Genomic DNA, 215,108 nt, shown 5'->3' with positions numbered 1-215,108 from the left:
TTTAATCGAATTGCATTAAATGTGATTAAACAAAATACCAGTATAAAGGACAGTCAGGCCGCTAAACGCCGAAGAGCAATGTGGTCAGCGGAATTCCGTAGTCAGCTTATATTTGATTAAACTTAATACAAAGTGGAATCCCGCCCTGCTTCCCTCCATGACTCGCACTGGTATGTCAGTTATCTCCTGTTAAATGTCAAAATCGCCGCCAAGATAATAAGAAAGCATTGGTCGGTGGAAAACAAGCTACATTGGGTATTGTATATCACACAAAGATCTTGATAGAGCAAACAAATAGCATTTTTTAACCGAGTTGCATTAAATGTGATTAAACAGAATACCAGAATAAAAAACAGTCGAATGGTCAAGGTTGAAAAGCAACGTGGTCAGAGTAATTCCACAGTCACCTTATTTTTAATTAAATTAAATACAAAGTGAAATTCCGCCCTATTCAGGGCATAGAACGAGATAATATATCTTGTACTAATCGAATAAAAAACCATAAACAAAAAAATGGATTATTTCGATTTTGAAAAAACACAATAAAATAATAGATCTTTCACCAAGAGGGTATACTATTTCTCATGAAAAATATTGATTTGACATTTTAAAGAACAATTGAAGCTTTATTTAATAAAATGTGTGAATTTATTAATTAAAAATAACTAACATTTGAAAATAACAATATGGATATAAATAAACTACTAGGTAGAAAATGTGTAAATTTAGACATAAACAAGACATCAGATTATATTAAAAATAAAACTGTTCTTGTTACAGGAGCGGGTGGTTCTATTGGTTCAGAATTATGTAGACAAATTTTAAATTTTTCACCTAAAATTATTTTATTATTAGGGCATGGTGAAAACAGTATTTTTGAAATAATATCTGAACTAAAAGATATAATATCAGAAGTAGAATTAATACCAATTATTGCTAATATTCAAGACAAAGAAAGAGTAGATCACATTTTTTATACATACAAGCCTAATATTGTTTTTCATGCTGCTGCTCATAAACATGTTCCACTAATGGAATTTAATCCTCTGGAGGCAGTAAAAAATAATGTTTTAGGTTCAAGAAATATAATTCACGCTGCACATTCATATAAAGCAGAGCGCTTTGTATTAATATCAACTGATAAAGCAGTTAATCCAACAAGCATAATGGGACTTACGAAAAGGATTGCAGAAATGGTAGTTCAAGGCTATAGCTCTATCAGCACCACTAAGTTTGCTTCTGTGAGATTTGGTAATGTCTTAGGAAGTAGAGGCAGTGTGTTATCTATTTTTAAAAAGCAAATAGAGAGAGGAGGCCCCATTACAGTAACACATCCTGAAATGGTTCGTTTTTTTATGACTATCCCCGAAGCCGTTCAATTAGTTATTCAAGCAGGTGCTTTAGTTCAGAGTGGTAATTTGTTTTTCCTTGATATGGGAAAACCTATCAAGATAGTAGACTTAGTTAAAGCTTTAATTAAATCATCTGGTATACAACCAATTGATAAAATAGAAATTATTTATACCGGAATCAGACCAGGTGAAAAACTTCATGAGGAAATATTGAATAAAGAAGAGGAATTCCTTACTACTAAATATGAAAAAATATATATTGCAAAGTCCCCTTCAATTCCATTAATTCAATTGAACAATACCATTTCAAAATTAGACAGCTTAATTAAGAAAAACCCAAAAGATGATGAGATAAAATATGCTCTTAAAAGGATTATCCCTAACTATAAATAATTACTAAATGACTTTTCAAAATGGTAGGAGTATCAAAGAAACTCAGTCCCATTTTTGCGAATTTGGATTTTCCAGAAACAAAAAAGCAAAAAGAAGGACTGAGTTATGGTTATCCTACCACCCATTCCCCGTAATGAACGACGCCTGATGAAAAAAATGGCGCAAAAAACGCACGATAAAAAGTATGCCATTCGTATTCTATCCATTCTCATGATTCATCGGGGTCAGCCAGTTTTTCACGTCGCTGAAACACTCTGTGTTGCTCAGTCTTCTGTATGGCGTTGGATAAAGTCGTTTAGAACATATCGTTGGTTAGGGTTGCAAAATAAGCCCTCAGGCCGTCATCAACGATGGGATTTAACCTGCTTTTTGCCTTTTCTCTTTTATTTACTGAAACTTTCTCCTCAGCAGTTCGGTTATGAGCGCTCTCGCTGGAGTCTTGAACTTTTTATGATACAACTCAACGAGTTAATTCGTATAAAATTTTCAATCAGCACACTTTATCGATTTCTCTGCAAAAATCAGATCGTTTGGCGGCGAGCCGCGCCAACATTACATGAGAAAGATCCTGAATATGAAGAGAAGATGAAGCCAATTAACCAAGCATTACTTGGGGCATCAAAAGAACATCCCGTGTTTTATGAAGACGAAGTGGATATTCATTTCAACCCTAAAATAGGTTCAGACTGGTATCTTAAAGGCCAACAAAAACGGATTATCACACCGGGAAAGAACCAAAAATATTACTTTGCCGGATGTTTTGATAGCCAAACGCACGAAATTTTTTACACGGGTTCTGACAGGAAAAACTCGCATTTATTTATCAATATTGTTGACGTTTTGTATTCATCATTTACTCGACCCACATGGGTAGCCAGATAATGACAAATGCCAGTGCCAATGTGCTGGCGTAATTTCGCGCCAATTTATCGTATCTTGTTGCTATTGCACGAAAATGTTTGATTCTGGCAAACGCATTTTCGACTAAATGACGATAACGATATAAACCCCTATCAAGCTTTTTACCCGAGTTTCGGTTATTTTTTCGGTAGGGAATAACCGCCGTTGCCCCTTGTTCTTCGATATAATTTCTGAATGCCTGACTATCGTATCCCTTGTCAGCGATGACAAAGTCTGAGGGGGGTGATTGCCCCACCAAACTTTCCCCATGCACAATATCGTGAGTTTGCCCCTCGGATAATTCAAAATGAACAGGCAAACCATAACTGTCTACGGCCAAATGGATTTTAGTCGAGCGTCCTCCCCGGCTTTTCCCTATCGCTTCATTTCCCTTTGAAGCCGCGCCTGAATTGTGCTGATGAGCACGGACAATACTGCCATCAATGAACAACCATTCAGTATCAGAATCTTTAGCTAATTCATTGAATAATGAATTAAAAACACCTTTGTTTGACCACGCATTAAAACACTTAAAGACCGTATTCCATTTCCCATATTCAGCAGGCAGTTCCCGCCAGGGGATCCCGGTTCTCATTCGAAAAAGGATACCTTCCAGGATGAGGCGATACTTTTTTTTATGATAGACAAGCCGATTGTGTTGCATGAATACAAATAGCTTATCCCACACAGGATCTGATAACATGGGTCGTGGCATGATAGTTCGGGTGACGAGTTTTTTGGCGAAAATAAGGATACCAAATTATCATGCCGTTCAAATCCCCCCGATCAAACGTCAACACGCCCTAATATTTCAGCGTTTTTAATCTTCTCTCGGTATCAGATTATGAACACAACACAATGTCCGCTCCCCGCTCATAGCCGACCGTCAGATTTAATCGTGCCCTACCGCAGGATAGCGTCAGGTAAAGTCGCAGCTAATACACTTAATTCCATTACTTGTACTTGTTTTCTTAAAACTCAATAATTTCATCTTCCCGCACAAATTTTTTTTTCAATAAAATTTTCCTTTATCTTATCCACATCGGATGTATAAATCACATGGGCGAGGCTATTGTCATGATCAATAGGTTTGGTTTCCGCCAAGTAAAATTCTTCTGACATAAGCCACTCCTACATTTTGGGCTGAAGCTGAGCTTTTAGCCACTTAAGTCCTTTACTCATGTATTCGGGGGGGATTGAAGCTATTTCCTTTATTATTTGCAATATAGAAAAGGCAATCGAAGGCAAAGTCTCCCTTCTTTAAAGCTTGCACATAGTCATAGAGTGATCTTGATAGGGGGTTACAACACCTGCCCATAATCTGGGGAATTGGTCTCAGTGTTTGCAGGAATATGAACAAGCAGCATGAACCTTTTTGGCACTGTTGCAAATAGGGTCCTAAGTTGAGCTTTACCCTTCAAAAAGGAGCTCAAAGACCAAAAACCTTCTTCACCAAGCGCACTTCACCCTGAGGATGACCGTTCAGGGCCTTGCCTGTCCTTTGCGCAGCGCACGCATCGTTTCTATTCCTTTTATCGTCGCATATGCCATCTTCCGAGATTTGAAATCCAGCATCGGATTAATTATTCGCTTCAGCTTTCCGTGGTCGTATTCAATGGTATTGTTGAGGTATTTCACCTGCCGTTGCTCCACGTCCTGTGGGGATTTCCCAGCCTTTTAAACCTTTCAGCGTTTTGCTTAAAAACCGGTAAGCGACTTTGGTATTGCCACGGGGTGAAAGGTAAAAGGCCACGGTTATCCGTGGCCCTATACAGGTAAAAACACTTCTCCGAAACTTTGACATAGGTTTCGTCAAGACACCACGAACACAGATCGGTCGAATGGTGCCAGTACCAGCGTAAACGTTTCTCCATTTTTGGCGCGTAGCGTTGAACTCAGCAGTAAATCGTGGTGTGGTCAACGTTCATGCCGCGTTCGGCGAGCATTTCCGCAATTCGCGATAGCTGATGCCGTACTTACAATACCAGCGAACAGCCCACAGAATAATTTCACCCTGAAAATGACGACCATGGAAAGGATTCATACGCTGCTCTTTCGGGAAAATGGGAGCCTTAGCTTACTACCATCGGCTATTTGCAACAGTGCCATTCCGACATCCATCCTGCTAAATCACAATATTTGCGGTCAGATTACGGGGCACACCGTTCTGATCCGCCACGATACCTGTTAACACATTGGTGATCTGCACCGCGTTATCCATATTCTGTACCAAATTTTCATAGCCCGGCAGGTCACTAAAAGAATCACTATAGGGTCTGATATCCAGCTGCGCCATGCCCGAATAGACGCTGATAATATTCGGGTATTTTTGCTGTCCCGGCGTGGCCACCAGATTGGTGTAAGAGCAGGCCGTAAATTTGGGCTGCGCTCCCTCCCCCACACTGTCTTTGCCCACGATACCCCACCAGTCTTCGTCCACGTCGTCCGGCTGGACTTTGGCCGCTTTGGGGGCATAGTGGCCCTGAAATTTACAACCGTAAAAATTCACTTTGCCCGAACTGTTACCGTACACCATGTAAGTACTCCAGCGTGCCCATGCTTTCGGATCAAAATCCGCTGGCGCGTCCGGCGTTCCAGGATCATTAACTCCCTCACAAATAAATTCCAGTGCAGTACACTCCAGTACACCCCCATTTTGTGGGGAGGCCGCCATGTTGGAAAGCACCTGAATCCGTTTGTTATAGCCCACCTGCACATAAATCTTCGGCCGGACAATAGCATCCCGTATCCACCAAACGTAGGAGCGCCGCTCCGGGGTCGTTTGAGGAACCTTATTGCCATCAATATAGGGGTCACCATACGCCTGAATCTTCCGTGTTGCTCCGTTCGACACGGCAAAACTGGGCCAGAGATACTCGCCCCCACAGCGCAAATAAATATTGTTACTCTGATCTTCCCGCACCTTATTAATGGCGGTGGCCAGTGTTTTTAACGGCTGCGCCTGCGTGCCTTGATTCTTATCATCACCGGCCACGGAATCGACATACAGGTTGGATACATCCGCCGACGCTTGCTGGCCGTAATACACCCCGTTTGGGCGAAGGGTGAGCAGGTTGCCCTCATCTGGTGACAGGACGACACTAAGCGGACTGGCGGCCGTACCGTTTCCGCTTAACGTGCCGTTGGTACTGACCGCAATCTTATTGTTCAGGTTGTTGATAAGCGTGTTCATTACATTGGCGTTCGCTACCAACGCGTTCATGATTTTTTGTAGGTCTAGATCCAGACATGACCCATTCTGGCCGTTGCCGGTGATAAAGCCATTCCCTCCCACACAGACGCTGATTTTATCGGCGAGTGCCTGCTGGATATCGGACATCGGCAGTGTCACCGCATCACACTGGTTATCAATCTTGATGTGTAGCCCACTGCTGTCCATCGTGAGACTGTCAATTACTTTCCAGCACACCCGACTAAAATCCATATTGAGCGGTACATCATCACCATTCCCGGTAAAAGGGCTGTCGCGGTCAATCTTCACCTTATGCAGTGCGTTGGCGTCGATTGTCACCGTCGTGCCGTCTCCGCGCACCAGCTCAATGTCCCCGGCACTGTTGACGCTGCCGCTGACCAACTGGGCGTCCGTCAGGAGGGTGTTCAGGGCCACATTGACCTGACTGCCGTCCTCGAGCGTTAGCACCAGTATATTGTCTTTGGTGAGCGCCGCATTGGTCAGAGTCTTTTTCGCTATCGCGTCCGTCACCGCCGCGGTCAGGTCCACCGTATGCACGGTGCCGTCTTTCATCGTCAATGATACGTTGAGGGCGCTGCTGGTCAGACTCTGCGGCGCAATGGCGGCCAGATTAATATCATGTGTCACGCCCACCTGATCCACCAGCCGGATATACGTGCCGTCAAAGGTCAGCGAGTCAATGCCCGGTATGGCTATCAGTCCTGATTGAATGGCTTCTTCAACTAACGCACTTAAGTCCTCACAACGTACGATGCGCGTCGCCGGCGCCAGCACATTGCCCTGACAGTTGAGCAGACCTGCCTGTAGTTCATTACAAATAATCTTCTGGTTAATCACCGACTGTATATAATCGCTGATCCACCCCGGGTTCATGCCCGGCACACAACAGTTAAACATACCCGGGTTCATGCCCGGCGCACAATAGTTAAACATAGTACCTCCTACGTTTTTTCACAATCGTAAACAGTGTTAATTTGATGTGGCACATTAATTTGGGTCACCTTTATAGAGGTGGTATTCTTACTTCAACAACTAAACAGGTGACATTATGCAAAGACGTTTCAGTCCAGAATGCAAGCCAGAAGCAGCACAGTTAGTTCTTGACCAGAATTACACGATAAGAGAATCTTCTCAGGCTATAAACGTGAGTAAATCTGCGCTGGAATCCTAGGTTCGTCAATTAAAGCAAGAGCGACATTGTCAATCTCCTAAAACCCGGCCTATCACGCTGGAGTAAATTGAAATGCGCGAACTCAAAAAGAAACTGCAATATCTTGAAATGGAAAATGATGTCTTAAAAAACATAGCTACCGCAGGATATATCAGTAAAAGCATTTTGCTTTGATACCCTATACCGATGTGTTTCAATATGCGTTTTATATTTTTCTGCTAGGCAGAAAAATATAAAAACATTATTTTATTCCAATCAAAAATTTGGAAGTTAGTTTCTATATTGTTAATAACAATATTTTTCTGTTATTTATTTAACTTATTGATTAAATAATAAAATTATTTACTTTATCCCTGATAATATATCAGCCAGGTTCACAGAGTTCAGACCGTACAAAAAAGATTATTCTATACTCAAATTATAAGTATTTTTATTTAATTTTCAATATGATGAGTTAATTTCTCAGCCATTATATTATCCTCTAAAAGCGTCAGACTTATTTTCTACTGAAAACTATGCTAGCTTGAACATATTTTTCAGTTGTTTTATTTCTGTTGTAAAAATAACAAAAATAGATAATTAAGGCTTTTAATACACTATTTATGGACGAAATTAATGCTGCTTTTTAAGAAGGTGATTGATTTAAATTTGCAGGGAAAGGTTATCTTTAAATCAAAAATAGATCAATATACACACAATAATAAGTGGTTATATTTTAAAAATGATTGAATAGGCGTTCTATTTAATCTTTAATCACTATTAAATTGAGTAAAATAAAAATGATATAACGATTATATAAATTTTAATAATTATGAGAGACTTATATTTTCTATTCCTTTCCATTTATCTTCTGAAGCTACGTTCAAGAAAATTTTCACTCTTTTGATAAGTTTCCACATATATTGGCAACAATGATTTCATGTCACCGTTTCATGTAATTCCTTGCACTATGTAATGCGCCCCGGATTGTTGGGCAAAATGATAACGCATACTGTGCGGCACTTTATTACCCTTCAGTCCCGAACGCCGAACAATATACCGGTAACGGCCTATCGCCTGAGTAATTGTCAGTTTATCAATCAGTTTGCCACTGCTCTCGGCCTGCTCTCGCTCCGCATAGGCAATGGCATGTTGAAGCGCATCCCAATCCAGTATGACCGTCTGCCTGAATCGTCCACCTTTAGTGCCAAACACCACCCGCACTGAGGTGTGACCGTTTTCCACTGCTTTTTTCCAGGTCACTCACGATTTGTAGGCTTCCACCGCTTCTTTGGTGCGCAACCCCAGCACATAAGCCAGTTGCATCACCGCTGCCACACTTCGGCCTTTTTGCTCGACCTGCTGAAAAATTTCTTTGAACGTTGTCGGTGTCAGTGCAGTTTTCGTTCCCTTTCGGCTCGTATCAGCAATATCCAGTGCCCGGTTGCTCAGACGAGCATTACCGGGATCAGCCAGCTTATGCTTTCCGGCCTGCGCTAAAATTGCTCTCAGCGCGGACATTTCATTATGTAGTGTCCGGTGATTGACTTGATTGGCCTTACGCCCGGCAATATAGTGCTCAATATGTTTCGCTTTAAGGCTGTCCATCTGCCGGAGCTTGATGCCATTGTCTTTCAGATAATCCAAATACCGTCACGCAATCCGCTCACGATCCGCGACCGTGACAAAACTTCCGCCCGCCTTTCGGGCGTGAGTAATAAATTCTTTTCTGAACAGCTCAACCTTTGAACGTGTCGATTTCTGCGGCATTCACGCATCTCCTGCTACTTTTTTGCGTCTGTTTTATTCATTTTTTAATTCGTTTTTAAACAAATCCCTGCGTGTCGGTTCAGGTTCACCGTTCCGTGGTGCGTCAGATAATGTGTAGCAGGAAAATTGCGTTGAGTTTTTGCAGGAATTCGCTACGTGCTGAGCACGGCGGTGGAGTACTCCCCGTTCAGTGCCTGATTTTAGTCAAGATGAACGCCTCATTAATCATGACGTGGTGTGATTTTTCCTTTTTTACTGCATCAGCCTGTTGTCAGGAGTCAGGTTAAAAAACAAACGAATAAAGTGGATTAGAATCAGAAAATGCCCGAAATAACGGGTGACTTTGAGTAATTCGTGCTTCAAATCAGTAGTAAAGCCATACCAGACGTGCTCTGGACGTTAGCCGCCTGGCGGCGTCACTTGGTAATCGCTGCGCTTTAACACAAGTGACGCCGCGCCGTTTTCGGGACGTTTATCGTGATAAATGCAAAATGCAGGTGAATGTTGTACCGATTAAAGCGGTATCGATCAGTGTGAGACAGAGCCAATTCTGCCCTGCCAGGTGAGTAGCCGCTGGTGAATACCACCGGGAAACTTTCATCCTCAGACGGAGGGTTAGGTGTCCGAGGATATCTGCTTCCAAAAGTGCGCAGATGTACCGCATTGCGATGCACTCCCTTTCAGGCTACAGAAGTTTTGTTTCGCCGCTCAACGCTGATCCTTGCAGGCGATGGATCTTTGTAGTAACAGGTTAATACATTATCGATTGGATTGAGCGAGGTCAAATTTTTGTTTGATGACAGGCTGTGAGGGAATGCGTCATTATTTTGTTGATGAAAATAACTTCATATCGGTTCATAATCTAGGCAGACATGACAAAATGCCCATAATGACTATACCGCTATCACTACTTAATTGGAGCAACGGCAATGTATATACCAAAGAAAATGGAAATAACCGATCAAAACAGCGTATCGACTTTTATTATCAACAACAGTTTTGGATTATTGATCTCTCCTTCACTAATAGGCACCCATCTTCCTTTTGTTTTTGCCCCCAAAGAAGGAAAGAGGGGGGTGTTATATGGGCACGTGGCCAAAGCTAATCAGCACTGGAAAGAATTTGATGGCCAGCGAGTATTAGTGGTCTTTACTGGGCCACATGCTTATATTTCACCAACTTGGTATAAAGCACAACATGCTGTTCCCACTTGGAATTATTCAGCAGTACACTGCTATGGAGTAGCAGAAATCCTAGGAAACGAAGAGACAAAATTGTCCATGGAAACCCTAGTCAATACCTTTGAACCTAATCTGATAGAAAACAAAGAACTTATGCCAGACTCTTACCTCAATCAAAAAATGCAAGCGATAGTTGGGTTCAAAATCTGGCTTGACGAAATTCAGGCTAAAGAAAAGCTCGGCCAGCATAGAAGTCAAGATGACCAAAGAGGTGTTTATACAGCGTTAGAAAATAGTACACAGAGTGACAACGTAAAATTGGCGAATTATATGAAAAAGCGTCATATTGGCACTGGCGATTAAGGTGTTTGCCAGTAAGCCTATGTTATCGTAGACTATTTCACCCTCATCATTGGGCTCAGGTAACACGCAAGTCCTGTACTAATCTGAATCACTGCACAAGCGATAAACAGCAGAGCTATCCCTCCCCACGAAATCACATATCCAGAAATAGACAAACCGAAAGGTAAGCCTAATTTAAATATTGTGCCAGTAATACCCATGACTCTCCCTAGATTCTCTGCTTTGACACTTTCTTGACGGTAAGTGTAAACAAGAAGAGCTGCGATTATTTCGAAGAAATTCGCCCAGAAGAAAGCAAAAATTAACATGACAGAATGGTTAAAAAATAGAATCAAAAGATAGCCAACTGCCTGAATGGTCATAGTCACAATCAACACTAACCCTAAACCAAATCGGTTTCGTAGGCGAACTGCCAATAACGAGCCTAGTATCGCGCCTATTCCGCCCGCAGACACCATGTAGCCAATGTTAACAGCGTTCATGGCCAGAGAAGTTTTGGCATAATAGATCGCTTGCAGAGAAAACACTATTGAGCAAGTATTTAATACCATGATAGCCAGCGCCATATGATATAATGGAATATTAGCTTTTAATATCTGCCAACCTTTAACGATAGACGTTCTTACATTTTCGGTAGTTCTGAGTACCTCTTTTTCGTACGGCATTTTGAACAAATAACACCAAGCAATACACAGAAATAATGCTATCCATAGAAAAGTAATATGGGAGGATGAGAATAAAATAATTACCCCCGACAGCAAAGGGCCAAGTGCCTGGAACAGGCTATTCAGTGAACTCATACTGGAGATAGCTGCACCTTGCAATTTTTCGGGTAATGCATGTTTCAGCATTCCCATTCTGGCGTTAAGGTAGCCAAAGTTAAAAGCCATCATAAAGAAGGCACAAGGGAATAACACCCACAATGGGTTTGAACCAAACTCAATAGCTAACCAGCTAGCCAGCAAACACCCAATCTGTCCTGCAATCATCCATTGAGACCAAACTCTACGATCCACTCGATCAATCAAAACTCCGATCACTGCGGCCAGAAGAATATAAGGTAGAAACTCGGCAGCACGCATCCAGCCCATAATTTCCGATGAACGGGTCATATCGTAGATTAATAACGGTAATGCCAGCTCATAAACTTTCCCCCCTAAATGACAAAACAGCGCCCCTGAAAATAGCATCCGAAACTACTTATGTTTCCATATGGCCTTTTCTAAAATGTTTCTCCCCTACACGGTTTCTGTTTTATATAACCACTAAGACCTGGTTGTCATATGTCATTTCAGAGCACCATATCTGGGCAGTTTAGCGGTCAAGAAGTTTCGGACACATTTCTAGCCTCTTCCCACTATCTTTCATATTCAGCAGGAGAAATTCCCCCATTAAAGCTATGAGGACGGATTTCGTTGTAATACACGCCCAAATAGTGGGTGATATCCCTTATTGCCTCATGAATGTCCTGATACCCTTCTGGCGGGAGCCATTCACTTTTCAAACTCCGGAATACCCGTTCCATGGGGGGAATTATCATAGCAGTTGCCTCTGCGGCTCATGCTTTGGATAATTTTATGTTGCCAGAGTAAACGGCGAAACCTTTTACTCCTGTATTGACTTCCTTGATCTGAGTGAAAAACCAGCCGTCCTTCAAGATGCCGCGTTTCCAGCGCATTGTTCCCTGCATTTCGGCCTTGTACTGGCGAACTCATTTTCCCCGCGTGCTGTTATCGATCCCCAATGAACGGGCGACATCGAGAACCCGTTGTTGATGGAGAACAACCTGTTGAACTGCTTCCAGCTTAAATTCAGCGGAATAGTGGCGCTTGGTCGGTTTCAATTTCATCGTCACACCTCATTGTCATGTGAATAACATTAGCAGGCTTTTGAGGTGTCCGAGATCCTTATACTACTACGGTATTGATATTACTGGCATTACCTGACTTTGATAGACTTTGATAGAGGTTTATTTGGAGCGAGTGAAGGGAATCGAACCCTCGTATAGAGCTTGGGAAGCTCTCGTTCTACCATTGAACTACACTCGCCTCAATGAAGTAGCGTTGACAAATATATACCTGTTACCCGATCTCAGCAAGTGATTATCGTTAATATTTGTCTATATTTCAGCCGATTGCTTCACTCTTTCTTATATGTATAAAAACGCCCTGCCAGTTAATCTGGCAGGGCGTTTGGCAGATTTTAATCAAAAAATGATTATTTATTCGGGCGCATTGCCGGGAACAGGATGACATCACGGATAGTATGGCTGTTAGTGAACAACATCACCATACGGTCGATACCGATCCCCAAACCCGCTGTTGGTGGCAAGCCATGTTCCAGTGCAGTGATGTAGTCTTCATCGTAGAACATCGCTTCGTCATCACCTTCGTCTTTCTGGCGAACTTGTTCTGCAAAACGCTCTGCCTGATCTTCCGCGTCATTCAGCTCCGAGAAGCCGTTACCGATTTCACGACCACCGATGAAGAACTCAAAGCGGTCAGTAATGAATGGGTTTTCATCGTTACGACGTGCCAACGGAGAAACTTCTGCCGGGTATTCTGTAATGAAAGTCGGCTGAATCAAGTGGCTTTCTGCGGTTTCTTCAAAGATTTCACACTGAACGCGACCTAAGCCCCAACCTTTTTCAAGGTCAATGCCCAAGGATTTCGCGATAGAAACGGCTTTATCCATATCATCCAAGTCCGCCATATTGGTTTCTGGACGATATTTGCAGATCGCTTCTTTCATGGTCATTTTGACGAAAGGTTTGCCGAAATCGAACTCTTGTTCACCATATTGCACCAGCGTTGTACCCAACACTTCTTGAGTCAAAGTACGGAACAGTTCTTCGGTCAGTACAATCAGATCTTGGTAATCCGCGTAAGCCATGTAGAGTTCCATCATGGTGAACTCAGGGTTGTGACGCGGAGAAACGCCTTCGTTACGGAAGTTACGGTTGATTTCGAAAACGCGCTCAAAACCTCCGACAACCAGACGCTTAAGATACAGTTCTGGCGCAATACGCAGGTACATGTCGATATCCAGCGCATTGTGGTGCGTAATGAACGGGCGCGCACTTGCACCACCCGGAATCGCCTGCATCATTGGCGTTTCAACTTCCATGAAGTCTTTCTGGGTCATGAAGTTACGCAATGCAGACATCACGCGAGAACGAATCTGGAATGCCTTACGTGATTCATCGTTCGAGATCAGATCCAAATAACGCTGGCGATAACGGGTTTCCTGATCCGCCAAACCGTGGAATTTATCCGGCAGTGGACGCAATGCTTTAGTCAGCAGACGCAGTTCGGTACAGTGAATGGAAAGTTCACCCGTTTGAGTTTTGAACAACTTACCGCGTGCACCTAAAATGTCACCCAAATCCCATTTTTTGAACTGAGTATTGTAAATACCTTCCGGCAAATCATCACGGGAAACGTAGATCTGAATGCGGCCGCCCTTGTCCTGCAAGGTTGCAAAAGAGGCCTTGCCCATGATGCGACGTGTCATCATGCGACCAGCAACGGTCACTTCGATATCCAGCTCTTCCAACTCTTCCTTCGTCTTGCCATCGTATTTTGCGTGCAGATCTTCGGAAATGTTTTCGCGACGAAAATCATTTGGGAAAGCAATGCCGTTGCTGCGCAGTACAGCCAGTTTCTCACGGCGTGTTTTCAGTTCATTATTTAAGTCAGGAGCTTGTTCAGCTCCCTGCTGTTGTTGTGACATTTTAGTTCCTCATAGGCCAGCTTTTAAGCTTGCTTCAATGAATTTGTCCAAATCACCATCCAGCACAGATTGCGTGTTACGGGTTTCTACACCGGTGCGCAAGTCTTTAATGCGGGAATCATCCAAAACGTAAGAGCGGATCTGACTGCCCCAACCAATATCCGATTTGTTTTCTTCCATTGCTTGTTTATCAGCATTCTTCTTCAGCATTTCCAGTTCGTACAGTTTCGCTTTCAACTGTTTCATCGCCTGGTCTTTGTTTTTATGCTGAGAACGATCTGTCTGACATTGAGTGACGGTGCCAGTCGGTACGTGGGTGATACGTACAGCCGATTCAGTTTTGTTGACGTGCTGACCACCAGCACCAGAGGCGCGGTATACATCAATACGTAAATCAGCCGGATTGATTTCAATATCAATATCATCATCTACTTCTGGGTAGATGAAGGCAGAACTGAATGATGTATGACGGCGGCCACCTGAGTCAAACGGGCTCTTACGTACCAAGCGATGAACACCTGTTTCTGTACGCAGCCAACCGTAAGCATATTCACCCATGATCTTGATAGTGGCGGATTTCAGACCTGCAACGTCACCATCAGATTCTTCAATGATTTCTGTCTTAAAGCCCTTGGATTCAGCCCAACGCAGGTACATACGCATCAACATGCTGGCCCAATCCTGCGCTTCTGTACCGCCAGAACCTGCCTGAAGATCCAGATAACAGTTTGCATTGTCATATTCGCCAGAGAACATACGACGAAATTCAAGCTGGCCCAGTTTTTCTTCTAACTGTTCCAATTCAGCGACTGCTTCATTGAAGGTCTCTTCATCATCAGCCTCAACGGCCAATTCCAGCAGACCGTTTACATCTTCCAATCCCTGATCAAGTTGATCGATGGTTTCTACAATGCTTTCCAGTGATGAACGCTCTTTACCCAACGCCTGTGCCCGTTCCGGTTCATTCCAGACATCAGGCTGTTCCAGTTCAGCATTAACTTCTTCTAAGCGTTCTTTCTTGGCATCATAGTCAAAGATACCCCCTCAGAACTGCTGTCCGCTCAGACAGGTCCTGAATGTGGTTTTTTACCGGATTAATTTCAAACATATTTCGTGTCTTATACGTTGTGTATTATGAATAAATGATGGTCGCATGGATATTTTCGAACCGCGTATTCTAACGGATCTATCACTGGGTTTATAGCATTTCCGGAGATTTACCACATCATCAGACTCAAGCAGTTCAGTAAGGCCAAATATGTTGGATCAAAAGCTGTATATCCCGATTACCACGAAATTCGTTAATATCCAATTTATAAGCCAGTTCTACCGTTTTGACGCTGTTATCCGGCCAGCGATTAACATCGATATTAAATGCGATGCCATCCAGCATTGGTCCACCATTTAATGGTTCAAGCATCACTTTCAGATGGTTTTCACCAACAATTCGCTGTTGTAACAACTTGAATTTGCCGTCAAATACCGGCTCTGCAAACGCCTGTCCCCACGGGCCACCATCACGCAGGATTTCTGCAACCTCCAGCGACAACTCATCCAATGCCAGTTCTCCATCACTCCAGACCACACCTTCAAGTTGGGCGATATCCAGCAAATCTGCCACTAATGCAGAAAAATGGCGCTGAAATAAGTCAAATTTGTCTTGTTCAATCGACAATCCCGCTGCCATCGCATGACCACCAAATTTCAACATCAATCCCGGATGCAGGGTATCAAGGCGTTCAAGCGCATCACGCATATGCAAGCCATTTACAGAGCGGCCCGATCCTTTTAGCGTACCGTCACCAGCAGGGGCAAAAGCGATAACCGGACGATGAAAGCGTTCTTTAATACGCGAGGCCAAAATACCCACTACGCCCTGATGCCATTCAGGATGGTAAATCGCCAGGCCATAGGGTAATTGGGTATGGGTACGCTCGATTTTATCGCAAATCTGCAAGGCTTCTTGCTGCATGCCTTGTTCAATTTCCCGACGAGTCTGGTTCAAGCCGTCCAACTCACAAGCAATCTGACGCGCTTGCATCATGTCATCTGTCAGCAGTAACGCCACCCCAACAGACATATCATCCAGACGTCCGGCAGCATTTAATCGTGGCCCTAATGCAAAACCCAAATCACTAGCAGCCAATTTTGTGGATTCTCGTTTGGAAACTTCAAGCAGTGCCCGTATTCCCGCGCAGCATCGCCCTGCCCGAATGCGATTTAGTCCTTGATATACCAAAATACGATTATTGGTATCAAGGGGAACCACATCTGCCACTGTGCCTAATGCCACTAAATCCAGTAATTCCGCCAGATTAGGTAATGGTATGCCTTGCTGCTCAAACCATGACAATTGGCGTAATTCCGCCCTGAGTGCAGACATCAGATAAAATGCAACGCCAACACCCGCCAATGCTTTGGAAGGAAAGGCACAATCAGCCAAATTGGGATTGATAATGGCATCGGCGGCGGGCAATGTTTCACCCGGCAAGTGGTGATCAGTGACAATAACTTTAATACCGTGTTGATGTGCCGCAGTGACACCATCATGGGATGAGATCCCGTTATCCACTGTGATAATCAGCTCTGCGCCTTTTTTGACGACTTCATCAACAACCTGAACGCTCAGGCCATAACCGTCTTCAAAACGGTTGGGGACAAGATAATCAAGGCTACGATATCCCATTGCACGCAATGCACGAATGCACAATGCGGTACTGGTTGCCCCATCCGCATCGAAATCTCCGACGATCACAATACGCCAATGTTCCCGCAATGCGGTGATAAGCAAAGCAACTGCCTGTTCAATGCCGTTAAGGGATTGGTAATTAAGCAATCCCTTTGCTCCGCGCTCCAGTTCCTCTGCCTGACGTATACCACGCATGGCGTATAACCGGCGCAATAACGGATGAATATTGTTGGGAAGATGGCTGAAATCCGCCTCCGGTCGGCGGCGGAGTTGTATTTCTTGATACATTATCAGTTATTCACCACGCTGATCCAACATAGCTAATAAATCTTTCGGCGACAAATAACCCCCAATCACGCTACCATCTTCAAGGATAATCGCTGGTGTACCCTGAACGCCGAATTGCAAGCCTAGCTGATATTGTTTCGCGATATCAGTTTTGCATTCTTTAATTGGAGAAACCTTGTCACCTTTGAAAACCGCATTGAGAGATTTGTTCGGTGTCGCGCTGCACCAAATAGACTGCATCTCTTTGGCTGATTCATGTTGCAGGCCATGACGAGGAAATGCCAGATAACGAACAGTAATCCCCAGATCGTTATATTCCTGCATGCTTTCATGCAGCTTGCGGCAATAACCACAAGTGATGTCAGTAAAGACAGTAACAACGTGTTTTTCTTTCGGTGCTTTGTAAATAATCATTTGATTTTTCAAAGCATCCAGTTTTTTAATCAAAACCTGATTACTGACATTCTTGGGTATTTTGCCACTAATTTCATACAGTGGTCCCTGTAACAAGTATTTACCATCATTAGACATATAAATAATGCCGTGCTCAGTTAAAACGGCACTCACGCCAGAAAGCTGTGATGGGGTAATATTTTCTGCCTTGATTCCCATTTTAGACAGTGACTTATTGATAGGACTTTCATCAGCGAAAGCATTGCTGGCAAAAGCAGTCAGTATTAAAGAAAGGCAAAACGCAATTTTCTTCATTGTTTGTTCCTTATTTGCATCTTTCTCCGCAGTTACCCGCGAGGATGATGTTGTTGATGTAGCACCTTAAGGCGTTCGGTTGCTACATGAGTGTAAATCTGAGTTGTAGAGAGATCACTATGGCCCAGTAACATTTGCACAACGCGTAAGTCAGCGCCATGATTAAGTAAATGTGTTGCAAAAGCATGGCGCAAAACATGGGGTGATAAGCGTTCGGCATCAATTTCGGCCAATACGGCATAGTGTTTGATCCGATGCCAAAAAGTTTGGCGTGTCATCTGCGTTCCCCGCTTACTGGGGAAAAAGACATCAGATACCGCGCCATTCAATAACCAGGGACGCCCATGCTCAAGATAATTTTCCAGCCAGTAAACTGCTTCTTCCCCTAAAGGGACTAATCTTTCCTTATTTCCCTTACCGACTATCCTGACCACACCTTGACGTAAACTCACATCCGATAACGTCAGACCAACCAATTCCGAGACTCGTAATCCACACGCATAAAGCACTTCAAGCATAGCTTTATCCCGCAGTTCAATCGGCTGGTCAGTCACAGGCGCGTTGAGCAAATTCTCAACTTGTTTTTCGCTTAAATCTTTAGGCAGACGCTTAGGCAATTTAGGCGCAGATAATAACGCAGTTGGATCATCTTTCCGCATTCTTTCACGATAAAGATACTGAAACAACCGTCGCATTGCACTCAGCAAGCGGGCTGAACTACTCGCTTTATAACCGCCGTCTACCCGTTCAGCCAAAAATGATTGTAGCTCTATAGTCTGTACAGAAAGTAAATTATGGTCATAATGCACCAGCCAATTGTTCAGAGCTTGTAAATCAAGCCGATAAGAAACCAGCGTATTCTCAGCCAAATCTTTTTCCAGCCAGATGGTATCAAGAAATTGTTCTATCAGGGGATTAGCCGCTGGATGCGGTTCCGTTGGATGTTGTTTCTGAGAATTGTTTTCTGATGAACTGTTTTCTGATGAATTTTCTTCTGATGCCTTATTTTCTGATAAATGGCTTTCTGATAGGTTGTGTTTTCTTGGCACAAGCCCTCCTTTCTATATGCGCCTTCCAATCGGCTATTATGCCTGAAAAAGCGATTATTCTGTTACAATGCCACCCCTGATATTCGACATTTCCTGATAAATAATGATGAAAATTGGTCTCTTTTACGGCTCCAGTACATGCTATACAGAAATGGTAGCAGAAAAAATACGCGATATACTCGGTGAAGATCTCATTGATCTGCATAATGTCAAGGATTGCGATCCGCAATTGATGGAAGAGTATTCTGTCTTGATCCTCGGTATCCCAACTTGGGATTTCGGAGAACTGCAAGAAGATTGGCTGGCTATTTGGGATCAGCTTCCGTCATTGGATCTGGCAGGAAAAATCGTTGCCATGTATGGCATGGGAGATCAAATCGATTACGGTGAATGGTTTTTGGATGCGTTAGGCATGCTGTATCATCACCTGCGACCAACAGGTGTACAGTTTATTGGTTTCTGGCCAACAGAAGGTTATGAGTTTACCAGTCCAAAACCACTATCTGACGATGGTAAGCAGTTTGTCGGGCTAGCTCTGGATGATGTAAACCAGTTCGAACAAACCGATGAGCGTTTAAGTGAATGGTGTATGCAGATATTGGCTGAAATGGAAGCACTATTCTAACGATCCCAATGATGTTTTTAGCTATTTTTTAACAGAATATTGGCGCATAAGCTGGTTTAGATGGCGCCATGCTTCTGGCGACAGACTATCTGATGCCACCCACAATCTGACCGGTGGCTGATGGCGTGCATTTTCTGCCTGCACAAAAGCATGGAGTATGACGACCATTCCATAGCAGCTAAACCACGGTGGTTGAGCGATACTCCACGCTGCTTTTTGCCAGTGCACTTTATTGCCCTTAAATAGCACCAGTCGCCCCTGACACTGGCGAATATTTTTCTGACTCCATATCCAACTAATCATAATAATCGCAAGCAATGGGAGCCAGAAAAAAATACCGTTTGCCGGCCACGGCGCCAATAAAGCCGCCACAGCGATGCCGCCATGTATACCGATAGAAAACAGGTAAGTCTGACGGGAGATGCTTAATTTATTGTTCCACAGGACCACGGGCTTGGTTTCTGCTCTGGATCAATTGCACCATATGGAAAAGCTCATCATCTTCAGGACGCCCATGATTCATGAGCCAGTTGAAAAGATCAGGATCCGGACACTCCAGCAAACGAACGAAAACCCGCTTGTCGTCATCGTTCAAGGAATCATATTCATACTCAAAAAATGGCATGATAGAAATATCCAATTCACGCATTCCACGACGACATGCCCAGTGAATACGCGCTTTATTACCAATATCCATGTTTAAAAAGCCTCTTTATCATTTTTCATCAAGCGGGATTATCAACGATTCTAACCTGTTTTTCATCATCTGCTACGGCTGAATGTCTGGATATATCGACAACTTGCGAAGCGTATCGCAACAACCCAATAACGAATGTTTGAAAGGTAAATAACGGGAATAACCCCTTTGCATGAAGCAACTTCTCTTTTACCATTAGTGTTATTTCTCAGATAGCTTACTGGCAGGAGTTGTTATGGCTTACCAAATTCCGTTTTCTGCACAATCTCCCCTCCCTTCTGCAACACTCCCACCGACTTTAATTTCCCTTGATGATTGGGGAATGGTGACAGCCATTGGCGCTGACGCGGAGAAATATCTGCAAGGCCAAGTGACAGCAGATATGGCTTCCTTGGATGAAAACCAACATGTGTTGACTGCACATTGTGATGCCAAAGGAAAAATGTGGAGTAATCTACGTCTGTTTCGACGTGGAGAAGGTTTTGCCTATATTGAACGTCGTTCAGTATTGGACACGCAATTAACTGAATTGAAAAAGTATGCTGTGTTTTCCAAAGTGACTTTTGCCAAAGATGACGAAAGTGTCCTGCTCGGTGTTGCGGGAACAGGAAGCCGAGAAGCACTGGCAACCTTCTTCCCTGCTCTGCCCGATGCTGAATCTCCTGTTATCCAACATGAAGCAACAACACTTCTCCATCTGTCACTTCCTACTGAACGTTTTCTTTTAGTTACAGACAGTACAACGGCTGCCCAATTAGCCGAAACATTCTCCGAGAAGTTGCAATCACAATTGAATGACAGCCAACAATGGCTGGCGCTGGAAATTGAAGCGGGATTTCCTGTGATTGATCCAGCCAACAGCGCACAGCTTATTCCACAAGCGACAAATCTCCAGGCAATCAAAAATGGTATCAACTTTAAGAAAGGTTGTTATACCGGTCAGGAGATGGTGGCACGTGCCAAGTACCGCGGTGCAAATAAGCGAGCTATGTATTGGTTGGCGGGCAGTGCCTCTTCTTTGCCTGCCGCTGGCGATGATTTGGAATGGCAATTGGGTGATAAGTGGCGCCGGACAGGTTCAGTGCTGGCTGCGGTTAAACTGGCTGACGATTTAGTCTGGGTGCAAGTTGTCATGAACAACGATATGGAAACAGAGAGTGTTTTCCGTGTCCGTGAAGATGAAGGTCATGCCCTTACCATCCAAGCATTACCTTACTCATTAGACGAAGAAAAATAATTATTGAGGTTTCTATATGTCATTAGCTGTACCCCCTGTTAATTTCGGCCCTTTTACTGATGTCATCGCGTTTATCATGGAACTGGATAAATTGAAGTATGTCCATCGCAAAACGAAATTACTGAACAATACCCGACACGAAAACTCCGCTGAACATAGCTGGCATTTCGCTATTGCCGTTCTCGGCTTTGCTCCTTATGCCGGCGAAGTGGATATCAGTCGTGTCGTGCAAATGGCTCTCATTCATGACATTGTTGAAATCGATGCCGGTGATGTGATTGCATTCGATCTGGCTGCCCGTGCAGCCATTCAAGAACAGGAAGTTAAAGCAGCTAACCGTATTTTCGGTTTACTGCCGGAAGCACAGAGAGAATATTTTCTGGAACTGTGGCACGAATACGAAGATGCCCTTACCCCTGAAGCGCGTTTTGCCAAAACACTCGACAGAGTCATGCCGGTATTTATGAACCTGCATAATCAAGGCCAGAGCTGGATCGAAAATGACATTCGTTTTGAACAAGTTTACAACCTGCTCCATTTTGTTTCCGAAAGTTATCCTGAACTGTGGCAATACCTTTTACCGCAATTAGAAGCAGCGAAGGAAAAAGGCTGGCTGAAATAATTTCCATCTTTATCTGATAATAAGCTACCGTCTTGATTATCAAGTTTTGATCGCACAGTTTTCATCATATGATTTCCCCCGTCTTACCAGACGGGGGTTAACAATAAATCAATCTAAACTGTCATTAACGATAGTCATCAATCGGCGCACAAGAACAATGTAAATTGCGGTCACCGTAAACATCGTCCAGACGTTTCACCGTCGGCCAGTATTTGTTGGCCTGTGTTTCCGCAGTTGGGAAAACGGCAACTTCACGGCTGTATGCGTGATTCCATTCAGAAACAAGTTCAGTCTGAATGTGTGGCGCGTTAACCAGTGGGTTATCTTCCAAAGTCCATTCCCCTTTTGCCACTTTGCGAATTTCTTCACGGATTGCCAGCATTGCGTCAATAAAGCGATCAATCTCAACTTTGCTTTCTGATTCCGTTGGCTCAACCATCAAAGTACCCGCAACAGGGAATGACATGGTTGGTGCATGGAAACCATAATCAATCAGACGCTTGGCGATATCCATTTCGCTGATACCAAACTCTTCTTTCAATGGGCGAATGTCCAGAATACATTCATGAGCAACGTAACCATCACGTCCGGTATAAAGGATTTCATAAGCCCCTTTCAGGCGAGCAGCGATGTAGTTTGCATTCAGGATAGCAACCTGGCTGGCTTGCTTCAGTCCCTTAGCGCCCATCATGCGAATATACATCCAGCTAATTGGCAAAATGGAAGCACTTCCAAATGGCGCTGCGGATACCGCCCCCAGTGTCGTAACGCCATCCATTTCCACCACTGAATGACCGGGCACAAATGGTGCAAGGTGTTTTTTCACACCAATCGGCCCCATGCCCGGGCCACCACCACCATGTGGAATACAGAAGGTTTTATGCAGATTCAGGTGCGAAACATCTGCGCCGATGAAACCCGGTGTCGTGATCCCCACTTGAGCATTCATGTTCGCACCATCAAGGTAAACCTGACCACCATTTTGATGGATAATGTCGCAAACCTCACGAATGGTTTCTTCATACACACCGTGAGTCGATGGGTAAGTCACCATAATGCAAGCCAGATCGTCACGATGCTTTTCTGCTTTTTCACGCAAATCGGTCAGATCAATGTTGCCTTCTTTGTCACAGTTCACAACCACAACTGTCATGCCTGCCATATGTGCCGAGGCAGGGTTTGTACCATGCGCTGAACTTGGTATTAAGCAAATATGACGATGCTGCTCACCACGGCTGGCGTAATAGCGACGAATCGCCAATAGACCAGCATACTCCCCTTGTGCCCCCGAATTTGGCTGCATACAAAATACATCATATCCAGTCAATAGCACCAACCAATGGGAAAGCTGGCCGATTAACTGATGATAACCTTGTGCCTGCTCTGTCGGGCAGAAAGGATGTATGTCGGTAAATTCAGGCCATGTTATCGGCGTGATTTCTGCGACCGCATTCAGTTTCATGGTGCACGATCCCAGCGGGATCATTGCCTGATTCAGCGCCAAATCTTTACGCTCCAGACTGTGCATATAACGCATCATGTCAGTTTCGCTATGATAACGGCGGAAGTTATCGTGCGTCAGAATCTCATCATTACGCAGCATGCTGGCAGGGATAGAGTGGCTGTCATTCGCTATTGTGCTATCGAGCGTTTCGAGATCCAATACAGCGTCCGATCCCGTCAGAACCTGAAATAAGGTTATCAGGTCATCGCGGCTGGTTTTTTCACTCAATGACACACCAACAGCACCAAAAATATCGGTACGCAGGTTAATCTGCGCTTTCTCCGCTCTGGCCAAGACCTGAGCTTTATCCGCCACTTCAACCGTCAACGTGTCAAACCATGTTTTATGGCGCAGTGTGATACCCGCTTGTTGCAAGCCAGCAGCCAAGATATCAGTCAGTCGATGAATGCGGCCAGCGATGCGCTTTAAGCCTTTCTCGCCGTGGTAAACCGCATACATACCCGCAATATTCGCCAGCAAGACTTGAGAGGTACAGATATTAGAGTTCGCTTTTTCACGGCGAATATGTTGCTCACGTGTTTGCATTGCCATACGCAATGCCCTGTTACCCGCTGCATCACGGGAAACACCAATAATACGCCCCGGCATGGAACGTTTAAATTCATCACAGCAGGCAAAGAAGGCGGCGTGAGGGCCACCGTATCCCATCGGCACACCAAAGCGCTGTGCAGAACCAAATACAATGTCAGCCCCTTGTTTACCCGGTGCCGTCAGCATGACTAGTGCCATGAAGTCTGCCGCGACGCTGACAATGATTTTACGTTCTTTCAGTTTCACGATGAGATCACTGTAATCGTGAACTTCGCCCGTTGTGCCAATTTGTTGCAACAGGACACCAAAGACACCTTCTAGCTCCAGTGCTTTTTCTGCTTTATCAACAATGACTTCAAATCCAAATGTTTCAGCACGGGTACGCACAACATCTAATGTCTGTGGATGAATGTCATCGGCCACAAAAAAACGCTCAGCATTCTTCAACTTGCTGATCCGTTTTGCCATTGCCATGGCTTCTGCCGCTGCGGTTGCTTCATCCAACAGAGAAGCAGACGCAAGATCCAAACCCGTCAGGTCAATCGTAACTTGCTGGAAATTGAGCAGAGCTTCCAGTCGACCTTGAGAAACTTCGGGTTGGTAAGGAGTATAGGCAGTATACCAGCCCGGGTTTTCCAACAAATTACGCAAGATGACAGGAGGAAGTATCGATGGCGCGTACCCCATGCCAATATAAGATTGATAGCGCTGGTTCTGGCTCGCCATTGCCTTTAATTCAGCCAGTGCCTGTTGTTCTGTTGCACTTTCACCGATTGCTGGCGGTTCTGACAATGCGATATTGCGAGGAACAATTTTATTTGTCAGATCGTCAAGAGAATTTGCACCAACCATCGCCAACATTTCTGTTTGCTGTTCAGCAGAAGAACCAATGTGGCGACGAATGAATTCACCTTGATTTTCAAGTTGGATTAATGTCTGAGTCATTGATGATAATTTCCTGAAACTAGCTAAAAACGGCACACATAAAAAAAGCCCCATTCACAACGTGATATGGGGCGGTCAATACAATCATTCGTCTTCTTCTAAAAGTGACTGATAGCCTTCAGCATCAAGCAGATTAGTCAGTTCACTCTCATCAGTAATTTTGATACGGAACAGCCAACCTTCGTTATACGGTTCACTATTCACTAATTCGGGTGTGCCTTCCAACTCAGGGTTGACAGCAATGACTTTACCACTCAATGGTGCGTAGATATCAGAAGCAGCTTTAACTGATTCTACAACTGCGCAATCATCACCACTGTTTACCTCTGTACCGACGTCAGGCAAATCAACGAATACCATATCACCCAATAATTGTTGAGCATGTTCGGTAATACCTACTGTATATTCACCATTTCCTTCCGAACGAACCCATTCGTGTGATTCTGTATATTTCAATTCTGCTGGTACATGACTCATCGTTGCCATCTCCTTGTTTCTTATTGATTAATAAAAACATTACAACAATCAAAACATTACAACCAAAAATCAGTCTACGAGTGGTTTACCCATCCGTACAAAACCCGGTTTCACAACCTGAACAGGCATTTCACGATTACGGATCTGAACAATCGCTTGTTCACCAATACCGCGTGGTACACGTGCAAGGGCGATACTAAATCCCAGAGTTGGAGAGAATGTTCCGCTGGTAATCACACCAGAACGAATTTCGCCTGAATTATCGGTGAAACTGACGGTTAAACCACCGCGCAGCACGCCTTTTTCACGCATGATTAACCCTACCAATTGTTCTGTACCTGTTTCACGCTGCCTTTCCAGCGCTTCACGGCCAATGAATTGACGATCTTCCGGTTTCCAGGCAATTGTCCATCCCATATTGGCGGCCAGTGGCGAAATGGTTTCATCCATCTCTTGACCATAAAGATTCATGCCCGCTTCGAGACGTAATGTGTCACGTGCTCCCAAGCCGGCAGGTTTTACACCTACGGTTAATAACTGTTGCCAGAAATCTGCTGCGTGTTCTTTTGGTAACGCAATTTCATAACCCGCTTCACCGGTGTAACCCGTCGTCGCAATGAAAAGATCGCCGGACTGGACGCCAAAAAAAGGCTTCATACTGGTTACAGCCTGCTTTTGTTCATCGCTTAATAGTGATTGAACTTTAGCCTGTGCATTTGGCCCCTGAACAGCGATCAGAGCCAAATCATCACGCACTGTAATCTCAACGTCATATTTCTCCGCATGTTGGTTAATCCATGCTAAATCTTTCTCACGCGTTGCTGAATTAACAACCATACGGTAGAAGTTATCAGTGAAGAAGTAGACAATCAGGTCATCAATCACGCCACCAGAAGCATTCAGCATTCCGGTATAAAGCGCCTTGCCCTGTTCGGTCAATTTGGCGATGTCATTTGCCAGAAGGTAACGGAGAAAATCACGGCAACCTAGGCCATGCAGATCCACAATAGTCATGTGGGAAACGTCGAACATACCAGCATCAGTACGCACGATATGATGCTCGTCGATTTGTGAACCATAATGCAGAGGCATCATCCAGCCATGAAAATCTACCATGCGTGCTCCGCATGCCAGATGTTGATCATATAGTGGGGTGTGTTTTGACATTATTTCCCTCTTTCCATTCTTGACATGAAAACATTCGTGACCTGAAAAAACATACGGCGCATTAACCGGCAGATGTTGGATCATGAAGCAAAGAAGCGGTTAATCACGCAAACGATACCTTAGAATCAGAAGTTATCACTGAAACTGGAAATGAACCATAAAATAAATTAGCAGCATTGGTGTGATAATCTGAAAAAACGCTTACTATCATGCAGAATTTTTGTCTAATTTATTGCGTCAAAGCGCTCAATATTCGCAATAAATGACAGGAATCAATCTTTTTAGATTAGAAAATGACTAAAGTGTGAAGCAAATCAACTGCACACACCTTAGTCTAATATAAAAAAATCTAATCCTAAACGGGGAGATAAATTAGATTTTTTCAACCGAAGTGGTTGGGGAAATTAGCCAATCAGGGAGATCATTGAGACCCATTGCTTGGCGAAGCAATTGCGGTTTTATTCCCGGTAAGTGATCAGCCAATGCTAATCCAACCCCTCGCAATAACTTTTTAGCCGGATTATTGCCATCAAATAACTGACGGAATCCCTGCATGCCTGCCAACATAACTGCAGCACTGTGTTTACGACGACGTTCATAACGCCCTAAATAAAGATACTGACCAATGTCTTTTCCCTCGCAATTCAGCCGGGTTAATTCACTAATCAGTTCTGCCACATCCATAAACCCCAGATTGACACCCTGACCAGCCAAAGGATGAATGGTATGTGCCGCATCCCCCAATAGTGCCAAACGATGCGCAGCAAAGTTGCGGGCATAACGCCCCATCAATGGAATAGTTTGTCGATCGCTGATTAATTCACATTGGCCCAGCCGCATGTCAAATGTCACACCCAACTGCCGGTTGAACAATTCAGGTTCCATGGTTTTGCGCTGTTGTGCCGATTCAGCCGGCAGTGACCAAACAATTGAACATAAATGAGGATCAGACAATGGCAAAAAAGCTAATATTCCATCACCATGAAAAACCTGACGTGCAACGCCCTGATGTGGTTCTTCAGTGCGAATAGTTGCTACCAACGCATGATGCTCATAATCCCAAAAAGTCAGTGGAATATCGGCATGTTGACGTAACCAAGAGTGTGCGCCGTCTGCACCAACCACTAAGCGCGAAGTTAGCATGCTCCCATCAGATAAAGTGATGAAGGCTTCATTTTCTCCCCAGGCAACGTTCTGGAGGGTGGATGGGGTAAGAATCGTCACATCTGACAAATTTTCCGCACGTTGCCAAAGCGCTTGTCGGATTACATGATTCTCAATGATATGCCCAAGATGTGCCAGGCCATTTTCGGCCGCATTAAACTGAATGCGGCCGAAACTATCCTGATCCCAAACTTCCATGCCCTGATAAGGACTCGCTCTCATCGCAAGGATATTCTGCCAAACACCAAGATGAGTGAGTAAACGTTCACTTGCTGCATTGATGGCCGATACACGCAACGCATGTTCCTCATTGGCATCAAATTGCTTTGTCGGTGGATGTTCTTCTACAATCGCGATGCGCAAACCGCTACCTTGCAAACCACAGGCCAGCGCAAGGCCAACCATACCGCCCCCTGCGATCACCACATCAAATGATTGCATGTTTTTCTTTCCTCTTAATCTGCCTAAGCTGACCGGGTAACCCAACCCAATGTCTGGCGTGCAAATAGATCCCGTATCGGTGGTAATGTTTCCATCGTCATCAGGCCCAAATTTCGCCCGATTCTTAACGGCAAGTCGTCATTGGCGAATAATCTGACCAATCCATCCGTGATACCAATTGTCGTTTCACGATCTGCCTCGCGCTGTTGCTGATATTGAGCCAGTATTTTATAGGCTCCAATATCTTGCCCTGCAATAGCCGCTTCTGAAATGCTCTGCGCCAATGCCATAACATCACGCATACCTAAGTTAAAACCTTGCCCGGCAATCGGGTGCAAAGTTTGGGAGGCATTGCCTACCAGTGCCAGACGATGGCTAATTTGCCGATTTGCTGTCGATAAAGCCAATGGATAACTGTACCGCTGACCGGTTTCCAACATTTTCCCTAAACGCCAGCCAAATGCTTGTTGCAGATGTTGGATAAATTCGGCCTGACTCCAACCATTGATTTCTGACTGTTTGTCCAGTGGGTGACACCACACCAAAGAGCTGCGCCCTTCAGACATAGGCAAGAGAGCTAACGGGCCATGTTCAGTAAAGCGTTCAAACGCTCTTCCTTGGGGGTGCTCAGAAGTCAGGACATTGGCGATAATCGCTACCTGATCGTAAGATTGTCGCTGGTATGGAATATTGCACGCCTGAGCTATCGCAGAATGGCTACCGTCCGCAGCCACCAGCAATTCCCCTGTCAGTTTTTCACCATTATTCAGCGTAACAGTGACAGAATTTTCCAGACGCTCGACGGAATTCACTGTAGCCGGATAGTAAAGTTTAATATTCGGTGATTGTTTCAGTAAATCAAACAGATGGATACCGGCATCATGCAATTCAATCACATTACCCAATGCCGGAATATCATGATCATCAGCGCGGATATTGACGAAACCGTTATGACCACGGTCGCTAACATGAACGTGAGTGATTGGTGTCACACAATGTTTCAGCGCAGACCAAATAGCGATCTGATCCAAGCGCTGACATGTACCATAAGCCAAGGCAATGGCTCTCGCATCAAAACCCGGATGTTCCTGAGTGGGTTCTGCGGCTTCAATTAAGGAGACTTGCAACAGCCCCCGGCTCAGCGAAGAAATAGCCAGTGCCAGTGTCGCTCCCGCCATTCCTCCACCCACAATAATCACGTTCATTATCACTTCCTGATTATTTTAACCTTAACCCTGTTTCGCCTGTGCCATCAACGCTTCTATCTCATCGGGATCTTTTACGACATGCTCAGTCAGGTTTTCATTTCCGGTTTCCGTTATCACGATGTCGTCTTCAATGCGGATACCAATGCCGCGGTATTCCAACGGAACATCCGCATCCGGTGCAATGTAAAGCCCCGGCTCTACTGTCAGCACCATGCCGGGTTCCAGTATGCGATCACGCTCAACACCGTAATTGCCCACATCGTGTACATCCAGTCCCAACCAGTGACTCAAACCATGCATGAAAAATTGGCGATAAGCATTAGTTTCGATCAATTGTTCGACTTCACCGTGCATAATTCCCAATTTTACCAATCCATTGACCATAATACGCACAACCTGCTCAGTGACTCCGCGGATGCTGGCGCCGGGTTTATATAACTCCAGAGAAACATTAATGGCTTCCAGCACAATGTCATAAATTTCACGTTGTGGACGAGTAAATTTGCCATTGACCGGGAATGTCCGCGTAATATCGCCCGCATACCCTGCATACTCACATCCTGCATCGATCAAGACTAAATCACCGTCTTTCATTCGACGTTCATTTTCTGTGTAATGCAGAATGCAAGCGTTTTCTCCTGCACCAATGATGGTGTTATAGGCAGGATAACGTGCACCCTGATAGGTAAATTCATGATGAATCTCAGCCTCAAGCTGAAATTCAAACATGTCAGGACAACAAACCTGCATGGCTCTGGTATGCGCCTGCGCACTGATTTTCCCAGCCTTGCGCATGATTTCCAATTCAGATTCCGACTTGAACAGGCGCATTTCATGCAGCCATGGACGCCAATCCACCATAGCAGACGGGGCACTGAGATTACGGCGACTATTTTTACGCAATTTATCCAAGGCACTAAATACGATGTTGTCAGCGTATTCAAACTCTCCCTGCGCGTGATAAACCACTTCCAAGCCATTCAGTAGTAAATAGAGCTGTTCGTTGAGATCATCGTATGGCAGAGCACGATCCACGCCCAGTTTTTCCAATGCGGCTTCTTGCCCAAGACGACGGCCAAACCAAATTTCCGCATTCAAATCACGGACGCGGTTAAACAGTACGCTATGATTGTGAGTTTCATCACTTTTGATCAGTATCAAAACCGCTTCCGGTTCATTGAAACCTGTCAGATAAAGAAAATCACTGTGCTGGCGATAAGGATACTCGCTATCTGAATTACGTGTCGCAGGCGGGGCAGAAAAAATAATGGCCGCACTGGCCGGTGCCATTTTTGACAATAGTGCCTGACGACGGGATAAATATTCTTGTTTAGTCATACCCTCTCCTGCGATTTCATTATTATTAGTTAGGATACCCTTTATCTTTCAAGCTGCTGCTTTGTCAGCCGCGTTTACCCGCTCCCAATCGCACAGTAGTTATGCTTTCGGGATTCGTTCATTTGCTATTGTGCTACAACTTGAAATTTATTAGGTATATATCACCAATCAATGCAATGTTGGTTTTTCATTTTTTGCACTACCTGAAGTTTTCGGCATTGCTAAAGCGATATAACAGAGCTGAACTGCAACACGAACATATTCCAGGACTTCTTCAAGAGCCTGGGATAGCTCTTCTTGATCTTCCTCCTCGTCATACCCCAACATGCCAATATTACGTAAATCGGTGACAATTTCTTTAATTTCTGGTTTTTCTGTCAATTTTGGATTTGCGACACCTAATCCCAATAGAAAATGGTTCACCCATCCCGCCAACGCATCCGCACATTCAAAAACACCGGCTTCTTCATCAGGAAGCAGTAGCTTAAATGCAAAATTACTGTCATCAAGCAATTCAAAGGTCGTTTCGTGCAATTCCCGGAGGGGTACGGATAAAACCTGAGAAAATGCCAGACCATCATTAGCGAGATCATGCACCAATGTCTGCCAACTACTATCATGATTTCCACCACATAGTAATCCACTGATTAAGCCGTGCATTTCTGCTGCGGTCAGTGCAACGGACTGTTGATGCAAAATTTCATCAAATGACTGATAATTAGGTAATGAGTTTTGTATAGACATGTATATTGATCATCGTTGGCGATATAAGTTCATGCTATGCTACCATCAAGGGGAGTCGCTATACCAGACAGCATACACCGATATAAGGAGGGGGCGCTTTTGGTATTGTACGGTAATGATTGGTGTCGGCCTTGTTTTTATACCAAAATTTACTTTATGCCCAATAGATTTCAAGTTGTTACTCAGCCAATAAAGCTACAATTTGAAGGATAAGGGCTATATGTCAAAATCAAGGTTTCGGCACAGTAATAAATCAGGAAGGTGTCATGTCTGCACAACCAGTAGATATTCAGATTTTTGGGCGGTCATTACGTGTCAATTGTCCACCAGAGCAGATAGAAGCATTGCAAGCTGCTGCTGAGGAGCTTGATCAACGTTTGCAAAACCTCAAAGAACGCACCAGAGTAACTAACACTGAGCAGCTGGTTTTTATTGTGGCGCTGAATGTTTGTCACGAGTTAGCACAAGAAAAAATGAAAACCCGTGATTATGCCTACAATATGGAACAAAAAATAAAAATGCTCCAGCAGACTATTGAAAACGCATTGTTAGAACAAGGTAAAATTACCTGATGTTCCACCTGTCAATAAACTCATTCTTGTTGATAAATCAGGCAGTAGTCACTATAGATGAATATAAGCAGTTGCTTTCTTCATTTAGTTCCATACAATAGGCTCCATAGCGTTGTTTAGAGCCTATTTAGCGTTTTAAGCAACAAAAAATTTCTCTGAGGTGTGCGTGAGCGGGGAAGTCCCCTGAGCCGATATTTCATACCTATAGAATGTAGTGCTCTGTTTCTTGTGAGCATGCTTGGCCAGACCAAGAAGCCTAATAGAAACGACTCTACGTTCACCTTGAACCAAGGGTTCAAGGGTTACCACCTGCAACGGCATCTTGGAGAACCCTAATTTTTATCTGTTTTGTATCCTTTTCTGCATTAAACAGGCAGGTATCATGCAATCAGATTCTTTTTTTTCTCTCCGAAAATCCATTCGAAAAAAAATTCGACAACTACGTCAAAGTTTATCCCCCGAGCAACAAGCGCAATTTGCCCTGCAAGCAGCCAAACAAGTCATGGCTCATCCGAAGGTTCTGCAAGCTAACAAAATTGCCCTGTATCTCTCTTTCGATGGGGAATTGGATACACGTCCATTAATCCAACAACTTTGGCAACAAAACAAGCAAGTCTATTTGCCAGTATTGCATCCTTTCAGCCGGAATCACTTACTTTTCCTGCGTTACTGTGCCGATACTCCCCTGATTCGGAATCAATTCAATATAGAAGAACCTTCGCTGGATATCCGGCAGGTTTTGCCTGTTTCTGAACTTGATGTCATGTTCATACCACTCGTTGCTTTTGATTGTACAGGGCAACGTTTGGGTATGGGAGGCGGCTTCTACGATAGGACTCTCGCAAAATGGCAACAACAGAACTTTTACCCGATAGGGTTAGCACACAATTTCCAGCTAGTGGAAACATTACCCAGTGCAAGTTGGGATATTCCTTTACCGGAAATTATTACACCAGAAAAAGTATGGCAATGGGCGTGAATCTTTAACTGATATAAGAGCTGTTAAATATTCAACAGCCCTTCTTTCACTCTTAGTGAATTAATAAAGCAACCGGGAACGGATTGTACCAGGCAAAGCTTTCAGTTGTTGCAATACCAATTCGGCTTCAGCAGTGCTCTGCGCTGTAATATCAATAACCACATAACCAATATCGCCTTCTGTTCGCAGATATTGTGCTTCAATATTGATTTCTTGAGCAGTGAACACTTGGTTGATGCTGGTTAAGATACCGGGACGGTTTTCATGGATATGCAGCAAACGGTTAGTATCTTTGGCATGAACAGGCAGTGAAACTTCAGGGAAATTAACCGCAGACAGCGTAGAACCGTTGTCAGAGTATTTCACCAACTTACCTCCGACTTCAGCACCAATATTTTCTTGGGCTTCCTGAGTCGATCCACCAATATGCGGTGTCAGTAATACATTATCAAATTTTGTTAATAACGAGATGAAAGGATCGCTGTTTGTTGCCGGCTCTTCTGGGAATACATCAATCGCCGCGCCAGAAATATGCCCGGTTTCCAATGCTTCACTTAATGCAGGAATGTCTATCACGGTGCCGCGTGAAGCATTTATCAAAATTGAACCTGGTTTCATCAATTCCAGCTCTGTTGCACCAATCATATTTTTGGTCGAAGCTGTTTCAGGTACGTGCAGGCTCACAACATCACTCATATTTAATAGTTCAGATAGATGATGGACTTGCTGTGCATTACCTAATGGCAATTTATTTTCGATATCATAGAAATAAACATTCAGACCAATACTTTCAGCCAAAATACCAAGCTGTGTACCGATATGGCCGTAACCAATAATGCCTAGTTTCTTTCCGCGAGCTTCATAACAACCTTTTGCCTGCTTATCCCATACACCTTTATGTGCTTTTGCATTCGCCTCAGGAATGCGGCGCAATAACAACAGCAATTCACCCAATACCATTTCAGCGACTGATCGGGTATTGGAGAATGGTGCATTAAATACAGGAATACCGCGTCTTGCTGCGGCTTTCAAATCAACTTGATTAGTACCAATACAGAAACATCCCACAGCAACCAATTTTTCCGCTGCGGAAAAAATTTCTTCTGTCAACTGAGTACGGGAACGGATCCCCACAAACCGAGCATCACGAATTGCTTCTTTCAGTTCTTCTGGTTCCAATGCCCCTTTATGATATTCAATATTGCTGTACCCAGCCGCTTTCAATTTGTCTACTGTGCTTTGATGAACGCCTTCCAGTAGCAGAAATTTAATCTTATCCTTTTCTAAAGATACCTTAACCATTTGCCCGCCCTAGTTGTACTAACTTTATAACGCCTATAGGTATCACCAAAATAACAAAAAAAACGACAACGGCAATACAATCGATTGCTTATATAACAGGATAAGAAACAGTAAATAAGTTGTTACACGAAGTAAAATAATTCGTTATAAGTCAAAAACAGGATCTTGAGTTTTTTTTAGGCGGTAACGTGATAGATATCACCAAATTTTCTTTTTTTTATAAATATAAAAATATTTTGGGGACAGAATATTCTGCCCCCAACAAACGATTATTCTTTAATCGTTCTGACACCGTCCGCGGTACCCACCAGCACTACGTTGGCACCTCTGTTGGCAAAAAGACCAACAGTTACCACACCAGCGATGCCATTGATTTTGTCTTCCCATTCAGCCGGCTCAACAATCGAAAGATTGTGGACATCCAGAATGTCATTACCATTATCAGTCACCACATTTTCACGATAAACCGGGGTTCCTCCTAACTTCTCCAGTTCACGGGTAACATAAGCGCGTGCCATTGGGATAACTTCAACCGGCAGTGGAAATTTGCCCAGGACATCCACTTGCTTAGAGGAATCAATGATACAGATAAATTTCTTTGCAACAGCAGCGATGATTTTTTCCCGGGTTAATGCCGCACCACCACCTTTGATCATTTGCATCTGACCGTTAATTTCATCTGCGCCATCAACATAAATATCCAAACTGTCAACATCATTGCAGTCAAATACGGGAATACCGAGACTTTTCAGCTTTGCAGTTGATGCTTCTGAACTAGACACCGCACCTTTAATTTTGTCTTTGATAGTTCCTAACGCATCAATAAAATGCGCTGCCGTTGAACCCGTACCAACACCAACAATTGTGCCCGGTTTAACGTATTCCAATGCCGCCCAACCTACTGCTTTTTTCAGTTCGTCCTGAGTCATATCAATCACAGCCTATAAACAGTTACAAGGAAAAATCTGACGGCTAGTATAAACAATATTACCTCGCTCCATGAAAAAATATGGCATAGTGCTACTTAGGCCACATAATGCTGTTTAGATCACAATGGTATTCAGATCGCAATGGTATTTGGATCGCAAGAATATTTGAATCGCAAGAGTATTGCTTAAGTCATGCGATGCTACTCAAGCCACAGAGCTACTTAGCCTAAAAAAATATATCCCACAAAAAGAGTAAAAACGGAGAACTTTATTTTCAATGAAACGTCCTGATTACAGGTCACTGCAAGCATTGGATGCAGTGATCCGAGAACGTGGTTTCGAGCGTGCGGCACAAAAACTTTGTATCACCCAATCCGCGGTATCCCAGAGAATCAAACAATTAGAAAATCTGTTTGGTCAGCCACTATTGGTGCGCACCGTTCCACCTCGCCCTACAGAGCAAGGGCAAAAGCTGCTCGCGCTATTGCATCAGGTAGAATTACTGGAAGCACAATGGCTCGGTGACGAAAATAGCAATGAGATACCGCTGTTGCTCTCCCTCGCGGTTAACGCGGATAGTCTGGCAACCTGGCTTTTACCCGCTCTCCATCCTGTTTTATCCGATTTACCCATTCGTCTAAATATTCAGGTGGAAGATGAAACCCGGACTCAGGAACGTTTGCGGCGTGGCGAAGTTGTTGGAGCGATTAGTATTCAAGCTCAGCCCCTGCCAAGCTGTCTGGTTGATAAGTTAGGTGCTCTCGATTATCTGTTTGTTGCCTCTCCAGAGTTCGCAGAGCGCTTTTTTCCTAATGGCGTTACTCGTTCAGCATTACTGAAAGCCCCTGCCGTGGCATTCGACCATCTGGATGATATGCACCAGGCATTCTTACAACAGAATTTTGACTTATCACCGGGTAGTGTCCCCTGCCATATCGTGAATTCTTCTGAAGCATTTGTGCAATTGGCAAGACAAGGTTCAACTTGCTGTATGATCCCACACTTGCAAATCGACAAGGAGCTGCAAGCTGGTGAATTAGTTGATTTAACGCCCGGACTATGCCAACGCCGCATGCTTTATTGGCATCGTTTTACCCCAGAAAGCGGGGCGATGAGAAAAGTCACTGACGCCCTGCTCAAACTAGGACGTCAGATGTTACGTCAGGAAGATGAAATTAATTAACGCTGTAATTCAAAAACCGCATCGACGTGATCAGAGAATTCAATGCCCTGTGGTTCATAAGTTTCACCGGCTGAATCTGCTGCTGGTGCTGCCATCAGGGCTGTCTGGTATTTCAGGCGGCTCATTGGCGCTGGCACGGCTTCAGGAGCACGGTAATTGATGCTATATACCGGGCCTAGCTTACCGTTGAACCCTTTTGCCAATGCAGTCGCTTGTGCAATAGCATTCTCAATGGCTTTTTGTCTGGCTTCATCACGATAACGTTGTGGATTCTCAACACTGAACTGCACCGAGTTAATTTCATTCAATCCAGCTTTCAGGGCACCATCCAATAATGTATTCAGTTGATCCAGTTTATGAACTTTTACTGCAACCGAACGCGAAGCTCTATAACCTGTGATTGTTGATTTACCAGTCTTTTGTTCATATTGATATTCTGGTTGCGTACGCAAATTGGCAGCATCAATATCTTTCTTTTCAATGCTATTATTTTTCAGAAAAGCAAAATATTTCGCGACACGCTCGTCCACTTTTTTCTTTGCATCTGCCGAGCTTTTTTGAGTTTCACTGACATGGATTATCAACGTGGCCATATCTGGCGTCGCTTTGATTACCGCATTACCAGAAGTAGAAATATGTGGGACAGATGGCAATTCAGAGGCAGAAGCAGCCATGCCAGAGAGGCTTCCCAGAGCCATCATCGCAGCCAGTACCAATGATTTACGTTTCACAAAACCTCCTTCAAATACAACAAAATTACATGAGTAAGGTGCTTTTCAGAAACATTAGCACACTATCTATGAACACACTATTTATCCATGAATATACTATTTATCCATGAACATACTATTTATCCATGAGCATACTACCCATGAACTTACTATCTATGAAGAAGTATTGAAATCAATAAAAAATCTGTAATCCTTGCTTAAGTAAGCCCCAAGCGATATACCACATCACACAACCAACAAAAACATTGATGATACGTTGTGATCGCGGTTGATTCAGTACAGGTGAAAACCACGCAGCCAAAAATGACAATGCAAAAAACCAACTGATTGATGCCATGACCGCGCCGAGGGTAAACCACGGCCTAAGCTCGATTGATAGTTGCCCGCCTATGCTTCCCAACACAACGAACGTGTCCAGATAAACATGAGGATTCAGCCAGGTCACCGCAAAGAGAGCTACTATAACCCGCCAACGGCTTTGGATGATATTTTCAGCAGAGGAGAGTTTAACTTCCGTCGATAGTGCTGTCCGAAAAGCCCCCCAACCATACCATAGTAAAAATGCGATACCACCCCATGTCACGGCTTGCAGCAAAAATGTCGATTGCCCAAGCAAAGCACTTCCGCCAAATATTCCCGCTGCAATGAGGATCGCATCACTAGTGGAACATAACGCGGCACTCATTAAATGGAACTGTTTTTTGCTTCCTTGCTGCATCACAAATACATTTTGTGGCCCAAGGGGAAGGATCATCGCGGCACTGAGAAAAAAGCCCTGTATGAATATCGAAAACATGCAAAAATTCCTAATAATTATTCAATTAGTTATGGTATCAGTGCATATTAGCCAATAATAGTATATTAGGGAAAATGAATGATTCTTATCCATCATTAGAAAAAATAATGGGAATTGTATCCGAATTTGGTGTGAGTCATGGAAATGCTCACACCAAGATCTTTTAATTATTCTTCCGTCTTTTTCTGTAAGGCGGTTTGTTGCTGATGCAAGTAAACATCCATTTGTGGGAATGGAATACCGATATTGTGTTTATCTAAAGTACGCTTAAAGTTTTCCATTAAATCCCAGTACACGTTCCACGCGTCACCGTTGGTCGTCCATACTCGCACAACAAAATTCAATGACGAAGGAGCCATTTCGTGCAGGCGTATAGTAACGCCTCTTTCATGTTGAATGCGTTCATCCGCTTGAATCACATCACCCAACACTTTTTTCACTTCATCAATATCTGCATTATACGCAACCCCCACCATAATCTGGGTACGGCGGTTAGGTTCACGGCTGGTATTGATAATATTGTCCGCAATAATCTTACCATTGGGGATCACGATGATACGATCATCTGCCGTGCGCAATGTCGTAGAGAAAATCTGCACCTGCACAACAGTTCCTTCCACAGCACCGATCATGACATATTCACCAGTACGGAGTGGGCGGAACAGCACCAGCAAAACACCAGCAGCGAAATTAGACAACGATCCTTGTAATGCCAGACCGACTGCCAAACCTGCCGCACCGATGACTGCAATCACAGATGCGGTCTGAATACCTAACTTGCCAAGAACTGCAATAATCGTAAATGCAATGACAGCGTAACGCATAATTGCGGATAAAAAATCAGAAATAGTGGCATCAACACCACGCAATGACATAACACGCCTGACGGCTTTACTGACTACCTTAGCGACAAATAAGCCAATGATAAGAATCAGGATGGCAGATACAACATTCACCGCATACTGAATCAATAGATCCTGATTGTTAGTAAACCAGCCCGCTGCTTTATCAATCTCATTTGACAGATTGATCTCTTCCATACAAAGCCCACCGTTATTGTTGGAACCTATCTCCATTCGGCTTTGTTAATATCCGGCATTGTTAATAGCCATAAGCACCACCGAAATACATAGGTTCCTGTTCAAAAAATAGAAAAGCCACTATCACAATACACCTATGTGATGAAATATCGATTATGGCAGAAAGCTATCATAGGTTGAACACTAATACTTATGTTTGATTTCTTTGCAAAATAAACTCTCTGTAATCGGCTAACATAACGATAAAATCGTCTGTGCCACAAAAAGCCAGACTTTCGTTATCATAGTAACTCATTCCTTCTTCTATCATCTCAGTGTCAAACTGGAGTTGATTAGCCCGGATCATGATTTCATCCTCGCTCATCAATAAAGTATACTCATGGCCTGCTAGCTGCCACTGACGTTCGCTGCCTTTAATATCCTTCAAAGCCACCGTGATTTTATCCAGTATGCCCAAATCACCTTTGACTTCTTCATTTAACCAATGGCCTACAGCTTCATGATCCATTGAAAAAGATGTTGTCACGTGACCAGTAATATCCTGCATAAATTCATATTCCATTACACACCTCCACTATCTTTTGCCTATGACTAACACGATTGGATTTTAAACATTTCTGATTAGCCCACCTCTGAAGTAGTCCACAAACTGACACAAAAACTGACATAAAAAAGGGAGGCCTTTGCCTCCCATTCATGCAATATACTTTTTTACACAGCGGTTTGGAAGATCACACCATCCGCTTTTTCTGTGTACTGATCCAATTGATCAAAATTGAGGTAACGATAAGTATCTGCTGCTGTTTCATCGACTTTATCCATGAACTGCAAATACTCTGCTGATGTTGGCAAACGGCCCAACAATGACGCCACCGCCGCCAGCTCCGCAGAAGCCAGATAAACATTTGCACCAGTACCGAGACGGTTCGGGAAGTTACGGGTAGAAGTTGATACCACAGTTGCACCATCTGCCACTCGCGCCTGATTACCCATGCACAATGAACAGCCAGGGATCTCAATACGTGCCCCACTCTTACCAAAGACGCTGTAATAGCCTTCCTCCGTTAATTGAGCGGCATCCATCTTGGTTGGTGGTGCAACCCACAAACGAGTCGGTAATTGACCTTTATGCTGATCCAGCAATTTGCCTGCTGCACGGAAATGGCCGATATTGGTCATGCAAGAACCGATAAAGACCTCGTCAATTTTGCTGTTAGCAACTTCTGATAACAACCGTGCATCATCTGGATCATTCGGCGCACACAAAATAGGTTCTTTAATCTCAGCCAGATCGATTTCAATCACCGCAGCATATTCAGCATCGGCATCTGCTTCCAGCAATTGAGGATCTTTCAGCCAGTTTTCCATACCTATAATACGGCGTTCCAGTGTCCGGCGATCACCATAACCTTCCGCAATCATCCATTTCAGCAATATGATATTTGATTGCAGATATTCAATGATTGGCGCTTTATCCAGCTTAATGGTACAGCCAGCCGCAGAGCGTTCCGCTGATGCGTCAGCCAATTCGAATGCCTGTTCAACTTTAAGTTCTGGCAAACCTTCAATCTCAAGAATGCGGCCAGAGAAGATATTTTTCTTACCCTTCTTCTCAACAGTCAGCAAACCTTGTTGAATCGCATAGTAAGGAATTGCATGCACCAGATCACGCAGAGTAATGCCAGGTTGCATTTTTCCTTTAAAACGAACCAATACTGATTCAGGCATATCCAACGGCATAACACCTGTTGCCGCAGCGAATGCCACCAGACCAGAACCAGCCGGGAAAGAAATACCAATTGGGAAACGAGTATGAGAATCTCCCCCTGTACCCACGGTATCCGGCAGCAACATACGGTTCAGCCATGAGTGGATAATGCCATCTCCCGGACGCAGTGATACCCCGCCACGGTTCATGATGAAATCAGGCAAAGTATGATGTGTGGTCACATCAACAGGTTTTGGATAAGCGGCGGTATGACAGAATGACTGCATGACCAAATCCGCAGAAAAGCCCAGACACGCCAGATCCTTCAATTCGTCCCGTGTCATTGGCCCTGTGGTGTCCTGAGAACCCACAGATGTCATCTTAGGCTCACAATATTCTCCCGGACGGATACCCACTGTACCGCAAGCACGGCCGACCATTTTTTGTGCCAATGAGAAACCGCGATCGCTTTTCGCAACCGCTTTTGCCTGACGGAATACATCACTGTGTGGCAAGCCTAATGATTCACGCGCTTTTCCAGTCAAACCACGACCGATAATCAATGGAATACGACCACCGGCACGCACTTCATCGATCAATACATCCGTTTTCAGTTCAAAAGTAGACAATAATTCATTGGTTTCGTGCTGACGGATTTCACCTTTATATGGATAGATATCAATCAAATCACCCATATTGAGTTTAGAAACATCAACTTCGATTGGTAACGCCCCTGCATCTTCCATGGTATTGAAGAAGATGGGGGCAATTTTTCCACCCAATACCACACCTGCACCACGTTTATTTGGTACAAATGGAATATCTTCTCCCATAAACCACAATACGGAGTTAGTTGCTGATTTACGGGAAGAGCCTGTACCGACAACATCACCAACGTAAGCCAACGGGTAACCTTTTTTAGCCAGTGCTTCGATTTGCTTAATCGGGCCCACGACTCCGGCTTGATCGGGTTCAATACCTTCACGGGCATTCTTAAGCATTGCCAGAGCATGCAGAGGAATATCAGGGCGTGACCAAGCATCAGGCGCAGGGGAGAGATCATCGGTGTTCGTTTCACCCGTGACCTTGAATACAGTCACTGTGATTTTTTCTGCCAATTCGGGGCGTTCAAGGAACCAGTCAGCATCAGCCCATGACTGAATAATCTGTTTGGCATGAACATTACCCGCTTTTGCTTTTTCTTCCACATCATAGAAGCTGTCAAACATCAGCAAAGTATGAGAAAGCGCTTTCGCCGCAATAGGTGCCAATTTTTCATCATCAAGGGCATCAATTAAAGCGTGAATGTTATACCCACCTTGCATGGTTCCCAGTAATTCAATGGCTTTTTCTGCTGTAACAAGTGGTGAAGTTGTTTCACCCTTCGCAATAGCAGCAAGGAAACCCGCTTTAACATAAGCGGCCTCGTCTACACCAGGGGGAACGCGGTTGGTCAGTAGATCTAACAGGAAATCTTCTTCACCTTTAGGTGGGTTCTTCAGTAATTCGACCAGCGCTGCTGCTTGAGCTGCGTCTAATGGCTTAGGGACGATGCCTTGAGCTGCACGCTCGGCTACGTGCTTGCGGTATTCTTCTAGCACGACTTTCTCCTCGCTCTCATTGTCATTTTATATACCCGGCTGTCTGCACCCGGTAATGATCATCCAAAACGATCATCTAAAATAACCTTCTAAAACAATCATCAAGGGTGCCAGGTCAGAGGATTTTGCTCGCATAACATCATAATTATGCTCAGCTTCGGGCATTTAGCATACCAAAATTTGAATGACATGTTAATTCATTCACATAAAATCAACATTACACAGTGATAAAATTCTAGATAAATATCATTAAAAGGAGTATTTATAGATGGATATGCTATTTTTTTCTATTGAGACTCGAAAATACTTTAATTTCCCTCTGAATTTTTACTGAATGCACTGACTTTCCATGCTCATCTTTTTCTTAACAGTATTTCTGATCACTGTACACAGTTCAACAAACTTTCAATATCAACAAATAAGTAATACTTCACATTTTATCCCAAAAACCAGAAGCCATTCCAAAGCTAATGCCAATACCGTTTGAAAGGATATCATTATGCTTAATAGAGAAGAACATGACGCTACAGTAGGTGCAGGCTATAATTCTGCAATTATTATGGAAGAGAAATATTACCCTGAATATCAAGCTAAAACGGCTCCCAATATGGAAGCCGCTTATTATCACTGCAAAAAATAATGCAAAAACCTAATGCGTTATTTCTTTTTCTTTGCCTTAGGGTTTGGCAAGTCAGTAATGCTGCCTTCGTAAATTTCCGCAGCCATACCGATTGATTCATACAGTGTCGGGTGAGCGTGGATAGTCAGAGCGATATCTTCTGCATCACAACCCATTTCGATAGCCAGACCGATTTCACCTAGCAGTTCACCGCCGTTAGTACCAACAACAGCACCACCGATAATGCGGTTAGTTTCTTTATCGAAAATCAACTTAGTCATACCATCTGAACAGTCAGATGCGATTGCACGACCAGATGCTGCCCATGGGAAAGTCGCGGTCTCATAGCTGATACCTTTTTCTTTCGCTTCTTTCTCAGTCAGGCCAACCCATGCCACTTCTGGCTCAGTGTAAGCGATGGATGGAATAACTTTCGGATCGAAGTAGTGTTTCTTACCAGAAATAACTTCAGCAGCAACGTGACCTTCGTGAACACCTTTGTGTGCCAGCATTGGCTGACCAACGATATCGCCGATAGCGAAGATGTGAGGTACGTTAGTACGCATTTGTTTATCCACATGGATAAAGCCGCGATCATCAACTTCAACGCCCGCTTTGCCAGCATCCAGCAGCTTGCCGTTTGGTACACGACCGATAGCAACCAGAACTGCATCATAACGCTGTGGTTCAGCAGGTGCTTTTTTGCCTTCCATTGTTACGTAGATGCCATCTTCTTTAGCTTCTACTGCGGTCACTTTAGTTTCCAGCATCAGGTTGAACTTCTTGCTGACACGCTTAGTGAACACTTTAACAATGTCTTTGTCCGCAGCAGGGATCACTTGATCGAACATTTCAACCACGTCGATCTGAGAACCCAGAGCGTGATAAACAGTACCCATTTCCAGACCGATAATACCGCCTCCCATTACCAGCAGGCGTTCCGGAACAGTTTTCAGTTCCAGAGCATCGGTAGAATCCCATACGCGAGGATCATCATGTGGAATGAATGGTAGCTGAATTGGGCGTGAACCCGCTGCGATAATGGCATTATCAAAATTAATTGTTGTTGCGCCGTTCTCGCCTTCTACTACCAGAGTGTTAGCACCAGTAAATTTACCAACACCGTTAACAACGTTAACTTTACGGCCTTTAGCCATGCCGCCCAGACCACCTGTCAACTGAGAAATGACTTTTTCTTTCCAGAGACGGATCTTATCGATATCAGTTTGTGGCTCACCAAACACGATACCGTGTTGTGCCAGCGCTTTTGCTTCTTCAATCACTTTTGCTACATGAAGCAGCGCCTTGGATGGGATACAACCCACGTTAAGGCAAACACCACCCAGAGTGGAATAACGTTCAACCAGAACAGTTTCCAAACCTAAGTCTGCACAACGGAAAGCAGCAGAATACCCAGCAGGGCCTGCTCCAAGCACCACTACCTGGGCTTTAATTTCAGTACTCATCATGACCTCTTAATTGTTTGTCCGGCGGGTCAGACGAAAAAAAACCATATTCCACCGGGACGTACACACCGCGAGCAGTTTACAAAATTGTAAATAACCTGAAAAGCGCGTTAACGTGACAGAAATCTCAACCTGCCAGATGAAAGGAGAAAATATCTGTCACGCTAGTCATTATTAGGCCGGTTATTCACCGGCCTTTGCATTACATCACCAAACGGCGGATGTCGCTCATCAATTGATTAATATAAGTGATGAAGCGCGCACCATCTGCCCCGTCGATCACACGGTGGTCGAAAGACAGAGACATAGGCAGAATCAGACGAGGAACGAATTCCTTGCCATTCCAGACAGGTTTCATGGAAGAACGAGACAGGCCCATGATTGCCACTTCTGGTGCATTCACAATTGGTGCAAAACCGGTAGTACCGATACCACCCAGGCTGGATATGGTGAAGCAGCCACCTTGCATGTCGGAAGCAGTCAGCTTACCAGCACGTGCTTTCTTGGAAACTTCAGCCAATTCTCTTGACAGTTCCATGATGCCTTTCTTATTGACATCTTTGAATACTGGCACAACCAGACCATTAGGCGTATCAACCGCAATACCGATGTTGACATATTTTTTCAGGATCAGCTTTTGGCCATCTTCAGAAATGGAGCTGTTAAAGCGAGGCATTGCTTCCAGTGCTTTCGCAGCTGCTTTCATGACGAATACCAGCGGAGTGATCTTCACGCCTAGCTGTTTCTTCTCAGCTTCTTTGTTCTGCTGTTTACGGAATTCTTCAACTTCAGTGATATCCGCTTCATCGAACAGGTTAACGTGAGGGATCATGACCCAGTTACGGCTCAGGTTAGCACCGGAGATTTTCTGGATACGGCTCATTTCTACTTCTTCGATTTCACCAAACTTGCTGAAATCAACTTTTGGCCAAGGCAGCATACCCGGCAGGCCACCACCCGCAGCAGCAGGTGCAGCTTCTGCGCGTTTAATCGCATCTTTCACATAAGTCTGAACGTCTTCGCGCAGGATGCGACCTTTACGGCCTGTGCCTTTTACTTTAGCCAGATTTACGCCAAATTCACGCGCCAGACGACGGATCACTGGAGTTGCATGAACGTAAGCGTCATTTTCTGCAAATTCGTTTTTGCCTTCTGCTGGTTTGCTCGCTGCTGGCGCTGGTGCTGCTTTCGCAGGTTCAGCCACTGGAGCCGGAGTCGCTGCCGCCGCAGGTGCTGCACCTGCAACTTCAAATACCATGATCAGAGAACCGGTTTTGACTTTATCGCCAGTCGCAATCTTGATCTCTTTTACAGTACCCGCGAATGGCGCAGGAACTTCCATAGAAGCTTTATCGCCTTCAACAGTGATCAGTGACTGTTCTTCAGCAATGGTGTCACCCACTTTGACCATGATTTCGGTAACTTCAACTTCATCACCACCGATATCTGGTACGTTAACTTCTTTCGCCGCAGATGCCGCAGGCGCTGCTGCCGGAGCCGCTGCTGCCACAGGTGCTGCACCAGAACCCGCAATTTCGAATACCATGATCAGAGAGCCAGTTTTAACTTTATCGCCAGCGGCAATTTTGATCTCTTTCACAGTACCCGCGAATGGCGCAGGAACTTCCATAGACGCTTTGTCACCTTCAACGGTGATCAGAGACTGTTCTTCAGTGATGGTATCACCTACTTTTACCATAATTTCGGTAACTTCAACTTCGTCACCACCGATATCTGGCACATTCACTTCTTTGCTTTCAACCGCTGCTGGTGCCGCAGCCGGAGCTGCTGCTTCCTGTTGCGCAGGTGCAGCAACTGCTGCACCATTTGCGGATTCAAAAATCATGATCAGTTTGCCGGTTTCAACTTTATCACCAACCACGACTTTGATTTCTTTAACTACACCCGCCTGTGGAGATGGGACTTCCATGGAAGCCTTATCGCCTTCAACAGTGATCAGTGACTGTTCTGCTTCTACCGTATCACCTACGTTTACCAGAATCTCGGTAACTTCAACTTCATCTGCACCAATATCAGGTACGTTAATTTCAATAGACATTAATCTTGACCTCTTATGCCAGACGTGGGTTAGCTTTTTCTGGGTTGATGTTGTATTTCTTGATGGCTTCTTCAACCACTTTCACATCAACTTCGCCACGTTTAGCCAATTCACCCAGAGCCGCAACAACCACGTAAGAAGCATCAACTTCAAAGTGATGACGCAGGTTTTCACGGCTATCAGAACGACCGAAACCGTCAGTACCCAATACACGGAATTCGCTTGCAGGAACAAAGTTACGTACTTGCTCTGCGAACAGTTTCATGTAGTCAGTAGAAGCAATAGCCGGTGCTTCGTTCATGATCTGAGCAATGTAAGGAACACGAGGTTCTTCTGATGGGTGTAGCATGTTCCAACGTTCACAATCCTGACCATCACGAGCCAGTTCAGTGAAAGAAGTGACGCTGTATACATCAGAACCGATACCGTATTCATCAGACAGGATCTTCGCTGCTTCACGAACATGACGCAGGATAGAACCAGAACCTAACAACTGAACTGTACCTTTCGCACCTTCCAGGCTTTCCAGTTTGTAGATACCTTTACGGATACCTTCTTCAACACCTGCTGGCATTGCCGGCATCTGGTAGTTTTCGTTCAGGGTCGTGATGTAGTAATAGATGTTTTCTTGCTTCTCACCATACATACGCTCCAGGCCATCATGCATGATAACAGCCACTTCATAAGCAAATGCTGGATCGTAAGAGATACAGTTAGGAATAGTCAGGGACTGAATATGGCTGTGACCATCTTCATGCTGCAAACCTTCGCCGTTCAGAGTTGTACGGCCAGAAGTACCACCGACCAAGAAGCCACGAGCCTGCTGGTCACCAGCCGCCCAGCACAGATCACCGATACGCTGGAATCCGAACATGGAGTAGTAGATGTAGAACGGGATCATTGGCAGGTTGTTGGTGCTGTAAGAAGTTGCAGCAGCCAGCCAAGATGAAGCAGCACCCAGTTCGTTGATACCTTCTTGCAGGATCTGACCTTTAGCGTCTTCTTTATAGTATGCAACCTGCTCACGGTCTTGCGGAGTATACTGCTGACCATTCGGGCTGTAGATGCCGATTTGACGGAACAGACCTTCCATACCAAAAGTACGTGCTTCATCAGCAATGATTGGAACCAGACGATCTTTGATAGACTTGTTCTTCAGCATGATGTTCAGTGCACGAACAAAAGCGATGGTGGTAGAAATTTCTTTGGATTGTTCTTCCAGCAGAGAGCTGAAATCTTCCAGAGCTGGAATTTCCAGTTTTTCGTCGAAGTTAACACGACGGCTTGGCAGGTAACCACCCAGTGAATTACGACGCTCATGCAGATATTTGGATTCTTCTGAATCTTTGTCGAAAGTCACGAATGGCAGGCTTTCAACTTGCTCGTCAGATACAGGAATATTGAAACGATCACGGAACTGACGCACGCCGTCCATGTTCATTTTCTTAACCTGGTGAGCAATGTTTTTACCTTCAGCGGTGTCGCCCATACCGTAACCTTTGACGGTCTGAGCCAGGATTACAGTTGGCTTACCTGTAGTTTCCTGCGCTTTTTTCAGTACAGCGTAAACTTTCTTAGGATCGTGACCACCACGGTTCAGAGCCCAGATTTCGTCATCAGTCATATCTTTGACCAATGCCGCAGTTTCTGGGTAACGACCGAAGAAGTGCTCACGAACATAAGCACCATTTTTAGACTTGAATGTCTGATAGTCGCCGTCCAGAGTTTCGTTCATCAATTGAACCAGTTTACCGCTGGTATCTTTACGCAGCAGTGCATCCCAACGCTCGCCCCACAGGACTTTCAGTACCTGCCAGCCAGCGCCGTCGAAGATGCCTTCCAGTTCATTAACGATTTTGCCGTTACCTGTTACCGGGCCATCCAGACGCTGCAAGTTACAGTTGATGATAAATACCAGGTTATCCAGTTTTTCACGAGTTGCGATAGTGATCGCACCTTTGGATTCTGGTTCATCCATTTCACCGTCGCCCAAGAAAGCGTAAACGGTTTGTTTAGAGGTATCTTTCAGGCCACGGTGTTCCAGATATTTCAGGAACTTCGCTTGATAAATAGCGGAGATTGGTCCCAGACCCATGGAAACAGTTGGGAACTGCCAGAAATCAGGCATCAGTTTAGGATGCGGGTAAGAAGACAGACCATTACCGCCGATTTCCTGACGGAAGTTATTCATCTGCTCTTCAGTCAGACGACCTTCAAGGAAAGCACGTGCGTAAACGCCCGGAGAAATGTGGCCCTGGAAGTAAACCAAGTCACCGCCATCATTTTCGTTACGAGCACGGAAGAAGTGGTTGAAACACACGTCATAAACAGTAGCAGAAGACTGGAATGAAGCCATGTGACCACCCAGTTCCAGATCTTTTTTGGATGCACGCAGAACGGTCATCACGGCATTCCAACGAATAGCAGAGCGGATACGGCGCTCCAAATCCAGGTTGCCAGGGTAAGCAGGCTCATCCTCAGCAGGAATAGTGTTGATGTAATCACGGCTTGCAGCACCTGCGGCAACGTTAACGCCACCTTTACGAGCTTCATTCAAAACCTGATCAATCAGGAACTGAGCACGCTCAACACCTTCTTCACGGATGACCGATTCGATCGCCTGTAACCAATCGCGAGTTTCGATCGGATCCACGTCATTTTTCAAAATATCTGACATGGTGTATTCCTTATCTGTTATCTATTTCTAATGGTTGTTGGAGCCTATCTTCTGGTCATACCTTTTGACTAACTGCCTGTTACGACCGGAAGATAGGCCCTGCTATATGTTGCCGCTAAAACTCTTGGGTAAAGAGTTGACGAACTGTACAAACGCAGCAGTCAGAATCTGTACAGTCAAGTTTAGAACCTACCCCATTCGGGAATTTGATTTGTCAATGACGCCCCAAGGGACAGGCTCTTATTCCTGATGTTGCTGGAGCCGCCTCAATGAACGCTCACGGCGAGTATGTTCACGAGTCAGATCCAATAAAACTTCTTCAATAAAGGCCAAATGGCGATGAGAAGCCTCTCGGGCTTTCTCCGGCTCTCTCGCCATAATAGAGCGAAAAATCTCAGCCCTGTGGCCACTAACGGCTGCCAACATTTCCTTGCGGGTATAGATGAATTCAAAATTGCGTCTGATATTTTGTTGTAACATTGGGATCATACAGCGCAATAAATGCAGCAATACCACGTTATGGGCAGCTTCCGTGACAACAAGCTGATATTGCAGGACAGCATCAGATTCCGCATTCACATCCCCACTTTGTTGGGCTTCTTGAATAGCAAGGTGGCTCTGCTCAATGCGTTTGAAATCTTCATCGGTTCCCCTAAGGGCTGCATAGTAAGCCGCAATACCCTCTAACGCATGACGCGCTTCCAGGAGATCGAACTGGGATTCTTGATTCTCTGCAATAAGTTGGACAAGCGGGTCGCTGAAACTTTGCCACAGGTTATTCTGTACGAAAGTTCCTCCCCCTTGACGACGGAAAAGAAAGCCTTTGGCTTCCAGTTTTTGAATGGCTTCGCGCAAAGAAGGACGTGATACTTCAAACTGCTTAGCCAGTTCACGCTCAGGCAGCAGCTTTTCTCCCGGGCGTAGCGAGCCTTCAAGAATGAGCTGTTCAAGACGCTGCTCAATCACATCTGATAACTTTGGTTGGCGAATCTTGCTATAGGCCATATCTGCTGTAAGCCATTCAATGAGTAAATGTTGCTTCGGGCTATGTTATTTCAGGCTATGTTATTTCAGGCTATGTTATTTCGGGCTATGTCGCTTTAAAACCATGCCCCAACTAACTCAACCTTAGTCACTAAACTTGAGTGACCAAGCCCTAGCTAACGAGGGTAAAGTAAATTGGTAATACCAATTTAGAATACAGGGTCTTAAAGTAACAAAGTATTCACTAGCTGTCTATAAAGACCTTGAGCTAAATCATAAAAATCTGCAAATTTTAACAAATTATTTTAAATTTTATTAGAAAATTATAACCAAAAGGGATTTTAAGGCGGGAAAATTTAGGACCATTTAACGTTTTTTAAACGTAATAAATAGGCAAACTGAAGCGTTATAGCATCAAAATAATTTAATAAAAATTCAATAAAAACGAATTAAAATTCAATTTAAAAATAATCAAAGAACACAGGCCTATGTAAAAGCGCATAAATCAATCAACCTATCCAAAATAGAATAGGTAACTTTAAGACCAATGAATCATTGGCCTCTACAACATTTCTTACAACAACAGCCTTCACATAACTGTTGTAAACTATCGGAAATTACCAATAAGTTTTTAAGAAATATACCCTATAAATTTCAAGTTATAGCAATTTGGTAAGTAAACTTAACTAACGAATTAACAACTTGAAAAATAAAGGGTATATAGCTATTCAATTAAATCATTTATGGTTAAATTAACGCTCCATAAATCGTTAACAATGCCACAATAATCACAATCGTAAATGTTGCTTTTTTAGCTAACGTGACAGCAGCAACTGGCGTTTCTACAGGGTTAAGATGAGGTACTTTACTGAGCGCAAATTGAGCCAGTTGGCTGACTACCTTATATTGCGATGTCCGAAAATCACTGAGCGATGCGATCCAAGCTGGTAAAGCTTTCTCGCCATGCCCCAACAAAGCATAAGCAATACCTGCCAAACGTGCAGGAAGCCAATCCAACCAATGCAGTATGCCATCAACCCCGGATTGCGCGCGCTGCACCACCGTTGCATGTTGTGCTAACCATCTTTGGTAAGCTCTAAGGCAACCGTAACCCATCAAAATGGCAGGGCCAAATTTTCCCCACACAATCAACCAAAAAATCGGTGCGAGATAATAACGGAAATTTATCCAGATTAAGGCATTCTGTATTTCACGCAATCGTTCATCCTTCGTGGTATCGGACACGGTTGCAGTGTTAGATGATGTTGTATCTGGCGGCATTCCCTGAAGCATCATCAAACGAGTAAGATGGATATTCTGCTGTTCGAAATCATCATGACGTACTGCCTGAAGATATCCACGATAGTCATGACGTAATCCTCCTGCACCAATACATAACAAGCTGATGATAATACTCAATAAAATCGCCGGAATGCCAAAAGCAACAGAACTCGAAATATCAATAAGCTTCCAGGTTAATAAGGCAACCAGTAAGGTTATGACCAAACTGCCCCACAATGAATGTGATTTTACTCTGGCAAAAAGCGGGGATAAATAACGTTCCAACTGCCAATGGTCTCCCATTTTAAAAACACGTTCCCATGCCAGTATTAACAGTAGAATAAAGAGAGTCATCCAACTCACTCCTTCAATAGTTGTCGATAGTAATCCCAGTAAAAATATGGCCCTGGATCAGTCTTTCTACCCGGAGCAATATCACTGTGTCCTACAATATTATCGTGGATATCAGGATATTGGCTGATAAGTAGCCCGGTGATTTCCGCCAGTTTAATGTACTGAATTTCAGTAAATTCCTCGTAATCCGTACCTTCCAGCTCAATACCTATCGAAAAATCATTGCATTTTTCACGGTCACAGTAGCAGGAAACACCTGCATGCCAAGCTCTTTTATTGAAAGGCACATATTGAACAACTTCCCCATCGCGCCGGATTAGGCAGTGGGCAGAAACACGCAGGTGTTTGATCTCATCAAAAAAAGGATCATCATTTGGATTCAGTGTCCCCATAAATAATTGATCAATATAAGGGCCACCAAATTTTCCGGGAGGTAAGCTAATGTTATGAATAACCAGTAATGATGGAACTTCATCTTCTGGACGCAGATCACAATGTGGAGAGATAACTTTTCTTGCAATATCAATCCACCCTTCATGCAGTTTCATTCTTTTACTTCTCCCTTAATAATTCAATATCACGCCGTTCCAGCCAATTATTTTAATTCACAGCTCATGTGACTACTTAAAGTGTAACAGCTTAACATGTCAACACCTTCAATTGACCAAGATTGGTGACGTTTTTTATTTACGATCAAGTTCGAATATTTTTTGCAAAAAAATGTAACACATTATTATTTTTTCAAACCAATTCCATAAATATAGCTAAAGCTATTTTATTTTCCTCTGTTTACTTCATGCTTACTCATATCTGCATTTATCTACAACCAAATTTGATAGCCAACGCAAATAAGCATAAGGAAGAAAAATGAATCAACATGGATTTACATTAATAGAATTGATGGTTGTTATGGCAATTATATCTATCCTCGGCGCAATTGGTATTCCCAGTTATCAGGGATATATCCAGAAAGCAGCGTTGACCGATATGCTGCAAGCTATTGTGCCTTATAAATCCGGTGTGGAGCTTTGTCGCTTTGAGACTGAAAATTATAGGGACTGCCATTCTGGACAAGCATCCATCCCATCAGGTCACAATAGTCGCTATGTCAGTACCATCACAGTAAAAGAAGGTGAAATAACGGTCGTAGGGCAACAAAATCTCAGCGGACTTAACGCCATTTTAAAACCAACGCAAGATACGAAAACAGGTATCACACAATGGAATACTATTTGTGAGTCTAAAAATGAATCATTAAAACTAAAATGTCAGAAAACCTTAAAATTCTAAAAACATATTTTAAGATAACCTTTTTAAAATAAGCACGTTAAATAATTAACCTATCAAAGGAATATAATTAATGATAAATAAGGAAAATCTCTTAATGGAAAGAGAAGTGAAGGAATTATGTCAACGGCATCAATCGATTATTATAAAAAAAGACTCCCAAACTATTACTATTGCCTGTAGTAAATCACCCAATGAGGATTTCGTCGCTGCATTGCGTTTTATTTCCGGTTTAATTGTTAATATAGACATCTGGCCAGAAGCAAAAATAGAATCACTGCTGATGCAGGAAAAACCCGTCATATCAGAAGAGCATCACTGCGCAGAAAATAATGGAGATAAATCTTATCGCATTGATAGTCTGGATAATCGCTATTCCAATCATCATATGGTGCAAACAAATGGTGTTCAGGATGAGGATATAGATACGCCTGTGATTCAATTAATCAATCAAACGATATTAACCTCAATCCAGAAAAGAGCTTCAGATATTCACTTTGAACCTTCTCAACGTGGTTATCAAATACGCATCCGAGTTGATGGAATATTACATGCCATGCACACTCCACCAGCTCAAATGAATACCAGTATTCCCGCCCGTTTAAAAATCATGGCAAAACTCAATATTGCCGAAAAACGCCAACCTCAGGATGGGCAATTTGATTGGAGCGATAATACAAATAACGATAATACAAATAACTATGCAATACGCATATCAACACTACCAACCTTGCATGGGGAAAAAATAGTTCTGCGTATTTTAAATACCATACACCAATTGTCCCTGGAACAACTGGGTATGCCTGAATCACAGTTACAGTTGTTAAAACAGAAGATCCATTTACCACAAGGAATGATTTTGGTAACCGGCCCAACGGGGAGTGGAAAAACTGTCACGCTCTATAGCTGCCTGCAATATTTAAACCAAGCCAAAAAGAATATCTGTAGTGTCGAAGATCCCGTTGAAATTCCATTGAGCGGCATCAACCAAACACCGGTAAATAATAAGATTGGGCTGGATTTTGCCAAAGTTCTCAGGGCATTATTACGCCAAGATCCCGATATCATTATGGTTGGTGAGATTCGTGATAATGAAACTGCCGAAATATCAATGAAAGCAGCGCAAACGGGGCACTTGGTTTTATCAACACTGCATACCAACTCCACCATTGATACTTTATCCCGCCTGCAAAATTTGGGAATTTCTGGCTACACGACAGCGTCATGCGTGAAGTTGATTATTGCACAGCGACTGGTTCGTAAGCTCTGCCCCCATTGCCGCCAGCAAGACATAAAACCCACCATCATACCTAACCTTATCAGTGAGACAGAAACTCTTCCCTTATCTGCAAAACAACTTGTCTCTATCAGAAAGTGGAATGCCGTTGGTTGTGACTACTGTTTTTCTGGTTATTACGGCAGGACAGCTATTTATGAGTTTCTCGAAATAAAACCAGAACTCCAGCAAGCAATGATGTCTGAACATGCAAGTAATAACATTTCACATTTACTTGCCTTACAACAGGATTCAACTCTTTTTTCAGCAGGGTTGGCATTAGCGGAAAAAGGAATAACCACCCTTGAAGAGATTTATCAAATTACAGGCCATGAAGCAGTATGAAAATAGAATATATTTACCAATGGCAAGCGATTAACAATAAAGGGAAAATCATCAAGGGAGAAAGCATCGGCCACAGCAAAAAAAGCGTATTTCAACACTTAAGTTATCTCGATTTGCAACCCTATTCGATTAAATGCAAAAAAGTCATTTATTACAGTGAAAAGGAAGTTGCTTATCGCCTACATTTTATTCATCAGTTAAGCTCATTACTGACCTCAGGAATTCCTCTGCTTCGGGGATTGGCTATCTTATTACAAGAATGCAAACATGCACTTTGGCGATGTGTATTAACAGACATGATTCAGAAAATTAGCCAAGGTGAACCATTCTCCACAACACTGGAATATTATCCAAAATTATTTCCCCCTTTATTCAGTCAGATTATTGCTGTAGGAGAACAGACAGGCCAACTTGAGAATTGCTGTCAATTAATCCTTCATCGGCTGGAGCAGCAAGATACGTTAAGGAAGAAAATTCAAAAGGCTTATCGTTACCCTTTGATTGTCGCTTTTGTAAGTTTCCTCGTTGTCATCCTGATGTTGGTTTTTGTCTTACCGGAATTCCGACACGTTTATTCTTCATTTAATGCTACTTTGCCTTTGTTAACTCAGTGGGTTTTATCAAGTTCTGATTTCTTAATTCAGCATGGCGTACTATTGCTAGTAATAATATTGATATCACTGATTGGTTATCTATGGTTACGCCATCACTTTCCCATCATGCAAACAAAAGAAAAAATGTTCCTGCTGAGACTTCCCCTGTTTAAGCAACTCACGATTTACCAGCAAACCAATCAAATATTCCATATTCTATTTATGACCCAGAAAGCAGGTTTAACACTCACAACCGGGCTGGAATGCGCACTTAACGCCACTCATCACCCTGTTTTTATCACTGGCATAAAATATTTACATCGGCAAATCCAACAAGGAATTCCAATGAGTGATGCTTTAAAAAAAGCAAAGTATTTCCCCTCCTTATGTCAACAGTTTGTCACTATAGGTGAAGAATCTGGGCAATTAGAGTTATTTTTATTTAATCTTGCAAAATGGTATCAGGAAAAATCCATCAACCTTGCTGATAGTTTAGTTCAATTACTTGAACCTCTATTGATGCTGATAATCGCACTGATTGTTGGTTTATTATTGCTGGCCATGTACCTGCCTATTTTTCAATTAGGCACAATATTATCTTAACAATATATTTACATATCGGGTTGTTTTTTCTCAGGAGCAAAAAGCAGAAGTATTAGACAATGAATTTCAGGTTACAGCGTGGTGTTAGAGAACGTATCCCAAGGGGCATAGTTAATATAGTGAATCATGTGGCTTGTAAAAAAACGTATTTAACAATTCAACTTGGAAGGTGGGAAGGATATACGCGTTTGTTTATAGCTCATAAGCCTCCCTTGGGTTACAATTTAATTATGCTATCAGAAATATTTTAAGGGATAGAATGGCTTATATTGTTGCACTCACAGGTGGAATTGGTAGCGGTAAAACGACTATCTCTAATGTATTTTCATCCCTTGGTGTTCCTCTTGTTGATGCTGATATTATTGCCAGAGAAGTTGTTGCTCTTGGCACTCCCGCATTACAGGCAATCACAGAACACTTTGGTCCCGACATATTATTAGCCGATAGCAGCCTTAACCGCACCCTGCTGCGCCAAAAAATTTTTGCTGCCCCGGAAGAAAAGCAGTGGATCAATGCGCTCTTACATCCGCTGATACAAAAAGAAACACGCAAGCAACTGAACCAAGTTACTGCGCCCTATGTTATTTGGGTAGTTCCTCTACTTATTGAAAATAATTTAACGCATTTAGCAAACCGTATTTTAGTTGTTGATGTCCCAGAAGAAACACAGATAACCCGAACGATGACTCGTGATGGCGTGAGCCGTAAGCAGGTCGAAAATATTCTGGCTGCACAAGCCAGCCGTCAGGCCAGACTGGAAAAGGCAGATGATGTCATCATTAACCACAGCAACGAGCAAAATATTGCTTCCCGTGTGGTCGAACTACATCAACGGTATTTAAAACTAGCAAAATCAGTCAGACAGGAAAACCATAATGAGTGATGCTACCTCCGCTATTATTTTTGAACATCCACTCAATGAAAAAATGCGTTCATGGTTGAGGATTGAATCTTCACTGCAACAGTTGGAAAAACAACGCCATCTGGATTCTCAGGCGAGTAGCCTCGCATTTTTTCGTACAATTGCCGAATTAATTGAGATCTTAGAACGTGGTGAAGTTCGCTCTGAATTATTGAAAGAACTCGACCGTCAGCAGGCAAAATTAAAACAGTGGCTCTGTGCTCCCAATGCTGATACTGCAATGATCCAAAATCTGGCAGAACAACTTAAGGGACGCAGTATTGCGTTGAATCAAGCCCCAAGACTGAGCCAATACATCAAAGAAGACCGCCTTATCAGTCTGGTGCGCCAACGGCTCAGTATTCCCGGAGGATGTTGTAGCTTTGATTTGCCAACATTGCATCTGTGGCTGCATTTACCCCAATCTGTCAGGGACGAATCCGTAAAAAACTGGTTAGATAGCCTTCGCCCATTACAACAAGCACTGGAAAGCATTTTAGGGCTCATACGCCATTCAGCGGCATTCACGCCTAAAACCAGTCATAATGGATTCTATCAGGGAAACGCTGATGAGGCAGATTTATTGAGGTTAAAGCTAGATGTTGTGTTGGGTGCGTTGGTTTATCCACAAGTCTCTGGCTACAAGACACGTTTTGCCATCCGTTTCTTGCCTATGGATAGTGAACATGGCGTTGTGCCTGCCCATTTGTCATTTGAATTAGCCTGCTGTTAACATAGAATTCAAACTTAGCAGGAGAAAGTAAGATGTCTGAAGTATTGACTGTCGAATGCCCTACGTGCAGCAACACGGTAATATGGGGGGAAATTAGCCCGTACCGCCCATTTTGCAGTAAACGTTGCCAATTAATCGACTTAGGCGAATGGGCCAGCGAAGAAAAGAAAATACCGAGCCAGTGCGACAGCTCAGAAAGTGATAACTGGAGCGAAGATCCAAATCTGGATAAGTAATATCATCTAACTTCGGTTATGACCGCTATTTCAGTTATGACCGCTAATGCAGCAGCACCAGTGATATTTGGCGCTGCTGTATAATGTCTGGTTTCAAGGCCGACTACCGACTAGCTAATTCGAACCCTCTTTCGTCAGTAAATCCACAATACTGCGGTTTGCCGGGGGGAATTCATCAGCAATTAATTTTGATTGCAAAACCCAGCGAGAAGGTTGTCCTTCTTTACCAAATGGCTCATCTTTCCATTCATCGACCAGAAAAAAGTAGAGCGTGATTCTTCTGTCAGGGAAATCATGTTTGATGGTATCCATCATTTCACTATGAGTTACCGTGATACCAACTTCTTCCTTTAGCTCTCTGATTAACGCCTGCTCAGGCGTTTCTCCCTGTTCAAGTTTCCCCCCTGGAAACTCCCAAAAACCACCCATATGTGAATCAGCGCTACGCTGCGTGATAAAAATCTCATCATTGCTATTTTTAATGATACCTGCTGCAATATGCAGATGTTTTTTTTCCATAATCGCTTTTCTTGCCGTTGATTATTTAACTTAGGTGATTATCTCTTGCAGACTACATTAAAATTAGCTTAAATCGCAAACTTGTATTTCATTCAATGTCTAGCCGATTTTCACCGCGTCTTATTACCCACAACCTCACTACATCAGACCTATCATGTAAAAACAAATTGCAAACAGTGTAAGAAATTAGCCTACAAATAGATTCAAACTACTATTTTAAAGATTAAGGAAACACCGTTTATGCAAAATGATGTTCAATCATTAATCGAAGCAAGACAAATCGCCTATCAATTTTCTGGTGAAACAAAGCCTCTCTTTTCTGGCATTGATATGTTTTTAAATGCAGAGCAACACGCATTAGTAGGACGTAATGGCATTGGTAAATCCTGGCTGGCATCAATATTGGCAAAGCAGACCTCTCCCACAGAAGGCTATGTGAAACATTTCTGTGATGTGGGCTATTTGTCACAGGGGTTAGCATCTTTTTCTGGTAATGCTGCCGACATGTTGGGATTGACCAAAATCATGAGTGCCAATGAGCGCGTTCTGGCGGGTGTTGGTGATGACGCAGATTTTGATGTTATGGAAGGTCATTGGGATTGGCAATTTCAGACTGAATCTCTGCTTGCGGAAGGTGAACTCAATCCAAGCATATTAAATCAGCCTTTTGATTCCCTCAGCGGTGGTGAGCAAACACGGATCAGGCTATTAGCACTAAAACAGCAAGGTGCTAGTTTTATGATTCTGGATGAACCAAGTAACCACCTTGATCGGCAAGGACGCCTTTGGTTATCTCAATGGCTAGGAACTTTCAGCGGTGGTATTTTGCTGGTAACCCATGATACCCAACTTTTACAACATGTATCGATTGTTTATGAACTTGGCGGATTGGGGTTATCTCGTAGTATCGGTGGATGGGAAACTTGGCTGGAAAGTAAGGAGCAACTAAGGCTCGGTATTCAACGCGAAGTGGATCAAACTCAAAAAAATCTGAAACAAGTTTTGCGTGATAAGCAAAAAGACCGTGAAAAAACCAGTAAAAGGCAAAGTCAAGGCAAACAAAAACGAGAAAATGCCAATCAAGCCCAAATCCTCCTTGATCGTCAACTTGGACGCTCAGAAGCCACACTGTCACGGCAAGCAATACAACACAAAGAACGGATTCAAAGGAGCTCATTACTCGCTACAGATGCCAGAACGAAACTGGAAATTATCGATCCATTATCAATCGTAGTTGCAACCCCACAAACGGCTACCGCTCCCCTACTTTACTTACAAGATGTCATCTTACCTTTTGGTTCCGGATCTCCTATCAGTCTGACTATCAATAATGATGAACGTCTTGCTGTCGTTGGTAAAAACGGCAGTGGAAAATCAACCTTATTAAAGGTGATGGCAGGGGATTACTTACCTAAACAGGGAACTTGCCGAATAACACCTTCGTATCGCTTAATGGATCAACATTTTTCGTTTCTCGATAAAACTCAATCTGCGCTGTATAACTTTCAACGGCAGTCACCGGGTTGGACGGAAGATCGCTACCGTACTCGATTGGCACAATTACGTATTCGTGGCGAAGAAGCTCTGAAGCCTGTCGGCTATCTGAGTGGAGGAGAACAACTTAAGGTCGCGCTGGCTTGCCTGTTCTGTGGGCCATATGCACCTGCCCTACTGTTATTAGATGAACCAGATAATCATCTGGATATTGAATCACGTGAATTACTTCAAAAAGCATTGCATGATTATACTGGCGCAATGGTACTTATTTCCCATGACGATAATTTCATTAAAAATATAGGCAATATGCAAGAATTGGTATTGAAGAGTGACGAAAAGGCTACGATTTAATCGTCAATATAATAAAAACCCTCAACTCTATTGAGCGAGGGTTTGAGCTGTTTTTTTTGCTAATAGTGATGCACCATTAGCACAATTAGTTTTAATTATAAGCGGCCGTGACAATGCTTATATTTTTTGCCAGAACCACATGGGCATGGATCGTTGCGGCCAACTTTACGCTCTCCTGTTGCCATCTGAGCTTCAGCTTCTGACATCAACGCTCCCTGCTCGATTTCATGGCTCAGATGCTGCTTTGTTGCCAGACGTTCAGCTTCCTCACGACGCTGCTGCTCCAACGCTTCAACTTCTTCTGGCATCCTGACTTGAACTTTGCTCAACGTACTGATCACTTCATATTTCAGTGATTCCAGCATATTAGAAAACATGGCAAAAGATTCACGTTTGTATTCCTGCTTTGGATCTTTCTGAGCATAACCGCGCAGGTGAATACCTTGACGCAGGTAATCCATCGCTGCCAGATGTTCTTTCCACAATGTATCCAAGGTTTGCAGCATGATGCCTTTCTCAAAGTTACGCATCATTTCTGCACTGACAATCTCTTCTTTCTGTTTATAAACCTCAATCGCTTTCTCCAGAATGCGCTCACGCAGCGTTTCTTCATGCAATTCAGGTTCTTTATCCAACCATTCTTTAATTGGCAGCTCCAGATCGAAGTCGTTGACTAAACGTTCCTGCAATCCTTCAACATTCCACATTTCTTCCAGTGATTGTGGTGGAATATAAGCATCAATCGTGGCCTTGAAGACATCTTCACGAATGCTGGCAATAGTTTCACTAACATCACTCACATCAAGCAAGTCGTTACGTTGGGCATAAATCGCTCGACGCTGATCATTGGCAACATCATCATATTCCAGTAATTGCTTACGGATATCAAAGTTACGGCTCTCAACTTTACGTTGAGCATTAGCAATTGCTTTAGTCACCCATGGGTGTTCAATTGCTTCCCCTGGCTGCATACCAAGTTTACGCATCATGCCGGTAACGCGGTCAGAAGCAAAAATGCGCATCAAAGAATCTTCCATTGACAGATAGAAGCGCGAAGAACCCGCATCTCCCTGACGTCCCGCACGACCACGTAACTGGTTATCAATACGGCGGGATTCATGACGCTCTGTACCAACAATATGTAAACCACCCGCAGCCAAAACCGCATCATGGCGCTCTTGCCACGCGGCTTTGATTTTTTCGATTTCTGCTTCAGTTGGATTTTCCAGTTTGGCAATTTCTGTCTGCCAGCTTCCGCCTAACATGATATCGGTACCACGTCCCGCCATGTTAGTCGCAATAGTCACCGTGCTGGCCTGACCTGCCTGAGCAATAATGTCAGCTTCCATTGCATGGAATTTTGCGTTCAAGACGTTATGTACAATACCGGCCTTAGTTAAGGCATTAGAAACAAGCTCTGATTTCTCAATCGAAATGGTCCCCACCAAAACGGGCTGACCACGGCTTGTACGGTCTTTGATATCTTCAATGATCGCCTCAATTTTTTCTGCTTCTGTCATGTAAACCAGATCAGGTAAATCTTGACGGATCATTGGGCGGTTTGTTGGAACGACGATGGTATCTAATTTATAAATGGAGCTAAATTCAAAAGCTTCTGTATCGGCAGTACCCGTCATACCTGCCAATTTCTCATATATACGGAAATAGTTCTGGAATGTGATCGAGGCCAGTGTCTGGTTTTCATTCTGAATTTCAACACGCTCTTTGGCTTCCACCGCCTGATGAAGGCCATCAGACCAACGACGGCCTTGCATGGTACGCCCGGTATGTTCATCAACAATGATGACTTCACCATCTTTGACAATATAGTCTACATCACGGGTAAACAACGCATGGGCACGCAGGGCAGCCGTCACATGGTGCATCAGCATAATGTTGGTCGGAGAATACAAGGATTCACCTTCCTCCATCAATTTGGCTTCCACCAATAACTCTTCAATCAGTACCAGACCACGTTCTGTCAAATTGACTTGGCGTGTTTTTTCATCAACAGAGAAGTGCCCTTCACCCTGGAATGTATCTGAATCCTCTTTTTCTTGACGGATCAGTTTCGGGATCAACTTATCCACTTTGATATAAAGTTCAGAGCTATCCTCCGCAGGCCCAGAAATAATCAATGGGGTACGAGCTTCATCGATCAGAATGGAGTCCACCTCATCCACCAATGCGTAATGCAATTTACGCTGGACCCGCTCTTCTGGGCTGAACGCCATGTTGTCGCGCAAATAGTCGAAACCATACTCATTGTTGGTGCCGTAAGTAATATCAGCGGCATAGGCTTCACGTTTTGCTGGCGCTGGCATACCAGGCAAGTTAATGCCCACGGTCAGACCAAGAAATTCAAACAGTGGACGATTGTTTTCAGCGTCACGTTGTGCCAGATAGTCGTTCACGGTTACAACATGGACACCGCGTCCGCTCAAGGCGTTAAGATAAGCCGGCAATGTTGCGGTCAGTGTCTTACCTTCACCAGTACGCATCTCTGCTATGCAGCGTTCATTCAGTACCATCCCGCCCAGCAACTGCACATCAAAGTGACGCATACCAAATACACGTTTACTGGCTTCACGCACAGTCGCAAACGCTTCCGGCAGAATTTTATCCAGTGACTCTCCTTCTTTCAAACGAGCACGAAATTGCTCTGTTTTCGCTTTCAGTTCTTCATCAGAGAGTTTTTCAAAATCCGGCTCCATGCGGTTGATTACATCAACCACTTTGCGTAAGCGACGCAAAGTACGATCATTACGGCTACCAAAAATTTTCGTTAGTAATTTAATCAGCATAATTAGTACATCTCAGATAAGGCTACTTCTTCTGTAACCAATCAACCATTTCCTAAAAACTGTCTTAATTAAAAGAAAAACAAGACAGAAACATTAAAGCAAAGATAATTGATTGGATATCGGCCCTGCTCTGATACCTTGCGTTTTGGCTACCCAGAGTGCTGGAGTATGGGTATCAGGACGCACAACTTTCACCCTTGCAACATCTGAGATAGCCTCATCAAGTGGCATTGGTGCCTGAGTCAGCATGGCATGCAACGTATCCAGCATAAGTTGCTGCATGGATGGAGAAGAAATCCGAGTACTTTCTTTTGCTACTTCGTATTTAACAGATTCCGTAATCGAAAAAGCAAAAGAAAGTTGACGGATGACATTACGAATAGCGTGTTGCTGCCAGTGATTTAAATAATTCGAGGGTTGACGCTGAGCACTTTTTAGTTGAAATAAGTGTAATTGGAACAAATGCTCAAACGAGGAAAAGGCTTGATTCTGGTTTCCTTGGGTAGAGGAAGTATTTGTATGGGAAAGACTTTCTGTCACTCCGGCAAAAACAGTAGGAACACCAATTCCTGTAGCAACCATGCCCAGTAAAAGGTGAGACCAAAAATAACGCCTACCAAATTGTCGCCAAAGATTTAAAATACTCATTAATCCTTCATTAATAAATACTGGAACTGCCTTTATTATGCGAGATAGCCGCCCACAATCACTAGATACGCTATTTGAAGACGCGGCGACTGTCGGGAAAAGCCCGCTTCAAGTTATTCAAAGACATGCCATCGCATTATTGAAACTCAACCGTGCCGTTCTCAGTTTGCTTCCTGCTCAATTACACCCATGGTGCAGGGTCGCCAATTATCGCAAACAAATTCTGGTACTGGAAGCAGGAAATGCTAGTTGGATGACCCGGCTTCGTTATGAAATCCCCGTTTTGCTATCTACTCTAAGGAGCGAAATTCTACCATCTTTATCCTCAATCGACATCAGGATTAATCCATCATTAATGATTAAGTGTGATAATAATGCTCAGAGTCTTTCAGGATCGTCAACAAAGGCATTCAATAATGATAATAAGGAATTACCAAAGCGCCAGCTCACTCATGAAAGTGCAAAAACATTAATGATGTTGGCTGAACATAGCCCTGAGAAATTGAAAAGAAGATTGGAACGATTGGCTGCGCTGGCCGGAGAGGGTACCAGTACAGCCAAGAAGAAGCGCTAACGCTGAATAAAAAACATCAGCGAAAGGAGCGTAATAGATAACATAACCCACTGGTGCATCATCGGAATGTTCTCAACACTCTTTACCAATACGCATGTTGCCAATACACATGTTAGCAACACATTCGTTAGTCATTATGCCAACACCAATGATGGAGCACGGAAAGCCAGTGGCATTTCAGCTTCATCTTCAAATGTGACAAACTCCCAAGCACTTTCCTGCGCCAAAACTGTTTGTAACAGTTTGTTGTTCAACGCATGGCCTGATTTGAACGCAGTAAATGCGCCAATGATGTTGTAGCCACACATAAACAGATCGCCGATCGCATCCAGCATTTTATGGCGCACAAATTCATCTTCGAAGCGCAAACCATCTTCATTGAGTACGCGATAATCATCTACTACAATCGCACAATCAAAGCTGCCGCCAAGGCACAACCCTTTAGATTGCAGGTACTCAATATCGCGCATGAAGCCGAAAGTACGCGCACGACTGATCTGGCGAACAAATGAATCTGCTGAGAAATCCAGAGCATAACGTTGTGAGCTGGAATCGATCGCCGGGTGGTTAAAGTCAATGGTAAAATCGAGACTAAAACCGTGATAAGGCGACAATTCAGCCCATTTATCGCCCTCTTCCACACGAACGCTCTCTTTCATGCGCACGAATTTTTTCGCGACATTCAGCTCTTCAATACCCGCATCCAATAGCAGGAAAACGAACGGGCTAGCGCTACCATCCATAATCGGGATTTCTGGCGCATCGACTTCAACAACGATGTTATCGATCCCTAGCCCTGCTAACGCTGCATTCAAATGCTCAACGGTTGAAATCCGTACATTATGCTCATTCACCAGACAAGTGCAGAGCATGGTATCACGTACAGATTTAGCATCTGCCGGAAAATCTACCGGAGGATTCAGGTCAGTACGACGATAGATGACCCCGGTATTAGCCGGTGCTGGACGCATTGTCAGCGTGACTTTCTTACCGGTGTGCAAACCGACGCCGGTCGCTTGAACAATACGTTTTAATGTCCTTTGTTTGATCATCGTTTATATCTCGCAATGTTACTTATCCCGCCAATCACTATAAAGCATGATTGGCAGGATAGTTTAGCACAAAAAGCGGAGAAACCAATTTTTTAGCAATCAATCAGCCTGCTTGCGTAAAAATGCAGGAATGTCCAAATAATCAGGTTCCTTGCTTGTATGCGTACTCTGGTCATTAACGACTTTAGCTGCTGTTTTGTTCTCATCAGACAACGAAGGAATGCCACCAGGCATCTGCTGGTAACGGCGATCCATCGTGTTTGCCTGAGGCGCTTTGTTGTTGGTCACCAGCGTAATTTCTGGACGTTTATCCATTCCGATACCGGTAGCCACGACAGTCACGCGCAACTCATCGTTCATATCTGGATCCAGTGACGTACCGATAACTACCGTTGCATTATCAGAAGCAAATGCACGGATTGTGTTACCCACCGTTTCAAATTCATCCAGTCGCAGGTCGAAGCCCGCTGTAATGTTAACCAGAACGCCGCGTGCACCAGAAAGATCAATATCTTCCAGCAATGGGCTGGAGATAGCCATCTCTGCTGCCTCTTCCGCTCGATCTTCACCTTGTGCAATACCAGATCCCATCATGGCGTAACCCATTTCAGACATCACGGTACGAACATCGGCAAAGTCAACGTTCATCAATCCCGGGCGGGTAATCAGCTCGGCAATACCCTGTACCGCTCCTTTCAGAACGTCATTGGCTGCACCGAAGGCATCCAACAGGGAAATACCGCGACCCAGAACTTTCAGTAACTTATCATTTGGAATGGTAATCAATGAATCCACATGTTTGGACAGTTCAGTGATCCCTTGTTCCGCGAAGGCCATACGTTTTTTGCCTTCAAAATTAAATGGCTTAGTGACAACAGCAACGGTCAGGATGCCAAGTTCTTTAGCAATTTCGGCCACAACAGGAGCCGCCCCTGTTCCTGTACCACCCCCCATGCCTGCGGCGATGAATACCATGTCAGCACCTTCCAGTGCGGTACGCAATGATTCGCGATCTTCTTCCGCAGCAGTACGGCCAACCTCAGGGTTTGCTCCAGCGCCCAATCCTTTCGTAATGCCGTTGCCAATCTGGATAGTCTGACCAACAGCCGTCTTACGCAGCGCCTGAGCATCGGTGTTAACCGCAAAGAAGTCTACACCTTCAATACGCTCACGCACCATGTGCTCTACAGCATTACCGCCGCCGCCGCCGACGCCGATGACTTTAATCACCGCGTCGTTGGTTAATTCCAGTGGTTCAAACATAATTTCTCTCCGTTTTGTGCCTTTATATCAAGGCCGGCGACATTGTCGTAGCCTCTGTATAAAAAATCAAAATTCTTTTCTCAGCCAGTTACTGACTTTCTTAAACCAGCCACTCACTGACGTTCTTTTATCGGCATCAGAATCTCCCCCAAGGTGAGATTCTTTGCCATAATGCAGAAGCCCAACTGCTGTTGAGTAGCAAGGCTCCTGCACATAATCTGTCAACCCGGTGATGTTCAGGGGACGGCCAATGCGCACTTGGGTATGGAATACCCGCTGAGCACAATCGGCAAGACCATCAATCTGGGCTCCTCCGCCTGTCAGGACAATCCCTGCCGCCAGGTGGTGTTTTACGCCCTGCTGACGCAATTGCTCCTGCAATCGCAAGATTTCATCGTTTACTAAATTCAGCAGTTCGGTATAACGAGGCTCTATTACCTCAGCCAATGTCTGACGTTGCAGACTACGGGGAGGGCGACCTCCGACACTTGGGACTTCTACGCTCTCATCCTTGCTGACTATTGAACCCAACGCGCAGCCATGGCGAACCTTGATGGTTTCCGCATCACTTGGGGGAGTACCAAACGCATAGGCGATATCACTGGTCACCACATTGCCTGCGTAAGGAATAACCTTGGTATGACGCAATGCACCGCCAGTGTATACAGCGATATCCATCGTGCCGCCGCCAATATCAACGACACACACGCCCAATTCACGCTCATCTTCCGTTAGCACAGCATAACTTGCTGCCAGTCCGGCAAAAATAAGTTGGTCAACTTTCAGACCACAACGTTCAACAGCTTTTACAATATTCTTCGCCATGTCGTTATGGCAGGTAATCAAGTGGACTTTTGCCTGCATACGCACACCGGATAGCCCGACTGGATTTTTGATCCCTTCCTGATAGTCAATCGCATATTCCTGTGGGATCACATGCAGAATACGGTGTTCATCACGAACACGAACCGATTTGGCCGTATGCACAACGCTGTCCACATCATCCTGTGTAACTTCTTCATCCGAAATCGGCACCATGCCAATTTCGTTCTGGCAACTGATATGTTTGCCGGAAAGCGCCAGATAGACTGAAGAGATTTGGCAATCTGCCATAAGTTCAGCCTGATCAATGGCTCGCTGTACGCATTTAACGACCGACTCAAGATCGTTGACACCGCCTTTATCCATGCCGCGAGATGGGCAACTTCCTACTCCGATAATATTAACCATACCATCGGGCAGAATTTCACCAACCAGGGCAGATACTTTTGCTGTCCCGATTTCAAGGCCAACTACCAATTTTCTGTCCGTTGATTTGATCATCGTTATTCTGCCTGTTTCTGTATTATTACCAGTCACTGTTTGTTTTCTTGCCCGTTCATTGAAACCGGCGTATCAGTTAATAAAGGAGCCCAACCTACCGCAGCACCGCTGTCATAACGTAAGTCAACATAGTCCACGCGCTTTTCCGTGTTTTTCAGCAACACAGGATAAAGTTCAACAAAACGTTTCATTCGCTCCATTTTATCTCGATTTCCTAACTCCAATCGGATACCGTTATCCAATATCAACTGCCAGGAGTTGCGCGCTGTCATGATCACCGTTTTCAATTTGATTTGGTGTCCTTCAAGCAAAGCCGCCATTATACGGTATTCATCCAATACGTCTTTTTCTCTGCCTTCTGGCCCCTGTAGCATCGGGTATTGCCCGTTTGCACTGCGTTCCATCGGCAAGCTGAATACCCGGCCTTCTGCATCCAGCATTTGGGTGTCATTCCAACGCGCATAAGGAACGTATTCTACCAGATGTATTTTCAGTTCATCAGGCCATTGTTTACGTACAGTGACCTGCCGAATCCATGGCAGTTGTTCAATCTTTTCTTGAATGACATTGACATCCTGAGTCATAAATGTCTTGGGTGCTCCCAAGGACAAAATAGCCTGTCTGACATCATCATTCGTGGTGTAATGGCGTTCACCAGTCAACACCAGTTTTGAGAGCGGTAATCTGTTCGAATCCTTCATCCAGTCCAAGGTCATCCAGCCTCCCCATATGATGATACCAATCACCATCAGGAAGAAGATAATCCCTACCAGATAATAACCATTACTGGGACGAGCTCTCTGAGCTTCGCTCTCCCGCTCCCGGAAATTCCGGGCTGCCTGTGACATATCAATCAGCCAATTCCAAAATTCTCGCTACGAGTTGAGAAAAATTGAGTCCTGCCTGACGCGCAGCAATGGGTACCAGACTATGGCTGGTCATGCCCGGGGAAGTATTCGCTTCCAACAGGTAAAAGTTACCATTGCCATCGTCCATAATATCGACTCGTCCCCAACCACTACACCCTAATGCTTTGTAAGCCCTTGATGCGATATCCGTCAGCTCCTGCTCTTTTTCCGCACTTAAGCCGCTTGGGCAGAAGTATTTTGTTTCGTTGGAAATATATTTCGCATCGTAGTCATAAAACACATCCGGAGCTTGGATACGGATAGAAGGAAGCGCTTCATTCCCCAAAAAACCCACGGTATATTCAGGCCCAAACAACCATTTCTCAACCAACACATTCGTGTCGTACTGAAATGCTAATTCCAATGCGCCACGCAATTCGGAATAGTCATTCACTTTAGTCATCCCTACACTGGAACCTTCCAGATTAGGTTTAATCATTAATGGCAGGCCTAATTCTTGAACATACTCTTTGAGTTGCAAATCATTAACTTGTTCAAATTTTTGAGCATTAATTGCGACATAAGGAGAAACCGGCAGTTTTGCCCCTTGCCATAGATGTTTTGTGCGCAATTTGTCCATTGACAAGGCAGAGGCCATAACACCACTGCCGGTATAAGGAAGTTGTAAAAACTCCAACAAACCTTGCAGAGTGCCATCTTCACCGCCACGACCATGTAGCGCGATAAAGACTTTACTGAATCCTTCTTCCTTGAGTTTAGTCACATCAAAGTCTTTTGTATCAACTGAATGGGCGTCAATACCGGCTTCTTTCAGCCCTGCCACAACAGCGTGTCCTGATAGCAGTGATACCTCACGTTCAGCAGATGTTCCACCTAACAGAACGGCGACTTTATCAATCATGATGTTCTCCCTCATTAAAAGATGGCTGTAATTTTGTTTCAGCCAGATTGCGCGCTATTTTACCGATATTACCGGCACCCTGTACCAAAACTAAGTCATTGTTTTCTATTACTTGTGACAGCATGACTGAAATTTGCTCAGGCTCTGACACGAAAATCGGATCCAATTTTCCACGGCTACGGATAGTACGGCATAACGAACGGCTATCCGCCCCAGGAATAGGCGTTTCACCTGCTGCATACACATCCAGCATCAATAAAACATCTACCTGATTCAGAACATTGGCAAAATCATCATATAAATCACGAGTTCTTGAATAACGGTGTGGCTGGAATACCATCACTATACGTTTATCCGTCCAGCCAGCCCGTGCAGCTTTAATCGTAGCGTCAACTTCCGTTGGATGATGACCATAATCATCCACCAACATCACACTGCCTTCTTTCCCATTGACATGCTTGAGAGAAAACTCTCCCAGAAAATCAAATCGACGCCCGGTTCCCTGAAATTCTGCCAGTGACGCCAAAATAGCAGCATCATTGATGCCCTCTTCTGTTGCTACAGCTACAGCCGCCGTCGCATTCAACGCGTTGTGACGCCCCGGTGCATTTAACACCACATGCAGATCTGGCAAATCATGCCGGCTAATAGTGAAGAACCCCTGTGCTCCCTTCTGCTCATAGTGAGTAATACGAACGTCCGCTTCCTCGCTAAAACCGTAGGTTGTGATATAACGCCCAATCCGGGGAATGAGTTCTTTTACAACAGGATCATCAATGCACATCACCGCCCGACCATAAAACGGCAGATTATGCAGGAAATTAACAAACGTCTGTTTCAGATTTTCGAAGTCTCCCTGATAGGTATCCATATGGTCTGCTTCGATATTGGTGACCACTGCCATCATGGGTTGCAAGTGTAAAAATGACGCATCACTTTCATCAGCTTCTGCAATCAGGTAACGACTGCTACCTAAACGGGCATGTGTGCCTGCGGCTTTCACTAATCCACCATTAACAAAGGTTGGATCGAGTCCCGCTTGCGCATAAATACCTGCAATCATGGCTGTTGTAGTCGTTTTTCCATGCGTTCCTGCAATGGCAATGCCATGGCGGTAACGCATAAGCTCTGCCAGCATTTCTGCACGGCGAATCACTGGAATGCGCGCTTCACGAGCCGCAATAATTTCTGGGTTATCCGCAGGAATAGCTGTGGATGCAACGACTACACTGGCATCCCGCACGTTTTCCGGGCGGTGATTAAAATAAATAGTTACGCCCAGTGCAATCAGTTGTTGTGTGACAGGATTGGGCGCCAGATCAGAACCACTTATCTGATAACCTTCATTAGCCAACACCTCGGCGATACCACCCATGCCAGCACCCCCTATGCCAACAAAGTGGATATGCCTGACTTTTCTCATTTCAGGCACTGAAGCTCTTAATTTCGCCAATTGTTGTGTATTCACGTTTTAATCTTCACTCGTTATGTTTATTCACCGTTCTATTTAGAACGGCCTGAATGATTTTCAACAGCATCGTTCAGCGCTGCTGACACCCGCTCGGTTGCGTTAATGATAGCCACTGAGCGTGCTTTTTCTGCCATTTCCAGTAATTGTGGGCGTTGCCACTGAGTTAACAATCCTGCCACCGCATCGACCGTAAACTCCGGCTGTTCGAGTATCTTTGCAGCCCCTACTTTCTCCAATGGCAAGGCATTCCAATATTGCTGGCGATCTTTATGCTGGAATGGAACAAAAATGGCAGGCAAGCCCGCGGCAGAGACTTCGCTAACCGTCAGAGCACCCGAACGACATACCACAACATCTGCCCACGCATAAGCCTGCGCCATATCATCAATAAATTCAGTCACTTTGAATTCGGACTTAACCAAATTTTCATATTTTTTCTGTGTTTCTTCCTGAGCGCCCTTACCAGCCTGATGCCATAATGTGACTTTATCGCCCAAGCGAGCGGCGACTTCTGGCATAGTCTGGTTCAGAATTCTCGCTCCTTGGCTACCACCCACAATCAGCACCCGAACGGGGCCTTCACGTCCAACCAAACGCTGTGCTGGCAGGGGCAATGCCAGTACATCTTCCCGTACAGGGTTACCAACAACCGGTGCCTTAGGAAATGCTCCCGGAAATGCCTGTAAAACCGTTTTGGCAATTTTAGCCAACCAACGATTAGTCAGTCCTGCGATGCCGTTTTGTTCATGCAGAACAACGGGAATGCCACATAACCATGCGGCTATTCCGCCAGGGCCAGAGACATAGCCTCCCATCCCCAGTACAACGTCCGGCTGGTAACGACGCATAATCGCTTTTGCCTGCCGAATCGCTTTAAAAATTCCAATGGGGGCCGCCAGCAGTGCTTTGATTCCCTTGCCCCGCAATCCTGAGATCTGAATAAACTCAATATCAATGCCATGTTTTGGAACCAAATCAGCTTCCATGCGATCAGCCGTTCCCAACCAGCGAATATCCCACCCTTGCTCTTTTAAATGGTGAGCAACAGCCAGTCCCGGAAACACATGACCGCCTGTACCACCTGCCATCACCATTAAACGCCGGTTTTTGCCACTCATTTGGGGCTCCTTACGAATGCCTGTGCTTTTGTCAGGCGCACTTCATAATCAATTCGCAATAACAAGACGATGGCTGTCGACATGACAATCAGACTCGAACCACCGTAACTCACCAGAGGTAATGTTAATCCTTTCGTTGGCAGCATACCTGCCGCTGCGCCAACATTGATGAACGCCTGAAAGCTGAACCATACGCCGATTGCGCAAGCCAAAAAGCCTGAAAACCGTTGATTAAGCTGCAATGCCCTGCGACCAATCATCATTGCGCGGAAAGCGACGAAGAATACCATTGCCAACACTAAAACCACACCGAAATAACCTAATTCTTCGGCCAGGATGGAGAAAATAAAGTCAGTATGGGCTTCTGGCAGGTATTCCAATTTTTGGACTGAATTTCCCAGCCCTTGTCCGAAGAAACTTCCACGACCAAATGCCATTAGTGACTGGGTTAACTGATAACCACTGCCGAACGGATCTTCCCACGGATTCAGAAAAGAAGTTACCCTGCGCATACGATAAGGTTCAGCAACAATCAGTACGCATACGGCAAATATTCCACAGCCAATAATGGCAAGGAACTGCCATAATTTTGCCCCTGCCAGAAACAGCAGTGCTAATGTTGTAACAAACAACACAATCACTGTGCCTAAATCCGGCTGTGCCAACAGCAAAATCGCCAATGCAATCATGACGCCCATTGGCTTGCAGAACCCCCAAAAATTGTTTCTTACTTCCTCAACCTTTCTGACCAGATAACTGGAGAGGTAGCAAAAGAGCGATAATTTCGATAATTCGGCAGGTTGAATACGCAGCGGGCCAATCGCCACCCAACGTGACGCACCATTGACCGAGCTACCGACAAATAGCACCACAATCAACATCATAATTGTGCATAGCAACATGACATTGCTGTAACGCAGCCAGAAACCCATCGGAATGCGCAGCGTGACCAGAGATAATAAAAAGCACAGTAGCAAATAAATCGCATCGCGTTGCGCGAAGATAAAGGGATCTTTAGCGAGACGCTGACCAACTGGCATTGAGGCGGATGTCACCATGATAAAGCCGATAACAGCCAGCCCCAATATCATCCAGACCAGGGTACGATCATACATGACGATATCTGTGGTATCTGCTTCCACATTTCCCGCCAACCAATTTTTAAATTTACCAAGGCCTGGAATGGTCATCAGCCTAACTCCTCTGCCAAACGGGCAAATTCATGACCACGATGTTCAAAACCATTGAACTGATCGAAACTCGCGCAAGCGGGTGACAGTAGAACCATATCGCCAACAACTAATTTAGCTGCAATTTCTCTCATCGCCTGTTCCATCGTTTCTGTCAGTATTGAGATTTCAGGACGCAATTGCGCCAGTTGATCCCCATCACGGCCAAAACAATAAAGACGAATATTCTTCCCTGCGATATAGGGTTTCAGCGGAGTAAAGTCTGCCGCTTTTCCATCGCCGCCCAATAAAAGATAAAGCGTACCTTCCAAACTCAATCCGCTGAGTGCCGCTTGGGTGCTGCCAACATTGGTTGCTTTAGAGTCATTTACCCAGCGAACACCATTTCTCATATGAATCACCTGAAAACGGTGATCTAACCCAGAGTAAGTCCGCAATGCCTGAAGGCTGGCCGCACGAGGAATACCGACAGCATCCGCCAAAGCTAATGCCGCCAGCCCATTCGTGTAGTTATGTTGCCCAGCCAACTGCATTTCACGGGTTGACAACACTGGGGACTGATTAACCACCAATTGTTGATGTTCACTATCAAGTTGATAATCCCCGCAGTCCACACCAAAGCTGGTACAACGGCTATCTTTGCCAGCCTCTGGCAACGTCAAAACATTTTGTTCATTCACTACACAGACTTTTGCTTGATCGTAAATTCGCAATTTCGCCGCTCGATACTGTGACAACCCTTTTGGATAGCGCACCATATGGTCTTCGGTGACATTCAGTACAGTCGCGGCGGCGGCTTTCAGGCTGTAAGTCGTTTCAAGCTGAAAGCTGGAAAGCTCCAATACATATAGCTGGCAAGGTTTTTTCAATAATTCCAGAGCAGGGATACCAATGTTTCCCCCTACTCCAACCTGCCATCCGGCTTCTTTTGCCATCTCACCAACCAGAGTAGTCACTGTGCTTTTTCCGTTTGATCCCGTAATGGCAACAATCGGTGCTATGGCTTCACGGCAAAACAGCTCAATGTCTCCAACAATTTCAACGCCAGCATCAGCCGCAGCCTGCAATTCAGGCGTTGCCAACGCAATTCCCGGACTGGTAACGATCAAGTCAGCATCAAGCAGCCATTGTTTATTTAAACTGCCAGTGTGACATTCAACATCATCAGGCAGCTTATCGCTGCCCGGTGGTATGATACGGGTATCCATTACACGCGGAGTCACACCCCGTGTGATAAAAAAGTCAACACAGGAAAGACCTGTCAGCCCTAACCCGACAATGACGACTTTTTTGCCTCTGTATTCAGTCATGAATAACTTAGCCATGATTAACGTACCTTAAGGGTTGCCAGACCAATCAGTACTAACATCAGGGAAATAATCCAGAAACGCACGATAACGCGCGGCTCTGGCCAGCCTTTCAATTCATAATGATGGTGAATCGGTGCCATGCGGAAAATACGCTGTCCACGCAGCTTAAATGAGCCAACCTGCAAAATGACAGAGAGCGTTTCCACCACAAATACGCCTCCCATGATGACCAACAGGAACTCTTGACGCAGCAATACCGCAATAGTGCCTAACGCTCCCCCCAAAGCCAGCGAACCCACATCTCCCATGAACACTTGCGCCGGGTAGGTGTTGAACCACAAGAAGCCCAATCCGGCTCCCACTATCGCGGTACAGACAATCACCAATTCACCTGCGTGACTTAAGTAAGGTATATGCAGATAATTGGCAAAGTTCACGTTACCCGTTGCCCATGCCACCAAAGCGAAACCGGCTGCAACCAGTACCGTTGGCATGATAGCCAGACCATCCAATCCATCAGTCAGGTTCACCGCATTACTGGTGCCTACTATCACGAAATAGCTCAACAAAATGTAAAGCAATCCCAGTTGCGGCATGACTTCTTTGAAGAATGGCACTACCAATTGTGTTGCTGGCGTATCTTTGCCGATGCTGTACATGGCAAACGCCACACCCAAAGCTAAAACGGATTGCCAGAAATATTTCCAACGGGCAATTAACCCCTTGGTATCTTTGCGAACCACTTTACGATAGTCGTCTACAAACCCAACAATGCCATAGCCCAGTAACACAACCAGTACACACCAGACATAAGGGTTATCTAAACGCGCCCACAACAAAACAGAGATAGCGATGGAGAACAAAATCAGCAACCCGCCCATCGTTGGTGTTCCGCGTTTACTGAAGTGGGATTCCGGGCCATCATTACGCACAACCTGACCAATCTGTAGCTTTTGCAGATAAGCAATCAGGGTTGGCCCCATCCATAACGCAATGAATAATGCTGTCAGCAAGCCAACAATCGCTCTGAACGTCAGATAAGAAAAGACGTTAAAGCCTGAGTAATATTTAACTAAATATTCGGCCAGCCAAACTAACATTGGAAGTTCTCCTTCAGTGAGTTCACTACCTCTTCCATTGCGGCACTACGTGAACCTTTAATTAATATGGAAATCATTTCGTGTTGTTCCAGTAAAGAAAGCAGCGCTGCAACTAAATCAGCCTTGTTCGCGAAATGCTGCCCTCGACCACTCGCGTCACTAATATGGGTACTAAGAACCCCTACACTGAATACTTTATTTATATTTGAAGAGGCTATGGCTTCTCCCACTTCACGGTGGCACTGAACCGCCTGTTCTCCCAGTTCTCCCATATCGCCGACAACCATAACCCGATAATCAGGCATCTGCGACAATACATTCGCTGCTGCAATCATTGAGCCGGGATTAGCGTTATAGGTGTCATCCAACACGACTTTCCCCTCTGTGAGATGAATGGGGAATAAACGACCTGAAACTGCTTTTAATCCTGATAACCCGACACAAATATTTTCCAGAGATGCGCCAACAGAAATGGCGAGAGCACTGGCTGCCAGTGCATTGGCAATATTGTGTTTACCCGGCAATGGCAATGTCAGCTCAGTCTTGCCGATTGGGGTATGAAGGCAAAAATGTGTTGCCAGTGGCTGTTCAGAAATATCCGTTGCGTAAAAGTCAGCCCCTGCCATTGATGACGCAGAGAAACGCCATACTGTCTGCTGATCATTAATGCTGTGTTGCCAGTTTTCCCAATCATGGCTGTCCAGATTGATAATGGCGGTTCCGGTTGGAGCAAGACCTTCAAAGATCTCACCTTTTGCCTTTGCAACCCCTTCCAAAGAACCAAAACCTTCCAGATGAGCAGAAAACAGATTATTCACCAGAGCACTTTCAGGACGCGTCATCTCAGTGGTATAGGCAATTTCGCCGGTATGGTTAGCGCCCAGTTCAATCACGGCAAATTGGTGTTCATCGGTGAGCCGGAATAAAGTCAATGGCACACCAATGTCATTATTGAAGTTACCCGCTGTATAAAGGGTATTTCCACATTGTCGCAAAATCGCTGCTGTCATTTCCTTGACGGATGTTTTGCCCGACGAACCCGTCAGGGCTACGATCCGCGCTTTGCTTTGTTGACGAACCCAACCCGCCAGTTTGCCCATCGCCAAGCGTGTGTCTTCGACAATCACCTGAGGACAGTCAATATCAAAGCGACGATTGACCAGCAACGCTCCTACGCCGAAATGAGCTACATCAGCAACGAAATCGTGAGCATCAAATTTTTCGCCTTTTAAAGCAATGAACAAACCACCGCGTACAACTTTGCGGCTATCGGTTTCCACAGCATGGATCTTGATATCGGCTGCCTGCTGTTCAGTAACCTGATATAGCATTCCACCTGTTATTTGGGCCAATTGCCGGAATGTTAGTGGGATCATGCGATTACCCCCAACAAACGAGCAACGGTCAGGCGATCTGAATAATCCAAACGACGATTGCCGACCAATTGATAATCTTCGTGGCCTTTACCTGCCACAAGAACAACATCTTCTTCAGCCGCTTGCATAATGGCGCTGGTGACAGCTTCAACACGCCCATGAATCGCCATTGCCCGACCCGGATCGATAAATCCGTCCAGAATATCTGCCACAATGGCCTGTGGTTCTTCACTGCGGGGATTGTCATCCGTCACAACTACGCGATCAGCCCCTTGCTCTGCAACACCGCCCATCAGAGGACGTTTGCCTTTATCGCGATCACCACCACAACCAAAGACGCACCAGAGTTGTCCCTTACAATGCAGACGAGCTGCCGACAGCGCTTTTTCCAAGGCATCTGGTGTATGGGCATAATCGACAACAACAGTAGGACGACCCGCCGCGGAAAAGACTTCCATACGCCCGCAAACAGGTTCCAGACAAGACGCTGCTGCCAGCAATTTTTTCAGCGGATATTCCAATGACAGCAAGGTCGCGAGCGCCAAAAGTAAATTACTGACATTGAATGCGCCCATTAGAGGGCTGTTGAGCGTTCCATTTCCCCAACTTGAAGTAAATGCAATAGAGGCGCCTTTGTCGTGATAATGGACTGCATTGGCCGATAACCAGCGCCCCTGCCAATTTTCCGGCAAACGGCTTTCCATAGTGACTGCAACCGCATCCGGTAAGCGAGACAACCACTTCTGTCCCACATCATCATCTGCATTGATGATTTTCTGTTTCACATCATGGCTGCCGAACAGCATCCATTTGGCATCTTCGTAACTTTCCATATCACCATGATAATCAAGGTGATCGCGGCTTAAATTAGTAAAAACGGCTGCCTGAAATGGCAATGCCGCCACTCTTCCCTGAATCAACCCATGTGAAGAAACTTCCATTGCAGCAAAAGTGGCGCGCTGATTAATAAGCTGCTGTAAATCAAGCTGAATATCAACGGCAGAACCCGTAGTATTTTCACTGGGCACAACCATACCCAACAAACCATTTCCTACCGTTCCCATCACCGCACTGGTTTCTCCAAGCCCTTGGCTCCATTGTGCCAGCAATTGTGTTGTTGTTGTTTTTCCATTGGTTCCGGTAACACCTACCAATGTCAGCTTATTACCGGGATGTCGGTAAAACTCACCAGCCAGTTCTGACAATTTATTATTCAAATCATCCAAATAGATAACCGGTACACCGTGCACCGTCTGTATCGTGCCGTTATCCGCTTTTCCCTTCGCTTCTGCAATCACCGCCGCAACGCCTTGAGCGATGGCTTGAGGAATATACTTTCGACCATCTGTTTGATGCCCTTGAATTGCAACAAACAGATCTCCGGCAGCCGCCTTACGGCTGTCCAATGTCATTTCACGCAGCGGAAGCTCCGGTGTATCAACACCCCATGGAGCCAATAAATCGCGTAAATTACGATCTGCCACTTTAATCCTCTTTATTTATTAATCATAAATTCGTTTTTATCACCCACAGGTAACGCATCTGGCTCAACGTTCATCGTGCGCAAGACACCACTCATGATGGCTCCGAAGATGGGCGCCGAAACCGCACCACCATAATATTTACCTGCTTGTGGATCATTGATGATCACAACCAGTGCAAACCGGGGATTACTCGCAGGCGCAACCCCTGCGGTATAAGAAATATATTTATTGACATATTTGCCATCCGGCCCGACTTTTTTCGCCGTACCGGTTTTAATTGCGATGCGATAACCTTTTATCGCTGCCCGTACACCACCCCCACCGGGTAATGCTACGCTCTCCATCATGTGCACCACTGTCCGCATGATAGGTTCAGGAAATACGCGCGTTCCGGGTACGGGTGGATCGACTTTGGTAATTGACAGTGGGCGATAAACGCCCAAACTGCCTATCGTTGCATAGACTCGCGCTAACTGTAACGGCGTTACCATTAGCCCGTAGCCGAAAGAAAAGGTGGCCCTATCAAGATCTGACCACCGTTGTTTATTTGTTGGAAATAAGCCACTACTTTCTCCGACCAGCCCCAAATTGGTCGGTTTTCCCATCCCAAAGCGTGAATAAACACTTACCAGCTCCGAGGCAGGCATCGCTAACGCCAGTTTAGAAACACCAACGTTACTCGACTTCTGTAAAATTCCGGTAATGGTTAACTCAGGGCGTGGGGCGACGTCTTTGATTTCGTGTCCGCGCGAACCATACGTTAATCGATATGGTCTGGTATCCAGCACCGTATTTTCTTTCACAATCCCACTGTTCAGTGCACTCATTACCACCAGTGGTTTCACCGTAGAGCCGGGCTCGAAAATATCCGTGATGGCGCGGTTTCGCATCGCATCTTTCGGTGTTCCGGCCAAATTATTCGGGTTGTAAGATGGGCTATTAGCCATCGCCAATACTTCTCCCGTATTCACATCAACCAGTACAGCCGTACCGGATTCAGCTTTGTTCAGTGAGACGGCTTTAGTCAGTTCCCGATACACCAAGGTTTGAAGACGCTCATCAATGCTAAGCATCAGATCATGGGCAGCCCGGCTATCCGTAGATGCGACATCCTCAATAACACGGCCTGTGCGATCTTTACGCACAGTCCGGCTTCCCGGCATACCGGTCAGCCAACTATCAAAGCTTTTCTCAACGCCTTCAATTCCCGTACCATCAATGTTGGTCACGCCAATAATATGTGCGGTCACCTGCCCTGCCGGATAATAACGACGGGATTCCTGACGCAAATAGATGCCCGGTAATTTCAATTTCTCGACATAATCACCGATGGAGGTATTTACTTGGCGGGCAAGGTAAACAAAGCGCCCATTGGGATATTCACTGATTTTGCTGGTTAGTTGCTCAATCGGAATGGATAGTGCATCAGCCAACGCCTTCCAGCGGGTATCATCTGTGATACCGCCTTTCTCAAATACTTCTTTGGGATCAGCCCAAACAGCATCAACAGGCACACTAACAGCAAGAGGACGCCCATTGCGATCATTTATCATGCCACGGGCGGTCGGGACAGCCTGGACGCGCAGGGAGCGCGAATCACCTTCTTTTACCAAACGGTCAGGATTGATTATCTGCAAATAGGCAACACGAATCAAAAGCCCGATTAAAGCAAACCCAATGCCCCCGCACAGCAAGGCAAAACGCCAGCTTACAAAACTTGCTTTATCTTCTTGCTTTTTCAACTTTAAAGAGCGTGCAGCTTTCATCGCCTACCTTTTGGTTGTCAACTGGACTCATTGAGTGATCACAATGTTTTCTTTACTTGGATCAACATGTTGCATCTGCAATTTTTCAGTCGCAATCCGTTCAACCCGACTGTGATCACCCAGAGCATTCTCTTCAAGGAGCAGGTTACGCCATTCAATATCCTGAGCATCAAGCTGGATCACTTGACGCTCTTTCTCCGCGGTCAATAAGCGGGTTTGATGGGTGACCGTCACAACACTGATGGCTGAAATCACAACCGCCACCAGCAAAATCAGTGGGATTTTGGCATTGCGGATCATATCCCCGCCAATAACCCCGACTAATCCATGACGCTCACCTGCCATTATTCACTCACCTTTTCAGCAAATCGCAAAACCGAGCTTCGCGCTCTTGGGTTTGTGGCCACTTCATCCTCTGAAGGCTTCATTTTGCCAATGGATTTCAGACTCCGTCCTCCCAACGCTTTTAGTTGCACTTCTGTGAGAGGTAAACCTGCTGGAACCTGTGGCCCCTGGCTGTGTTGCCGGATAAAGCTTTTCACTATGCGATCTTCCAACGAGTGGAAACTGATGACAGATAATCGCCCCTGTGGTGCAAGAACGCGCAATGCACCATTCAATGCACGTTCTATCTCTTCCAGTTCACTGTTAATGTAAATCCTGATAGCCTGAAAGCTGCGTGTTGCCGGATGCTTATGCCTTTCCTTCACTGGGCTTGCCTGAGCAATGAGTTCTGCCAGCTCTCGGGTACGCGTCATCGGTTGTTCCTGATTGCGTGCCACAATGGCTTTTGCGATACGTTTGGCAAAGCGCTCTTCACCAAATGTCTTCAATACCCATGCGATGTCATCTGCTTCTGCTTTCATCAACCATTGTGCAGCAGACTGCCCACGCGTAGGATCCATCCGCATATCCAGTGGCCCATCACGCATAAATGAAAAACCACGTTCAGGATCATCCAACTGTGGGGATGAAACCCCTAAGTCCAGCAATACGCCATCAATTTTCCCAACCAGACCCGCTTCTTCTACATAGGTTGCCAATTCAGAAAACGGCCCATGAGTGATAGAAAAACGCGTGTCAGTAATCGCCTTTGACGCTTCAATAGCTTGTGGATCACGATCAATTGCCATTAAACGCCCATTAGGCCCCAACTTTGACAAAATCAGGCGTGAATGCCCTCCACGCCCAAATGTTCCATCTATATAAATTCCATCTTCTTGAAGATTCAATCCATTGACAGCTTCATCCAGTAATACACTGGTATGTTTGAAATGACTGTTTGCCATGTTTATAGTGATAAATCCTGTAGCCTTGCTGATAAAGGTTCTTGTGGAGACTGCTCAGCCGCAATGTCATTCTGTACTTGCTGATACCAAACTTGCTCATCCCACAATTCAAATTTATTAAATTGCCCAACCAGCATGACCTCTTTTGTTAGCCCTGCATGCTGACGCAATGTATTAGCTAATAAAAGACGCCCTGCACTGTCCATTTGACATTCACTGGCGTGTCCCAATAACAAACGTTGAACGCGACGTTCGGCTGGATTCATGCTGGATAAGCGAGATAACTTTTCTTCGATGATTTCCCATTCGGGTAATGTATAAAGCAACAGGCACGGCTGATGGAGATCAATGGTACAAACCATTTGACCTGTTGATTCCTCATTCAGCGTTTCCCTATATCGGGCTGGTACAGTGAGCCGCCCTTTACTATCGAGATTAACCAGTGTTGCTCCACGAAACATACTCAGGTTACCCCTTGATGGCCCAAATCTCCACATTATCCCACAAATCACCACAATTAAGAGTTTACGGATGGTATGAAAACCTTGTCAAGCCAGAGCCCGTGCGCTTTAGCTAGATTTACAGAAAGATTTGGAAGAGAAAAAGAAGGATTTTTTAGATTTAGCTATATTAATAATAGATAACACTATGATAATTTTGAATAAATTAATAAAGCTGTAGAGAGTCTGTTTTAGCGTGAAGTTTCGAGCAAATACTTACCACTTAAATTAATTTATGCAACTCATACCTCATTGTTGCCCAATTGTTAATCAATGAAAACCTATCAATAATAAAAATATATTTAAGTTATAGTAGTATAAAAAATAATAACTTTATGAAATTCAATATTTCCTAAAGGAGTAAAAACAATTAAATATCAATCAAGTAAAAAAAGCCATTACAGGACAACAGTAAACCTTATAAATCATATGGCTTAAATGGCGAATTATTCATCCGATCATTTTAAATAACATATTATCGTTTTTAGTTGTCATAAAATTATGTTCAGAGGAATTTTAGTCAGAATAGTCTTAAAATTACGAAAAAAGTGTATTTCGATGATTTTTGTGGGACAAACAGTACCCTCATCTTCAATGAGGGTACTCAATTAGGCTTTTCGGCTCAGCTTACCGCGACGACATAAATGACGACGCATTCGGGTTATTCCGGGAACAGGTCGCTGTTTTTCATCTAAACTCGCTAATACCAGCCCCAGAGCGCATTCAGCGACATCGCGATGACGCTGTGCCACAGACAAAACAGGGCATTCAAGGAAATCAAGCAACTCATGATCACCAAATGTCGCAATCACTAACTGATCCGGTAGACGACCGCTCCGTTTGAGAATGGTATCCATAACGCCCTGAAGCAAGGCAAACGAAGTGGTATACAGCGCCTGAGGAACCGGATTTGTTGCTAACCATGCAGCAAATACTTCCGCCGCAGCCTCACGCTCATAGCTATTTGCATACAGATAGTTCACTTCCCGTGGGTCATTCTCCCACGCTTCACGGAACCCTTGTTCACGCAAGAAACTTACCGATAATTCAGGCAATGCCCCTAAATAAAGAACAGACTCTGCCGGGAATTGGCGTAATTCCTGCGCCAACATTTTGGCATCTTCAAGGTCATCACCAACAACGCTGATAAAATGTTCACTATCCAGCGCACGGTCAAGTGCAATGATCGGCAGTGAGCGATTTGCCCAACGCTGGTAAAAAGGGTGTTCGGGAGGCAAGGCCGTGGAAACAATGATGGCATCAACTTGACGTTGTAAAAGATGCTCAACACAACGCATCTCATTATCAGGCTGATCTTCAGAACATGCGATCAATAGCTGGTATCCGCGCTGCCGTGCCTGACGTTCAAGATAATTGGCAATACGGGTGTAACTCGTATTTTCCAAATCGGGTATGACTAAACCAATTGAACGGGTACGCCCGGCTCGTAAGCCAGCAGCAACAGCATTAGGATGGTAATTGTGTTCCCTGACCACGGCCATCACTTTTTCTACTGTTTTATCACTAACCCGATACTGTTTGGCTTTACCATTGATAACATAACTGGCCGTAGTACGTGAAACACCTGCTAAGCGGGCGATCTCATCCAGTTTCACATTAACCCCTCAGTAATATGATGAAAAAGCCCTACTTTACAATAGGGCTCAATGAATATCTGTATATTACCCCGCAGATTACGATTTTTCATCGCATAATTTTATCTCCGCGAGAGATGCCAACAATGCCTGAGCGGACCACTTCCACGATCTCAGCCATATCTCTTACTGAATTAAGGAAAGCATCCAGTTTTTCGCTCGTCCCTGCTAACTGGACGGTATAAAGCGTTGATGTTACATCAACGATCTGCCCACGAAAAATATCCGCGCTACGCTTGATCTCTTCCCGTCCATCCCCGCTGGCTTGTAATTTCACCAACATAATTTCACGCTCAACATGAGGCCCTGCTGTCAACTCATTGACCCGCAGCACATCCACCAGTTTGTGCAGTTGCTTCTCGATTTGTTCCAGTACCTTGGCATCACCTTTGGTCTGAATAGTCATGCGGGACAATGTTGGATCTTCAGTCGGCGCGACTGTCAGGCTTTCGATGTTATAACCCCGTTGGGAAAATAGCCCCACCACGCGGGATAATGCTCCCGATTCGTTTTCAAGTAATACAGACAAAATCCGGCGCATGATCAGGTCCTCTCTGTTTTGCTTAACCACATTTCATCCATTGCTCCACCACGGATCTGCATTGGATAAACATGTTCAGTTTCATCAACGGTAACATCCACGAAAACCAGACGTTGATTTTCAGTGACTTCATGCAGAGCCTGAGCCAGTTTCGTTTCCAGTTCATCGTAAGTTTGGATGGAAATGCCAATATGGCCATAAGCCTCTGCCAGTTTGACAAAATCAGGCAGGGATTCCATATAGGATTGAGAGTGACGACCTGCGTATATCATGTCCTGCCACTGTTTTACCATTCCCAGAAAACGGTTGTTCAAGTTCAGAACCAGCACAGGCAAACCATATTGCAAGGCGGTGGACAATTCCTGAATATTCATCTGAATACTGCCGTCCCCTGTCACACACACGACTGTTGCATCAGGTTTTGCCAACTTCACGCCAAGGGCAGCAGGCAGGCCAAATCCCATTGTTCCTAAGCCCCCTGAATTGATCCAATGCCTTGGCTTATCAAATGGATAATGCAGGGCAGCAAACATCTGGTGCTGACCAACATCGGATGCCAAGTACGCTTTCCCTTCCGTGAGACGATAAAGGGCTTCTATTACCGCCTGTGGTTTAATCTTCGCTGTGGTGCGATCATAATCAAGGCATTTGCGGCTACGCCACTGTCCTATAGAAAGCCACCAATCTTTCAGGGCGTCAGGATCTTGGGTATCTTCAGTGGAATTTAACATCTCCAGCATCTGCCTGAGCACCTGTTTCGCATCCCCAACGATAGGGATATCTGCCGTCACCGTTTTCGAAATTGAAGTCGGGTCGATATCAATATGCAGTATCGTTGCTTCCGGACAATATTTTTCCAGATTATTGGTTGTGCGATCATCAAAGCGCACCCCTATCGCAAAAATCACATCGGAATTGTGCATTGCTTTATTGGCTTCGAAAGTACCGTGCATTCCCAACATGCCCAAACTTTGCCTATGGGTAGCAGGAAACGCCCCCAACCCCATGAGCGAACTCACAACCGGAATGTGAAGACGCTCAGCAAGCGTCAATAGCTCCGCAGAACATTCTGAATTGATGGCCCCCCCACCAACATAAATCACAGGCTTTTTCGCACTCAGCAGCGTTTTCAATACACGCTTGATCTGCCCCTTGTGTCCCTGAATGGTAGGATTGTAAGAACGCATCTTGATTGTTTCAGGATACACATACTGAAATTTCAACGCAGGATTGACGGTATCTTTGGGGAAATCGATAACAACTGGCCCGGGCCGGCCACTTGCTGCCAAATAAAAAGCTTTTTTAATCGTACTTGGAATATCTTCCGCTTTTTTCACCAGAAAGCTATGTTTCACTATGGGACGGGAAATTCCCACCATATCGCATTCCTGAAAAGCATCATTGCCTATCAGGGAACTGGCAACCTGACCTGACAGAATGACCATAGGAATTGAATCCATGTATGCCGTTGCAATTCCTGTGATGGCATTCGTTGCTCCCGGCCCGGAAGTCACCAAAACAACCCCGACTTTTCCCGTAGAACGGGTATATCCATCAGCCATATGAACAGCACCCTGCTCATGACGAACCAGAATATGTTCAATGCCTCCCACCGTATGCAGGGCATCGTAAATATCCAATACAGCCCCGCCCGGATAACCGAACACATGTTCAACGCCCTGATCGATTAACGATCTCACGACCATTTCGGCTCCTGACAACATCTCCATCGAGTTTGCCTCCAGGCTCTGTTTGCAAGTTATTAATAATTGGCACTTCATAAGGCTACTGTGAAATAGCCTTATTTATCCCATTTGTTATTTATATAAAGTGAATCATTGTTTAGCGCTATTTTATAGCGTCAAGTTAACTAACATAACGTCAGACACAAGTGTTAGCAAACATCAATTCACATATTAAAAACATTTTTTTAATAAGAGCCCGGCTTTTTCCTGCCATCAATCCCGATACATGGATTCAATTTCACTCTGATAACGCTGTGAAATAATCTTGCGGCGTAATTTCAATGTCGGCGTTAATTCTCCTTTTTCCATGGAGAAGGCTTCAGGTAAAAGAATAAATCGTTTGACCTGATGAAATTTGACAATATTTTTCTGCATATCTTTCAAACGCTGTTCAAACAACTCAATAATTTGATGATTTCGCAGTAATTCAAGACGATCGCGATAATGAAGGTTGATAGATTTTGCATATTCTTCAATGGCTTCATAACTGGGAACAATCAGGGCAGAAACAAACTGGCGGGCATCAGCAATAACCGCGACATGCTCAATAAAGCGATCCTGACCCAACATGCCTTCAATCATTTGTGGGGCGATATATTTTCCTGTTGATGTTTTCATCAAGTCTTTCAGGCGTTCGGTGATAAACAAATTACCATTATCATCCAATCCACCCGCATCGCCGGTCTTCAGCCAACCATCTTCAGTAAAAGCACGCACAGTTTCCTCTGGACGGTTGAAATACCCCTTCATCACAATAGGCCCACGCACTTGGATCTCGCTCTCCGTACTGATGCGAACTTCAACACCGGGTAATGGCGTACCAATTGAGCCCAACAGATAACTCTTTTCTTCCCAGCAAGACACCGTTGCACAGGTTTCTGTCATACCGTAGCCATATTTGATATTGAGGCCAATGGACAGAAAGAAACGGGTGATAACATCATCAAGCCGTGCCCCCGCCACTGGCAGAAAACGAACTCTCCCTCCCAACAGATTACGGAGCTTGCTCAACACCAGTTTGTCAGCCAATTGATAACTGCAACGCGTAAATGGACAACCTTTTTTGTTCTGTTGCTGACGCATCCAGTGGTTTTCGCCACGCTTTAATGCCCAATTAAAAATCATTCTGCGCAAAACAGGAGCCTGAGAAACTTTCCCCAAGATTGCACCATGTACTTTTTCATAAAAACGGGGAACAGAACACATAACCGTTGGACGCACATCAACCATTGCCTCACGGACAAGATTTGTATCAGTCAAATAGACATTCAGGGCTCCAGTATGTATGACATAATAGCTCCATGCCCGTTCGAAGATATGGGACAATGGTAAAAAACAGAGGGACACATCCTGTTTCGTCAAGGTCAATCTTTGGTCATGCAGGTAAAGCTGAGAAGCAATATTGCGATAATCCAACATGACTCCCTTGGGTTCCCCCGTTGTACCAGAGGTATAGATTAGGGTGAAAAGATCATCCAAATCCTGAGCAGCAATACGGCTATCAAGTTCTGGCTGATATTGTGCGTGGTCATTGTCAATGAAAGCTGATAAATATATTGCTTGCGGGCATCCCTTTAAATCCACAGACTCATCCATAACAATAAGATGAGAAAGTTCGGGACACAATTCAATCAATGGCATTGCAACATCATATTGCTCCTGTCCACCCACAAACAGTATTTTCGCGCCTGCATCCTTGAGAATAAATGCCGCTTGCTCGCAGGTACTGGTTGCATAAAGCGGTACTGTCACAGCCCTGAGCTGCAGAATAGCCAAATCAGCTAATGACCACGCCATACAGTTTTGTGCAAAAATGCCGACTTTTCCCTGCACTTCCACCCCCAATGACAGCAACGCCCTTGCCACGGATTTCGTTGTACACCCGACTTCACGCCAACTCATTTCGAGCTGCTCTGATGACGACCATTGTCGGAATGCAATTTTTTCCGGAGATTCATTGGCTTGTTGCTGTAATCGGTTAACCAAGTGATAGGAATGCAGAGAGTCTGTTATCACAATATATTCCTGTATAAATATTTTCATTCTGCGTACTCAGCAAGCATGCTGCCTACTTTTCAGCTTACAGATGTTAGCTATTTCAACGCAGTCTACCTATTCCTAGTAAAAGGGGGAAGTGTATTTTAAATATCTTCTCCCTCTGAAGGAGAAAATACTTGCAGGATTTGTCGAATAACTACAGATAAACAGAGATAAATGTCGTAAGAAGAGTAAAAGACTAAGAGCCCTATGCCAGTCATCATTACCAGAACAGGGCTCTTCATCCCTTTTATTTTATTCCCGTTCGCCAAGATGGCTCAGCAGTGATTTCATCCACTGATGGCCTTTATCTCGATCTGTTGAACCATGCCATATCAAATAGCAAGGGCGAGAAATTTGACCATTAGGCAAAGGTACGGAACAGATATTTAGCTGTTCAGAGTAATGCTCTACCATCCATTTTGGTACGATAGCGACTAAGTAAGTCTGGGATACGATATTAAGAACACTATTTAGATCCGTGCCCTGATAAGAAACAGAACGCAATAATTCTTTGCTCTCATAGTAAGGCTTGCTGAATGAATCTGCATTCTCCAATGCAACAATAGCATGTCTTTCTTCCTGCAATTGCTGCTGGGTAATTCGTTTTCCAATTCTGGGATGATGATTAGAAACTGCCAAAACCAACTCATCATTAAACAAAGGATAATTATGAAAATCAGGGGATTCTAATTGGGTATAACTGATGACGAATTCTATTTCCTGATATTTTAATTGCTTTTCAATATCACCACTAATTTGTGTTTTAATGACAACTTCTATATTTGAAGAATGTTTTTTTATTTGTCCGACAATTTGAGCAGCCAGACGAATATCAAGCGGGCTACAAATAGAGAGGTTAAATACCCTTGTGCTATTATCAGGATCAAACCCCACTCCGGGTAATTCATTATGAACGATTTGAAGTGCCTGTCTGAGTGGCCCGAAGAGCTGTTTTGCTCTGGCCGTTGGCTGAATACCCCGCCCATAACGAACAAATAATTCATCATCAAACATGGTCTTCAAACGTGCTACTGCATTACTGACAGCCGGTTGTGACATTCCTAATGCCTGAGCTGCACGTGTGATATTCTGCATTTGCATTACAGCATCAAAAACAGTAAGCAAATTGAGATCTACACTGCGCAATTGAACATCGCATGATTCTTTTTTTCCTGTAGTTACTAAGTTGTATTCAGTCATTATTTCACTCCACTAAACTTATAGCAGTGATCTCATTAAATAATGGAATACTGACGATTTTTGAATGCAACATTTTGACATTCAAACCGCCTTACCAATTAATAAGATCAATTATCCCAATTTGTTGGAAAGCAAATTGAGATTCGTCCTTGTACAAAAAATAAATAAGCACAACCAATGCCTTCTTATCTACGTAACCGTAATATTTTTATAAGCATGAATATTAATGCGTTATATATGAATAGAAATAACCCAACTTACACTAACGACTTACTTTCGAAACGAGCAGCCAATAATGACAGAATGGAGAGCAGAAACAATTCATAATAAAATGACTGTATTCCAACTAGTTATCAGAACTCTCTATTAATATTTTCTATCAGAAAAATAATCCAAAGTATTAATCAGAAATTAGTTCTTCTAATACATCGAGACACAATTTATTAATATTCTACATGGTTATGATTTATTAATCTAAAAACACTATACCTAGAAACACGATACCTAAAAACACGATACCTAAAAACACGATAGCTAAAACCCATCTTATCTTTGTTCCCTCAAATCCATCAGTGCATATCCGTTTTTATACCGTCATATTTAAACGATCGTATTAAAAACCACGTAAAAACGACAGGTTAAAATAACAGACTACACATTTATCATCCATCAGTGCCGGATTTTACTCCATATATAGATATGAAAAATAGATAAAAACATCGCTAAAAATGTAAAAAATAGTCACCAAATCCAAACCATGTTCAATAAACAACCAATGATGAGCATATTTAACTCTGAATTCATATTTATCATGCTTGACATTGTTTTTCAGATAACGTATCTATAAATAAACGGACAGTTAAAACCCAATTAACAAATTTATAAAGGTTAACTTACATGATTCTTTCCATTCGCCTACTAAGCCTACTACTTATCGCCTTCAATGTGCGCGGTATGCTGGTGGGTGCAGGTAAAAGTTAAGTTAACCTCCACCAGAAACAAAAAACCCGCGCATGGCGCGGGTTTTTTTTTACCTGGACGACGTACAAGAATAAAACATCATCGCCTATTTGACAGGAGCACAACATGAGCCAGCAAGTTATTATCTTCGATACCACACTGCGTGATGGAGAGCAGGCATTACAAGCCAGCTTGAGTGTGAAAGAAAAACTGCAAATCGCTTACGCACTGGAAAGACTGGGAGTCGATATCATTGAGGCCGGTTTTCCAGTTTCTTCCCCCGGGGATTTTGAATCAGTTCAAACCATCGCTCGTGAAATCAAAAACAGCCGTATCTGTGCTTTATCCCGCTGCGTTGATAATGATATTGATGTTGCTGCCGAAGCCCTGAAAGTCGCAGAAGCTTTCCGCTTGCACATGGTTCTGGCTACCTCCAATCTGCATGTCGAACACAAACTGAAAAGAACCTTTGATGATGTTGTCGAAATGGCTGTCCGCTCAATAAAACGAGCGCGCAAGTACACTGATGATATTGAGTTCTCCTGTGAAGATGCCGGCCGTACAAATATCGACAATTTGTGCCGGATTGTCGAACAAGCAATCAACGCTGGCGCAACCACTGTCAACATCCCCGACACCGTTGGTTACACAACTCCGTACCAATTCGGCGGTATTATCAGTACCTTATTTGATCGTGTACCCAATATTGATAAGGCGATCATTTCTGTCCATTGCCATGACGATTTGGGTATGTCTGTGGCTAACTCCATTACCGCTGTTCAGGCCGGTGCGCGGCAGATAGAAGGTACCATTAACGGATTGGGGGAACGCGCTGGAAACTGTTCACTGGAAGAAGTGATCATGACAATCAAAACACGCCAGAAAATGTTGGGGGTTCACACTAATATCAACCACAAGGAAATCTACCGTACCAGCCAATTGGTTAGCCAAATCTGCAATACGCCGATCCCCGCACATAAAGCCGTTGTTGGCAGTAACGCCTTTGCTCACTCATCCGGCATTCATCAAGACGGCGTCCTGAAGAATCGCGAAACTTACGAAATCATGACGCCAGAGTCCATCGGCCTGAAAGATACCCAGTTAAACCTGACTTCACGCTCTGGTCGTGCCGCAGTGAAACACCGCATGACCGAAATGGGTTATCAGGAACATGACTATGATCTGGATGCCTTGTATCAAGCGTTCTTGAAATTGGCAGACAAAAAAGGACAAGTGTTTGATTACGATTTGGAAGCATTGGTATTCATCAACCAGCAGCAGCAAGAACATGAACATTACCGTCTGGATTATTTCAGTATCCAGTCCGGCACCAACGTAGTTCCTACTGCAACTGTGCGCCTGGCCTGTGGGGATGAAATCAAATCTGAAGCCTCTACCGGTAACGGTACCGTTGATGCTGTTTATCAGGCCATCAGCCGAATTACAGGTTATCCACTTAAATTAATCTCCTATCAATTATCCGGTAAAGGGCAGGGGGAAGATGCCCTTGGTCAGGTTGATATTATTGTGGAGTGCCTTGGCCGTCGTTTTCACGGAATGGGATTAGAAACCGATATCATTGAATCTTCCGCCAGGGCCATGATCCACGTGCTGAATAGCATCTGGCAGGCAGAACAAGTAGAAAAGGAAAAACAGCGTATATTCCAAAATGATACGCAAAATTACAGCCAGAACAATTCTCAGGATAACAACACAAAGGAAACTGCATAATCATGCCTTCAAACCAATCTATTTCAAGCCATGCCATTTCCGGCAAGCAAGGGGTTACTCAGTACCACATTGCTGTTTTGCCCGGTGACGGCATTGGCCCCGAAGTAATGAAACAAGCCTATAAAGTGTTGGATGCGATCCGTAACCGCTTCAATATCCGTATTACAACCAGTGAATATGATGTCGGAGGAATAGCCATTGATCGCCATGGTTGCCCTTTGCCTAAAGAGACCATTGCAGGTTGCGAAAAAGCGGATGCGATCTTATTTGGTTCCGTCGGTGGCCCTAAATGGGAACATTTGCCCCCCATCGAGCAGCCAGAACGTGGCGCATTATTGCCATTACGAAAACATTTCAAATTATTCAGTAACTTAAGGCCAGCCCGTTTATATTCGGCGTTAGAATCATTTTGTCCGCTTCGCCATGATATTGCGGCAAAAGGCTTTGATATATTATGTGTCCGTGAACTGACTGGCGGTATCTATTTCGGGCTGCCAAAAGGACGTGAAGGCGAAGGAAAATATGAACGTGCCTTTGATACTGAGATCTATCACCGTTTTGAGATAGAACGGATCGCCCGCATTGCTTTTGAAGCTGCCCGCCAGCGCCGTCATAAAGTCACATCGATTGATAAAGCAAATGTTTTGCAAAGTTCCGTATTATGGCGTGAAGTTGTCAGTGAAATCGCCAAAGATTATCCTGACATTGAAATCAGCCATATGTACATTGATAACGCCACCATGCAGTTGATCAAAGATCCTGCTCAGTTTGACGTCCTACTGTGCTCCAATATTTTTGGCGATATTTTATCCGATGAATGTGCCATGATCACCGGCTCAATGGGAATGCTGCCTTCTGCCAGCCTGAATGAAAAAGGTTTTGGTTTATATGAGCCTGCGGGCGGTTCGGCTCCTGATATTGCAAACAAAAACATTGCCAATCCGATTGCACAAATATTATCCGCCGCCCTGTTACTGCGTTATAGCCTTGGGCACAATGAAGCAGCAGATGCCATTGAACAAGCCATCAATCATGCTTTGGAGCAAGGTTATCGTACCGCAGACTTAGCCGGTAATGGCAAAACAGTCAGTACCGATGAAATAGGTGATATCATTGCACGCTATATCACCGAGGGAGTTTAATGAAAAGAGCCAGTAAGTTATCTTACTGGCTGGTAAAAATACCATTACTCAAAAAAATCAGGAGCCAGTGAGAAAAATCCGCTCCCCTGAACGACTTTAATTCCGGTTCATTATCGGCTTAATATAAGGAAATAAAAATTGATGAAAAAATCAGTGGAGTTCCCCTTTTATGCCGCCCCCGCTCTTACAACAACAATTCATCCGATTATGGCAACATTATCAAGGCAAAAAGACTGAAACCACCTTGCAATCACTGGCAGATATTCTTCATTGCTCACGTCGTCACATCCGTTCCTTGTGCTCCCTTTTATCAGCGTCGAAGCATCTTTATGGAGAAAAAACGGTTTATCTGTCGAAGAATGGTGTGAAAACATGATTGATCAACATTGGCTGCATCCTCTACTCCATCATTGGCTCGAATTACAAGGCCAACGCAGCATGAGAGGGGTAAAAATGAATACCTTTGGCTGGTTTGATTTTAAATCTGCATGGTTTACGCTCCCAGAAGGATAATTCACAGGAAAAGCTAAAGTTATAAACATTTATTGTCTGACAAGAACCATTTTATTCACTTTTTCTGTGGATATGTATGTGAAAAAGTGAGGGGTAAAGCGGGTATACTTTTATTGTCTGTTTTCTATCGCTCAATAAGCGTCAATAAATACCCATTATTTTTCATTATGTTAATACATTTTATGTCCCTTTATATAAGGTATGTCACACATTAAAGTTTTCAGATTTGCTCACACTGAGCAAATATCAACCAATGGTGAATTTATCCACAGGATATGCCTTTTAGTTAAACAAAAATCGCCTATTTTTGTAGAAAACAGCATTCATTAGCGCTGTAAATCAAACCAGTGATCTCACTTTTTACCACTTATCCCATAAATCTGTGGATAACATGGTGTAAGATCCTGTTTATTATCACTGGGAATAGGTGAACAATCATAACAAGTCTATTTTTAATGCAGAGAACATAAATTAAAAGATCTTCTATATCATGCTATTATCAAAACAATCATCGTAATGATGAGTTATCAATGATCGCCAATAATCAACAAGAGCATTTTTTAACCAGTCAAAAATATAGTTTATAACATGTACTTTACTCCTCCGGCATCACCTGAAAACGAACAACAATTATTCGATAGCGCCCGTTCTCTGGCAGGTTTCTCTATGGGTGAACTTGCTGCGCAGGCAAAACTCCCCATTCCTCCTGATTTAAAACGTGATAAAGGTTGGGTCGGTATGTTGCTTGAATATTATTTAGGTGCAAGTGCAGGCAGTAAACCTGAACAGGATTTTGAGCATATCGGTATCGAACTAAAAACGATCCCTGTGGATAGCAAAGGCTTCCCATTGGAAACAACCTTTGTCTGCGTTGCGCCTTTAACAGGTAACAGTGGTATTACATGGGAAAACTGTCATGTCAGACGTAAATTGTCCCGTGTTCTGTGGATACCTGTTGAAGGGGAAAGAAGCATTCCACTTTCGGAACGCCGCGTGGGTTCTCCGTTACTTTGGAGCCCGAATGCCATTGAAGAAGAGTTACTGCGACACGATTGGGAGGAACTCATGGATCTCATTGTATTGGGTAAAGTTGAGAGCATTACTGCCCGCCATGGTGAAGTACTACAATTGCGTCCCAAAGCAGCTAATAGCCGGGCACTGACAGAAGCAATAGGAGAATATGGTCAGCCCATCATGACACTCCCCAGAGGTTTTTATTTAAAGAAAAATTTTACGGCACCATTATTGGCTCGTCATTTTTTCTTGTAATACCGAAGAAACTCACAATTTAATATTGTGAGATATTTATCTATACCATCATCAGGATCTTGCTCACTAGTATATCACCGCATTCCCCGCCACAAGATCTTTGATGGCGTAACCCAAAGAGGAAAAACGTCAATAGATTTATTAAAAAAATTTAAACTAAATTATTTTGCTTATGATTTAGTTATTTTTTTAAAAAATGTTACCGAATTCACATAATCATAAATATTGGCGTTTATTCCTATTGTTATTTTTAGCAAAATTCATAGTCTTTAATGCTCTTAAAATACTATAGTTGCATGTATTGCAAAGGAAAAACAAATTGATGAAAATTAAAACTCTTGTTGCAGTAGCTGTTTCTGCTGTAATTCTGACAGGTTGTAAGAATATTGATCAGGGAATGCTGGCTCACTCCGGAATGCAGTTGTTCCAGGCGGCGACACTAAGTGATTCTGATGTCAAACAGTTGTCTGACCAAGCATGTAAGGATATGGATGCACAGAATAAAGTTGCTCCGGCATCCAGCCAATACACTAAACGTCTGAACAAAATCGCCAAAGCATTGGGTAACGAAATTAACGGTACACCCGTTAACTATAAAGTTTATCTGACTAATGATGTGAACGCATGGGCAATGGCTAACGGTTGTGTGCGTGTATACAGCGGCCTGATGAACATGATGAACGACAATGAAGTCGAAGGCGTTCTGGGCCATGAAATGGGTCACGTTGCACTGGGCCACACCCGTAAAGCAATGCAGGTTGCTTATGCTACAGTTGCTGCACGTACCGCAGCCGCATCAGCCGGTGGTGTAGCCGCACAACTGAGCGATTCTCAGCTTGCAGCACTGGGCGAAAAGCTGATCAACTCGCAGTTCTCGCAGCATCAGGAAAGTCAGGCTGATGACTTATCTTATGATCTGCTGAAAAAACGCAATCTCAAAACTGAAGGTTTAGCAACCAGCTTCGAGAAACTGGCTAAACTGGGCAGTGGTGAAACCAGCATGTTTGATTCACACCCGCCTTCAAAGGAGCGTGCTCAACACGTTCGTGATCGTATCGCAGCAGACAAAAAATAATAAATTCTGTACAGATTATAGCGGTGTCAGTGGCACCGCTTGGCAGTCGGTGCACACTCCTACCAGATGGCAATCACCTTCATCACTAAATCGTTTTACCCCACGGTACATAACAAATAAATCATGCAATTATTCGGTGGCCTTTTGACTGACCACCGCTGGAAAACCCCTGAATTCTCTATTTTGCTTTTAGTTTAAAATTAAACTTGGTGCGATCCACTCTATCTACATTTAAGCCTAATTGAGATTCTGGAGAAATCTTTACTGTAGCAATATCAACAAGTTCTGATAGTGGATGATAGTTAAGGTAAATAGTGCCAACCAGTGGGTAACTGCCATTACCCTTATCTTTGATATAAAGAGCACATACCACCTTGTTGCTGCTGGCAGTTGATGGAATATTAACATATTCGATTTCACCACCAACTTTAGCTGAGGATACCCGGGCATTTCTAATGCCCTCTGCATCCAGTATCATCAAATAAGTACCCTCTTTAGCATCCGTTGTATCTATCAGACTCAGTTCAATGGAAAAATTAGGTTGTTGATAATATGCAATATCACCTGTTCCGGTCACAATTATTCCTCTGCCTATATCATTAACATCAAATCATTTAAATTCTATCCGATATTCCTTCCAACATTTCAGTCCACACCTTTTAAATGACCTTTTTGTTAGCTGCAATCTGGAATTTCTTGGGTATAACATTGATCACAATTGGTTACAATGATAAGAGGCCTTAAAAGGTAACAGTGACATTTTAAAAGACAATATGCTGATTATTGCATCCGATAACTGAATTTTAAGATTTTTTACGTATATTTATCATTAGTCACTTGGATAACAATGACATGTACAAATCCAACATAGGAAAAAATACGATGTCATTAAGAAATAATCACTTATTTTTTTATTCTCTATTTGTTAGCTTTTCCTGCTATTAAGATATTTTTTTACTTTTTTCAGTGCCATTTGTCTCTTCAAGGGAGATAAATAATCGGTGAAAAGAATACCATGTAAGTGATCGATTTCATGCTGCATAACAATCGATAAAAAATCTTCGCTCTCTACTGTAACTGATTTACCATGCCGATCGAATGCGTCTACTTTCACTCTTTCAAACCGTTCGACATCTGCGTAATACCCCGGTATCGACAGACAGCCTTCCTGATTCAACACACGACGTTCTTTTTCAACAATCCTGGGGTTGATCAAAACCAACGGTTGATCACGGTTTGGCGAAAAATCGATAATCAAAACAGCTTCCTTCCGACCAACCTGTGGCGCTGCCAAACCAATACCATTATCGGTGTTGTACATTGTCTCCAACATGTCATCAATTAACGTCTGAACTTTGTCAAAATCAGTAACATCGACACATTTTTGTCTTAGCCTTTCATCCGGAATTGTCAGTATATCTAGAATTGCCATAATTGATTATCCTCTTTTAATACCCTTAACCATATACCCTCTTTCAAACTGAAGTTTTACATGCCGCCTGTCAGCTATTGAGTATATATTCCTGATTGAGATTAAATATATCTTATTCTCAATGCGAGATCAGTAATTATCAGGATTGATATTTTTCCATATATGAAATGCTACTTTTAAGAGATCTCCCTATAAATTAATCAGATAAAAAAATGCCAAACGAAAAAATATCGTTTGGCATCATATTTTTTATTATATTATCTTACCGTCTGTTAAAGACTCGCATTTTCAAACGCCTGAGATAAATCCGCAATTAAATCATCAGCATTCTCAATGCCCACTGAAATACGGATCAACTGTGGCGTGATACCTGCTGCCAGACGTTTTTCCAATGGAATAGATGCGTGGGTCATAGTGAATGGCTGACCAACAAGGCTTTCCACGCCACCCAGACTTTCCGCCAATGTGAATAATTGCAATTCTTTAATGACCTGACGCGTATAATCTTCCCCCCCTTTCAGTACAATGGAAATCATACCGCCAAAGCCACGCATCTGACGTTTTGCCAGTTCATGCTGAGGATGGGAAATCAGGCCCGGATAGTAGACTTTTTCAACTTGCGGCTGCTGTTCCAACCAATGAGCAATCTTCTCTGCACTGGCAATATGGCGTTCCATACGCAACGCCAATGTCCGAATACCACGCAGGACCAGGAAACTGCTGAATGGGTCAAGAATGCCACCAATGGAATTTTGCAGGAAAGCCACCTGCTCCGCCAATTCAGCGTTGTTCCCTACCACAGCAAGGCCAGCGACAACATCAGAATGACCATTAAGGTATTTGGTTGCTGAGTGAACAACGATATCAAACCCTAAATCAAGCGGGCGATGAATATAAGGGGAAGCGAAAGTATTGTCCGCAACACTGATAATATTGTGCCGCTGTGCAATCTGTGCAATAGCGGCCAAATCAGCCAGTTTCAGCAATGGATTGGTCGGCGTTTCCACCCAAATCATTTTAGTATCGGGCTGAATCGCAGCTTCCAGAGCCGCGGTATTTCCTGCTTCAACGTAAGTGACCTGTAAACCCGCCGTCCGGCGACGCACTTTCTCCAGCAGTCGATAAGTACCGCCATAAAGATCATCCACCGCAATGATATGGCTATCTTTATCCAGCAATTCCAGAATGGTCGAACTCGCGGCCAAACCCGAACCAAAAGCATAACCACGCGTGCCGTTCTCCAACTCAGCAATTGCATTTTCCAACGCATGACGTGTCGGGTTCCCACTACGGGAATACTCATATCCTGTATGCTCGCCAGGTGCGGGTTGAGCATAAGTCGAGGTGGCGTAGATTGCTGGCATTACTGCTCCTGTATGATCAGGTACATAGCCTGCATGAACGCTTTTTGTATCAAACTTAGTCATTAATTTATTCCTGAAAGAATTCAATTGAGTTGTTGACGCCATGTATTCAGCACATCAGTACGAGTTACAAGGCCGAGGAATTGATTGCTATCATCAACAATCAAAGCCACATGACCGGCATCAAAAGTAGCAATTAACTGCTCCAATGATGCTTTTTTATGAAGTGTCTGAACCTGGCTGGTCATTGCTTGAGTCACAGGCAGAGAGAAATTGTGGAAATTGGCCTGGATCGTATTCATGAGATCCCATTCATCAATGATACCAACGACCTGTTCGTTTTCGATTACGGGTAACTGTGAGATGTCATAAAGGCGCATACGGCCATAAGCAATTTGCAAGGTATCTTGCGGTGAAACTGAAATCGTCGCACCATCCCGATAACGATAGGTGATGTAATCACTTAAGTTATTTTCTTTTGGCTGTGATCGTAAGCCCTGCTCCAATAACCAGTAATCATTAAACATTTTAGACAAATATTTATTACCGCTGTCACAAGCAAGCGTGACCACGCGTTTCGGCGTTGTCTGAGCACGGCAATAGCGCAGTGCCGCAGCCAGCAATGTCCCCGAAGAGGAGCCGGCCAAAATGCCTTCTGTCAGTAATAAATCCCGCGCACTAGAAAACGCCTCTGCATCAGTAATGCTATAGGCGTGATTAACTTTAGAAAAATCGCCAAGAGGTGGGACAAAATCCTCCCCAATACCTTCCACAAACCAACTGCCGGCTTCGTCATAATGACCATGTTCAACATAATCGACAAGAATAGAGCCCTTAGGATCGGCAAGGACAAATTCAGTCTGAGGAGAGACTTCCTTAAAATACTGACTCAGGCCACCTAGCGTACCGCCGGAACCGACACCAACGACTACAGCATCTACATTTTGTTCCATCTGCTGCCAGATTTCAGGGCCGGTCGTTGCAACATGAGCGGATGAATTCGCAGGATTATTGAATTGATCGATATAATAAGCTCCGCTGATTTCTTTCGATAGGCGCAGCGCGTAATCCTGATAATACTCAGGATGCCCTTTTCCCACATCAGAGCGAGTCAGGCGCACATCCGCTCCCAGAGCACGCAGGTGATAAATTTTTTCCCTGCTCATCTTATCAGGCACGACTAAAATCAATTTATAACCTTTCATCGTAGCGACTAATGCCAGACCGATACCCGTATTCCCCGCCGTAGCCTCAATGATAGTGCCTCCCGGCTTCAATACCCCCTGCTTTTCGGCCTGCTCAATCATTGAAAGCGCAACACGATCTTTAATCGAACCACCTGGATTTTGGTTTTCCAGTTTAATAAACAACTGGCATGGGCCTGTATCCAGATGTGTAAGTTCGAGTAACGGTGTATTCCCTATAAGTTCAAGAACCGAACGTGGTGCTGCCATATTAGCCTCTTGATAATCGGTACAATTTGCGAATAAAAACTTTTAGAGTGGGGAAGAATAACGCCGCATGGCAATTAATTTGAAAGAATAAATACAAACTACATATAACAAAAGGTAATTAACTAATTCTATATTGATAGGTAAACACCTTAAGAGGTACAGACCAAACACTTTATATTCAAAAATGGGATTTACGCTAACGAAACCGGTCTACATGATATTAGATCCCCGCACAAGTAATAAATGGCATTTTAGAAATGGCCGTTATCAATGCGAAACATGTTAAATCAATGTGCAAGGTTATTGACTGCTTGATTTTTTTGCCAACCACTGCAATACCTATTTCAGTCAGGAAATGTGAGAACCTTATGAATAGGAGAATCAAGATGAAATTGCGTGGTTATACGTACAGTGCAATGTTATTAGCGGGCAGTTTGTTCACCCCTGCATTATGGGCAAAAGGAGAAGCGCATCTGTTGTTTCATATGGGCTTGGGCGCAAATGGTAAATTTTTTGTAGGCGGTACACTGCAAAATAAAGGTGACCAACCTGTGGCGGGTGGTTATCTGGCGGTTTTGCCTCTTAATGCTAAATGTGAGCCGGGTGCACTGGCAGTACATTCATTTCAGTCATTGGCACCGGGAGAGAAAAAAGAGTTTCGTGTCCCAATGGATACCCCACTAAACAGTTATCGTTTAATTGGTTTTGGTGCTTATGATGATATGGGCTTTTCCCTTCCTGCCGTAGATGAAACCGCAAAAATCATTCAAGAGCGTGAACCCGGTGAACGTAAAGCATGTCAGTCAGCCCGGAAATCCACTCCGGTAAATAAAGCAGAAACTCAAAAGCCATAATATTAAAGCAAGGATGGTTTATTAAAACTAAGCCATCCTTTTTGTCACCTATTATTGCCATAATTTAAAAATTTATTGGATAAGCCCTTTTTCCGTATTTACCCGTTCATTTACCCGTAATAATGCAAATCCATCCCAACCTTTGTCCCCTACAGTCTGTAAGGCAGTTACAGTGACATCGGATCGGTTAATCATGCTATCCAGTGCCTGACGCACTCCCTCAACAAGCTCACTACGCTGCTCATGCAAAATCTCACCTTCACGGATCACGTTATCCATGATGATAACGCTTCCCGGATGGCTTAGTTTGATTGCCCAATCGAGATATAACAAACTGCTCTGCTTATCAGCATCAATAAAAATCAAATCAAAGGAGGCTTCTGTATCTAGTTTCTGCAAAGTGTCAGCGGCATCTCCCACAATAACGTTGATCTTATGGTCAAGCTGCGCACGTTCGATATTGTGCTGAGCCACTGCGGCGACTCTGGGATCTTTTTCCAGTGTGATTAGCAGGCCGTCATCGGGTAATGCCTTTGCCATACATTGAGTACTATATCCCCCTAACGTACCAATTTCGAGAATACGTTTTGCGCCACTTATTTGCACCATCATCAGCAAAAATTGCCCTTGCAGCGCAGAAACATCAATGGCTGGCAACCCTTGGCTGGCATTGTATTCAAGTGTCTGTTCAAGATGTGGAGATGGGGGTAACAGCGTTTTCTTAAGGTAATTATCAACGTCTGTCCATTGTTGGTGTAGCATTTGTTGATATAGCGTTGCTTGTTGCAGATCAGAACTCATAGTCATACTCCTTTTTGATAGTCGCTTTTAAACCTGTTTTAGCTTTTCGTATTGCTGTTCGATCGCTTTTTTTACGCTTTCTACTAAATCAGGCGCGATCAATGCTACGACACAGCCGCCCGGCCCTGTGTGGTGAGACAATAATCCATTTCCCCGTCAACGGGTTATATCGCCTATGTGGACAATCAACGGGATTGAACTGCATCTTTGGCATCATTGGATTTTCTTTATCTTCACCACACCACCGGGAGCCAGAGTTTTTTGTTATTTCACACTTTTTTGTTATTTCACACTATAACCATTGGGATTTTGGGATTGCCAGCGCCACGCATCTGCGGTCATTTCCACGATGGTGCGATTTGCTTTCCAACCCAACTCACGCCCGGCTTTTTCTGGGCTTGACCAACACTCAGCAATATCACCCGGACGACGAGGACAGATTTCATAAGGAACTGGTTTGCCACACGCATTGCTGAAAGCTTCTACCATTTCCAGTACGCTCGTGCCTTTTCCTGTTCCCAGATTGTAGATATGCAAGCCTGATTTCTTGCCAACAGCATTGAGTGCAGCAACATGTCCGTCAGCCAAATCCATCACATGAATATAATCACGCACTCCTGTACCGTCAGAAGTCAGATAATCATTTCCATAAACAGACAGTTTTTCCCGACGGCCTACCGCAACCTGAGCAATATAAGGCATTAAGTTGTTCGGAATACCTTGGGGATCTTCTCCCATCGTACCTGACGGATGAGCACCAACCGGATTGAAATAACGCAATAACACCACAGACCAATCATTTTCTGCATGATGAAGATCAGACAAGCAGCGCTCCACCATATACTTGCTGGTGCCATAAGGATTCGTCGTATTTCCTACAGCAGATTGTTCAGTAATCGGTACGATATCAGGATCGCCATATACCGTTGCGGATGAACTGAAAATAATGCTTTTTACGCCCGCTTTGTGCATGCTACGCACCAGTACCAGCGTTCCATTGACATTGTTGTCATAATATTCGATAGGTTTAGCGACAGATTCACCAACAGCTTTCAATCCGGCAAAGTGAATAACCGACTGAATTTGATGGCGGGCGAAAATAGCATCAAGAAATGATTCATCACGAATATCCCCTTCATAAAACAGGGGCTGAACACCAGTCAATGCCTCAATTCGCGCCAGCACTTCACGATTGGCATTGCACAGATTATCAATGATGATCGGCGTCATGCCTGCTTCAAGCATTTGAACACAAGTATGGCTACCGATATATCCCATTCCACCTGTCACTAATATTTCCACATTAACCTCTTTTTTTAAAAATGATAACAAGGCAGAGTATAAAAAGAGTCAGCGTATTAGTGAACTAAAACTAGAATATGGCAAAATCAAGCCATAACCATTTTCGAATGATCCACTATCTGATAATTACAGTTAACAATAAAAAACCATGATGAAAAAAATCACTTTTACCCCTGCCCAAGCTATTACCATAAATGATAGTTTTTTCAAAGAAATACAAACAGGAATACTGCCAGAACATCCTGATATTCAAATCATGCAAACCTATTTTGATCAGGCCTGCTATCGGGATACCTTATTTGATAAATATGGCATTACCTATCCGGCCAGATTACAGAATGCAGTTAATAAACGGCGGGCGGAATATCTGGCAGCCCGCTACTGTACCCAACAAGTTTTAAATAACTTGGGTTACCCTGATTTTCAGGTCACCAATGCCCAAGACCGCTCCCCAATCTGGCCTGACAATATTTGTGGCTCCATCTCTCACTCAACCAACTGTGCTATTGCGTTTGCCGCTCATTGTCATCAATACCGGATAATCGGCGTGGATATCGAGCAAGAGATTAAATCAGACATCGTCGAAAGCGTTTCATCCAGCATCATCAATAACAACGAAGTGATACTACTGAAGGAATGCGCATTGCCTTTTGAACAGGCATTCACCCTTACGTTCTCTATCAAAGAGAGCCTTTTTAAAGCACTTTATCCCCATGTAAAACGCTTTTTTGATTTCCATGCGGCTGAAATTACATCCATTAATTGTAATGACCACTCTGTCAGCATCCAACTGCTGCAAACATTATCTGATGAGTATCAAGCTGGCTCGCAATTTAATGGAAATTTTGCTCTCATGCCCCGACAACAAGTGCTGACATATATAGTAAGTTAAATTTAATCACAAAATTAAATAATAAAAATAAAGGCCCACATGCAAAGTGAGCCTTCAAAAACAGTTTACAATAGATACAAATAATCTATTGGCTCAATACACTAAACCTTTTTCTTAGAAGCCTGCAAGTACAGCAGCTCCAATCCAATGGTAGCAGCAGCCAGCGCCGTAATTTCGGATTGATCATAAGCCGGTGCGACTTCCACCACATCCATGCCAACGATATTCAGCGGCTGCAAGCCACGCACTATTTTCAATGCGCGATCTGATGTCAACCCACCAATCACCGGCGTTCCTGTTCCCGGAGCAAAGGCCGGATCAAGGCAATCAATATCGAATGTCAGATAAATTGGCAGATCACCAACCACTGCTTTGATCTGTTCAACAACTTCATCAACACCGCGATCATTAACCTGACCAGCATCCAGCACCGTGAAACCGTTATTAGTATCATGTTCAGTACGAATACCGATTTGTACTGAATGATGAGGATCTATCAGCCCTTCATTGGGTGCATGGTAAAACATCGTACCATGATCAAATTTGCTGCCATTTGGATAAGTATCCGTATGAGCATCAAAATGGATCAGCGCCATTTTGCCGAAGTGTTTCGCATGGGCACGCAACAGTGGCAAAGTGACAAAATGATCACCACCGAAAGACAGCATACGTTTACCCGATGCCAGCACCTTTTCAGCATGTGCCTGCAACTTATCACTCATATCCTGGGCATCACCGAAGTTAAATACCAGATCCCCGCAATCCACCACATTCAGGCGCTTACGTAAGTTAAAGTTCCACGGCCAACGGCTGCTTTCCCACGCCAGATTAGTCGATACCTGACGAATGGCAGCCGGCCCGTGGCGGCTACCCGCGCGTCCCGATGTTGCCATATCAAAAGGAATACCGGTAATCACCCATTCCGCATCACTGGAATAGGGTTGAAAGTTCAACGGAAAACGCAGGAAGCCAAAGGCATTTGAAACCAAAGAATTATCAATTTGGTTTCCTAAGGAGCTAATACTCATGATATATCCTCAAAAGTCCCATACCAGCTTATTATCAGTACCCAATATTGACAATATTCAATGGCGGGTAATAACGAGCGGCACGGAGGCTTATTTACGCCAGAAGATTAATCTTCCAAATACGCTATCATTTTAAATTCAAATAAAACAAAATGTTAGCAATCAATCCAAAACGAAAGAAACAAATGCGCACTTTTCACGTACAAACAAGAAAAATTCCCAAAACATCTTCCGCTTAACGACTAATCATATAGTATTAGACATGTTTTCTGCTTGCCACAACTTTGAGAAGTTCATCCCACAAAATATCAAACAGGCATTTAAGGTACTTGCGAAGATGGCTACCAATTCCAGGATAAAAAACAAGTTACAAACTCCCCCAAACACGGTGACAGACGGTTACCTTAAGCATACGAGAGGAGTTAAAGAAAGAATATTAATGCGGGAGATAAAGGATATCTTTGGCAGAATCCAACTTAATGATTTAAGATGCTATCTCTTTACCATTATCAAAGGTAAATCAATGGAAGTTTTCTGAAGAGCATCTGGCTTTTAATCCAATATTTTTCCTGACATATATTATAGAAATTTTTTTCGCGAGGAGTAATTGTCAATCCGTTACTATCTAATATCTTATAACTCATCCATTTCTCCTGGCATAATTGTTCAATATATTCGTTATCCAGTTTTTCGGATTCTTCCAGATAAAGCACTCTTACTCCGTTATCAAATGTATAAATAATTTCTTTATCTTCAATGGTAGAAGTTTCATCTGTTAAAAAATTAACTGTTTCATTTTCTGAAATGATTTTAACAGCCGAGGATAACGATTTTATAGCCAATATATAAGTTAATAAAGATTGAGCCATTTTATCCTCTATTTTTATACGATTGCGAATAAAGTGATTATTCCACACAGAACTCTCCGGTATCTATATCTATGCTACGATTTTTAAACTCACCTTCAACATACCATAAGGTTCTCCATCAGGAGAAAAAAATAGCCATTCAAAATCATTACATAAAACACATGATTAAGAATGACTATTCATAAGGATCAATGACTAATCAAAATTACTCATCTTCCAAATAAGTGTAACCATACAGGCCACTTTCAAACTCTTGCAGGAATTGCTCCTGCAAATTTTCATCCAGATCGGCCGATTTCACCTGATCACGGAAGTGGGTCAACAGTACCTGCGGCTCCAGTTTGACATATTGGAGCATATTGGCGACAGAATCACCTTCTTCGCTCTGCCGATAAGTCACCGTACCATTCTCTGCAACATAAACATCAATAGCTGCTGTATCGCCAAACAGATTATGCATGTTACCCAGAATTTCCTGATACGCCCCAACCATAAAGAAACCAATCAATGGTGGATTTTCTGGATCGTAAGCGGGCATTGGCATTGTTGTTGCCACACCATCGCCGTCAACATAATGATCAATCGTACCGTCAGAGTCACAGGTAATATCCAGCAGAACAGCACGACGATCCAGTGGCTTATCTAATCCTTCAATTGGCAGGACAGGAAATAACTGATCAATTCCCCATGCGTCCGGCATCGACTGGAACAACGAGAAATTCACATAGAATTTATCTGCCATGCGTTCTTGCAATTCATCAATGATCGGACGATGAGCACGGTTGCTTGGATCAAGATCCTGCTGAATGTGGCGGCAAATATTTAAATACAGTTCTTCTGCCCATGCCCGATCCGACAAACTCAACATACCGTGGGCATATTGGGTATGAACTTCGTGCAGGTCAAACTGGCTGTCATGCAGCCACTCACGCAGGGAACGACGGCTACCGTCAGACTGCATTTCCAACCATGTTTCCCACAGGCTGGTCAGAGGACGTGTGGCATCTTCGGCTGGCGGCGTTGTTTCGGTAAACTCATTATGTTCTACCCCAATAACATTAGAGACCAAAACCGTATGGTGGGCAGTCAATGCGCGACCGGATTCCGTAATAACGGTTGGATGAGGCAAGCCATGTTCTTCACATGCGTCACCAATTCCCCAAATAACGTTATTCGCGTATTCATTCAGGCCGTAGTTAACGGAACATTCTGACTGAGAGCGTGTGCCTTCATAATCAACGCCCAAACCACCGCCAACGTCAAAGCACTGAATATTGACACCCAGTTTAGACAGTTCGACGTAAAAACGGGCAGATTCACGTACACCAGTTGCCACATCACGGATATTTGCCAATTGGGAACCTAAATGGAAATGCAGTAGTTGTAAACTGTCCAACCGGCCTGCTGAACGCAGGGTTTCAACCAATTGCAATACCTGTGACGCCGCCAAACCAAATTTGGATTTTTCACCGCCGCTGGCCTGCCATTTACCTGAACCTTGAGACGCCAAACGCGCCCGAACGCCCAAGCGGGGGATCACATTGAGATGTTTAGCTTCTTCCAGCACCATCTCAATCTCAGACATCTTCTCGATAACCAGATACACTTTGTGTCCCAGCTTTTCACCGATCAACGCCAAACGAATATATTCGCGATCCTTATAACCATTACAGACAATTACAGTACCTGTCATACCAGCATGAGCTAATACTGCCATTAATTCCGCTTTAGAGCCTGCCTCCAATCCAACAGGTTCATCAGCGTTTGCCAGTGTTTCAATAACACGGCGATGCTGATTGACCTTGATCGGATACACCAGAAAATAATCCCCTTTATAACCGTAAGATTCACGCGCACGTCTGAACGCTGCATTAATGGAACGCAGACGATGTTGCAAAATCTGGGGAAAACAAAACAACGCCGGTAAGCGTAGCTGTTTTTTTTCTTCCTGAACTTTTTTCACCAAATCGGCAAGCTCAATCTGAGCTTCCGGCAAATCAGGGTTTGGACAAACACTAACATTGCCCAGATCATTGACATAGTAATAACTGCCGCCCCAGTATGCGATGTTATAGGTCTGTCGCATTTTGCGAGCGATATTATCATTCATGGCAGTCTCCTTACATGGAGTCGAGGTTTGCCTTCACCTGTAAAGTCAATCACCCAAGACACTATTTTATCGTGCGTATCTTGCGCATTAAAAAATGTCAGGGAACAGCATGCTCTAAGATTATAGGAACGTTTAGAAGAAACTAAACAATATACTTACTGTGTGACTACATGATGCCAACTCGATATTGCCTGCTTGCTTATATACTGCGGGTAACATCGAAATGAATTCATATCTGAAAGGAAGAAACAAGATGTGGATACATCAATGGCACAATGTGGCTGTTGGCCGTTAATAATCAGCAGATAATGGTTCATAACCCCATTCACCCCACATGGCTCACCTATCGCAAGCCGTTTCTCAATTGAGAAGCAGGACACCTGTACATCTCCTGCAAAGCCTGTAACTTCAAGTGCAAATAATGACTTATGCTACGCGCGCAGTTTATACCTTCAATCCAATAAAATTGCAAAATGAAATTGATTTAAATGGGGCTAACAAACCCATAGTTTTTAGTAATGGAAACTAAAATGTCACACCATTAAAGATATTTAAAATTAAAAAGACTGGTAACCTTAGCAAGAGTAACTTAAAATAGCCATCTAGATGGTAAAACATCTACCCTTAAACCAAGATTATATTTAAGGTAATAAAATATAATGACAACACATCTTTTTACTTCTGAATCTGTTTCAGAAGGACATCCAGACAAAATTGCCGATCAAATTTCCGACGCCGTCCTTGATGCAATCTTAGAACAAGATCCTAAAGCGCGTGTTGCCTGCGAAACTTATGTTAAAACTGGCATGGTCATGGTGGGTGGCGAAATCACTACCAGTGCTTGGGTTGATATCGAAGAAATTACTCGCCGTACAGTACGTGAAATTGGCTATACCAGCTCAGATATGGGTTTTGATGCCAGCTCATGCGCCGTTATCAGTGCAATTGGTAAACAATCTCCTGATATCAATCAGGGTGTTGATCGCGCAGATCCTCTGGAGCAAGGTGCAGGTGATCAGGGCTTGATGTTTGGCTATGCGACCAATGAAACCGATGTTTTCATGCCGGCACCTATCACTTATGCACACCGTTTGGTTGAGCGTCAGGCTGAAGTTCGTAAAAATGGCACCCTGCCATGGCTACGCCCTGATGCGAAAAGTCAGGTCACATTCCAGTACGATAACGGCAAAATCGTCGGTATTGATGCCGTTGTGCTTTCTACCCAGCATGCCGAAAATATCGATCAAAAAGTGCTGCAAGAAGCCGTGATGGATGAAATTATCAAGCCTGTACTGCCAACTGAATGGCTGACTCCAATGACCAAATATTTCATCAATCCAACGGGTCGTTTCGTGATTGGCGGGCCAATGGGTGACTGTGGTCTGACTGGCCGTAAGATCATCGTAGACACCTACGGTGGTATGGCTCGTCATGGTGGCGGTGCATTCTCAGGTAAAGATCCATCCAAAGTTGACCGTTCTGCTGCCTATGCAGCACGTTATGTTGCCAAAAATATTGTTGCAGCCGGTCTGGCTGATCGCTGTGAGATCCAGGTGTCCTATGCTATCGGTGTTGCAGAACCAACATCCATCATGGTAGAAACATTCGGAACAGAGAAAGTGCCAACTGCAACGTTGACTCAGTTAGTACGTGAATTCTTTGATTTGCGCCCTTACGGTTTGATTAAGATGCTGGATCTTCTGCACCCGATCTATCGTGATACTGCGGCATACGGTCATTTTGGTCGTGAACAATTCCCGTGGGAAGCAACAGATAAAGCAGAAATTCTGCGTTCAGCAGCAGGACTGAAATAATTCTTTGCTAATCGACAAAACCCGCAAATGTTCTGCGGGTTTTTTTATAACCAGTCAGCCAGTTACAATCAATTTTATATCAAAAATACAGTATGTAACCGTGATGAAATCCGTCAGAGTTCCTCTTTTCTTACAGCAAGCTGTTATGCGTACCATGAGACAAAAGCTGGCACTGGCAAGTGATTTTCTGCAAAAGTCTTTTCCTGAACCCTGCGTAACCTATCGGCAGAGAGGCACAATCGCAGGCAGCGCCCGATTGCAAGATTGGGAAATCCGCCTGAATCCAGTTTTGTTGATAGAAAATCAGCAAGCATTTATTGATCAAGTGATCCCTCATGAACTAGCCCACTTATTGGCTTATCATCAGTTTGGCAAAGTCGTTCCACACGGAAAAGAGTGGCGTTTCCTTATGGAAACCGTGCTTAAAGTTCCGGCTAACCGGACACATCAATTTTCAGTCAATTCTGTTCGCAGTAAAATGTTCACTTACACTTGTCACTGCCAGCAACATGAGCTGACAATAAGACAACACAACAAAGTCCTTAAAGGAAAGAGTTGCTACGTTTGTCGGCAATGTGGAGAAAAATTAATATTATTGAAACCAACATAAACAACAAGATGCCCCCGCAATCAGAGCACCTTATTAAGCAATCTTGCGCAATATCACCATAGGTGGGCTACGAATATCGTTATCTACTGTTCACACCATGCGCTTTAATTTTTTCTGCTTCTTCAATAACCTGATCTGCCGTTTTCCCATTAAGGGATTGATAAAATCGCTGTTCTAACTTTTGGATATCTCCATATTTGATATTCCCATTCTTGTTATCCTTGAACAAATCATCAAAGTCGATATTATTTATCATGGTAATATTTAATGAATCATCAAATTGTAATTTTTTATCTTCTGGTAAAGTATCTCTGATTTTCTCAATGGATATTTTTGCCGCTATTTCGTTTGTTCCATCAATTTTGAGTTGATTATCACACCCCACCAATGCAACACCCAATAAACAAATTGCCAACAATTTTTTCATGCTCAACCCCGCCTATTACCGATAGGGTAATAATAGCAGATGGTGAACAAGTAAGTCGTTCTAATAAAAATTTTTATTATTAAATCAGGGATATTCATAATTTCCTTATTGATTACCTTGCTGAATTAACGATAAATAAATTCCAATCAGTTAGTATCCAGACGCTGTTTTTATGTTATATCAATGGGCTGTCTTTATTAACTTTTCATCATTGGCATCAAAAATTGGCATCAAAATGAAGATGAATTATGACAAAAGGAGAAAAAATGCCTTCTATTCATAACGTTATAAAATATTTCCTATCTGCATTATTCATATCATTACCGTTATATGCTCAGGCAGAAAAAATTACAGTCAAAGATGTTGCCGGTCGCACAGTCACAGTCAATGCGCCTGTTGAACGAGCCATGCTGGCTGATAGCCGGGTACTTATTGCCCTAAATATTTTACATCCCTCAGAGCCACTTAAAGGCATTGTTGCGTGGGATAATGCACTGGAGAAAAAAGCGCCTGACCTTGCCACTGCCTACGAAAAGAAATTTCCTCAATTAAGGAACATTCCGGTCTTTCCTAACCCTTACACCAGTGATTTCAGTGTCGAAAAAGCCATGACTTATTCGCCCGATCTGGTTATTTTTGATATTGGCCTGAAACCCAAACTGGATAGCAGCAACACCATTAACTTATTAGAAAAAATGGGCATCCCTGTTATTTTCATCGATTTTCGCCAAAATCCCTTGTCTAATACAGTCCCCAGTATGAAACTACTAGGAAAAGTTTTTAAGCAGGAAGAGAATGCCAATAAATTCATTCAGTTTTACGAAAATCGCTTATCTATGATTAATGAGCGCATTGCGGCATTACCTCCAGAACAGCTCCCTAGCATTTTTATTGAGCGTCATGCCGGTATGTTAGGTGCTGAAGATTGCTGCAATACTTTTGCCACCAATAATTTCGGGGAGTTTGTTGCTGCCGCGGGTGGTGATAATATGGGCAGTAAATGGTTTTCAGGTATGGGTGGAAAAATTAATGAGGAGCAATTGCTGACCAGCAATCCCGATTATTACCTGATGACCGTAGCAGATTGGGATACAGTACACTCAAACAGCCAATCAGTTCCGTTGGGCTATACAGGAGATCTGGCAACATCAGAGAAACGTTTCCAAAAATTGCTCTCGCGCCCCAAGCTGAAAGTTTTGAAATCGTATCGCGAAAAACGCGTCATGGCAATTTATCATCAATATTATGATACTCCATTTAATATTATCGCCGTAGAAGCCATTGCAAAATGGTTACACCCTAATCTCTTCAAAGATATCGATCCTCACGCGGATAATATTTATGTGCATAAAACGTTCACAGCACTTGATGGCAGTGGCGTTTTCTGGATAACAGCAAAATAATTTTCTTCCAATTCAGAAAATAAATATAAATAATCCTCCCTCAACAAATCATGCTAAAAGCCATCAAATAATCAGATGGCTTTTGTCTCTGTTCATCCAAGAAAAACAAATTATCATTTCATAGAGAAATTAATTAGAAAAACCAGATAATTATAATTGTTCATTTAAATAAACCGGATAATTAACAATTGAAACCGTAATTTCAATTTAGTATCAGAAAGATATTTAGGAGGATTTATTAAATCAGGCCACTTTTTTACTGACTTATCGTTTTAACAAGGAATTAAATTTTATATCTCTCATTTATTGACACGATCGTTTTATATTTCAATACAATTTTGTTAAAAAATTAAGAGTTAATCCTATAATAACTTAAAAACTTATGTCCTAGCATACCAAAAACCAAAGTACCCGGAGAAGATAATGAAAAAATTACATGATATTGCCAAAGAACTGTTACCCGCTAAATCTTATAAGATGTTGATTAACGGAGAATGGATCGATAGTGTTTCAAAAAATACGCTAAAAAGTTATAACCCGGCAACCGGTGAATTACTCACAGAATATGCTGCGGGTAACGCCGAAGATGTCGAGCTTGCCGTCAAAGCTGCCCAAAAAGCCCTGCCAGCATGGCGTAAGACCTCTGCCGCAGAAAGACAATCCATGTTGTTGAAAATCGCTGACTTACTGGAAGCGGAAGCGGAGCGTTTTATTACTCTTGAAACATTAGATGGTGGTAAGACTCAGGCGCTATGCCGTAATTTTGATATTCCTTTCTCCGTTGATCATTTCCGCTATTTTGCCGGTGTTATCCGTGCTCATTCTGATACCAGTGACGTTATCGATAACGAGACACTGAGCTTAGTGATCAGAGAACCTATTGGCGTAGTCGGGCAGATTATTCCATGGAATTTCCCGTTATTAATGGCGGCTTGGAAACTCGCTCCGGCCCTTGCAGCCGGTAATACTATTGTTATCAACCCTGCCAGCCTGACCCCAATAACGCTACTTGAGCTAGGGCGCATAATGAATCAAGTTCTGCCAGCGGGCGTTGTCAATATCGTCACGGGGCGTGGTTCAATCGTCGGCCAGGCTATCCTCGACCATGAAGACATTGACAAAGTAGCCTTTACCGGATCAACAGAAGTCGGTTACAACGTTGCCGCAGCAGCGGCGAAAAGACTTGTTCCAGCAACACTGGAATTAGGTGGTAAATCTGCCAATATCATCTTCCCTGATGCCAATATGAAAAAAGCAGTCAAACATGCTGCCTACGCAATTTTGTTGAATCAGGGGCAAGCCTGTGAATCCGGTGCCCGCCTGTTCCTGCATAAAGATATTCACGATGAGTTTTTAAAGTCGCTGAAAATGGTCTTTGAATCAGTCAAAGTAGGCGATCCGATGCTGGCAGAAACCGAGATGGGCAGCCAGGTCAGTGAAGAGCAGATGAATACCATTTTGGGTTACATCGATCTTGCGAAACAGGAAGGGGCAACCGTTCTGACTGGCGGAAAGCGTATGACAGGTGAAGGATATGATAACGGATTCTTCATCCACCCCACTATTCTCACCAATGTCACCAATAAGATGCGGGTTGCTCAGGAAGAAATTTTCGGGCCAGTGCTGTGTGTCATTCCATTCAGTAATGAAGAAGAGGTCATTGAAATGGCCAATGATTCCGAATATGGTTTGGCAGGTGCCGTATGGACTCAGGACATTAACCGTGCCCTTCGCGTCGCCAAAGCGGTCAAGACAGGTCGTATGTGGATTAATACCTATCACGAACTGCCTGCTCATGCACCTTTCGGCGGCTATAAGAAATCAGGGCTTGGGCGTGAAACCCATAAGATGATGTTGGATGCTTACACCGAAGTGAAAAACATCTATATCAGTACCAAAGAAGACTAAAAACAATCGCCACCCTTGCAGGTGGCGATTCTCATGATTTATTTAATCATTACAGCCAGAAGAACCAGGCAATCGCAGAAATAATGGCAATACATGCCACGTTCAGCACCATACCGACTCTGACCATTTCTATCTGTTTGATATAGCCGGAGCCATAAACAATCGCGTTAGGTGGTGTTGCTACAGGCAGCATAAATGCACAAGATGCTCCGATACCAATGATCATGGTCAAAACCATGACCGGCATTCCCAACGCTTCTGCAATTGTGGCAAAAATAGGCACAAGCAGCGCTGCACTCGCGGTGTTACTTGTAAATTCTGTCAGGAAGATAATAAACGTTGCAACTGCGATGATAATGACAAACCAGGGGCTTGTGCCAAAAGTCGCCGCCATACCATTCGCCATCACTTCACTGGCACCGGAATTTTTCATGACCGCACTCAGAGTCAGACCACCACCGAACAGCATCAATACGCCCCATTCAGTGTTGTTTTGAATCTGTGACCACGTTGATACGCCAGAGATACCAATCAGGATAGCGGCGCTCACCGCAATAATGGTATCCAGATCTTTTACACCTCCGAGTGCATCACTGATCAATGAACTGAAAATCCAGCACACGACGGTTAACAGGAAAATGCTCATGGCAATAACACGTTTGCCATTCCATTCCAACTGTTCCAATTCCAGATCAAATTTGTGGTTCAGATTTGGACGCAGCATGAAGTACATCAACCCGACCATGACAGGCATTAGGATGATCACCATCGGCACGCCATATTTCATCCATGTGATGAAATCCATGCCCAATTGCGCTGCTGCGATGGCATTTGGCGGGCTTCCTACTAACGTTCCCAAACCACCAATACTGGCGCTATATGCCACGCCTAACAGGACGAATACAAAAGTATTACGCTCAGAGCGTACATCCAGATTAGCCAGAATACCGAGAACCAATGGCAGCATCATTGCGGCAGTCGCTGTATTGCTGATCCACATGGAAAGTAATGCAGTAATGCCAAATATCAGCAATACCGCCACAGATAAGCGCCCACGGGCAATCATCAACAGGCGGTTAGCAATCAATCTGTCCAGACCCTGGATATGTAACGCGGTTGCCAGTGCAAAGCCACCGAAGAACAAAAAGATAATCGGGTTTGCAAAAGATTCCAGTGCATCACCGGTATTCATCAATCCCATTCCTACAGCCAGAATCGGAATACACAGTGCAGTAATCGTGACGTGAATGGCTTCGGTCAGCCATAACACACCAACAAAAGCCATTAGTGCCAAGCCTGCATTTGCTTTTTCTCCATAAGGCAAAAACTTAAGCAGCGCTATAAGCAAGATGATATCCAGCGCAAAAATAATTAAGCCTCTTTTATTTGAGGGGGTAGGCCCAATCGCTGGGGTTAAAGATTCAGAAGCGTCCATGAAGACTCCATAAAACAATGATACATGACTCTGTAATGTAAAAAGAATAATTGATGAATCATTGCCACAAATGTTAAAGAATTACATTACATGTGAAATAATAAGGAGTATCAGCAAGGAAGAAAATACGAGTTGTATGATTTTGGGATCTATTACGCGGGATTTGACTAATTACTGAGTAAGCGTTCAAAAAATAGACTTAATTTCTGTTGTTATGTCACATTTTAACGTTGTAATTGTGTCGATAGTTACCAGGAAAAATAAAATTTTCTTTTGCGAAAAAGCGAAAGAGTTTAAACCCTTTCGCCAAAACATAAATAAAATTTATTTTTTATCGAAATCAGCCAGCAATTATGCCTGACCTTTTACTTCTCTCAGGCCGTTGAAAGGTGCACGATTACCCAATGCTTCTTCGATACGGATTAGCTGGTTGTATTTAGCAACACGGTCAGAACGGCTCATAGAACCGGTTTTGATTTGACCCGCTGCGGTACCTACTGCTAAATCAGCAATGGTTGCATCTTCAGTTTCACCAGAACGGTGAGAAATAACTGCGGTGTAACCTGCATCTTTTGCCATCTTGATTGCAGCCAGAGTTTCAGTCAAAGAACCAATCTGGTTGAATTTGATCAGGATGGAGTTTGCAATACCTTTTTCGATACCTTCTTTCAGGATCTTAGTGTTGGTTACGAACAAATCGTCACCAACCAATTGGATCTTGTCACCCATAACTTTAGTCTGGTAAGCAAAACCTTCCCAGTCAGATTCGTTCAGACCATCTTCGATGGAAACGATTGGGTATTCTTTGGTTAAGCCTTCCAGATAATGGGTAAATTCCTGAGAGGTGAAAGTCTTGCCTTCGCCTTTCAGTTCATAATTGCCAGTTTCTTCGTTATAGAATTCAGAAGCTGCGCAGTCCATAGCCAGAGTAATGTCTTTACCCAGTACGTAACCTGCTTTCTCAACCGCTTCTTTGATTGCTGCCAACGCTGCTGCGTTAGATTCCAGGTTAGGCGCATAACCCCCCTCATCACCTACCGCAGTATTCATGCCTTTTGCTTTCAGCACTTTTGCCAGATTGTGGAACACTTCAGAACCCATGCGCACAGCCTCTTTCAGAGTGCTTGCACCCACTGGCTGAATCATGAATTCTTGAATGTCTACGTTGTTGTCAGCATGCTCACCACCGTTGATGATATTCATCATTGGCAATGGCATAGAGAATTGACCCGGAGTGCCGTTCAGCTCAGCAATGTGCTCGTAAAGAGGCATACCTTTCGCTGCTGCCGCTGCTTTGGCGTTCGCGAGGGAAACGGCCAAAATCGCGTTAGCACCGAAGTTAGATTTGTTTTCAGTTCCATCCAACTCGATCATGATCTTGTCGATGTTAGCCTGATCTTTCGCATCCTGACCAACCAGAGCCTGTGCAATTGGGCCGTTAACCGCAGCAATGGCTTTCAGTACACCTTTACCCATGAAGCGGGATTTATCGCCATCACGCAGTTCCAGTGCTTCGCGAGAACCCGTTGATGCGCCTGACGGAGCAGCAGACAGACCGACAAAGCCCCCTTCCAGATGCACTTCTGCTTCTACAGTTGGGTTACCACGGGAGTCAATGATTTCACGGCCAAGCACTTTAACGATTTTGGACATTAGGTTTTCCTCAGTACAAGTTAAATTCCGGGCAATAGATTGAAACTAAAAACAATTATCTTAAGAGTCATCAGCTTAAAACCAACCTATTGCCCCATATCTTATTTCAACTGGCCTTTCTGATATTTACCGGCAGCTTCAACAAAGCCAGCAAATAACGGATGACCATCGCGAGGCGTTGAAGTGAATTCCGGGTGGAACTGGCATGCCACAAACCATGGATGCGCAGGGTTTTCAATGATTTCCACCAACTTGTTATCGACTGAACGGCCTGCAATACGCAAGCCTGCATCTTCAATGCGTTTCAACAACAAATTGTTCACTTCATAACGATGGCGATGACGCTCAATGATGTCATCCTGGCCATACAGTTTACGCACCAGACTATCTTCAGTCAGATGGCACAACTGACCACCAACACGCATCGTTCCGCCGAGATCACTCTCTTCGCTGCGTACTTCTAGGTTGCCGTTCTCATCACGCCATTCAGTGATCAGGCCAACAACCGGTAACTTACATTCAGGCTCAAATTCAGTCGAGTTGGCCCCTGCCATTCCTGCAACGTTGCGGGAAAACTCAATCAGGGCAACCTGCATACCCAGACAAATGCCCAAGTATGGAACGTTGTTCTCACGGGCGTAACGGGCCGTCATGATCTTGCCTTCGATACCACGTCCACCGAAGCCGCCCGGTACCAGAATTGCATCCAGACCTTTCAGCACTTCAACACCACGGGTTTCGACGTCCTGTGAATCGATCAGCTTGATGTTGACCGTCAGGCGATTTTTCAGCCCACCATGTTTCAGTGCTTCAATCACGGATTTATAAGCATCTGGCAGTTCAACGTATTTGCCCACCATCCCGATGGTAACTTCACCCGATGGATTGGCTTCTTCGTAAATGACCTGTTCCCATTCGGACAGATCTGCTTCCGGGCGCTCGATGCTGAATCGTTTACAAATATAATCATCTAAGCCCTGAGATTTCAAGAGGCCTGGGATTTTATAAATAGAATCAACATCTTTTAAGGAGATAACCGCTTTCTCTGGTACATTACAGAAAAGCGCAATTTTTGCACGCTCATTGGCGGGAATGATGCGATCTGAACGGCAGATCAGCACGTCCGGCTGAATGCCAATGGACAGCAATTCTTTCACGGAATGCTGGGTTGGCTTAGTTTTCACTTCGCCCGCTGCGGCCATATAAGGCACCAGAGTCAAGTGCATAAACAGCGTATTTTCGCGGCCCACTTCTACCGCCATCTGACGAATGGCTTCGAGGAATGGCAGAGATTCGATATCACCGACAGTACCGCCGATTTCCACCAGCACAACATCATGGCCTTCTGCACCACGGATGATACGGTCTTTGATTTCATTGGTGATGTGAGGGATAACCTGAATGGTTGCACCCAAATAATCGCCACGGCGTTCTTTGCGCAACACTTCAGAGTAGACACGGCCGGTCGTGAAGTTATTACGGCGTGTCATTTTAGTTCGGATGAAACGTTCGTAATGACCTAAATCAAGATCAGTTTCAGCGCCGTCTTCGGTAACGAAAACTTCCCCGTGTTGGGTTGGACTCATTGTGCCTGGATCGACGTTGATGTACGGGTCCAGTTTCATAATGGTGACATTGAGTCCACGGGCTTCGAGTATAGCCGCCAAAGAGGCTGCGGCAATGCCTTTACCCAGAGAGGATACGACCCCGCCGGTCACAAAAATATAATTAGTTTTCATGCTGAACCTGAAAGTTTAGGTTTAAAAGGATGATGAATATAACAGGACGGGAAAGCAGTATACCCTAACCTTAATTTCGCTACAAACCATCTAAACAGGGTAAAGTGCCACTTAATCAGTAACACTGCGAAGTAACCGCACTGCTTTCTCTTTAAATTCATCAAGTTATTAGTGTGAAATTTTTTCACTTAATTCAGGTTATTCAGCTACGCATGCGACATCCTTTCCGCTATTTTTATGTCGTTTTTTCTATCGCTGGCTTATAGCTGCTGATTTTTCACTTGCTGCCACATAGCATCCATCTCATCCAATGTAGCAGTTTCCAGTGTCAATCCTTTGTCCAGGATCAGTTTTTCGACATTGCGAAAACGATTTTCAAATTTCTGGCAGGCTTTTTGTAATGCCATCTCCGGCTTGTGACCCAAATGGCGGGACAAATTGACCACCGAAAACAGTAAATCTCCCAATTCTTCTTCCAGTCGGGTTTCATCAACAACGGCCTGCTGTGCTTCAGCCATGACTTCGTCAATTTCTTCATAGACTTTATCCAACACAGGGCCAAGTGTATCCCAATCAAAACCAACCGAAGCACAGCGTTTCTGGATCTTATAGGCTTTCATCAGGGCCGGCAGACTGGCAGGAATATCATCCAGTACTGAGTGCTGATCTTTCTCTGCCCTTTCTGCGGTTTTGCGCCGCTCCCAGCTTCCTATTGCCTCTTCGCTGCTGATCCCCGCTTGTTGATTGAAGATATGAGGATGGCGACGTTCCAGTTTGTCGCATACTGCCTCGCAGATATCGTCGAAATCAAATTGTTGCTGCTCCTGAGCCATCTGGGCATAAAACACAATGTGAAACAGCAAATCCCCCAGCTCTTCTTTCAGGGCATGAGTATCATTGCGTTCAATCGCATCGAGTACTTCATAAGTCTCTTCCAGCGTGTAAGGGGCAATCGTGGCGGAAGTTTGTACTTTGTCCCAGGGACAGCCATTCTGGGGATGGCGCAATTGCGCCATAATCCCTTTAAGTCGTTCGATGGAGATAGTTTTCATTTTATTCATATATAATCAATTACCGTGCAAACGTCTGGCTTCAATCACATCAGGCAATTGATTGAGTTTTGCCAATACCCGCCCAAGCACCTGTAGGTTATAAATCTCAATGTTCATATCAATGGTAGCAAGCTGTTGCTTAACATCACTACGGCTGCTGACCCCTAGCACATTGACTTTTTCATTGGCAAGGATGGTTGTGATATCACGTAATAATCCACTGCGATCATTGGCAAGTACCCGCACCACAAGGGAGTAGCCACTGGAATAACTTTCTCCCCACACCGCATCAACGATCCGTTCTGGTGAACTGGCTTCCAATTCTGCTAGCTGATCACAATCAGCACGATGGATAGAAATACCACGCCCGCGAGTAATAAAACCAATGATCTCATCGCCGGGGATAGGCTGGCAGCAACGGGCAATGTGATGCATTAAGTTACCAACGCCTTCAACAACAACCCGGCCATTATCTCTGGTTGTATTACGTGGCGTATAGGTTTTGCTCTCCAGATTGCGAAGCGCCTCGCGATCCTCTTCTTCCGCGGTCGTTTTATTGAATCTGTTTTGCAGGAAATTCACCAATTGGTGGATACGGATATCACCGACACCAATGCCCGCCAGCACTTCTTCCAGTGAATGCACGTTGTAACGGGCAATCAGTTCCTTCTCCGCTTCTTTGACAGTGATACCCAAATGCGTCAACTCATTGTCCAACATTTGGCGACCGGCAATGATATTTTTATCGCGATCTTGCTTGCGGAACCAGTTGTGAATTTTCGCACGACCACGGCTGGTCGTCACATAGCCAAGGTTAGGATTCAGCCAATCACGGCTTGGATTCGGGTGTTTCTGAGTAATGATTTCAATCTGATCACCCATTTGGAGCTGATAGCTGAAAGGTATGATACGCCCGCCAATTTTTGCCCCAATGCAGCGATGCCCGACATCACTGTGAATATGATAGGCAAAATCCAACGGTGTAGAGCCGATTGGCAAGTCAATCACATCCCCTTTTGGCGTAAAGACATAAACGCGATCATCAAATACCTGACTGCGTACTTCATCCAGCATTTCACCGGTATCCGCCATTTCTTCCTGCCATGCGATCAGCTTACGCAGCCACGCAATACGGCTTTCATAACTGCCGGATTTACCCCCAATCGCAGTGCCTTCTTTGTATTTCCAATGCGCCGCAACTCCAAGCTCAGCATCGTCATGCATCTGGCGGGTGCGTATCTGGATCTCAAGGGTTTTACCCCCCGGCCCTAAAACGACAGTATGAATGGACTGATAACCGTTCGGTTTCGGGTTAGCAACGTAATCGTCAAATTCATCCGGCAAATGACGATAGTGAGTATGCACTATCCCTAATGCGGCATAGCAATCCTGTAGACGATCGACGACAATCCGCACGGCACGCACGTCAAACAGCTCATCAAAGGACAGGGATTTCTTCTGCATTTTGCGCCAAATGCTGTAGATATGTTTGGGACGCCCGTAAATTTCGCCGCTTATTCCTTCTTTCAACATATACTTACGCAGCATCGTAATGAATTTCTCGATATATTGTTCACGATCAATTCGACGCTCATGCAGCAGCTTGGCTATTTTCTTATATTCATCGGGATGCAGATAACGGAAGCAGAAATCTTCCAATTCCCATTTTAACTGCCCAATCCCTAGCCGGTTAGCCAGAGGAGCATAGATATTGGAACACTCTTTGGCCGCCAGAACCCGCTCATCTTCGCTGGCATCCTTCACTTCCCGCAAATGGGCAATTCGCTCAGCCAGTTTGATAATGACACAGCGGAAATCTTCCACCATCGCCAGCAACATCCGGCGAACATTATCAACCTGTGCTGAACAGGTAGAGTCAGTATGCGTGGCTTTCAGTTGGCGAATGGCATCCATTTCCAGAACACCATGCACCAGATTCGTAATGGCCTTGCCAAACGTTTCTGTCACTGTTTCGCTATCGAGTAACCTGGCATTAAGGATGGGAAAGAGCAGCGCAGCGCGCATACTGTCATTATCCATGCTCAATGTGGACAGGATCTCCACCATTTCCACACCACGCCACAGTAACAGCTCCGCATCGGGGTGATCCTGAACTTTTGCGTGGCAGTAATGCCATGTTTGTGCCAGTTTTTCACTGGATTGGGGGTTAGTGATGTTTAAACTCGCGATCCACTTATCAACAGCAAACTCACCTGCCGGTGTGAGATGCGCACTTCTTACCGCAACCATAATTTCTCCCTACTCGATAGTCATTGACTCACGGCTGAACAGTGCCATGGATTCCAGATGACCGGTGTGCGGAAACATATCCAGCATCCGCACACTGACAAGATGATAACCAGCTTCCAGCAGAATTTTGCTGTCCCGTGCCAGTGTTGTGGGGTTACAGGAAACGTAAACCACTTTCTCTGGAGCCAGTTTTACGATATGTGTCATAACACCCGCTGCACCTGCGCGGGCGGGATCCAGCAGCACTTTATTGAACCCTTGCACGGCCCAAGGCTGCTGCTGAATATCCGATTCCAGATTTTCATGAAAAAAATCGACGTTATTAAGTTCATTGAGCTGAGCGTTATATTGCCCACTCGCCACCAGCGCAGCAACCCCTTCCACGCCAACTGCTGCCTGTACTTTAGTAGCAATCGGCAGGGTAAAGTTCCCCATGCCACAAAACAGATCCAATACTCTGTCTGTTGGCTGCAAATCCAGCCATGCCAACGCCTGTGATACCATTTGTTGGTTAACTTCATCGTTAACCTGAATAAAATCCCGCGGGCTGAACGCCAGTTTTAATCCGGCTACCTGATACCACGGCTCAGATTGTGCATCTATCAAAGGTGCTTCCATCAAGGGCTCAAGGGATTTTTCATCGCCCGCCATATAAACTGCCACATGATATTGCACAGAAAAAGTGCGCAATATTTCCCTATCTTCGTGCTTCAATGGATCAAGATGACGTAATACGATGAGCGGGCCATTATCTGCCAACACCAGTTCAACGTGTCCCAACCGTTTAACGGCATTCAGGCTGTTTAAACACTGAGATAAAGGTAGCAATAACCGTTCCAGTTCAGGGCGCATAACAGGGCAGTGTTTGATATTGACCAAATCGTTGGTTTGGCTCTGCCGGAATCCCATTAACAATGTACGCTGCTTAGCGTGATATTGCAGGCCAAGACGGGCACGGCGCCGATAGCCATATTCCGGACTGTGAATAATGGGCTGCGCACTGATATTAATCCCTGTTTCCCGCTGAATCAGGTGCTCCAACACACTGGCCTTGGTATTAACTTGCAGTTCAGAGGCAACGTGTTGCTGTTGGCACCCGCCACATACTTTAAAATGCGGGCAGCGAGGCGTTACGCGATATGGACTGTCTGACAGGCGCTTGACCACTTTGGCTTTGGCAAACTGGCGTTTTTCCTCGGTCAGTTGGATTTGTGCCTGCTCACCCGGCAATAACCCCGGAATAAAGATAGTTTTTCCCTGATGGCGGGCAATTCCTTGCCCTTGGGCATCAAGATTATCTGCGGTAACGGAAATAATGCCTCGGTTTACGGAACGACGATTTGGGGAGTAAAATTGCACCATGATTCTGACTGACTTTGAAAAATTGAGTTCTGATTTTCCCACAATGGACGCCTATGACCAAATATAGCCTACGCACCCGTATGATGAGCCTGATATTGGTTCCTGTTCTACTGGTCGGAACGCTTGTGAGTATATCATTTATCTCATACCGCTATTACGAGTTGAAGAGCCTGATAGTCCGCAGTGGGATCAGTATTATTGAACCCTTATCTATTGCCAGCGAAGTTGGCATCAATTTGGATAATCGCCAGCGAGTCAAGTCATTGATAAATAGCCTGCATCGCCGGAACTCGGAAATTGTGCGGGCGATTGCGATTTTTGATGAGCACCATAAATTATTTGATATTTCGAATAACAAATATGATGTCAACCTTCTGAGAGTCGCTCCCGATGCCCCTATTCCAACCACTTTATCCAAGACGGAATACGGCAATAGTATCATTTTGAAGATGCCGATTATCTCAGAAACGCCCTCTTCTCATCAGTGGCACAACGTTGCCAATGATACGTCTGCCAACGATACATTGCCCATTGGCTATATTGCGATTGATTTGGATTTACGCGCCGCTCAGCTTCAACAGTACAAGGAAATTGCGACCTCAATCATTCTGTTGATTCTGTGTCTGGGAGGCACCGCCCTATTTGCCCATGTTCTGGTGCGTAAAGTGACACAACCATTGAACTGCATGGTCCAAGCGGTAGATCGCATCCGGCAGGGGCAATTAAACAGTCGTGTCACGGGTGCCATGCCGGGAGAATTGGCCGCACTCCAGAATGGTATCAATACCGTAGCAGCATCGCTCTCGAAGTATAGAGATGAAATGCAGCTCCACATTGATCAAGCCACTTCCGATCTGCAAATTACGATGGAACAGTTAGAAATCCAGAATGTTGAACTGACCATCGCTAAAAAACGGGCGCAGGAAGCGGTCAGGATCAAAACGGAATTTCTGGCTAATATGTCCCATGAATTGCGTACTCCCCTTAATGGCGTTATTGGCTTTACCCGCCAGATGTTGAAAACGCCCATTACCTCCCAACAAATGGAGTATCTCTATGTCATTGATCGTTCAGCCAACAACCTACTGAAAATCATCAATGACATTCTGGATTTCTCACGACTGGAATCCAACAAACTGGTGCTGGATCAAGTGCCTTTCCTGCTGCGAGATACTGTCAATGAAGTGATTGAGCTACTGACTCCCGCCGCCAGTGATAAAAACCTGCCACTGCATCATCATATTGATGAGAATTTACCTAACCTGATGATTGGTGATCCCATTCGCTTACAGCAAATACTCACTAACCTCATTGGCAATGCGATTAAATTCACGGACAAAGGCAGTGTGACGCTGGATATTAAATTACGCCAGCAGCAACATCATCTCGTGCAAATTGACTTTGTCGTGACTGATACCGGTATCGGCATTAAACCTGAATATCGTCCGATTTTGTTCCAGGCTTTCAATCAGGCCGATGCCAGCATTACCCGCCATTACGGAGGAACAGGGTTGGGTTTAAGCATCACCAAAAGACTGGTGAATGAAATGAAAGGGGAAATTGATTACACCAGTGAAATCGCCAAAGGTACAACGTTTTATTTTGATATCTGGTTGGAAAAGGAAGAATTCTTATTCAGTTCATTACCTGAGCTGCTGCCCGTTTCTCCCATCGTACCACGTTTAGCCATGACGGTGATGGCGGTGGATGATAATCCTGCTAACCTGAAATTGATTGGTGCTCTGTTGAGTGAGCAAGTTGAAAATACTTTGCTGTGCCGCAATGGCATAGAAGCATTGGAAATAGCGGAAAAACATCCGTTGGATCTTATTTTGATGGATATCCAGATGGCAGATCTGGATGGGATTCAAACCTCTGAACTGATCCACCAATTGCCTCTGCATAAAGAGACACCGATTGTGGCCGTGACAGCCTTTGCCTGCCATGAAGCAAACAGTGCACCCTTTATTGATTGTCTTTCCAAACCCTTGGATGAAAATCGCCTGAAAAAATTACTGAATCAATTCAATTACCAGAAATACGATCACCAAAAATACGATCAACAGAAAAAGCCACCAGCTATTGATTGGAACATGGCTTTGCAGCAAACCGCCGGCAAGGAATCACTGGCACGAGAGATGCTGGAAATGCTGGTGCAATCATTACCAAACATGAAAAACATGATAGAACACGCTTTAACCGCAGATGGAGAGACAACCCGCAAACACTTTCAGCATAATGTCCATCAATTACACGGAAGTTGCTGCTATAACGGTGTGCCTAAACTGAAAGCGATTTGCGAACTCGTCGAAAAACAACTACAGCAAGATATTGCGCTTACCGATCTGGAACCAGAGTTACTGGAGTTTATGGATGAGATCGAGCATGTCATTTCAGTCGCGCCCGCTATATTCGAGGCAACTGTACTCAGGGAAACTCATGCCGTTATTTCGTTACCATAAACTTACGATATTCTTCATAAGCGTAATGATCCGTCATGCCACTGATATAGTCCTGAATCAGACGCGCGCGATAATAAAATTCGAGGACATCTTTTTCTGCTTCATCAGTGGCAACAATATGTTCTACCGCTTCACCATAAGCCAGACGATGTTTGGTTGAAAGTTTATGCAACAGGCGAGTTTCAATAAAATATTTTTTATGAAAATTATTCTGATTCAGTTCCATGAAATCCTGTCGGGACAGCTCCAATAAGGGGCTATACACATCCAATAATCCATTAATAATCCGGTAGCCCTGCAATTCTAATTCTTCGACTTCAGGATGATTGAAGACGTGTTTGCGCGTGACATTTTTTAAGGTTTTCAGTAAACGGTGCTCATCTCCATTCCCTTCCAGCAAAGCGTGGTTAAATGTGCCCGCGTAAATTTCCGGCAGATATTCGATAAATAGCCTGGCAGTGTAAGGAACCAGTTTTCCCGTAATAAATACCCGCAAATACATAAAAAATTGTTCGTGAATATTACGGCGAACTTCATTGTTAGTTGTTTTCTTATAGGCTTGTATTACAGTAGATTCAAATAAATCCCCTTTTCTGTGCCCGCCATTTTCTTCCCACTCTTTTTTCAAATATTCCACTAACTGGTCAACATTAAAAATGCCTTTTTCGACGGCATCATCCAAATCCGCAATGCAATACGAAATATCGTCGGCAGCTTCCATAATGTATGTCAGCGGAAAACGGCAGAAATCGCCCATTTGCAGCTCTTTTCTCAACTCACGGATAAAACTGTCTTCTGACCAGTAATAGCCTTTTTTCTTCATCAGGTAGCTGAATTCAGCAGGCGATTCCTCCAGACGATAAGCCGGGCAGGTATATTTCAAGATACAGCCAATTTGGGCATAAGTGAGATTTAACCTAAGCAGATTATGCGCCAGACGAATAGCTTGGGCATTACCTTCAAACTGACATAAATCTTTACGCAATTGCCGACGGAACAGATCTTTCTTTTCTTCACCGCTCAGACGCAATGCTGCAACTTTGCAGTTATCCTGACGGTTTTCTATTTTTGGTGAATAATCCGGGTCCAATCGGCGGGAAAACCAATCTTTAATCGCCGCTTCTCCAAAATGCCCGAATGGAGGATTCCCAATATCGTGCATCAGGCAAGCCATTTCAACCAGGCTTTCAAAAGCAAGTAAGCGATCACTTAGACCATATTTTTTCAGTAAGTCCTGCTTTGTCAGCTCTGCAATAATGGTTTTTGAGATATAGCGCCCTATTTGCTGAACCTCAAGCGAGTGAGTCAATCGACTGCGTACAGCCGCATTGCGCTCAAGCGGAAATACCTGCGTTTTTTGCTGTAATCGCCGAATGGCGGCTGAGTTGATGATCCGACCGCGATCACTTTCAAATTGGCGAGTGACTTGATCTTCATCATCGGGATGAATGGAAGATTTACTGAACTTACGTTGGTAATTCAACTTCTGCTTGAAATCAATCTTAGACATTAACCCTCCCATACCGAATGAAACGATTATTTAAAATTGGAATCTCCGGTAAATAGCTATTCAGTGATACACTTGCCGGTTAAATCGGCCTTTTAATATAGACCAATCCATTAATAACAAGTGAGTATGACACAATGAAAGTAGGCGTAATAGGCGCAATGGAACAAGAAGTGACTTTATTGCGTGACCAGATTGAAGGTCTGCAAACACTGTCACGAGCTGGGTGTGAAATCTATACCGGCAAGTTAAACGGCGTTGATATCGCCTTGCTGAAATCCGGTATTGGTAAAGTTTCTGCCGCACTGGGAACGACTTTATTGATTGAACATTGCCAGCCGGATATCGTGATTAACACAGGCTCTGCCGGTGGCCTTGATCCCAAATTAAACGTGGGTGATATCGTCGTTTCCGAAGAAGTGCGCTATCACGATGCAGATGTTACCGCCTTTGGTTATGAACCGGGCCAAATGGCGCAATGTCCGCCTGCTTTTGTTGCTGACGAGTCATTAATCACTCTGGCGGAAAAATGTATTCAATCCCTCGATCTGAATGCAGTTCGCGGTCTGGTTTGCAGTGGAGATGCTTTTATCAATGGTTCTGAACCATTAGCACGCATTCGAGCCACTTTCCCAAAAGTGGCTGCGGTTGAGATGGAAGCAGCGGCTATTGGTCATGTTTGCCACCAATACAATATACCGTTTGTTGTCGTTCGCGCTATTTCTGACGTTGCCGATCAAGAATCCCATATCAGCTTTGATGAGTTTTTAGTTGTCGCTGCGCGTGAATCTACGCGGATGATCAACGCTATGTTAACTGAATTCAGCACACAATAATCCATCATTTAGAGTGGAGCATAAATAATGAAAACGGCCTCTTGTCGATCTACTCGGTTGGCATTCTCATTTCTTCTATATAGTTTTTTATATAGCTTTTTATGTGTTTTCAGTGCTCCACTTTATGCAGCGGCTTCCCGTGTCATTAGCCTTGCACCGTCAACAACAGAACTGGCATATGCCGCAGGACTCGGCGATCAAGTTATCGCAGTTAGTGCTTACTCAGATTATCCAGAAGCCGCCAAAAAACTGGAACAGGTTGCTGATTGGCAAGGGATTAATGTAGAGCGCATCATCGCCCTGAAACCCGATCTCATTTTGGCATGGCGGGGAGGCAATCCTCAACGGCCTTTGGAGCAACTGGCTGCTTTAGGCATTCCGGTTTTTTATTCTGATGTGAAAAAAGTGGAAGATGTTGCAACTGATCTGGAACGACTTGCTGCCTATAGCCCACATCCCGATATTGCCCAAAAATCGGCTGCGGATATTCGCCAAAAGTTCAACCAATTAAAGCAAGATTATGCCAACCCAAATCCTAAGCCGGTGTTTTTACAATTTGGCACGAATCCGATTTTTACCTCATCCGCTCACACCATCCAAAGCGAAATAGTTTCCGTATGCGGCGGCAGAAATATTTTTGCTGACAGCCCTGTTTCGTGGCCACAAGTTAATCGTGAGCAAGTGCTTACCCGCAAACCGGAAGTGATTGTTATGGGTGGAACGGAAGCGCAGAAACAGCGGGTTGCGGATTTTTGGCAGCCGCAATTAAATATTAAAATCATCACACTGAATGATGACTGGTTTAGCCGTTCGGGGCCGAGGGTTATTTTGGCAACAGAACAACTTTGTCAGCAGTTAAATTAGTCTGATTATGAATATAACTGATCAGATAAACTCTTCGATAATTCCTTACAAAATAGCCTCCAAACAGGAGGCTAATGATTGCAGGAGTTAGCAATATCTCAATCAAATACTGAAAGAAGAGCCGCAACCACAGGTCGTTTTTGCATTTGGGTTGGTGACAACAAATCGGGAACCTTCCAGCCCTTCCGTATAATCCACACAACCGCCTACCAGATATTGCAGACTCATTGGGTCAATAACCAGTTCAACCCCTTGTTTCTGAATTGTGAGATCACCCTCGTTAATTTGGTCATCGAAAGTGAAACCATACTGGAAACCGCTACAACCACCACCTGTAATATAAACCCGCAGACGCAGGTTCGGGTTATCTTCATCAGCAACCAGCACCTTTACTTTGTTGGCTGCGGCATCAGTAAACTGCAAAGGCAGTGCAGTATCATCGCTCATATTTTTGCTCCAGTCCGGTTTTCCGGTAAAAATTCTCGGAAAGTCGTTTTATGCTTTCTGATCAGTTAACGGCGATTATCCAATACCTGACTGATTCGTTCAAGTTTTGCCATATGAACACAACAACTCAAATAACGCCTCTCTTCATTATGATAATTTGGCTTCCCCACTGGGGTGCTTTAGAATGGCATTCCCATATCTGTACCGTTATCTTTCAGGAGCTTTTATTAATGAGCCAGTCCGAAACGCTTTACTCTCAGGCAAAACATGTGATCCCCGGCGGTGTCAATTCACCTGTACGTGCTTTTAACGGTGTTGGCGGTACGCCTGTGTTTATTCAACGTGCTGATGGTGCCTACCTTTATGATGTCGATAACAATGCCTATATTGACTATGTCGGGTCATGGGGACCAATGGTACTTGGGCATAACCATCCTGCCATCCGTAATGCCGTCATTGAAGCTGCTGAACGTGGCCTGAGTTTTGGCGCGCCAACCGCTGCCGAAGTAGAAATGGCAAAATTGGTCACAAAACTGGTGCCTTCCATGGATATGGTGCGTATGGTGAACTCAGGTACAGAAGCGACCATGAGTGCCATTCGTCTGGCTCGCGGTTATACCCAACGCGATAAGATTATTAAATTTGAAGGTTGTTACCACGGTCACGCTGACTGCCTGTTGGTAAAAGCAGGCTCTGGTGCCCTGACTATCGGTCAACCAAACTCTCCGGGTGTTCCTGCGGATTTTGCTAAACATACCCTGACCTGCATCTACAATGATTTGAATTCCGTCCGCGAAGCTTTCGAAAAATATCCGGAAGAAATTGCCTGTATCATTGTTGAACCTGTCGCCGGCAACATGAACTGTATTCCACCGTTGCCAGAATTCCTGCCAGGTCTGCGTAATCTGTGTGATGAATTTGGTGCCTTACTGATCATTGATGAAGTCATGACAGGTTTCCGCGTTGCTCTGGGTGGTGCGCAGGAATATTACAATGTTAAGCCGGATTTAACATCGCTTGGCAAAATCATCGGCGGTGGTATGCCTGTAGGCGCTTTCGGCGGTCGTCTGGAAATCATGGAAAAATTGGCTCCAACCGGCCCTGTTTATCAGGCGGGAACCCTTTCTGGTAACCCTATAGCGATGGCTGCGGGTTTGGCTTGCCTGAACGAAGTTGCCCAAGCGGGTGTTCATCAACGTCTGAGTGAATTAACCGACAAGCTGGCTACTGGCCTGAAAAATGCCGCATCGGCAGCAGGTATTCCTCTGGTTGTTAATCACGTCGGTGGCATGTTCGGTATTTTCTTTACCGATGCGGAAAGCGTTACCTGCTATCAGGATGTGATGAAGTGCAATGTAGAACGCTTCAAGCAGTTCTTCCATTTCATGCTGGATGAGGGTGTTTATCTGGCACCATCCGCGTTTGAAGCAGGGTTTATGTCCATTGCTCATTCAGATGAAGATATTCAGCGTACTGTTGATGCAGCAGCACGTTGTTTTGCAAAACTGAAATAAAATACCCGCTTCCTCAGACGCCACAATTTATCCACTACAATTCCGTGGCGTCTGAATAAAAGCTTACACCAAAGCCCGTATCGCCTGAATCGCTGACATTATCGCCAAAACTCCGAGCAAAATCAGTACCAACCAGCGAAAATGTTGTGGGCTAATCTGTGATCTCAGGCGAGTACCAATAAAAAGAGAAAGCAGGGATAACACAGTTAGTATCACTACCGGCCATAAATAATCCGAGGAAAACAGTGCGAATGCTTCATGGCGTAATACAATTAATTGGCTGATCTTGCCAAGTAAAAAACACAAATTCGCTGCTCGTGCAATTTCATGGCGATCACTGCTCATTGCCAATAGGCACATAATTAAGATAGGTGACATCGCATTGGTTGCGCCGCCAATAATACCAGCCGCTAAACCAAATAGAGATAAAACAGTGGGATTTTCTGGCAAATGCAGCTTACTGCTATGGGTACTATTAATAATGTAAAATGCAATTACACCGCTCAGCAATAATTGCAAATAGGCTGGATTAATTAGAAATAACAGTTTCGCACCAATAAAACTGCCGAGCAGTGAAAAGAAGGCCAACACACCATATTTATATAAGACATTACCAATCTTGCCGCCCGATATTACACTAAAAATATTAACCAATAATGTTGGCCATAACGCTAATACAACCGCCTCTTTTAATGGCATAAATAAACTTAATGCGGTCGTACTGGCTATCGGAAAGCCGATACCGCTAATGCCATGTAATAACGCAGCGGTAATAAAGAGTAAGGATAAAACAATAATATTCATGCTATCACCCACACATAAAAAACGACTGCGTTTTTAATTCATGTAGCACACCAACTCCCAGCATATAAACATATCCCATGAGTAGAAATTAATATCAAAATTGTGCCATAGTCTATAGCAGACAAAATATCTTGATACTTTTTTTTGCGATGGAAATTGAATATCCGAATAAGGAATCAGGTTGTTACCTCAACTTCATTTCGTTGTCTGGGATACAAGATATTGAAGCACTTTTACCGCATTAGGCGCAGAGATCCATGAACGGGAAGGTTCTAGGATCGCAGTTTTGTTGAACGGTGAAAAGCGTATTTTTCACAGGCCACATCCCAGACCGACTACTGACAAGGGAGCGGTTAACTCTATTCGTATCTGGTTGGATAGCTTAGGAATAAAACCATGATGAATAATACACTTAAAATAGATGGTCACACGGCTGTGATCTCTTTCGATCCGGAAATAGAAATGTTCCGTGGCGAGTTTATCGGCTTAAATGGGGGGGCTGATTTCTACGCTTATAGCGTTGATGAACTGAAGAAAGAAGGCGCGATATCACTGACAATTTTTCTGGATGAATGTAAGAAAGACAATCTCTCAACGAACTTTTAAACGAAGGTGTTGATCTAGTGATAGAAAAACACTCTTGACCTCAATGTAGAGCAAGATGAGGCTCATAAAAGCACTATTGCATTAAGTGGTTTATCCATCCCCACCTATCACAAATGGGGATGGCATTTTATGACTATATTATTATTGCTATTATTACTGACCAAACATCTCACGCAGCCAGCCCGGCGCTTCTTCTCCATTCTCCTCTATTGGCTGTTGCTCTGATTGCTGACACAAAGCCTGCGGATCGTCTGTCCAAACCGGTAATATCCTTACACCATTACCCGCACAATTAAAGCTGCCATCTTCATTGACTGACATATCCACGATACCTTCCGGCGGACGGTTATTCAGCATCAATGGTGTTTCGTTTTCCAGATAACGCTCGTAAATCTTTAATGCTCCCGTCGCCCCCGTCAACTTGGTGGGGCCATTGTCATCGCGCCCAGTCCAGACAATCGCCACTTCTTTACCATCAATTCCTGTAAACCAACTGTCACGAAGATCATTGGTCGTTCCGGTTTTCCCTGCCAAATTATATTTGCCATATTTTCCAACCAATGAACGGCCTGTGCCGCGCGCGATGACTTGCTGCATACCGTATAATGTCAGATAAGCAGCCTGTGGCAGAATAGCCCGCTCTGCCTGTGGGTAGCTCTGGTAAACCACCGTACCGTCTTCGGCAATGATAGAACGCAAGGCGGAGAGTTTGGCACGATTACCGCCGCTGGCAATGGTTTGGAACTCTTGCGCCATTTCCATTGGAGTTAACTCAATCGCACCCAATAACATGGCGGGAACCTGTTTGATCTCTTTCGCAGGAATTCCCAGTGAGATTAAGGTACTGGTAATGCGATCCAACCCAACATCCAGCCCCAAGTTCACCGTCGGAATGTTCATCGAGCGTGCCAACGCATCTATGATCATAACGCGCCCGCTAAAAGTACGGCTAAAGTTCTTCGGCTTCCAAGGTTTCCCCCCGGTCTGAGGGATAGAAAGAGGTTCATCTGCCAGCCAAGTATTCAGGCGATATTTATCCGGCTGACTCAATGCTGTCAGATAAGTCGCTGGTTTGGCAAGAGAGCCGATCAAACGGCGGGCATTCAATGCCCGGTTAAATCCGGCATATTGCGGTTGGGAGCCGCCCACCATTGCACGAACTTCGCCACTGAAACGGTCAACGACAACCATCGCTCCTTCCAGGTCCTTAATTCCACGGGCTTTCCGCAAAGCAGCAACACCTTCTTCTACAGATTTTTCCGCCGCAAACTGTGCAACCGGATCTAAAGTGGTAAAGATTTTCACACCCGATAAGTCATTAACTTTATCGCCTAGCTTTTCCTGTAGTTCCTGACGCACTAACTGCATAAAAGCAGGTTGTGGTGTAATTCCCTCATTTTTCAGCTTCACACCCAATGGGCGGGCACTCAATTCATCATATTGTTGCTGAGAGATAACGTTTCGGCTCTGAAGAATTTTTAACACGATATTACGGCGTTCCAGTGTCACTTTAGGATTGCGCCACGGGTTATATAAAGATGCCCCTTTGACCATGCCCACCAGCAACGCCTGTTGATCTAAAGTCAGTTCCCCAATCGGACGCCCAAAATAATACTGGCTCGCCAGAGGGAAACCATGGATTTGCTCGTCACCACTTTGCCCCAGAAAGACTTCGTTCAGGTACAGTTCAAGGATACGATCCTTACTGTAACGGGCATCCATCAATAACGCCATGTAGGCTTCATTCACTTTACGGCTCAAGGTACGTTCATTGGAAAGAAACAGGTTTCTCACCAGTTGCTGCGTCAGGGTACTTCCCCCTTGAACCGTGCGCCCTGCCATTAAGTTAGCCAATGCGGCACGGACAATGGAAAGCGGCCTGACTCCGTCATGTTCATAGAAATAACGATCTTCTGTTTCCAGCAAAGCCTCAACCAATGAGTTAGGAAAGTCCTGACGCGGAATAAACAAGCGCTGCTCGCCATTCGGCGATTGCATCATTGTGATCAGTTTCGGATCAAGGCGGAAAAAACCAAATTGACGTTGATTTTCCATGTTTTGAATGCTGGAAAGATGATTGTTATCGAAGGTCAATCGAGCTTCAATTTGTCCTTCCATGCCATCAGGGAAATCAAATGGACGACGCAGCATCTCAATGCTATTACCCTTGACAATGAATTCACCTGCACGAGTGATTCTGGTCACTTTCCGGTACTGCATCCCTTCCAGTAACCGGATCATTTCATCCTTACTGTAATTCATGCCGGGTTCGAGGTTAACCATCCGGCCATACACTGCGGCGGGTAAATCCCAAACTTTACCGTCGATACGCTGGCGAATTTTGTTATCCAGATAAACACCATAAATAACAAACAATACTATCAATACAATAAAGACTTTTAACAGCAGCCACAAAAACCAGTTCCCTCTATTCTTGGGGGGGCGGGCCTTGGATGGTCGGGAATTCTTCCCTTTTTTAGTCATGACTTCATCCTCATCGTCGTCAAAATCATCATCTTCATAATCATCATAGTCATCCCGCCGATCGCGCTTTTTTGATGCGCGCCCGCGACGAGGCCCCGGTTTTTTACCTTTGCGTCCGATTGGCTGACGATCATCATCAGACATACCGAATTCTCCAATGTTTATGCAATGCAGGAATATGAATTAAAAGTAATCACATATATTTTTTCACGCGCCTTGTCGGCGCCGTGTTGGCAGGATCATCTGGCCATAAGTGTTTGGGGTAACGCCCTTTCATCTCTTTTTGTACTTCACGGTAAGCTCCCTGCCAGAATGCAGCGAGATCCTGCGTGATCTGTAATGGACGCTGGGCAGGAGATAACAATTCAATGACAACCGGAATTCTCCCTTTCGCCAATACTGGATTTTGCTGCTCCCCGTACATTTCCTGCATTCTGACTGACAGTACGGGCGGCTTATCGTTAAAATATTGGATAGTGATCCTGCTCCCCGTTGGCACAGTGTAATTAGTAGGCAATTCATTATCCAGTATTTGCCGTTGCTGCCAATCAAGCAAACTCATCAGGCAAGATGAAAGTTCAATCTGACGCAGCCCTTTCAAATCACCAATGCCTCCCAACACAGGAAGCAACCAGTGCTCAAGGGTATTTAGCAAGGATTCATCGTCAACAGTCGGCCACTCTACTTCCGGCAACCATTCTGTTGCCCTTTGCAAACGAATACGCAATTGCAACGCTTCCTGTGACCAATTTAACGCTGACAAACCTTCCTGCCGAACCCAATTCAGCAAGGCTTCTTGTAATTCCGATTCTGAAGGTTTTGCCAGAGGCTGAGCTTTGACAACTAAACGCCCACATTGCAAACGCTTCCATGCCCGCAATGAGCCTTTGTTATCATCCCACTCCACGGCTGTATGTTCAGTAAACAGAAGCGGAGATTGTCGTAAGGTATGTTCGATATCTAAAGGGCAGGCAAGCGATACTCTGGCATCAGGCGTATTAAGCTGCTGCAACGATGGAATAACCAACCAGTCTTCTCCCGAAAGTGGTTCCTCACGCTCCAGCACGACACCCAAGCCATTAGCGAGCTGAAAACGCCCAAGGTTATCACGGTTTTTGGCGATCCTATCTGGAAAACCCTGTACCAATAATTCAGGGATAACATCAAGGTTAATGTTCCCTGTATAATTCTCAGTGCCTTGTTTTCCATTCTTGCCCACAAGATTCCTGATAAGCTGATTAGCCCGTTGCTGCCAATGGCGCTGCTTTGATGTCATCCAATAAGTAATATCAGGTTGTCCACGGCGAGGGGGTTCTTCCAGAATCGCAACCAGTTTTGCTGCCGTTGCCAATACCGAGCTGTCTTGTTCCTTTTCTGCACACTCTTTACCTGAACATAACATTGCCGCCAAACGCGGTTCGCTACCGGATTCCGCCATCTGCCAACCACGGGCTGTCAATTGTTGATGTTCATCCAGTGCCCCCAATCGCAATAACAACGATGCTGCAACAGTTAACGCAGGTTGTGGAGGGTTATCCATCCACTGGAGCTGGCGACTGTCACGGCATCCCCACTGTAAAAGGGAAAGCAACAGACTGCTGAGATCTGAATGCAGGATTTCCGGTTCACTGTGTTCCGTCGCCCTTTCTGCTTGTTCTTGGCTGAACAGATGCCAACAAACGCCTGATTCCAATCGTCCGGCGCGCCCTGCCCGCTGAACCATTGAAGCCTGGCTGATGCGCTGGGTGATTAAACGCGTCAGACCGCTTTTCGGCTCGAACCGACTGGTACGTTCAAGGCCACTATCTACCACCAACCGGATGCCTTCAATCGTCAAACTCGTTTCTGCAATATTGGTCGCCAACACGACCTTACGCATCCCCATTGGGGCTGGCGCTATCGTCTTGTGTTGATCTGACAGCGACAACGCGCCATACAGTGGGCACAATAACGTATCGTCGCTGACCTTTCCTTCCAACTGCGAAAATACCCGCTGAATTTCACCGATACCGGGCAGAAACAGCAATAGTGATCCCGTCTCCTGCTGCAATAAACGTAAAACTGCCGACGCGACTGACTGTTCGAAAGGCTGATGAGCAGGAAGTGGATGATAAGATCTTGCAACCGGATAACTACGCCCTTCCGATACAATCACTGGCGCATCCGGCAATAGAGAAGAAAGGCGCGGATTATCCAGCGTTGCAGACATCACCAGAATACGCAAGTCATCCCGCAATCCTTCCTGTACATCAAGCAACAACGCCAGCGCTAAATCCGCCTGCAAACTACGCTCATGAAATTCATCAAGAATGACGAGAGAAACATCGCTCAATTCAGGATCTTGCTGGAGCATACGGGTTAGAATCCCTTCCGTCACTACTTCAAGGCGTGTCGAAGCACTGACTTTAGTTTCAGAGCGCATCCGATAGCCCACGGTCATACCGACAGGTTCATTCAATTGCTCAGCAAGACGTTCAGCCACACTCCGCGCGGCGATACGCCGAGGTTCCAGCATAATAATGCGGCCTGCCGATGGTACTTGATGCAAAATCGCCAATGGTAATCCGGTCGATTTTCCTGCCCCTGTAGGGGCATGTAGCAGCACCTGTTTCGACGTTTGTAATTTAGCAATAACGGATTCTACGACGTCATAAATGGGTAATAACAAAGGATCACCATAATGGATTAACTTTCAACAGATGCCATTGTAGCATTAGCATCTTTGATTTCATTTCATCGAATTTCAGGTTACTGAGATTGTCGATCACGGGTTATGAAGGAAAAGTTTATGGAATTTTCGCCGCCCCTAAAGCCTGCCACTTTAATCCGCCGTTATAAACGCTTTCTGGCAGATGTCCTTACACCAGAAGGAGAAACACTTACCATACACTGTGCCAATACGGGTGCAATGACAGGTTGTGCTACACCGGGAGATACTGTCTGGTATTCCACATCCGACAATCCCAAACGCAAATACCCGAATAGCTGGGAACTGACGCAGACTCAAAATGGGCACTGGATTTGTGTCAATACCCTCAGAGCCAATGATTTGGTCTATCAAGCCATTGAAAAAAAGGTAATTTCGGAATTATCTGGTTATGAGCAAATTAGTCGTGAGGTGAGTTATGGAAAAGAGAAAAGCCGTATAGATTTATTGTTACAATCAAAACAACGAGTTAATTGTTATATTGAAGTCAAGTCAGTAACGTTGTTACAGGAAAATTATGGTTATTTTCCCGATGCGGTAACAATTCGCGGGCAAAAACATTTACGTGAGCTATCATTGATAGCACAACAAGGCCAGCGTGCTGTCCTGTTATTTGCTGTTTTACATTCTGGGATCAGTCAGGTTGCGGCAGCAAAACATATTGACCATGATTATGCTTTTCTTTTGGAACAAGCATGTAATTCAGGGGTCGAAGTAATTTGTTACAAGGCCAACATGACAGAAGACAGGATGATACTAAGTGACAAATTGCCTTTTTTATCAATAGGATAATTTGTAAACAGATCATGCTGACGAGGTTAGTTTTGCGATATATTTAAGCAGTAAACATGTCTGCCTTCACAGCATTGCAAAACTAATGGCAGGAACAATTGCCAACCTCGCAGTCATCTGCTATTTATAGCGGCCTATTTTTTCCCCCCTGCTGTTGGGGGGCCGTTTGATAGTGCGTGTGTAAGGAGAAGCATTATGCAAGAAGGGCAAAAACGTAAAACCTCGTCCTTGAGCATTCTCGCCATCGCTGGGGTAGGACCTTACCAGGAAAAGCCAGGCGAAGAATACATGAACGATGCCCAGTTAGAGCATTTCAAGCTGATTCTGGAAGCATGGCGCAATCAACTCAGGGATGAAGTAGACCGTACTGTATCTCATATGCAAGATGAGGCAGCAAACTTCCCTGATCCAGTTGACCGTGCGGCGCAAGAAGAAGAGTTCAGTCTTGAATTACGTAATCGGGATCGTGAGCGTAAGTTGATCAAAAAGATCGAGAAAACGCTGAAAAAAGTCGAAGAGGACGACTTCGGCTATTGTGAATCCTGTGGGGTTGAAATCGGCATCCGCCGTTTAGAAGCTCGCCCAACAGCCGATTTATGTATTGACTGTAAAACGTTGGCTGAAATTCGCGAAAAGCAAATGGCTGGCTAACAAAATAGGGTTAAGTACGGCGCTGAACAGCGCCGTATTCCCCTACATTGATCCTGATATGATTCAATCTGAACATCCCTCGTTATATATTGGGCGCTTCGCTCCGTCACCTTCCGGCGATCTCCATTTCGGTTCCCTGGTGACTGCACTGGGCAGTTATCTGCAAGCACGTGCCTGTCATGGGAAATGGCTGATGCGTATTGACGACATAGATCCCCCACGGGAAGTCCCCGGAGCCGCCAATCGGATATTGAAAGCCCTTGAGCATTATGGCCTTTACTGGGATGACAACGTTCTTTATCAATCCCAACGCCATGAAGCCTATCGTGCCATCCTCGATCAGTTAAAACAGCAGGGAAATAGTTATTGCTGTACCTGCACCCGCCAGCGCATTCAACAACTGGGCGGTTTTTATGATAAACACTGTCGTCATTCGCGCTTACCGAGTCATAACGCGGCAATTCGCCTGAAACAACACCATCCGGTTCATGGTTTTTGCGATAAATTGCAAGGGCACATTACCGTGTCTACGGCAATGGCGGAAGAAGATTTCATTATTCATCGCAAAGATGGGTTATTCGCCTATAATCTTGTCGTTGTTATTGATGATAATTATCAGGGCGTCACTGAAATTGTCAGAGGGGCAGATTTAATTGAACCAACGGTTCGCCAGCTATCTCTGTATCAGCACTTGAATTTTAATACGCCGGATTATGTACATTTACCTCTCGTGTTAAATAGAGAAGGAAATAAGCTTTCTAAGCAAAATCATGCCCAACCGATCCCTCTGAGTGATCCAAGGCCATTGCTTATTGATGCGTTATCATTTTTGAATCAACCAATTATCGTAGGCTGGCAGGACCTCTCTACCGAACAACTGCTACAGCAGGCTATCGACAGTTGGAATATAAACGCGATTTCGCCAAAAAACATAACCTATTGCCAATTTAAATAAAGTGTTGCTATTAGCGCTGTAAGCATTCTCAAAAAATGTCCAGTAAGTTATGATTGGCGGCTGTTTTTTGTTTTAATTGATTAGTCACTATCGAGGTGTCCCATTTTTAACCGAGTAGCAACTTTCTGCCGTAATTTGCTGATCCGCGATAACAGGGTAAAGCGCGACACACAGGCAGTCAGTGAAAGGCCAGCCACCGTATCTGACCATTCTGCTCAAACAGAGAGCAGTTCTCTGCGTAAACGTCGCAGAGGAAATCATTCATCTTTATCACATGCCGACAACGACAAAATGAGGAAAAAATCCGCAAAGGAAAAACTTTCGGACTCCCCGATCACTGTGATCCCCCGGGAACAACATCCGATTTCACGTAAAGACATTAGTGATAATGCCCTGAAGGTTCTGTATCGCCTGAATAAGTCAGGTTTTGAAGCCTATTTGGTCGGCGGTGGCGTTCGTGATCTATTGCTGCACAAGCAGCCCAAAGATTTCGATATAGCCACCAACGCCACACCAGAGCAGGTGCGTAAATTATTCCGCAATTGCCGTCTTGTTGGCCGCCGCTTTCGCCTGGCCCATATTATGTTTGGGCCGGATGTCATTGAAGTTGCTACCTTCCGCGGGCCACATGAGCAAGTTGAAAGCAATGACCGGAACCAGTCACATAAAGCCCAGAGCGGCATGTTACTGCGTGATAATATCTTTGGTTCGGTTGAAGAAGACGCAGCCCGTCGCGATTTCACGATCAATAGTCTCTATTATGGCATTGATGATTTTGCGCTGCGGGATTATGTCGGCGGCATGGCAGATCTCAACGCTGGCATTATCCGCCTGATTGGTGATCCAGAAACACGCTATCGGGAAGATCCTGTACGTATGCTGCGGGCCGTTCGTTTTGCCAGCAAACTGAACATGACCATTGAGCCAGCCACCGCCGAGCCGATCCCACGCCTTGCGTTTCTGTTGCAGGATATTCCGTCAGCACGCCTGTTTGAAGAATCACTGAAACTGTTACAGTCGGGGCAAGGTTACAACACCTATAAATTGCTGCGTGAATATCATCTGTTCCAGCCATTATTCCCCATGATTCAACGCTGTTTCACCCAATGCGCTGATTCTCCGATGGAAAAACTGTTGGCACAGGTACTGAAAAATACCGATTACCGCTTACAGAATGACAGGCGAGTTAACCCGGCTTTCTTATTCGCTGCCATGCTTTGGTATCCATTGCTCGAACATGCGGAAAAACTGTCACAGGAAGGCGGATTACAGTATTACGATGCTTTCGCACTGGCAATGAATGACATTCTTGATGAACAGTGCCGCTCGATTGCCATTCCGAAGCGACATACCACAACCATGCGGGATATCTGGTTACTTCAGCTTCGTTTGCCGCGTCGTCAAGGAAAGCGCGCGAATAAGCTGATGGAGCATCCTAAATTCCGTGCTGCATATGATTTACTGGAGTTACGTGCCAGTATTGAGCCACGTCATGAACTGAAAGAGCTGGTACAGTGGTGGACTGAATTCCAACAGTCAACACCTTCACAGCAGCGTGGAATGATATCAGAACTGGGTAGTGAACCCATTCGTCGTCGGACACGTCCCCGCCGAGGTGGACACAGTGGATACGCTCGTCAAAACAGGAACAACGGTTAATATGACTCGGGTTTATATTGCCATTGGCAGTAATTTGGCCGATCCTTTGCAGCAAGTTGATAATGCCCTTGCTGCTTTGAAAAATATCCCTGATACCACTTTTGTTGTTCGATCATCTTCTTATCGGACTAAACCAATGGGGCCACAGGATCAGCCTGATTATCTCAACCTTGCTGTCGCATTGGAAACTCAATTGCCACCAGAGACTTTGCTTGATCACACTCAGGCAATCGAACTGGCGCAGGGCCGTGTTCGCAAAGATGAACGCTGGGGGCCAAGAACACTCGATCTGGATATCATGCTGTTTGGTGATCATATAATTAATACTGAACGCCTGACTGTTCCCCACTATGGTCTAAAACAGCGCGAATTTATGCTTTACCCGCTTGCAGAAATTGCACCGGATCTTGTGTTCCCCGATGGAGAAACACTGGCAGAACGATTACAAAAAGTCCCAGAAAATGGCCTGATGCTTTGGTTATAGCTCGCATATTTTGTCATTCAACATCTCATACAGCCGTGGCCGATTTCTGGATAATCAGGGCCTATCCTATTGGGTGCTTTTTGAACAAGCCAATGGGATAGGCCCTATACCTAATGAATTTCAGGTTGCAACTACGATCACAACGTGAAAGATAGTGGGTATAACTATTCAGGAGATAATAATGAAACCAACCACCCTGGCTGACCTACGTCAGTTAAAAAAAGAAAAACGTAAGTTCGCAACTATCACAGCTTACGATGCCAGTTTCGCCCGCCTTTTCGCCGAACAAGGCATCAATGTCATGCTGATTGGCGATTCACTGGGTATGACTATACAAGGGTTCGATTCTACCTTACCCGTCACAATGGAAGATGCCATTTACCATACTCGTTGCGTTCGCACTGGAGCACCGGATTCTTTCTTAATTACAGATATGCCATTCATGAGTTACGCCACACCAGAGCAAGCTTGTGAGAATGCAGCCAAGCTCATGCGTGCCGGTGCCAACATGGTCAAAATTGAAGGTGGAAGTTGGCTCTGTGATACTGTGAGAATGCTGACTGAGCGTTCTGTTCCTGTCTGTATCCATTTAGGCTTAATGCCGCAATCCGTTAATATCCTTGGCGGGTATAAAGTTCAGGGTCGTGATGAATCATCCGCAAATCAATTAATGGCCGATGCCATCGCCCTAAAAGATTCTGGCATGCAACTACTGTTGTTAGAATGCGTTCCTGCCGAACTTGCACGTCAAATTACCGACCAGCTCACCACAATCCCCGTGATTGGAATCGGTGCCGGTAATGGTACAGATGCTCAAATTCTGGTTATGCACGATGCCTTGGGCATTACCGCAAGACCACCTAAATTTGCCAAAGACTTTCTCAAAGAAACTGGCAATGTCAGGGATGCTATCCGCCTGTATAAAGAACAGGTAGAAAGCGGAGCCTATCCCGACCAAGCACATTCATTCAAGTGATTCTCTCCAGCATGCCTGCTAATTAAAGGAGTACAGCAATGCTGATTATAGAAACAATCCCAATTTTACGCCGTGAGATCCGCCGTTGGCGTCAAGCTGGCAAGCGTATTGCTTTTGTCCCTACGATGGGAAATCTGCACGATGGCCATATGGCATTGGTTGAGACCGCCAAAGCGCAGGCTGATGTTGTTATTGTCAGTATTTTCGTCAATCCAATGCAATTTGACCGGGAAGATGATCTGGTCAATTATCCCCGAACCTTGCAAGAAGATTGCGAGAAACTAAGCCGTCACAATGTTGAATTAGTCTTCGCCCCCAGTGTTGGCGAAATGTACCCGAACGGATTAAACAGCAATCAAACGTTTGTCGAAGTGCCAGAGCTATCTCATATGCTTGAAGGTGCCAGCCGTCCGGGGCATTTTCGTGGCGTTACAACGGTTGTCAGCAAATTGTTTAATTTAATCCAACCCGATCTGGTTTATTTTGGTGAAAAAGATTTTCAGCAATTGCAGATTATCCGCAAAATGATTGCAGATATGGCTTACGACATTACATTGGTATCCGTGCCTATTATCCGTGATAAAAATGGATTAGCTCTGAGTTCACGTAATAACCTCTTGTCTGCTGAAGAGAAAAAAATTGCACCGTTGCTGAATAAGGCCATGCAGTGTATAGCGGAACGTGTAAGGAACGGAGAGCGGGATACAGAGCGGCTGATTGAATTAACCTCTGCGCATTTACGGGAAGAGGGCTTTGTGCCTGATGAATTATTTATCCGCGATGCAGAAAATCTGGCTCCATTGACAGCGCAAAGCAAAAAAGCCGTGATCCTTATGGCGGCATGGTTAGGCCAAACAAGACTGATTGACAATCAGCAGGTTGATTTGGCTGACTGATATTAATGGTGGGATATGTGTGTTGGCAGAATAATATAAGTGATGCGCATATCCCTAAGTTATATTTCCTCAGTATTTATAATAATCCCTTCATTAGTTCAGTTATCTCTTTTAGAGAATGAATAATTAATTCATATTTACAGAAGAAGATATTTGATAATCATGTCAATAATGAAAAGATTATTTTAGCTAGTGATTACGCACAAACATCGTTTTACTAATGATTAATATGTGACGAACTTCACATATCAAAAATGATCATGCTTTTTCCAAAAATTAAATGTAATATTTCACTTACAAATCAAATCGATAAACAAAAACAACCCTAAGCACATCTAGATTTAAAATCCATTAATTAGGAAAATAACAGGATTTAACACTCAAACGGCAACGATTTTAACTTTTAATTCTATCGTTGTTGGCTGGTTATCTTTATTGTGTCTGGTTTTATTTTTCTCTTACTTGAATATCATTTAATATTTACCACCATTTTTTATTAATAGATGAACTGAATTTTTTCTTTCAGCGGCAAAGTCTTGACTGCCTCTATCATACTATTTATTCCCGATGTAACTATTTTTTGGAATGATAGTTAAAAAACACAAAGAATATCTTCCATTAAATACTGAATTTGCGAGAGGCAGTTTTGGATTTATTTAAATCTTATTTCCAGCAGGAGCGCCATTACCTGCATCAATTCGAACAACTCACTGCCGAAGACAAAAACCATCTTGCGGATAGCCTCAGCGACCATAACCCGGATATCGAACGGCTGAATGAGAGCTTTGCTGTACTGATGGCCCGTGCGCGTCAACAGCCAGCCGGTGGTGGTGTTTGCCCGCAGTTTTGTCCCCACCACACTCGGTGACCAGCCTGGAGTGGCAAATGGCGTCAAAAGTGGCACTGTGGGCGGAAAATGCCATCCGCAGGAGACACCCACACAGTACGCGCGGGTAACAAGCTGGTGCTGCGCCACGGGGATAAATTTTGGATGAACGGAGCATAAGGAAGGAAACTATGGAAGAAAACAACGGAGCCAGAACAGGTAGCAAAACGGCAGCCAAAGCAGAAGAATCGGCTAGTCCGAAAGACCACGATACCAATATTACTCCCCCCAAACCGAATTCCCCGTTACCACAAAAGGTTCGGGATGACAGTCCGACCGGGACGGGAAATACATTTGGAAAAATCACCGCGCAAGCAGCCCCGGCTCAAGTGCCAGCGGCAGAAGCCAATACCCTTCCTACAGCAGAAACACCGGAAGAAAAAAGTTGGCGGATAAAAGCGTGGCAGGCAATGGTGGAAGCCAAAGACGGCGTCGTTGATTGGGCGCATGAGAAGGCTATTAATCATGCTGAAGGGATAAAAAATCCGGTTGAGCGGGCTAAAGGACATGTAAAAGGTACCTATAACATCGTGGTTGGCACGGTAGAATCCTATATTCAAGGGGCTTATTTTGAAAGCGCCAAAGACTCAGAAGATGCAGCCCGGTGGCTTGAAATATATGGTGAAACCGAAAAAGCGAAGACGGTACGTGAAGTCGCAAAAATTCAGAAAAAGCAAAGTGGGGAATTTAATCTGAATGACTGGAAAGCAACGTCCAGCAACCGAGCACAAGAAGCGGGGATATTTGAAGTTGAAGTTCTCGAGGCGATTGGTTTGCCTACCGGGAAAACCAGTGTTATCAAAAAGGGCGCGACTGAATTAACTTCTACCGCAAACAAAGCCAGTACTGCGGTGACCAAAGCCGAAAGCAAAGTGTTCACTGAGGAAGCTAAGGTAACCAAAGCCACAGCAGGAGGCAAAGTTGAACACAAACCCAAAGAAACCGATGAGACTAGCACTGAAAAACCCCAAAACGCTAAAGAAGACCACGTTGATAACAAGTCTACCGACAAAGACGGTAGCTGTAACGGGACTTGTACAAAAGAAGGTGAGCCTGTTGATGTAGCCACCGGCGACTTCCTGCAAGTCTGGCCGGTTATCGCCATTCCCGGGCTGTTGCCCATCACCCTGACCCGCACCTATCGCTCCACTGCCAAGTATAACGGCCTGTTTGGGCCGAAATGGGCGGATGACTGGTCACGTCAGTTAGAATTGGCCGATGGTAAGGTATATTTCACCGATGCCGATGGGGTGATCTACGATTTCAGCACACCGGATAACTCGGTGCTTGCCCGTAACCAGCATATTCCCCATTTCGTGCTGGTGGGCGAGTTGAATGGTGAATTGAAACTAACAGATCGCCAGTCCCAGCTCATCTACCATTTTAACCTCTCCGTTGGAAATATTCGCAAACTGTCCACGATCAGTGATCGCCGCCAGAACGCGATCCAGTTTATCTACGATAAACAATCGCAACTGATCGAAGTCACGCGCACAGATGGCTTCCGGCTGATTCTAGGTTATCAGAATCAATACCTCCAAACCGTAGATTATCTTGACCAGCAAAAGCAACAACGGCTGGTGACCTGCCACTATGATCCACAAGATTATCTAAATGAATGTGAAGCATTCCAGCATAACCACCTGTGGCATGAATATGACTCGCAGGGGCGGATGATACGCTGGCACGATACTGACCAGACCGATCTGAGTCTTACTTATGATGAACAAGGGCGAGTACTCAGCACCACTTCTGCCAGCGGTTACTGGTGTGATTATTTCCACTATGATGATCAAGCTCGTATCACCATCTATCAAGACGGCGAAGGCGGTGTAACCCAATACCACTACGATCACAACGGGTTGGTGATCCGCGAAGTCGATCCGCTGGGGCGCATTACCCGCCGCCAGTGGCGCCATAGCCAAATCATCTGGGAGGCTGACCCATCAGGTGCTATCACCACATTTTGTTACAACCCTGACGGTGCACTGACCGAAGTGAAGCTGCCGACCGGTGATACTTTTTATTATGGTTATGACGAACACGGGCAGCTGATTGAAAGTGTCCTACCAACGGGCGATCGCTGGAAATTTCACTATGATGAGCTGGGCAACCTGACGGCACTGACTAATCCGCTAGGGCACAAAGAAGAGTATCAGTACGGCACACACGGCGAATTGCGCCAGCGCCTGCTACCAGATGGACGCCAATGGCACTACGCCTATGATGAGCAACAACGGCTGGCGGCGGTGATGACGCCGGACGGTCATACCACCGGCCTGCAACTGGATGAACTGGGGCGCCTGCGTCAACTCACCGATGCTCTCAAACAGCAGACTCACTATCGTTACAGCAACGATCATGCCAGCTTTAATGGTAGCCTGACCGATGTTGAACTGCCGGATGGTACCACGCAGCAACTGGCCTATGACAGTGAACGGCGTGTGGTGGCGGTGACTGATGGCGAAGGCCGCACCACCCGCTACACTTACGGTGCGTTTGACCTGCTCAATCAGGTGACCCGGCCCGACGGCACTGTATTACGTTTTGGCTATGACCGCCTGACCCGGTTGAACTCAGTGACCGCCTTCACCGGTGAAACTTATCGCTATGAACGGGATGCCGCCGGTCAGATTATCCGGGAAACCGATTTTACCGGACGTACCCTCGACTATCAGTACGATAAATTAGGACGACGCACACAGGTGCAGTATCCCGATGGGCAGCAGCTTCGCTGGCACTACTCCGCTGCTGGCTTATTGGTCAAACAGGAAAGCTGGCAGCCGGAAGAGAACCAATGGGTGCTTAAGGCTACCACGACTTACGAATATAACGCCCGTCACCAGTTGGTGAAAGCGGCCAATGATGATGCGGTCGTGGAATACGAATACGACAAAACCACTGGCCTGCCTATCTGCGAACGTATCAACGGGCGGGAAATTACCCGTGAATGGGACAGCCTGACCGGGCGTCCGGTCAGTGAAAGCCTTGATGGTCATACTCTGCACTTCGGCTATAACCTGTCGGGTGTCTTGAACCACTTTCAGCTCAATCAGCATACGCCGCTGACATTCCAGCATAATGCGCTGGGGCAGGAAACGGTGCGGGAAAGTGCCAACGGGTTTATCCTTGCCAGCCGCTACACTGCAACCGGTTTGCTGGCACATCAGTCGGCCGGGCAGGCCACCCACCTGTTCCGGGAAACACTGGCACAAAATGACCCGCACTTCCCGCCGCAAGCCACTGCCGTCAACCGGAGCTGGCAATATGACCGTGCGCATAATGTGCGGGTGATTGATGACAGCCGCTGGGGGCAGACCCGCTACCGTTACAATACTAACGGCCAAATACTGCATACCCTGTTCGAGGGTGCGCGCCCGCATGAAGAGCAATTCAGTTATGATGCGAATGGCAACCTGAGCCAGCATCTGCCGGCCGATGCGCGGGGGGCGGCAGCACAAATTAATCAACGCCAGCAAGCCGGGCGCGTCGTGCAACAAGGGGACAGCCGTTATCGCTATGATAACAATGGCCGTCTGGTAGAAAAAACCGAACAACGTGATGGCTTCCGTCCGCAAATCTGGCGCTACCGCTGGGACACCCAAAACCAGCTCACCCACTGCGAAACCCCGGATGGCTCGCGCTGGCATTATCGCTACGATGCGTTTGGGCGGCGAATTCGTAAACTGAAAGTGCACGATGGTAAACTGGCAAAGACTAATTTACAGTTGTGGCTGGCAGGCAAACCGGATTTAGTGCCGAGAGCGGATGCCATCATGGGGCAGGATTACCTGTGGAGCGGCGACCAGCTTATCGAAGAAACGCCGGTTTACGCCGATGGTACACCGGCAGAAGATCAGCGCATCCGCTGGTTATATGAACCCGGATCATTAACGCCGTCAGCCCGTTTTGAGAAAGGCAAGCTGCACTATATCGTGAGCGACCATCAGGGTACGCCGCGCGAAATGTTGTCCGAGGAGGGGGTACTGGTCTGGGCGCAGCGGCTGACGACCTGGGGCAAAGCGGAACGTTTTCAGGTCATCGCCTCCAATAACCCGGATTATCATGTAAACTGTAACCTGCGGTTCCTAGGTCAATTTGAGGACGAAGAATCAGGATTATTCTATAATCGCTTTCGGTATTATTCGCCGGAGACCGGGCAGTACATCTCGCCCGACCCGTTGGGATTATTGGGCGGGTTTAATCCGTATTCGTATGTGCATAATCCGGTCAATTTTATTGACCCTTTTGGGTTATCAACTGTTACTGTTGGTCGTTGGATGAGTCCAGATGAACTCCAAAAAATGCGGGCTACTGGCAAAGTAATTCAAAGTAATACGGGAACAACACATGTCGGTTATCCTGCTAATATTGATGCTTTTGGTAAACAAGCTAAGCCGGGAGCAGTGTATGTTGAATTTGGTGTTCCTGAAGGATCGTTGATAAAGACAAATGATGAATGGGCAAAAATAGTAGGCCCAGATTCTTTAGAAGGGCGTTTAGCAAAACGTAAAGGTTTACCTGTACCAGAAATGCCTGAAGTAACCAACATAGAGGTTAAGGCACATAAAACGACTGACGGGAAAATAGTAACATGCAAAAAATAAATTTATGGATTATATCTAATTATGACTACCCTGTAATTGTAAATGCAGAAAGTTTAGTCGTTGATATTGATACTGATAAAAGTATTGCCCGGTTTACAGTATGGGATGATTTATCTTGTATGCTAGAAATTATGGATATAGATACTGAAAAATATATTCTCAATGAAAGGAGAGAATTATCCTCTGATGAGGAAGTAATTGAAGCATTCAAAGAATTCCATAGCCTGCTAAACTAGAATTTAAGCCGGAATGACCTCAGTTATCTTCCGGCCTTGTTCTTTTTAAGCGCTGCTCACTCCCTGCCCTTAGCGGCTTTTGTAATCGCCAAGCAGTTCCCGCATTTTCAGCTTAATCTCACTGAGCTGGTCTTGCTGGCGCTGGTACTGTAGCTTAATAGATTTTGGTGTCGTCACTGCCGGAGAGCAGCACCAAACAACCGCCCATAATCTTGACAGTCAGTGTGCCGCCAATATCAAACCCGGCCTGTTTAAGCCATTGCCCTTGCAGGTGTATCGCGGGCGGGGCTTTAGTTGTAAACCGATCAAATAATCATCACCAAAAAACACGAGATAGTAAGACACTGAATGAATTATTTAAAGGAATACGGATATGTTTACTTCCAGAGTAACGGTGTTGCACTTGTATCATAGTAATTATGGTGATTAGCTTATTATGTGAATCCGCCACTCGCTATTATTATCACCCCACTCCACCATCATCAACGGCGGAGTGGTTAATTTCGGTTGTTATGTTCTTAACCCCCGGCCAGATTCAATTAAATACCAAGCCAGAAAATAAAATACAATAATAAAGATACTCAACATACCTAATGTCATCGTCAGAGAGACATCCGCAATACCCAAAAAACCATAACGGAAACCACTAACCATATAGACAATCGGGTTAAGTTTTGACACGATTTGCCAGAAGGTTGGTAACAGGGTAAGGGAATAAAATACGCCTCCCAGATAAGTCAGTGGTGTCAAGACAAAGGTTGGTATGATGCTGATATCATCAAACGTTTTCGCAAAAATAGCATTCAACAGCCCTGCCAGAGAAAACAAAATAGACGTCGCCAGCAAAGTAATCACTACCATGCCCCATGAATGTATCTGTAACGGTACAAACAATAAGGAAACCAATGTCACCAGAATGCCAACACATACACCACGGGCTACCCCACCGCCAACGAATCCAGCAATGATGACATGGGTTGGAACCGGAGCAACCAGTACTTCTTCGATACTGCGCTGAAATTTGGCGCCAAAGAAAGACGAAGAGACATTCGCGTAAGAGTTGGTGATCACTGACATCATTATCAGCCCGGGCACAATAAACTGCATGTAACCCACCCCGCCCATTTCACCAATACGAGAACCCACCAGATTGCCGAATATAACGAAATACAGAGACATGGTGATTATAGGCGGTAATAATGTCTGCACCCAAATACGACCAAAACGAGTGATTTCCTTAAGCCAAATGGTTTTCAGAGCCACCCAGTACAACTGGATCATTATCTATCTCCTTGATTATTATTGGTCAACCCAACAAACAACTCTTCCAAGCGATTCGCTTTATTGCGCATACTGCTAATTTGAATGCCCTGCGTACTTAGCTGGGAAAAAATATCATTCAGCCCCTGTCCACGTTTTACATCAACTTCCAACGTGGCAGCATCAACCAGACGATAATCATAACCATCAACGATAGGTACTGTTCCTTTAAGCTCTAAATCAAGCAAGAAAGTTTCACGTTCAAGCTGACTGAGCAGGCTTTTCATACTGGTATTTTCTACCAGTTCACCATGCTGGATGATACCAATATTGCGACACAGCATTTCAGCTTCTTCCAGATAATGCGTCGTCAGAATGATCGTGGTTCCCTGCGCATTCAATTCTCTCAAAAACTCCCACATGGATCGGCGCAGTTCAATATCCACTCCCGCTGTAGGTTCATCAAGGATCAGCAATTTTGGCTGATGCATCAAAGCACGGGCAATCATCAAACGACGTTTCATGCCGCCGGACAAACGAATAGCCCGTTCGTTGCGCTTTTCCCACAGATCCAATTGAGTAAGGTAGATTTTAGCCCTGTCCTGTGCAACATCGCGCGGAACGCCATAATATCCCGCCTGATTCAGTACTATCTGAATCACCGTTTCAAATTGATTAAAATTAAATTCCTGAGGAACAAGACCAAGCTGACGTTTGGCATTCACGATATCTGTATCAATATCGTAGTCAAATACCTTAACCTTACCGCTACTTTTATTGACCAAAGAACTAATAATACCAATCGTAGTGGATTTCCCTGCACCATTTGGCCCCAAAAGCGCGTAGAAATCGCCAGCTTCTACATGCAAATCAATCCCCCGCAGCGCTTTCACCCCACTTTCATAAGTTTTAGTGAGCTGCGTTAACTCTAATGCGTAAGCCATAAGTAAAAAATACCTTTATTCTTTGCTATCTTTGAGTGCAAGATGAAAATCTTGCCATGATTCTTCCCGCCTTTCTTAGCAATGACAGGGATCAAATAAAAAACATTCTTCAATTAAATATTAAATTCTCAATTAATGTTGTATATGATTCTATCTCAAAAACGTTGTCAGGCTATTAGTTATGATGAGAAAAATTGAAGAGCTGTTTGCCAGGAACAAACAGTGGTCAAAGTCCGTAAATGAAGAAAATCCACTTTTTTTCAACGAATTATCAAAGGCACAAAAACCCCATTTCCTGTGGATAGGCTGTTCTGATAGCCGAGTACCTGCTGAAAAACTGATTGATGCTGCACCAGGCGATCTTTTTGTTCACCGAAACGTTGCAAACCTTGTTATTCATACCGATCTAAACTGTTTATCCGTTGTACAATATGCTGTTGATGTCCTACAGGTTGAGCACATCATTATCTGCGGTCACTACGGCTGTGGTGGTATCGAAGCTGCTGTGGATGGCACTGAACTGGGCTTAATCAATAACTGGCTGCTCCACATCCGGGATTTGTGGTACAAGCACAGTTCGATGCTTGGCGAATTGCCGCCTAATGATCGACTGAACCGCCTGTGTGAATTGAATGTCATTGAACAGGTTTACAACCTCGGCCACTCTACCATTATGCAATCTGCGTGGAAACGTGGTCAGAAGGTGATGATCCACGGTTGGGTATATGGTTTAAAAGACGGTGAATTACACGATCTGGATATTACGGCGGATAGCCGCGAGAAACTCGAACTTAATTATCGCCAGGCTATCTCCAAATTGTCTCAAGCCAAATAACAGGCTAATCTAAAAAACAAATGGCAGCCTTTTGCTGCCACTTGCTAATAACTCGACTGATTACTTAAAATTACCGCAAAAATCAATCTTCCAATAAGGTAACGTGCCCGATATAAGGCAGGTGACGATAACGCTGGGCATAATCAATGCCATAACCAACGACAAACTTATCTTCAATCGAATAACCAATCCACTCAACGGGGACATCAACCTCACGACGGGATGGTTTGTTCAGCAAAGTACAAATCGCCAGTGAATTTGGTTCACGCAGCCCCAGAATCTCACGGATTTTGTTCAGTGTATTGCCTGAATCGATAATATCTTCAACGATCAACACATCTTTGCCACGAATGTCTTCATCCAGATCTTTGAGGATTTTCACATCGCGGGTAGAACTCATCTCATTGCCATAGCTGGATGCGGTCATGAAGTCCACTTCGTGAGGAACCTGTACTTCACGGCATAAATCCGCCATAAAGATAAATGACCCTTTCAGCAAGCCGACCAACACGAGTTCACGATCGCTCTTACGATAATGTTCGGTAATCTGTTGCCCCAGCTCAGCAATACGTTGCTTAACCTCCTGTTCGGAGATCATCACTTCTACAATATGTTTCAATTTTCACATACCTATTTGTTTTAAAACAATAAACTCATCTTTAATTATGTAATAAATCACCAATATTGATACACCGAGTGATATACAGTTAATCGCACAAAAACGGACACATAAGAAAACATGAGAACAAAATATTTGCGGAGTATACCAGAAGGTATCGATTGCGGTAAAAGAGGAAGCCGAGCTTAGATGAACGTCTATCGACAAAAATCGTCGTCAGTGAGTAGGTTGGTACGCTGAACGTTTCGATCTTATGGAGAGATTGCGGTGTATTTCGTCGGGAGTTATTGAAATGGCTGTTAATTGGTATCCCTACTAGTGAGAAGCAGCGAACACATTTGTTGGGTTAAATCGGCTTTTTGTTGGCGTAGTTCGAGTAATTTTTTCATGTGCTTTTGGTTTATTTATTTTTCCAATAAATAATTTTTTAACGCTATGAAAAGTAATGAAAGGACTCTGACTCTGTTGAGTAAGCACACAACTATCATTTCACACCTAATTTAGAAAGTAATTTTGTGTAAGATATTTTTACTTAGGCAGTAATAATGTAATTAAATTTTACCAATATTAATGAATGTCTTATTACTGGAAAGTAAATATTAGGTAATAATGCAAAGCTAGTAGTTTTTGAAAATTACAATCACCATTTAAAACTAGTCTCATTTAATATTTTTGATACAGACTGATGCTTAGAGTGAATTTATATTTAAAATACGTCACTTACTAAAAAGTGAGATTGGGATTTACTAATCTACTATGTAATTATATTATCTATACTCTATAGAAACTTATTGTTTGGTGTCAGGTAATAAAACAGTAACTTCTTGTTAAAACGTTTCTATAGGCAGTAACTTAATAATTTTGCGTATTATCATATACCTAAAATTTTATGGTGTACTTAACTAAATTACAGGAGTTTTCATGAGTAGTAGAAGTGATGTAATAGAAGGACGGTTAGTTTATACTGAAAAATTAGGGTGGGTAGATACTGGGCATTCAAAAGGTAATGATGCCAGAATGTTAATGGCTGCTATAAACTCAGGTGATGATACTAAAGAATCATACTTTACCATTAAATACACACAATACATGGGTCTTGGATTAAAATATGGCACATCTAAAATAACAAGATGGAGGGTTAGAAGAGGATTATCTTTAAATGATAAAAAGAGAGTTGCACTTACTATTATGATGTATACCACTCATCTATTTGAAGCGCATCAAGATTCATTTCCCTTTAATTGGTATACAGATAGTGGGTACAGTGGTGAGGACTTGGTTTCAAATCTACTTGGTTTTTATCAGGCTATAAATGGAATTGATTATTTACCTCAGCTTCAACCTATAAGTAAAGAAGATGCACTAAAAAGATGGGATTATTATGGCGCTATAGGAAAGTATAAAAATAAAATGTTTAAGCCTTTATTGTTCCCTGATCCCAAAAAATACCCTAATAATGCTAGACCATATTATTCTTCCTTGCCTACATTTCTTAATACTATATCACCGATCACTGATATAGATAGGAGTCATTTGCTAATACATATTGAAGATAGAACAGGATATAACATACATGCAGTAAGAGATGTGGGGATTGAACTTGAATAAGATTACTAAAATTACATTTATAGCTCTGTTTTTTTTAGGGCTGATTTTTACTATCCCTATTTTATTTGTAGATAATCATTTTTCATATACAAAAAATGACTTTATTAGGTATAATTTATTTACCTTTGATGAAGTTAAAAACATTCCTATTATTTCAAATGATTACATTATATCCTATGACTCACCAGATGGTGTAAAACCAATGGCTAATTCAATTCTATTTTCAAATGTAAATCCAAATAGTAAAGTAGAATTAATAAATTATATTGAAAAATTAGGTTATATAAAAGATATAAACGCATATTGGAATACAAATGGAAGCGAATCTTGGAGTAAAGGGAATTTGTTTATACAGATAAAACAAAATGATACTGACCGTACCATTTTGTTTTTAGTTGAGAAGAATTAAAATACATTCTCTTCTCTTATACTGTAGCCTGATGTACCAGCGATGTGATGTGTCCATGTTATGCTATCATATGAAATTGTTATACTTTCATATGGTTGCATATCATTATGGCTTAGTGAATTAGGATAATGGCTGGAGATGTTTTTTATAGTGGCATTCGTTAATTTGATAGAGTAAAATTTTTCTAATCCCCCGGCTGAACTATTCCTATATATATCAAGCAGACAATCTAAATGCTCATTATTTGATATTGAAACTCCTAATAATGGCGATGATTTATCTATTGGCTTCGTTATTATTATAGGTTGGTGATTTACATTCTGTTCTCTACTGATATCGTGATCTATAGAGTAAACCAATATTTTATCTTTATTTTCTTCTTGATATTTATTACCTATTGAATCATAGGTTGAACAACCTGCTGATATCAACCCTTGCTTTTTGCCGTTTAAGGTCATGTAAATAATGTTAGCCATTTCCTTTCCTTGTGTTTGTTATTTATTCAATCCGAAATATATAACTATTCTCTTGTTTGTCAATAGCCGCATTCATAATTTACTATAAAACAAAATGACAATGATAAAAAATATAACTTAGAAATTAAAAACACTATAACTTAACAAGAGTTATATATTACTTTGAGTGATTTTGATAATTATTATCTGAAATAATATTTTTTAAGATAGTTCTTAGTGAGATATTTAAACTGATAATTTTAATTATGTGTTGATGTATATCAAGACATAAAAATATTTTTATACGCTAATTACTCTCTTAAACAAGAACAATGATCACTTAAAATTAGGAAATTTAGTCTTCCTACCAGAGATAGCCCCCTATAAATCTTTTTCATCCTCTCAGTTATGCACCCTGTGCGCAATCCTCTGAAAGCCTTGCTACATCTGGATTTACGGTAATTAAGTTAATAAGATAAATTATCTGCATTACTGTTATAATCGATAACCCGATTTTCCACCTGTTCTTATGAAATCGAAGATAACACTTTCTGAGTCTGAACGAGTTACATTGCAACAACTGGCCTTGAATCACCCACACCGGGACGTCCGTACGCGAGAAACGGGTTTGCTCATGCTTGCCAGAGGCGTCAAGCCGTCCCAGATCACCGCTGAGATAGGATGCAGTCTCCGGGTTATCTACAACTGGGTTCACACATGGCACAATTCCGGGATAGCGGGGTTATTAGGCGGTCATGCCGGAGACCGGTATCTCGCCATGACGCCTGAAATGATTGCCACTGCGGTCGAAGCGGCCAGCGCAAAGCCCCTGACGCTCGCCCGAATAGCTCAGTGCGTTGAGGCAAAGCAGGGTTCCCTGCCCTGTACGCTTGAAACGCTGGCGAATATGCCAATATTATTCAACCCTGTTGAAAATGTTCGGCGTAAATCGTGCAATGTCCACGGTTCTGAGTGTTTGAAATCTTTATAGAGCCTGCGTCCTTTTAATGATACTGATGCACGAGTTCGATCTTCACCCAATAATAACCCTGATTTACCCGTTTCTTTTTTTAACTTCATCAGCCAAGGTCTAATCGCCTCAGGAATTGAGCGCACTATTTTTTCACGGGTTTTGCTATGCTCTTTAGGTACTGTCCATATCCATGATTCAAAATCCCACTCAGGCCAGCGAGAAAGCCTTACTTCCATCGTCCGAGCACCAAACAAAACTAGGATTTTTAATAACCTCAAATAGTACGGATGCTGCTCATTGCCATATGTGCAACGCCAGACATCGGTTAACTCAGAATCAGACAAAACGCGATCACGCTGCCCTGCTGGTTATCCTACGTCTTGAATGGTGAGAATAGCTAAAGCGTCACTTGTGGCATAACGTCGGACTTTGCAAAACCTTAATGCTTGCTTTGAAATCTGAAACATTCTCCCAGAGGTCATAGGCTGTTTTTCACTTATTTCATCGAAACAGTCTATGCACCAGCCAATATTCTAATGCGTCCTCTATAGTTACAGGCTTTAGTGTTTCTTCTTTACCTAATTCGAATTCTGTCCGGGGATCGAAACCTTCCGCCAGCCATCTTCTACACTGATCGCGTTTTTCCCTTGCCACTTTTAGGGAAATGTCAGGATAACGCCCCAGAGTTAGACGCTCTAAGCGACTGCCTCGCCCACCATGACGATATGCAAATACCCAACTTAGTTGTCCACCTTTGGAGGCTTTAACACTTAATCCTTCACCATCTGCAAACATAGCCGGAGCATTTCTCTCAGCCCCTAAAAGAGCTTTTAGCTTTTTGTCACTTAGCTTGTTTGTACCCGCCATTTCCTTACCTCAAAACATGACTTTTGAGTGATACACCGTTCATTGCAACAGTCAAAAAAGACGCATAAACACTCAAACACAAAAGTAGTCTATTTGATTGATATCATAGGATAAAAAGGCAGGATAATGAAAGCGCGTAATAGCATAAAAACACGATGTCTTTTGCTTCTACAATATGTTTCTTCATCAATATAACCCATTGATTTTATTTTAAATAATCACAATACAAACCCAATGATAAATGTGATTATTTATACACCGCTCAATACCATAAGTTCACCAAGCGCATAAAATAACACTCTATGCCATCAGAACAAACCCTATTCGTTAATGCTCAATTAAATTTTTTTATTGGCAGAAAAAATGGCAATTTTCCCAACATTAAGTAAATTAAGTTTGGCTAACACAGATATTAATATGTTAATTTAAGTAAAACGGTAGAAAATCAGTATAATAGAAATTATGCAAAAAATTACCTTATTGACTTACATTCTGGTTCTGTTCGGTTTTGCGCAACCCGCAAAAGCCCTGTCTGAAAGTGAAGCTGAAAATCTTGCTGATTTAACTGCGGTCTATATTTACCTGAAATATGACTGTGGCTATAGCCAGATCCCAGATCGTGAAATCAGGCGCACAATTATCTATTTTGCCCAACGCCAGAATTGGGATCTCAGTAACTATGATGGTCAGTTAATGGAGGAACTGAATCAATTAGGTTATAACGACTTAAAGGAAATTAACTTACCTCATGAAGTTAAATGTCGTTCTCTTGCTCGACGTTCTCTTAGCCTACTCGCCTATGTAAAATAGTTCCCTAACAAAATCTCTCTATAAGTCAATTTCGCGGTGCAACTAGGTTAATAGTTGGCTATTATGTGCGCCCAATTCCTGGGAACATCACAATGGAGAAATACCTAGACATGTCACAAAAAGAAATTTGGTATGAAACGTTGCATTCCAATTTCGGTCAATATTTTGCAGTTGAAAAGGTGCTTTATCATGACAAAACAGAGCACCAAGACTTAATCATTTTCGAAAATACAGAGTTAGGTCGCATTATGGCGCTTGATGGTGTGGTTCAAACCACAGAGCGCGATGAATTTATCTATCATGAAATGATGGCTCATGTGCCATTATTTGCCCACGGCCAAGCTAAAAAGGTTTTAATCATTGGCGGTGGTGATGGTGGAATGCTACGTGAAGTCTGTCGTCATCACTATCTCGACAATATTACAATGGTAGAGATTGATGCTGGTGTGGTTGAATTCTGCCGCCAATACTTACCAAACCATAACGCAGGGGCTTATGACGACCCTCGTTTCAAACTGGTGATTGATGACGGTGTTAGTTTTGTCAAAACCACATCTGAAACATTTGATGTCATTATTTCTGACTGCACCGATCCCACCGGGCCGGGTGAAAGCCTATTTACCTCTGAGTTCTATGAAGGCTGTGCCCGCTGCTTAAATGAAAGCGGTATTTTTGTAGCCCAAAATGGCGTCTGTTTCCTGCAACAGGATGAAGCCGTCAATAGCCATAAAAAATTGAGTCGTTATTTTGCTGATAGCAGTTTCTATCAGGCTGCCGTTCCGACCTATTATGGTGGGATTATGACGTTTGCATGGGCAACCCAAAACTCTGCCTTGCGTCAGGCGCCTTTGATAACACTGCAACAACGTTTTGAAGGTGCGGCCATAGCCTGCCGTTACTATACACCTGCCATACATGCAGGAAGTTTTGCATTACCACAATACTTACTGAATGCACTGTCTGGAAACCAATAATCCCCCATTAGCCGGGAGGTGAATTAAATTGCGCAAACTGAAATTGCACGGCTTTAACAATCTCACAAAAAGCTTAAGTTTTTGTATTTATGACATCTGTTATGCAAAAACAAATGCCGATCGCGACAGTTATATCGCGTACATTGATGAACAGTATAATGCGACTCGCCTGACTGAGATTCTCAGTGAAACCTGTTCAATCATTGGTGCAAACATTCTTAATATTGCTCGCCAAGATTATGACCCACAAGGAGCGAGCGTTACCATTCTGATTAGTGAAGAACCCATTGACCCTAATTTAGTGGATAATACAGAAAATCCAGGCCCGCTTCCTGATTCTGTCGTTGCCCATTTAGACAAAAGCCACATTTGTGTACACACCTACCCAGAAAGTCACCCAGATGGCGGTATATGTACCTTCAGGGCAGATATTGAGGTATCAACTTGTGGTGTAATTTCCCCTCTTAAGACACTAAATTATCTGATCCATGAATTGGAATCTGACATTGTGACGATGGATTACCGTGTTCGTGGTTTTACCCGGGATATCAGTGGCGTAAAACTCTATATAGACCATGAAATTAATTCCATTCAGAATTATGTGACAGAAGAGATCCAATCTCAGTACCATATGCTGGATGTAAATATTTTTCAGGAAAACCTTTTCCATACCAAAATGATGTTGAAAGAATTTGATCTTAATGAGTATTTATTCAATACCACAGCAGAAGAATTAAGCGAAATGGAAAAGAAAGAGATCACTCGCTTACTTAAAAAAGAGATACAGGAAATTTATTACGGCAGGAATTTACCTGATCTATAAATATTCGCGCTCTATCTAACTTATTTGACTGGCAGAAAATTAATCTGCCAGTCATTAAACTCCATTTCGATGAAGGTCTGACTACCCTATTCTGACGGAACACCTAACTCAGCATTCGTTATAATTTCAGCATTATACATATTTTTTAAATAGTTAAGGGCGCTATTCTGATCAACCCCCGGAAACACGCAAACAGCATCTGACAATACTTTGATATCATAACCTCGGATAAATGCGCCATAGGCTGTATGCTGGACACAACAATGGGTATGTTGCCCAGTCAAGACAACTTCTTTGACACCATATTGCTTTAAAACTTCTTCCAGATCAGTCCCATCAAAAGCGCTATAAAAATGCTTGGGAGAAATAATTTCCCGATCTGCGCCAATCGGAGCCAATTCCGCGACAACTTCAGCGCCCTTCGTTCCTGCTAACGCATGTTTTCCCCAAATACCTATTTCACGATCACTTGCACAATGAGCATCATTGGCATACACCACCAGCCAATCATTCCGGCCTCTGGCATAGTTGATCGTCCGTTGGATCACAGGAATAATTTTCATCGCGCTTTCTTCATTGGCGAGAGCACCTGTTACAAAATCATTCAACATGTCGATTACAATAAGAGCTTTCATCTGTAAAACCTCCTTTACTTTTGCATGTGGAATCTTTCAGAAAAAATCATGATTAAAAAAACAAAACTTCTTTGATAATAGAGTTATATTGTTTTATATGATAAAAAATATTTGAATATTTAATTGTTTTAAATGAAAAATCACAATTACTTAATATACAAAGCGATATAATATTTACATCTCACTTACCTTTGCATATAAAAATAATACTACAAGCGATTGAATAAAATTATTTTATAATGGCGGTAGCTTTTCTCACTTAGATAAATTTATTTATATCAGTAATAATATTAATCCACATCATACATACGATACTCCAATGAAGATTAAATAATATAGTAACGCACTCCTATACATAAAGCTACTTAAATACGGTTATAAATATTAAGGAGTAATAATGATTAAAACCTAACAATACATATCTAGTAAAATTTACTGATACTGGTGTTGATGATGTAGCTTAACCTGAAGGTAAAGATATGTGACTATTGAAAAAATAATTTCATTTCAGCATAATCCCGCTAATAAAAGAATCATAATGAAAATTTAACTCTGCTAGATACAAAAAAATAACATATAAAATAAAACAATGGAAATAACTGTATATATAGTTTAATTTGTTTTTTGCATTTATTAGTTCCATTTTAAAAAGCAAAAAAAACCAATAAAAGTAATTAAACCCATTCTCCACCTCTTAATAGTTAATTAAATAAAAATTAATTAGTATTCCTGAGTATATAAAAACAACAGTTAAAAATAAAAAAAACAAAAAGTAATATAATTTAGTTGTTTTACAATAAAATTTGTTATCTAACTAGCATTTTTTGTTTAATTATTTGCATGAATTTTATTTTATGAACATTATTATATATAATTTTAATTTATAATTAATATCCTACAACAAACAGTAAAATGAAGATAAAAATTGCCCTCATTGATGATCATGTTGTTGTTCGTTCAGGCTTTGCTCAATTATTGACTCTTGAAGATGATATTATAATCGTAGGTCAATACAGTAGCACTAGTGAAGCATGGTCAGACTTACTAATAAAGACGATTGATATTGTGATCATGGATATTTCCATGCCCAATGAAAGTGGCTTACAGCTTCTGGCACGGTTGCGCCCCGCATGCCCTAATTTTCGTACTATCATGCTCAGCATTCATGACACTGCGGCTCTGGTACAGAGTGCACTTGACGCAGGCGCACGTGGCTATCTGACAAAATGCTGTGGGCCAGAAGAATTAATCCAAGCTGTACGAACAGTTCATAAAGGAGAAATTTACCTCTGTGCTGACGCATTAAAGGCCCTGCGTCAGAGACCCCAAGAAGTTACCGCATTACAAATACTAACCCCACGGGAAAAAGAAGTTTTTAACTTGTTAATCAATGGAGTTAGCGTAAAAGATATAGCTGAACAACTTGAGCTAAGCCCCAAAACAGTACATGTTCATCGTGCCAATATTCTTAGTAAATTGCAGTGCGATTCCACTATTGAACTTGTTCATTACGCATTACAACATCAAATCATTACGGGTTAGTAAATGAGTGAAAAATCACGCTTTATTTTGCAATCACTGTTCCTTTGGCTCTTTTATTCACTGATTTGGATTACATTATGGACAATTAGTTATTACTTTTATAATGATGGCCAACAAGCAACACTATTTTTACCTCAGGGAATACGGCTGGTATTTATGGCGCTACTATGGCGACGTTATCTTCCAATCCTTCTGGCTAGTGAAATCGGCATCCTGCTATGGCTAAATAACGAACAATTTATTCTATATCCAATCATCCTATTTTCGCCATTAATTAGTGTCGTCATAGCATCAGGCATTCAAAAAGTATGGTGGAATTATTCTTTGTATTGGCAGCAACTTTCTATCTTGCTGGCTGGTGTTATCGTCAATAGCCTTTTACAAGCCTTATGTTTGAGTATTTCATTGCCTGATAAAGCGCGCTTTATTTTCCTTACTTCTTTAACTGGAGGTGTTTTATTATCTCCATTTGTTTATCTGATCTACGTTTATCTATATGAACAATACTGGAAAAATAATAATATTACAGCCAATATATCTGATCCTCAGATAAAAACATCCTTACTGATGTGGTGTTTTCTGTTCAGCCTATTAGGATTAAGTGGCCAATATCTTTTATATTTAGAAATAGAATGGTCATTGTCAATTCTGGTCTTTCTTCCTAATGTCTTTATGGCTTACCGTTATGGCTGGCAGGGAGGTGTTTTTTCTGCATTATTAGGAAGTTTGGTTGTGACGTTTGCACGCCAATTCAGTGGTTCATTCAGTGCATTACAGGAATTGGAGATTTTTTTAACAACTCAGGCTTTGTTAGGGATAGGGCTTGGTATTGCTATCAGTCGTCAGCAGCAATTGGCCGGAAGTTTAACCTATCAAAAGCAATTAGCCAATAACTTAAACCGTTATCGCGAACGATTAGAAAAAGAACTATCAACACGCCATATCTTGTTGCAAAAATTAGTCCATGCCGAAGAAGATATTCGCAAAAATATTGCCAGAGAGCTTCATGATGCGATAGGGCAAAATATAACGGCCATTCAAATCCAATCAACGCTAATAAAACGTACTTCAGAAGTATCATTAGCCCAAAAATCTGCTGAACAGATTAACCATCTTTCCCAACAGATCCATCAAACGACTCGTCAACTCCTACGTGAACTTCGCCCACCTGCACTTGATGAAATGCCTCTTAAGCAGGCAATTCTTCACCTAATAAATGAATTCGCATTCGAGGAACAAAACATCCTCTGCCATTTTGATTATCAGCTACCCCATGCACCTGATAATGGCACCATCACTCTCATTATTTATAGGCTGATTCAAGAGCTATTGAACAATATCAGTAAACATGCCAACGCCAATCAAATTAATATCACATTGAGGCAAAAAGGAAATCAGATAGAACTTCGTATCAGCGATAACGGGATTGGTATCCTTAATGATCAAGAAACTTCAGGATTTGGACTTAAAGGTGTTGAAGAACGTGTTCAGGCAATTGGCGGCAGTTGGAGACTCAATAATCAGCAAGGAACTCATATCGTTGTGTATTTACCCATAAATTCAGATAAGGACATTAAATAACCAACGATTAAAGATATAGCGATTATTTTTATATTTTTCTTTTATGGAGGCACTTATGCAAAGCATCAGCCATGAGCAAATTTCGCAAAATTACCGTTATTGGCGAAGCCACTTACTAATGTCAATGATTATAGGATATGCCGCATTTTACTTGACTCGAAAGAGCCTGAATGTGGTTATGCCAGCCATGCAGATAGAATTAGAACTTGATAAAAATGACATTGGATGGATAGCCAGTTTATTTTACCTCGCTTATGGCAGTTCAAAGTTTTTTTCTGGTATTTTTCATGATAATACCGGTTATCGCTGGTTCATGGGTCTGGGATTATTCATGACCGGGGTCCTGAACATTATTTTTACATTTTGTTCATCACTGTCCGCATTATTGTTTGTTTGGACGCTGAATGGCTTTTTTCAGGGGTGGGGATGGCCAACATGTGCACGACTTCTCACTTACTGGTATTCCCGTAATGAACGAGGTTTTTGGTGGGGATGTTGGAATATGTCCATCAATATAAGTGGTATTTTTCTCCCATTATTGTCCGCACTTTTAGCAACACATTATGGTTGGCGTGCTGCACTACTCGTGCCTGGCATGATTAGTATTATGATTGGAATTTGGTTATTCAGGAAAATACGAGGTATTCCACAAGAACACGGTTTGCCCAGCGTTGGACACTGGCGACAAGATGCTATGGAATTGCGACAAGAACAGTTATCTCCACCAATGCCAATAATACAAATTTTACAAAAGACAATTTTGTTCAACCGTACAATCTGGCTTCTCGGTTTTTCCTATATTCTCGTCTATTTCATTCGAATAGCGATTAATGACTGGGGAAGTCTATGGTTATCAGAAAAGCACGGAGCTAATTTACTTAGTGCCAATGCGACTCTTTCACTATTTGAACTAGGAGGATTGCTGGGTGCCCTTTGTGCTGGATGGGGATCAGATTTACTGTTTCGGAGTCAACGTGCCCCTGTGATTTTATTGTTTTCACTCGGTCTCTTCTTTTCCGTCACCGCTCTTTGGTTAGTTCCCATCAACAATTGCACATTATTAGATGCCTGTATTTTTAGTGTTGGCTTCTTTGTATTTGGCCCACAGATGCTGATAGGACTAGCAGCAACTGAATATTGCCATAAAAAAGCAGCAGGGACAGTAACTGGGTATTTGGGATTATACGCCTATTTTGGTGCAGCAATCGCTGGCTGGCCATTAAGCCAAGTCATTGAACATTATTATTGGACAGGTATGTTTGCCTTACTGACTCTTGCGGCCGTAATCATGGGATTATTATTGATGCCAATGTTAATGGCTGATATTAGTAAACCCTATAAGGCTCATTGATAACAACAATCATTCTTCTAAAATCAGGAAAATTAATAAAAGCTGATATTAAGAGCCTATCTCCATGAAGTGCCCCCCCAATAGTTGGGCAACCAACATTGGGGGTCACTTCATATCTACTGATGCGGCCTCCCCTGCGGTCATCACCGCAGGGGCTTTTCTATCCGACCAAATTCCTCACAAAACCATAGAGATAAATCACCTATTCTGCCTATCAATTCATCAATAAACCCTGTAAAATCCTCTACGCTTTCTGGGTAGGTCACACCACAAAAAGTCCTTTCATTCCACTTCTAATAAATAGGTTTTACAATGCATCAGTCTGATGTTGTTGATCGTTCGCTTTTCTCGTTAAGCTGGCCGATTTTCATTGATATCTTTCTGCATATGGCGACGTTATTAATTAATACGTACATGGTCAGCCATATTTCTTCTTCTTATCTCGCCGCGATGGGAGTGGGTAATCATGTTTTTGATCTCTTCATTACGATTTTCAATTTCATTAGTGTAGGTTGCAGTGTTGTCATTGCACAATATCTGGGATCAGGGAAGCGTGATAAAGCCAGTCAAGCGATTCATATCTCTATTGCATTCAATTTATTACTGGGTTTCAGTTGTGCGCTGATCACGATTTTCTTTGGTTATAAGATCCTGCATATCATGAACCTGCCCGAAAATTTGATGGAGGATGGGTTTGCTTATCTGCATGTTCTTGGTATCTGTCTGATACCTGAAGCTATTTCGATTATTTTGGCTGCCTGTTTGCGGGTTTATGGTAAAGCGAAAGCGGCGATGTATGTCACGCTGATTGCCAACTTGCTGACGATTGTCGGTAACATGATCGTTCTGTATGGGTTCTTCGGACTGCCTCAATATGGGCTGGAAGGTGTGGCGTGGTCTACCGTATTTGGTCGTACTGTTGCCGTTATTTTACTCTGTGGATTGCTGTTCTGTGGCTTGAGAATCAAGTTTGAGCCTAAGCTGCTTGTGTATTGGTCTAAGAATATGTTGAGCAAAATCCTGCACATCGGCTTACCAGCCGCCGGTGAAAATCTGGTATGGATTCTGCAATATATGACCGCACAAGCGTTTATCGGCCTGATGGGGGAAACTTCTCTGGCTGCACAGACGCTTTATTTCCAGTTATCTCTGTTCATTATGTTGTTCGGTATCTCTACCAGTATTGGTAATGAGATTATGGTGGGTCACCTTGTTGGCGCAAAACGCTTTGAAGATGCCTATATTCGCGGTATCAAGAGCTTGAAAATCGGCGTTATCGTCACAATCGGCGTCGTATTGGCGTTCTGGATTTTCCGGGAGCCGCTTCTTGAGCTTATGACGGAAGATAAGAAGATTATCGGGCTTCTGTTGCCGCTGTTCCTGCTCTCCGTCTTTTTGGAGCCAGGGCGTACCTTCAATATTGTGATGGTCAATGCCTTGCGCGCTTCCGGTGATGCCCGTTTCCCACTCTATACCGCAATAATTTTCATGTGGGGCATCTCCATTCCTGTCGGTTATTTCCTGGGAATAACGATGGAGATGGGAATTCTGGGAATTTGGATAGGGTTCTTCTGCGATGAGTGGGTCCGTGGGTTAGTTAACGCATGGCGCTGGAAGTCTAAAAAATGGCAGACCAAGCGACTGGATGTCTGATTTAACTATAAAATGCCGCGTAGAATTGCGGCATTTTTTATTTCAATTAAAAGTTGTTTCAATCAAAAGTTATAACTTTTCTTTGCCATAGAATTCAGAACGTGGGCCATACAGTAAGTGACCATATCCACCTGCACTTAACAGACGATTAGTGGTAATGCCTGCAATGTCATGGCTTCTGTCCGTAATGGTATTCGCGATTTGAGAGATAGCAGCCGATATCAATATACCGACCAGACCACCGCTAGAGTAATTATCATTTTCTGTGGAAGATGCCGTCGCAATACCATTCCACAGTTGTTTACCTGTACGCAAATCCACTAAACGGGCTGTTGCACTAACACGAGTATCACTGTTAATAATTTGGTATTGCGTGCCGTATTGTGTGATATCCAGGTAAAGAGCGGAATCCGCACCAAAAATGTCATACAGTTTTTTATAACTGAGATTATGGATATCTTGTGCCTCTGTCACGCCATTTTGACGAAATGTTTCTTCAACTACAGCAACGGGATAAACATAATAACCGGACTCTGCCAGCGGATAAGCCACTTGAGACAGCAAACTACCGGAAGCCTGTACTTCCACCGATTTATTGACCGCAGGCAGTACCAGAATGGATTTAGGTTTACTTTCCCTCAATGCTGAATAGTCATACGGTTTATGTTGGACACATCCTGACAGAACCAGCAATAATAAGGCGCCAATTGCCCCCAGAAAACGATTCATTATTTCACTCCCTTATTTTTGCTTAACAGAAAATCCATGTAAGGCGCTGATTCAGGAAATAAATTTTTCTCTATTTCAAACTGCTGGAAAGCATCTTCGATATTACCAACCTTGCTGTAAAGCAGCCCCATTTGTGCATGCAAACCCGGAGGAACCGGTTTATCTTTAGCTTTGGCCTGTTCAATCACTTTTTGCAATGCCTGAAGCTGCTCTTGTGGCCCGGTTTTATCCTGCTGGTAATACTGATAAAGCGTTTGCTGATAATCACCCCATACGTACATGGTTTTCGGTGCTTTTGCACATCCTACCAATAGCAGTACGCCCAACAACATCCCCGTCTTTTTCATCAAAAACATACAGCTCTCTTTCCTGTCCAAACTTTCCGGAATAAATTTAACTAAGTCAATTAGTTAGTTGGCTTCCATGCCCCGCTTTCAATACCAGCTACCAGATCATTGATCGCCTCACGGATCGCCAAATCCAATACCTTGCCATTCAGGGTGGAGTCATAGCTGGAAGTACCGCCAAATCCAATGATTTCACGACTGGAAAGTTTATATTCCCCTGCTCCGGCAGAAGAAAAAACAACTTCGGAGGTTTCAACATTCACAACATTCAGCATCACTTTTGCATAAGCCACTTGTGATTTACCACGGCCTAAAATGCCCCATAATTGATGATCACCGACTTCTTTGCGGCCAAATTCAGTCACGGAACCCGTAATAATATAATTAGCCCCTTTCAGTTTCTGAGCCTTGCCCTGCAAGCCCGCTTCAGCTTTCAATTCAGCCAGATTGGTGCGTTCCAACACGTTAAAACGGCCGGTTTGTTGTAGGTGAGTCACAAGAATTGTTTTTGACTGATTTCCTAAACGATCAATGCCATCAGAAAAAATGCCATTTTGATAGCTTGAACGGTTCTCGAATTTCCCGACGGCGATTGGGTTGCGAATGCCTGCATAAGTAGTCTTATAAGAAGTGACTTTTTGTACCGGCAGTGTTGATGAAGATTCTGTCGCACAACCAGCCAACACAAGAGAAGCCAGACAAAGCGAGGCTAATGTGAGTTTGCTTTTCATTATTATGTCTTCCTGAATGAATGCTTAAATAAAAGTGCCCGATTTTTTGTACAGGCGGATACTACTAACTTCAAACGAAATAATAATAAATATTGTTATAGGAAAAGTCTATTTAATTCAAAAATCAGGAGAGCAAGTCACTCACTAACCCAATGATTGATAATGGTTAAAACCGAAAATTCAGTAAAGATCATTCAGGAGGGAATTCGTTATCCAGTATTAATATCAATCTCTTATTGATAAGTTAAACTCAATCACTTTTATTATATAAAAATCCATCGGAGGAAATAATATTATAATATCCCGGATTATTATTGATAAACTAAGGAATTACGACGACTCTATTGCTTATAGTAGTATACTCAAACTATTTTATTATCTGAATCAAATAAAATTGCCTTTGCTATTCAATGGGAAATTATAATTTAAATAAAAATACATTTTGAATCTCTTAATATATCTGTTTAACCATAATAAATGAAAGACTATTAACGGCGAGTAAGCTGCTATTTCCAATCCATGTCCCCAGATGAAGTTCATGTACTGAACAATTCCACCAGTAAAAAACGCTAGATTAATATGCTGAACTACATCATAATATTAACAATAAAAAGGATTTAATACTAACAAGGTGTTTTGAACAAAGATAAGCGTGATAAAGTACACAATTTTTCCCTCTGGTTGTTTCAATTGTTAATATCACAAAGACTCATAAGACCTTCTTACTAAAATTCAATTATTTTATTTATCAATATGATACAAGCAAACCAGCTTTCTTTTTTGCACAATCTCCCTTTGCGGTTTTTCGTTGAAAACAATAAGTAGCAATTTCCTCTTTATGAAGAAGTTGTTCTCTCAAAAATCGTATCAGATGGAGTGTTTAGGGAAATTTTTTCTCCTTGAAATCATTTACTATCAGCACACGATAATAACACCACTAAAAGAGTGGTTAATCGTGTTTACGTGTTGTATTTCCCCTTGTGCCTGTTCTATGCCCATTAAAATACCAAAGATGTAAGCGAGTGCTATTATGAAAACAGCAGCAAAAAACAATGATGTTACGCCCCACTTATCTCCGGCAGCCAAGTGCGCCAACATGACAGAAGATGAATGGAAAAAGGCGATAAAATTCGATAATACCGATACCGGTTGGGTTATCATGAGTATTGGTATGGCCATCGGAGCGGGCATTGTTTTCCTGCCTGTCCAGGTCGGATTGATGGGGTTGTGGGTGTTCCTGCTTTCTTCCATTATTGGCTATCCTGCCATGTATCTTTTTCAGCGACTTTTTATCAACACGCTTGCTGAATCACCAGAATGCAAAGATTATCCCAGTGTCATCAGTGGTTATCTCGGTAAAAACTGGGGTATTTTATTGGGAGTGCTCTACTTTATTATGCTGGTGATCTGGATGTTTGTTTATTCCACCGCCATAACCAATGACAGCGCTTCTTATCTACAATCCTTTGGCATTACTGATGAGTTAATGTCGGAAAATCCATTTTATGGGCTGGTGTTAATCTGTCTGCTGGTCGCTATTTCATCCCGTGGTGAACGATTACTGTTCAAGGTATCCAGCCTGATGGTGATGGCAAAATTATTTGTCGTCGCCGCATTAGGGCTTTCCATGATAGGCATGTGGCATTTATACAATATCGGGGCATTACCTCCTCTTGGTTTATTAATCAAAAAAGCCATTATTACGTTGCCTTTCACACTCACCTCTATTTTGTTCATTCAAACACTAAGCCCGATGATCATCTCTTATCGTAACCGGGAACAAAAACGTGAAGTTGCCCGCCACAAGGCATTAAGAGCCATGAACATTGCCTTTGGCATCCTGTTTTGTACCGTATTTTTCTATGCCGTCTCTTTTACGCTGGCAATGGGACACGATGAAGCCGTCAAAGCCTATGAGCAGAATATTTCTGCACTGGCGGTTGCCGCCCAGTTCTTTCCCGGCGGTTGGGTCGTTACCGTCAGTATTATGCTCAATATCTTCGCTGTGATGACGGCCTTTTTTGGTGTTTATCTCGGATTCCGCGAAGCCAGTCAGGGGATTGCCATGAATATTCTTAGCCGCCTGATGCCTGTCGAAAATATCAATGAAAAATGGGTTCAAAATGGCATTATGGCTTTTGCCATTTTATTGGCATGGAGCGCCATCCTCCTGAATGCCCCGGTATTGAGCTTCACTTCCCTCTGTAGCCCGATATTTGGCATCGTTGGTTGTTTAATCCCCGCCTATCTGGTCTATAAAGTCCCCGGCCTGCACCACTATAAAGGCGCATCGCTCATATTGATCATCTTTACCGGGGTTTTGCTATGCGTTTCTCCTTTTCTGGCCTTTTCCTGATATGGAAAAAACGCATGCTTAAGAAATTTTATATGTGAAAGGCCAATTTCGATCAGTTTTGTCATTAAGGTTTGTTTATATGAGTCAGAAACAACACACACGGTTGTGGAATGAGTTTATTCGTGCAGTCAAAAAGGAAGTTAAGCCAGCCATCGGGTGTACTGAACCCATTTCACTGGCCCTTGCTGCGGCCACAGCCGCATCTTATCTATCCGGCCCTGCACAGCGGATCAGTGCACGAGTTTCACCTAATTTGATGAAAAATGGTATGGGTGTCACCGTGCCGGGTACGGGAATGGTTGGGCTGCCAGTTGCGGCTGCACTTGGTGCATTGGGTGGCAACCCTGATGCGGGTCTGGAAGTTTTACAGAATGCCACCCCCGAAGAGATCGCACAAAGTAAGGCATTATTACAGCAAGGTGCTGTCACCGTCAGTATCCAGCAACCGTGTGACGACGTTCTGTATTCAGAAGCCACGGTATTTTATGAGAATGAATCAGCAACAGTCACTATCGCGGGCAATCACACTAAAATTGTGAGAATTGAGCATAATGGCCGTGTCATATTTGATAAGCAATCTCAATCTAACGATACAGCAGTCTGTCACGCCGATAAAAATAACACTGACGGATATGTTGCCAATCATGAAACTGAATATTGCCTTGAGCAAGCTACCGCTTTTACGGTTTATGAGTTTGCAACAGAAGCGCCTTATGAGGATATTCAATTTATACTGGAAGCCGCACGTTTGAATGATGCTCTGTCTCAAGCAGGGTTAACCACACAGTATGGCTTACACATTGGCATGACTCTGCAACGCCAACGTGACAGGGGGTTATTGGCACGGGATCTCCTTTCCGACATTATGATCCGCACTTCCGCAGCTTCAGATGCCCGTATGGGTGGCGCTGTTTTACCGGCAATGAGTAATTCCGGTTCAGGCAATCAAGGGATCGCAGCGACTATGCCAGTTGTTGTTGTGGCTGAACATCTGGGCTGTAATAAGGAACAGTTGGCACGGGCGCTAATGCTGTCACACCTGATGGCGATTTACATTCACAACAAATTGCCAACGCTTTCCGCTCTTTGCGCAGCAACAACGGCATCAATGGGTGCAGCAGCAGGGATTGCATGGTTGATTGAACAACGTTATCAACCCGTTGCAATGGCAATTTGCAGCATGATAGGTGATATCAGCGGTATGATTTGCGACGGGGCTTCAAACAGTTGTGCAATGAAAGTTTCTACCAGCGCCAGCGCTGCCTATAAAGCCGTTTTGATGGCACTGGATAACAGTTGTGTCAGTGGCAGTGATGGTATTGTTTCCAATGACGTAGACCAATCCATCGCAAATCTATGTTCACTTGCACGACATGCCATGCAGCAAACAGATATACAAATCATTGAGATTATGGCGCACAAGGCCAGCTTTGCTTAAATAACCTGATACGACCAGAAAATGCTCAGGAGAGTATTTTTTGGTCCAAATAAAATCATCTTCTACATTATTTGTTTCAGTAAATAATCATTGCAATGATGAAACTATATTTAAATAATTATAGAGGATATCTATTTAATTAAATTTCACAAACTGAATAAGTATTATTTACCTTTTAAAAACCAGTCCGGGCAACATACATTAGAAATAATAACCAATTATGTTAGCCTGACTTAAATTCTGTCCATCTCTTTAGTTCACCTCTTAGTACCTTAGAGTCTTAGTGACATTCCTTTGATTTCCCAAAAACCTCGTTTTGATTAACACTTTCGCTTAAAATTGAAGAATAAAAATTCAATATTTAAATAAATATCAGAACATTAAACTAAGAGTCACATACGGTTGATAATTTTTAACCGAAAGTGAGTCATTATATGAGCAAATTAGATAAATCATTTACTTTTTCTAGTAAATGCAGTAAAAATACAAAATCAATACACCTAAAGGGAAATTTAGAAGAATAAAAAACTAAAATAAAAACCATGCGAAATGATTAGTTGTAAAATTCAGTAGAAAAGTTTTTTTATATGGAATTCTATTTATGATTGCCCCATTCTGTACTTAAAAATCAAATAACACCCATTTATACGATTTCAATTAGTATTTTCATGAGAAATAAGACGAACAGAAGAAGCAAATTTTTTATTTGCGGTATTTCAATTAAATCAATCCGGTATTTTGCCAATCACATTCAAAAAACACTGGTGGCTTATTGTATTTGGCTGGCCAAAATACCTTGCTATTCACAATTAATCTCTCTGATTTCATAGGAATGATAATTTCATGAAACAACGTAAATTTTTGACCCGATACGAAATAGACGCAATTTTGGCAGAAACAAAACAAGGACGTCACGCAGAACGGGATTACTGCATGCTATTAATGTGTTTTATTCACGGTTTTAGGGTTAGTGAGCTGTGTAATCTATGTCTCTCTGATATCGATCTAAATTCGGCGATTATTCATATCAGGCGGTTAAAGGGTGGGCTTTCAACTACACATCCCTTGATTCCAGAAGAAATTGAAGCATTGAAAAAATGGCTCAATGTACGCCAAAAATGGCGCGAAGCCGATTCCCCTTGGGTGTTCCTTTCCCAAAAATCCGGGGCCGTTTCACGGCAACAAGTCTATGGATTACTGAAACGTTATGGAAAACAAGCATCAGTCAGTGTTTCTCCACATCCCCATATGTTAAGACATGCCTGTGGTTATGCGTTAGCCGATCTTGGTCGTGATACACGTCTGATTCAGGATTATCTTGGGCATCGTAACATTTCACATACTGTGATTTATACAGCCAGTAATGTGAAACGTTTTTCCAGAATTTGGGAAACTCAATCTAAATAAACGTTTTATTTTTCCTTTGCTGTTTCCACTAACATAACCTGTTATTGCAACAATCTCCACTAACTTACTTGTGGAGATTGCGACTCAAAAGATAAAATATAAAATAAACTTCTAATTAAACACGAGCAGCGAATTTATATAAATTATTTCACTGCTCAATAAGGAATAAAAAATAACCGATTACAATTCTACAAACAGTTCCGAAAATTTCTCACGAATTTTCTGTTCCGGCAGATCTATTCCAATAAAAACTAACACACTTTCACGTAATTCATCATCACGCCATTCTCTGTCCCAATCCGCACTATATAGGCGCTGTACGCCCTGAAACAACAATCGGCGCGATTCATCTTTGATAGCAAGAATGCCTTTGTAACGCAGCAGATTGTCTGCAAAGCTCAGCAACAACTCTTCCATCAAGCCAGAAATCTCTGATAATTCAACTACCTGTGATAAGTTAACAACAATCGATTGAACCGTGTTTTGTTGTTTAGGGATAAATCGGAACACAGGTGCTGAAACCGTCAATTTGTCATTCAGAATAAAACCTTCAATATCAAACAGCACGCTTAAATCTACTTCACCCTGAATCACTTTATGAATCGGTGCCTTAGCATTAATTCGCTGTAAACGCTCAACTAAAGCATCATGGGTCGGAGCAACATCTGTTTTCGTCAGAATAATCCTGTCAGCATAGCCTACCTGAGACTGTGTAATGGGGAAGCGATCTAACTGTTGATCGGCATGAACAGCATCAACCAAGGTAATAATGCCATCCAGTAAAAAACGCTGGCACAAGGCTTCATGGGAGAAGAAAGTCTGCGTAACCGGCCCGGGATCCGCCATGCCGGTACACTCAATAATCAGGCGATCAAAATAGATTTGCCCTTTATCCATGCTATCCAATAAATCCAACAAGGCATCTTCCAAATCATTCGAGCGGCTACAGCAGATACATCCGTTACTTAATGTCTTAATCTGAGTAGCACGATCGCCAATTAATTCATTATCAATAGGCACTTCACCAAATTCATTTTCGATGACGGCGATTTTATGACCATGATTGGCATTGAGAATATGACGCAATAGCGTCGTTTTACCTGATCCCAAAAAACCGGCCAGGATCGTGACTGATATTGGTTGCATTTTCGTTTCCTGCTGGCTGCTCAATAAGTTCGCTGACTTGTCGTTTTGTTTTCCATCCACTGCATCGTATTTTTTATGAGTTTTTTTCATGGGTTCTTTTCATTAACAACAGCGCATTCCCCCTTTTCCATCACCACCATAGCGGGCATTCTGGCGTTCACGGAAAAATTCTTCATAGGTCATGTACGGTTTATCGGGGTGATTTTCTTTCATATGCTGGACATATGTATCGTAGTCAGGAACGCCCACCAGCATACGGGCCGCCTGTCCCAAATATTTACCTGCCCGGCCAAGATTACCAAACATAATGATTCTCCAAAAAAATACCCCACATAATACAAAGCCGATTATGCGGGGCATAGGAATATAGCTGTTACCGATACAGAATCATTGAGTCAGTATCAGCATAAGTATCACATCAGTGCGTAGAAGAAACTTTTACCCCGCCCTCTGGAATCGGAACATAAGGTGTTTCGTTATCAGTACGCTCTGGTGTTTTGCTCGCTTTTATCGCGGTTTTGATGCCATAGATAATGATGCTATACACCACCACGAAGAACAGGATACTTAAACCCGCATTGGTATAGTTGTTCACAACAATGTGGTTCATGTTGCTGATTTGCTGCGCCGTTAATTCCGCGCCACCTTCAGCAATCCGCTGTTTATACTCTTTCGCAAGGAAAAGGAAACCTTCAAGCCGTGGGTCATCACTAAACAGTTTCAGGCCCAGCGCCCAAGTCGTACAAATCAGCAACCAAACCGCAGGAAGCACCGTTACCCAAATGTATTTAGTACGCTTCATCTTGATCAGTACAACTGTACCCAATACCAATGCAACGGCTGCCAGCATCTGGTTAGAGATGCCAAACAGTGGCCACAGGCTCTTCACGCCACCCAATGGATCAACCACGCCTTGGTACAACAGGTAACCCCACAAGCCAACACAACCCGCCGTACCGATAATGCCAGCAACCAGAGAGTCAGTCTTTTTCAGGAATGGAACAAAATTACCCAAAAGATCCTGCAACATGAAACGACCTGAGCGCGTACCTGCATCCAGAGCTGTCAGGATAAACAATGCTTCAAACAGAATACCGAAGTGATACCAGAAGCCCATATCCGCCGCAGGGATGATTTGATGGAATACGTGGGCAATACCTACCGCCAGAGTTGGCGCGCCACCAGCACGGTTCAGGACAGACGGCTCACCAATGTCTTTTGCCGTTTGCAAAATCTGATCCGGTGAAATTACAAAGCCCCAAGAACTGACAGTCGCGGCTGCATGAGTGGTCACTTCCTTTAAGGAAGCCATGATCATGGGGGCTTCTGCTGTGCCCAGATTATGCAGATCAGGCATGATAATGCCAAGCGCTGCTGGAGGCGTATTCATCGCAAAGTACAGGCCCGGTTCGATGATGGATGCAGCAACCAATGCCATGATCGCAACAAATGATTCCATCAGCATCGCGCCGTAACCAATAAAACGTGCATCTTTTTCATTTGCCAGCAATTTAGGTGTCGTTCCCGAAGAGATCAGAGCATGGAAACCCGATACCGCACCACAAGCAATGGTAATGAACAGGAATGGGAACAGCGTACCTTTCCAAACTGGCCCTGTACCATCAATATATTGTGTGACGGCAGGCATTTTCAGTTCAGGATTCAGAATAACGATACCAATCGCAAGGCCGACAATGACTCCGATTTTCAGGAAAGTCGCCAGATAATCACGCGGTGCTAAAATTAGCCAGACGGGTAATAATGCAGAGATAAACGCATAACCAATCAGTGCATAAGTGATAGTGGTATCTTTGAAAGTCAGCGCAGGTCCCCAATAAGGATCGGCCGCAACCACTCCACCAAACCAAATAGCAGCAACCAGCATGAGAATACCAATCACGGAGACTTCACCAACACGCCCCGGACGGATATATCGCATGTAGATCCCCATGAAAAGCGCAATTGGCACGGTAGAACAAACCGTAAAGACTCCCCACGGGCTTTCCGCCAATGCTTTCACGACAATCAAGGCCAGTACCGCCAGAATGATAATCATGATTAAGAAGCAACCAAACAGGGCGATTGTTCCCGGCACCCGTCCCATTTCTTCTTTAACGATCTCACCAAGCGATGCACCATTGCGGCGGGAGGAGATAAACAACACTATAAAGTCCTGTACCGCACCTGCGAGCACTACCCCGGCTAATAGCCACAATGTTCCCGGCAGATATCCTACCTGTGCCGCCAATACCGGCCCTACTAACGGCCCCGCTCCTGCAATGGCCGCAAAGTGATGGCCAAACAGGACATTTTTATTGGTAGGAACATAGTTCAGTCCATCATTGTTGACGACCGCAGGGGTTGCCCGTGTCGCATCCAGTTTCATCACCTTAGTGGCGATATAGAGGCTGTAATACCGATAAGCAACCAGATAAACCGCTACGGATGCAACAATGATCCATAAAGCGCTAATGTGTTCTCCCCGTCGTAGCGCAACAACGCCAAGGCAAAATGCGCCAATTATCCCCAATATCATCCAGGGAATATGTTTTAACAATTTATTATTGTTCATAAAACTTCCTTTTCAAGGTAAGACGAACAGCAAGTCACTATTTAATTTTTTACTTCCTTCTCCACGAGATAACTCTCTGATGGCCGAAAGAAAGCAGTACCGATTAAAGGCAAATACTCCTCGCCACACTGCACTATGATATAAAATCCCTCTCACCATATTGGAAGGATCTAAGCCAGCGGTTGAATACCGCATTAAACGGTCAGAATCCCCTCATCAGTGGTTATGACTTAGAAAATCCGCCTTGAATTTGTGACGTAACTCACTGTTCACAAACCAAAATTAACTATTTATAAGCCAAATTATTATTTGTAACCGAAATGACTATTTATAACCTAAATTAATAGTGTCATCCTTCAATTGATTAAAGTCCTTATACTCGTTACTGAATGAAATCACGGTATGTTGGTTCTGACATTCTTGATTAGAAAACCAATCACAGTCGGATATCAAACGGGGTTCTTCGACTCCCAACCATGTGGACAACATAGATAAAAGGTACAAACCGCTGCGTGGCGCATCGATCTTATCTTTACCTGATTGGTTGGAAGCCACGTTTTTCGTGGAATCATCGTAATCGGTGATGATAAAAGGAACTTGATAGTTCTGTTTATGGCTGTCGTTATGAGTCACGTTCTCACCATCCGTGTTTTTATTCACAAATGACAACCCATGATCCGCGAAATAGAGCAGCGTCCAATGCAATTGGTTTTGATTGGCAATATTTTCAATTTCTGCCAGAAGCTTATCCGTATTCTGGATACTCTGGATATAACACGAGATGTTTTGGGAATGAAAATAATCGCTGTATTGTTCATTAGTTCTGGCACAAGGCTGTGGATGCGAACCCATTAAGTGAATGACAACCAGTTTCTTCTGTTTATCTTTCATCAACGCATTACGGATATAAGGCAATAAATTTTCATCCGGCATATAACTGCGATCATCTGAGCTGCCTTCTTTTAAAAAAGTATGATATTTGGCCTGTTGCCCAATCAGCGCCACCGGAGAATCAAAGCCTCCTTTCATGCCTTGATTAGAAAGCCAGTAAGTTTCAAATCCTGTCTTTTTCGCCAATGAAACTATGCTGTTATTCAGTTGAATTTCGTTTTTTTCACGAATTGCCAGAGAGTTCGTCAATGACAGTTGTGTTGATGGGGCAGCAGAAATATAGTTGGTTAACATTGTTGCATTGGTTTTATCCAGCCACGGGGTATTTTTATTCGGAAAACCATAAGCTCCCAGAAAGTCTTTTCGGACACTCTCTCCAATCACCATAATGTATGTGTCATATTTTTCTTCTTTGACAACAGGTTGCCAGTCATCCTGATTCTTAATAATCTTGGCAAACCGACTATTTTCAGACATAACTTCCGTATAACTCCGATAAACGTCACTGAAAAAGCGAGCCTCAGGCAAACTGGTATTCAAAAGTTCCGAACCATCTTCAAAATCTGATTTAATGTAGCCTTTAACTGGCGACCAGAAAGCAGAAATAAAAAATAGGGCAAGTAACCATTTTTTACTTTTATCAGATAAGGTGATGTTTAATTTGAAAGCAAACATCATCAAAATAAAAATGGCTATAGCAGTTAGATAAGTTGATAGCGAAAGGCCACTAATATACTCCAATGTTTCATTCTGATTCGTGTAGAGTAATGAACCTACTGCATTAACATCAGGATAACCATAGTTGAGGCCAATGGGAGTATAGAGTATTCCCACAAGGGAAAAAAAGGCAAGCAGAACGGTATATATTCGTTTACTGACCGCAGCCATAAATAGAAATAATGAAAATGCACTAAAAACATATATCAGCTTTAATTGATAGCCCAAGCATTTATGTATTAGAAATATAAGAAAAAAAAGGACAATAAAACAAGAGACGTTCTTATTTTTATAAATAGAAAACATAGTAACCCTGTAGTTTTATATAGTGGAGATAAATATCCACTTAAGCAAATTCGTTATTTTTTGAACAAACACTACCCACATCTGCTGTTCGAAAATTCAGCATAGCGCCATTTTAGCTAAACATGGGAATGAAGATAAGTTTACCTAAATCCGCTAAATAATAAACTGACTGATTTCACAAAGAAAATTTTTTCTTCTTAGAAAAAATTCTATCGATTAAAGGAAAAAAGTTTACTTAATGACAAAATAAAACCCAACACGATATCCAACTCCATATTAATCAGCATTGGGTTTACCATTATTCAACAGAATGCAGATTACCGGGTGATCGACAGATAACGCTCAAAAGCCTCACGTTCTTCATCCCGCAAAGTCAACACCTTGAAGCCATCACGGGTTACCAAAATCGTATGCTCAAACTGAGCCGATAACCGGCGATCTTTGGTCGTTACTGTCCAACCATCTTTATGCAGCTTCACGTCCTTTTTACCCTGGTTAATCATCGGCTCGATCGTGAAAGTCATGCCTTCCTCCAGCAATGTACCTTCACCAGCCCTGCCATAATGCAGGACTTGTGGTTCCTCATGCATACTGCGGCCAATGCCATGCCCACAATATTCACGCACCACAGAATAATTATTGGCTTCAGCATGTTGTTGTATCGTATGACCGATATCCCCCAACGTGATACCCGGCTTAACGATCTTAATCGCTTTATATAGACATTCTTGGGTCACATTGACCAAACGCCTGGCATGGGATGGTACGTCACCGACACAAAATGTAATACTGCTGTCGCCATAATATCCTTCTTTTTTAACCGTCACATCTACGTTAACAATATCTCCATTTTTCAGCCTCTTCTCAGAAGGCCAGCCATGACAAACCACGTGATTCACTGAAGTATTGACTGTATAAGGGAAGCCGTATTGCCCCAGACTACCGGGTATCGCATTGAGAGTATTGACGATGTAATCATGGCAAAATGAATCGATTTCCAGAGTCGTTATACCTGGCGCGATAATCGAGCGAACCGCTTCAAGTACCTGACCTGTCAAACGCCCCGCAATTTCCATTTTCTTTATCTCTTCCGCATTCTTTATCAATATTCCGTTGCTTTTTGTCATGTGTTCTTCTCTTAATTCAAGTTATGTAGGTTCCGTTTTAATAATGCACTTGCATTAGTACACAACTCAAGCCAACATTTATCTCAAATTTCTCTAGTTTTGCGGTGAAAGATGAAAATTAAGCGTCCCCCTGCACTTACAGATATCGCAGAAATGGCCCCATCTGTCTTTTCCATCAATATATCCAACGCAAAAGCCATTGATGATGAAGGCCGCTATCTTCCCTGGGATAAATTACGTCATCGACTACCTGTAGGAACAGACCCCATTGCCTACTGGTCAATTGTGCGTTTTCTGCGTAATAAAAATATCCAACAACTGTCATTGACAGGTGATAGTCCGGATCAACTGACCAAGTTGTTCACAACACCAATAATTAAACAAATTTGTTCTAAGATAGACCGACTAACATCCTCAGCCGGGCAAGCTGAGTTGTTGGAATCTCTCAATGCTTCAAAATATTTATTTGATGAACTCATTGCTGAGGAGTCAATTTCATCCAGCCAGTTGGAAGGTGCAGCTACAACCAGCCAAGTTGCTTTAGAAATGCTCAAAATTCAACGCTCTCCGAGAGACGAAAGTGAGCGTATGATTATGGGTAATCATCGAATGATGGCGTATATTACAGAGCACTGCAATGATAAGCTTACTCCTGCTTTTATCAGAGAAATTCATGCTATTGCAGTTGAAGGAATTAACGATGATAAATATAAACCAGCCCGGTTCCGCACAACCAATGATGTTGTTGTTGCAGGAATAGACGGTGAAATTATACATACTCCACCTTCCTACAAAGAAATCGAACAGAGGATAGAAGAACTCTGTCTTTGGGCAAATACCTCCCATGAACGGCAGGCGGGTGTTGATTATTTACACCCATTAATAAAAGCTATTGTTCTCCATTTTATGATGGGATTTATTCATCCCTTTAATGACGGGAATGGCAGAACAGCAAGAGCCTTATTTTACTGGTACATGCTGCGCTGTGGTTATACTGCATTTAAATACATCTCCATCAGTAAGCTATTGAAAAAATCCTCGACGGCTTATGCAAAGGCATACTGTTATACAGAAACTGACCAGTTTGATCTCACGTATTTTGTTGATTATCAGTGTCAGATTGTTGAGCGGGCAATCGAAGAATATCTTAATTATATAAAACATATTATAAAAACCCGGGCTGAAGTAGAAACATTCCTTTACGAATCAAACATCATCGCTGAATTGAATGCCAGACAGCGCGCATTGCTAAATATTGCTTTTGCCAGACCGGGAAATATTTTCACTGTGGCAGAAATTCGCGGCAGAATGAGAGTATCAGACAATACAGCGCGAAATGATCTTAACCAATTGGAAAAATTAGGTTTATTAAAAACACATAAAGATGGCAGAGAAACGGTTTATGTTGCACCTAAGAATTTATCACAAATCTCAAAATGGAAAGAAAAAATATCTGTTAAATCAAGTGGGTGGTAACTAACTATTTTATGAGTACAAAAATAGTTCGTATTTCAATTCAAATCACACCATACTATGACTGGAATAAGTAAACAGTATGCTGATTTTTCTACCAACTCATCAAATTAGAAGGACGATAAATGGAAAAGTTCTACCTGTTGAAAATAACACTTATAGAAACTAATCCAAGCATATGGCGTCGTTTTGTCGTTCCATCCAATATTTCATTGGATAGATTACACGATATAATACAAATCGTAATGGGTTGGAATGACAGCCATTTACATGAATTTTCTTTTGGTATCAAACGATTCACTGAAATGCCTGAAGAACCTGAAGAGGGTAAAGAAGAGAGAAAAGTGAGGCTGGATTCATTACTCAAAAGAAAAGGGAGCAAATTCACTTATCTTTATGATTTCGGTGATTACTGGGAACATGAAATCGTACTTGAAAACAGTAACTATTCTCCTCATGAACTCCCTATGCCTATTTTTTGCTGTGAAGGTCAAAGAGCCTGCCCGCCAGAAGATTGTGGTGGAATATATGGCTATATGGAACTGGTTGATATCCTTAATAAACCAACACATAAAGATTATCAGGAAATGTTTGAATGGGTTAATGGAAAATCCGATATTTCCCCTGATACCGCTTTTTCCCCTGAAAAATTCAATATAGAAGAAGTAAACAATATGCTGGCTTTATATTATCGCTGGTCAAGAGATCGCTATTTATCACTATTCGGATAACTATATTTTCGAATAACTATGTTTTAGAATAACTATGTTTTAGAATAACCACTTCATTATTCACACTATTTTGTGAGTCCTAATAGAATTAGGACTTTCTCAATAGGCGTTTTTTGTTGCAGGCAGTTTGAATACCCTAATTTTTGGGATATTACCGAGTCAGCTAACCCGCCAGTATCCCCCTTTCTTCGCGCCAACACGAACCAAATAGCCATTATCTTGTAATATCTTTATATTCCGCTCGATTGTGCGGCGGCTTACACTTAACCCATCAGCCAATTGAGTGATGGTAATAGCAGGATGAAGTGCAATAACCGATAAGATTTTCTGCGAGGTAGCATTGAGTGGCTGTAAATTTTCTACCGACATTTCTACCGACGTTTTTACCGACATTGCGACAGAATCCTGTTGATACGCATTCAGGCTTTCCCTAAGCGCTTCGGCTAATTTTTCTAACATAAAATCGATAAATAACGTACAGTCGCTTGTTCGATCACATTCTCTAACAACCTGATAATAAGCCTGTTGCTGATGATGAACCAGGGTTTCCACGGGTACCGTAGGCTTTACATGATGAAAAATTCTATTTCCTATTTGAATACTTATGTGTTTACTCATTTCCTCAATTTTTAGCTAAACTTTTAAGGCCAATTAATAGTTTCACTAGGAGAATGCCATGTGGACTAAAAAAGGTCATCCAACCGGTCAGAAAAAGGCATTTAGGCTCGAAGATATCTGGCGGATCAGAACAAGGCTAGAAATTAAGGAGAATATTCAATATTTTGCTTTGCTCAACTTAGCTATTGATAGCAAGTTGAGATCATGCGATCTACTCAGGATCAAGGTTCGTGATATTAGTAGTAATGGTGTTATCCATTAACAGAGTGCTTTATCGGCAAAGCAAGACTGATCGCCATGTTCAATTTGAAATAACCTCAAAAACAGCTCAATCCATTACACTGTGGGTATCACTTCGAAGGTTAACTATTTCTGATTATCTTTTTCCCAGTCCCCGTAAAATCGGTAAGCCTATGAGCTATAGTTATTACGCCAGCATAATTCGACGATAGGCAAGAGAACTTGGGTATGATGAATATCTATATAGAACTCATTCGATGAGAAGAACCAAAGCAACTTTGATTTATGCCAAAACTAAAAATATTCGGGCAGTTCAGCTCTTACTCGGGCATGTCAAACTCGATAACACAATTCGGTATTTGGGTGTTGAAATTGAAGATGCTCTGAAAATATCTGAAAATATTGATTCATAAACAAGGTCATTATGTTTAATATTTCGATATGATATTCATGAAAATTAAAAATACTTGATATAAATCAATATATTATAAATATTATTTTAGTTTTAATGCCGTATCTATTCTTGAGATGATGTCGTATTTATTCCAGTTTTATTCCCTCTAGTGTATACTTCCTATACATAAAGAAGGAGGTCCTATGACAGCAGCAGATCGAATCAATCAAAAGTTGAAACGTTCGAGACGTTACGTCTTTGAGCGCAAAGATTTTGCAGACATTGCCAGTTATGACCAGATCGGCCGTGCGCTTAATCAATTGATCAAGCAAGGTGAACTGATGAAAATCGGATATGGCCTGTATACTAAAGCACGTAAGAACAGCCTCACAGGTCGCCTAATGCCAACGAATCCTGGTGGCACCGATGCGATTTTACGTGAAATTCTTAAGATGAAAGGTGTAGACTTCGAAGTAGATAGTCTATCGTTGCAAAGTCTTTCCGGTAATAGCACGCAAATCCCTTCATCTGTGCAGTATTCGTGGAATCCTAAGCAGTTTAATCGCAAGCTGGTTGTTGGTAATCGCGTACTTAACTCACCAAGTTAAAAATGAAAAAATTAAAAGATCAATTCTTAGAGGTTTCCGATGCCTTAGAGCTCGGAAACCCAGCCATTATTGAAAAAGATTACTGGATAGTGGCTTTGCTTGCTGAGTTAGCAAATCTTGTTTTTGATACGCATCAAATGGTCTTTTCTGGCGGGACGGCACTGGCTAAATCCAATGTAAAAATCCTCAGGATGTCGGAAGATGTCGACATCAAACTCATCCCAACGGATGCATTTAACTCATTCGGTCGTGACAAGCGCAAGACGACACGTAAGGCTCTGGTGCAACAAATCGAAGAATCTCTAACTCACCAATCAAGCCATTTTTCTATTAAAGAAAAAAAGGCCCGTGATGAATACCGCTACGTCGAATATGAACTGAAATACCCACAGCAATTTAGACAAGCACCTTGCTTGCGCCCAATCATTAAACTGGAACTGATGGAGACCATACCTCTGCTTCAAGTAGAACAGCGTAGCATTCAATCACTGGTTGCTGAGCTGTATCATCAGCCTCACGAAGTCAACGCATTTTCTTGTATCTCCGTTCAATCCACTTTGGTGGAGAAAGTCATTTCTATGCTGCGCCGTACCATGCTAGTCAAACGAGATTCTGAGCGCAAAGATGATGCTACGTTGATACGCCATATCTACGATGTACATTGTATTGACGCGAACCAGCAGCTTGATTTTGAAACTCTTATGCCCCTTTTCCAAACTGTGTTACAAGAAGACGTTAAGCGATTTGGTAATCAGCATGCGGAGTTTGTTGCTAACCCTGTTCAAGAATTACAGCTAGGTTTGCAAGAGCTAGAGTCTAACCCGCTGTTTCATCAAAGATTTACAGACTTTGTCACCCCAATGGTGTTTAATACAGAAACACCCGATTTCGATACCTGCTTTGCCTCATTTAAGCGCATTGCTCAGTCATTGATGAATAGTAATTAGAGTAGAACATGAATAAACAACAACTGGCCGCCAAGATTTGGGAATCGGCTAACCAAATGCGTTCTAAAATCGAAGCAAACGACTACAAAGATTATATCTTAGGCTTCATTTTTTATAAGTTTTTGTCTGATAAGCAAATTCAGTTCTTAATCCAAAACGAATTTGATGAACAATCGATCAAAGAATTGAATGAGGACGATACCGACACCCTCAAATACATTCAAGACGAATTGGGTTACTTCATCGCTTATGACAACCTGTTCTCAACTTGGATCAGTGATGGTAAAGATTTCAACATTGCTTATGTGCGTGATGCGTTATCGGCGTTCAGCCGAATGTCACGCCAGAGAAGATGCAACAACCGCTTGATGAACTGCATAAATCCTTTGCCATCTTAAGCCAAGTGGAACAAAAACAGGCAAACAAGCTACTGATTGAACGAGCTAATTTTTTATAACCTGTTAAAAATTATATCTTTTTACGCGATCTTCAATAATGGGCAACAACAAATAGTAATGTGAACAGCAGTTATTATCACCTTCGTGAATTTAAGATTAACTTTCTAAAATTTTAGATTAAGAAGCATAATATTTATGACAGAGAAGCCGGTAAGGCGAAAGAGGCTAAGTCGAGCCGCTTCGCAATCCTGCTGAATAATGAAAAAATCTGATACATTCCTGCGAGTAATCCTGCTAACCTAGCACCAAAATCTTCCTAATCTAATCCATAGATGAATCACACAGATTATCAGTGATAAGATAGCTTTTTCGCCCAGGATGAGGTTCATTAACGTTCCATCCTTAGCTGATCATATTTAGGTTTTGTCATTTAGATGGGTTGACTGAGCGTCGATGGCCCAACTGAGTCAACAGGAATTAATGAAATTGAATAACATCAATACGAAAGAATCCCCAGCAAAGGATATAGATAGCCATACTCCCATGATGCAGCAGTATCTGCGACTGAAAGCACAGCACCCAGATATTCTACTGCTTTATCGGATGGGGGATTTTTATGAGTTGTTCTATGACGATGCCAAAAAAGCTGCGAAGTTACTGGATATTTCTCTGACCAAACGCGGGCAATCGGCGGGCCAGCCTATTCCTATGGCGGGCGTTCCTTATCACGCAATCGAAAACTATTTGGCAAAACTGGTACAACTCGGTGAATCCGCAGCGCTCTGTGAACAGGTCGGTGATCCGGCAAGCAGCAAAGGCCCTGTTGAGCGCAAAGTTGTACGTATTGTCACACCCGGTACAGTGACTGATGAGGCGTTGCTGCAAGAGCGTCAGGATAATCTTCTGGCGGCTATCTGGCATGACAGTCAGGGCTTTGGTTATGCAACATTGGATATCACTTCCGGCCGTTTCCGCGTGTCTGAAATGGCCGATGAAGATACCATTGCCGCAGAATTGCAACGCACACGGCCCGCTGAATTGCTTTACCCTGAAACATTCGGGCCGATGGCGCTGATCGAGCGCTGTCATGGTTTACGCCGCCGCCCAATGTGGGAATTCGAACTGGAGACCGCAAAGCAACAACTGAATCTGCAATTCGGCACTCGTGACCTGATTGGTTTCGGCGTGGAAAAATCGGCACTTGCTCTGCGTGCTGCGGGTTGTTTGCTGCAATATGTTAAAGATACTCAACGCACCGCCCTCCCCCATATCCGTAGCCTTACGATGGAACGTCAACAGGAAACGGTCATTATGGATGCCGCAACCCGCCGTAATCTTGAGCTGACGTTAAATCTATCCGGTGGTACGGAGAACACACTGGCTTCGGTACTCGATCAGTGTGTAACACCGATGGGCAGCCGAATGCTAAAACGTTGGCTGCATACGCCGATTCGCAATAAAGACATACTGGAAAACCGCCAGCAAGCCATTTCCGCATTACAGGAAATTGGCTATGAGTTACAGCCATTTTTACGTCAGGTCGGTGACTTAGAGCGTGTACTTGCCCGCCTTGCACTTCGTTCTGCCCGTCCCCGTGATCTGGCCAGAATGCGCCACGCTTTCCAGCAATTGCCGGACATTCATCAAATCATGGCATCTTCCGATTTTCCTTATATTCAGGCGTTACAGCAACGTGTGGGGAATTTTGATGAACTACAGACGCTGTTGGAAAATGCGGTTGTCGAAACACCGCCTGTTTTAGTACGTGACGGCGGTGTCATTGCGACTGGCTATAATGCTGAATTGGACGAGTGGAGAGCATTGGCCGACGGTGCCAGTGATTATCTGGACAGACTGGAGATCCGTGAACGTGAGAAGCTCGGCATAGATACCCTGAAAGTCGGCTTCAATGCGGTGCATGGTTACTATATTCAAGTCAGCCGCGGGCAAAGCCATTTAGTGCCGATCCATTATGTTCGTCGTCAGACGCTTAAAAATGCAGAACGCTATATCATTCCTGAATTAAAGGAATATGAAGACAAGGTTCTGACTTCCAAAGGCAAAGCACTTGCCATTGAGAAAGCGCTGTATGAAGAATTATTTGATTTGTTGTTGCCTCATCTGGCGGAGTTGCAGGCTAGTGCGGAAGCGCTGGCAGAACTGGATGTGCTGGCAAATCTTGCTGAACGTGCTGAAACACTGAATTATACTTGTCCGACACTGACGGATAAAGTTGGTATTCAAATCACTGGCGGTCGCCATCCTGTTGTTGAGCAGGTATTGAGTGAGCCATTTATTGCTAACCCATTAACGCTCTCATCGCAGCGTCGTTTGCTGATTATCACAGGGCCGAACATGGGGGGTAAAAGTACCTATATGCGTCAGGCGGCCCTGATTACGCTGTTGGCCTATATTGGGAGCTTTGTCCCTGCCGAGAAAGCGATCATTGGCCCCGTAGACCGTATTTTCACTCGTGTAGGTGCATCTGATGATCTCGCGTCAGGGCGTTCTACCTTTATGGTGGAAATGACCGAAACCGCCAATATTTTGCATAATGCTACCGAATACAGTTTAGTATTAATGGATGAAATCGGTCGCGGCACGTCTACATATGATGGTTTATCCCTTGCCTGGTCCTGCGCTGAAAGTTTGGCTAACCGCATCAAGGCGATGACGTTGTTTGCAACTCACTATTTCGAGCTGACAACCTTGCCAGAAAAACTGGAAGGTGTCGTCAATATTCATCTGGATGCCGTCGAACATGGCGATACGATTGCCTTCATGCACAGTGTGCAGGAAGGCGCAGCAAGCAAGAGCTATGGGCTGGCGGTTGCCTCTCTAGCGGGTGTTCCCCGTGATGTCATTAAGCGGGCGCGGCAGAAACTGAAGGAACTGGAATCGCTCTCCAATCATGCGACAGCAAGCCATGTTGATACGCCGCAGTTAACTCTGCTGACAGAAGAAACTTCTCCGGCAGTAGAAGCATTGGAAAATCTGAATCCAGATACGTTGACACCACGCCAGGCACTGGAATGGATCTATCGCTTAAAGGATATGGTATAGCAATGAATGACGTAGCAATAAATGGGGTAGAAAAAAGCGGAACAGCAATAAAGTTTGATGCCAGCTTGTTAGCCCCCATTTATCAGTTCTTACAGTGCGAAACACCTGAACAGTGGGTAGAAAAAGCCCGGCAGCCCGAAAATCTGCCGGTTTTACTGCGCGATCATCTGTTGTGCGAATTGAAAGCGGCGCAAAGCGCCATGTTCTTAATCCGCAAATATGCTGTTAACCCCGAAAGTGCTGACACCTTATTGGCATGGTTTCAGCCCTATGAAGATTTTGCTTATAAAAAAATAGGTAACATCCATTCACTAAAGGGAAAAAGTCAGGTTACCAAGCAAATTACTGCTCGGTCAAAATCACCGTATGGTCAGGATTTAATTGATAAAATGGTGATGTTGATTAAGGAAGAACTCCATCACTTTTATCAGGTACTGGAAATCATGAATGCCAGAGGGATAAGCTATGACAGTATCACTGCCAGCCGCTATGCCAAATCCCTGTTTCAACATATTACTAACCATGAACCTTATACGTTGGTGGATAAGCTGATTATTGGTGCTTATATTGAGGCGCGTTCATGTGAACGTTTTGCAAAACTTGCTCCTCACTTAGATGAAGATTTAGGTAAGTTTTATATTTCTCTGCTGCGATCAGAAGCCCGCCACTATCAAGATTATTTGTCACTGGCTCAATTGATATCTAAAGAAGATATTGCAGAAAGGGTGAATTATTTCGGCCGAATTGAAGCAGAACTTATTCAAACACCGGATCATGATTTTAAATTTCACAGTGGTGTTCCTATTATCGAAAATAGATAAATAGAAGACTAAGTGATAATAAAAATATAAATAAGTGAATAAATGGATAAGTGAAAGAGAAATAAAAGGTGGGCTAAATAAGCCCACCTTTGGGTTTCCACCAAATATATCACTTTAACTTTCAATGACCAATTTGAGGATCACAGCCACGCATTCCAGGTATACAGTCACTTCTGACTCTGGAAATTTGTTTACTTTTCACCTCGCAGTAAATTGAAATCAAATGGATATAAATATAATTAAGTACGGAATAATGATTCTATATTCAAGCCTTGGGTATGCAGTATATCTCTAAGACGACGCAATCCCTCAACCTGAATTTGACGAACTCTCTCTCTTGTTAAACCTATTTCTCGCCCAACATCCTCTAATGTTTCCGCTTCATACCCAAGCAAACCGAAACGTCTGGCCAGAACTTCACGCTGTTTTGCATTCAGTTCAAACAACCACTTAACGATACTCTGTTTCATATCATCATCTTGGATTGTTGTTTCCGGCCCTGAGTCGTTTTCATCAGATAAAATATCCAATAATGCTTTATCTGAATCGCCACTAATTGGCGTATCGACAGAAGTAATGCGCTCGTTAAGCCGCATCATACGGCTCACGTCTTCAACGGGTTTATCCAGTTTCTCCGCAATTTCTTCGACACTGGGTTCGTGATCCAATTTGTGTGCCAGTTCTCTTGCAGTACGTAAATAGACATTTAACTCTTTGACTATGTGAATAGGCAGACGAATTGTGCGAGTCTGGTTCATGATGGCACGTTCGATTGTTTGACGTATCCACCATGTTGCATAAGTAGAAAAACGGAATCCCCTTTCAGGATCAAATTTTTCTACCGCACGAATAAGCCCAAGGTTGCCTTCTTCAATCAGATCCAGCAAAGCTAATCCCCGATTGCTATATCGGCGAGATATTTTAACAACCAATCGCAGGTTACTTTCAATCATGCGTTGGCGTGCAGCCATATCTCCTCGAAGTGCCCGTCTCGCGAAAAGAACCTCTTCCTCTGCGGTCAGCAGAGGAGAAAAACCAATCTCTCCAAGATATAGCTGTGTTGCATCAAGAACACGTTGGTTTACCCCTTGCAACAAATCCAAATCTTCATCAAGACTGGCTACATCATCCTCGTCTTTCAGCAACGCTTCATCAAAGTCATCAGCTTCCATGCTATTTTCGTCTAAATCCGCATCATCATACAACTTATTAACTTTAAGCGTACTTTGGCTCATCAGCTGCTCCTACCCATGATAATGCGGGCAGGAATTTCAGATCCTGCCCCGGTTTATCGCTGCGGAAGATAACGCAGCGGGTTTACGGATTTTCCCTTATAGCGAATTTCAAAATGCAATCTTACGGAACTTGTTCCGGTACTACCCATGGTGGCAATTTTTTGCCCCGCTTGAACATCCTGCTGCTCACGAACTAACATAGTGTCGTTATGAGCATAGGCGCTCAGGTAGTCATCGTTATGTTTTATAATTATTAAATTTCCATATCCACGTAATGCGTTACCGGCATAAACGACTTTCCCACTGGCTGTTGAGAATACGGGTTGGCCACGATTGCCCATAATATCAATGCCTTTATTTCCTCCTTGAGAATCAGAAAAGCCTTCAAGAATTTTGCCTTCTGCCGGCCATCTCCAACTATTAATAGTGCCAATGCCAGCACTGCTAATAGTGTTATTTACATCTGTATCTGTTGCTGTAGATACTTTTTGGGCGGCATCCTCACTACCAGAAATAGTTACCCTTGGCAACATTTTTCCTGAGCTTGGTCTATCAATATTTGCAGGATACGCATTAATTTTTTGAAAATCAACCTGCTTAATTTTAGATTGAGTACTATTTGATGCTATTAATACACCATTCTTGGAGTTTACATTATCTATTTTCAGGACTTGCCCAACATTTAAGCCATAAGGTTCTGAAATGCCGTTTCTTTGAGATAGATCACGAAAATCATTACCTGTAATCCAGGCTATATAAAACAAAGTATCACCATGTTTGACCGTGTAAGTGCTTCCGCTATAGCTTCCTTTGGGAATGTTTTCGTAGTTACGGTTATAGACAATCCTTCCTGGATATGAACCATTATCGGTAGCATGATTCACTAACTGACGGTTTTTGGCAGCATGATTATCTGATACACGATGAGTTGAAATCACAGGAGGAGAAGATGGCAATGGAGCCGAAATTGATGACGGTTTAGAGAATATTTCTCCATTTTTCTCCTTATTATCAATATTCACTATGGGTGCCGGGCGATCGGGTGTATTGCTACAACCTACCAGCACGATCCCCATAACAGTACTGGTAATTATCCACTTTATTTTTTTCACTGGGTTTCCTGAATTCATACCTTATCCCCTCATAAAGGCAATATAAGAGCAAAGAATGATGATTTATAAAGAAATTTAGAATTACAAAAGATTTAAAGCGAAATATTTTGCTTAATTTCAGAAAAAATGACAGCTAATTTAAAAGTTATAGCCACAAAAAATTAGCTGATTATGCTAGCTCGCCTTGAATTAGGGGCACAAAACGGACTGATTCGATAACTTCGCTATGAAAATCATTCCCATAACGATGTACCACTTTCAACGACTGAGAACGCTCACCGACAGGCAAAACCATCGCACCACCATCGGCAAGCTGATGGAGCAAAGCCTGTGGAACTTCTGGTGGTGCAGCGGTAACAATGATGGCATCAAACGGCCCTTTTGATGGCCATCCATGCCAACCATCACCGTGACGAGTTGAGATATTATGTAAGTCCAGTTGTTTCAATCTGCGTTTGGCCTGCCACTGTAATCCCTTTATACGTTCCACAGAGAAAACATGCTTGGCTAAATGAGCAAGTATAGCAGTCTGATAACCGGAGCCGGTGCCTATTTCCAATACATTGGATTCTGGCGTTACATTCAGTAACTCTGTCATGCGAGCAACAATATAAGGCTGGGATATGGTCTGCCCATGCCCAATGGGCAGGGCTGTATTCTCATAAGCCTTGTGCGCCAGGGCTTCGTCAACGAAACATTCCCTGGGTACTTTGGCTATAATTTCCAACAGATGCTCATTGTGTATTCCTTGCTGGCGCAATTGCGCCAGCAAATTTTTCATTGATCGGATTAACATTCGTCAATATCTCCGACTTTTTCCAACCAATCGCTTATCAGTTCCTGAGCTTTATAAGCCGTCAAGTCCACCTGTAAAGGAGTAATGGAGACAAACCCTTCCTCCACTGCTGCAAAATCTGTTTCAGGCCCAAAGTCATTTTTTTCCCCCGGAGGGCCTATCCAGTAGAGCATATTGCCTTTGGGGTCTTCCAAAGCATAAACTTCTTCAGCAGCGCAGCGGCTGCCACATCGGGTTACCCGGAACCCTTTGATTTGCTCAATAGGGATATCAGGCACATTGATATTCAGAATATTGCCCGCTCTCAATGGAAACTTTTGCAGCAACGTTAATAAGCGGACTGTTACTTCTGCTGCTGTTTCATAATGTTTATCGCCATTGAGTGATACCGCCAGTGCAGGTAACCCCAGATGGCGCCCTTCCATCGCCGCCGCTACCGTGCCGGAATAAATCACATCATCCCCGAGATTGGGGCCACAGTTAATTCCTGAAACAACAATGTCAGGACGAGGACGAACCAGTTTATTCACGCCTAAATAGACGCAATCCGTCGGTGTTCCCTCCTGAACGGCAATGTCACCATTATTCAGAGTATGAATGCGCAAGGGGCGATCTAGTGTTAAGGCGTTCGACGCACCGCTACGGTTACGATCAGGTGCAACCACCTGAACATGATAGTGTTCCCGCAATGTAGCCGCTAAGGTTTGAATACCCGGTGCGGTAACACCATCATCGTTACTCAGCAATATCCGCAGCATGTAAGTATCTCATTGATTTATTAAGTGAAACATAGCTTAATACTGTAACTTATCCTGTCTGTAATCCTATTTGTCTGGCGTGACTTACGATTGAACAATATTAAAGCTGTCAGAAAATCGTTTGATCTTAGCATGACGCTACCTGTTTTGTAGAGTGCTTTACGTTCAAGCTGAGTAAATGAAAACAGCCGCCGCAAGAAACATCTCTTTGATTTTCTGCCTGCTAAAAAAAGAAAATCTCAGTGAATCAAAGTATCCCGATGAACACTATTTTTTACTTCATAGTCAAAGTGCCTGAATTGATGGCGGCTGTTGAGCAATAAACGCAGTGAGTTTGTTACGAATTATCACTTTGTTCTGGATCAGTTTCCCAGATGGAGACACAATATATAACTAAAAAATTCGCTTATTTAATTTATATATTAATGTGTATGATTATTTTTTAATTCACTTATTAATTAAACAATTATTTTGACCAATTATAATCAGACACCTGACTTTAATTAAAACCAATAACATATAAATAAATAAAAAACAAAATATTCACCTGAATTTTAGGCAACCTTTAAAAAACGAAATATACTTTAGTTATCTATTTAGTTTTTTATAATAACAATATAAGGGAGATAGATATGTTCACAGTAAATTTCCACGAGATTTTTGCATCATTAGTTCTATACGCAGTAACGATGTATGATCAATATCCGAATGACCTGATGCCCCCTCCAGATCCACGCATAGAAAAAGATGGTTGGAAACTTAAAGGCTATATTTCTTGTAATTATTATTCTACTTTTTTGAATCCCCAAACAAATAAAAAAGAATTAATCGTCTCCGATAAAAGAGTTAATCATGGATATATTGTTGAGAGAATAAAAAACCCCGGAGAATACGTTATTGCTCTCCGAGGGACCAAAACCTTTGCAGAAACAATAAATGACTTTGATATAGACTATATACATCCCTGGCCTGATACACCAGATCAAGCGGTTTTTGATGGCTTTCATTCAATGTATCAATCTCTGAATCTGATTGTTCCTGGTAATACAACAGGTATTAATTACCCCGAACTCAAACTAGTAGATGCCATCACACAATTTATCGGAGTAAATGGCTATTACACGATATCAGGTCATAGCCTTGGTGCTGCAATGGGAACTTATCTTATGAGAGATATCTATAATAAAGCCCCTCACGGTAGGGCTTGCCTATTTGCCAGCCCAAGAGTAGGAAATTATGAATTTGTTACATATGTTAGTGAGCATTTCAAAGATAATGTCGTTCATAATTATGTAAATGATTGGATACCTAAACTTCCTCTTTTTTCTGAACAGTTACCAAATGTCAATGAACTGCTCCCGAGAGACGATGTGAAAATCAATGATACATTAACTTGTAAACACGCTATACTCACTTATCTTGCTTTATTAAATAAATACAAATTTTACGAAGTAGTTAGTGCAAATGTCCCGGTAGAGCATCAAACATGGAATGACTGTCTGCAAGTGATCATGGAGGGTTAGATAATAAAGAATCAGGGAATATAATGAATGAACACAGACAACACAATTCGCCCGTTTTTATATATCATGGCAAGACGATCATTATGGGATGTTATGGGTATTAGATATAAATATGGATATGGATTAAGAGCCTATTCCATTAGACTCTTAATCAAACTCTTACTCCGCAATATCCGCAGTATTATTTTGCTCTTGGTTAATCAGCTCTCTGACAACGCTGGTGGCAAAACTCCCCGATGGCAGAGAGAAATGGAGAGTAACGATTTGATCATCCTTCCATTCCCAGCGCAAGTTAAGTGGTTTCACCAACATTGCGCGGCGGGCGCTCTCCACTCGCTCACGTTTGGCTAATTCCCAGAGTGATTCGTATTCCACTAAGCATTGTTGTTCAAAATCCAAGGCTTGATGCTGTGTACCCAATGACTTATCACCCGGCAAAGGCGCCGTTATCTGTAATTCCCCGTCCATGACTCGCTGCTGCAACACGGCTAATTCAGATTCATCAGCCACAAACCAGCTACCACGTCCTGTTAACTGCAAAGCATCGCCATTCAACACCTGCTGGTGCGTATTCTGGGCAATACGTATGCTGGCGATTGCGTTAAACATGGCACTACGGCAGGCAGAAAGATAAAAACTGCGGCGATTGCGTTCTCTGACCTGAATTTCGTTAGCCGCCCAGCGCTGCGCCTGCACCAGATTTTGCCCATCACGGCCGAAACGTTGCTCACCAAAATAATTAGGCACACCTGTTTGTGATATCTGCTGTAAGCGGTTTTCCACGGATTGCCGATCAGATATTTCTCTCAATACCAGAGTAAAATCATTACCTTTCAATGCACCAATCCGTAGTTTTCGTTTCTGGCGGGAGGTTGCCAGCACTTCACAACCTTCAAGTTGAAAGGCGGTTAAATCCGGATCTTGTTTTCCCGGAAGATGTAAACAAAACCACTGTTCCGTGACCGCATTGCGATCTTTTAACCCGGCATAACTGACAGAACGAGACGGTATTTTGGCAAAACGGGCAAGATTATCTGCCACAAATTGGGTGTTACATCCTGTCTTACGGATGTGTACCATCAAGTGTTCACCTTCTCCATCAGGAGAAAAGCCTAAATCTTCACGAACAATAAAGTCTTCTGGTGCGGCTTTGACAACACCCGTCGCTTCCGGTCGGCCATAAAGCCAATGTAATTCATTCAACGTCATACTTATTCCTTTACCAGCAAAGCCACCGCTTCGCAGGCAATGCCTTCTTTACGGCCAACAAATCCCAGTTTTTCCGTGGTTGTCGCCTTAACGTTAATATCATCCATATGACATTCAAGATCCTCTGCCAGATTAACCCGCATCTGAGGAATATGAGGCAGCATTTTCGGTGCCTGTGCAATGATGGTGATATCCAAATTCCCGATCCGATAACCCTTTGCCCGGATACGGCGATAAGCTTCTTTCAGCAGTTCCCGGCTATCCGCACCTTTAAAGGCAGGGTCGGTATCAGGAAATAATTTACCGATATCACCTAATGCCGCCGCGCCCAACAAAGCATCTGTAGCAGCATGTAACGCAACATCACCATCTGAATGAGCGATTAGTCCTTGTTCATAAGGAATGCGGACACCGCCAATGATCAATGGGCCTTCTCCGCCAAATTTATGCACATCAAAACCGTGTCCAATTCTCATACGATAGATTCCTTAGATTTTCGGGATAGATAAAACTCAGCTAATGCTAAATCTTCAGGTTGGGTAACTTTAATATTGTCCGCCCGTCCATTGACCAATACAGGGCGGTAACCACAATACTCCAGCGCCGAAGATTCATCCGTAATGCGGGCTTGTTCTGCAAGCGCTTTGTTCAAGCAATCACGCAATAGCTGTAAAGGGAATAACTGCGGGGTCAGGGCATGCCAAAGTCCGTTGCGATCAACGGTATGATCAATCACTGTATAATGTTTGGTTGACGGTGATTCTTTTACTGACTGCGATACCATACGTTTCATGGTATCCCTCACGGGAGAGGCCAGTAGCCCGCCACATACGTCAGGAGAATCGACACGTTGATCAATAAGACATAGCAAATTATCTAAATCTTCCCGATGAAGACAAGGGCGAGCGGCATCATGTACCAAAACCCAAATGGCTCTTTCGGTCGGCAAGCCGGACAAATAATTTAACCCTGCCAATACTGAGTCTGCCCGCTCTTCACCACCGATAACGGGGGTAATTCTTGGATCTGAGGCGATATCCAACTGCTCAAATTGAGTATCAGCAGGATTCAGGGCAACAATAATGCGCTGTATACGGGGATGCTCAAGTAATGCGGCCAAGGTATGTTCAAGGATCGTTTTCCCCGCAACGTTGAGGTACTGTTTTGGGCAATCGGATTTCATCCGGCTACCAATGCCCGCAGCCGGGATTAATGCGACTATTTCAGTAAGAGAAGTGTCAATAAGAGTATGGTCAATAGGAGAATGAAACCCTGAATTATTCATTTCGATTAGTAAGTTAGTTGCTGTTCTGGTTTAAAGATTGCTGCGCATTTTGTTTAGAGGTATCTGGCACCATACGGTAAAAGGATTCTCCCGGCTTAATCATGCCTAATTCATTACGAGCACGTTCTTCAATCGCCTCATTTCCTACTTTCAGATCTTTTATTTCAGCAAATAGCTGATCATTACGCGCTTTAAGTTTGAGATTATCGACTTCTTGCTTATCAACCTCAGACTTAACCCGAACGTAATCATGAATACCATTTTTGCCGAACCACAGCGAATACTGCAACCAGCCAAGCAGAATCAGTAATAGTAGCGTTAGTTTGCCCATCTCCCCCCCTGAAAACCCGCTAATCATCCCACAACTGAAAGCATCACGCCACTGACTATTTACTATCTATTTACTATCGCAAAACTGATCTAAAACACGGTCACAAAATATGACCACGTGATGTAATAGACACATATTGAATTAGATGAGTGTAGAAACACATTATTCCACTATCAATAATAATGTGTTTCACCGCGGTTTATTTAACGAGGGAATTAAGCGGGCTGGATACCGTAGCTTTGCAGAACTAAAAGCAATTTTTCAACCGAAGTTTCCACGGATTGTGAGCCATTCAAATAAATATCAGGATGCTCCGGTGCTTCATAAACTGCACTAATTCCCGTGAAATTGGGCAATTCTCCCGCTCGCGCTTTTTTATATAACCCTTTGGGATCGCGAGCCTCACATATTTCAAGAGGCGTATCAACATGTACTTCAATAAATTGCCCCTCTTCCATGAGTTCACGTATTTTTTGCCGCTCTGTTCTGTTGGGGGAAATAAACGCGGTCAGCACCACCAGCCCGGCATCAACCATCAATTTTGAGACTTCTCCGACTCGTCGAATATTTTCCTGCCTGTCGGTGTCAGAAAATCCTAAATCACTACACAAACCATGGCGCAGATTATCACCGTCCAGTAAGTAGGTTTTGATTCCTTGCGAAAACAACGCTTGTTCCAATGCTCCCGCAAGAGTGGATTTTCCTGAGCCGGATAATCCCGTGAACCAAACTACTAAGGCAGGATGCCCATTTACTGTTTCCCGCTGTTTCCTATCCAGTGCATGTGAATGCCAGACGATATTTTGGGAAACCGGTGAGTGAGTGCCAGATGAACAAAAATCAGATGCCTTATTCTGAGACACTTATTTCCCTCCCAATAAGTCACGCGCTCCCCAGTGCGGGAAGTGACGGCGGACTAACCGATTGAACTCCAGTTCAAACTCACTGTATTCTTTGGGCTCTTCATAAACATCAGTCTGAATTTCCCGCACCAGTCCGGCTCCCACCGTAACGTTGGTCAGACGATCAATCAGAATGATGCCGCCTGTATCCGAATTTTGTGCATAACTGTCGAGCAGTAACGGCTCATCAAATGAGAACTCCACCAGCCCAATTGCATTCAAAGGGAGCTCAACCGCAACTTTCTGGGTCAAGTTGTTAATATCTACCTGATATTGGAAATTATCGACTTTGCCCCGGCTTTTTTTACCCGCAACTTTGATATCCAGACTTTGCCCCTGAATCAATGGCTTTTCCGACATCCATACAACATCAACCAAAGCATGGCGGACTGCGATCATTTGATCCTCAACAGCGACCAACAGATCGCCACGGCTGATATCAATTTCATCTTTTAGTACAACGGTAATGGCTTCTCCGGGTACAGCAAATGGCAGATCACCGTTAAAAGTCACTATTCTCTCTACCGTCGAAACAACCCCTGATGGCATGACTTTAATTTTCTGGCCTTGGCGCAAAACCCCTGACGATAATGTGCCACTGTATCCACGAAAATCGAGATCGGGGCGGTTTACATATTGCACTGGAAAGCGCAGAGGCTGTTCTGTCGCTTTGGTCTGTACATCAACGGATTCAAGGAGATCCAGTAAAGTTTTCCCTGTATGCCATGCCATTTTTTCGCTGCGGGTGACAATGTTATCCCCTTCCAATGCCGAAATTGGCACGAAATGAATATTCAGGTCAGCAGGCAATTGAGCTGCAAAATCCAAGTAATCCTGTTTGATCTGTTCAAATATATCTTGTCGGTATTCGAGCAGATCCATTTTATTCACGGCAACCACCAGATGGCGAATACCTAGCAGGGTGCTGATAAAACTGTGCCGGCGCGTTTGCTCCTGAACACCTTTTCGTGCATCTATCAGCAAAATGGAGAGATCACTGGTTGAAGCGCCAGTAGCCATATTGCGGGTATATTGTTCATGCCCCGGTGTATCCGCAATGATGAATTTGCGCTTTTCTGTGGAAAAATAACGGTATGCAACGTCGATGGTAATGCCCTGCTCCCGTTCCGCAGCCAATCCATCGACTAATAACGCCAGATCCAACTTTTCGCCTTGAGTCCCTATCCGCTTGCTATCGCTTTGTAATGTCGCAAGTTGATCTTCATAAATTTGGCGGGTGTCATGCAGTAAACGGCCTATGAGTGTACTTTTGCCATCATCCACGCTACCACAGGTTAAAAAACGCAATAATCCCTTTTCTTGCTGTCCCCGCAGGTAAGCTTCAACGCCTCCTTGCTGTTTGATCTGGCTGGCGATGGTTTCATTATATGCAAGTGCTGGCATTTCTGGTCTCCTTAAAAATAACCCTGACGCTTTTTCAGCTCCATCGAACCGGATTGATCACTATCAATCAGCCGTCCCTGCCGTTCACTGGTAGTCGATATCAACATTTCTTCTATGATTTCCGGTAACGTCCCTGCATCCGATTCCACAGCACCTGTCAGCGGCCAGCAACCCAAAGTTCTGAAGCGAACTTTACGCTGACTGATAACTTCTCCGGTTTTCAGATCGATGCGATCATCGTCAACCATAATCCATGTTCCGTCGCGCTGAATAACCGGACGATGTTTAGCGAAATAAAGGGGAACAATGTCAATCTGTTCTAAATAGATGTATTGCCAGATGTCCAATTCAGTCCAATTGGATAACGGGAATACGCGGATGCTTTCCCCTTTGTTAATCTGGCCGTTATAGTTGCGCCAGAGTTCTGGACGCTGGTTTTTGGGATCCCAGCGATGAACGCGATCACGGAATGAGTAAATCCGTTCTTTCGCCCGCGATTTTTCTTCATCACGCCGCGCCCCACCAAATGCAGCATCAAAACCATATTTATTCAGCGCCTGTTTCAATCCCTCTGTCTTCATGATGTCGGTATGTTTTGCGCTGCCATGAATAAAAGGATTAATTCCCAGTTCATCCCCTTGTGGATTGCGGTAAACCAGCAATTCAAGACCATACTCTGCCACAGTACGATCGCGGAAATCATACATGTCCCGAAACTTCCAGCCTGTATCCACGTGCAGTAAAGGAAAAGGAACTTTTCCCGGATAAAAAGCCTTACGTGCGAGGTGTAGCATGACTGAAGAATCTTTACCTATCGAATAGAGCATCACAGGGTTGGCAAATTCAGCCGCGACTTCCCGTATGATATGGATACTTTCGGCTTCAAGTTGCTGTAAATGTGTCAGTCTTTTTTTGTCCATTGACCACTCCTTATTCAAAATCGATAACAGCAGGATGATTTACTTGAGCAACCGCTTTTTCTTGATCAGTCAATGGGTTTTGATCAACGGATTGCTGCCCAAACCACGCTATCTGATGATGGAGTTGAGCCACTTCTCCCACTACCAGCAAAGCAGGAGATGGAGCTTCCTGTGCCAACCGTTCCAGTTCGGATAAGGTTCCGGTCAATACTTGCTGTTCTTGACGAGTGCCACAACCAATGACGGCAACGGGAGTATCGGCATCCCGCCCGTGTGAAATCAGTTTTTGACTGATTAAGGCAGATTTCATGATGCCCATATAAATTGCCAGTGTTTGATTGCCCCGCGCTAATGCAGGCCAATCCAATTCATTACCGTTTTCACGGCAATGACCTGTAATAAAAGTGACGCTTTGAGAATGTTCTCGGTGTGTCAAAGGAATACCTGCATACGCAGAAGCACCAACGGCAGCGGTAATACCGGGCACAACCTGAAAAGGAATACCTGCCTCTGCCGCGATTTGTAATTCTTCTCCGCCACGACCAAAAATAAAGGGATCGCCTCCTTTCAGGCGCACAACTTTTTTCCCTTGATTTGCCAGTTTAACGATAAGTGCATTCGTTTCTTCCTGAACAACTGAGTGATTACCTGCTCTTTTTCCAACGCAGATTTTGTCTGCATCACGGCGCACTAATTCCAGAATCTCGTCACTAACCAAATGGTCATAGAGGACGACATCAGCCTGCTGGAGCACCTGCAAACCTTTTAATGTCAGTAAACCCAGATCTCCCGGCCCTGCGCCTACCAACGCCAATTCTCCTTGAATGCGAGAATTATCCTGAGTGAATTGTTGTTCGAGTTGTTCTTCTGCTTGTTGTAATTGTCCATTGGCAACCAAAGTGGCAAAACGCCCACTAAATGCCTTTTCCCAAAAATGGCGTCGCTGACGCATGGAAACAAACCGCTGTTTTACGCGTTCACGCCAGCGGCCTGCAATGTCTGCCATTGAACCAAGGTGAAATGGCAGTAAAGACTCCAACTTTTCTCGCAATAATTTTGTCAATACCGGAGATTTTCCGGCCGATGAAATAGCGACCATAATCGGAGAACGATCAATGATGGATGGGAAAATAGCGGAGCAAAGTGGTTGGTTATCCACAACATTAACCAGAATTGCCCGGTTATTGGCTTCTTCAAAAATAGATTGGTTGAGATTGTGATCGTCAGTTGCGGCAATCACTAAAAAGACGCCATCAAGATATTCGGTTTTAAATGTTCCCTGTAACCACTCAAACTCTCCCTTTTGATGGCGCTGTTGCAGTTCTGCATGTAATTCAGGTGCAACAACTGTTAACGCTGCACCAGTACGCAGTAACAAACTTGCCTTGCGAGAAGCAATTTCCCCGCCTCCCACCAGCAATACTTTTCGGGCTTTGAGCTTAACAAATAAGGGTAAATAATCCACAGTGACATGCCATCCAGTGTTTAATTTTTTAATAATTATCTAAAGAATGAATATATGAAGCTGTGACGAGGTTATGAAATGACAAAAAGTAATTATTAGTTCCTGAATTGCATAAGGTCAGTTTTTTAATGGGTTATGAAATTGCAACGTGTGAAATATTCAGGAAAAATCCTTGCTTTTTTATTATGTACTGCCTCTTTTCTGAAGGGATTATTTTGTGATAAAAATCACATTTTAAGATTATTTTTTGAATATTAAAATCTTAGGAAAAAATTTTTATGATTCAGGTTATAAAAATAAAAATGCAGTTTATTATCACACCTTACGTTTATTTCATCGACTTATTTAGATGATCCCTTCAGGTTACAAATAAAATCCACCTCTGCTTTACCATTTTTATTTTTGTAATATCACCAATACAAAAGGTGATATTCCCACCGAAATATTGGACATATTGCTTAAAGGGCGTGCTTAAAAAATGTTTGAAAGAAATGCTTGATGGATCAATTTGAACGTTACTTTCAGAGAGAACCGGAAGACCTGCGGGATCTGGAAAAATTTTACCATTCATCATGGTAAACCACGTGATTTAGTTTAGAGGTGGCCTGATTAAACGGCCACTTCTATAAGAATTCAGGAATAAATTCAACTTTCGTGCAAACCACATTCACGTTTCAAACCAAAAAAGCGAGTTTGTTCTTCACTCATACCCGGTTCCCATTTTTGCGTCGTATGGGTATCCCCCACAGAGAGATAGCCTTCTTCCCACAATGGATGGTATTCAAGGCCATGTTGAGTCAGGTATTGATGTATGCGCCGATTATCCCAATCAATAATTGGCAGGATTTTGAAAACATCTCGTTGAATTGCCAGTACAGGCAAATTGGCGCGGCTTTCTGATTGCTGGCGTCGCAAACCTGCAAACCAACTTTGTGCTTTCAATTCTTTCAATGCACGGTTCATCGGCTCAACTTTGTTGATCTGATTATAACGTTCAATGCCTTCTATTCCCTGCTCCCATAATTTGCCATAACGCGTTTCTTGCCAAACTGAGGAGTGCTCTGCACGAAAAATTTTCAGGTTCAAGTTGAGTTTTTCAGTCAGTCTATCGATAAATTGATAAGTTTCGGGAAATAAGTACCCCGTATCGGTAAGAACGACAGGAATATCAGGATACTCCCGTGTCACAAGATGTAAGCAAATTGCCGCCTGAATACCAAAACTAGAGGAAAGCACAAATTCGCCGGGCAAATGTTCCAGTGCCCATTTCACGCGCTCATGGGCATCCGACAACGCTAATTGTTGATTGATGTCAGCCAGCGCCGTGGTTTGCTGTTCTGGTGTCAGTGCCGCCAGCTCCGGGAGATTCAGTCGGTTCATACTGCCTCCTGCCAGTCATAAAAATCGACTGCTGAATTCAATACTGGCTTAATGATATCGGCGCGGATCAGGAAGTCGCCAAAACATTCATTGGCATGACGCTCTGATGCCCAACGACCAATTAATGTATCCAGTATCTCAATGATCTCTGCTGATGTGATATTTTCCCTGTACATGCGGGGAATTCGGTTACCAATGCGGTTTCCTCCCAAATGCAGGTTATAACGATCAAGCGCTTTACCCACCAGCCCTATTTCTGCCAGCATTGCCCTGCCGCATCCATTGGGGCAGCCTGTAACACGCAATATGATCTCTTCATCAGCAACACCGTGCTTTTCCATCAACGCATCAATATGGTCAACAAAGGCCGGCAAGAAACGTTCAGCTTCGGCCATTGCCAATGGACAAGTCGGAAATGAAACGCAGGCCATAGAATGATGACGCAAAGTCGTCACACCATCATCAATTAAGCCATGAGCGCGGGCAATTTGTTCAATCCGAGATTTTTCACTTTCCGGTATTCCCGCCACAATCAGGTTTTGGTTAGCAGTCAGACGAAAATCGCCTTGATGGATTTTTGCAATTTCTGCGATCCCTGTTTTTAACGGCTTATCAGGATAATCCAGTAAACGCCCATTTTCGATAAATAAGGTTAGGTGCCATTGATCATCAATGCCTTTTAACCAACCCATTTGATCTCCCCGACTGGTGAATTCATAGGGCCGGACAGTTTCAAATTTCACACCAGCGCGCTTTTCTACTTCCTGTTTGAACGTTTCTACACCCACACGCTCAAGGGTATATTTGGTTTTCGCATTTTTACGATCAGTTCGGTTACCCCAATCTCGCTGGGTTGTCACGATGGCTTCTGCAATCGCCAATGTATGTTCTAGTGGAATATAACCAAATTCACTCGCCAAACGGGGGAATGTTTTCTTATCACCGTGAGTCATGGCTAATCCACCACCTACCAACACATTAAAGCCGATCAGTTGATCATTTTCCGCAATAGCAACAAAGTTCATATCGTTGGCATGCAGATCAACGTCATTTTGTGGCGGGATCACTACTGATGTTTTGAATTTACGGGGCAAATAAGTCTTGCCAAGGATCGGCTCTTCATCGGTTGTCGCTATTTTTTCTTTATCCAGCCAGATCTCAGCATACGCGTTAGTCCGTGGCAACAGATGTTCCGATATCCTTTTAGCCCATTCATAAGCCTGTTGGTGTAAAACAGATTGCACCGGATTGGATGTGCACAGCACATTGCGATTAACGTCGTTGGCTGTCGCCAGTGAATCCAGCCCCATCAATGCCAGCAGTTGATGCGCAGGTTTAAGATTATTTTTCAGAATGCCATGAAACTGGAATGTCTGCCGATTGGTCAATCGAATGCTGCCGTACAGCGTATTTTCTGTCGCAAAACGATCAATACCTAGCCACTGTTTGGGGGTAATAATCCCCCCCGGCAAGCGACAACGCAGCATCATGGCATGGCGCGGTTCGAGTTTTTGTTCTGCGCGCTCAGCCCGGATATCACGATCATCCTGCTGATACATGCCGTGAAAGCGGATAAGCAGGAAATTATCGCCCTCAAACCCACCTGTCAGCCCATTTTTTAAATCTTCGCTGATGGTTCCCCGCAGGTAATTGCTGTCTAGCTTCATACGCTCACTATCTGCAAGCTTACCTTCAACAATCAAAGGCCCTTGTTCTTCTTTGCTCACATTGCTCATGTTAGTAAACATCTCTCTGATAACGGCGCTCAAGGCGCAATTCACTCAAGAATTCATCAGCCTGCTCGGCATCCATACCACCATGTTGTGAAATAATGTCCAATAGGGCTTGTTCTACGTCTTTTGCCATGCGATTAGCATCGCCACAAACATACAGATGCGCACCATCCTGAATCCAACGCCAGACTTCTTCGCCTTGCTCATATAGTTTGTCTTGTACATAGACTTTATGTTGCTGATCCCGTGACCATGCCAAATCAATGCGGGTCAACAAACCCTCTTTCACATAACGCTGGAATTCAACCTGGTACAGAAAATCCTCAACAAAATGTGGATTGCCAAAAAACAGCCAGTTTTTACCTTCTGTCCCCTGACTATCACGCTCTTGCAAAAATGCCCTGAATGGAGCAATGCCCGTTCCCGGCCCAATCATAATGACAGGCGTGTTGGGATCAGCGGGCAAGCGAAAATTATTATTCTTTTCGATGAAAACGCGGATGCCGTCATCTTCCTGCAAGCGATCAGCCAAATAACCTGATGCACCTCCAGTACGCGCTCGCCCTTCGATATCGTAGCGAACCACCCCTACGGTAATGTGGACTTCATTTTCAACTTCAGATTGTGAAGAAGAAATGGAATAGAGCCGGGGTGTCAATGGACGCAGTAAATCAACAAATTGTTGAGCTTCAGGATGTGCAGCAACGTTTCTGACCATATCCACAATCGGTGTTGCCTGAGCATATTGCTGCAATGCCTGTTTATCAGCCACTAATGCCAGCAGCTTTTCATCTTTCGCCAATGCAGCATATTTCTCAACAATCATGCCGGTATTTTGAGTCAGCTCTATATGACTTATCAGAGCTTCACGCAATGGAAGTAACTTGCCATTCACATTAACTTGTTCTGAACCTTCCAACCAAAGCAGGGCTATTAATTCATCCACCAAAGCGGGATCATTTTCAAACCAAACTCCAAGGGCGTCCCCCGGCTGATAAGTCAGCCCTGAATCCCCCAGATCAATTTCAACGTGGCGAACATCTTTGTCAGAACCACGTCCCGTGATTTTTTGGTTGGACAACAGCGATGCAGCCAAGGGCGTTTCCTTGGTATACGTTGCACTTACTGAATCCGTTTGTGCAGTTGATATTGCCTGAGTTGAAACAGATTGAGCAAAGGTGGCTGATTTTGCCTGTACTGACAGGCGCTGTTGTAAAATATCTGTGATTTGTCGGCGCCATTGATCGGCCTGCTCTTGATACTCCACATCAGCATCAACGCGATCCAATAAACGCTGTGCGCCAAGCTCATTCAGACGGTTATCAAAATCTTTTCCTGCCTGACAGAAATTTTCATACGAAGTGTCCCCCAAGCCAAATACCGCATAAGCTGTATCTTTCATTGATGGCGCTTTTTTGGAATAGAGATACTTATAGAGTGCTACTGCCTCTTCTGCTGGTTCACCTTCACCTTGAGTCGAAGCAATAATAATCAGTATCCGTTCTTGGGAAATTTGCTTAAACTTATAATCACCTGCGTTAATCAAATTCACATTGAGATTTGCAGCCAATAATGAATCTCTGAGTTGTTCAGCTAAACGACGGGCATTACCTGTTTGTGAAGCAGAGAGTAAGGTTACTGTTTTCTGCATAGACACAACAGGCGTCTCCATCTCCGTTTGCGGCTGGTGATTCACCATTCCCCAAAAATAGCCAGATAGCCAAGCTAATTGGTGTGATGAAAAATCACTTGTTGCTGATTGCAGGCGTGATAGCTGTTCTGGAGAAACAGGTAATAATAGAGTTGAAGGTGGTTTTGCGGTCATTGTCCAGTGCCCTTTGCTATAGCAAATATCCATGCCGGAAGAATAAATAGAGTACAACAATCATAAACATGGATTAATTATCAGGTTATCCCAAAATAGGATGAGTAATTAAAGAAAGGATCGCAATATCTCATAACCAAAATGCCTAACTTTATTTACAGATTTAATATATCGATAAAGTTGTTAAGCGCTGTGTTTTATTCCTCCAGAAAAATCACGTTAAGCGCACAAAGTTCAGGTAGAATAGCCGGCCTTTTGAAATCGGGGAACGCATCATGATTACAACTATTTTTAAAGATTTTCAATTTGAAGCAGCACATCATCTCCCACATGTTCCTGAGGGGCATAAATGTGGACGCCTGCATGGACATTCATTTATGGTACGCGTGGAGCTTACCGGAGAAGTCGATCCCCTCAGCGGCTGGCTTATGGATTTTGCCGATGTGAAAACTGCTTTTAAACCCATTTGGGAACAGCTTGATCACCATTATCTCAATGAAATTCCCGGGCTTGAAAATCCAACCAGTGAAGTTCTGGCCAAGTGGATATGGGAACGGCTGAAACCGACATTATCCCAACTCAGTGCCATAATGGTGAAAGAAACCTGTAGCGCAGGTTGTATCTATCGAGGTGAGTAAAGATTCAGCACCAGAATCTGGTGCTGAATGAATTTCAGGCGATATTTAAGTACTTATGGGTCTGCATCGAAAAACGCCAGTTTCGGGCAATACACGTTTCAATGCACAGGCGGGTCGCTTCTTCTTTCTGACTGATGGGTTGTAAAGCAATTATCGGAGCGGAACTGCCATCAAGCATCGTCAGCAATTCATCCAATGCTTCAATATCGCGCTCCCGCCCAACAGGATGTTTAATTTCATTTGCTCGTTTCATGGCCTCAGGCAAAACTCGATATCCACCCCGCATTTTTACCTTCGGCGAAACCGTCACCCATGTTTTTTCAGAGCACTGAATTTCGTGTGTACCACTTGTCTCTATCTGGCATTGATAACCTTCACTTTCCAGTGTTTCAGTCAGAGGACGCAGATCATATAAGCATGGTTCGCCTCCGGTAATCACGATATGACGCGCGCTGTAGCCTTGACGGATGAATATGCCAAGTAGCTGCTTCGCTGTCGCCATACCCCAGATATCGCTGTCTTGCGATTTCAGTAAGATGTTTTCCATGGGCTGCTGTTTATCAGCCTCTTTTTCCCATGTATGCTTGGTATCACACCAGCTACACCCTACCGGACATCCTTGTAAGCGAATGAAGACCGAAGGAACACCGGTAAACACCCCTTCTCCCTGTAAAGTTTGAAAGATTTCATTTATTGGGTAAATCATAAAAAAACTCTGGTTTTACTAAACTACCCGTTATTATTACAGATATCTATCCCGCGAACATCCATCTTTATGGTATGGTATTGGGTTGCTTTTGCTGGCATCTCAAGCCAGACAAGGCATCGTATGCCTAAAATACTCTCTGGCATGAAAGGATAGATGGGAATAACGAATGCAAAATAATGAAAATCAGCTTAAACAGGGCCTAAGCGTGCGGCACATCCGCTTTATGGCTTTAGGCTCTGCAATAGGCACGGGGCTGTTTTACGGCTCAGCAGCAGCAATTCAGCAAGCTGGCCCCGCTGTGTTGCTGGCCTATTTAATCGGCGGTGCTGCCGTATTTATTGTGATGAGAGCACTTGGCGAAATGGCCGTTCATCATCCCGTCTCCGGTTCTTTTTCACAATATGCCAGCCATTATCTGGGGCCTTTGGCCGGTTTTCTGACGGGCTGGATCTATATTCTTGAAATGCTCTTTGTTTGTCTGGCTGATATTACCGCATTCGGCACATATATGAAGCTTTGGTTCCCTCATGTTGATCAGTGGATTTGGGTATTGGGCATTGTATGCTTTATTGGTGCCCTCAATCTATGCCATGTGAAGATCTTCGGTGAAATGGAATTCTGGCTTTCTATCATCAAAGTCACCGCCATCATTGCCATGATTGTAGGTGGTATTGCCATTATGTTTTACGGTTTCGGGCAAGCAACTGAACATGCTACCGGGTTTTCCAACTTATGGGAGCACGGTGGTTTTATGCCAAATGGCATCGGTGGGGTGATAGCGTCCTTTGCCATTGTGATGTTCGCTTTTGGTGGTATAGAAGTCATTGGCATCACCGCGAGTGAAGCGAAAAATCCCGAAAAGACAATCCCTAAAGCAATCAATGCTGTTCCATTTCGTATTTTGATCTTCTATGTCCTAACCCTGTGTATTCTGATGTGCATCTATCCATGGAATCAAATTGGTCAGGAAGGAAGCCCATTCGTACAAATTTTTTCCAATCTGGGGATTAATTCAGCCGCAAATATTCTGAATGTTGTGGTGATTACCGCGGCCATTTCCGCTATTAATAGTGATATTTTTGGTGCAGGCAGGATGATGTACGGTATGGCCCAAGAAGGGCAAGCACCTAAGTCATTCAAGAAACTGACTCGCAATGGTGTACCGTGGATGACTGTTCTTGTCATGATATCAGTTCTGTTACTGGGCGTGGTTCTGAATTATCTTATCCCTAAAGAAATTTTCATTCTTATCGCCTCTGTCGCTACATTTGCAACGGTTTGGGTATGGTTGATGATCTTGCTTTCCCATGCTGCCATGCGCCGCAAAATGAGTGCAGAAGAAATCAAGACGTTAAAATTTCCCATTCCAATGTGGCCAATTGCCCCGGCCATTACGATCGTTTTCATGATCAGCGTCATCGCATTGTTAGGTTATTTTGAGCAAACGAGAGACGCTTTATACGTTGGAATAGGTTGGGTAATTTTGCTCACGCTGGCCTACCTCTTCGGTGTAAAGAAGAAGCAATCAACAACACACCCCTAATCAATAATTTTAAAAAAAGCGTCGATAAATTTCGGCGCTTTTTATTCCTTCAATCAATAACCACCCGTTATTTTCTTCGTCAGTTATAGAGAGAAATTCACAATCAATGGGTTGTGATCAGAAGCGACTGTCGTCAAAACCGTTGCATTCAGGACTTTTAGTCCACGATAAAAAACGAAATCCAACGGCTTACCAAAAACAATCGTTCTGTGATCATCATCGAAATACACTTCTTCAAGTTGCATACGATGTGCAAAACGCGCCAGAACTTTTAATCTCTGGCGACTCCACGCATTAAAGTCTCCGGCAAAAATAACGGGGCCGTCATGCAGCCCTATATGGATACCAAGATTGTCTAGCTGCCTGCTATAAACATCGACACCAAGACTGAAGTTAATAGCATGCACGTTTATCACCATCAATTGGCGTTCATCGGGTAATGGGTAAATCGTGATTAATGAGGACTTAGATAGCCTGAGTATAGGTTCTTTTTCGCGAAGTGGACAGCAATAAACAGGTGAAGAAGATGCCAATGTCATCACACCCGATGGATGCTGAGGTATGACAAATGCAGGAACTTGATCTGCAACCAAGCCGCTGGCTGTAATGAATTTCAATAAATCCGGGGTCGTTTGCGCTTCTTGCAGTAAGATAAGGTCGCTCTTCTCGGCTAAAGAGGTCAGAACACTTTTCCATAATGGGCGTTGCTGCTTATAAATATTCCAAATAGCGATAGAAAGTTCATTATTGCTGGCAAGAATCGGTTCCCCACGTGGTAACGCGGCTTCTTCTAATAGTTGTTTAGAAGTAGGAAAAACTTGTTCTACAGGCTGACCTGCGACATATCGCATAGCATAATTTTTTTTCGCATACCTCATCCTCATATTTATAAGTTTTCTTTCATACAGCCTTCTCGCGTAGCTTTTTCTTTCCAAGCTTACCTCCGCCATACGCCACCCCATTCGCTACTTAATATGACATACACGTTATTGATTTCAATCTCCTATGCACAAAAAATAGCTCAATGATGAGAGAATAGATTAACAATATGAGTTATTACAATTACTTATAAAAAATTAATATTAAGATCTAATAAATATAAAATTAAGCATTCAATAATATATTTTTACTTGACGAAATAATAACGTAACGATACTGTTTCAATTGATGGCTATCATACAACCAAAAACTCACTGGTATATATCGAAATCAAAGTATGAAGGAACTGAGTATGCCAAAAAATATTTTCGAACAAGATGAGTTGAATAATATTGATGCCTATCATTCCCAATTCACTTCATCAATGCTACCTTCAATTAAGGCATTAGCGGACTTACAAAAAGCTGTCGATGAGGTTATGAATGGAGATAATCCAGATTTTTTGAATATAGCTTCTATACTATCATCACTAAAACAGGAAGATATTGTAGAAATATTAAATGATATTCTGGAAAAAAGAGAAATTACCTCAAATTATGAAGGGGTATCCGAAGATCATATTTATCTACATAGACAAAATAATTTTAATTTATTAATCAGGCTTATTGGTGATAGTGAGCAAGATACACTTTATACAAATGAATTTGATATTTTTGTCATCAATCCGACAAATACGGAAATAATAGTCCCTTGCTATGAATTTTGTTCAGAACAAAATATACTCCAAAAACCAAAATCCATAAAAAGAGTTGAAGATTGTCATTTTAAACCAAATAAAGTTTATTACTTTGAAGCTTATAAATATATCTTAGATTTTGATGTTGAATCTTCTCCCAATAATTTCGTATTGATTGTACATTCTGATCCGAAAGGGTGGATTACATGGGTTTATAACAGAAAGACATTAGAGCCAATACAAAGTATCTGTACAAATTTACAAGCATCCAGAGTTCTATTATATGTCAGGCTATTAGGAGAGATGAAGGCATTCCAGGCTATTCAATGTATTGAAAATTTAGCAACATCCAATTACGCAAACTTTGTACGCTGGGAAGCAGTGCAGAGTCTTTCCAAAATAGCGCCATCCAATTGCCTAAAAATTCTTAAAATACTGGCGGAGAATGACCAAGATCCAATACTTAAACAAGCTGCTATACATAGCCTAGAAATGACAATGGCAAAAAATTGTTAAAAAATGTCATTGCCAGTTCAGGAGAAACAGAATATGACGATAGATAGCACCCCAACAGTCAAAAATTTACTGGATCTTAAAGAGTTTCTTGCATTGTTAAAAAGTTCAGATGTCATCTCTCATATAAATAAAAAGATTTATATAGAAGAGGAAATCAATCAAGTAGCTGAGTGGTTATATTCTTATGCCGCTAATAAAGAGGAAATCATTTCTTTTATCTGTTCAGATCTGAAAGATCCAACACAGTTTCAGAAAGAAAATGATATGCAAGCACCTACTTACTTGATTTACAAAGATAAAATAATTTCTATCAGGATGGTTATTTGGCTACCGTTGAAGAAGCAGTTCGATTTTGTACCACTTCCTTATGGAAAAGCACATGATCATGATTTTGACTTCTGGACTGTTAATTTCTTTGGTAATGGCTATAAAACTAGCCTATATGACTACAACGACAATGACATAAACGGCACAGAGGGTGAATCAGTAACATTGAATTTTTCCGGTGATCGAATGTTATCTGCGGGCAATGTCATGTTTTATAGACGAAACAAAGACGTACATATCCAATACCCACCAAAAGATTTTTGCGTATCGTTAAATTTGATAGTGCAACCAGAAACAAAAGTGAGCCAAAATAAACTAATTTTAGATAGTGAAGAAAAACCAACAGAAAACCAAAAAGTTATTGCACATATAAAAAAAGGGAGGAAAGAAAACTATCACGCCCAAGAGTCACTATTCCACGGATTATTAAAATTAGGTAACGAAAAAAGTCGTCAGCTCGCTTTACAAGTAGCCCGTAATCACAGTCGAGATGAAATACGTGCTATTGCCTTTGAGGCTATATTAGACGCTGCTGAACGTTCATATAACAAGGACGATATTAGTGATCTCATTAGCGTAGTAAATGATGATAAAAGTAATTATGTCAGAATAAGAGTAAAAGAAAAAATCAAGGCTATCTTATCCAAATAAGTGAGAAGTCTTTACAATCCTGTTGATCAAAGGGGAAATAAAATGAATCATATTGAACAAATTCAAAACAAAAAAGCAGGAGTAATTGCAGAAATTTCTCTTGCTTCTTTCGGTACCGAAATCTTGCTGGCCGGTGCAGTACCTCATACTCTCTCCGGCAACAAAGCTGGTCGTGAAATAGACGCCGGGGGACCTGAACGAGGCTGTTTATACCCATGTGGTTTATCAGAAAAACAATGAGGTTGCTGATTCAGGTTAGTAAAATCAGTCCAGTATTCATAAACGAGATTTATCAGAATATAGCCATTGAAAACGATTAACAATCAAAGTAATTTATTACAGATAATTATTGCAGATGAGAAAAAACCCTGAGATTTCTCTCAGGGTTTTCTTGAAATAAGGTGGCGGTGCGGACGGGACTCGAACCCGCGACCCCCGGCGTGACAGGCCGGTATTCTAACCAACTGAACTACCGCACCACCGAATTTCTTTTTCCCGCTGCCTTTGGTACCGGCAACCGGCTGTTAATTGAATGTCTGGCAGTGTCCTACTCTCACATGGGGAGACCCCACACTACCATCGGCGCTACGGCGTTTCACTGCTGAGTTCGGCATGGGGTCAGGTGGGACCACCGCGCTGTTGCCGCCAGACAAATTCTG

182 protein-coding genes, 2 tRNA genes, 1 rRNA gene, 1 other RNA gene and 11 pseudogenes are annotated in these 215,108 nt (G+C 43.5%); 79 read left to right on the top strand and 118 right to left on the bottom strand.

Annotated features, from left to right (window positions below):
• From Xenpb_RS08195 to Xenpb_RS08185, 3 genes and pseudogenes are all read left to right on the top strand, one after another.
• Nucleotides 1-120: pseudogene (locus Xenpb_RS08195) on the top strand (ISAs1 family transposase); the annotation flags it as partial.
• Nucleotides 121-686: 566 nt separating this feature from the next.
• A complete protein-coding gene (locus tag Xenpb_RS08190) occupies nucleotides 687-1,745 on the top strand; it encodes a UDP-N-acetylglucosamine 4,6-dehydratase family protein (RefSeq protein ID WP_222942903.1) in 1,059 nt (352 codons plus the stop codon).
• A 105-nt stretch (nucleotides 1,746-1,850) separates the two neighbouring features.
• Nucleotides 1,851-2,588, top strand: a pseudogene (locus Xenpb_RS08185) (IS630 family transposase); the annotation flags it as partial.
• 10 nt (nucleotides 2,589-2,598) lie between these two features.
• Here Xenpb_RS08185 and Xenpb_RS08180 read toward each other — a convergent pair.
• From Xenpb_RS08180 to Xenpb_RS08170, 4 genes and pseudogenes are all read right to left on the bottom strand, one after another.
• Entirely contained in the window at nucleotides 2,599-3,360 is a 762-nt protein-coding gene (locus Xenpb_RS08180) for an IS5 family transposase (RefSeq protein WP_187653862.1), read from the bottom strand.
• Nucleotides 3,361-3,632: 272 nt separating this feature from the next.
• Nucleotides 3,633-3,767 (bottom strand): hypothetical protein, encoded by a 135-nt coding sequence (locus Xenpb_RS19940; RefSeq protein ID WP_255523074.1) that lies wholly within the window; start codon nucleotides 3,765-3,767, stop codon nucleotides 3,633-3,635.
• Nucleotides 3,768-4,074: 307 nt separating this feature from the next.
• Nucleotides 4,075-4,689 (bottom strand): annotated as a pseudogene (locus tag Xenpb_RS08175) (IS6 family transposase).
• 81 nt (nucleotides 4,690-4,770) lie between these two features.
• Entirely contained in the window at nucleotides 4,771-6,792 is a 2,022-nt protein-coding gene (locus Xenpb_RS08170) for a hypothetical protein (RefSeq protein ID WP_187653861.1), read from the bottom strand.
• Nucleotides 6,793-6,907: 115 nt separating this feature from the next.
• Here Xenpb_RS08170 and Xenpb_RS19935 point away from each other — a divergent pair.
• Nucleotides 6,908-7,159, top strand: a pseudogene (locus Xenpb_RS19935) (transposase); the annotation flags it as partial.
• Nucleotides 7,160-7,963: 804 nt separating this feature from the next.
• Here Xenpb_RS19935 and Xenpb_RS08165 read toward each other — a convergent pair.
• Nucleotides 7,964-8,779, bottom strand: a pseudogene (locus tag Xenpb_RS08165) (integrase domain-containing protein); the annotation flags it as partial.
• 929 nt (nucleotides 8,780-9,708) lie between these two features.
• On the opposite strand from Xenpb_RS08165, the gene Xenpb_RS08160 reads away from it, so the two are divergent.
• Nucleotides 9,709-10,323, top strand: a complete 615-nt coding sequence (locus tag Xenpb_RS08160; protein ID WP_187653860.1) for an FMN-binding negative transcriptional regulator — start codon at nucleotides 9,709-9,711, stop codon at nucleotides 10,321-10,323.
• Nucleotides 10,324-10,355: 32 nt separating this feature from the next.
• Here Xenpb_RS08160 and Xenpb_RS08155 read toward each other — a convergent pair whose 3' ends face one another.
• The 9 genes and pseudogenes from Xenpb_RS08155 to xerD form a co-directional block, all read right to left on the bottom strand.
• Nucleotides 10,356-11,513 carry an MFS transporter gene (locus Xenpb_RS08155; protein WP_187653859.1) on the bottom strand — a complete coding sequence of 386 codons (1,158 nt, stop codon included), beginning with the start codon at nucleotides 11,511-11,513 and terminating at the stop codon, nucleotides 10,356-10,358.
• A 167-nt stretch (nucleotides 11,514-11,680) separates the two neighbouring features.
• A pseudogene (locus Xenpb_RS19930) lies at nucleotides 11,681-11,969 on the bottom strand (integrase core domain-containing protein); the annotation flags it as partial.
• Between the two features lie 65 nt (nucleotides 11,970-12,034).
• Nucleotides 12,035-12,172 (bottom strand): transposase, encoded by a 138-nt coding sequence (locus Xenpb_RS08140; RefSeq protein WP_187653856.1) that lies wholly within the window; start codon nucleotides 12,170-12,172, stop codon nucleotides 12,035-12,037.
• Nucleotides 12,173-12,297: 125 nt separating this feature from the next.
• Nucleotides 12,298-12,371: transfer RNA gene (locus tag Xenpb_RS08135), tRNA-Gly, on the bottom strand.
• A 169-nt stretch (nucleotides 12,372-12,540) separates the two neighbouring features.
• On the bottom strand, nucleotides 12,541-14,055 hold the full coding sequence (lysS, locus tag Xenpb_RS08130) for a lysine--tRNA ligase (protein ID WP_187653855.1): 1,515 nt from the start codon (nucleotides 14,053-14,055) through the stop codon (nucleotides 12,541-12,543).
• Nucleotides 14,056-14,064: 9 nt separating this feature from the next.
• Nucleotides 14,065-15,163 (bottom strand): peptide chain release factor 2 gene (gene prfB / locus Xenpb_RS08125; protein WP_099113508.1). Its coding sequence is split into 2 segments (ribosomal slippage): nucleotides 14,065-15,087 and nucleotides 15,089-15,163, totalling 1,098 coding nucleotides; the frame shifts between segments, so codons are not numbered across the junction.
• 135 nt (nucleotides 15,164-15,298) lie between these two features.
• Nucleotides 15,299-17,032: a single-stranded-DNA-specific exonuclease RecJ gene (recJ, locus tag Xenpb_RS08120; RefSeq protein WP_187653854.1), complete on the bottom strand. Its 1,734-nt coding sequence runs from the start codon at nucleotides 17,030-17,032 to the stop codon at nucleotides 15,299-15,301.
• 6 nt (nucleotides 17,033-17,038) lie between these two features.
• Nucleotides 17,039-17,740: a bifunctional protein-disulfide isomerase/oxidoreductase DsbC gene (gene dsbC / locus Xenpb_RS08115; protein ID WP_187653853.1), complete on the bottom strand. Its 702-nt coding sequence runs from the start codon at nucleotides 17,738-17,740 to the stop codon at nucleotides 17,039-17,041.
• A 32-nt stretch (nucleotides 17,741-17,772) separates the two neighbouring features.
• Complete coding sequence (xerD, locus tag Xenpb_RS08110) at nucleotides 17,773-18,651, bottom strand: site-specific tyrosine recombinase XerD (RefSeq protein WP_222942913.1); 879 nt, start codon at nucleotides 18,649-18,651, stop codon at nucleotides 17,773-17,775.
• A 244-nt stretch (nucleotides 18,652-18,895) separates the two neighbouring features.
• Between xerD and fldB the strand changes: the two genes are divergently transcribed.
• On the top strand, nucleotides 18,896-19,414 hold the full coding sequence (fldB, locus tag Xenpb_RS08105) for a flavodoxin FldB (RefSeq protein WP_187653880.1): 519 nt from the start codon (nucleotides 18,896-18,898) through the stop codon (nucleotides 19,412-19,414).
• Between the two features lie 21 nt (nucleotides 19,415-19,435).
• Here fldB and Xenpb_RS08100 read toward each other — a convergent pair whose 3' ends face one another.
• Nucleotides 19,436-19,864: a protein YgfX gene (locus Xenpb_RS08100; protein WP_187653851.1), complete on the bottom strand. Its 429-nt coding sequence runs from the start codon at nucleotides 19,862-19,864 to the stop codon at nucleotides 19,436-19,438.
• Nucleotides 19,845-20,111 (bottom strand): FAD assembly factor SdhE, encoded by a 267-nt coding sequence (gene sdhE / locus Xenpb_RS08095; RefSeq protein ID WP_047963635.1) that lies wholly within the window; start codon nucleotides 20,109-20,111, stop codon nucleotides 19,845-19,847. Before sdhE ends, Xenpb_RS08100 begins: the two co-directional genes overlap by 20 nt.
• Before the next feature lie 235 nt (nucleotides 20,112-20,346).
• Here sdhE and ygfZ point away from each other — a divergent pair, with 235 nt between their 5' ends.
• Together ygfZ and Xenpb_RS08085 are read left to right on the top strand one after the other, a co-directional pair.
• Nucleotides 20,347-21,348 carry a tRNA-modifying protein YgfZ gene (ygfZ, locus tag Xenpb_RS08090; RefSeq protein WP_187653850.1) on the top strand — a complete coding sequence of 334 codons (1,002 nt, stop codon included), beginning with the start codon at nucleotides 20,347-20,349 and terminating at the stop codon, nucleotides 21,346-21,348.
• Nucleotides 21,349-21,364: 16 nt separating this feature from the next.
• Nucleotides 21,365-21,970: an HD domain-containing protein gene (locus tag Xenpb_RS08085; RefSeq protein ID WP_187653849.1), complete on the top strand. Its 606-nt coding sequence runs from the start codon at nucleotides 21,365-21,367 to the stop codon at nucleotides 21,968-21,970.
• Between the two features lie 124 nt (nucleotides 21,971-22,094).
• Here Xenpb_RS08085 and gcvP read toward each other — a convergent pair whose 3' ends face one another.
• From gcvP to Xenpb_RS08050, 7 genes are all read right to left on the bottom strand, one after another.
• The gene (gene gcvP, locus Xenpb_RS08080) at nucleotides 22,095-24,971 is read right to left on the bottom strand and encodes an aminomethyl-transferring glycine dehydrogenase (RefSeq protein WP_187653848.1); all 2,877 of its coding nucleotides are present in this window, start codon (nucleotides 24,969-24,971) and stop codon (nucleotides 22,095-22,097) included.
• An 84-nt stretch (nucleotides 24,972-25,055) separates the two neighbouring features.
• Complete coding sequence (gcvH, locus tag Xenpb_RS08075) at nucleotides 25,056-25,448, bottom strand: glycine cleavage system protein GcvH (RefSeq protein ID WP_187653847.1); 393 nt, start codon at nucleotides 25,446-25,448, stop codon at nucleotides 25,056-25,058.
• A 69-nt stretch (nucleotides 25,449-25,517) separates the two neighbouring features.
• Nucleotides 25,518-26,615 carry a glycine cleavage system aminomethyltransferase GcvT gene (gene gcvT, locus Xenpb_RS08070; RefSeq protein WP_187653846.1) on the bottom strand — a complete coding sequence of 366 codons (1,098 nt, stop codon included), beginning with the start codon at nucleotides 26,613-26,615 and terminating at the stop codon, nucleotides 25,518-25,520.
• Between the two features lie 372 nt (nucleotides 26,616-26,987).
• Nucleotides 26,988-28,220, bottom strand: coding sequence for an FAD-dependent 2-octaprenylphenol hydroxylase (gene ubiI, locus Xenpb_RS08065; RefSeq protein WP_187653845.1), 1,233 nt, complete (start codon nucleotides 28,218-28,220; stop codon nucleotides 26,988-26,990).
• Nucleotides 28,221-28,243: 23 nt separating this feature from the next.
• Nucleotides 28,244-29,425: a 2-octaprenyl-6-methoxyphenyl hydroxylase gene (ubiH, locus tag Xenpb_RS08060; RefSeq protein WP_187653844.1), complete on the bottom strand. Its 1,182-nt coding sequence runs from the start codon at nucleotides 29,423-29,425 to the stop codon at nucleotides 28,244-28,246.
• 24 nt (nucleotides 29,426-29,449) lie between these two features.
• A complete protein-coding gene (gene pepP / locus Xenpb_RS08055; protein ID WP_187653843.1) occupies nucleotides 29,450-30,766 on the bottom strand; it encodes a Xaa-Pro aminopeptidase in 1,317 nt (438 codons plus the stop codon).
• 168 nt (nucleotides 30,767-30,934) lie between these two features.
• Nucleotides 30,935-31,510 (bottom strand): YecA family protein, encoded by a 576-nt coding sequence (locus Xenpb_RS08050; protein WP_187653842.1) that lies wholly within the window; start codon nucleotides 31,508-31,510, stop codon nucleotides 30,935-30,937.
• A gap of 266 nt (nucleotides 31,511-31,776) precedes the next feature.
• Here Xenpb_RS08050 and zapA point away from each other — a divergent pair, with 266 nt between their 5' ends.
• From zapA to Xenpb_RS08035, 3 genes are all read left to right on the top strand, one after another.
• A complete protein-coding gene (zapA, locus tag Xenpb_RS08045; RefSeq protein ID WP_047963623.1) occupies nucleotides 31,777-32,082 on the top strand; it encodes a cell division protein ZapA in 306 nt (101 codons plus the stop codon).
• Nucleotides 32,083-32,231: 149 nt separating this feature from the next.
• A non-coding RNA gene (gene ssrS, locus Xenpb_RS08040) (6S RNA) lies at nucleotides 32,232-32,415 on the top strand.
• 49 nt (nucleotides 32,416-32,464) lie between these two features.
• On the top strand, nucleotides 32,465-33,061 hold the full coding sequence (locus tag Xenpb_RS08035) for a 5-formyltetrahydrofolate cyclo-ligase (RefSeq protein ID WP_187653841.1): 597 nt from the start codon (nucleotides 32,465-32,467) through the stop codon (nucleotides 33,059-33,061).
• Nucleotides 33,062-33,121: 60 nt separating this feature from the next.
• On the opposite strand, the gene serA is transcribed toward Xenpb_RS08035, so the two are convergent.
• Together serA and rpiA are read right to left on the bottom strand one after the other, a co-directional pair.
• The gene (gene serA, locus Xenpb_RS08030; RefSeq protein ID WP_187653840.1) at nucleotides 33,122-34,363 is read right to left on the bottom strand and encodes a phosphoglycerate dehydrogenase; all 1,242 of its coding nucleotides are present in this window, start codon (nucleotides 34,361-34,363) and stop codon (nucleotides 33,122-33,124) included.
• Nucleotides 34,364-34,632: 269 nt separating this feature from the next.
• Entirely contained in the window at nucleotides 34,633-35,292 is a 660-nt protein-coding gene (gene rpiA / locus Xenpb_RS08025; RefSeq protein WP_187653839.1) for a ribose-5-phosphate isomerase RpiA, read from the bottom strand.
• Nucleotides 35,293-35,569: 277 nt separating this feature from the next.
• Here rpiA and Xenpb_RS08020 point away from each other — a divergent pair, with 277 nt between their 5' ends.
• On the top strand, nucleotides 35,570-36,475 hold the full coding sequence (locus Xenpb_RS08020) for a LysR family transcriptional regulator ArgP (protein WP_187653838.1): 906 nt from the start codon (nucleotides 35,570-35,572) through the stop codon (nucleotides 36,473-36,475).
• Here the strand turns inward: Xenpb_RS08020 and Xenpb_RS08015 are convergent.
• From Xenpb_RS08015 to acnB, 5 genes are all read right to left on the bottom strand, one after another.
• Nucleotides 36,472-37,206, bottom strand: coding sequence for an oxidative stress defense protein (locus Xenpb_RS08015; RefSeq protein ID WP_187653837.1), 735 nt, complete (start codon nucleotides 37,204-37,206; stop codon nucleotides 36,472-36,474). The two genes, Xenpb_RS08020 and Xenpb_RS08015, sit on opposite strands and share 4 nt — an antisense overlap.
• A gap of 172 nt (nucleotides 37,207-37,378) precedes the next feature.
• Nucleotides 37,379-38,002: an arginine exporter ArgO gene (gene argO, locus Xenpb_RS08010; protein ID WP_187653836.1), complete on the bottom strand. Its 624-nt coding sequence runs from the start codon at nucleotides 38,000-38,002 to the stop codon at nucleotides 37,379-37,381.
• 167 nt (nucleotides 38,003-38,169) lie between these two features.
• Complete coding sequence (gene mscS, locus Xenpb_RS08005; RefSeq protein WP_187653835.1) at nucleotides 38,170-39,042, bottom strand: small-conductance mechanosensitive channel MscS; 873 nt, start codon at nucleotides 39,040-39,042, stop codon at nucleotides 38,170-38,172.
• A gap of 190 nt (nucleotides 39,043-39,232) precedes the next feature.
• Nucleotides 39,233-39,604, bottom strand: coding sequence for a YacL family protein (locus Xenpb_RS08000; protein ID WP_187653834.1), 372 nt, complete (start codon nucleotides 39,602-39,604; stop codon nucleotides 39,233-39,235).
• Between the two features lie 149 nt (nucleotides 39,605-39,753).
• A complete protein-coding gene (gene acnB, locus Xenpb_RS07995; protein ID WP_187653833.1) occupies nucleotides 39,754-42,351 on the bottom strand; it encodes a bifunctional aconitate hydratase 2/2-methylisocitrate dehydratase in 2,598 nt (865 codons plus the stop codon).
• A gap of 499 nt (nucleotides 42,352-42,850) precedes the next feature.
• Between acnB and Xenpb_RS07990 the strand changes: the two genes are divergently transcribed.
• Nucleotides 42,851-42,991, top strand: a complete 141-nt coding sequence (locus tag Xenpb_RS07990; protein WP_187653832.1) for a hypothetical protein — start codon at nucleotides 42,851-42,853, stop codon at nucleotides 42,989-42,991.
• A gap of 17 nt (nucleotides 42,992-43,008) precedes the next feature.
• Here Xenpb_RS07990 and lpdA read toward each other — a convergent pair whose 3' ends face one another.
• The 6 genes from lpdA to ampD form a co-directional block, all read right to left on the bottom strand.
• Nucleotides 43,009-44,436 carry a dihydrolipoyl dehydrogenase gene (gene lpdA / locus Xenpb_RS07985; RefSeq protein ID WP_187653879.1) on the bottom strand — a complete coding sequence of 476 codons (1,428 nt, stop codon included), beginning with the start codon at nucleotides 44,434-44,436 and terminating at the stop codon, nucleotides 43,009-43,011.
• Between the two features lie 202 nt (nucleotides 44,437-44,638).
• Entirely contained in the window at nucleotides 44,639-46,495 is a 1,857-nt protein-coding gene (gene aceF / locus Xenpb_RS07980) for a pyruvate dehydrogenase complex dihydrolipoyllysine-residue acetyltransferase (RefSeq protein WP_187653831.1), read from the bottom strand.
• Between the two features lie 13 nt (nucleotides 46,496-46,508).
• Nucleotides 46,509-49,172, bottom strand: coding sequence for a pyruvate dehydrogenase (acetyl-transferring), homodimeric type (aceE, locus tag Xenpb_RS07975; protein WP_187653830.1), 2,664 nt, complete (start codon nucleotides 49,170-49,172; stop codon nucleotides 46,509-46,511).
• 240 nt (nucleotides 49,173-49,412) lie between these two features.
• Nucleotides 49,413-50,177, bottom strand: coding sequence for a pyruvate dehydrogenase complex transcriptional repressor PdhR (pdhR, locus tag Xenpb_RS07970; RefSeq protein ID WP_187653829.1), 765 nt, complete (start codon nucleotides 50,175-50,177; stop codon nucleotides 49,413-49,415).
• A 726-nt stretch (nucleotides 50,178-50,903) separates the two neighbouring features.
• Nucleotides 50,904-51,791, bottom strand: coding sequence for a beta-lactamase regulator AmpE (gene ampE / locus Xenpb_RS07965; RefSeq protein WP_187653828.1), 888 nt, complete (start codon nucleotides 51,789-51,791; stop codon nucleotides 50,904-50,906).
• 5 nt (nucleotides 51,792-51,796) lie between these two features.
• A complete protein-coding gene (gene ampD, locus Xenpb_RS07960; protein ID WP_187653827.1) occupies nucleotides 51,797-52,339 on the bottom strand; it encodes a 1,6-anhydro-N-acetylmuramyl-L-alanine amidase AmpD in 543 nt (180 codons plus the stop codon).
• Between the two features lie 319 nt (nucleotides 52,340-52,658).
• On the opposite strand from ampD, the gene ppdD reads away from it, so the two are divergent.
• The 6 genes from ppdD to yacG all read left to right on the top strand — a co-directional run bounded on the left by ppdD (nucleotide 52,659) and on the right by yacG (nucleotide 57,765).
• Nucleotides 52,659-53,081 carry a prepilin peptidase-dependent pilin gene (gene ppdD, locus Xenpb_RS07955; RefSeq protein WP_187653826.1) on the top strand — a complete coding sequence of 141 codons (423 nt, stop codon included), beginning with the start codon at nucleotides 52,659-52,661 and terminating at the stop codon, nucleotides 53,079-53,081.
• A gap of 70 nt (nucleotides 53,082-53,151) precedes the next feature.
• On the top strand, nucleotides 53,152-54,699 hold the full coding sequence (gspE, locus tag Xenpb_RS07950) for a type II secretion system protein GspE (protein WP_187653825.1): 1,548 nt from the start codon (nucleotides 53,152-53,154) through the stop codon (nucleotides 54,697-54,699).
• Nucleotides 54,696-55,895, top strand: a complete 1,200-nt coding sequence (hofC, locus tag Xenpb_RS07945) for a protein transport protein HofC (RefSeq protein ID WP_187653824.1) — start codon at nucleotides 54,696-54,698, stop codon at nucleotides 55,893-55,895. Before gspE ends, hofC begins: the two co-directional genes overlap by 4 nt.
• Nucleotides 55,896-56,154: 259 nt before the next feature.
• The gene (gene coaE, locus Xenpb_RS07940) at nucleotides 56,155-56,778 is read left to right on the top strand and encodes a dephospho-CoA kinase (protein ID WP_187653823.1); all 624 of its coding nucleotides are present in this window, start codon (nucleotides 56,155-56,157) and stop codon (nucleotides 56,776-56,778) included.
• Nucleotides 56,771-57,529 carry a cell division protein ZapD gene (zapD, locus tag Xenpb_RS07935; protein WP_187653822.1) on the top strand — a complete coding sequence of 253 codons (759 nt, stop codon included), beginning with the start codon at nucleotides 56,771-56,773 and terminating at the stop codon, nucleotides 57,527-57,529. Before coaE ends, zapD begins: the two co-directional genes overlap by 8 nt.
• A 32-nt stretch (nucleotides 57,530-57,561) precedes the next feature.
• A complete protein-coding gene (yacG, locus tag Xenpb_RS07930) occupies nucleotides 57,562-57,765 on the top strand; it encodes a DNA gyrase inhibitor YacG (RefSeq protein ID WP_187653821.1) in 204 nt (67 codons plus the stop codon).
• A 114-nt stretch (nucleotides 57,766-57,879) separates the two neighbouring features.
• Here yacG and mutT read toward each other — a convergent pair whose 3' ends face one another.
• Complete coding sequence (gene mutT, locus Xenpb_RS07925) at nucleotides 57,880-58,284, bottom strand: 8-oxo-dGTP diphosphatase MutT (protein ID WP_187653820.1); 405 nt, start codon at nucleotides 58,282-58,284, stop codon at nucleotides 57,880-57,882.
• Between the two features lie 240 nt (nucleotides 58,285-58,524).
• Between mutT and Xenpb_RS07920 the strand changes: the two genes are divergently transcribed.
• Nucleotides 58,525-60,132, top strand: coding sequence for an ATP-binding cassette domain-containing protein (locus Xenpb_RS07920; RefSeq protein WP_187653819.1), 1,608 nt, complete (start codon nucleotides 58,525-58,527; stop codon nucleotides 60,130-60,132).
• Between the two features lie 95 nt (nucleotides 60,133-60,227).
• Here Xenpb_RS07920 and secA read toward each other — a convergent pair whose 3' ends face one another.
• Both secA and secM read right to left on the bottom strand, forming a co-directional pair.
• Nucleotides 60,228-62,936 carry a preprotein translocase subunit SecA gene (gene secA / locus Xenpb_RS07915; RefSeq protein WP_187653818.1) on the bottom strand — a complete coding sequence of 903 codons (2,709 nt, stop codon included), beginning with the start codon at nucleotides 62,934-62,936 and terminating at the stop codon, nucleotides 60,228-60,230.
• Nucleotides 62,937-63,029: 93 nt separating this feature from the next.
• Nucleotides 63,030-63,584, bottom strand: coding sequence for a secA translation cis-regulator SecM (secM, locus tag Xenpb_RS07910; RefSeq protein WP_187653817.1), 555 nt, complete (start codon nucleotides 63,582-63,584; stop codon nucleotides 63,030-63,032).
• A gap of 37 nt (nucleotides 63,585-63,621) precedes the next feature.
• Here secM and Xenpb_RS07905 point away from each other — a divergent pair, with 37 nt between their 5' ends.
• A complete protein-coding gene (locus tag Xenpb_RS07905; protein ID WP_099113467.1) occupies nucleotides 63,622-64,158 on the top strand; it encodes a DUF721 domain-containing protein in 537 nt (178 codons plus the stop codon).
• A 134-nt stretch (nucleotides 64,159-64,292) separates the two neighbouring features.
• Here the strand turns inward: Xenpb_RS07905 and lpxC are convergent, their stop codons facing one another.
• The 21 genes from lpxC to leuO all read right to left on the bottom strand — a co-directional run bounded on the left by lpxC (nucleotide 64,293) and on the right by leuO (nucleotide 89,351).
• Entirely contained in the window at nucleotides 64,293-65,210 is a 918-nt protein-coding gene (gene lpxC / locus Xenpb_RS07900; protein WP_187653816.1) for a UDP-3-O-acyl-N-acetylglucosamine deacetylase, read from the bottom strand.
• Nucleotides 65,211-65,309: 99 nt separating this feature from the next.
• Entirely contained in the window at nucleotides 65,310-66,473 is a 1,164-nt protein-coding gene (ftsZ, locus tag Xenpb_RS07895; RefSeq protein WP_187653815.1) for a cell division protein FtsZ, read from the bottom strand.
• Nucleotides 66,474-66,539: 66 nt separating this feature from the next.
• Nucleotides 66,540-67,796: a cell division protein FtsA gene (gene ftsA / locus Xenpb_RS07890; RefSeq protein WP_187653878.1), complete on the bottom strand. Its 1,257-nt coding sequence runs from the start codon at nucleotides 67,794-67,796 to the stop codon at nucleotides 66,540-66,542.
• 32 nt (nucleotides 67,797-67,828) lie between these two features.
• Nucleotides 67,829-68,644, bottom strand: coding sequence for a cell division protein FtsQ (gene ftsQ, locus Xenpb_RS07885; protein ID WP_187653814.1), 816 nt, complete (start codon nucleotides 68,642-68,644; stop codon nucleotides 67,829-67,831).
• A gap of 1 nt (nucleotide 68,645) precedes the next feature.
• On the bottom strand, nucleotides 68,646-69,566 hold the full coding sequence (locus Xenpb_RS07880) for a D-alanine--D-alanine ligase (protein ID WP_187653813.1): 921 nt from the start codon (nucleotides 69,564-69,566) through the stop codon (nucleotides 68,646-68,648).
• Complete coding sequence (gene murC / locus Xenpb_RS07875; RefSeq protein WP_187653812.1) at nucleotides 69,559-71,034, bottom strand: UDP-N-acetylmuramate--L-alanine ligase; 1,476 nt, start codon at nucleotides 71,032-71,034, stop codon at nucleotides 69,559-69,561. Before murC ends, Xenpb_RS07880 begins: the two co-directional genes overlap by 8 nt.
• A gap of 35 nt (nucleotides 71,035-71,069) precedes the next feature.
• On the bottom strand, nucleotides 71,070-72,155 hold the full coding sequence (murG, locus tag Xenpb_RS07870; protein ID WP_187653811.1) for an undecaprenyldiphospho-muramoylpentapeptide beta-N-acetylglucosaminyltransferase: 1,086 nt from the start codon (nucleotides 72,153-72,155) through the stop codon (nucleotides 71,070-71,072).
• Nucleotides 72,152-73,345: a cell division protein FtsW gene (ftsW, locus tag Xenpb_RS07865; RefSeq protein ID WP_187653810.1), complete on the bottom strand. Its 1,194-nt coding sequence runs from the start codon at nucleotides 73,343-73,345 to the stop codon at nucleotides 72,152-72,154. Before ftsW ends, murG begins: the two co-directional genes overlap by 4 nt.
• Nucleotides 73,345-74,655, bottom strand: coding sequence for a UDP-N-acetylmuramoyl-L-alanine--D-glutamate ligase (gene murD / locus Xenpb_RS07860; protein ID WP_187653877.1), 1,311 nt, complete (start codon nucleotides 74,653-74,655; stop codon nucleotides 73,345-73,347). Before murD ends, ftsW begins: the two co-directional genes overlap by 1 nt.
• Before the next feature lie 17 nt (nucleotides 74,656-74,672).
• Nucleotides 74,673-75,755: a phospho-N-acetylmuramoyl-pentapeptide-transferase gene (gene mraY, locus Xenpb_RS07855; RefSeq protein ID WP_187653809.1), complete on the bottom strand. Its 1,083-nt coding sequence runs from the start codon at nucleotides 75,753-75,755 to the stop codon at nucleotides 74,673-74,675.
• A complete protein-coding gene (murF, locus tag Xenpb_RS07850; protein ID WP_187653808.1) occupies nucleotides 75,749-77,131 on the bottom strand; it encodes a UDP-N-acetylmuramoyl-tripeptide--D-alanyl-D-alanine ligase in 1,383 nt (460 codons plus the stop codon). The genes mraY and murF overlap by 7 nt, the downstream gene beginning before the upstream one ends.
• On the bottom strand, nucleotides 77,128-78,615 hold the full coding sequence (gene murE, locus Xenpb_RS07845) for a UDP-N-acetylmuramoyl-L-alanyl-D-glutamate--2,6-diaminopimelate ligase (RefSeq protein ID WP_187653807.1): 1,488 nt from the start codon (nucleotides 78,613-78,615) through the stop codon (nucleotides 77,128-77,130). The genes murF and murE overlap by 4 nt, the downstream gene beginning before the upstream one ends.
• A gap of 11 nt (nucleotides 78,616-78,626) precedes the next feature.
• Entirely contained in the window at nucleotides 78,627-80,381 is a 1,755-nt protein-coding gene (locus Xenpb_RS07840) for a peptidoglycan glycosyltransferase FtsI (protein ID WP_187653806.1), read from the bottom strand.
• A gap of 27 nt (nucleotides 80,382-80,408) precedes the next feature.
• The gene (gene ftsL, locus Xenpb_RS07835; protein ID WP_099113454.1) at nucleotides 80,409-80,729 is read right to left on the bottom strand and encodes a cell division protein FtsL; all 321 of its coding nucleotides are present in this window, start codon (nucleotides 80,727-80,729) and stop codon (nucleotides 80,409-80,411) included.
• Nucleotides 80,726-81,670, bottom strand: coding sequence for a 16S rRNA (cytosine(1402)-N(4))-methyltransferase RsmH (rsmH, locus tag Xenpb_RS07830; RefSeq protein ID WP_099113453.1), 945 nt, complete (start codon nucleotides 81,668-81,670; stop codon nucleotides 80,726-80,728). The genes ftsL and rsmH overlap by 4 nt, the downstream gene beginning before the upstream one ends.
• 2 nt (nucleotides 81,671-81,672) lie before the next feature.
• A complete protein-coding gene (mraZ, locus tag Xenpb_RS07825) occupies nucleotides 81,673-82,131 on the bottom strand; it encodes a division/cell wall cluster transcriptional repressor MraZ (RefSeq protein WP_099113452.1) in 459 nt (152 codons plus the stop codon).
• Between the two features lie 647 nt (nucleotides 82,132-82,778).
• The gene (gene cra, locus Xenpb_RS07820; protein ID WP_187653805.1) at nucleotides 82,779-83,786 is read right to left on the bottom strand and encodes a catabolite repressor/activator; all 1,008 of its coding nucleotides are present in this window, start codon (nucleotides 83,784-83,786) and stop codon (nucleotides 82,779-82,781) included.
• Between the two features lie 88 nt (nucleotides 83,787-83,874).
• Complete coding sequence (gene ilvN / locus Xenpb_RS07815; RefSeq protein ID WP_222942901.1) at nucleotides 83,875-84,366, bottom strand: acetolactate synthase small subunit; 492 nt, start codon at nucleotides 84,364-84,366, stop codon at nucleotides 83,875-83,877.
• Nucleotides 84,367-84,368: 2 nt separating this feature from the next.
• Complete coding sequence (ilvI, locus tag Xenpb_RS07810) at nucleotides 84,369-86,096, bottom strand: acetolactate synthase 3 large subunit (RefSeq protein WP_187653804.1); 1,728 nt, start codon at nucleotides 86,094-86,096, stop codon at nucleotides 84,369-84,371.
• A gap of 228 nt (nucleotides 86,097-86,324) precedes the next feature.
• On the bottom strand, nucleotides 86,325-88,154 hold the full coding sequence (locus Xenpb_RS07805) for a long-chain fatty acid--CoA ligase (protein ID WP_187653803.1): 1,830 nt from the start codon (nucleotides 88,152-88,154) through the stop codon (nucleotides 86,325-86,327).
• A 249-nt stretch (nucleotides 88,155-88,403) separates the two neighbouring features.
• On the bottom strand, nucleotides 88,404-89,351 hold the full coding sequence (leuO, locus tag Xenpb_RS07800) for a transcriptional regulator LeuO (protein ID WP_187653802.1): 948 nt from the start codon (nucleotides 89,349-89,351) through the stop codon (nucleotides 88,404-88,406).
• 1,086 nt (nucleotides 89,352-90,437) lie between these two features.
• On the opposite strand from leuO, the gene leuA reads away from it, so the two are divergent.
• The 6 genes and pseudogenes from leuA (at nucleotide 90,438) to Xenpb_RS07765 (ending at nucleotide 96,041) form a co-directional block, all read left to right on the top strand.
• On the top strand, nucleotides 90,438-92,042 hold the full coding sequence (gene leuA / locus Xenpb_RS07790) for a 2-isopropylmalate synthase (protein WP_187653801.1): 1,605 nt from the start codon (nucleotides 90,438-90,440) through the stop codon (nucleotides 92,040-92,042).
• Between the two features lie 2 nt (nucleotides 92,043-92,044).
• Nucleotides 92,045-93,184 (top strand): 3-isopropylmalate dehydrogenase, encoded by a 1,140-nt coding sequence (gene leuB, locus Xenpb_RS07785; RefSeq protein ID WP_187653800.1) that lies wholly within the window; start codon nucleotides 92,045-92,047, stop codon nucleotides 93,182-93,184.
• A 169-nt stretch (nucleotides 93,185-93,353) separates the two neighbouring features.
• The gene (locus Xenpb_RS07780; protein WP_187653799.1) at nucleotides 93,354-93,560 is read left to right on the top strand and encodes an SgrR family transcriptional regulator; all 207 of its coding nucleotides are present in this window, start codon (nucleotides 93,354-93,356) and stop codon (nucleotides 93,558-93,560) included.
• Nucleotides 93,494-93,697, top strand: a pseudogene (locus Xenpb_RS07775) (transcriptional regulator); the annotation flags it as partial. The gene Xenpb_RS07780 and the pseudogene Xenpb_RS07775, both read left to right, overlap by 67 nt.
• 588 nt (nucleotides 93,698-94,285) lie before the next feature.
• Nucleotides 94,286-94,966 (top strand): DNA mismatch repair endonuclease MutH, encoded by a 681-nt coding sequence (gene mutH, locus Xenpb_RS07770; protein WP_187653798.1) that lies wholly within the window; start codon nucleotides 94,286-94,288, stop codon nucleotides 94,964-94,966.
• A gap of 322 nt (nucleotides 94,967-95,288) precedes the next feature.
• Nucleotides 95,289-96,041, top strand: coding sequence for a M48 family metalloprotease (locus tag Xenpb_RS07765; RefSeq protein ID WP_187653797.1), 753 nt, complete (start codon nucleotides 95,289-95,291; stop codon nucleotides 96,039-96,041).
• Nucleotides 96,042-96,219: 178 nt separating this feature from the next.
• Here Xenpb_RS07765 and Xenpb_RS07760 read toward each other — a convergent pair whose 3' ends face one another.
• The 4 genes from Xenpb_RS07760 to Xenpb_RS07745 form a co-directional block, all read right to left on the bottom strand.
• The gene (locus tag Xenpb_RS07760) at nucleotides 96,220-96,618 is read right to left on the bottom strand and encodes a hypothetical protein (protein ID WP_187653796.1); all 399 of its coding nucleotides are present in this window, start codon (nucleotides 96,616-96,618) and stop codon (nucleotides 96,220-96,222) included.
• Nucleotides 96,619-96,966: 348 nt separating this feature from the next.
• A complete protein-coding gene (gene def, locus Xenpb_RS07755) occupies nucleotides 96,967-97,473 on the bottom strand; it encodes a peptide deformylase (protein ID WP_187653795.1) in 507 nt (168 codons plus the stop codon).
• A 272-nt stretch (nucleotides 97,474-97,745) separates the two neighbouring features.
• Nucleotides 97,746-98,900 (bottom strand): PLP-dependent aspartate aminotransferase family protein, encoded by a 1,155-nt coding sequence (locus Xenpb_RS07750; RefSeq protein ID WP_187653794.1) that lies wholly within the window; start codon nucleotides 98,898-98,900, stop codon nucleotides 97,746-97,748.
• A gap of 20 nt (nucleotides 98,901-98,920) precedes the next feature.
• Complete coding sequence (locus tag Xenpb_RS07745) at nucleotides 98,921-100,291, bottom strand: cystathionine beta-synthase (RefSeq protein WP_187653793.1); 1,371 nt, start codon at nucleotides 100,289-100,291, stop codon at nucleotides 98,921-98,923.
• Between the two features lie 386 nt (nucleotides 100,292-100,677).
• On the opposite strand from Xenpb_RS07745, the gene Xenpb_RS07740 reads away from it, so the two are divergent.
• Complete coding sequence (locus Xenpb_RS07740; protein WP_187653792.1) at nucleotides 100,678-101,145, top strand: membrane-associated Zn-dependent protease 1; 468 nt, start codon at nucleotides 100,678-100,680, stop codon at nucleotides 101,143-101,145.
• A 72-nt stretch (nucleotides 101,146-101,217) separates the two neighbouring features.
• On the opposite strand, the gene Xenpb_RS07735 is transcribed toward Xenpb_RS07740, so the two are convergent.
• From Xenpb_RS07735 to galE, 3 genes and pseudogenes are all read right to left on the bottom strand, one after another.
• Nucleotides 101,218-101,946 (bottom strand): O-methyltransferase, encoded by a 729-nt coding sequence (locus Xenpb_RS07735; RefSeq protein WP_255523073.1) that lies wholly within the window; start codon nucleotides 101,944-101,946, stop codon nucleotides 101,218-101,220.
• Nucleotides 101,947-102,061: 115 nt separating this feature from the next.
• A pseudogene (locus Xenpb_RS19925) lies at nucleotides 102,062-102,151 on the bottom strand (hypothetical protein); the annotation flags it as partial.
• Nucleotides 102,152-102,228: 77 nt separating this feature from the next.
• Nucleotides 102,229-103,248, bottom strand: a complete 1,020-nt coding sequence (gene galE / locus Xenpb_RS07730) for a UDP-glucose 4-epimerase GalE (protein ID WP_187653791.1) — start codon at nucleotides 103,246-103,248, stop codon at nucleotides 102,229-102,231.
• A 148-nt stretch (nucleotides 103,249-103,396) separates the two neighbouring features.
• On the opposite strand from galE, the gene Xenpb_RS07725 reads away from it, so the two are divergent.
• On the top strand, nucleotides 103,397-104,140 hold the full coding sequence (locus Xenpb_RS07725) for a 4'-phosphopantetheinyl transferase (RefSeq protein ID WP_255523071.1): 744 nt from the start codon (nucleotides 103,397-103,399) through the stop codon (nucleotides 104,138-104,140).
• Between the two features lie 101 nt (nucleotides 104,141-104,241).
• On the opposite strand, the gene speB is transcribed toward Xenpb_RS07725, so the two are convergent.
• The 3 genes from speB to speA form a co-directional block, all read right to left on the bottom strand.
• Nucleotides 104,242-105,168 (bottom strand): agmatinase, encoded by a 927-nt coding sequence (gene speB, locus Xenpb_RS07720; protein ID WP_187653790.1) that lies wholly within the window; start codon nucleotides 105,166-105,168, stop codon nucleotides 104,242-104,244.
• 509 nt (nucleotides 105,169-105,677) lie between these two features.
• Nucleotides 105,678-106,085 (bottom strand): hypothetical protein, encoded by a 408-nt coding sequence (locus tag Xenpb_RS07715; RefSeq protein ID WP_187653789.1) that lies wholly within the window; start codon nucleotides 106,083-106,085, stop codon nucleotides 105,678-105,680.
• A gap of 157 nt (nucleotides 106,086-106,242) precedes the next feature.
• Nucleotides 106,243-108,147, bottom strand: a complete 1,905-nt coding sequence (gene speA / locus Xenpb_RS07710; RefSeq protein ID WP_187653788.1) for a biosynthetic arginine decarboxylase — start codon at nucleotides 108,145-108,147, stop codon at nucleotides 106,243-106,245.
• A 659-nt stretch (nucleotides 108,148-108,806) separates the two neighbouring features.
• Between speA and metK the strand changes: the two genes are divergently transcribed.
• Nucleotides 108,807-109,961 carry a methionine adenosyltransferase gene (gene metK, locus Xenpb_RS07705; protein ID WP_187653787.1) on the top strand — a complete coding sequence of 385 codons (1,155 nt, stop codon included), beginning with the start codon at nucleotides 108,807-108,809 and terminating at the stop codon, nucleotides 109,959-109,961.
• A gap of 103 nt (nucleotides 109,962-110,064) precedes the next feature.
• Nucleotides 110,065-110,571 carry a SprT family zinc-dependent metalloprotease gene (locus tag Xenpb_RS07700; RefSeq protein ID WP_187653786.1) on the top strand — a complete coding sequence of 169 codons (507 nt, stop codon included), beginning with the start codon at nucleotides 110,065-110,067 and terminating at the stop codon, nucleotides 110,569-110,571.
• A gap of 79 nt (nucleotides 110,572-110,650) precedes the next feature.
• Here the strand turns inward: Xenpb_RS07700 and Xenpb_RS07695 are convergent, their stop codons facing one another.
• A complete protein-coding gene (locus Xenpb_RS07695) occupies nucleotides 110,651-110,998 on the bottom strand; it encodes a DUF6694 family lipoprotein (RefSeq protein ID WP_187653785.1) in 348 nt (115 codons plus the stop codon).
• Nucleotides 110,999-111,264: 266 nt separating this feature from the next.
• On the opposite strand from Xenpb_RS07695, the gene Xenpb_RS07690 reads away from it, so the two are divergent.
• Together Xenpb_RS07690 and Xenpb_RS07685 are read left to right on the top strand one after the other, a co-directional pair.
• Nucleotides 111,265-112,401, top strand: a complete 1,137-nt coding sequence (locus tag Xenpb_RS07690; RefSeq protein ID WP_187653872.1) for an ABC transporter substrate-binding protein — start codon at nucleotides 111,265-111,267, stop codon at nucleotides 112,399-112,401.
• 423 nt (nucleotides 112,402-112,824) lie between these two features.
• A complete protein-coding gene (locus Xenpb_RS07685) occupies nucleotides 112,825-114,309 on the top strand; it encodes an aldehyde dehydrogenase family protein (RefSeq protein ID WP_187653784.1) in 1,485 nt (494 codons plus the stop codon).
• 49 nt (nucleotides 114,310-114,358) lie between these two features.
• Here Xenpb_RS07685 and Xenpb_RS07680 read toward each other — a convergent pair whose 3' ends face one another.
• The 6 genes from Xenpb_RS07680 to rlmD form a co-directional block, all read right to left on the bottom strand.
• The gene (locus tag Xenpb_RS07680) at nucleotides 114,359-115,744 is read right to left on the bottom strand and encodes a DASS family sodium-coupled anion symporter (RefSeq protein ID WP_187653783.1); all 1,386 of its coding nucleotides are present in this window, start codon (nucleotides 115,742-115,744) and stop codon (nucleotides 114,359-114,361) included.
• A gap of 351 nt (nucleotides 115,745-116,095) precedes the next feature.
• Nucleotides 116,096-117,397 carry a phosphopyruvate hydratase gene (gene eno, locus Xenpb_RS07675; protein WP_047963646.1) on the bottom strand — a complete coding sequence of 434 codons (1,302 nt, stop codon included), beginning with the start codon at nucleotides 117,395-117,397 and terminating at the stop codon, nucleotides 116,096-116,098.
• A 101-nt stretch (nucleotides 117,398-117,498) separates the two neighbouring features.
• Nucleotides 117,499-119,136 (bottom strand): glutamine hydrolyzing CTP synthase, encoded by a 1,638-nt coding sequence (gene pyrG, locus Xenpb_RS07670; protein ID WP_187653782.1) that lies wholly within the window; start codon nucleotides 119,134-119,136, stop codon nucleotides 117,499-117,501.
• A 260-nt stretch (nucleotides 119,137-119,396) separates the two neighbouring features.
• A complete protein-coding gene (gene mazG / locus Xenpb_RS07665; RefSeq protein WP_187653781.1) occupies nucleotides 119,397-120,197 on the bottom strand; it encodes a nucleoside triphosphate pyrophosphohydrolase in 801 nt (266 codons plus the stop codon).
• 6 nt (nucleotides 120,198-120,203) lie between these two features.
• On the bottom strand, nucleotides 120,204-122,438 hold the full coding sequence (relA, locus tag Xenpb_RS07660) for a GTP diphosphokinase (RefSeq protein WP_187653780.1): 2,235 nt from the start codon (nucleotides 122,436-122,438) through the stop codon (nucleotides 120,204-120,206).
• A gap of 9 nt (nucleotides 122,439-122,447) precedes the next feature.
• Entirely contained in the window at nucleotides 122,448-123,800 is a 1,353-nt protein-coding gene (gene rlmD / locus Xenpb_RS07655) for a 23S rRNA (uracil(1939)-C(5))-methyltransferase RlmD (RefSeq protein WP_187653871.1), read from the bottom strand.
• A 53-nt stretch (nucleotides 123,801-123,853) separates the two neighbouring features.
• Here rlmD and Xenpb_RS07650 point away from each other — a divergent pair, with 53 nt between their 5' ends.
• On the top strand, nucleotides 123,854-126,262 hold the full coding sequence (locus Xenpb_RS07650) for an ATP-binding protein (RefSeq protein ID WP_187653779.1): 2,409 nt from the start codon (nucleotides 123,854-123,856) through the stop codon (nucleotides 126,260-126,262).
• Here the strand turns inward: Xenpb_RS07650 and dgt are convergent.
• Nucleotides 126,246-127,772 (bottom strand): dGTPase, encoded by a 1,527-nt coding sequence (gene dgt / locus Xenpb_RS07645; RefSeq protein WP_187653778.1) that lies wholly within the window; start codon nucleotides 127,770-127,772, stop codon nucleotides 126,246-126,248. The two genes, Xenpb_RS07650 and dgt, sit on opposite strands and share 17 nt — an antisense overlap.
• A gap of 134 nt (nucleotides 127,773-127,906) precedes the next feature.
• On the opposite strand from dgt, the gene mtnN reads away from it, so the two are divergent.
• A complete protein-coding gene (gene mtnN, locus Xenpb_RS07640) occupies nucleotides 127,907-128,605 on the top strand; it encodes a 5'-methylthioadenosine/S-adenosylhomocysteine nucleosidase (RefSeq protein ID WP_187653777.1) in 699 nt (232 codons plus the stop codon).
• A 27-nt stretch (nucleotides 128,606-128,632) separates the two neighbouring features.
• Nucleotides 128,633-129,469, top strand: coding sequence for a vitamin B12 ABC transporter substrate-binding protein BtuF (btuF, locus tag Xenpb_RS07635; protein WP_187653776.1), 837 nt, complete (start codon nucleotides 128,633-128,635; stop codon nucleotides 129,467-129,469).
• 102 nt (nucleotides 129,470-129,571) lie between these two features.
• On the opposite strand, the gene erpA is transcribed toward btuF, so the two are convergent.
• Nucleotides 129,572-129,916 (bottom strand): iron-sulfur cluster insertion protein ErpA, encoded by a 345-nt coding sequence (gene erpA / locus Xenpb_RS07630; protein ID WP_099113416.1) that lies wholly within the window; start codon nucleotides 129,914-129,916, stop codon nucleotides 129,572-129,574.
• 230 nt (nucleotides 129,917-130,146) lie between these two features.
• Here erpA and hemL point away from each other — a divergent pair, with 230 nt between their 5' ends.
• Nucleotides 130,147-131,430: a glutamate-1-semialdehyde 2,1-aminomutase gene (gene hemL, locus Xenpb_RS07625; RefSeq protein WP_187653775.1), complete on the top strand. Its 1,284-nt coding sequence runs from the start codon at nucleotides 130,147-130,149 to the stop codon at nucleotides 131,428-131,430.
• Between the two features lie 63 nt (nucleotides 131,431-131,493).
• On the opposite strand, the gene Xenpb_RS07620 is transcribed toward hemL, so the two are convergent.
• Nucleotides 131,494-132,234, bottom strand: a complete 741-nt coding sequence (locus tag Xenpb_RS07620; RefSeq protein ID WP_187653774.1) for a sulfite exporter TauE/SafE family protein — start codon at nucleotides 132,232-132,234, stop codon at nucleotides 131,494-131,496.
• Nucleotides 132,235-132,472: 238 nt separating this feature from the next.
• On the opposite strand from Xenpb_RS07620, the pseudogene Xenpb_RS07615 reads away from it, so the two are divergent.
• Nucleotides 132,473-132,634, top strand: a pseudogene (locus Xenpb_RS07615) (type II toxin-antitoxin system HicA family toxin); the annotation flags it as partial.
• Nucleotides 132,631-132,840, top strand: a complete 210-nt coding sequence (locus tag Xenpb_RS07610; RefSeq protein ID WP_255523070.1) for a type II toxin-antitoxin system HicB family antitoxin — start codon at nucleotides 132,631-132,633, stop codon at nucleotides 132,838-132,840. The pseudogene Xenpb_RS07615 and the gene Xenpb_RS07610, both read left to right, overlap by 4 nt.
• A gap of 153 nt (nucleotides 132,841-132,993) precedes the next feature.
• Here Xenpb_RS07610 and mrcB read toward each other — a convergent pair whose 3' ends face one another.
• Both mrcB and hrpB read right to left on the bottom strand, forming a co-directional pair.
• Nucleotides 132,994-135,468, bottom strand: a complete 2,475-nt coding sequence (gene mrcB / locus Xenpb_RS07605; RefSeq protein ID WP_187653773.1) for a bifunctional glycosyl transferase/transpeptidase — start codon at nucleotides 135,466-135,468, stop codon at nucleotides 132,994-132,996.
• Between the two features lie 49 nt (nucleotides 135,469-135,517).
• Nucleotides 135,518-137,992: an ATP-dependent helicase HrpB gene (hrpB, locus tag Xenpb_RS07600; RefSeq protein ID WP_187653772.1), complete on the bottom strand. Its 2,475-nt coding sequence runs from the start codon at nucleotides 137,990-137,992 to the stop codon at nucleotides 135,518-135,520.
• A gap of 120 nt (nucleotides 137,993-138,112) precedes the next feature.
• On the opposite strand from hrpB, the gene sfsA reads away from it, so the two are divergent.
• From sfsA to Xenpb_RS07545, 11 genes are all read left to right on the top strand, one after another.
• Nucleotides 138,113-138,823, top strand: coding sequence for a DNA/RNA nuclease SfsA (sfsA, locus tag Xenpb_RS07595; protein WP_187653771.1), 711 nt, complete (start codon nucleotides 138,113-138,115; stop codon nucleotides 138,821-138,823).
• A gap of 195 nt (nucleotides 138,824-139,018) precedes the next feature.
• The gene (gene dksA / locus Xenpb_RS07590) at nucleotides 139,019-139,474 is read left to right on the top strand and encodes an RNA polymerase-binding protein DksA (protein WP_010845119.1); all 456 of its coding nucleotides are present in this window, start codon (nucleotides 139,019-139,021) and stop codon (nucleotides 139,472-139,474) included.
• A gap of 58 nt (nucleotides 139,475-139,532) precedes the next feature.
• Entirely contained in the window at nucleotides 139,533-140,429 is an 897-nt protein-coding gene (gene gluQRS / locus Xenpb_RS07585; protein WP_187653868.1) for a tRNA glutamyl-Q(34) synthetase GluQRS, read from the top strand.
• A 291-nt stretch (nucleotides 140,430-140,720) separates the two neighbouring features.
• On the top strand, nucleotides 140,721-142,088 hold the full coding sequence (gene pcnB / locus Xenpb_RS07580) for a polynucleotide adenylyltransferase PcnB (RefSeq protein WP_255523079.1): 1,368 nt from the start codon (nucleotides 140,721-140,723) through the stop codon (nucleotides 142,086-142,088).
• Nucleotide 142,089: 1 nt separating this feature from the next.
• Nucleotides 142,090-142,572, top strand: a complete 483-nt coding sequence (folK, locus tag Xenpb_RS07575; protein WP_187653866.1) for a 2-amino-4-hydroxy-6-hydroxymethyldihydropteridine diphosphokinase — start codon at nucleotides 142,090-142,092, stop codon at nucleotides 142,570-142,572.
• A 181-nt stretch (nucleotides 142,573-142,753) separates the two neighbouring features.
• The gene (panB, locus tag Xenpb_RS07570; protein WP_187653770.1) at nucleotides 142,754-143,548 is read left to right on the top strand and encodes a 3-methyl-2-oxobutanoate hydroxymethyltransferase; all 795 of its coding nucleotides are present in this window, start codon (nucleotides 142,754-142,756) and stop codon (nucleotides 143,546-143,548) included.
• A 38-nt stretch (nucleotides 143,549-143,586) separates the two neighbouring features.
• Nucleotides 143,587-144,444: a pantoate--beta-alanine ligase gene (gene panC / locus Xenpb_RS07565; protein ID WP_187653769.1), complete on the top strand. Its 858-nt coding sequence runs from the start codon at nucleotides 143,587-143,589 to the stop codon at nucleotides 144,442-144,444.
• A 646-nt stretch (nucleotides 144,445-145,090) separates the two neighbouring features.
• The gene (locus Xenpb_RS07560) at nucleotides 145,091-145,312 is read left to right on the top strand and encodes a type VI secretion system baseplate subunit TssF (protein WP_187653768.1); all 222 of its coding nucleotides are present in this window, start codon (nucleotides 145,091-145,093) and stop codon (nucleotides 145,310-145,312) included.
• Nucleotides 145,248-145,439: a PAAR-like domain-containing protein gene (locus Xenpb_RS07555; RefSeq protein WP_368666806.1), complete on the top strand. Its 192-nt coding sequence runs from the start codon at nucleotides 145,248-145,250 to the stop codon at nucleotides 145,437-145,439. Before Xenpb_RS07560 ends, Xenpb_RS07555 begins: the two co-directional genes overlap by 65 nt.
• A gap of 22 nt (nucleotides 145,440-145,461) precedes the next feature.
• The gene (locus Xenpb_RS07550; RefSeq protein ID WP_187653767.1) at nucleotides 145,462-149,937 is read left to right on the top strand and encodes an RHS repeat-associated core domain-containing protein; all 4,476 of its coding nucleotides are present in this window, start codon (nucleotides 145,462-145,464) and stop codon (nucleotides 149,935-149,937) included.
• A complete protein-coding gene (locus Xenpb_RS07545; protein ID WP_187653766.1) occupies nucleotides 149,925-150,173 on the top strand; it encodes a hypothetical protein in 249 nt (82 codons plus the stop codon). Before Xenpb_RS07550 ends, Xenpb_RS07545 begins: the two co-directional genes overlap by 13 nt.
• 154 nt (nucleotides 150,174-150,327) lie before the next feature.
• On the opposite strand, the gene Xenpb_RS19920 is transcribed toward Xenpb_RS07545, so the two are convergent.
• From Xenpb_RS19920 to Xenpb_RS07530, 3 genes are all read right to left on the bottom strand, one after another.
• Nucleotides 150,328-150,444, bottom strand: coding sequence for a SymE family type I addiction module toxin (locus Xenpb_RS19920; RefSeq protein ID WP_255523078.1), 117 nt, complete (start codon nucleotides 150,442-150,444; stop codon nucleotides 150,328-150,330).
• A gap of 239 nt (nucleotides 150,445-150,683) precedes the next feature.
• The gene (locus tag Xenpb_RS07535; RefSeq protein ID WP_187653765.1) at nucleotides 150,684-151,454 is read right to left on the bottom strand and encodes an ABC transporter permease; all 771 of its coding nucleotides are present in this window, start codon (nucleotides 151,452-151,454) and stop codon (nucleotides 150,684-150,686) included.
• A complete protein-coding gene (locus Xenpb_RS07530; protein WP_187653764.1) occupies nucleotides 151,454-152,377 on the bottom strand; it encodes an ABC transporter ATP-binding protein in 924 nt (307 codons plus the stop codon). The genes Xenpb_RS07535 and Xenpb_RS07530 overlap by 1 nt, the downstream gene beginning before the upstream one ends.
• A 181-nt stretch (nucleotides 152,378-152,558) precedes the next feature.
• Here Xenpb_RS07530 and can point away from each other — a divergent pair, with 181 nt between their 5' ends.
• Nucleotides 152,559-153,212 carry a carbonate dehydratase gene (gene can / locus Xenpb_RS07525; RefSeq protein ID WP_187653762.1) on the top strand — a complete coding sequence of 218 codons (654 nt, stop codon included), beginning with the start codon at nucleotides 152,559-152,561 and terminating at the stop codon, nucleotides 153,210-153,212.
• Between the two features lie 82 nt (nucleotides 153,213-153,294).
• Here the strand turns inward: can and hpt are convergent, their stop codons facing one another.
• Nucleotides 153,295-153,831, bottom strand: a complete 537-nt coding sequence (gene hpt, locus Xenpb_RS07520; protein ID WP_187653761.1) for a hypoxanthine phosphoribosyltransferase — start codon at nucleotides 153,829-153,831, stop codon at nucleotides 153,295-153,297.
• A gap of 921 nt (nucleotides 153,832-154,752) precedes the next feature.
• Between hpt and Xenpb_RS07515 the strand changes: the two genes are divergently transcribed.
• Complete coding sequence (locus Xenpb_RS07515; RefSeq protein ID WP_187653760.1) at nucleotides 154,753-155,439, top strand: hypothetical protein; 687 nt, start codon at nucleotides 154,753-154,755, stop codon at nucleotides 155,437-155,439.
• Nucleotides 155,432-155,848, top strand: a complete 417-nt coding sequence (locus Xenpb_RS07510; protein ID WP_255523069.1) for a hypothetical protein — start codon at nucleotides 155,432-155,434, stop codon at nucleotides 155,846-155,848. The genes Xenpb_RS07515 and Xenpb_RS07510 overlap by 8 nt, the downstream gene beginning before the upstream one ends.
• Here Xenpb_RS07510 and Xenpb_RS07505 read toward each other — a convergent pair.
• On the bottom strand, nucleotides 155,845-156,324 hold the full coding sequence (locus Xenpb_RS07505; protein WP_187653758.1) for an Hcp family type VI secretion system effector: 480 nt from the start codon (nucleotides 156,322-156,324) through the stop codon (nucleotides 155,845-155,847). The genes Xenpb_RS07510 and Xenpb_RS07505 overlap by 4 nt on opposite strands.
• Nucleotides 156,325-156,832: 508 nt before the next feature.
• Between Xenpb_RS07505 and Xenpb_RS07500 the strand changes: the two genes are divergently transcribed.
• The gene (locus Xenpb_RS07500; protein WP_255523068.1) at nucleotides 156,833-157,294 is read left to right on the top strand and encodes a helix-turn-helix domain-containing protein; all 462 of its coding nucleotides are present in this window, start codon (nucleotides 156,833-156,835) and stop codon (nucleotides 157,292-157,294) included.
• Here the strand turns inward: Xenpb_RS07500 and Xenpb_RS07495 are convergent.
• Nucleotides 157,210-158,143, bottom strand: a pseudogene (locus tag Xenpb_RS07495) (tyrosine-type recombinase/integrase); the annotation flags it as partial. The gene Xenpb_RS07500 and the pseudogene Xenpb_RS07495 sit on opposite strands and share 85 nt — an antisense overlap.
• A gap of 462 nt (nucleotides 158,144-158,605) precedes the next feature.
• Here Xenpb_RS07495 and Xenpb_RS07490 point away from each other — a divergent pair.
• From Xenpb_RS07490 to speD, 3 genes are all read left to right on the top strand, one after another.
• Nucleotides 158,606-158,953: a YacC family pilotin-like protein gene (locus Xenpb_RS07490; protein ID WP_099113389.1), complete on the top strand. Its 348-nt coding sequence runs from the start codon at nucleotides 158,606-158,608 to the stop codon at nucleotides 158,951-158,953.
• Nucleotides 158,954-159,063: 110 nt separating this feature from the next.
• Nucleotides 159,064-159,927, top strand: coding sequence for a polyamine aminopropyltransferase (gene speE / locus Xenpb_RS07485; RefSeq protein WP_187653757.1), 864 nt, complete (start codon nucleotides 159,064-159,066; stop codon nucleotides 159,925-159,927).
• Between the two features lie 22 nt (nucleotides 159,928-159,949).
• The gene (speD, locus tag Xenpb_RS07480; protein WP_187653865.1) at nucleotides 159,950-160,750 is read left to right on the top strand and encodes an adenosylmethionine decarboxylase; all 801 of its coding nucleotides are present in this window, start codon (nucleotides 159,950-159,952) and stop codon (nucleotides 160,748-160,750) included.
• An 86-nt stretch (nucleotides 160,751-160,836) separates the two neighbouring features.
• Here speD and Xenpb_RS07475 read toward each other — a convergent pair whose 3' ends face one another.
• Nucleotides 160,837-161,385 carry a cysteine hydrolase family protein gene (locus tag Xenpb_RS07475; protein WP_187653756.1) on the bottom strand — a complete coding sequence of 183 codons (549 nt, stop codon included), beginning with the start codon at nucleotides 161,383-161,385 and terminating at the stop codon, nucleotides 160,837-160,839.
• A 912-nt stretch (nucleotides 161,386-162,297) separates the two neighbouring features.
• On the opposite strand from Xenpb_RS07475, the gene Xenpb_RS07470 reads away from it, so the two are divergent.
• The 4 genes from Xenpb_RS07470 (at nucleotide 162,298) to Xenpb_RS07455 (ending at nucleotide 167,512) form a co-directional block, all read left to right on the top strand.
• The gene (locus tag Xenpb_RS07470; protein ID WP_187653755.1) at nucleotides 162,298-162,927 is read left to right on the top strand and encodes a response regulator transcription factor; all 630 of its coding nucleotides are present in this window, start codon (nucleotides 162,298-162,300) and stop codon (nucleotides 162,925-162,927) included.
• Nucleotides 162,928-162,930: 3 nt separating this feature from the next.
• Entirely contained in the window at nucleotides 162,931-164,508 is a 1,578-nt protein-coding gene (locus tag Xenpb_RS07465) for an MASE1 domain-containing protein (RefSeq protein WP_187653754.1), read from the top strand.
• Between the two features lie 43 nt (nucleotides 164,509-164,551).
• Nucleotides 164,552-165,859 carry an MFS transporter family glucose-6-phosphate receptor UhpC gene (gene uhpC, locus Xenpb_RS07460; RefSeq protein ID WP_187653753.1) on the top strand — a complete coding sequence of 436 codons (1,308 nt, stop codon included), beginning with the start codon at nucleotides 164,552-164,554 and terminating at the stop codon, nucleotides 165,857-165,859.
• Nucleotides 165,860-166,171: 312 nt separating this feature from the next.
• Nucleotides 166,172-167,512 carry an MATE family efflux transporter gene (locus tag Xenpb_RS07455; RefSeq protein WP_187653751.1) on the top strand — a complete coding sequence of 447 codons (1,341 nt, stop codon included), beginning with the start codon at nucleotides 166,172-166,174 and terminating at the stop codon, nucleotides 167,510-167,512.
• 69 nt (nucleotides 167,513-167,581) lie between these two features.
• Here Xenpb_RS07455 and Xenpb_RS07450 read toward each other — a convergent pair whose 3' ends face one another.
• From Xenpb_RS07450 to Xenpb_RS07440, 3 genes are read right to left on the bottom strand one after another with little or no spacing between them, the layout of a single operon-like run.
• The gene (locus Xenpb_RS07450) at nucleotides 167,582-168,241 is read right to left on the bottom strand and encodes a DUF799 domain-containing protein (RefSeq protein WP_187653750.1); all 660 of its coding nucleotides are present in this window, start codon (nucleotides 168,239-168,241) and stop codon (nucleotides 167,582-167,584) included.
• Nucleotides 168,241-168,597: a DUF4810 domain-containing protein gene (locus Xenpb_RS07445; RefSeq protein ID WP_047962592.1), complete on the bottom strand. Its 357-nt coding sequence runs from the start codon at nucleotides 168,595-168,597 to the stop codon at nucleotides 168,241-168,243. Before Xenpb_RS07445 ends, Xenpb_RS07450 begins: the two co-directional genes overlap by 1 nt.
• A 50-nt stretch (nucleotides 168,598-168,647) precedes the next feature.
• Nucleotides 168,648-169,319 carry a CsgG/HfaB family protein gene (locus Xenpb_RS07440; protein WP_187653749.1) on the bottom strand — a complete coding sequence of 224 codons (672 nt, stop codon included), beginning with the start codon at nucleotides 169,317-169,319 and terminating at the stop codon, nucleotides 168,648-168,650.
• Nucleotides 169,320-170,349: 1,030 nt separating this feature from the next.
• Between Xenpb_RS07440 and Xenpb_RS07435 the strand changes: the two genes are divergently transcribed.
• From Xenpb_RS07435 to Xenpb_RS07425, 3 genes and pseudogenes are all read left to right on the top strand, one after another.
• Nucleotides 170,350-171,675: an amino acid permease gene (locus Xenpb_RS07435; RefSeq protein ID WP_187653748.1), complete on the top strand. Its 1,326-nt coding sequence runs from the start codon at nucleotides 170,350-170,352 to the stop codon at nucleotides 171,673-171,675.
• A 79-nt stretch (nucleotides 171,676-171,754) separates the two neighbouring features.
• Nucleotides 171,755-173,113, top strand: a complete 1,359-nt coding sequence (locus tag Xenpb_RS07430; protein ID WP_187653747.1) for a serine dehydratase subunit alpha family protein — start codon at nucleotides 171,755-171,757, stop codon at nucleotides 173,111-173,113.
• Between the two features lie 840 nt (nucleotides 173,114-173,953).
• Nucleotides 173,954-174,520: pseudogene (locus Xenpb_RS07425) on the top strand (tyrosine-type DNA invertase); the annotation flags it as partial.
• Nucleotides 174,521-174,700: 180 nt separating this feature from the next.
• On the opposite strand, the gene yjiA reads toward Xenpb_RS07425, so the two are convergent.
• From yjiA to map, 5 genes are all read right to left on the bottom strand, one after another.
• Nucleotides 174,701-175,666: a GTPase gene (gene yjiA / locus Xenpb_RS07420; protein ID WP_187653864.1), complete on the bottom strand. Its 966-nt coding sequence runs from the start codon at nucleotides 175,664-175,666 to the stop codon at nucleotides 174,701-174,703.
• Nucleotides 175,667-175,768: 102 nt separating this feature from the next.
• Nucleotides 175,769-175,972 (bottom strand): YbdD/YjiX family protein, encoded by a 204-nt coding sequence (locus Xenpb_RS07415; protein ID WP_047962587.1) that lies wholly within the window; start codon nucleotides 175,970-175,972, stop codon nucleotides 175,769-175,771.
• Nucleotides 175,973-176,084: 112 nt separating this feature from the next.
• On the bottom strand, nucleotides 176,085-178,238 hold the full coding sequence (locus Xenpb_RS07410) for a carbon starvation CstA family protein (protein ID WP_187653745.1): 2,154 nt from the start codon (nucleotides 178,236-178,238) through the stop codon (nucleotides 176,085-176,087).
• Between the two features lie 324 nt (nucleotides 178,239-178,562).
• The gene (locus tag Xenpb_RS07405; RefSeq protein ID WP_187653744.1) at nucleotides 178,563-180,017 is read right to left on the bottom strand and encodes a phosphoethanolamine transferase; all 1,455 of its coding nucleotides are present in this window, start codon (nucleotides 180,015-180,017) and stop codon (nucleotides 178,563-178,565) included.
• A 452-nt stretch (nucleotides 180,018-180,469) separates the two neighbouring features.
• Nucleotides 180,470-181,279, bottom strand: coding sequence for a type I methionyl aminopeptidase (gene map, locus Xenpb_RS07400; RefSeq protein WP_187653743.1), 810 nt, complete (start codon nucleotides 181,277-181,279; stop codon nucleotides 180,470-180,472).
• A 285-nt stretch (nucleotides 181,280-181,564) separates the two neighbouring features.
• On the opposite strand from map, the gene Xenpb_RS07395 reads away from it, so the two are divergent.
• Nucleotides 181,565-182,755, top strand: a complete 1,191-nt coding sequence (locus Xenpb_RS07395) for a Fic family protein (protein ID WP_187653742.1) — start codon at nucleotides 181,565-181,567, stop codon at nucleotides 182,753-182,755.
• Nucleotides 182,756-182,895: 140 nt separating this feature from the next.
• Nucleotides 182,896-183,483, top strand: a complete 588-nt coding sequence (locus Xenpb_RS07390; RefSeq protein ID WP_255523067.1) for a plasmid pRiA4b ORF-3 family protein — start codon at nucleotides 182,896-182,898, stop codon at nucleotides 183,481-183,483.
• 159 nt (nucleotides 183,484-183,642) lie between these two features.
• Here Xenpb_RS07390 and Xenpb_RS07385 read toward each other — a convergent pair whose 3' ends face one another.
• A complete protein-coding gene (locus tag Xenpb_RS07385; RefSeq protein WP_368666805.1) occupies nucleotides 183,643-184,035 on the bottom strand; it encodes an HTH domain-containing protein in 393 nt (130 codons plus the stop codon).
• Between the two features lie 124 nt (nucleotides 184,036-184,159).
• Here Xenpb_RS07385 and Xenpb_RS19915 point away from each other — a divergent pair, with 124 nt between their 5' ends.
• The 7 genes from Xenpb_RS19915 to Xenpb_RS07355 all read left to right on the top strand — a co-directional run bounded on the left by Xenpb_RS19915 (nucleotide 184,160) and on the right by Xenpb_RS07355 (nucleotide 190,572).
• Nucleotides 184,160-184,363, top strand: a complete 204-nt coding sequence (locus tag Xenpb_RS19915; RefSeq protein ID WP_255523066.1) for a hypothetical protein — start codon at nucleotides 184,160-184,162, stop codon at nucleotides 184,361-184,363.
• 235 nt (nucleotides 184,364-184,598) lie between these two features.
• Nucleotides 184,599-184,754 carry a hypothetical protein gene (locus Xenpb_RS19910; protein ID WP_255523065.1) on the top strand — a complete coding sequence of 52 codons (156 nt, stop codon included), beginning with the start codon at nucleotides 184,599-184,601 and terminating at the stop codon, nucleotides 184,752-184,754.
• Between the two features lie 184 nt (nucleotides 184,755-184,938).
• Complete coding sequence (locus tag Xenpb_RS07375; protein WP_187653739.1) at nucleotides 184,939-185,343, top strand: DUF6088 family protein; 405 nt, start codon at nucleotides 184,939-184,941, stop codon at nucleotides 185,341-185,343.
• Nucleotides 185,344-185,432: 89 nt separating this feature from the next.
• Entirely contained in the window at nucleotides 185,433-186,290 is an 858-nt protein-coding gene (locus Xenpb_RS07370; RefSeq protein ID WP_368666804.1) for a nucleotidyl transferase AbiEii/AbiGii toxin family protein, read from the top strand.
• An 8-nt stretch (nucleotides 186,291-186,298) separates the two neighbouring features.
• Nucleotides 186,299-186,688 carry a type I restriction-modification system subunit M N-terminal domain-containing protein gene (locus Xenpb_RS07365; RefSeq protein WP_222942898.1) on the top strand — a complete coding sequence of 130 codons (390 nt, stop codon included), beginning with the start codon at nucleotides 186,299-186,301 and terminating at the stop codon, nucleotides 186,686-186,688.
• A 480-nt stretch (nucleotides 186,689-187,168) separates the two neighbouring features.
• Nucleotides 187,169-189,751: a DNA mismatch repair protein MutS gene (gene mutS / locus Xenpb_RS07360; RefSeq protein ID WP_187653737.1), complete on the top strand. Its 2,583-nt coding sequence runs from the start codon at nucleotides 187,169-187,171 to the stop codon at nucleotides 189,749-189,751.
• A 2-nt stretch (nucleotides 189,752-189,753) separates the two neighbouring features.
• A complete protein-coding gene (locus Xenpb_RS07355; protein WP_187653863.1) occupies nucleotides 189,754-190,572 on the top strand; it encodes a tRNA isopentenyl-2-thiomethyl-A-37 hydroxylase MiaE in 819 nt (272 codons plus the stop codon).
• 239 nt (nucleotides 190,573-190,811) lie between these two features.
• Here the strand turns inward: Xenpb_RS07355 and rpoS are convergent, their stop codons facing one another.
• The 4 genes from rpoS to surE all read right to left on the bottom strand — a co-directional run bounded on the left by rpoS (nucleotide 190,812) and on the right by surE (nucleotide 194,473).
• Nucleotides 190,812-191,807 (bottom strand): RNA polymerase sigma factor RpoS, encoded by a 996-nt coding sequence (gene rpoS, locus Xenpb_RS07350; protein ID WP_187653736.1) that lies wholly within the window; start codon nucleotides 191,805-191,807, stop codon nucleotides 190,812-190,814.
• Nucleotides 191,808-191,860: 53 nt separating this feature from the next.
• On the bottom strand, nucleotides 191,861-192,937 hold the full coding sequence (gene nlpD, locus Xenpb_RS07345) for a murein hydrolase activator NlpD (RefSeq protein WP_187653735.1): 1,077 nt from the start codon (nucleotides 192,935-192,937) through the stop codon (nucleotides 191,861-191,863).
• A gap of 151 nt (nucleotides 192,938-193,088) precedes the next feature.
• A complete protein-coding gene (locus Xenpb_RS07340) occupies nucleotides 193,089-193,715 on the bottom strand; it encodes a protein-L-isoaspartate(D-aspartate) O-methyltransferase (protein WP_187653734.1) in 627 nt (208 codons plus the stop codon).
• Nucleotides 193,709-194,473, bottom strand: coding sequence for a 5'/3'-nucleotidase SurE (surE, locus tag Xenpb_RS07335; RefSeq protein WP_187653733.1), 765 nt, complete (start codon nucleotides 194,471-194,473; stop codon nucleotides 193,709-193,711). Before surE ends, Xenpb_RS07340 begins: the two co-directional genes overlap by 7 nt.
• A 632-nt stretch (nucleotides 194,474-195,105) precedes the next feature.
• On the opposite strand from surE, the gene Xenpb_RS07330 reads away from it, so the two are divergent.
• Nucleotides 195,106-195,996 carry a lipase family protein gene (locus tag Xenpb_RS07330; protein ID WP_187653732.1) on the top strand — a complete coding sequence of 297 codons (891 nt, stop codon included), beginning with the start codon at nucleotides 195,106-195,108 and terminating at the stop codon, nucleotides 195,994-195,996.
• Nucleotides 195,997-196,155: 159 nt separating this feature from the next.
• Here Xenpb_RS07330 and truD read toward each other — a convergent pair whose 3' ends face one another.
• From truD to cysJ, 12 genes are all read right to left on the bottom strand, one after another.
• On the bottom strand, nucleotides 196,156-197,205 hold the full coding sequence (gene truD / locus Xenpb_RS07325; RefSeq protein WP_187653731.1) for a tRNA pseudouridine(13) synthase TruD: 1,050 nt from the start codon (nucleotides 197,203-197,205) through the stop codon (nucleotides 196,156-196,158).
• Between the two features lie 2 nt (nucleotides 197,206-197,207).
• On the bottom strand, nucleotides 197,208-197,681 hold the full coding sequence (ispF, locus tag Xenpb_RS07320; RefSeq protein ID WP_099113361.1) for a 2-C-methyl-D-erythritol 2,4-cyclodiphosphate synthase: 474 nt from the start codon (nucleotides 197,679-197,681) through the stop codon (nucleotides 197,208-197,210).
• Nucleotides 197,678-198,490: a 2-C-methyl-D-erythritol 4-phosphate cytidylyltransferase gene (gene ispD / locus Xenpb_RS07315; protein ID WP_187653730.1), complete on the bottom strand. Its 813-nt coding sequence runs from the start codon at nucleotides 198,488-198,490 to the stop codon at nucleotides 197,678-197,680. Before ispD ends, ispF begins: the two co-directional genes overlap by 4 nt.
• A 13-nt stretch (nucleotides 198,491-198,503) precedes the next feature.
• Entirely contained in the window at nucleotides 198,504-198,821 is a 318-nt protein-coding gene (gene ftsB / locus Xenpb_RS07310; protein ID WP_047963691.1) for a cell division protein FtsB, read from the bottom strand.
• A 215-nt stretch (nucleotides 198,822-199,036) separates the two neighbouring features.
• Nucleotides 199,037-199,684 carry an adenylyl-sulfate kinase gene (gene cysC / locus Xenpb_RS07305; protein WP_187653729.1) on the bottom strand — a complete coding sequence of 216 codons (648 nt, stop codon included), beginning with the start codon at nucleotides 199,682-199,684 and terminating at the stop codon, nucleotides 199,037-199,039.
• Nucleotides 199,685-201,127: a sulfate adenylyltransferase subunit CysN gene (cysN, locus tag Xenpb_RS07300; RefSeq protein ID WP_187653728.1), complete on the bottom strand. Its 1,443-nt coding sequence runs from the start codon at nucleotides 201,125-201,127 to the stop codon at nucleotides 199,685-199,687.
• 11 nt (nucleotides 201,128-201,138) lie between these two features.
• Nucleotides 201,139-202,047, bottom strand: coding sequence for a sulfate adenylyltransferase subunit CysD (cysD, locus tag Xenpb_RS07295; protein WP_187653727.1), 909 nt, complete (start codon nucleotides 202,045-202,047; stop codon nucleotides 201,139-201,141).
• Nucleotides 202,048-202,057: 10 nt separating this feature from the next.
• On the bottom strand, nucleotides 202,058-203,512 hold the full coding sequence (cysG, locus tag Xenpb_RS07290) for a siroheme synthase CysG (protein ID WP_187653726.1): 1,455 nt from the start codon (nucleotides 203,510-203,512) through the stop codon (nucleotides 202,058-202,060).
• A 358-nt stretch (nucleotides 203,513-203,870) separates the two neighbouring features.
• Complete coding sequence (locus Xenpb_RS07285; protein WP_187653725.1) at nucleotides 203,871-204,086, bottom strand: hypothetical protein; 216 nt, start codon at nucleotides 204,084-204,086, stop codon at nucleotides 203,871-203,873.
• A 71-nt stretch (nucleotides 204,087-204,157) separates the two neighbouring features.
• Nucleotides 204,158-204,892: a phosphoadenylyl-sulfate reductase gene (locus Xenpb_RS07280; RefSeq protein ID WP_187653724.1), complete on the bottom strand. Its 735-nt coding sequence runs from the start codon at nucleotides 204,890-204,892 to the stop codon at nucleotides 204,158-204,160.
• Complete coding sequence (gene cysI, locus Xenpb_RS07275; protein ID WP_187653723.1) at nucleotides 204,889-206,628, bottom strand: assimilatory sulfite reductase (NADPH) hemoprotein subunit; 1,740 nt, start codon at nucleotides 206,626-206,628, stop codon at nucleotides 204,889-204,891. The genes Xenpb_RS07280 and cysI overlap by 4 nt, the downstream gene beginning before the upstream one ends.
• A gap of 1 nt (nucleotide 206,629) precedes the next feature.
• Nucleotides 206,630-208,450 (bottom strand): NADPH-dependent assimilatory sulfite reductase flavoprotein subunit, encoded by a 1,821-nt coding sequence (gene cysJ / locus Xenpb_RS07270; protein ID WP_187653722.1) that lies wholly within the window; start codon nucleotides 208,448-208,450, stop codon nucleotides 206,630-206,632.
• Nucleotides 208,451-208,725: 275 nt separating this feature from the next.
• Between cysJ and queD the strand changes: the two genes are divergently transcribed.
• Complete coding sequence (queD, locus tag Xenpb_RS07265) at nucleotides 208,726-209,088, top strand: 6-carboxytetrahydropterin synthase QueD (protein ID WP_187653721.1); 363 nt, start codon at nucleotides 208,726-208,728, stop codon at nucleotides 209,086-209,088.
• Between the two features lie 34 nt (nucleotides 209,089-209,122).
• Here the strand turns inward: queD and queE are convergent, their stop codons facing one another.
• Nucleotides 209,123-209,794: a 7-carboxy-7-deazaguanine synthase QueE gene (queE, locus tag Xenpb_RS07260; RefSeq protein WP_187653720.1), complete on the bottom strand. Its 672-nt coding sequence runs from the start codon at nucleotides 209,792-209,794 to the stop codon at nucleotides 209,123-209,125.
• 169 nt (nucleotides 209,795-209,963) lie between these two features.
• On the opposite strand from queE, the gene Xenpb_RS07255 reads away from it, so the two are divergent.
• Entirely contained in the window at nucleotides 209,964-211,340 is a 1,377-nt protein-coding gene (locus Xenpb_RS07255; RefSeq protein WP_187653719.1) for an amino acid permease, read from the top strand.
• An 83-nt stretch (nucleotides 211,341-211,423) separates the two neighbouring features.
• Here Xenpb_RS07255 and Xenpb_RS07250 read toward each other — a convergent pair whose 3' ends face one another.
• Entirely contained in the window at nucleotides 211,424-212,218 is a 795-nt protein-coding gene (locus Xenpb_RS07250) for an endonuclease/exonuclease/phosphatase family protein (RefSeq protein WP_255523075.1), read from the bottom strand.
• Nucleotides 212,219-212,571: 353 nt separating this feature from the next.
• On the opposite strand from Xenpb_RS07250, the gene Xenpb_RS07245 reads away from it, so the two are divergent.
• The 3 genes from Xenpb_RS07245 to Xenpb_RS07235 are packed head-to-tail and all read left to right on the top strand — an operon-like array spanning nucleotide 212,572 to nucleotide 214,689.
• Nucleotides 212,572-213,471 carry a HEAT repeat domain-containing protein gene (locus Xenpb_RS07245; protein ID WP_187653717.1) on the top strand — a complete coding sequence of 300 codons (900 nt, stop codon included), beginning with the start codon at nucleotides 212,572-212,574 and terminating at the stop codon, nucleotides 213,469-213,471.
• 33 nt (nucleotides 213,472-213,504) lie between these two features.
• A complete protein-coding gene (locus Xenpb_RS07240) occupies nucleotides 213,505-214,449 on the top strand; it encodes a hypothetical protein (protein WP_187653716.1) in 945 nt (314 codons plus the stop codon).
• 42 nt (nucleotides 214,450-214,491) lie between these two features.
• A complete protein-coding gene (locus tag Xenpb_RS07235) occupies nucleotides 214,492-214,689 on the top strand; it encodes a hypothetical protein (protein WP_187653715.1) in 198 nt (65 codons plus the stop codon).
• 162 nt (nucleotides 214,690-214,851) lie between these two features.
• On the opposite strand, the gene Xenpb_RS07230 is transcribed toward Xenpb_RS07235, so the two are convergent.
• Nucleotides 214,852-214,928 (bottom strand) — tRNA-Asp (locus Xenpb_RS07230).
• Nucleotides 214,929-214,983: 55 nt separating this feature from the next.
• A 5S ribosomal RNA gene (gene rrf / locus Xenpb_RS07225) occupies nucleotides 214,984-215,099 on the bottom strand.
• Nucleotides 215,100-215,108 lie beyond the last annotated feature (9 nt).

It is taken from the genome of Xenorhabdus sp. PB62.4 (assembly GCF_014467285.1).
Taxonomy (GTDB): Bacteria; Pseudomonadota; Gammaproteobacteria; order Enterobacterales; family Enterobacteriaceae; genus Xenorhabdus.
This window is presented reverse-complemented; position numbering and strand designations above follow the sequence as displayed.

Bases quoted from the DNA above. Each gene is read 5' to 3' on its own strand.
- speA (WP_187653788.1), bottom strand. From the start codon at position 108,147: ATGAATGATAATATCGCTCGCAAAATGCGACAGACCTATAACATCGCA.
- nlpD (WP_187653735.1), bottom strand. From the start codon at position 192,937: ATGAATTCAGGAAACCCAGTGAAAAAAATAAAGTGGATAATTACCAGT.
- Xenpb_RS08020 (WP_187653838.1), top strand. From the start codon at position 35,570: ATGAAACGTCCTGATTACAGGTCACTGCAAGCATTGGATGCAGTGATC.
- lpxC (WP_187653816.1), bottom strand. From the start codon at position 65,210: ATGATCAAACAAAGGACATTAAAACGTATTGTTCAAGCGACCGGCGTC.
- cysN (WP_187653728.1), bottom strand. From the start codon at position 201,127: ATGCCAGCACTTGCATATAATGAAACCATCGCCAGCCAGATCAAACAG.
- ispF (WP_099113361.1), bottom strand. From the start codon at position 197,681: ATGAGAATTGGACACGGTTTTGATGTGCATAAATTTGGCGGAGAAGGC.
- rpoS (WP_187653736.1), bottom strand. From the start codon at position 191,807: ATGAGCCAAAGTACGCTTAAAGTTAATAAGTTGTATGATGATGCGGAT.
- gspE (WP_187653825.1), top strand. From the start codon at position 53,152: ATGATAAATAAGGAAAATCTCTTAATGGAAAGAGAAGTGAAGGAATTA.
- Xenpb_RS08160 (WP_187653860.1), top strand. From the start codon at position 9,709: ATGTATATACCAAAGAAAATGGAAATAACCGATCAAAACAGCGTATCG.
- Xenpb_RS07430 (WP_187653747.1), top strand. From the start codon at position 171,755: ATGAGTCAGAAACAACACACACGGTTGTGGAATGAGTTTATTCGTGCA.
- mscS (WP_187653835.1), bottom strand. From the start codon at position 39,042: ATGGAAGAGATCAATCTGTCAAATGAGATTGATAAAGCAGCGGGCTGG.
- ftsQ (WP_187653814.1), bottom strand. From the start codon at position 68,644: ATGTCACAGGCAGCCCGGAATTTCCGGGAGCGGGAGAGCGAAGCTCAG.
- Xenpb_RS07905 (WP_099113467.1), top strand. From the start codon at position 63,622: ATGCGAGATAGCCGCCCACAATCACTAGATACGCTATTTGAAGACGCG.
- gluQRS (WP_187653868.1), top strand. From the start codon at position 139,533: ATGATTCAATCTGAACATCCCTCGTTATATATTGGGCGCTTCGCTCCG.
- Xenpb_RS07840 (WP_187653806.1), bottom strand. From the start codon at position 80,381: ATGAAAGCTGCACGCTCTTTAAAGTTGAAAAAGCAAGAAGATAAAGCA.
- secM (WP_187653817.1), bottom strand. From the start codon at position 63,584: ATGAGTATTTTAAATCTTTGGCGACAATTTGGTAGGCGTTATTTTTGG.
- pdhR (WP_187653829.1), bottom strand. From the start codon at position 50,177: ATGGCCTATAGCAAGATTCGCCAACCAAAGTTATCAGATGTGATTGAG.
- Xenpb_RS07610 (WP_255523070.1), top strand. From the start codon at position 132,631: ATGATGAATAATACACTTAAAATAGATGGTCACACGGCTGTGATCTCT.
- Xenpb_RS07415 (WP_047962587.1), bottom strand. From the start codon at position 175,972: ATGTTTGGTAATCTTGGCCGGGCAGGTAAATATTTGGGACAGGCGGCC.
- Xenpb_RS07545 (WP_187653766.1), top strand. From the start codon at position 149,925: ATGCAAAAAATAAATTTATGGATTATATCTAATTATGACTACCCTGTA.
- rsmH (WP_099113453.1), bottom strand. From the start codon at position 81,670: ATGGCAAACAGTCATTTCAAACATACCAGTGTATTACTGGATGAAGCT.
- Xenpb_RS08050 (WP_187653842.1), bottom strand. From the start codon at position 31,510: ATGTCTATACAAAACTCATTACCTAATTATCAGTCATTTGATGAAATT.
- Xenpb_RS19910 (WP_255523065.1), top strand. From the start codon at position 184,599: ATGAGAAGAACCAAAGCAACTTTGATTTATGCCAAAACTAAAAATATT.
- Xenpb_RS07235 (WP_187653715.1), top strand. From the start codon at position 214,492: ATGAATCATATTGAACAAATTCAAAACAAAAAAGCAGGAGTAATTGCA.
- mutT (WP_187653820.1), bottom strand. From the start codon at position 58,284: ATGGAAAAAAAACATCTGCATATTGCAGCAGGTATCATTAAAAATAGC.
- Xenpb_RS07920 (WP_187653819.1), top strand. From the start codon at position 58,525: ATGCAAAATGATGTTCAATCATTAATCGAAGCAAGACAAATCGCCTAT.
- surE (WP_187653733.1), bottom strand. From the start codon at position 194,473: ATGCTGCGGATATTGCTGAGTAACGATGATGGTGTTACCGCACCGGGT.
- Xenpb_RS07880 (WP_187653813.1), bottom strand. From the start codon at position 69,566: ATGATTGATAAAGTCGCCGTTCTGTTAGGTGGAACATCTGCTGAACGT.
- Xenpb_RS08170 (WP_187653861.1), bottom strand. From the start codon at position 6,792: ATGTTTAACTATTGTGCGCCGGGCATGAACCCGGGTATGTTTAACTGT.
- rlmD (WP_187653871.1), bottom strand. From the start codon at position 123,800: ATGGTGCAATTTTACTCCCCAAATCGTCGTTCCGTAAACCGAGGCATT.
- gcvT (WP_187653846.1), bottom strand. From the start codon at position 26,615: ATGTCAAAACACACCCCACTATATGATCAACATCTGGCATGCGGAGCA.
- relA (WP_187653780.1), bottom strand. From the start codon at position 122,438: ATGGTTGCGGTAAGAAGTGCGCATCTCACACCGGCAGGTGAGTTTGCT.
- pyrG (WP_187653782.1), bottom strand. From the start codon at position 119,136: ATGAAAACTAATTATATTTTTGTGACCGGCGGGGTCGTATCCTCTCTG.
- Xenpb_RS07440 (WP_187653749.1), bottom strand. From the start codon at position 169,319: ATGAAAAGCAAACTCACATTAGCCTCGCTTTGTCTGGCTTCTCTTGTG.
- zapA (WP_047963623.1), top strand. From the start codon at position 31,777: ATGTCTGCACAACCAGTAGATATTCAGATTTTTGGGCGGTCATTACGT.
- Xenpb_RS07355 (WP_187653863.1), top strand. From the start codon at position 189,754: ATGAATGACGTAGCAATAAATGGGGTAGAAAAAAGCGGAACAGCAATA.
- Xenpb_RS07375 (WP_187653739.1), top strand. From the start codon at position 184,939: ATGACAGCAGCAGATCGAATCAATCAAAAGTTGAAACGTTCGAGACGT.
- Xenpb_RS07455 (WP_187653751.1), top strand. From the start codon at position 166,172: ATGCATCAGTCTGATGTTGTTGATCGTTCGCTTTTCTCGTTAAGCTGG.
- sfsA (WP_187653771.1), top strand. From the start codon at position 138,113: ATGGAATTTTCGCCGCCCCTAAAGCCTGCCACTTTAATCCGCCGTTAT.
- ilvI (WP_187653804.1), bottom strand. From the start codon at position 86,096: ATGGAGATGTTGTCAGGAGCCGAAATGGTCGTGAGATCGTTAATCGAT.
- cysJ (WP_187653722.1), bottom strand. From the start codon at position 208,450: ATGACCGCAAAACCACCTTCAACTCTATTATTACCTGTTTCTCCAGAA.
- murG (WP_187653811.1), bottom strand. From the start codon at position 72,155: ATGAGTGGCAAAAACCGGCGTTTAATGGTGATGGCAGGTGGTACAGGC.
- btuF (WP_187653776.1), top strand. From the start codon at position 128,633: ATGAAAACGGCCTCTTGTCGATCTACTCGGTTGGCATTCTCATTTCTT.
- Xenpb_RS08140 (WP_187653856.1), bottom strand. From the start codon at position 12,172: ATGAAATTGAAACCGACCAAGCGCCACTATTCCGCTGAATTTAAGCTG.
- lpdA (WP_187653879.1), bottom strand. From the start codon at position 44,436: ATGAGTACTGAAATTAAAGCCCAGGTAGTGGTGCTTGGAGCAGGCCCT.
- Xenpb_RS07450 (WP_187653750.1), bottom strand. From the start codon at position 168,241: ATGAATCGTTTTCTGGGGGCAATTGGCGCCTTATTATTGCTGGTTCTG.
- lysS (WP_187653855.1), bottom strand. From the start codon at position 14,055: ATGTCACAACAACAGCAGGGAGCTGAACAAGCTCCTGACTTAAATAAT.
- mutH (WP_187653798.1), top strand. From the start codon at position 94,286: ATGTACTTTACTCCTCCGGCATCACCTGAAAACGAACAACAATTATTC.
- yacG (WP_187653821.1), top strand. From the start codon at position 57,562: ATGTCTGAAGTATTGACTGTCGAATGCCCTACGTGCAGCAACACGGTA.
- folK (WP_187653866.1), top strand. From the start codon at position 142,090: ATGACTCGGGTTTATATTGCCATTGGCAGTAATTTGGCCGATCCTTTG.
- Xenpb_RS08085 (WP_187653849.1), top strand. From the start codon at position 21,365: ATGTCATTAGCTGTACCCCCTGTTAATTTCGGCCCTTTTACTGATGTC.
- Xenpb_RS07365 (WP_222942898.1), top strand. From the start codon at position 186,299: ATGAATAAACAACAACTGGCCGCCAAGATTTGGGAATCGGCTAACCAA.
- ppdD (WP_187653826.1), top strand. From the start codon at position 52,659: ATGAATCAACATGGATTTACATTAATAGAATTGATGGTTGTTATGGCA.
- yjiA (WP_187653864.1), bottom strand. From the start codon at position 175,666: ATGCAACCAATATCAGTCACGATCCTGGCCGGTTTTTTGGGATCAGGT.
- zapD (WP_187653822.1), top strand. From the start codon at position 56,771: ATGAGTGATGCTACCTCCGCTATTATTTTTGAACATCCACTCAATGAA.
- mazG (WP_187653781.1), bottom strand. From the start codon at position 120,197: ATGAATAAAATGAAAACTATCTCCATCGAACGACTTAAAGGGATTATG.
- Xenpb_RS07515 (WP_187653760.1), top strand. From the start codon at position 154,753: ATGAGTAGTAGAAGTGATGTAATAGAAGGACGGTTAGTTTATACTGAA.
- ftsB (WP_047963691.1), bottom strand. From the start codon at position 198,821: ATGGGCAAACTAACGCTACTATTACTGATTCTGCTTGGCTGGTTGCAG.
- uhpC (WP_187653753.1), top strand. From the start codon at position 164,552: ATGGAGGCACTTATGCAAAGCATCAGCCATGAGCAAATTTCGCAAAAT.
- gcvP (WP_187653848.1), bottom strand. From the start codon at position 24,971: ATGACTCAGACATTAATCCAACTTGAAAATCAAGGTGAATTCATTCGT.
- Xenpb_RS07470 (WP_187653755.1), top strand. From the start codon at position 162,298: ATGAAGATAAAAATTGCCCTCATTGATGATCATGTTGTTGTTCGTTCA.
- ftsA (WP_187653878.1), bottom strand. From the start codon at position 67,796: ATGATCAAATCAACGGACAGAAAATTGGTAGTTGGCCTTGAAATCGGG.
- def (WP_187653795.1), bottom strand. From the start codon at position 97,473: ATGGCAATTCTAGATATACTGACAATTCCGGATGAAAGGCTAAGACAA.
- cysD (WP_187653727.1), bottom strand. From the start codon at position 202,047: ATGGACAAAAAAAGACTGACACATTTACAGCAACTTGAAGCCGAAAGT.
- speB (WP_187653790.1), bottom strand. From the start codon at position 105,168: ATGAGTATTAGCTCCTTAGGAAACCAAATTGATAATTCTTTGGTTTCA.
- Xenpb_RS07245 (WP_187653717.1), top strand. From the start codon at position 212,572: ATGCCAAAAAATATTTTCGAACAAGATGAGTTGAATAATATTGATGCC.
- Xenpb_RS07280 (WP_187653724.1), bottom strand. From the start codon at position 204,892: ATGAACCGACTGAATCTCCCGGAGCTGGCGGCACTGACACCAGAACAG.
- hemL (WP_187653775.1), top strand. From the start codon at position 130,147: ATGAGCCAGTCCGAAACGCTTTACTCTCAGGCAAAACATGTGATCCCC.
- secA (WP_187653818.1), bottom strand. From the start codon at position 62,936: ATGCTGATTAAATTACTAACGAAAATTTTTGGTAGCCGTAATGATCGT.
- Xenpb_RS07700 (WP_187653786.1), top strand. From the start codon at position 110,065: ATGAAATCCGTCAGAGTTCCTCTTTTCTTACAGCAAGCTGTTATGCGT.
- Xenpb_RS07255 (WP_187653719.1), top strand. From the start codon at position 209,964: ATGCAAAATAATGAAAATCAGCTTAAACAGGGCCTAAGCGTGCGGCAC.
- Xenpb_RS07680 (WP_187653783.1), bottom strand. From the start codon at position 115,744: ATGGACGCTTCTGAATCTTTAACCCCAGCGATTGGGCCTACCCCCTCA.
- queE (WP_187653720.1), bottom strand. From the start codon at position 209,794: ATGATTTACCCAATAAATGAAATCTTTCAAACTTTACAGGGAGAAGGG.
- recJ (WP_187653854.1), bottom strand. From the start codon at position 17,032: ATGTATCAAGAAATACAACTCCGCCGCCGACCGGAGGCGGATTTCAGC.
- ampE (WP_187653828.1), bottom strand. From the start codon at position 51,791: ATGACTCTCTTTATTCTACTGTTAATACTGGCATGGGAACGTGTTTTT.
- Xenpb_RS07750 (WP_187653794.1), bottom strand. From the start codon at position 98,900: ATGACTAAGTTTGATACAAAAAGCGTTCATGCAGGCTATGTACCTGAT.
- Xenpb_RS07695 (WP_187653785.1), bottom strand. From the start codon at position 110,998: ATGAAAAAATTGTTGGCAATTTGTTTATTGGGTGTTGCATTGGTGGGG.
- Xenpb_RS19940 (WP_255523074.1), bottom strand. From the start codon at position 3,767: ATGTCAGAAGAATTTTACTTGGCGGAAACCAAACCTATTGATCATGAC.
- ygfZ (WP_187653850.1), top strand. From the start codon at position 20,347: ATGGCTTACCAAATTCCGTTTTCTGCACAATCTCCCCTCCCTTCTGCA.
- erpA (WP_099113416.1), bottom strand. From the start codon at position 129,916: ATGAGCGATGATACTGCACTGCCTTTGCAGTTTACTGATGCCGCAGCC.
- Xenpb_RS07690 (WP_187653872.1), top strand. From the start codon at position 111,265: ATGCCTTCTATTCATAACGTTATAAAATATTTCCTATCTGCATTATTC.
- rpiA (WP_187653839.1), bottom strand. From the start codon at position 35,292: ATGACTCAGGACGAACTGAAAAAAGCAGTAGGTTGGGCGGCATTGGAA.
- Xenpb_RS07805 (WP_187653803.1), bottom strand. From the start codon at position 88,154: ATGAAAATATTTATACAGGAATATATTGTGATAACAGACTCTCTGCAT.
- coaE (WP_187653823.1), top strand. From the start codon at position 56,155: ATGGCTTATATTGTTGCACTCACAGGTGGAATTGGTAGCGGTAAAACG.
- leuB (WP_187653800.1), top strand. From the start codon at position 92,045: ATGCCTTCAAACCAATCTATTTCAAGCCATGCCATTTCCGGCAAGCAA.
- ispD (WP_187653730.1), bottom strand. From the start codon at position 198,490: ATGAATAATTCAGGGTTTCATTCTCCTATTGACCATACTCTTATTGAC.
- eno (WP_047963646.1), bottom strand. From the start codon at position 117,397: ATGTCCAAAATCGTTAAAGTGCTTGGCCGTGAAATCATTGACTCCCGT.
- Xenpb_RS07780 (WP_187653799.1), top strand. From the start codon at position 93,354: ATGCCGCCCCCGCTCTTACAACAACAATTCATCCGATTATGGCAACAT.
- mutS (WP_187653737.1), top strand. From the start codon at position 187,169: ATGAAATTGAATAACATCAATACGAAAGAATCCCCAGCAAAGGATATA.
- mraZ (WP_099113452.1), bottom strand. From the start codon at position 82,131: ATGTTTCGTGGAGCAACACTGGTTAATCTCGATAGTAAAGGGCGGCTC.
- truD (WP_187653731.1), bottom strand. From the start codon at position 197,205: ATGACGTTGAATGAATTACATTGGCTTTATGGCCGACCGGAAGCGACG.
- Xenpb_RS07340 (WP_187653734.1), bottom strand. From the start codon at position 193,715: ATGTTAATCCGATCAATGAAAAATTTGCTGGCGCAATTGCGCCAGCAA.
- mrcB (WP_187653773.1), bottom strand. From the start codon at position 135,468: ATGTCTGATGATGATCGTCAGCCAATCGGACGCAAAGGTAAAAAACCG.
- Xenpb_RS07240 (WP_187653716.1), top strand. From the start codon at position 213,505: ATGACGATAGATAGCACCCCAACAGTCAAAAATTTACTGGATCTTAAA.
- ilvN (WP_222942901.1), bottom strand. From the start codon at position 84,366: ATGCGCCGGATTTTGTCTGTATTACTTGAAAACGAATCGGGAGCATTA.
- Xenpb_RS07445 (WP_047962592.1), bottom strand. From the start codon at position 168,597: ATGTTTTTGATGAAAAAGACGGGGATGTTGTTGGGCGTACTGCTATTG.
- gcvH (WP_187653847.1), bottom strand. From the start codon at position 25,448: ATGAGTCATGTACCAGCAGAATTGAAATATACAGAATCACACGAATGG.
- Xenpb_RS07990 (WP_187653832.1), top strand. From the start codon at position 42,851: ATGCTTAATAGAGAAGAACATGACGCTACAGTAGGTGCAGGCTATAAT.
- Xenpb_RS07435 (WP_187653748.1), top strand. From the start codon at position 170,350: ATGAAAACAGCAGCAAAAAACAATGATGTTACGCCCCACTTATCTCCG.
- can (WP_187653762.1), top strand. From the start codon at position 152,559: ATGATGAGAAAAATTGAAGAGCTGTTTGCCAGGAACAAACAGTGGTCA.
- ubiI (WP_187653845.1), bottom strand. From the start codon at position 28,220: ATGCAATCATTTGATGTGGTGATCGCAGGGGGCGGTATGGTTGGCCTT.
- Xenpb_RS07765 (WP_187653797.1), top strand. From the start codon at position 95,289: ATGAAAATTAAAACTCTTGTTGCAGTAGCTGTTTCTGCTGTAATTCTG.
- Xenpb_RS08000 (WP_187653834.1), bottom strand. From the start codon at position 39,604: ATGGAATATGAATTTATGCAGGATATTACTGGTCACGTGACAACATCT.
- Xenpb_RS07500 (WP_255523068.1), top strand. From the start codon at position 156,833: ATGAAATCGAAGATAACACTTTCTGAGTCTGAACGAGTTACATTGCAA.
- Xenpb_RS19915 (WP_255523066.1), top strand. From the start codon at position 184,160: ATGTGGACTAAAAAAGGTCATCCAACCGGTCAGAAAAAGGCATTTAGG.
- panB (WP_187653770.1), top strand. From the start codon at position 142,754: ATGAAACCAACCACCCTGGCTGACCTACGTCAGTTAAAAAAAGAAAAA.
- aceE (WP_187653830.1), bottom strand. From the start codon at position 49,172: ATGTCAGATATTTTGAAAAATGACGTGGATCCGATCGAAACTCGCGAT.
- Xenpb_RS07725 (WP_255523071.1), top strand. From the start codon at position 103,397: ATGATGAAAAAAATCACTTTTACCCCTGCCCAAGCTATTACCATAAAT.
- pcnB (WP_255523079.1), top strand. From the start codon at position 140,721: ATGAGGAAAAAATCCGCAAAGGAAAAACTTTCGGACTCCCCGATCACT.
- Xenpb_RS08155 (WP_187653859.1), bottom strand. From the start codon at position 11,513: ATGCTATTTTCAGGGGCGCTGTTTTGTCATTTAGGGGGGAAAGTTTAT.
- ubiH (WP_187653844.1), bottom strand. From the start codon at position 29,425: ATGAACGTGATTATTGTGGGTGGAGGAATGGCGGGAGCGACACTGGCA.
- Xenpb_RS07620 (WP_187653774.1), bottom strand. From the start codon at position 132,234: ATGAATATTATTGTTTTATCCTTACTCTTTATTACCGCTGCGTTATTA.
- Xenpb_RS07505 (WP_187653758.1), bottom strand. From the start codon at position 156,324: ATGGCTAACATTATTTACATGACCTTAAACGGCAAAAAGCAAGGGTTG.
- Xenpb_RS07535 (WP_187653765.1), bottom strand. From the start codon at position 151,454: ATGATCCAGTTGTACTGGGTGGCTCTGAAAACCATTTGGCTTAAGGAA.
- leuA (WP_187653801.1), top strand. From the start codon at position 90,438: ATGAGCCAGCAAGTTATTATCTTCGATACCACACTGCGTGATGGAGAG.
- argO (WP_187653836.1), bottom strand. From the start codon at position 38,002: ATGTTTTCGATATTCATACAGGGCTTTTTTCTCAGTGCCGCGATGATC.
- Xenpb_RS07465 (WP_187653754.1), top strand. From the start codon at position 162,931: ATGAGTGAAAAATCACGCTTTATTTTGCAATCACTGTTCCTTTGGCTC.
- Xenpb_RS07740 (WP_187653792.1), top strand. From the start codon at position 100,678: ATGAAATTGCGTGGTTATACGTACAGTGCAATGTTATTAGCGGGCAGT.
- Xenpb_RS07745 (WP_187653793.1), bottom strand. From the start codon at position 100,291: ATGGCAGCACCACGTTCGGTTCTTGAACTTATAGGGAATACACCGTTA.
- Xenpb_RS07735 (WP_255523073.1), bottom strand. From the start codon at position 101,946: ATGAGTTCTGATCTGCAACAAGCAACGCTATATCAACAAATGCTACAC.
- queD (WP_187653721.1), top strand. From the start codon at position 208,726: ATGATTACAACTATTTTTAAAGATTTTCAATTTGAAGCAGCACATCAT.
- mtnN (WP_187653777.1), top strand. From the start codon at position 127,907: ATGAAAGTAGGCGTAATAGGCGCAATGGAACAAGAAGTGACTTTATTG.
- Xenpb_RS08180 (WP_187653862.1), bottom strand. From the start codon at position 3,360: ATGCCACGACCCATGTTATCAGATCCTGTGTGGGATAAGCTATTTGTA.
- ampD (WP_187653827.1), bottom strand. From the start codon at position 52,339: ATGAAACTGCATGAAGGGTGGATTGATATTGCAAGAAAAGTTATCTCT.
- dgt (WP_187653778.1), bottom strand. From the start codon at position 127,772: ATGTCTAAGATTGATTTCAAGCAGAAGTTGAATTACCAACGTAAGTTC.
- sdhE (WP_047963635.1), bottom strand. From the start codon at position 20,111: ATGGATATTGGTAATAAAGCGCGTATTCACTGGGCATGTCGTCGTGGA.
- Xenpb_RS07405 (WP_187653744.1), bottom strand. From the start codon at position 180,017: ATGGCTGCGGTCAGTAAACGAATATATACCGTTCTGCTTGCCTTTTTT.
- Xenpb_RS08035 (WP_187653841.1), top strand. From the start codon at position 32,465: ATGCAATCAGATTCTTTTTTTTCTCTCCGAAAATCCATTCGAAAAAAA.
- Xenpb_RS07285 (WP_187653725.1), bottom strand. From the start codon at position 204,086: ATGATGAATGGTAAAATTTTTCCAGATCCCGCAGGTCTTCCGGTTCTC.
- mraY (WP_187653809.1), bottom strand. From the start codon at position 75,755: ATGTTAGTTTGGCTGGCCGAATATTTAGTTAAATATTACTCAGGCTTT.
- Xenpb_RS08190 (WP_222942903.1), top strand. From the start codon at position 687: ATGGATATAAATAAACTACTAGGTAGAAAATGTGTAAATTTAGACATA.
- Xenpb_RS07685 (WP_187653784.1), top strand. From the start codon at position 112,825: ATGAAAAAATTACATGATATTGCCAAAGAACTGTTACCCGCTAAATCT.
- Xenpb_RS07330 (WP_187653732.1), top strand. From the start codon at position 195,106: ATGTTCACAGTAAATTTCCACGAGATTTTTGCATCATTAGTTCTATAC.
- leuO (WP_187653802.1), bottom strand. From the start codon at position 89,351: ATGACTGAATACAACTTAGTAACTACAGGAAAAAAAGAATCATGCGAT.
- fldB (WP_187653880.1), top strand. From the start codon at position 18,896: ATGAAAATTGGTCTCTTTTACGGCTCCAGTACATGCTATACAGAAATG.
- Xenpb_RS07550 (WP_187653767.1), top strand. From the start codon at position 145,462: ATGGAAGAAAACAACGGAGCCAGAACAGGTAGCAAAACGGCAGCCAAA.
- Xenpb_RS07475 (WP_187653756.1), bottom strand. From the start codon at position 161,385: ATGAAAGCTCTTATTGTAATCGACATGTTGAATGATTTTGTAACAGGT.
- serA (WP_187653840.1), bottom strand. From the start codon at position 34,363: ATGGTTAAGGTATCTTTAGAAAAGGATAAGATTAAATTTCTGCTACTG.
- speE (WP_187653757.1), top strand. From the start codon at position 159,064: ATGTCACAAAAAGAAATTTGGTATGAAACGTTGCATTCCAATTTCGGT.
- metK (WP_187653787.1), top strand. From the start codon at position 108,807: ATGACAACACATCTTTTTACTTCTGAATCTGTTTCAGAAGGACATCCA.
- murF (WP_187653808.1), bottom strand. From the start codon at position 77,131: ATGATCCCACTAACATTCCGGCAATTGGCCCAAATAACAGGTGGAATG.
- aceF (WP_187653831.1), bottom strand. From the start codon at position 46,495: ATGTCTATTGAAATTAACGTACCTGATATTGGTGCAGATGAAGTTGAA.
- map (WP_187653743.1), bottom strand. From the start codon at position 181,279: ATGACAAAAAGCAACGGAATATTGATAAAGAATGCGGAAGAGATAAAG.
- cysI (WP_187653723.1), bottom strand. From the start codon at position 206,628: ATGAGCAATGTGAGCAAAGAAGAACAAGGGCCTTTGATTGTTGAAGGT.
- Xenpb_RS07650 (WP_187653779.1), top strand. From the start codon at position 123,854: ATGACCAAATATAGCCTACGCACCCGTATGATGAGCCTGATATTGGTT.
- ftsZ (WP_187653815.1), bottom strand. From the start codon at position 66,473: ATGTTTGAACCACTGGAATTAACCAACGACGCGGTGATTAAAGTCATC.
- Xenpb_RS07530 (WP_187653764.1), bottom strand. From the start codon at position 152,377: ATGGCTTACGCATTAGAGTTAACGCAGCTCACTAAAACTTATGAAAGT.
- dksA (WP_010845119.1), top strand. From the start codon at position 139,019: ATGCAAGAAGGGCAAAAACGTAAAACCTCGTCCTTGAGCATTCTCGCC.
- dsbC (WP_187653853.1), bottom strand. From the start codon at position 17,740: ATGAAGAAAATTGCGTTTTGCCTTTCTTTAATACTGACTGCTTTTGCC.
- Xenpb_RS07410 (WP_187653745.1), bottom strand. From the start codon at position 178,238: ATGAACAATAATAAATTGTTAAAACATATTCCCTGGATGATATTGGGG.
- panC (WP_187653769.1), top strand. From the start codon at position 143,587: ATGCTGATTATAGAAACAATCCCAATTTTACGCCGTGAGATCCGCCGT.
- Xenpb_RS07250 (WP_255523075.1), bottom strand. From the start codon at position 212,218: ATGAGGTATGCGAAAAAAAATTATGCTATGCGATATGTCGCAGGTCAG.
- Xenpb_RS07490 (WP_099113389.1), top strand. From the start codon at position 158,606: ATGCAAAAAATTACCTTATTGACTTACATTCTGGTTCTGTTCGGTTTT.
- murD (WP_187653877.1), bottom strand. From the start codon at position 74,655: ATGACTGAATACAGAGGCAAAAAAGTCGTCATTGTCGGGTTAGGGCTG.
- ftsW (WP_187653810.1), bottom strand. From the start codon at position 73,345: ATGACCATTCCAGGCCTTGGTAAATTTAAAAATTGGTTGGCGGGAAAT.
- pepP (WP_187653843.1), bottom strand. From the start codon at position 30,766: ATGACTAAACAAGAATATTTATCCCGTCGTCAGGCACTATTGTCAAAA.
- hofC (WP_187653824.1), top strand. From the start codon at position 54,696: ATGAAAATAGAATATATTTACCAATGGCAAGCGATTAACAATAAAGGG.